A 230,686-nucleotide genomic window follows, 5' to 3' on the forward strand; every position below is an offset into this window, starting at 1 on the left:
GCAAGTTGTTGCTGGGCCAGGGCGTGAGCAAAAAGGCCCTGGAAAACGCCATCAACAACCTGCGTGGCGGCGAAGCGGTGAACGACCCCAACCACGAGGAGTCGCGCCAGGCCCTGGACAAATACACCGTCGACCTGACCAAGCGTGCCGAAGAAGGCAAGCTGGACCCGGTGATTGGCCGTGACGACGAAATCCGTCGCACCATTCAGGTATTGCAACGTCGCACCAAGAACAACCCGGTGTTGATCGGTGAACCTGGCGTGGGTAAAACCGCGATTGCCGAGGGCCTGGCTCAGCGCATCATTAATGGTGAAGTGCCGGACGGCCTCAAAGGCAAGCGCCTGCTGTCTCTGGATATGGGCTCGCTGATTGCCGGAGCCAAGTTCCGGGGTGAGTTCGAAGAGCGCTTGAAATCCTTGCTTAACGAATTGTCGAAGCAGGAAGGGCAGATCATTCTGTTTATCGACGAATTGCACACCATGGTCGGCGCCGGTAAAGGCGAAGGCTCCATGGACGCCGGCAATATGCTCAAGCCCGCCTTGGCGCGGGGTGAGTTGCACTGCGTCGGTGCAACTACGCTTAACGAATACCGTCAGTACATCGAAAAGGACGCAGCCCTTGAGCGTCGCTTCCAGAAAGTTCTGGTGGAAGAACCCAGCGAAGAAGACACCATCGCGATCCTGCGGGGCCTGAAAGAGCGCTATGAGGTCCACCATAAGGTGGCTATTACCGACGGTGCGATCATCGCGGCGGCCAAGTTGAGCCACCGCTATATCACTGATCGTCAGTTGCCGGACAAGGCTATCGACCTGATCGACGAAGCGGCCAGCCGCATCCGTATGGAGATCGATTCCAAGCCGGAAGTGCTTGATCGCCTGGATCGGCGCCTGATTCAACTGAAAGTCGAATCCCAGGCGCTGAAGAAAGAAGAAGACGAAGCGGCCAAGAAGCGTCTGGAAAAACTCCAGGAAGAAATTGTTCGCCTGGAACGCGAGTATTCGGACCTCGAAGAAATCTGGACCTCGGAAAAAGCCGAAGTACAGGGTTCGGCGCAGATCCAGCAAAAGATCGAGCAGTCCCGTCAGGAACTCGAAGCGGCGCGCCGTAAAGGCGACCTGAACCGCATGGCCGAGTTGCAGTACGGGGTGATCCCGGACCTGGAGCGCAGCCTGCAGATGGTTGACCAGCACGGCAAGCCTGAGAACCAGTTGCTGCGCAGCAAGGTGACCGAGGAAGAAATTGCCGAAGTGGTCTCCAAGTGGACCGGTATTCCCGTGTCGAAGATGCTCGAAGGCGAGCGCGACAAGTTGCTGAAGATGGAAAGCCTGTTGCATCAGCGCGTCATCGGCCAGGAAGAGGCAGTGGTGGCGGTGTCCAACGCGGTACGGCGTTCCCGGGCAGGTTTGTCCGACCCGAACCGTCCAAGCGGCTCGTTCATGTTCCTCGGCCCAACCGGTGTGGGTAAGACCGAGTTGTGCAAGGCCCTGGCCGAGTTCCTCTTTGATACTGAAGAGGCCATGGTGCGGATCGATATGTCCGAATTCATGGAGAAACACTCGGTGGCTCGTCTGATCGGTGCGCCACCAGGCTATGTGGGTTACGAAGAGGGCGGTTATCTGACCGAAGCCGTACGGCGCAAGCCTTACTCGGTGATCCTGCTGGATGAGGTCGAGAAGGCGCACCCGGATGTGTTCAACATCTTGCTGCAGGTGTTGGAAGATGGTCGCTTGACGGACAGCCACGGGCGCACGGTGGACTTCCGCAATACGGTGATCGTGATGACCTCCAACCTGGGCTCGGCTCAGATCCAGGAATTGGTGGGTGATCGTGAAGCCCAGCGTGCGGCGGTGATGGATGCGTTGACCACGCACTTCCGTCCGGAATTCATCAACCGGGTCGACGAAGTGGTGATCTTCGAGCCTCTGGCGCGGGATCAGATCGCGGGCATTACCGAAATTCAGTTGGGCCGCCTGCGTAGCCGTCTGGCTGAGCGCGAGTTGGACCTGGAGTTGAGCAGCGAAGCGTTGGACAAGCTGATCGCGGTCGGTTACGACCCAGTGTATGGCGCACGGCCACTCAAACGTGCGATCCAGCGCTGGATCGAGAACCCACTGGCGCAGCTGATCCTGTCGGGCAGCTTTATGCCTGGCACCCGCGTCACGGCGACGGTGAAAGACGACGAAATCGTCTTCCATTAAGGCCTGCGCTTGGCGCAACCAGAGAAGGCCCCGCATTGCGGGGCCTTTTTTTTCGATAGGGCGTTGAACTGTAAGGCAAAGGCTTGTAAAGTGCGCCCCGCAGCAACGTCAGCCCACGGGTTTCTTCTCCCCAAGAAGAAATCAGAAAGAAGCGCAAATCATTGTCTTAAAAGCAATTTAAAGGGTTGACAGGGGTTTTTAAGATTGTAGAATAGCGCGCCTCAGAGACGCTAACGTAGCGATACGGACAGGGTCGAAGAGGAAGCAACACAGCAGTAACTTTGAAATATGTAGTTCCGTGATAGCTCAGTCGGTAGAGCAAATGACTGTTAATCATTGGGTCCCAGGTTCGAGTCCTGGTCACGGAGCCAATTTCAAACCGGGGTATAGCGCAGTCCGGTAGCGCGCCTGCTTTGGGAGCAGGATGTCGGGAGTTCGAATCCCCCTACCCCGACCATATTTGGGTCGTTAGCTCAGTTGGTAGAGCAGTTGGCTTTTAACCAATTGGTCGTAGGTTCGAATCCCACACGACCCACCATTTTTGAGACCAGTTAACGCTGGAATCGAATCTTAAGATCAGAGGCCAAAAGCGCTGATCGGAGAAGGCGACTGAAAGGTCGCCTTTTTATTACCGGGGTATAGCGCAGTCCGGTAGCGCGCCTGCTTTGGGAGCAGGATGTCGGGAGTTCGAATCCCCCTACCCCGACCATATTAAAAATCCTCGTATCGAAAGATACGGGGATTTTTTTTGTGCTCGCAAATTCTGAATTCACCGCAAAATAAAGTGGGAGCGGGCTTGCTCGCGAATGCGGTGGTTCAGTCAAAAATGTACTGACTGACACAGCGCATTCGCGAGCAAGCCCGCACATTTGCCAGGCCTCCTTCGAGACCAGGTTGTTAGTGCAATTTAAGGCGTGGCTCGGTGCCGCGGCCGATCTTGCTGCCCAGCATCAGCATCGCCGTGCGGAAGAACCCATATAGCGCCATCTGGTGCATGCGGTACAGCGACACGTAGAACATCCGCGCCAGCCAGCCTTCCAGCATCACACTGCCCGTCAGATTGCCCATCAGGTTACCCACCGCGGAAAAGCGCGACAGCGAGATCAGCGAGCCGTAGTCGGTGTACTTGTAGGTCGGCAGCTCCTTGCCTTCGATTCGTAGCTTCAGCGACTTGGCGAGCAATGAGGCCTGTTGGTGAGCCGCTTGGGCCCGTGGCGGTACATTGCGGTCGGTGCCCGGCTGCGGGCAGGCGGCGCAATCACCAAAGGCGAAGATATTTTCGTCGCGGGTTGTTTGCAGGGTTTGCAGGACTTGCAGCTGGTTGATGCGGTTGGTTTCCAGGCCGTCGATGTCCTTGAGGAAACCGGGGGCGCGGATACCGGCCGCCCAGACCTTGAGGCTGGCCGGAATCACCTGGCCGCTGCTGGTGATCAAGGCGTCGGCAGTTACTTCACTGACCGCCGAGTTGGTCAGTACCGTCACCCCTAGTTTCTCCAGGGTCTTGTGCACTGGCCCACCGATCCGCTCCGGCAGTGCAGGCAATACCCGCGGGCCGGCTTCGATCAGGGTGATATGCATGTTTTCCGGCTTGATACGGTCCAGGCCATAGGCAGCCAGCTCATGGGCAGCGTTATGCAGCTCGGCGGCCAGCTCGACCCCGGTGGCACCGGCGCCCACGATGGCGACGCTGATCTGTTCAACGGCGTCGGTCTGCCCGGCATGGGCGCGCAGGTAGTGGTTGAGCAGTTGCTGATGGAAGCGCTCGGCCTGCTTGCGGGTATCGAGGAACAGGCAATGTTGCGCTGCGCCCTCAGTGCCGAAGTCGTTGGTAGTGCTGCCTACCGCAATCACCAGGCTGTCATAGCCCAGCACGCGGGCAGGCACCAGTTCGCGGCCTTCTTCGTCGAGGGTTGCGGCCAGCTGGATTTTTTTCTGCTCACGGTCAAGCCCGCTCATGCGCCCTAGCTGGAACTCGAAGTGGTTCCATTTCGCCTGGGCAACATAGTTGAGTTCGTCTTCAGAGGAGTTCAGTGAGCCGGCCGCCACTTCGTGCAGTAACGGCTTCCAGATGTGGGTCAGGTTGGTGTCGACCAGCGTGATGCTGGCCTTGCCACGCTTGCCCAGAGTCTTACCCAGGCGGGTAGCCAACTCCAGGCCGCCGGCACCGCCGCCGACGATAATAATACGATGGGTCATGGGGATATCTCGCAAGGCTAAAAGAAATCGGAGCAGTTACCTTCGCGAGCGCCAGGCGGCTCATAGCGTCAGGTAACTCAATAGGCGGCTCAGCGCACCGAGCCCGATTACCACGACCAGCACCACGCAGAGGAGCAGCCACGGCCGGAAAGGCTTGCGCTCGACTCTGTGCTGGGTAAGTCGCAGGTACTCTTCGACACGCTCTTGGTCATCGGGTTTCAGGCGGCTGGTCATAAAGGCCTCGTCAGGTAGACGTTGCAAAGGGGCGCCACGTTACAGCCAGGGGCATCAAAGGCTGATGCCGACATCAAACACTATGCTGCGGCCCAGGTTGTTGCGCAAGAAGTCCGGCGCGTCGGGATGTGCAAACAGCACCCTGGCAAAGGTTGGCCCCACCAGTGACAGCGAGCGCCAGCCTTGGCGCAGGTATTCGGTCGGCGGCGGAAAATGGCTGTTGAGGTCCAGCACTTCGCGTTTGAGGCTGGTAAACGCAATGAGGTCCAACTCCCCCAGGTCCATGCCGCGTTCTTTGTAGTTGTGGGCTTTTTTACGCAGTGTGGGGGCCAGGCGCAGCAGGAATTCATGGGCCGGAATGCGCCGTGGCTTGGCTTCGCGCCGTACCAGTTGGCTCAAGGAGAAAGCACTGCGCCTGCGCAGCAACTCATCGCGCCACTCGTCGTTCAGGCGACGGCCCTCGTCCAGCACAAAAAAGACCTCGAAGCTGGCGTCGCGAAACAACACGTCGGGCGGCTCCTGGCCCGCAGCGTGAAACTCTTCGACGCGGTAGGGCACGTTCAAGCCTTGCAGCAGGCGCTGGCAGACCCAACGCTCACGCTCCCACTTGCGGGCATTGGACAGAAACGCATTGGCTTGTTCGGCTGCTACGGTGAGCAGGCGCAAATAATCTGAGTCATCCATAGTCGCAGCTTAGCGTTCAAATGATGACCACAGGAAGTCTTGCCTTAAAAACGCGGGTGTAGAATGCTGATGTGGAGCAGGCCCAGGGACGAGGTGTGTGATGAGGTTTTTGGTAAAGGCAGAGCATCCGTGATCAGTGCAGCGGTTCTGGCACCCCAGACGCTCGGCCTCGGCTGGCTGGTGTATGCGCCCGTGTTGATGTGGGCGATGCTGCGCTCGCCATGGGTGGAGTTGTTTGCCGACCGTCGGCGCCAGCACTTGCTGTTCGGCACGGTGTTCGCGCTGTTCATGCTGTGGCTGGTGCGACGGGATTTCGATACCGGCGTGTCCTACCACTTTATCGGCATGACCGCCGTGACCTTGCTGCTGGATTGGCCGCTGGCAATCGTCGGTGGCTTTGCCGCCCAGCTTGGCTTGATGCTGTTGGGGCGCCAGGATCTGGCCGCGCTTGGCGTCAATGGCCTGCTGCTGATCGTGCTGCCGGTGCTGGTTACCGAAGGGTGCGCGCTGTTTGTAGAGCGGGCGCAGCCGCGAAACCCCTTTGTGTATATCTTCTGTTCGGGCTTTTTTGCTGCCGCCCTCTCGGCATTGCTATGCCTGTTGGCCGGCTTGGGCTTGTTGTGGTTCGACGGTCTTTTTGCGATGCCTGAGTGGTTGGAAGATTTTGTCGGTTACCTGTGGCTGATCATCTTTCCCGAAGCCTTTATCAACGGCATGGTCATCAGCGCGCTGGTGGTGTTTTGCCCGGAATGGCTGGAGACGTTCAACCGCACTCGCTACCTCTCGGCGCCGTGGAAGGACGACGATTCGCGGCGTTGATCCAGGTCAAATGCCAGGCCGCGGCGCGGGTCCATGCTCTGCAAAATTTTCAGGAGCACGGACAATGAGTGTGTACGAGTGGGCACGGCAGGAGTTGCGCAGAAGCCAGGATGCAGCGCAGGAAATCGGTTTTGACCCCGGCTTGACCTTGCGGGCCATGCTCAGTGCGGTCGTGCAGCAAAGCAAGGGTGTACGCAGTTTTGAAGACCTGGCCGACGAGTTGCAATACCTTGCAGAGAACCTCGACGACCAGCAGGAATATGCCTTTATGCGCCCTTAGTGGCGTGGCGGCAGGTCTTCGGAAAACAGTTCATCTTCGGCGTCAAGGGCCACGGGAATCTTGTGTTCTTCAGCGGCCCAGGCGCCCAGGTCTATAAGCTTGCAACGGTCCGAGCAGAACGGTCGGTTGAGGTTGGTCGCTTTCCATTCCACGGGTGCACCGCAGGTTGGGCAGTCGACGGTCAGGGGTTGGCTCATGATCGGCCTCCACGCAAAGTAAGGTAAAAGTGGTGCAGTCGCTCGACCTCGCCGTGCAGCCAGGCGAGGTCCTTATCGTTGACCAGCACGTCATCGGCATGGTTCAGGCGGTCTTCGCGGCTGGACTGGGCCTTGAGAATCGCCTGCACCTGTTGTTCGCTGATGCCGTCGCGCTGCAGGGTACGCTGAATCTGCAGTGATTGCGGCACGTCGATCACCAGGATGCGCTGGGTCATGCTGTACTGCCCGGACTCGATCAGCAGCGGCGACACCAGGATCGCGTAGGGCGATTGGGCGCGTGCCAGGTGGCTGCGAATTTCCTCGGCGATCAGCGGGTGCAGCAAGGCTTCCAGCCACAGGCGCTCTTGCGGGACCTCAAAGATCAGTTTGCGCAGCGCGGCACGGTCCAGTTGGCCGTCGGCTTGCAGCACGTCGCTGCCGAAGTGTTCGGCGATGCGTGCCAGGGCCGGGCGGCCAGGCTCGACCACCCAGCGCGCGGCGTGATCGGCATCCACCAGGTCGATGCCCAGCTTGATAAAGTGCTCGGCCGCAGCACTTTTGCCGCTGCCAATGCCGCCCGTGAGCCCAAGAATCCAGGGTGTTGCAACAGAAGTGGTCATCTGAAACCGACAGACTGCAAATAGAAGTCGGTTATTTGACCACCCCAGAGCAATGCAATCCAGCCGGCAATTGCCAGGCAGGGGCCAAACGGCATCGGCGCTGACACCTGGGCCTTACGCAAACGCAGCAGGATCAGCCCGGCAAGCACGCCCAGCAGCGAGGCCATCAGCAGGGTCATCGGCAGAATCTGCCAGCCGCCCCAGGCTCCCAGCAAGGCCAATAACTTGAAGTCGCCATGGCCCATGCCGTCTCTGCCGGTGGCCAGCTTGAACAGCCAGAACAGGCACCACAAGCTCATGTAGCCGATAACCGCGCCCCACACTGCATCGGGCAGTGGCGTCAACAGGTCAGCACTGTTGAGGATCAGCCCCAGCCATAGCAGCGGCAGCACCAGCACATCCGGCAGCAGTTGGTGGTCCAGATCAATCAGGCTCATGCCCAGCAAGCCCCAACTCAACAGCATCACCGCGCCGGCTTGCCAGCCGAAGCCGAAGTGCCAGGCGACAGCGGTTGAGATCAGCGCGCACGCGAGTTCGGTGAGGGGGTAACGCAGGCCGATGGGCTCACGGCAGTGGGCACAATGCCCCCGGAGCAACAGGTAGCTGAGCACCGGGATATTTTCCCAAGGCCGAATCGGTTGATTGCAGCGCGGGCAGCAGGAGTTCGGACGCATCAGGTTATAGGCCGGCCCACCGGGCTCGGCTGGCAAGTCGAGAATCTCATGGGCCTGGGCACGCCATTCCCGCTCGAGCATTTTGGGCAGGCGCCACGCCAGCACATTGAGGAAGCTACCGACGATCAGGCCCAACACCAGCGCCAGGCCAACAAACGCCCAGGGATGTTCGCTCAGCAGCAGGCTCAAAATGCCGTCCCCAATTGGAACACCGGCAGGTACATGGCCACTACCAGCGCGCCGACAATCCCTCCCAATACGACCATGATCAGCGGCTCCATCAGGCTGGTGAGGTTGTCGACCAAGGTATCCACGTCTGACTCGTAGTGGTTCGCGACTTTTTCCAGCATGCGGTCCAGGGTGCCGGACTCTTCCCCGATTGCGGTCATCTGGATCGCCATGCCTGGGAACAGGCCGCTGTTATGCATCGATTGATTCAACTGCATGCCTGTGGATACATCGTGGCGCATACGTTCGATTGCCTGTTTGAAGGGGCCATTGCCGACGGCGCCGGCCACCGAACCCAATGCCTGTACCAGAGGGACGCCCGCCGCAAAGGTGGTGGAAAGTGTACGAGCGTAGCGGGCGACCGCAGATTTGTGCAGCAGTTTGCCTGCCATGGGCACTTTCAACAAACCTGCTGCCCACCAATGGCGAAACCCCGGGTAAGTACGGTAGGCGTGGCGCCCCGCAACCAGCGCCGCGCCCACACCCAGCCCCAGCATCCACCACGCCTGTTGCAGCAGTTCCGACAGCGCGATGACCCCCAGGGTAAACCCCGGCAATTGGCCGTTGACCCCGGCGAACAAGTTCTGGAATTGCGGCACCACATGGATCAACAGCACTGTGCTCACCCCTGTGGCAATTACCAGTACCGCGAAAGGGTAGGTCATGGCTTTCTTGATCCTGGTTTTGAGCCGTTGGCTTTTTTCCAAATGAATCGCCACGCGCTCCAGCAGGGTTTCCAGGGCGCCGGCCATTTCGCCAGCCGCCACCAGATTGCAGTACAGCTCATCGAAGTGGCGGGGATATTGACGCAGGGCAGCGGCCAACGGGTGGCCGCTGGCAATATGCTGTTTCAACGCCTTGACCAGTTCGCGCAGCTGTGGGTTTTCGACGCCTTCGCTGATGATGTCGAAGGCGTGCAGCAGCGGGATGCCGGCTTTGAGCAAGGTGGCCAACTGGCGAGTGAACAAGGCGATATCTGCAGGCGTTATTCGCGTCTTGAAGATGTGTAAACCATAAGATTTCTTGCGCACACGCTCAGGGCAGATCCCTTGCTGGCGCAGTTGCAGCTTGATCAGCGCAAGGTTATGGCCGGCGATTTGCCCGGACACCCGGCGCCCTTTGCGGTTGATGCCTTCCCAGGCATAAATTGTCGACGTGTCGTTCATGTGAGGTTGACGCACCCAGGTCGTGAAGAATTTATAGCTTAGTCAGGCGGCGGATTCGGACAGGCTGGCGCTAGGCGATAAAATGTCAGATTGTGCGTCTCGCAGGCGATGGACTGCGTGGGGATGAGTACACTGGCGCCGTTGCACACTACGGGGCGCAGGACGTGCCTTGTCATGGTTCTATTCTGGAGAGTGAAAGAGATGCGTCAAAAAGGTTTTACCTTGATCGAGTTATTGATCGTCGTGGCAATCATCGGCATTTTGGCCACCATTGGCCTGCCCATGTACACCAAGCACCAGGCCAAGGCCAAGTTCACCGCGGGGTTGGCTGAAATCAGCGCGTTAAAGGCCGGCTATGAGGACGTCATCAACCAGGGCACCACGCCGACCCTTTCCCTCATCGGGGGCACCAGCCCTACCGCCAACTGCGCGATCGAGGTGACAGGCGATGTGGCCTCGGGCGCAGGCACCCTGCGTTGTGAAATCCTCGATGCACCCGCGCCCGTGCTCGGCAAGACCATCACCTTGACCCGCAGCGCCACCACCGGCTGGAGCTGTGCCACCACGGTAGAGCCGCAGTACGCTGCCAAGGGCTGCGGCGCCAACGGCGCGTGACAGTCGCCGGGCGGTGAGCGAGCAAGTTGCTGCATGCCCAATGCAGTGCTAGCTTTAGCCCACCGCCCGTGTAGCTCAGCCGGTAGAGCAGCGCACTCGTAACGCGAAGGTCGCAGGTTCGATTCCTGTCTCGGGCACCACAGGCACCACTGTTTCAACGGCAATGTTTTCAGATGATCCCAGAATGGTTCTGAAGGCCAGGTGAGCCGGGCATTTGCGCCCGCTCTTTTGTAACTGCGCAACCTTGAAGACCCAGATGCATTCCCATTCCTCGATCTAAGAGAACAATATGACCACGACCGAAATGACCCAGGCCGCTCGGCACGAACAAGCACTCAAGCACTACCTTGAGGACACGCCGCAGCTTAAAGAAGAGATCAAGGACCTGAGTGCCGACGATCAGCGCGACCAGATTCAGTGGGCATTCGAAGATGAGGCCGAGAGTCAGGGCTACCAGCCTTGGGAGCTGACCCTCAAGTACACCTCGACACCACAAGAGTTCGAAGCTGCGCGGTTGGCCTTGCACAAAGAGGCGGCCGAGGTGCTGGGTGTCGATTGGGAAGAGTACTGCGAGATGAATAATCTTGTAGTTTAAAAGCAGCCTGTAGGAGCGAGCTTGCTCGCTCCTACAGTTACGGCATCTTTCAGATACTGAGGCGCATCGACAGGTCCACCGCCTTCACATCCTTGGTCATCGCACCGATGGAGATGTAGTCCACGCCGGTTTCAGCGATAGGCAGCAAGGTGGTTTCATTGATCCCGCCGCTGGCTTCCAGTTTGGCCTTGCCGGCGTTCAGGCGCACGGCTTCGCGCATGTCGTCCAGGCTCAGTTCATCCAGCATGATGATGTCGGCACCCGCCGACAGGGCTTCACGCAACTCCTCCAGGTTTTCCACTTCGATTTCCACGGGCTTGCCCGGCGCGATCTTGTGGGCGGCGGTGATTGCTTGGGCAATACCACCGCAGGCGGCGATATGGTTTTCCTTGATCAGGAACGCGTCATACAGCCCGATGCGGTGGTTGTGGCAACCGCCGCAGGTCACCGCATACTTCTGCGCCAAACGCAGGCCGGGCAATGTCTTGCGGGTGTCCAGCAGCTTGACCTGGGTGCTGGCGACAAAGTCCGCCAAAAATTGCGCACGGGTGGCAACCCCTGACAGCAATTGCAGAAAATTCAACGAGCAACGTTCACCACTGAGCAGCGAGCGGGCAGGGCCCTCAAGGTGGAACAACGCCTGGTTGGGGCTCACCCGTTCACCGTCAGCCACCTGCCAGTGCACGGCAACCCGAGGGTCCAGTTGACGAAACACTGCGTCCACCCACGCCGTGCCGGCGATAACAGCCGCCTCACGGGTAATGATCGTGGCCTTGGCCAGCCGTTCGGCCGGGATCAACTGCGCGGTGATGTCACCACTGCCGATGTCTTCCAGCAGTGCGCGGCGCACGTTGGCTTCGATTTCGGCGGTGAGGTCGGCAAGACGGAGGTTCGGCATAACAGGCTCCACAAACAAAGTGCCTCGATTATAGGGCCAGCGTGCGTTCTAACCCAGGCTCGCCACTCATTTACCGCACAAAGTCAGAGTGTGCTGGCGCAACTGCCCTCGTTTGCAAGATAATCTCGCGCCTTGCAATTGGCGTCATAGCTTTGACGTCTTGGTGGTGATCGGGTATTTGCAGTGCCTGCCGGGCCTGCGCTCCGTCTCTCCACCTCTCAAAACCGCCGTTTCAGGAGGCCAGGATGCACAATGACGGGAAGGTGGTGCCTATCAACAGGGCGCAGGCCACGCCATCGCCGCTCGCGCGCCTGCCGGTGGTGTTGCTGCAGGTGCGTGACAAGGCTGCGCAACAGCTGCAGCAAGGCTTGCAGGAACTGTTCGATAACGCCGACGACACCCTGTTCGAAATGGCCGAAAAGGCCCGTAGCACCGTCGACCATCATATTTTTTTCGAGGCCATGCGCGACCTGCGCCTCAAGCGCAAGAACTTCGAGCGCGTGTTCATGGAGCAGCTGTTCGTGGCGTTCGCCAACCTTGGCCAGGCCCGGTGCAGCGGGGCACACCTGGTGCCGGTGGTGTCTTATGAGGAGGTCCCCGGCACTGGCGCCGATGACGTGGAAAAAGCCGTGGCCCTGGAGGCGATGCTCGGTCGTGTGCATCACCGTGATGGTTTGGCGCTGGGGCAGTTGAACGCGCGCGTAAGTGCATTGCTCGGCAGGCGCCTGGACGATCCTGAAAACCCATTGGGCCCGGCGCGGTTGTGCGAGTTTTTCCTGCAAGCAGGGCGCAGCCTGGGGGTGGAAATCCGCGTCAAGCTGGTCATGCTCAAGCTATTTGAGAAATACGTGCTCAGTGACGCAGACTTGTTGTATGGCGAGGCCAACCAATTACTGATCGCCACTGGCGTATTGCCGGAACTCAAGGCGCTCCCATCCCGTCGAGCCGGCGGACGTGCGGCCCGGGAGCACCAGCATTGCACCGGCCAGGCGATGGCCGACCCGCCGCTGGATAAAAGCGGCCAGCAAGCGTTCAGTGCCTTGCAGAAGTTGCTGGTAGCCGTGCGTGGCAGCGTGGCCCCGACCCTTGAAGCCAGCGCCGAACCGCAACCTGTTGTCAGCCGCGATCTGCTGCGTCTGCTGTCGCATCTGCAGCAATATGTACCGGAGCCGGAGTGCGAGGACGATTTCGACCTGCGCAACCAGCTGGAACAGCTGCTCACCCGGGTCAGTGTCAAAAGTGGCAAGTCGCGGGTGTTAGAAGAAGCAGACGAAGATGTGATCAATCTGGTCGCCATGCTGTTCGAGTTCATGCTCGATGACAGCAGTGTGCCGGACGCTTTCAAGGCGCTGATCGCTCGCTTGCAGATCCCGCTGCTGAAAGTGGCGGTGCTGGACAAAAGTCTGTTCAGTTGCGCGGAGCATCCCGCGCGGCGCTTGCTCAATGATATCGCGAGCGCCGTCATCGGCTGGAGTTCGCCCCATGACCACACACGGGACAACCTCTACCTGTGTATCGAGCAACTCGTACAGCGCTTGCTGAATGAGTTCGTCGAAGACCCGACGATTTTCTCCCAGTTACTCACCACCTTCAGCGAATTCATAGCCCAAGAGCGCAAGCGCAGCGAACGCCTTGAGCGATATACCCGTGACGTCGAGCAAGAGCATCTGCATATCAAGGTGGCGCGCCAGCGTGTGGCGCACGTGCTCAATCGACGGCTCGTGGGCGAAACCTTGCCGCAATCGGTGCTGCAATTTGTACAGCAGGCCTGGAGCCAGGTGCTGTTAGTGGCCGTTCTCAAGCACGGTGAACACTCGCTGCAGTGGCAGACGGCGCTGCGCACCCTGGATGAATTGGTCTGGAGCGTCGGCCTGCGTGAAGACACCGAAGCGGGCCGGCGTTTGCTCGAGCAATTACCCGGGCTGCTCAAGGCATTGCGTAGTGGGTTGGCCGATGCGGCGTTCGATCCTTTCAGTACCCGCGAGTTCTTCCTGCGGTTGCAGGCCATGCATGTTGAGCCGCTCGACAGTGAGGCGCTGGTTGAAGTCCGTGAGCCTTTTGCCCTGTGGGCTGGCCCGCCGGCTGCCGACGAACCACTGCCCCCTGATGACCCCGACCTGCTCAAGGCCCAGCAGTTGCGCGTCGGTGACTGGGTAGCGTTGCTGCAAAATGAAGCCGGTAACCTGCGCTGCAAGTTGACCGCAATCATGCCGCCCGCCGATACCTATATTTTTGTCAGCCAAGCGGGTCTTAAGGTGCTGGAGAAAAGCGCGGGCCAGTTAGCCTTGGCGTTCAAGCAGGGCGCCCTGCATACCTTGAATGATGGCCCGCTGTTCGAACGTGCACTGGCCGCCGTGGTGGGCGACCTGCGGCAACTCAATCGCGGCAAGTGATCGCAACCGCAGGGTGGAACGCGGCATACTGGTCACACCTCGTCTCACTCAAGGAGCCTGTATGCAGTTGGACCCCGCCAGCGGTTGGTGCCAGGGCATTCGTCATTGCCCTTCGCCCAACTTCAACGAGCGCCCTGAAGGCGAAATCTCGCTGTTGGTGGTGCATAACATCAGTTTGCCTCCGGCGCAGTTCAACACCGGTAAGGTGCAGGAGTTTTTCCAGAACCGCCTGGATATCTCAGAACATCCCTACTTTGAAGGGATTGCCAGCCTACGGGTGTCTGCGCATTTTCTGATTGAACGTGACGGCACTGTGACGCAATTTGTTTCGTGCCGTGACCGGGCCTGGCATGCCGGTATTTCCGTCTTTGAGGGGCGCGAGATCTGCAACGATTTTTCTCTGGGAATCGAGCTGGAAGGTACGGATGACCTACCGTTCACCGATGCCCAGTATGCGGCGTTGATCGACTTGGCACGCCAACTGTTGGCCGCTTACCCCGCGATCACCCATCAACGTATTTGTGGTCACAGCGACATCGCTCCGGGTCGCAAGACCGACCCGGGCCCCGCTTTTGATTGGATGCGCTTTCGCAGCGCCCTGCAGGATGGAGGACACGAACGATGAGTTTCCTGGTGTTGGTGCTGGCGGTATGGATCGAGAAGTTCTCGGCCTTGCGCCTGCGGTTGCAGCGCGACGGTGGATGGCTGCGTGAGCTGGCCAAGCTGGAATCGAGCCCGCGCATGGGCAAGCGGCCCTGGTTGATCCTGCTGGTATTGGTGCTGCTGCCGGTGGCGTTGCTGGCGTTGTTGTTGCTGGTCCTGGAGCCAGTGGCCTATGGCCTGTTGGCATTGCCGGTGCACTTGCTGGTGGTGATCTACAGCCTGGGCCGTGGCGATCTATTGGCCGGGCTGGGGCCGTTTCGCGATGCCTGGCGGCGCGGTGACCTGCAAGCGGCCGAGCATGTGGCCGAACGCGACCTCAAGCTTGGTGCCGACAGTGGCGAGCAACTGCTGGAGCGTGTTCAGGGCTACCTGCTGTGGCAGGCGTATCAAAGCTTTTTCGCGGTGATTTTCTGGTATTTCCTGCTGGGCCCGGTGGCCGCCCTGGCGTACCGCCTGTTGGCGCTGGCCAGCGAAAACAGCCAGAACCCCTTGGTGGCCGAGCGCGCCACGCAATTGCGCCACGCGTTTGACTGGTTGCCGGTACGCCTGCTGGCGGCCAGCTTTGCCTTGGTGGGCAATTTCGTCGGGGTCAGCCGGGTGATGCTCCACGAACTGCTGAGCTGGGACATCAGCGCTGCCCAACTGATGGAAAAAGTCGGCCTGGCCGCCGCGGAAATTCCTCCCCCCGTGGTGGGGGCCGATGGCATCAACAGCCTGGATCGCCTGTGGGAGCTGCTGCTACGTGCGGCAGTGCTGTGGTATGCCGGGTTTGCCATCTGGACGGTGTTGCCCTGAGTAATAGCGGCGGGGTGCATCCATCACTCCCGCCGTTAACCTTACGTTACAAAACTCCCTTTCGAATTGAGCTATACAGATAGAGCGCCAAATAGTGGCTATCTGCCGTCGCCCTGCGCCTCAATAAAAATAAAAGAAGGGGAGGTCACCTGTGAAGAGCTTGCTTTATCCCGCCGTCGCGCTGATGAACCGCCTGAGCTTCGGCATGAAGTTCAGCCTGATCAGCGTGCTGTTCCTGCTGCCGATGCTGGCGACCAACTATTACCTGGTGCGCGACTCGTGGCGCGAATACCAGGGCACCCGCGTCGAACTGCAAAGCCTTGACCTGCTCGGCAGCAGCCTGGCGTTGCGTCGGGAGTTGGAAACCCTCAACAACCAGGTACAGATCAACGCCACCCTCGGCCAGTCAGGCAAAGCGGCAGACCTGGAGGCCAGGATCAGCGCCTTGGAAGCCAGTGTAGTGGAGCGCTTGCAGGGCTTGCACGCGATCGCGACCCAGCCCGAGCACGTTGCCGTCTTCGACAGTAAGCGCGATGAGTTGATCGCTGCGTTCAAGGCTCAGCAACAGGAAACCTCGTTGCTCAACAAAGCAGCGTTGATCGGCAAGTTACTCAACCAGGCCCAGATGTTCAGCCAGATTATTGCCAGCCAGGCCGGCTTGAACCGTGATCCGCAAAGTGATCTGCGCCAGCTCAGCGACCTGGTCACCACCGTCACCCCTCAGGTCACCCAGGCCTTGGGTGAAGGCCGTGCGATGGGCGCGTACTCCCTGGGGCAGGGCTTTATCAATTCGTCCTCCAGTACCCGTTTTGACGAACTGCTGCAGCAGTTGGAAAAACTCCATGGTGAATATGGCCTGAAGCTGCAGGACGCGCTGGGCGCCAGCAAGGCCGCGCACGCCGCCCTCGAGGTGTCGGCGCAAGCCAGCCAGGCGAGCCTCAAGCAAGGCAGTGAGTTTTTCGAAGAGCAGGTGGTGATGGCCGAAACCCTCGACGCGCCTTGGCAGGGGTTTTATGACGGCGTCAGCCAACTAATGGCCAAGACCTATCAATTGGATGACGCCACCCTGGCGTTCCTCGGGCAGCAGTTGCAGCAGCGCCTGGCGCAGAACCGTCTGCACATGGTGTTGCTGGTCACGGCCCTGGCGACGGTGTTTGCGCTGATTTTCTATCTCTATGCCGGTTTCTTTGTTTCCACTCGCACCACCTTGCGCCGCCTGGGGGCGATGATGGACAAAGTGGCGGCGGGCGATATGACCGTCACTTTCGTTGCGCAAAGCCGTGACGAATTGGGCGACCTGGGCCAGGTGTTCAATGGCACCGTGGCCAAGATTCATGACCTGATCGAGCGCGTTGGGCATACGGTCAGCCAGGTGGAGTTGCAGGCCGGCCAGGTGCAGGCGGTGTCGGCACAGAGTAACCAGGCGGTGTCCGGCCAGCGCAGCCAGATCGAACAAGTAGCGACGGCGATGAACCAGATGTCCGCCACCGCCCAAGAGGTGGCGCGCAGCGCGGCGGCGGCGGTCAGCAGTGCCCAGAGCGTCAATGATGAAACGGTCAGCGGGCGTGCGCTGGTGCAATCCCAGCAAGGCGGCATCGCACGCCTGGCGGCGGAGATCGACGATTCGGTGCGGGTGATCAACCAGCTGGCAGCCGACAGCCAGTCCATCAGCAGCGTTTTGGAAGTGATCAAGAGCATTGCCGAGCAGACCAACCTGCTGGCGCTCAACGCGGCCATCGAAGCCGCGCGCGCCGGTGACCAAGGGCGCGGGTTTGCGGTGGTGGCCGACGAGGTGCGCACTCTGGCTCGGCGCACCCAGCACTCTACCGAGGAAATCGAGCAGATGATCAGCCGCTTGCACAGCGGCGTCGGCGCGGCGGTGAAGGCTATGGGCAGCAGCCATGAGATGGCCAATGGCACGGTGGGGCAGTCGGAAAAAGTCCAGCAAGCCCTGGAAAATATCCTGGGAGCGGTAGGGATGATCGTCGACCAGAACCAGCAGATCGCCGCCGCCGTGGAACAGCAAACGGCGGTCGCCCACGACATCGACCAGAACATTGTCGAAATCAACCGTGCTGGCGAGCATGCAGCGCAAGGCGCCCAGCACACGGAAGCGGCCAGTCGGCAGTTGGCAATCCAGGTGGTTGAGTTGAAGCAATTGATTGGTGCGTTTCGGGTGTAGGGAGGTTCTGAAGGATGTAGCTACCGACCCTGTGGCCGATGTCTTGATTTGCCTGGGCGTGTTTTATCGCGGCGTGAATAGGTGAAAATTTATTTCATCCGTCACGGTCACGAGGAGACACGACGATGGCCGCTGCAATCGGTATCAAAGGGCATTGCGCCCAGTGCGACATGACGTTTGAACTCAAGCCTTGGCAACTGAATGCCATTGCCATTGATGTGCCTTTTGACTGTACGTATTGCCACTCGGGGTTGCAGTTGGGGTGCGCCAAGCAGTTGCGGCAGTTCAGGGCCCTGGACCAATGGGCGCTGGTGCGGCCGAGCATGATCATGCTGACATGCGCGACCTTGCTGGTGGCCTTGTTCGCTGAATGGTTGGGGCTGCTCAGTGTGATCGGGCAACTGAACGTTTCGCTGGTCGCCGTGCTGATCCATTTGCTGGTGGTGCGCTATGCCCGGCATCGACAGACAATGATCTTGAAGTTGCAGGTGATCAGTCCGCTACCAGTTGAACAGCTCGCACGCATTGCGTGTGCTCGTCTCAGCGAGCGATAGAGGGCTGATACCCATGCGCTCGGCCAGGGCCGTGCAGATATCTGGCAGATGCTGCGGGCTATTGCGCTGGTTGGGGTACATGGCCGGAGCCATATCCGGCGCATCGGTTTCCAGCACCACGGCGTCGAGTGGCAACTGCGCCAGTACCCGGTGCATGCGCAGCGCCTGGGGCCAGGTGGCAGCGCCACCCAGGCCCAGTTTGAACCCCAGCTTGATGTACTCGCGCGCCTCTTCAGCGCTGCCAGCGAACGCGTGGATGATGCCGCCTCTGGGCACGCGGATGCGCTTGAGGGTGGCAATCACGGCGGCGTGGCTGCGGCGAACGTGGAGCAAGGCCGGCAGTTGGAAATCCACCGCGAGTTTCAGTTGGGCTTCAAATAACTGTTGCTGGCGCTGGTGGTCCAACTGTTCGAGAAAGTAATCCAGGCCAATTTCGCCCACGGCGCACAGTTGCCGGTGGCCATGCAGGCGCGTCAACCAGTCGCCCAGCTCCAGCAGGTCGGCGGGGCGATGCTCATCGAGATACACCGGGTGCAAGCCGAAGGCGGCGAACAAGCCTTCGTCCTGTTGCACCAAGTCCCACAGCCGCTGCCAATTTTTCTGGTACACCCCCAGCACCACCAGGCGCCGCACGCCGAGTTCACGGCTGTGGGCAAGGATGTGCGAGCGATCCTGGTCGAAGTCCTCGAAGTCCAGGTGCGTGTGGGTGTCGATCAGCTCCACGCTCAGGCCTCGTGGATACGCTGCTTGAAGGTCCGGCCAATCGCATGCACGCCGGGTTGGTACTGTTCTTCTTCAATGGCGGCCAGGGCCAGGCGCAGGGCGGTCTCGGCAATCAATTGATGTTGCTGGGCCATGGCGTTGACCGGCAGCGGGAGGAAATCCAGCAACTGGGTATCGCCGAAGGTGCCCAGGCGCAGGGGACGTGACTTGAGGGGGAAGTCATGCAGCGCATCAAACACGCCTTGCAGCAGTACGTAGGAGGTGGTTACCAGCGCGTCCGGCAAATGGCCCAGGCGTTGCAGCAGTTGCTCCATCAGCTCTCGGCCGCAGTCACGACTGAAGGCTTCGCCCTGTTCGATAATCTCTTCGCCCGTAAAGCCTTGCAGCGCATCACGGAAACCGGCGGTACGTGCCTGGCTGATGCTCAGCTCGGGCCGCGCGCCAATCAGTGCGATCTGCTTGGGCAACGGTTGCAGCAGGCTGCTGGTGAGTTGCCTGCAGGCCTGGTGGTCGTCGCTGACCACGGAGCAGAACTGGTTCGGCTCCATCTCCCGGTCGATGGCAATCACCGGCAGCCCCTTGGCCTGCAGCTCGCGATAGCTGTCATCGCTGGCTGGCAGGCAACTGGCGACGAACAACGCATCGCAACGCCGCGCCCGGAACAGTTGCAGCAGTTGGCGTTCGCTGTCCGCTTCATCATCGGAGCTGGCGATCAGCAACTGATAGCCCCGCGCCCGTGCCCCTTGTTCCAGCAGTTTGGCGATGCGTGCGTAGCTGGGGTTTTCCAGGTCTGGCAGGATGAACCCCAAGGTTCGCGTATGCCGACTGCGCAGCCCGGCGGCTTGAGGGTTGGGGGTAAAGCCATGGGCTTGGACCACGGCACGCACACGCTCAACGGTTGCGTTGCTGATGCGCTGCTGTTCGGCCTTGCCGTTGATGACATAGCTGGCGGTGGTAACGGACACACCGGCCAGACGTGCGATATCACTGAGTTTCAAACCGGGATTTCCTTGTTTTTTGGCGCTCGCCCCGACATTTTGTCCAATCGTAACCGATTCCAGCATTCGACCAATGTCCCACAGCAAGCGCCGAGTGGCCCTTCAAGCTTGCGCAATTAACGCGTAATCTGCCATAAATTCTAGATTAAACGTTTCAGCAAGCGTATTTTTACGATGTTCGCCACTGAGTGACCACTGCCAATTGACCGCTCAGTCAGTTAATTTCGAACTTATTTACCTACAACAATACCTAGTGCGCCCGTCGCACTAACTAGGAGAACGGCATGCTTGAGCTCACTGTAGAGCAGATATCCATGGGCCAGGTGGCTGTGGATAAATCTGCTGCCTTGCACCTGCTCGCTGACAAACTGGTGGCCGATGGCCTGGTTGCCGAAGGTTATCTCAGTGGCCTGCAAGCCCGTGAAGCCCAAGGCTCGACCTTTCTCGGCCAAGGCATCGCTATACCCCACGGCACGCCAGAAACCCGCGACCAGGTGTTTTCCACTGGTGTGCGCCTGCTGCAGTTCCCCGAAGGGGTGGACTGGGGCGATGGCCAGATCGTTTACCTGGCGATTGGCATCGCGGCTAAATCCGATGAACACCTGCGCCTGTTGCAACTGCTCACCCGTGCCCTCGGCGAAACCGACCTGGGCCAGGCGTTGCGCCGTGCCGGCAGCGCCGAAGCGCTGTTGAAACTGTTGCAAGGCGCGCCCCAGGAACTGGCGTTGGATGCGCAGATGATCAGCCTGGGCGTGTCGGCCGATGATTTTGAAGAGTTGGTGTGGCGCGGTGCGCGCCTGCTGCGCCAGGCCGACTGCGTGAGCAATGGCTTTGCAGCTGTATTGCAGCAGGTCGACGCGCTGCCCCTGGGCGATGGCCTGTGGTGGTTGCACAGCGAGCAGACGGTCAAGCGTCCGGGCCTGGCCTTTGTGACGCCGGACAAACCCATGCGTTACCTCGGCCAGCCCCTGCACGGCCTGTTCTGCCTGGCGAGCCTCGGTGAAGCGCACCAGACCCTGCTTGAACGCCTGTGTGCCTTGCTCATTGAAGGGCGCGGCCAGGAGTTGGGGCGCGCCACCAGCAGCCGCGCGGTGCTGGAAGTGCTGGGCGGTGAACTGCCGCCGGACTGGCCCAGCGCCCGTATTACCCTGGCCAACGCCCACGGCCTGCACGCGCGCCCGGCCAAGATCCTGGCGCAATTGGCGAAAAGTTTTGATGGCGATATCCGCGTGCGCATCGTCGATGGCGCGGTGGGCGCCGTGTCGGTCAAAAGCCTGAGCAAGTTGCTCAGCCTCGGCGCACGTCGTGGTCAGGTGCTGGAGTTCGTGGCCGAGCCGACGGTGGCCGGCGATGCACTGCCCGCCCTCTTGGCCGCCGTGCAAGAGGGCCTTGGCGAAGAGGTCGAGCCCTTGCCCACCGTGAGCGCACAGCCCGCACAGGTCGATATCGAACCGGTGCTCAGCGCGCCACTGAGCGGTAGCCAACTCCAGGCCATTGCCGCCGCACCGGGTATCGCCATCGGCCCGGCCCATATCCAGGTGCCGCAGGTGTTCGATTACCCGTTGCGCGGTGAGTCCGCCGCCGCCGAACGCCAGCGTCTGCACACGGCCTTGAGCGAGGTGCGCACGGATATCCAGGGCTTGATCGAGCGTAGCCAGGCCAAGGCCATCCGCGAGATTTTCATCACGCACCAGGAAATGCTCGACGACCCGGAACTCACCGACGAAGTCGACACCCGCCTCAAGCAAGGCGAAAGCGCCGAAGCCGCCTGGATGAGCGTGATCGAAGCCGCCGCCAAACAGCAGGAAGCCTTGCAGGATGCCTTGCTGGCCGAGCGTGCTGCCGACTTGCGCGACATCGGCCGCCGCGTGCTGGCCCAGTTGTGCGGCGTCCAAAGCGTGCAGGAACCGAGCGAGCCCTACATCCTGGTGATGGAAGAAGTCGGCCCTTCGGACGTGGCGCGCCTGGACCCGGCCCGCGTTGCCGGCATTCTCACCGCCCGGGGCGGCGCCACCGCTCACAGCGCCATTGTCGCCCGCGCCCTGGGCATTCCGGCCTTGGTCGGCGCTGGCGCTGCGGTGTTACTGCTCAACGCGGGCACGCCGCTGTTGCTCGATGGCCAGCGCGGCCGCCTGCATGTGGACCCCGACGCCGCCACCCTGCAACGGGCCACCGTGGAGCGCGACAGCCGCGAGCAGCGCTTGCAAGCCGCTTCGGCCCAACGCCATGAACCGGCGCTGACCCGCGACGGACACGCCGTGGAAGTGTTCGCCAACATTGGCGAAAGCGCCGGGGTGGCCAGTGCCGTGGAGCAGGGCGCCGAAGGCATTGGCCTGCTGCGCACCGAACTGATTTTCATGGCCCACCCCCAGGCGCCGGACGAGGCCACCCAGGAGGCCGAATACCGTCGCGTACTCGACGGCCTCAATGGTCGCCCGTTGGTGGTGCGCACCCTGGATGTGGGCGGCGACAAGCCTTTGCCCTATTGGCCGATCGCCGCAGAGGAAAACCCCTTCCTGGGTGTGCGCGGTATTCGCCTGACGTTGCAACGCCCGCAGATCATGGAAGCGCAACTGCGGGCGCTGCTGCGTGCTGCGGATAACCGCCCGCTGCGCATCATGTTCCCCATGGTCGGCAGCGTGGATGAGTGGCGCGCCGCCCGGGACATGACCGAGCGCCTGCGCCTGGAGATCCCGGTGGCGGACCTGCAACTGGGGATCATGATCGAAGTGCCCTCAGCCGCGTTGCTGGCGCCGGTCCTCGCCAAGGAAGTCGACTTCTTCAGCGTCGGTACCAACGACCTGACCCAGTACACCCTGGCCATCGACCGCGGCCACCCGACCCTGTCGGCCCAGGCCGATGGCTTGCATCCGGCAGTCCTGCAACTGATCGACATCACCGTGCGCGCCGCCCATGCCCACGGCAAATGGGTAGGCGTGTGCGGCGAGTTGGCGGCGGACCCGCTGGCGGTGCCGGTGCTGGTCGGCCTGGGCGTGGATGAGTTGAGCGTGTCGGCCCGCAGCATTCCTGAAGTGAAGGCGCGGGTGCGTGAATTCAGTCTGAGCGAGGCCCAGGGCCTGGCGCAACAAGCACTGGCGGTGGGTTCGCCCGCCGAAGTGCGTGCCCTAGTGGAGGCCGTGTAGATGGCAAATATTCTGACCCTGACGCTGAACCCGGCGTTGGACCTCACGGTACGTCTGGCGCACCTGCAACCCGGTGAGGTCAATCGCAGTGAAGCGATGCTCACCCACGCGGCCGGCAAAGGCGTGAATGTGGCGCAAGTGCTGGCGGACCTGGGCCATTACGTCAGCGTGGGCGGGTTCCTCGGCAGTGCCAACCCCCAGGCTTTCAATGCGCTGATCAAGCGTCGTGGGTTTGGCGATGCCTTCATCCGGGTTCCCGGCGAAACCCGGAGCAATATCAAGATTGCCGAACAGGATGGGCGTGTCACCGACATCAATGCACCGGGGCCGCTGGTGACTGAAGAGGCGCTAAAAGCGCTGCTCAAGATGGTCGCGATCATTGGCCCGGAGTTCGATGCGGTCGTGGTGGCCGGTAGCTTGCCGCGCGGCGTCAGCCCGCAGTGGTTTAAAGGTTTGCTGGAGGCGTTGAAAGACCTCGGGTTGAAAGTCGCCCTGGACACCAGCGGCGAAGCGCTGCGCCTGGGGTTGGAGGTTGGCCCGTGGCTGGTCAAACCCAATACCGAAGAGTTGGCCGAGGCCTTGGGTAACGCCACCGATGCCATCAGCCGCCTGCATCAGCAAGGCGTCGAACATGTGGTGGTCTCCGACGGGGCCGCAGGTGTGACCTGGTACCGCCCGGGTGCGGCGCTGCATGCCACGCCGCCCAAGGTGGCAGTGGCCAGTACCGTGGGTGCCGGCGACTCGCTGCTGGCCGGGATGCTCCACGGTTTGCTCAGTGGCGACACGCCGGAGCACACCCTGCGCCGGGCCACGGCGATTGCCGCGATGGCGGTGACACAGATCGGTTTTGGCATCAGCGATGACGCCCAGTTGGCGCATCTCGAAAGCGGCGTCGAAGTACGCACGCTGACAGAACAATAAGAGGGTTTGTGATGAAGTTAGCCATTGTTACCGCCTGCCCGAACGGCATGGTCACCAGTGTGCTGTGCGCCCGCTTGTTGGACGCCGCCGCCCAGCGCATGGGCTTGCACACCAGTGTTGAAGTCGTCGATGTGCAGCGTCCGGAGCGCCAGTTGTCCCAGGCGACGATTGATGATGCCGAGTGGGTGCTGCTGGTCAGCAGTACCCCGGTGGATATGCAGCGGTTTGTCGGCAAGCGTGTGTTCCAGAGCACGCCGGCCCAGGCGTTGGCGGATGTCGAAGGCGTACTGCGCCGGGGCGCCGAAGAAGCCCAGGTGTATGTCGCCGACGCCGCCCCGGTGGCGGCCAAGGCTGCGCCGCGTATCGTCGCGATTACCGCGTGCCCCACCGGTGTGGCCCACACGTTCATGGCCGCCGAAGCCTTGCAGCAGACTGCTCAGCGCCTGGGTTATGACCTGCAGGTCGAGACCCAGGGCTCGGTGGGCGCTCGCACGCCGTTAAGCCCGCAAGCGATTGCCGATGCCGATGTGGTGTTGCTCGCGGCGGATATCGAAGTGGCCACCGAGCGTTTCGCCGGCAAGAAGATTTACCGCTGTGGCACCGGCATTGCCCTCAAGCAATCCGAAGCCATCCTCAACAAAGCCCTGGCCGAAGGCGCGGTGGAAAGCGCGGCCGGCGGTGCACCGGCCAAGGCGGAGAAAACCGGCGTCTACAAACACCTGCTCACCGGCGTGTCGTATATGTTGCCGATGGTGGTGGCGGGGGGCTTGCTGATCGCCTTGTCGTTTGTCTTCGGCATCCATGCTTTCGAGCAGCCCGGCACCTTGGCGGCGGCGCTCAAATCCGTGGGTGACCAGGCGTTCCTGTTGATGGTGCCGCTGCTGGCGGGCTACATCGCCTACTCGATTGCCGACCGTCCTGGCCTTGCGCCCGGCATGATCGGCGGGCTGCTGGCGGGGACGCTGGGGGCTGGGTTTATCGGCGGCATCCTGGCCGGTTTCGTCGCCGGATATTGCGTCAAGCTGATCAGCCGCACGGTGCAACTGCCTCAGAGCCTGGAAGCGCTCAAGCCGATCCTGATCATCCCGTTATTGGCGAGCCTGTTTACCGGCTTGGTGATGATCTACCTGGTGGGCCCACCGGTCGCCCGCTTGCTCACGGGCCTGACGGATTTCCTCAGCACCATGGGCACCACCAACGCGGTGCTGCTGGGCATTCTGCTCGGCGGCATGATGTGTGTGGATTTGGGCGGGCCGATCAACAAGGCGGCGTATGCGTTTTCGGTTGGCCTGCTGGCCGCGTCGAGCGGCGCGCCGATGGCCGCGACCATGGCCGCCGGCATGGTGCCGCCGATTGGCATGGGCATCGCCACGTTGCTGGCCCGGCGCAAGTTCGCCCAGACCGAGCGCGAGGCCGGCAAGGCGGCGATGATCCTGGGGCTGTGCTTTATCTCTGAAGGCGCGATTCCCTTCGCCGCCAAAGACCCGCTGCGCGTCATTCCGGCCAGCATCGCCGGTGGCGCGTTGACCGGTGCGCTGTCGATGTACTTCGGCTGCAAACTTGCCGCGCCCCATGGCGGGTTGTTTGTGCTGGTGATTCCGAATGCGATGAACCATGCGTTGTTGTACTTGTTGGCGATTGTGGCGGGCAGTGTGTTGACCGGTTTGGTGTATGCCGTGCTCAAGCGACCGGAAGCGGCTGAACTGGCCGTGACTGCCTGACACTGGCAGAAAATGTGGGAGCTGGCTTGCCTGCGATAGCCTCGACGGGGTTTGCCTGATACACCGAGGTGTTTGCATCGCAGGCAAGCCAGCTCCCACAGGTGAACTCGACCGTTCTGCTAATCGGTGTCACATCCGCTTCATCCCATCATGCTTTAGTGGCCCTTTTGATACTCAAGAGGGCACCTGCATGAGCCACTTCGATCTCGGTCGCCGCCGTGTGATGCAAGCCGTGGGCGCTGGCCTGTTGTTGCCGGGCCTGGCGCCGGCGGTGATCGCTTCGGTGAAGGACCGACCCCAACTCACTGACGGCGTGCAATCGGGCGACCTGCAGGGCGATCGCGCAATGATCTGGAGCCGCAGTGACCGCCCGGCGAAGATGGTGGTGGAGTGGGATACCCGCAGCGTGTTCAGCAACCCGCGCCGATTCGTCTCGCCCCTGGCCGACAGCCGCACCGACTTTACCGCCCGTGTCGAGCTCACCGGGCTGCCGGTCGACCAGGCGATTTTCTACCGCGTGCATTTCGAAGACGCCCAGACCGGCATTGCCAGTGAACCCTGGTTCGGCCACTTGCGTAGCGTGCCGCAACAGCGGCGTGACATCCGTTTTGTGTGGAGCGGCGACACTGTCGGCCAAGGCTTCGGCATCAACCCCGACATCGGTGGCATGCGCATCTATGAAGCCATGCGCCTGCGCCTGCCGGACTTTTTTATCCACAGCGGCGACACCATCTATGCCGACGGCCCGGTCCCCGCGCAGCTCACCACTGAAGGCGGGCGCATCTGGCGCAACATTACCACTGAAGCCAAAAGCAAAGTCGCGGAAACCCTCGATGAATATCGCGGTAATTACCGCTACAACCTGCTGGATGAAAACGTGCGCCGCTTCAATGCCGAGGTACCGCAGATCTGGCAGTGGGACGATCACGAGGTGATCAACAACTGGTCATCGAGCAAGCAGTTGGATGAGCGTTACCAGACCCGCGACATCAATACCTTGGTGGGCCGTGCCCGCCAGGCCTGGCTGGAATATTCACCCATGCGCCGACAGAGCGCCGACGGTGGCGGGCGCATTTATCGCAAGCTCAGTTATGGGCCGCTGCTGGATGTGTTTGTGTTGGATATGCGCAGCTATCGTGGGCCGAATGATGACAACCTGGGCGCGGAAAAGCCCTTCCTCGGGCGGGAACAGTTGGACTGGCTCAAACGCGGGCTCAAGGCCTCGCAAGCGCAGTGGAAGGTGGTCGCCGCCGACATGCCCATCGGTCTGGGCGTGCCCGACGGTGAAGTCAGCCCCGGCGTGGCGCGTTGGGAAGCGATCGCCAATGGCGACCCTGGCCCGGCGCAAGGGCGTGAGCTGGAGATCGCCGAACTGCTGGGGTTCCTGCATGAGCATAAGGTGCGCAACCACGTGTGGCTGACGGCCGATGTGCATTACTGTGCAGCGCATCACTATCACCCTGACCGTGCGACGTTCCAGGATTTCGAGCCGTTCTGGGAGTTTGTGGCAGGGCCGTTGAATGCTGGGAGTTTCGGGCCCAACCCACTGGATAAAACCTTTGGCCCGCACGTGGTGTTCCAGAAGGCGCCACCGGCGCAGAATACCTCGCCGTTTGCGGGCTTTCAGTTTTTTGGTGAAGTGCAGATAGATGGGCAGACGGCGGAGTTGACGGTGATGCTACGGGACTTGGACGGGGTTTCCGTGTTCGAGCAAAAACTGCAACCGGCCTGATCGTTCCCACGCTCTGCGTGGGAACGCATCCTGTGACGCTCCGCGTCACGCCGTCAAGAGCGGACGCGGAGCGTCCAGGGGCGGCATTCCCACGCGGAGCGTGGGAACGATCAAATATCAATAAACATCCCTGCGATAGCGACCCTGTTCGATCAGGCGCTCCAGCGCCTCATTGCCCAAGATGTCTTTCAGTGCCTGATCCACCCCCGTCGCCATCCCCTGCAAGCTGCCACACACATAAATCGCCGCGCCATCCGCCAGCCATTTGCGCAGCACATCCGCTGACTCGCGCAGGCGATCCTGTACGTAGACCTTCTCCTCTTGATCACGGGAAAATGCCAGGTCCAGCAGGGCCAGGTCTCCACTGGCGAGCCAGCCTTGCAGTTCGTCCTGGCACAGGTAGTCGTGGGCGATATTGCGCTCGCCGAACAGCAGCCAGTTTCGCTGCTGGCCGTCGGCAATGCGTGCTTTGAGCAAGCTGCGCAGGCCCGCAAGCCCGGTGCCGTTGCCCAGCAGAATCAGTGGCACAGGCGCGTCGGGCAAATGGAAGCCGCTGTTGCGCCGCAGGCGCAGGCTGATGGCCGAGCCGAGGGCGGCGTGTTCAGTCAGCCAGCCGGAGCCAAGCCCCAGGCTGCCGTCGGGGTGGCGTTCCTGGCGCACGATCAACTCCAGCACGCCGTCGCTGGCAATCGAGGCGATGGAGTATTCGCGCATGCCCAGTGGGACCAGCGCGTCCACCAACGCCTGGGCGTGCAGGCCGACCAGGTGCGTGCGGTTGTCCGGCAGTTGGCGCGTGGCCAGGGCCTGATCAAGGGTGTGGGCCACGCCGTCGATCGCCACACCGTCGCTGCCGACCAAGCCCAGGCCGGCCAGGAAGTGTTCGATGGCCCAGGGGCAATTGCGCGGCAGGACTTCCACCAGGTCGCCGGCCAGCCAGCTGTGTGCAGACGTGGATGTGAGGCCCAGCAGGTAGACGGGCGAGCCGACACTGTCGGGGTTGAGCAGGGTGCGTTGGCTCAGGGTCCAGTTTTCGTACTGGGCCGTCGGCCAGGCCGCTGCCGGCGCATGCCCGGTGAGCTGGCCCAGTTGCTGTTGCCAGGTGTGCAGGGCCACTGCGTCGCCGCTGTCGACTTCCACCGGGGCAAACAGCGGGGTACCGCCCTGGTTGGTCAGCCAGAAATGCAGGCGCCGGGCAAAGCCGCAAAAATGTTCGTACTGCCGGTCACCCAGGGCCAGCACCGAGTAGTTCAAGCCTGTGAGGGGCAGCGAATGGCCGAGCACGCTGCGCTCGAAACCTCGGGCGCTGTCGGGGGCTTCGCCGTCGCCAAAGGTACTGACCACAAACAGCGCGTTCTGTGATTGGCTGAGGTCGTCGCGGCTGACACTGCCCAGGGGCTGCACCTTCACCGCCAGGCCCGCAGCCTGCAGTTGCCCGGCCGTTTGCCAGGCCAGTTGTTCGGCAAAGCCGCTCTGGCTGGCGAAGCCGATCAGCCAGGCCGGGGCATTGCTGTGGTTATCTGTCAAACCTTTGCGGGCATCGCGGACCTGGCGCTTTTTGCGGCGTCGGTCGAGGTACAGCAGCCAGCCCGTGATGAAAAACAGCGGCATAAGCAGTGAGCTGACGGTGAGGACGATGCGCCCGACCAGGCCGAAATAGCTGCCGGTGTGCAGCGCATACACACTGGTCAGCAACTGCGCCTTGAGGCTTTTGCTGGCGTAGCGCTCGTGGGATTTGACCTCGCCGGTGGCCGGGTCCAGGTTGATCTGGTTCAGCGCACGGTCATGGGGCGATGAAGTGAGCAGGTAATACACGGTGGCCGGTTGCCCGGCGACCGCGGGCATCCGAATGTTGTAGGCGCTCAAGTCGGGGCCGGCGTTGCTGTAGATGCTGCTCCAGATTGCGTCATAGTTGGCCACCGGAGCCGGGCCTGCGGGAGCCGGGCCGCGCTTACGCATGCGCTCGTTCTGCGGCGCGTCGGACAGCAGTTTGGTCACGCCACGGTTGTACCAGTCGTAGGACCAATACAGCCCGGTCAGCGCCGCCAAAAGATAAAACAGCAGGCACCAGGTGCCGAATACCGAGTGCAGGTCCCAATTGAAGCTGCGGCCCTTTTTGCGCCAGTCCAGGGTCAGCCAGACGCGCCAGCTTTTCACCTGGCGCGGCCAGCGCAGGTACAGGCCGGAGAGGCAGAAAAACAGCAGGATCAGAGTGCAGGCGCCGGTGATATTGCGCCCGGTATCGCCGATGGCGAGGAAGCGGTGCAATTGCAGGATAAAACCGAACAGGTCCTGGCCGACCGCGTCGCCCATGTAGTCGCCGGTGTACGGGTCAAAGTAGCGCATCTGGCCACGGCGCTCGCCCGGTGGCGGGGTGAAGGACACACGGCCGGCGTTGCCGCTGTCGCTTTCCACCCACAACATCGCCACGCTCTTGCCTTCGGTGGCCTCCAGCTTGCGCACCAGTTCGGCAGGCGGCAGCACACCGGCTTCGCGTTTCTGTACGCTCAAAACCGTGGGGTTGAGGGCCCGCAGGATTTCATCCTGGAACGAGTACGCAGCCCCGGTGATCCCCATCAAGGCCAGCACCAGCCCGGCAGTGATGCCGAAGAACCAGTGCAACTGGAACAGGGTTTTCTTCAACACGTCGGGCCGCCTCGCTTATCTGGATATCGATGTCACGGCGCGCATTATGCCGTGGGTTATCGAGAAAAATTCTGTTTTACACACAAAAGCCCCACGCATCCGATGCGTGGGGCCTTGGGTCGAGCATTGACTGCGTTTAGAAGTGGAAGCTGGTAGTCAACAGAGCGGTACGACCGGCCGCCTGGTTGGCGAAGTGCGCCGAGTAGGCCTTATCGTAATACGTCTTGTCGGTGAGGTTTTGTACGTTCAATTGCAAGTCGACGTTTTTGGTCAGCTTGTAGCTGGCCATGGCGTCGTAGCGGGTGTAGGACGGCACGTACACGGTGTTGCCTGCATCGCCGTAAACCTCATCGACGTAGAACGCGCCGCCGCCGACGGTCAGCTTGGGGGTGATGTCGTAGGTGGTCCACAGGCTGAAGGAGTTCTTCGGCGTGTTGGGCATCTGGTTGCCTTTGTTGGAACCGGCACTCACCACGTTTTGACGGTTGCCGATTCTGCCAGGATCTACCAGCTCGCTTTTCAGATAGCTGTAACCAGCGAACACTTGCCATTGATCAGTGATTTTTCCGCTGGCAGACAGCTCCAAGCCATCGACTCGGGATTCACCGCCGTTTTCGAAGGTGTTGGAACTCACCAGAATTCGTGTGTTTTTCTTCTCAGTGCGGAACACGGCAGCAGTTAGGGACAAGCGATCATGAAACAGATCCCACTTAGTGCCGAGTTCGTAGTTGACTGTTTCTTCGGGTTCCAGGTCGCTGGTGTTAATGCCGGTGACGAAACCATTGGGTTCCTGACCTTCACCTACTAAGCCGCCAACTGGCGAAGCTGAGGTAGCGTAGGAGGTATAGATGCTGCCGTTTTCCGTGGGTTTCCACACAAGCCCGGCCTGCCAGTTGAAAAATTGGCTGTCGTCCTTGAGCTTGGTACGTCCTGTAGCGGCATTGGTATTGGCTTGAGTGTCGAAAGTGTCGTAGCGCAGGCCGACATTGAGCAGCCATTTAGGATCAAGTTCGATGGTGTCGAATACATAGGCAGCGCGACTGGTGGCTTTGGTGTTGGTGCCGTTGTAGTTGCGCGCAACGTTGCCGTTCCAGGCATCATCCGGATTCGGGTTGCCGAGAGACGTACAATTGCCGCCGCTGCTGCCGACTACGCTAGGCGTGCAGCCATTGGGTATTGGGTTACTGTTTGGAGTGACCGTGTAGCCACTTACGCGGGTTTCTTCGCCCGTGAACTCCAAACCAGTGGAGTAGGAATGCTTCATCCCCGCCAATTGGAAATTACCAAACAGATCGGTCTGGTTAGTGGTCGTCGTAGTGGTGGACACGCGACTGTTAGCCCGACGCCACACGGTGCCGAACTGGTTGACGTTGTGCTGGCTGTCATCAGGCTGCGTCAATACGTAATCCTGGCCGGTGCTGCCATGACGCAGGGTGTTTTTCAGCGTCATGTTGTCGTTCAGGTCGTGCTCGATGGAGACCGTGCTGATGTCGGCGCGTGTTTTGCGGAAGTCGCGGCTTTTTAAGCCGTAAAAGTTGCTGCTATCGCCGCCATCGGTAGGTTTGTCATGAACGTGCACGGCATTCTTGGCTGTGCTGCCATAGCCATACGGAATCCCCGAATCCGGCAGGTCGTCACTTTCCATGTGGTAATAGCTGAGGTTGACGCGGGTCGGCGTGCCCAGGCCAAACGTCAGCGACGGTGCCACGCCCCAACGGTCGTAGTTCACCGCGTCGCGGCCAGCCACGTTTTGTTCATGGCTCATCAGGTTCAGGCGGAATGCCGCGCTGTCGTCCAGGAACTGGCGGTTCACGTCGAGCACGTAGCGGCGGGTCTGGTCGGAGCCATAGGTAAAGCCGCCGTTGGTGAAGTCCCGCGCTTGTGGGGTCTTGCTCACCAGGTTGAGGCTGCCACCGGCCGAGCCACGGCCGCCGAACGAAGAGTTCGGGCCTTTGCTGACTTCGATGGACTCGATGTCGAAGATCTCGCGGCTCTGGCCGCCGGTATCGCGTACGCCATCGAGGTAGGTATCGCCCTGGGCATCAAAACCACGGATGAACGGACGGTCGCCCTGAGGGTTGCCACCTTCACCGGCACCGAAGGTGATACCCGGTACGGTGCGCAAGGCGTCCTGCAACGAGGTGGCGGCGGTGTCCTTGAGGACTTGTTGCGGCACCACAGTGACCGAACGCGGCGTGTCCACCAGCGGCGCGGTGTACTTCTGCGACGAGGCTTTTTCCACCTGGTAGGAGGTGTTGTCCTGCTCCTGGCCGGTGATGTTGGTGGCGCCGAGGGAGATAGGGTTGCGCTCGCCTTTTGGCTCGGTATTTTCAGCCGCCTGCGCCAGGTGGGCGGCGGAGCCGGCACTCAGGGCAACGCCAATGGCGGAGGCCAGCATGCGTGGTGAACTGGCCGGTATTTTTAGAATAGTGCGCGACATGACGTGTCCCTTCCCCAAGGTTGTGAGGCCGCGGAATATAGGGCCAACAAGACTTTGTATCAATTGCGAGATATTGCTATTCGCATCGAATTTACATTCTTTACACTTTTTTGTTACGGATTTTGCGCTCTCGTTCGTCCCCGTGTTTTACAGGGAGGATAAGAATCAATACCATTGGCGCCTCTCTGATCGCAGGTATTGCCTCATGTTGCTGCACATTCCCGGCCTGTTCTCTCGCGAGGAGGTGCTGCGCATTCGCCAAGCCCTGGAAGAGACCGAATGGGCTGACGGCAAAATCACCGCCGGGCACCAGTCGGCCAAGGCCAAGCACAACCTGCAATTACCCGAAGGCCACCCCCTGGCCAAGGAAATCGGCGCGGCGATGCTGGAACGGTTGTGGAGCAACCCGCTGTTCATGTCGGCCGCGCTGCCGCATAAAGTCTTCCCGCCACTGCTCAACTGCTACACCGCTGGCGGCAGTTTCGACTTTCATATCGACAACGCGGTGCGCCAACCCAAAGGCAGCCATGAGCGCGTGCGCACCGACCTTTCGTCCACGTTGTTCTTCAGCGATCCCGACGACTACGACGGTGGGGAACTGGAGATCCAGGACACGTTCGGCCTGCAGCGGGTCAAGCTACCCGCCGGCGACATGGTGCTGTACCCCGGCTCCAGCCTGCACAAAGTCAACGCGGTGACCCGTGGCGCGCGTTATGCCTCGTTCTTCTGGACCCAAAGCCTGGTGCGCGAAGACAGCCAGCGCACCTTGCTGTTTGAAATGGACGGCGCGATCCAGCAACTGACCCGCGACGTGCCCGACCACCCTGCGCTGATCCAGCTCACCGGCACCTACCACAACCTGTTGCGCCGCTGGGTCGAGGTCTGAGCATGGGCTTTTTATTGCGCCGCGAAGAAGTGCTCAATGTCGAACAATTGCAGAGCATGCTCGATGACTCCCCGGTGCGCGCCGCTCAGGCCATTCTGATCGCGGCCAAGGCAGGCGTGGTCGATGCCCAGGCCCTGCTCGGGCAAATTCTGCTGGAAGGGCGCGGCATCGCACGCGATGAAGCATTGGCGCTGCGCTGGTTCCAGATTGCCGCGCAGGGCGGGCACCTGATGGCGCGCAATATGATCGGGCGTTGCCGCGAGCATGGCTGGGGCTGCGCTGTCGATGAAGCCGCCGCAGCACGGGAATATCGTCTGGCGGCACACGCCGGGTTGGATTGGGGGCAATACAACTACGCCAACCTCTTGGCTACCGGCCGTGGCGTTGTTGAAGACCAGGCGCAAGCACTGGCGCTGTATCGCCAGGCTGCCGAACAGGGCCATGCCAAGTCGATGAACCTGCTCGGGCGTTACCTGGAAGACGGGCAGCATTGCCCCAAGGATGTTGAGGCGGCCGTTGAGTGGTACCGCCGCTCAGCCGAGGCAGGTGATTTTCGTGGGCAGTTTAGCCATGCGGCGGTGCTGGCAGACAGCGGCCAGGTCGACGCGGCGCTGGAGTGGTTGCACAAGGCGCTGGCAGGCGGGAATCTCAAGTTTCTGCAAACGGCACACAAGGCGCTGGCACGGGCGGATGACCCGCGAATTCGCGCCATGGCCGAGTTGTACCAGCAACGAGCTACGAGCTGATCGTTCCCACGCTCCGCGTGGGAATGCCGCCCTGGACGCTCCGCGTCCGCACTTGAGCGCGTAACGCAGAGCGTCACAGGAGGCGTTCCCACGCAGAGCGTGGGAACGATCGGGGGGGGGGGTTAAACGTAGAAGGATTTCAGCGGCGGGAACCCATTGAACTCCACCGCGCTGTAGCTGGTGGTGTAGGCACCGGTCGACAACCAGTACAGACGATCACCAATGGCCAGGTTCAACGGCAGGCCGTACTTGTAGTTTTCGTACATGATATCGGCGCTGTCGCAGGTCGGGCCGGCGATGACCACTTCTTCCATCTCGCCTTTCTTCTCGGTCCAGATCGGGAACTTGATGGCTTCGTCCATGGTTTCGATCAGGCCGGAGAACTTGCCCACATCCGTGTACACCCAGCGCTCCACGGCGGTACGGGACTTGCGCGCCACCAGCACCACTTCGCTGACCAGGATGCCGGCGTTGGCGATCAGCGAACGGCCAGGCTCCAGGATGATTTCCGGCAGGTCGTCACCGAAGTCTTCTTTAAGGAAACGGATGATTTCTTCGGCGTAGGTTTCCAGGCTGTTGGTGCGGGTGATGTAGTTGGCCGGGAAGCCGCCGCCCATGTTGATCAGCTTCAGGTGGATGCCGTCTTCTTCTTTGAGGCGTTCGAAGATCACCTTGACCTTGGCGATGGCTGCGTCCCACACGCTGATGTCGCGCTGTTGCGAGCCGACGTGGAACGAGATGCCGTAAGGCACCAGGCCCAGGTCGCGGGCGAGGATCAGCAGGTCCATGGCCATGTCGGTCTGGCAGCCGAATTTACGCGACAACGGCCAGTCAGCAGTGGTCGAGCCTTCGGTGAGGATACGCACATACACTTTCGAACCCGGCGCGGCCTTGGCGATGTTGCGAAGGTCGGCTTCGGAGTCGGTGGAGAACAGACGCACGCCCTTCTCATAGAAGTAGCGGATGTCCTTGGATTTCTTGATGGTGTTGCCGTAGCTGATACGGTCGGCGCTGACGCCGCGGTCCATGACCTTGTCCAGCTCATAGATCGAGGCGATGTCGAAGCTCGAACCCTTGTCTTTCAACAGGTCGATGATCTCAACGGCCGGGTTGGCCTTGACGGCGTAATACACCTTGGCGAATTCGAAACCGGCGCGCAGGTCGTCGTAGGCCTGGCTGATCATCGCGGTGTCGATCACCACGAACGGGGTTTCTTGCTTGTCGGCGAACGCCTTCATTTTGTCAAAAGTGGCGCGCGCGAAATAATCTTCGACGTTGATCGACATGCTGGGAACTCCTAAGGGCAAACTAATTTGATCAATGGGTGCAAATGAACGTCCTCCGTATCCCCACTTTGGTTCGCCTACTTCCCAAGGCATGTCGCCGAAAGCAAAAAGGCCATGGGGTAAGCTGCCCTTGGCCTTGCTGTCTCGTCGTCAGTACTTGAGCCGGATGGATCGTTTCCAGCATGGACGTTCGGCGCGAACTTTAGGGCTTGGCGGGCGTGGGATCAACTAAAAATGTCGCGTTTTTGCACGCGTTCGTCGCGCGGCCGCGTGCAGCTACTTATGTAACCGACCGGTGTGACGGATTGATGTTCCCCGGATGGGGCCAATCAGATGGATTTGCGGTGTATTCATCGCAGGCAAGCCAGCTCCCACATTTGAACTGCATTCTTATGCTGGAATGCATTCCCCTGTGGGAGCTGGCTTGCCTGCGATAGCGATCTATCAAGCCAAAGCAGTTTCGGCAGGCGAGACAATGCTGGTCTTGCCGCCACGGGATTTACCGGAACTCAGGTACTCGGCAATCGACTCCTGGGTCACTTCACCCAAGAACACGCGCTCGGCATCCATCACCGGCAACCACGAACGGTTGAACTCGTACATGCGCGACAGCAGGATGCGTAAATGCTCGTCGTACGCCGCCGTGGCATTGAACTCGCGCAGGTACTGGCCGCAGGTGCCGGCCTGGCGGTGCAGGTCGCGACGGCGTACGTAGCCCAGCGCCTTGTTCTCCGAACAGGTGACCACCACATAGCGGCGGTCGTGCTCGTCCATCAATTCCAGCGCATCGGCCACGGGTGTTTCCGGGCTCACCGACGGGGCGTTGTCCGCCGCGTCTTCGGCTTTTACCAGCAGCAGGCGCTTGAGGGTGCTGTCCTGGCCCACGAAATTGCTGACGAACTCGTCGGCCGGGTGCGCCAGCAGCGTGTCCGGGTGGTCGATCTGCAGCAGCTTGCCGGCGCGGAAGATGGCGATCTTGTCACCCAGCTTGATGGCTTCGTCGATGTCATGGCTGACCATGATCACGGTCTTGTTCAGCGCGCGCTGCATCTCGAAGAATTCGTTCTGGATCATCTCGCGGTTGATCGGGTCGACCGCGCCGAACGGCTCGTCCATCAGCAGCAGCGGCGCATCCGCCGCCAGGGCGCGGATCACTCCGATGCGCTGTTGCTGCCCACCCGACAATTCACGCGGGTAGCGATGCAGGTACTGCTTGGGCTCCAGCTTGATCATGCTCATCAATTCGCGGGCGCGGTCGTGGCATTTTTGCTTGTCCCAGCCGAGCAGCTTGGGCACCACCACGATGTTCTCTTCGATGGTCATGTTGGGGAACAGGCCGATCTGCTGGATCACGTAGCCGATGTTGCGACGCAGGGTCACCTCGTCGAGGTCGGTGGTGTCTTCGCCGTTGATCAGGATCTTGCCCGAGGAGGGCTTGATCAGGCGGTTGATCATCTTCAGCGTGGTGCTCTTGCCGCAGCCCGAGGGCCCCAGGAATACGCAAATTTCGCCTTCGTTGACGGTCAGGCTTACATCGTTGACGGCGGTGACGGTCTTGCCGTTGCTTTGAAAAGTCTTGGACAGGTTTTGAAGTTCGATCATTTGAGCAATCCTTTTGGAGTCAGCGAGCGTTGCAGCCATTGCAGAAGCAGGTCGGCGAAGATGGCCAGGAGACTGACCAGCACGGCGCCGACGATCAGCATCGACATGTCGCTGCGGCTGATGGAAGCCAGAATAAGTACACCCAGGCCACCGGCACCGATGGTGGCGGCGATGGTCATCACACCGATATTCATCACCACGGCGGTGCGCACGCCAGCGAGAATCACTGGCACCGCAATCGGCAGTTCGACCATGCGCAGGCGCTGGCCGAAGGTCATGCCAATGCCGCGTGCGGCTTCGCGAATGCCTGGCTCAACGCCGGTGAGGGCCAGGTAGGTGTTACGCATGATTGGCAGCAGGGAGTAAAGGAACACGGCGGTGATCGCCGGCATTGGCCCCAGGCCCTGGCCGAACTTGGAGTAGAACGGCAGCAGCAGGCCGAACAGTGCGATGGATGGCACGGTCAGCAACACTGTGGCGCTGGCTTGCAACGGGCCGGCCAGGGTCGGGAAGCGCGTCATCAGAATGCCCAGGGGCACGCCGATAAAGATCGCGAGGATCACGGCGATGCCGACTAGGGTGATGTGCTGCCAGGTCAGGTGCAGGACCTGGGCCCAATCAAGATGGGAAAAGGCGTTCAAAAATTCCATGTCTTCTCCTTTTTAGTTGATTGGATGTTGGCGCAGGAAATCGGCGGCAACGGCGGACGGGCTTTCATGGTCGACGTCGACCCGTGCATTGAGCTGACGCATGGTTTCATCGTCGAACAGGTTGGCCAAAGGCTTGAGTTCGGCGGCCAGTTGCGGGTGTTTGTCGAGGTATTCCTGGCGGATCACCGGGGCTGCGGTGTAATCCGGGAAGTAGTGCTTGTCGTCTTCGAGCAGCTTCAACTTAAAGGCGTTGAGGCGCCCGTCGGTTGTGTAGACCAGTCCGGCAAACACCTGGCCATTACGCAGGGCGGTGTAGACCAGGCCCGCGTCCATTTGCCGGGTGTTCTCGCGTGTCAGGTTCATGTCGTACAGCTTGACCATGCCGGCCAGGCCATCGGAGCGGTTGGCGAACTCGGTATCCAGGGCGACCAGACGGTGCTCTTTGGTGTTCTCGGCCATGGCGTTGGTGAGGTCGCTGATGCTGTTGATCTCGGGATGTTCCTGGGCGACCTTCTCCGGCAGCGCCAGCGCATAGGTGTTGCTAAAGCGCGACGGCGATAGCCAGACCAGGCCTTTTTTCCCATCGAGTTCTTTGACCCGAGCGTAGGACTGTTCGCTGTCGAGTTTCTCGTCGATATGGTTGTAGGCCACCAGCGACACGCCGGTGTATTCCCATATCAGGTCCAGTTGCCCGCTTTCCTGGGCACTGCGCGCCAGGTTGCTGCCCAGGCCGCCGGTCACGCGGGCGTCGTAGCCCTTGGTGCGCAGGTATTGGGAAGTGATTTCGGCGAGCAGGGTCTGCTCGGTGAACACCCGGGCGCCGATGCGGATCACGGGTTTTTCGGCGGCTTGCGCAATACCTGCAAGCAGCAGGACGCAGCCTAATATCAAGCTCAGTTTTTTCATGTGAATTCCTTTACCGGGCTTAAGACGGGCGTAACCCGCGTTCCAGCCAGAGGCGGCTGGCCATGGTCACCAGGCCATCAAGCAGCAATGCCAGCAGCGCGGTGCAGGCGGCGCCGAGCAACAGTTGCGGCTGGTTGTTCAGGGCGATGCCAGGGAAAATCAGGCTGCCCAGGCTGTTGGCGCCAATCAGGAACGCCAGCGGTGCGGTACCGACGTTGATCGCCAGGGCCACGCGCACACCGCCGATGATGATCGGCACGGCGTTGGGCAGCTCCACGCGAAACAGCACCTGGCGCGGGGTCATGCCGATGCCGGTGGCGGCTTCCTTGAGGGAGCCCTGAACGTTTTTCAGGCCTTCGTAGGTGTTACGCACGATGGGCAGGAGCGAGGCGAGGAACAGCGCGAAGATGGCCGGGCCGCTGCCGATGCCGAGGACGCCGAGGGCGATGGCCAGTACGGCCAGGGGAGGGACGGTGTTGCCGATGTTGAAGATCTGCATGAAACGTTCTGCGCGCCCGACCATGTTGGGTCGGCTGAGCAGGATACCGGCGGGGATGCCCACAATCAGGGCCGCCAGCATGGAGACTAAAACCAGAATCAGATGAGCTTGCAGGTAAAACAACAAATCGTCGCGGTACAGTTCGATCGTGTTGATGCCGATCCAGTGGACCAGCAGGGCCAGGAGAGCGACGACAACCACTGCTCCTATCAGCCCTTTGCCATAGCGAATAGCCACAGGCGGACTCCTTTTTTTCTTTTGTCGGCGAACACATTTCCGAGCGGCAATGCCATTCCTGGCTGCCTCTGATGAGTTCGCGAAAAGCAGCTCGCCGATACTGGCAATGCAGTATGCGATCGAGCCATAAGCGCAGCCTCGTCAGGCTAACTTGCTGATTTTTCAGCCCCTGTTCCGAGTGCGGTAGCAGGGGAGTGGACGTCTCGACCTTTTAAAAGGTTCCACACTTGGGCGCATTTAGCCACCCCCAATGGGCTCAACGGTGGTCCGTACCCTCGCGTTTGCGCTATACTCGCCGCCCTTTTTTGACTCACCTGCCAGGCGATTTCCCATGACCCACCAGGCCGCCGAAGTCGCGAAACGCCGCACTTTCGCCATTATTTCCCACCCCGATGCCGGTAAGACCACCATCACCGAAAAGCTGTTGCTGATGGGCAGGGCGATCGCGGTGGCCGGCACGGTGAAATCGCGCAAATCCGACCGCCATGCCACCTCCGACTGGATGGAAATGGAAAAACAACGGGGTATTTCCATTACCACGTCGGTCATGCAGTTCCCGTATCGCGAGCACATGATCAACCTGCTCGACACCCCGGGGCACGAAGACTTCTCCGAAGATACCTACCGCACCCTCACCGCGGTGGACTCGGCGCTGATGGTCCTCGACGGCGGTAAAGGCGTCGAACCGCGTACCATCGCGTTGATGGACGTGTGCCGTCTGCGTGACACGCCGATTGTCAGTTTCATCAACAAACTCGACCGCGATATCCGCGACCCCATCGAGTTGCTGGATGAAATCGAAGCCGTCTTGAAGATCAAAGCCGCGCCGATCACCTGGCCGATTGGTTGCTACCGCGACTTCAAGGGCGTGTACCACCTGGCCGACGACTACATCATTGTCTACACCGCCGGCCACGGCCATGAACGCACCGAAACCAAGATCATCGAGAAGCTCGACTCCGACGAAGCCCGTGCCCACCTGGGCGACGAGTACGATCGTTTCGTCGACCAGCTGGAACTGGTGCAGGGCGCCTGCCATGAGTTCAACCAGCAGGAATTCCTCGACGGCCAACTGACGCCGGTGTTCTTCGGTACCGCGCTGGGCAACTTCGGTGTCGACCACGTGCTCGACGCCGTCGTGGACTGGGCGCCAAAACCCCTGGCCCGCGTTGCCAACGAGCGCACCGTGGAACCGGTGGAAGAGAAATTCACCGGCTTCGTGTTCAAGATCCAGGCGAACATGGACCCGAAACACCGCGACCGTATCGCCTTTATGCGCATCTGCTCCGGCAAGTACGAAAAAGGCATGAAGATGCGCCACGTGCGCACCGGCAAGGACGTACGCATCGGCGACGCCCTGACGTTCTTCTCCTCCGAGCGTGAACAGCTGGAAGAGGCGTTTGCCGGCGACATCATCGGCCTGCACAACCACGGCACCATCCAGATCGGCGACACCTTTACCGAAGGCGAAGCCCTGGGCTTCACCGGCATTCCGCATTTCGCCCCGGAACTGTTCCGCCGCGTGCGCCTGCGTGACCCGCTCAAGTCCAAGCAACTGCGCCAAGGCTTGCAGCAATTGGCCGAAGAGGGCGCCACCCAGGTGTTCTTCCCCGAGCGCAGCAACGACATCATCCTCGGCGCGGTGGGTGTGCTGCAGTTCGACGTGGTCGCCAGCCGCTTGAAAGAGGAATACAAGGTGGAGTGCTCCTACGAGCCGATCACCGTGTATTCGGCGCGCTGGATTGATTGCAGCGATAAGAAGAAGTTGGAAGAGTTCTCCAACAAGGCCGTGGAAAACCTGGCAATCGACGGCGGTGGTCACCTGACCTACCTGGCGCCGACCCGCGTCAACCTGGCGCTGATGGAAGAGCGTTGGCCGGATGTGAAATTCCGCGCGACCCGCGAACACCACTAAGGTTTGAGCGGTAGAGAGAAGGGCGAAGCTGTGATGGCTTCGCCCTTTTTTATGGTTGCCCGAAGGCTAAGTGTGGGAGCGGGCTTGCTCGCGAAGGCGGTGGATCAGCCGACGCATCTGTTGAATGACGCCCCGCATTCGCGAGCAAGCCCGCTCCCACAGTTAATCTCGATTTAACCAGAAATTGGCGCAAACCCTTGATCAGAACTAGTTTCAAAGACTGGCGATGGTAATGGGTCTGTCGCGTGGGCTATACCTACTGACTGGACGGAATCGATCATGAGTATTTTTCAACGAATAGTGCTGTTGATGAAAGTGCTGGTGCTGTTGTCGTTGGGGATGTCGACGGCCTGGGCGCATAACCCGGTGCCGAGCGCAGCGGTGGTGACCAGTGGTCAGGCATCGCACTTGCAGTTGGCCAAGTCCGAAGCCGAACCAGGCGATCAGGGCCAGGGCGGCAGCGAGGGTGATGATGACTCTACTACCGACGAGCCCGACAGCGACGACGCAGACGCAGACGAAGGCGATAGCCAAACGTAGGCTCGCTAGAAAGAAAGCGCCTCCCGCCAGTCTATAGCTGGTGGGAGGCGCTTTTCAGACCTCAAACAATGCCTTAGAACGATGTAGTCACCGACGCGAAGTAAGCGCGGCCCGGTTCATTGTAGGTCTGGGCACCGGCGTCGTCGGCGTTACCTTTGCGAGACAGGCGCTTGTCCAGGAGGTTGTTGATGCCCACGCGTACGCTCAGGTTTTTGCTGAATTCGTAGCCGCTGCTCAGGCCCATCAACCCGTACGGGTCGACGTCCTGCTGGGCGCTGCGCTCGTAACTGCTGGCGCTGCGTGAGTTGAGCGTCGGTGCTTCTTGTTTGCCGTAATAGGTGCCGCTGACCTGGAAAGACAGCTTGTCAGTGGCTTGCCAGTCCAGCGTGGTGTTGACGGTGTACTTGGGGATGATGCTCAACGGCTCGCCGGTGTCCTTGTCCTTGGAGTCGATCATGTAGGTCAGGTTGGTATTCAAGTTCAAGTCATCGCGCAGGCTGATGAACAGGTTGCCTTCAACGCCCTGCACCAAGGCGGGCCCGCTGTTTTCCCACTCCAGCACGCGGCGACCGTTGCCCAGGCGGAAGGCCGCCTCGTTACTGGCGTTGATCTTGTTCTTGTAGTCATTACGGAAGTACGTCGCACTGGTACGCCAGGTGCCCTTGTCGAAAGCCAGGCCGATTTCCTTGTTGACGCTGATTTCCGGCTTCAGGTCGCGATTACCCACCAGGTAGCAACCGCCCATGTTGGCTTCGCTGGCGTTGCAGCCATTGCCACGGCTGTACAGCAAATAGTTCGGGTTGGACTGGTACAGGTTGGGTGTTTTATAGGCGCGGGCGATGCCACCCTTGATGCTCAATTCATCGGTCAACTGGTGCGAGGCGTTGAAGCTGGGGCTCCAGTTGCCGCCGTATTCCTCATGGTCGTCGAAGCGCAAGCCAGGCGTGATGACAGTCTTGCTGCCTAGCTCGATGTTGTCCTCGGCAAACAAGGCGTAGCTCGAGGCGGTGGTCTTGGTGCTGTTGCGGCTCACGCCCGGGATGGCGGGGACGCCGCCGGTGCCTGGGTCATAGCTTTGCGGGCGCAACGAGCCTGGGTCGTTCATCGACTCGTAGAGGTACTCGCTGCCCAGGGTCAGCACCTGTTCGGCACCGACGCTCAGGGGCAGGTTGACCTCGGCGGTGGCCCGAGTGTTGCGCAAGCGCGACTCGAAACGGCCTGCGCTGGCAGACGGCGCACCCTCGCCAGAACCGGCCAGGCCTTCATTGAGGCGTTCGTTGCGGGTCAGGTCGTGGGTTAGCGAAGCCAGGGTCGAGCCCCAGTCGAACTCGCCGCGGTGCGTGGCAGAAAAGCTGCTGCGCTGAATCACACTGGTTTCCTTGCCCACCAAGCTTTCCACGAATGCGCCACCGCCGTTGAGCATGGTATCACCGGCGAAAATATTGCCCTGGCGGCTGTAGCTGGCTTCCAGGTCGAGGGTTTGCTCGGGGGTGAACTGCCAGCTCAGCAAGCCGTTCACGTCTTTATTGCGCACGCCCTCGCGGCCGGCCACCAGCGAGTCTGGGGTCGCCTGTGCTGCGCGGTTGATGTCGGCGTCATCGGCGTCGGTCTTGTTCAGGCCGCCATAGACGCGGAACGCCAGTGTGTCGGTCAACGGGCCGCTGAGGTTGAAGTTGGTGCGTTTGCTCGCGCCTTCGGCATCGTTTTCGGGGAAGGCGGTGTAGGCGGTCAGCGAGCCGTGCAGTTGGTCGGTGGGGCGTTTGGTGATGATGTTGATGACACCGCCCATGGCACCGGAGCCATAACGGGCGGCGGCCGGGCCGCGCAGGATTTCAATGCGTTCGACTTCTTCGGCCGGCACCCAATTGGTTTCGCCACGGGTATCGCGGTCGCCGCTCCAGCCATAACGCACGGCGTTTCGGGAGGTGGACGGCTTGCCATCGATCAGGATCAGGGTGTTTTCCGGGCCCATGCCGCGCAGGTCGATTTGGCGGTTGTTGCCACGGCTGCCGCTGGAACTGTTGCCGGTCAGGTTCACGCCCGGCTCGCGGCGGATGATCTCCGACAGGTCGTTGGTGGGCGGGCGTTTCTTGATGTCTTCGGCGGTGATGATCGACACACCGGGCGCCTGCTTGAGTTCTTCGGCAGCGGTGCCCAATACACGCGTTTCGCCCAGCACCAGGGCTTGGGGCGTGCCATCCACAGGCAGGTCTGTCGCTTGGATCGGCACTTTATCGCGCTCTTTTTCCACACTCTGCGCCAGCAGCGCGGGGGACGAAAGGGTAGCGATAAACGCCAGCGAGAGATGGCTGAGCCTGAATTGAGACGACATGTCCACAAAGTCCTTTAGGAGGGGCGATTGAACGAGAGGCGTCTGAATTTTTGTCGTGCATCCAGCGCTCTCCGTGCGCCGTAATGGTATTGATTCTCAAACAGAAGTAAATTGCATTTACAATCTATACACTTTTCGAAACGCTCTGGCTCAATGTTTTCAGGGCTTTTGGCATGGGTTCAAACGGTATGTTTTTTGTTACAACCGCGCAAAAAAAAGCCCCTCCAGCCAGACTGATGCGCAATCTGGCGGGAAGGGCGATGGAACTCGATATCACGCATTACCCCTGTGGGAGCGGGCTTGCTCGCGAAGACGGTGTGTCAGCAACCCATCTGTAGCTGAACCCACGCATTCGCGAGCAAGCCCGCTCCCACAGAGGGAAACAATGTTGCTTCAGGCCACGAATTGCTCCGCGTAGTGACAAGCCACCTGCCGGTTATCCAACGGCCGCAACAGCGGCTCCTCACTGCTGCAGCGCTCGGTCGCATACGGGCAGCGCTTGTGGAACGCGCAACCCGGCGGCGGGTTCAGTGGGTTGGGCAGTTCGCCGACGATCTTGATCTTTGGCTTGCTCGGGTCCGGGTGAATGGTCGGCGTGGCCGACAGCAGCGCCTGGGTGTAAGGGTGCAGCGGGCGTGCGTAGATGTCTTCCTTGGGGCCCACCTCAACCGGGCGGCCGAGGTACATCACCATCACATCGTCAGCTACGTGCTGTACCACCGCCAGGTTGTGGGAAATGAACACGTAGGCGGTGTTGAATTCCTGCTGCAAATCCATGAACAGGTTAAGCACCTGTGCCTGGATCGACACGTCCAGCGCCGAGGTCGGTTCGTCCGCCACCAGCACCTTGGGTTGCAGCATCATTGCCCGAGCCAGGGCGATACGCTGGCGCTGACCACCGGAGAACATGTGCGGGTAGCGCTGATAATGCTCAGGGCGCAGGCCCACTTGCTTCATCATCGCCTGCACTTTTTCGCGGCGCTCGGCAGCGGACAGATGGGTGTTGATCAGCAGCGGTTCGGCCAGTTGATCACCGACTTTCTGGCGTGGGTTCAACGAGGCATAGGGGCTCTGGAACACCATCTGCACGTCTTTGCGCAATTGCTTGCGCTGAGCCTTGTTGGCGCCGGCCACTTCTTGCCCGGCGATTTTCAACGAGCCCGACGAGGGCTCTTCAATCAGCGTCAGGGCGCGGGCCAGGGTGGATTTGCCACAGCCCGACTCGCCTACCACGGCGAGGGTCTTGCCGGCTTCCAGCTCAAAAGACACACCATTAAGAGCACGCACGGTGGCGTGGCCTTTGAAGAGGCCACGGGACACTTCGTAGTGACGGGTGAGGTCGCGGGCGGTAAGTACGACGGCCATTACGCCACCTCCTGGTTCAACGGGTAGAAGCAGCGGGCAAGGCTGTTGCTTTTCGGATCGAGGCCCGGCCGCTGGGCGCGGCAGGAGTCCTGCACATACGGGCAGCGCGGCGACAGCAGGCAACCCTGCGGACGGTCATAGCGGCCCGGCACGATGCCCGGCAGCGTGGCCAGGCGCGTGGCACCCAGGCTGTGCTCGGGAATCGCCTTGAGCAACGCTTCGCTGTACGGGTGTGCCGGAATGTCGAACAACTGCGGCACCTGGCCGACTTCCACGGCCTGGCCGGCGTACATTACGCACACGCGCTGGGCAGTCTCAGCCACTACCGCGAGGTCGTGAGTGATCAGCACCAGGCCCATGTTCTGCTCTTTTTGCAGGGCCAGCAGCAATTCCATGATCTGCGCCTGGATGGTCACGTCCAGCGCAGTGGTCGGTTCATCGGCGATCAGCAGTTTGGGCTCGCCGGCAATGGCCATGGCGATTGCCACGCGCTGGCTCATACCGCCGGACAGTTGATGCGGGTAAGCGTCCATACGGCTGGCGGCGCCCGGGATCTCGACTTTTTCCAACAGCTCAATGGCGCGTTTGCGTGCTTGTTTGCCGGACATTTTCAAATGCAGGCGCAGCACTTCTTCGATCTGGAAACCCACGGTGTAGCTGGGGTTCAACGCGGTCATCGGGTCCTGGAACACCATCGCCAGGTCTTTGCCGACGATCTGACGGCGCTGGCGGTTGCTCAGCTTGAGCATGTCCTTGCCGTCGAAGTTCAGGGCATCGGCGGTGACGATGCCGGGATGTTCGATCAGGCCCATCAGCGCCATCATGGTCACGGATTTACCCGAGCCCGACTCGCCAACGATTGCCAGGACTTCGCCCTTGTCGACGGAAATGTCGAGGCCATCGACCACCGGCACGGCGGTCTTGTCGCCGAAGCGCACGTTGAGATTCTTGATTTCTAACAGTGACATGGGAATCTCCTCAGGCGGCGTTCTTGAGTTTCGGGTCCAGCGCATCGCGCAGGCCGTCACCCATCAAGTTGATTGCCAGCACGCTGAGCAAAATGGTCAAGCCAGGCAGGCTCACCACCCACCAGGCGCGTTCGATGTAGTCGCGGGCCGAAGCCAGCATGGTGCCCCACTCAGGGGTTGGCGGTTGTACGCCAAGGCCGAGGAAGCCCAGGGCCGCGGCATCGAGAATCGCCGAGGAAAAGCTCAAGGTCGCTTGTACGATCAGCGGCGCCATGCAGTTAGGCAGCACGGTGATGAACATCAGGCGTGGCAGGCCGGCGCCGGCGAGGCGGGCGGCAGTCACGTAGTCGCGGTTCAGTTCGCCCATCACGGCGGCGCGGGTCAGGCGCACATAGGATGGCAACGACACGATGGCGATGGCGATCACGGTGTTGATCAGGCCAGGGCCGAGGATGGCCACAATCGCCACGGCCAGCAGCAGCGATGGCAGGGCCAGCATGATGTCCATCAAGCGCATGATGGTCGGGCCGAGCAAGCGCGGGAAGAACCCAGCGAACAGGCCCAGCAGGATGCCCGGGATCAGCGACATCACCACCGACGATAAACCGATCAGCAACGACAGGCGCGAGCCCTGGATCAGGCGCGAGAGCAAGTCACGGCCCAGTTCGTCGGTGCCCAGCAGGAACTGCATCTGCCCGCCTTCCAGCCAGGCCGGTGGCGTGAGCAGGAAGTCTCGGTATTGCTCGCTGGGGTTATGCGGCGCAACCCACGGGGCGAAGATCGCGCAGAACACGATCAGCAACATGAACAGCAGGCCGGCAACCGCGCCTTTGTTCTTGGAGAAGGCTTGCCAGAATTCTTTGTACGGGGACGGGTACAGCAGGCTCTGATCGACTGCTGACACTTGAGTAGGTGTGGTCATGGTCATGATCTCAGCGCTGGTGACGGATGCGTGGGTTGGCGAAGCCGTAGAGGATATCCACCACGAAGTTCACCAGGATCACCAGGCAGGCGATCAGCAGAATGCCGTTTTGCACCACCGGGTAGTCCCGCGCGCCAATGGCTTCGATCAGCCATTTGCCGATGCCGGGCCACGAGAAGATGGTTTCGGTCAGTACCGCACCGGCCAGCAGCGTGCCGACTTGCAGGCCGACCACAGTGAGCACCGGGATCAGCGCGTTACGCAGGCCGTGCACGAACACCACGCGCGCCGGCGACAGGCCCTTGGCCTTGGCGGTACGGATGTAGTCCTCACGCAGCACTTCGAGCATCGACGAACGGGTCATGCGCGCGATCACCGCCAGCGGGATGGTGCCGAGCACGATGGCTGGCAGGATCAGGTGGTGCAACGCATCCCAGAACGCGTCCGGCTCGTCGGCCAGCAGGGTGTCGATCAGCATGAAGCCGGTGCGTGGCTCGATGTCGTAGAGCAGGTCGATACGCCCGGACACCGGGGTCCAGCCCAGGCTCACCGAGAAGAACATGATCAGGATCAGGCCCCACCAGAAGATCGGCATCGAATATCCCGCCAGGGAGATGCCCATCACCCCGTGGTCGAACAGGGATCCTCGTTTGAGTGCCGCGATCACCCCGGCCAACAGGCCCAGAATACCGGCGAACAACAGCGCGGCCATGGACAGTTCCAGGGTCGCGGGGAAGAGGGCGGTGAACTCGGTCCACACGCTGGTGCGAGTGCGCAACGATTCGCCAAGGTCGCCCTGCGCGAGCTTGCCGACGTAATCCAGGTATTGCGCATACAGCGGCTTGTTAAGGCCAAGGCGCTCCATTGCCTGGGCGTGCATTTCGGGGTCAACCCGTCGCTCGCCCATCATGACTTCTACGGGGTCGCCTGGAATCATGCGAATCAACGCAAAGGTCAGCAACGTGATGCCGAAGAACGTGGGGATCAATAACCCCAGTCGGCGGGCAATAAAACTAAACATCTTGGTGTGTACCTCAATCAGCCGGTTAGGCAGGTCCGGCACCGTCAGTGTCGACGGTGCCGAGCGTTTTTCTTATTTACTTCACCTGGGTGGTGGCGAAGTTATTGGTAGTCAGAGGGCTTTGGGTATAACCCTCGACGTTCTTGCGCATGGCGGTAAACATTTTCGGGTAGGCCATGGGGATCCACGGTTGGTCCTTCTCGAAAACGGCCAAAGCTTGTTCATAGAGTGCAGCGCGTTCGGCGGGTTCAGCGTCGGCGCGGGCCTTGTCGATCAAGTCTTGAAACTCTTTGTTACACCAGCGGGCGTAGTTTTCGCCGTTTTTCGCTGCGTCGCAACTCAGGTTAGGGGTGAGGAAGTTATCCGGGTCGCCGTTATCCCCGGCCCAGCCTGCAGAAACCATGTCGTGTTCTCCGGCTTTAGCGCGCTTGAGCATTTCGCCCCACTCCATGACCTTGATATTGACCTTCAGGCCAATCTGGGCCAGATCCGCCTGCATGCGCTGGGCGCCGAGCATCGGGTTGGGGTTGGTTGGGCCGCCGCCGTTACGGGTGAACAGTGTGAACTCGGTACCTTCCGGCACGCCGGCTTCCTTGAGCAGGGCGCGCGCCTTGTCCAGGTCGCGAACTGGGTTTTTCAGCTTGTCACTGAAGCCCAGCAGGGTCGGCGGGTACGGCCCGGTGGCATCGACGGCGTTGCCTTTGCCGTACAGCGATTCGTTGTAGCCCTTTTTATCGAAGGCAATATTGATCGCGTGACGTACCCGCGCATCGCTCATGTATTTGTGGGTGGTATTCATGGCGGTGTAGCTGGTGGTCATCGCCGCTAGTTCCGCCACTTTCAGGTTGGGATCAGCCTTGGCGCTGGGTACATCATCGGGCTTGGGATACAGCGCGATCTGGCATTCGTTGGCCTTGAGCTTTTGCAGGCGCACATTGCTATCGGTGGTGATTGCCAGAATAAGCGGGTCGGCCGGCGGCTTGCCACGGAAGTACTCCGGGTTGGCCTTGAAACGCACCTGGGCATCTTTTGCGTAGCGGTTGAAGATGAACGGCCCGGTGCCGATGGGCTTGGCGTTCAGGTCATCGGTCTTGCCGGACTTGAGCAACTGGTCGGCATATTCGGCGGAGTGAATCGAGGAAAACGCCATGGCCAGGTCGGCCAGGAACGGGGCTTCAGGACGGGTCAGGGTAAACACGACGGTGTGATCGTCGGTTTTCTCTACGCTCTTGAGCAGTTCTTTAAAGCCCATGCTTTCGAAGTACGGATAGCCCACGTTGGACTTTTTATGCCAAGGGTGATTCGGGTCCAGCTGGCGCTGGAAGCTCCAAAGCACATCATCGGCATTCAGGTTGCGCGTGGGTTTGAAATAGTCGGTGGTGTGGAACTTGATGTCGTCACGCAGGTGGAAGGTGTAGGTCAGGCCATCGGCGCTGATTTCCGGCAGGTCTTTGGCCAGGGCAGGCACCACTTCTGTGGTGCCGGGCTTGAAGTCCACCAGGCGGTTGAACATGGTTTCAGCGGCGGCGTCAGCGGTCACGGCAGTGGTGTACAGGACCGGGTCGAAACCTTCCGGGCTGGCTTCGGTGCAGACCACCAGCGGTTTGGCCGAAACGCCGATCGCCACGCTCAACAGCGCAGCGGCCATGGCGGCTTGTAGTGGGAGCATTTTCATTCAGAGCCCTCTGCAATCGATGGAACCAGAAAAGCGTAGGCGGCAAGCTCGTCCTGAGCTCGCCGCCTGCCTGGCACTAATTAAAGGATGTTGAACGGGATGGTGGTAACCAGACGGAACTCTTTGATGCTGCCGTCGGACTGGAACTCGCTGCCACGGTGCTCAACATAGGTTGCGCGCACGGTGGTGGCTTTGAGCGGGCCGCTCTGCAGCGCGTAAGAGGCGCCTACACCGTATTCCTGGTGCTTCTCGCCGTCCTGGGACTGGATGCCGTCATAGGCAAACTTGGCCCGGCCATTGTTGCCGGTGTAGTGGGTGCCGTCGATGCCCCAGCCGCGTGCCGAGTAGGCGTTGAACTTAAGGCCAGGTACGCCGTATTCAGCCATGTTGATGGCATAGGCGATCTGGAAGGATTTCTCGTTCGGGCCGTTGAAGTCAGACGTCAGGGAGTTGGCCAGGTAGATACCGTTGGTTTCGTGCAGGTAGTCGAAGTACTCGTTACCGTTCACTTGCTGGTAGCCAAAGGTCAGGCTGTGTGCCTGGTGAGTCAGGCCCAGGGAGAGGGAGAAGGTATCGTTGTCGATTTCCCCCATCTCTTTTTTGCCTTCATCGACAGTCTTGTAGTAGTTGAAGCCGGTGGTCAGGCCCAACTGCTGCGCGTCGCCCAGCTCGTGGGTGGCGCCGAAGTAGTACTGGTTCCAGAAGTCCTTCACGTTAGCGGCGAAGAAGCTGGTCTTCAGGCTTTTCAGCGGCTGGTAGTTCACACCCAGGGTCGACACTTTGTCGGTTTCTGCGCCATTGCCGTATTCGGTACGGAATTTCGACAGGCTCTGCTCGCTACGTGGGGAAACGCGGTCGAACACGCCGCCCTGGAACGACAGGTTGCTGAACTCTTCGCTGTTGAAGCTCACGCCCTGGAAGCTCGAAGGCAGAGCACGGTTGCCGATGGTGTCGACGATGCCGCTGCTGAAGTTCTGGCGACCGGCGGTCAGTGTGGTGTTGGACACACGGAATTGCACGTTGGCCAGGCCCAGTTTGCTCCACTGGTCTACGGCATCACCGTTGGAGTCGGCCAGGGTACGGTTGGAGCCGCCTTTGATATCACGCTTGCTGCGGTCCAGTACCAGGGCGTTGTACACCGCCACTTCAGTCTTGACCCCAACGGTGCCCTGGGTGAAACCCGAGCTGGCGTTGAGGATGGTGCCTTGCACCCAGTTGGTACGGTTGCGATCGGTCAGGGTCTGGCCGTGTTTCTGGTACGAGAAGGTGCCCCCGCGGTATTTGCTTTCATGGGAGTACCAGTTACGCGTGGTGCCGCCCAGGCTGAAATCTTCGATAAAGCCTTTGGCCTCGCTTTGGGCGCTGGTGCCGGCCAGGGTGGTAGGAACGAAGTCCTGGCTTTGCGTTTCAGCGTAGGCGGTGGCCGTGATGCTGCTGATGGCCAAGGCCAGAAGCGCTTTGCTGCTCAGTTTCATGGGTGAAGCTCCTTTGGTTCTCTTTTTTAATGCCGGTCTTTTTGGGTGATCCGGCTATTGGGTGTGGAACTTGTTCAAGCTATTGCAAACGTTTGGCGTAGGAAAATTCCCAACAAAAGCCTGCACGTTTGCCGGGGAGCTGATTTCGCTCCCCGCCATCCGGTTATTTTCTTATGGGTTGATGCTGACGCCCGAGAACACGTTGCGGCCGAAGGGGCTTACCTTGAAGCCTTCGACTTTGGCGCTTAACGGCTGGTTGACCGTCGAGTGGGCGATGGGCGTGATCGGCACCTGCTGCTTGAGCAGTTGCTGCGCCTGTTTGTACAGAACAGTCCTTTGTTCACGGTCGGTCACGACCTTGGCTTGCTTGATCAGCTTGTCGTACGCCGGGTCGCACCACATGGAGTAGTTGTTCCCGCCGATGGCGTCGCAGCTGTAGAGGGTGCCGAGCCAGTTGTCCGGGTCACCGTTGTCGCCGGTCCAGCCGATCAGGCTGACATCGTGCTCACCGTTCTTGGTGCGTTTGATGTACTCGCCCCATTCATAGCTGACGATCTTGACCTTAAGGCCGATCTTGGCCCAGTCGTTCTGCAGCATTTCCGCCATCAGCTTGGCGTTGGGGTTGTACGGGCGTTGCACCGGCATGGCCCACAGGGTGATCTCGGTGCCTTCCTTGACGCCAGCGGCCTTGAGCAACTGCTTGGCTTTTTCCGGGTCGTAGGCGGCGTCCTTGATGCTGTCGTCGTAGGACCACTGCGTGGGTGGCATGGCGTTGACCGCCAGTTGCCCGGCGCCCTGGTACACAGCATTGAGGATGCTCTGCTTGTTCACCGCCATGTCCAGCGCCTGGCGTACTTCCAACTGATCGAACGGCTTGTGGCGCACGTTGTAGGAGATATAGCCCAGGTTGAAGCCCGGTTTGGTCAGCAGTTGCAGGTTCGGGTCGGTCTTGAGGGCTTCGACGTCGGCGGGGCGTGGATGCAGGGTCACCTGGCATTCGCCGGCCTTGAGCTTCTGCACGCGCACCGAGGCGTCGGTGTTGATGGCGAAGATCAGTTGGTCCAGCTTGACGCGGCTCGGGTCCCAGTACTGTTTGTTGCCCACGTAGCGGATCTGCGAGTCTTTCTGGTAACGCTGGAACACGAAGGGGCCAGTGCCGATCGGCTTCTGGTTGATGTCGCTGGGCCGGCCTTGCGTGAGCAACTGCTCGGCGTATTCCGCCGAAAGGATCGCGGCAAAGCTCATGGCGATGTTCTGCACGAAGGCTGCGTCGACCGTGTTCAGCGTCATCACTACGGTGTAGGGGCCGGTTTTCTCGACCTTGGCGATGTTCTTGTTCAGGCTCATCCCGTTGAAGTACGGAAACTCGGTGGGGTAGGCCTTACGGAACGGGTGCTCGGGGTCAAGCATGCGGTTGAAGGTGAACAGCACGTCGTCGGCGTTGAAGTCTCGCGTCGGCTTGAATTCCTTGTTGCTGTGGAACTTCACCCCTTCACGCAGGTGGAAGGTGTAGGTCAGGCCATCAGGGGAAATATCCCACTTGGTTGCCAGCCCAGGGACGACGTCGGTCGCGCCTTTTTCGAACTCCACCAAACGGTTATACAAAGGCTCCGCCGCATCGTTGTCGGTAGCGGTGGTGTATTGCGCAGTGTCAAACCCTGCCGGGCTGCCTTCGGAGCAGAACACCAGGCTCTTTTTCTCGGCGGCTTGGCCCATGGTGGCCATGGCCAGCAGGCTGGTGGCAAACAGAGCGGATACAACGGTGGTATGGCGCATGACGATCCCGGTCCTTGTTTGTAGTTATCAACAGCGAGCCTACCTGCTGGCGTGCAGCCAGGCAGACCTCACTGATCCCACACACAGCAAGTGCCCTTCCCAGAGTGATGCCTCTGCTGTCCTACGACCTTATGGGGCGTTGACCTTGCAGTAAATGCGTCAATTCTGACTGACCTTGTAGGCAACGGAGGCAAGGGTCGCAGTTCATTGCTGTAAGACGGCAACGCTTGCAAACGTAGTCTGTTTCCTAAGGTCCAGGCGGATGGAATAACGGCGACGTTATGAAACGTCGCCGTTATTGGTCCTTACTTGCCGCTGACGCTAACGCCGTAGAAGGAATTCAAGCCAAACGGGCTGATCTTGAAGTCCTGCACGGTATTACGCATGGGTTGATACACCGTCGAGTGCGCGATAGGTGTGTAAGGCAATTCGCGTTTAAGCAGCTGTTGCGCCTGTTTGTACAGTTCGGTGCGCTTGGCGACATCCGTGGTCGATTTGGCCTGGCTGATCAGGTCGTCATACTGTTTATTAACGAACTTGGAGAAGTTGTTACCGTTCAACGCCGGGGACGAAAACAGGGTGCCCAGCCAGTTGTCAGGGTCACCATTGTCACCGCTCCAGCCGATGATCATCGCCTGGTTCTCGCCACCTTTGGAACGCTTGATGTACTCGCCCCACTCGTAGCTGACGATGTTGACCTTCAGGCCGATCTGTTTCCAGTCGCTCTGCAGCATCTCGGCCATCAGCTTGGCGTTCGGGTTGTACGGACGCTGAACCGGCATGGCCCAAAGAGTGATCTCGGTGCCTTCCTTGATGCCAGCCTCCTTGAGCAGTTCCTTGGCTTTGGCAGGGTCGTACTTGGCGTCCTTGATCGTAGTGTCGTACGACCATTGGGTGGGTGGCATGGCATTGACGGCCAATTGCCCAGCGCCCTGGTACACGGAGTCGATGATCTGCTGCTTGTTCACCGACATGTCCAAAGCCTGGCGAACCCGCAGGTCAGCCAGCGGGTTTGGCGTCGTCTGGCCCTTGAGCACAGGCATCACGTTGTAGGCGATGTAGCCCAGGTTGAAGCCGGCCTGGTGCGGCATCTTCATGTCCTTGTCCGCTTCCAGCGGCTTGATATCGGCCGGGCGAGGATAGGCTGTGATCTGGCACTCGTTCTTTTTCAGTTTCTGGATGCGTACTGAAGGGTCCGTGGAGATTGCGAAGATCAGGTTATCGATCTTGACGTCTTCAGGCTTCCAGTATTCCTTGTTGCCGGTGAAGCGAATGTTGGAGTCTTTCTGGTAGCTCTTGAACACGAACGGGCCAGTGCCGATCGGCTTCTGGTTGATGTCGGCGGCCTTGCCTTCCTTCAACAGTTGGGCGGCATATTCGGCCGACTGGATCGATGCAAAGCTCATCGCGAGGTTCTGGATAAACGCCGCGTCCACGGTGCCAAGGGTGAACTTGACGGTGTGGTCATCGACTTTCTCGATGTTCTTGATGTTCTTGTCCATCTCCATGTCCGAGAAGTACGGGAACTCGGTAGGGTAGGCCTTACGGAACGGATCGTCTTTATTGATCATTCGGTTGAAGGTGAACAGTACGTCGTCAGCCGAAAATTCACGAGTAGGCTTGAAGTACGGGGTGGTATGGAACTTGACGCCTTCGCGAAGGTGGAAGGTGTACGTCAGGCCATCCGGGGAAACGTCCCAGCTGGTGGCCAGGCCAGGAACGACGGCGGTGCCGCCACGTTCGAACTGGCTCAGGCGGTTGAACATGGTTTCGGCCGAGGCATCGAAGTCTGTTCCGGTGGTGTACTGGCCTGGGTCGAAACCGGCCGGGCTCCCTTCGGAGCAGAACACCAGGTTAGTTGCCGCAAGGGCTACGGGGGCTGCGGCCATAAGGCCAGCGCTCACTAATAACGGAAGGACTGCGTGTTTAAGCATGTTGGCCTCATGATTTGTTGTCATTTTTGGTGGTGAGGGCGACCTCGTGAGTCGGCCTGCGGATACTTATGCAGGCGCCATACCCAATGCAAGATGCAGAGCGGTTGCAAAGGGAAAACTGTGGTACGAACGTACAGGAATGTCGCAATTATGAAAGTTTCGACACAAAAGTGCTTATTTGGAGGGTTTTTTCGGTGCAAATGGCGCACCAAAAATGCCCATCCGAGGCGTCTAGCGCACTCGGTTGGGGCATTGATGTTACTTATCTAGACCCACGCCGTAGAAGGGCGTCAGTCCAAACGGACTGATCTTGAAATCCTGTACTTGCTTGCGCATAGGCTGGAAAACCGTCGAGTTTGCAATGGGCGTTATAGGTACTTGTTCCTTAAGGATTTTCTGGGCCTGTTGATACCACTTGATGCGCTGCTCGCGGTCGCTGCTGACCTTGGCTTGTTGCACCAACTTGTCGTAGGCCGGGTTACACCATTTGGCATAGTTGCTGCCCTTGACCGCGGCACAACTGTAGAGCACGCCTAGCCAGTTATCGGGGTCGCCGTTGTCGCCGGTCCAGCCATAAATCATTGCATCGTGCTCGCCGTTTTTGGCGCGCTTGATGTACTCGCCCCACTCATAGCTGACGATGTTGGCCTTGATACCGACCTTGGCCCAATCCTGTTGAATCATCTGCGCGGACATCCGTGCATTAGGATTCGAGGCGCGTTGTACGGTCATCGCCCACAGGTTAATGGTGGTACCTGGTGCAACCCCTGCTTCTTTTAGTAGCAACCGGGCCTTGGTCGGGTCGTAGGGCGCATCGTGTATCGTGGGGTCATAAGACCACTGCGCGGGAGGCAGTGCGTTCTGCGCCAATTGTCCGGCGCCCTGGTAAACGGCCTTGATGATGGCGGGCTTGTCGATGGCCATGTCCAGGGCCTGACGAACCTTGAGTTGATCCAGCGGCGGGTGAGTCACGTTATAGGCCAGGAAGCCCAGGTTGAAGCCTGCTTGTTGCAATACGCGCAGGTTGGGGTCTTGCTTCATCATTTCGATATCGGCAGGGCGCGGGTAACCGCTGACCTGGCATTCGCCTGCCTTGAGTTTCTGCAGGCGCGCGGCGGCGTCCGGGGTGATGGCGAATATCAGGTTGTCGAGCTTCACATCCTCGGGTTTCCAATACTGTTTATTGGCCACATAACGGATCTGCGAGTCCTTCTGATAACGCTTGAACACAAACGGCCCGGTACCGACCGGTTGCTGGTTGATCTGCTCGGCCTTGCCTTGTTTCAACAACTGGGCGGCGTATTCGGCCGATTGAACAGAGGCAAAGCTCATGGCCAGGTTTTGCACGAACGAAGCATCGACAGTGTTCAAGTTGAACCGCACAGTGTGCTCGTCGAGATTTTCGACGCTTTTGATCGTGGTGTTCAAACCCATGTCGGTGAAGTAGGGCGATTCGGACGGGTAGGCCTTGCGAAACGGGCTGTCGGCATCGAGCAAGCGATTGAAGGTGAACAGCACGTCATCGGCGTTGAAATTGCGGGTCGGGGTGAAGACGTCGGTGGTATGGAACTTGACGCCTTCACGCAGGTGAAAGGTGTAGGTCAGGCCATCCTTGGAAACATCCCAACTGGTGGCCAGGCCAGGTTCGACTTCGGTACCGCCGCGCTTGAACTGGGTCAGGCGGTTGAACACGGTTTCGGCGGACGCATCGAAATCGGTGCCGCTGGTGTACTGGCTGGGGTCGAAGCCGGCGGGGCTGGCTTCGGAGCAGTAGACCAGGGTGGTGGCGGCTTGGGTCATTGGCATCAAAGCCAAGAGGCCGGTGGCGAGAAGGAGCTGTTTGAAGACGATTCTGTCCATGGTGTCCCTTGAAGTTGCGGGCAAAAAACTGTCTGTACGAAAACGGAGGTAACTGAGGTTACCTCCGTTGAGGTTTGCCAGATAGCCGTTGATGCTCGCTTAAGCGCGAAGCTCATTTTCTTCAGGGAGTGGCATAACCATAAGGCTTGCTCGGGCAGGAGCCGATTGGTCGATCTTGAATGGCTCACTTACATCGTTGGTAGCGAGTATTTTGAAGCGTTTGGTCAGTGTCACCTCGATACCGGGGACCGGGTCGATACCCCGTTCTGTATCCTGTATATGACCAATGCCGATTGCGTTGACTTCAGTCACCTCGCTCGTCGGGTCGTAGACGATGGTATAAGAGGTATTGTCTACTTTTAGTCTGAAACCTTCTTTGAGCTCCGTGTCCTCGAGTGACATAAATCCCGCCGAAACGTCGGCCATCGCCCCCTGGTGAGCGACCTCGGAAATGCGCGCCCTGAGATCTGGGTCGGGGATCAGCGTTTCGAACTGAGTGATTCTTGCCCTGCGTATATCCTCAGTAGTGGCCCCGCCTTGATTCAACTCCGCCGTTTGCGGTGCACCGCCTGTTTTTACTTCCACACGGTATGTACTGCGATTGGTGTCTTTGACGAACTGGTCTGAGTATTCACTTGTGCCGTAATCTGCCGGGCCTGCTCTTTCTGTTTCGCTAACAGCAAAGTTATTGTCGGGAACTTCCCAGGAAACCTCCAACTTTGTCTTGTCGATACCTTTGCTATTAACGTTTCGAATGGAAAAGTCGAAGTTCTGGCGTCCACTATTTTTTAACAGCTCATCGAATCGCTCTGCCCCGGGTAATTTCTCGCCTTCGAGACCAACGAAGTTGTCCGAAATCTTAGGCGAGATTTTCATCTCTGTACTGGGGGGAGGGGGGGAAACTGCGAGGTTCCACGGCCATTTTATCCCGCCATCACCCGGTGCTCGGGCCCACTCTCCATTACGCCCGGGTGTGATGACCATCAGCCCCGCGCCGTTATCGGGGTTGATGACTTTGGCAAATGCATCGCCGGTCCGGTAACGCCCCGATATCTCAAATACCTTGCTCGTCCCTGTTTCATCGGTAAGGCGTACGAATTGGCGGAACGCCCCGGTGTCGTCAGTCATTCGATAAACCCCCAGTGCATCTCGGGTGGCATTTTTTATCAATGCCTCACCCTCAGGGACCGCATATTTGGCCAGCGGGATGAGTGACCGGGAGTCAGGCAGGGGCTGTGGAGCAGGTTTGACAGCGCTCGTTCCCCTGGACGGTCCCGGTTGTGGTTCCGCGACTTCATTGGCGGGGGTTGGGGTAATCGGTTCACCCAGTGGTAATTCTTTTTCGGGAGGCAATGCAAAAGGGTCTTCGGGGACTGAGCTGGCTCCGACCGAGAAGAGTGTGTTCAGTAAGCCATCGAACGCCTTGGAGGCACCCTCGTCACGCTCTTGCACTGTGTCGCCAGACGAGGTTTTTTCTGCGCCCAGCGCCAATTCGGTCAATCCTGTCACGACGGCTACCGCGGCCACGGGTGCGGCAATCGGCGCAAGTTTGGCCAATAAGCCAGCCGCCACGGTAATGTCGTTGAGCCAGGTGTCTCGAGTCTCTTCGCTGTTTGACTTGATGACCACGTCAGCATCGCTTTTCATGCGCTCCTGGGTGGTGGTCGCCAGGGTAGTAAATAAGTCGCCGGTAATTTTCGAGTGGCTTGCATCGATTGCCGGTCCCTTCAGTTCGCCGCTGGCCATTTTCTTCAGGTGTGTATCCAAGCCATCTTTCGTTTCGCCTACGTGGGTGAACCACAGGAGGGGCATAAGTACTTTCGCCGCTCTGGCGGCAAAACCGGCGGTTTGGTCCTGGCGATAAATCATCGGGAAGTGACTCGCCAAGGCCTCACTTTTTTTCGGATCTTTTGCCTGATCAATCAGCCATTGTTCCAGCTTTTGCGCAGAGTCGAACCTGAGAAACGCCGGCTCGGCGCCTGGGATGTAAAGCACTTGCCGGCCACCGTCGCCCGCGCTGAATCGCACAATGTCGCTGGAGGTAAAACCGTGGATGCTCAAGGCATTCGCCTGTACAGGGGCTTTTATCGGTGTTTTGGCTTTGAGTTGGTCGACGCTGATCGGTGCATTTTCATCCAGGGGCAGGTCGGGTACTGCTGCCATCACCATCTTGTAGTCGTCACGAGTGAATTGGTGTTCGGGTGCTTGCAGCGCACGTTCAACTGCAGGCCATGCTTGAGCTGTCTTGAATTGTTTGCGGGCCTGGAAGGTGAACTCGCCTTTGATCGCCGTCTGGTAGCTATCGGAATGAGAGTTCCAGAAGTTGTCGATCTTCTGGGTCATTTGGCTCTGGAAGTCAGTCTTCCAGCTTTCATGCATCACTTGCGACGGTTTGAGGTCGATCTGGTTGTGCTTGCCGTAGCCGCCTTTTTCGCTTTGCCCAGCAGGTTGGGTATACAGCCCCGCTTCCAGGTCCAGGTTGCCGGGCACCCAATCGTGCTCGGAGAAGTTTTTCAGCAGGGCGTCGGGCAGGCGCAGCGAAGACCAGGGCTCTTGGAATGTGTGTTCCCAGCCGGTCGCCGTGTCTGCACTTTCGCCACCTTTGAAACGGTTCAGGTACACGGTGTCGGAGTCGATAGGTTTGCCCGTGAGTTTGAGCAGCAGGTCATCCGCCCACTTTTTGGCCTCTGCCCGCGTATTGGGCAGGTTGTTGGCGACGTCAACCGCCAAACGCTTGTAAGCCAACGCCTGTGGTGCGGTGCTGTAGTAATTGGCGGCATTGTGTGTTTGCACTTGCAGCGCTTGTGAAGAGCGGCTGCTGGCAGGGCGCAGGCGGTCATTGGCGGGGATAGGGTCGAAGCTGTCTTTATGTTCCAGATACCTTATTTGTGTTCGAGCCTGGGACAGCGTTTGGGGAAGGGACACGCCTTCAAAGTTGGCCACCACTTTTGCACTGACCTGTATGGAGTCCTTACCCAGCCTCACACGCAAATCACCGTTATTGCCAGGGGCGATAACTTTTGCGGTCTCCAGCAAGGGGCCTGAAATTTGTCCCCAGCCTGATGTATCCGAGAGATGGAAGGTTTTCGTTTTGCCCTCGATCTCGGCGGACAAGGTACCTGTAGACGGGTTGATTGAAAGCAAGGTGTCCGGGGCGAAGTGTTGTTCGCGCAGCCAGCCCTGTACCACGGCGTTTTCCACATGCATGCGATACAGCCCGAGCCATTGGCCCAGAGTGCTTTGGGGCGGCACGGTTATCAGCCCGGCATTGCCGTGCAACACCTTGCGTTGTACGGCCTCGAGGTAGGCCTTGAGCAGTGCTGTTTCATCGGGTTGGACAGCCTTTGGCGTGGGCGGTGACGATGCCGGTGTCGCCTGAGCTTGAGTGTTGGATGTCGCAGTAGCGACGGCGAGGGGCAGCGATAACGAGGGTGTTGGATCGAGTGATAGGGACATGAATTCGGCTCTCATTGTATGAATAAATGCCAGCACAGCCCTCCCTGGTAGCTATGGCAGTAATGAGTCGTGAAAACCGGACACTTGATTCCTACGAGATGTGCTGCCGTATATGACGGCGCGCGTGCGCGCAAAAAAAGCGCAATCCCGTGGGGCTGCGCCTTTGTTCTGTCTAAAAAGTTACTGTAAAACTTCGATCACACCATCGGCACTCATGCTGACCTGGCTGGTACCTGCTTCCACTTCCGGCGTCGGTGCTGAATCGGCCATCGCGGCTTTCATCATCATGCCGCCATTGCGGGCGTAGGGCATCGGGTAGCCATTGGTGTTGAAGTTCAGGTTGACGATCTTGTAGCCCTTGCCACCGAGTGCATCGGTCGCCAATTGTGCGCGCGCCTTGAATGCAGCCACGGCGTCTTTGAGCAGCGCATCTTCGCTGGCCTTGCGCGTGGCATCGGCGATGGCGAAGTCCATGCTGTCCATTTTCAACGTGTTCAACAGCTCGCCGGTGAGCTTGGACAGCGCCGGGAAGTCCGCGCTTTCCAGGCGCAGCTCGGCGCGTTCACGCCAGCCGGTGATCTTCTGGTTCTTGCTGTCGTAGATCGGGTAGCTGTTGCGGCTGCCCTGGCGCAAGGTCACGCCTTTGACTTCGCGCGCCTGGCCCAGGGCCTGGTTCAGGGTGGTGGTGATTTCGGCCGCGAGCTTGGCCGGGTCGGCGTTTTGCGATTCGGTGTAAAGGGTGACGATCATCTTGTCGCGGGCCACTTCCTGGCTGGCTTCGGCGCGCAGGGAGATCTGGTTGTAATGCAATGCATCGGCGGCCATGGCCGGCAGGCTGGCCAGGGCGCTGGCGCTGAGGGTAATGATGGCTGCACTGCGAATGAAACGAGACATGGAAGCTCCTTGAGATAGTCGTGCTCGGTATGACTGTAGACGTTGGCACTGGGTTCTTCGGGTTTACACATTACCTACAAGTTATGCCGGCGCCGACGAACGGTCATTTACCCGGCCTGCGTCAAAGAGCCACACACGCCGTGCCAGCAGGTCTGCTTCGTTTATACTCGTGCCGATCCGCCTGCAGCGCTCAACGGGAGAGCTCATGCTCGCCGCCGTAAAACTGACTTCCGCCACTCGCCAGAACCTTTGGCGCCTGACGTTCATTCGCACCCTGGTATTGGCCGCACAGGCTGGTTCCGTCGGGCTTGCCTATTGGTTCGACCTGCTGCCGCTGCCCTGGCTGCAACTGGCCGTGACCCTGGGTTTTTCCACCGTATTGTGTGTGTTCACCGCCATTCGATTGCGTACCACTTGGCCGGTGACCGAGTTGGAATATGCTCTGCAACTGGCCTGTGACCTGTTTATCCACAGCGTGTTGCTGTACTTCTCCGGTGGGTCCACCAACCCCTTCGTCTCCTACTACCTGGTGCCTTTGACCATCGCTGCCGTCACCCTGCCGTGGCGCTATTCGGTGGTGCTGTCGGGGATTGCGCTGACGCTGTACACCCTGCTGTTGGCGCAGTTCTACCCCTTGCAGACGTTCCCCATCGCCCGGGAAAACCTGCAGATCTACGGAATGTGGTTGAGCTTCGCCCTGTCTGCGGCAGTCATCACCTTCTTTGCCGCGCGCATGGCCGAAGAACTGCGCCGCCAGGAAGAACTGCGCGCCATTCGCCGTGAAGAAGGCCTGCGTGACCAGCAGTTGCTGGCTGTCGCCACCCAGGCCGCAGGCGCTGCCCATGAGTTGGGCACGCCGCTGGCGACCATGAGCGTGCTGCTCAAGGAAATGACCCAGGACCATCACGACCCGGCCCTGCAGGACGATTTGAGCGTGCTGCAGGAACAGGTCAAGCAGTGCAAGCTGACGTTGCAGCAACTGGTGCGCGCCGCTGAAGCCAATCGCCGTCTGGCGGTCGAAATGCAGGACGTCACCCAGTGGCTCGATGAGGCGCTCAACCGCTGGCACCTGATGCGTCCCGAAGCCAGTTACCGTTTCAACCTGCTGGGCCAAGGCAGCGTGCCGCGCATGGCGCCACCGCCGGACCTGACCCAGGCGCTGCTCAACTTGCTGAACAATGCAGCCGACGCTTGCCCTGAAGGCCTCGGCGTGCAGTTGGACTGGGACGCGGAAAACGTCACCATCAGCATTCGTGACCACGGCGCGGGCGTGCCGTTGGCCATTGCCGAGCAGATCGGCAAACCCTTCTTTACCACCAAGGGCAAAGGCTTCGGCCTGGGCCTGTTTTTGAGCAAGGCCAGCGTGACCCGCGCGGGCGGCTCAGTGAAGCTCTATAGTCATGAGGAAGGTGGCACGCTCACCGAGCTGCGCCTGCCCCGTGTCGCACGAGGAGATATCGATGAGTGACGAGATCCAAGTCGAAGGCGAAGAACTGCCGCACCTGTTGCTGGTAGATGACGACGCGACCTTTACCCGCGTGATGGCGCGCGCCATGAGCCGGCGCGGTTTTCGCGTCAGCACTGCAGGCTCTGCCGAAGAGGGCCTGACCATCGCCCAGGCCGACCTGCCGGACTACGCCGCCCTCGACCTGAAAATGGACGGCGACTCGGGCCTGGTACTGCTGCCCAAGCTGCTGGAACTCGACCCGGAAATGCGCGTGGTGATCCTCACCGGTTACTCCAGCATCGCCACCGCCGTCGAGGCGATCAAGCGCGGCGCTTGCAATTACCTGTGCAAACCCGCGGATGCGGACGACGTGCTGGCCGCCTTGCTGTCCGAGCATGCCGACCTCGACACCCTGGTGCCGGAAAACCCGATGTCGGTGGACCGCCTGCAGTGGGAACACATCCAGCGCGTGCTGACCGAGCACGAAGGCAATATCTCCGCCACCGCGCGCGCTTTGGGCATGCATCGGCGTACCTTGCAGCGCAAGTTGCAGAAGCGCCCGGTACGACGCTGAACGGCGACTGAACAACCCGCTTCAGGCTGCACGGACGCACGAACCGATCACCTATGATCGGTTCAAACGCCTGTCACTTTTTCCTACCGAGCCTGAACGATGAATCAGAACGCTGAATACCGCGCGGTCAACGATGCGGTGCGTGGGCAATTCTTCCGCCGAACCTGGGCGATGATCACACCCTATTGGCGCAGTGAAGAGAAGGGCAGGGCCTGGCTGCTGCTGGCCGCAGTGATTGGCCTGTCGCTGTTCAGCGTGGCGATCTCCGTGTGGATCAACCACTGGTACAAAGACTTCTACAACGCCCTGGAGAAGAAGGACAACGCGGCCTTCTGGCAGTTGATCGGCTATTTCGGCGGGATCGCGGCGGTGGCGATACTCGGCGCGGTATACCGCCTTTACCTGACCCAGATGCTGACGATCCGCTGGCGCGCCTGGCTCACCGAAAAACACTTCAGCCGTTGGCTGGCCCACAAGAATTACTACCAGCTGGAGCAGGGCGGCTACACCGATAACCCGGACCAGCGGATTTCCGAAGACCTCAACAACTTCACGTCCGGTACCTTGAGCCTGGGCCTTGGGTTGCTGCGTAACGTGGTCAGCCTGGTGTCATTCTCGATCATCCTGTGGGGTGTCTCGGGCAGCATCGAAGTGTTCGGCATCACCATTCCCGGCTACATGTTCTGGTGTGCGTTGCTGTACGCCGCCGTGGGCAGTTGGCTGACGCACCTGATCGGCCGGCGCTTGATTGGCCTGAGCAACCAGCAACAACGCTTTGAAGCGGACCTGCGTTTTTCCATGGTGCGGGTGCGTGAGAATGCCGAAAGTATCGCCCTGTACAACGGCGAGCCGAATGAAAGGCAGCGCCTGAGCACCCGCTTCGGCAAAGTCTGGCAGAACTTCTGGGACATCATGAAAGTGTCCAAGCGCCTGACCTTTTTCACCGCCGGCTACAGCCAGATCGCAATCATCTTCCCCTTTATCGTCGCCGCGCCGCGCTATTTCACCGGCAAGATCGAGCTGGGCGAGCTGATGCAAATCAACTCGGCGTTCGGCAACGTGCAAGAGAACTTCAGCTGGTTTATCAATGCCTATTCGGAGCTGGCGACCTGGCGCGCCACCAGTGACCGTCTGCTGAGTTTCCAGCAGGCCATGAGTGACAACGAGCAACGCACGCCGGCGATCGACGTGCGCCCTGAAGGCGAGCGCCTGGTGATCAAGGACCTGGGCATGGACCTGGCCGACGGCCGTCACCTGCTCACCGATGCCGACATGACCGTGGAGCCTGGCGAGCGCGTCATGCTCAGCGGGCGTTCCGGCAGCGGCAAGAGCACTTTGCTGCGGGCGATGGGGCATCTGTGGCCCGCCGGTCATGGCAGCATTCGCTTACCGGCGACGCGCTATCTGTTCCTGCCACAGAAGCCTTACTTGCCGATTGGTACGCTCAAGGCCGTGTTGAGTTATCCACAGGACGACAGCGTCTATCCGGCAGAACGTTATGCACAGGTCCTGGAGACTTGCCGCCTGCCGCACCTGGTCAATCGCCTGGATGAAGCCAACCACTGGCAACGCATGCTCTCGCCGGGTGAGCAACAGCGCCTGGCCTTTGCCCGTGCGCTGTTGTTTGCACCGCGATGGCTGTACATGGATGAGGCAACCTCGGCCATGGATGAAGAAGACGAAGCAACCTTGTACCAGGCGTTGATCGATCAGTTGCCGGGGTTGAGCATCGTCAGCGTCGGCCACCGCAGCAGCCTAAAGCGTTTCCATGGGCGGCATGTGCGCATCGACGGTGGGCGGTTGCAGGAACAACAACCGACCTGAACGCGTGCGCGCTCGATGTGGGAGCCGGGCTTGCCCGCGATGGCGGAGTGTCTGAGGCAGGTGTGTCAACGGGCACGCCGCTATCGCAGGCAATCCAGCTCCCACAGGAGGCGGTGTTGTCTGATAATTCAGGCACCTAATAAAAAGCCCGGCTGATCATCGATCAGCCGGGCTTTTTTATTGCCCGAAGATGACTTACTTCTTCAAGCCGTAATGCTCATCCAACATGCCTGGAGCGTTCGGCGTCTTTGGCGCGTAGTCCCGTGGTGGCTCCTGGTTTTCCCGAGGCGGGGTCAGGCGTTCCCGTGGGGTTTGCGGTGCATCGGAATGCAGCGCGGCCAGCAGGCGCTGGCGGGTGATGTCGTCGAGGGCCAGGCGGTTAGCGCCATCGGCGAGGTGATCCTGTACTTCCTGGTAGCTCTGGGTGAGCTTCTTGACCAGGGTCGCGGTGCTGTTGAAGTGGGTAACAACCTCGTTCTGATAACTGTCAAAACGTTCCTGAATGTCATCCAGCTGACGCTGCGTGCGGTTAGGCGCGGCATTCGGCAGCAGGCGGGCAACCAGGAAACCAATGGCGACACCGGCAACCAGGGCAAGAGTCGGCAACAACCAAACTAAGAGCGAGTGTTCCACGAGTCCTTCCTCTATAAACGGCTTTGCTTTACGTTAACGGCTCAAACCTGCGCTGTATACCGCGATTAAGCTCGCAATGATGCCATGCACAGACTTTTAGCTAGACGAGTCGACCCCTTGAGAGGTCACGGAGTTCATCCTTGCTCATGCGTGAAACCCCCGTTTTGATCGATGGCCCGGTGGGCCAATTGGAAGCCCTGTACCTGGATCACCCCGAACCACGTGGCCTGGCGCTGGTTTGCCACCCTAACCCGGTGCAGGGTGGCACCATGCTCAATAAAGTCGTCTCGACCCTGCAACGCACTGCCCGCGATGCGGGTTTGATTACTTTGCGTTTCAATTACCGTGGTGTGGGTGCCAGTGCCGGTACTCACGATATGGCCACCGGTGAGGTCGACGATGCTGAAGCGGCCGCCACCTGGCTGCGTGAAAAGCACCCGGACCTGCCGATCACCTTGCTCGGTTTTTCCTTCGGCGGTTACGTGGCTGCCAGTCTCGGCGGGCGTTTGGAGGCCAAGGGCGAAAAGCTCGCGCACCTGTTCATGGTGGCTGCGGCGGTGATGCGCCTGGGCGAGTCGGACGTGCTGCCCCAAGGCTGCCCATTGACCCTGATCCAGCCGGAAAGCGACGAAGTGGTCGACCCGCAAGTGGTCTACGCCTGGTCCGCCGCCCTGAAACGCCCCCATGAGCTGCTGAAAGTGGCAGAATGCGGACACTTTTTTCATGGCAAGCTGACCGATCTCAAGGATCTGGTGCTGCCACGCCTTTCGAATTGATGACAAGCGATCACCCATGACGACCCGTACCCGTATCCTCACCGGCATCACCACCACCGGCACGCCGCACCTGGGCAACTACGCCGGTGCGATTCGCCCGGCGATCCTCGCCAGCGAAGACGCGAATGCCGATTCCTTCTACTTCCTGGCCGACTACCACGCCCTGATCAAATGCGATGACCCGCAGCGCATCCAGCGCTCGCGTATGGAAATCGCCGCGACCTGGCTGGCCGGTGGCCTGGATGTGAACCGGGTGACCTTCTACCGCCAGTCGGACATCCCGGAAATTCCCGAGCTGACCTGGCTGCTGACCTGCGTTGCCGCCAAGGGCCTGCTCAACCGCGCCCATGCCTACAAGGCCTCGGTGGACAAGAACGTGGAGAACGGCGAAGACCCGGATGCGGGCATCAGCATGGGCCTGTACAGCTACCCGGTGCTGATGGCCGCGGACATCCTGATGTTCAACGCGCACAAGGTGCCGGTGGGCCGCGATCAGATCCAGCACGTGGAAATGGCCCGCGACATCGGCCAGCGTTTCAACCACCTGTTCGGCAACGGTAAAGAATTCTTCACCATGCCCGAGGCGCTGATCGAAGAAAGCGTGGCCACCTTGCCGGGCCTGGATGGCCGCAAGATGTCCAAGAGCTACGACAACACCATCCCGTTGTTCACCAGCGCCAAGGACATGAAGGACGCGATCTCGCGGATCGTCACCGACTCCCGCGCGCCAGGCGAACCCAAGGATCCGGACAATTCGCACCTGTTCACCCTTTACCAGGCGTTCGCGACCAAGGCCCAGGAAGCCGAATTCCGTGGTCAGTTGCTAGAAGGCCTGGGCTGGGGCGAGGCAAAGAACCGTCTGTTCCAACTGCTCGACGGCCAGCTCGGCGAAGCGCGCGAGCGTTACCACCAACTGATGTCGCGCCCATCGGACATGGAAGACCTGCTGCAGGTCGGCGCGAAAAAAGCCCGTGCCGTGGCGGCACCGTTCCTGGCCGAGCTGCGTGAAGCGGTGGGCCTGCGTTCGTTCGTCAACCAGGCGGCGGCGCCGGTCGCCACCAAGAAAAAAGCAGCGAAGGCTGCGCGGTTTGTGAGCTTCCGTGAAACTGACGGCAGCTTCCGCTTCCGCCTGCTGGCCGCTGATGGCGAGCAACTGCTGCTGTCGCGCAACTTTGCCGATGGCAAAGCAGCCGGCGCGGTGACCAAGCAACTGCAAAGTGGTGATGCGCTGGACGTACGCGCCGAGGCCCTGGGCTTCAGCGTATGGCTGGACGGCGCCGCAGTCGCTGACAGTGCCGAGTATGCCGATCAAGCATCGCGTGACGCGGCCATCGAAGCCTTGCGCGTTGCGTTGACCCCAATCGAGGATTAACCCGACCAAGGGTTGATTGCCATTATCCAGGGCCGTCGTTACAGTGTCGGCCCGTTTTTGTTGCCTTGCTAACGAAATTATGACGCCCCTAGAACGATATCAAGCTGATCTGAAACGCCCCGAGTTCTTCCACGACGCGGCCCAGGAAAATGCCGTGCGTCATTTGCAGCGCCTGTACGAGGACCTCGTGGCCGCGTCGCAAAGCAAGCCAGGGATGTTCAGCAAGCTGTTTGGCAAGAAAGACCACACGCCGGTCAAGGGCCTGTATTTCTGGGGCGGCGTGGGTCGGGGCAAGACTTACCTGGTAGACACCTTCTTTGAAGCGCTGCCGTTCAAGGAAAAAGTGCGTACGCACTTCCACCGCTTCATGAAGCGCGTGCACGAAGAGATGAAGACCCTGCCGGGCGAGAAAAACCCGCTGACCATCATCGCCAAGCGTTTCGCCCAAGAGGCCCGGGTGATCTGCTTCGATGAATTCTTCGTCTCCGACATCACCGACGCCATGATCCTTGGCACCCTGATGGAAGAACTGTTCAAGAACGGTGTGACCTTGGTGGCCACGTCGAACATCGTGCCCGATGGCCTGTACAAGGACGGCCTGCAACGTGCACGCTTCCTGCCGGCCATTGCGCTGATCAAGCAGAACACCGATATCGTCAACGTCGACAGCGGCGTCGACTACCGCTTGCGTCATCTGGAGCAAGCCGAGCTGTTCCACTTCCCGCTCAACGAAGCGGCGCACGAAAGCCTGAAGAAAAGCTTCCGTGCGCTGACGCCGGAATGCACGCAAGCGGTGGGAAACGACAAGCTGATGATCGAGAACCGCGAAATCATCGCGCTGCGCACCTGCGATGACGTGGCCTGGTTCGAGTTCCGCCAACTGTGCGATGGGCCACGCAGCCAGAACGATTACATCGAGCTGGGCAAGATCTTTCACGCCGTGATCTTGAGTGGTGTGGAACAGATGGGCGTGACCACCGACGATATCGCCCGACGGTTCATCAACATGGTCGATGAGTTCTACGACCGTAACGTCAAGCTGATCATCTCGGCGGAAGTCGAACTCAAGGATCTCTATACCGGTGGTCGCTTGAACTTCGAATTCCAGCGCACCTTGAGTCGCCTGCTGGAAATGCAGTCCCACGAGTTCCTGTCGCGCGGCCACAAGCCTTAAGCAATCTCCAGCTCAATGGAGAGCTAATGTGGGAGCCGGGCTTGCCCGCGATGGGGGTGTATCAGCCAACTATAGGCTGGCTGATACACCGTCATCGCAGGCAAGCCAGCTCCCACAATGGTTTGTGTTGGTCTGAGCTCAGGCGGCTTGCTGGAATTGCTGCCTGTACTGGTTCGGCGACAACTCCGTGTGCTGCCTGAACAACCGCGCAAAGAAACTCGCATCGTCGTAACCCACCTCGTAGCTGATGGTCTTGATGCTCTTGCGGCTGCCCGAGAGCAAGCCCTTGGCCGTTTCGATGCGTAGGCGCTGCAGGTAATGCAGCGGCTTGTCACCGGTGGCGGTCTGGAATCGGCGCATGAAGTTGCGGATGCTCATGCCGTGTTCCCGGGCGACGTCTTCAAAGCGGAATTTGTCGGCAAAGTGCTCTTCAAGCCAATGCTGGATCTGCAGGATGATCACGTCCTGATGCAGCTTCTGCCCGCCAAACCCGATCCGCCCCGGTGAATAGTTGCGCTGCACTTCATAGAGAATGTCGCGGGCCACCGCCTGGGCGATGTTGGCGCCGCAGAAGCGTTCGATCAGGTAGATATAAAGGTCGCAGGCCGACGTGGTGCCGCCGGCGCAATACAGGTTATCGGCATCCGTGAGGTGCTTGTCCTGGTTGAGCTGCACCTTGGGGAAGCGCTCTGTGAAGGCATTGAAGAAGCGCCAGTAGGTGGTCGCCTCCTTGCCATCGAGCAGCCCGGCTTCGGCCAGCCAGAACACCCCGGTGGCCTCGCCGCAGAGAACGGCGCCGCGGGCGTGCTGGTCGCGCAGCCACGGCAGCACCTGCGGGTAGCGGGAGCACAGGGCATCGAAGTCGTCCCAGAAGGCCGGCAGCACAATGATGTCGGCGTCTTCGAGGCCGCCGTCCACTGGCATGATCACATCGCTGAAGCTGCGCACGGACTGGCCGTCGGGGCTGACCAGACGCGTTTCGAACCCTGGGGTCAGGCCCAGCCCTTGCTGTTTGCCATGGCGCAGGCTGGCGAGATGGAAGAAATCCTTGGCTTGCATGAGGGTTGAAGCGAATACCCGATCAATGGCCAAAATGCTGACGCGCCGCAACGGCGTGGAGATTTGGTTAGACATAATTTCATTTATTCTTATAGGGGAAAGTGGTCACCAGACGGCTGGATCGTCTTATTTTTTGTCGCATGTGTCCAGTGTCCCGTGACGCCTTCGGGGCATAGGCTCTGTGGGCTCGTCCTTGTCCGACAATCCACGCAGGTGACCCATGATCCCCAGAACCTTGTTCAGCTCGGAGCACGAACTCTTCCGTGAGAGCGTACGCACTTTCCTCGAAAAGCATGCCGTGCCCTTCCATGGGCAATGGGAAAAGCAGGGCTATATCGACCGTAACTTGTGGAACCAGGCGGGGGAGGCGGGCATGTTGTGTTCCCACCTGCCAGAGGAGTATGGCGGGCTGGGCGCGGACTTTCTCTATAGCGCGGTGGTGATCGAAGAAGTCAGCCGCCTGGGTTTGACCGGCATCGGTTTTTCCCTGCATTCGGATATCGTCGCGCCCTACATCCTGCATTACGGCAGTGAAGCGCTGAAGCACAAGTACCTGCCCCAGTTGATCTCCGGAGAGAGGGTCACAGCCATTGCCATGACCGAGCCGGGCGCCGGTTCCGACCTGCAAGGGGTCAAGACCAGCGCAGTGCTGGACGGTGACGAGTATGTGATCAACGGCTCCAAGACCTTTATCACCAACGGTTACCTGGCCGATCTGGTGATTGTCGTCGCCAAGACCGACCCCAAGGCTGGCGCCAAGGGTACCAGTCTGTTCCTGGTGGAAGCCGACACGCCGGGCTTCGACAAAGGTAAGCGCCTGGAGAAAGTTGGCATGAAGGCCCAGGACACCTCGGAGCTGTTCTTCCAGGATGTGCGCGTGCCCAAGGAAAATCTGCTGGGCCAGGCGGGCATGGGCTTTGCCTACCTGATGCAAGAGTTGCCGCAAGAACGCCTGACCGTGGCGATTGGCGCGCTGTCCTCAGCCGAAGCGGCGTTGCAGTGGACCCTGGACTACACCCGTGAGCGCAAGGCGTTCGGCAAGGCGATCGCCGACTTCCAGAACACCCGGTTCAAGCTGGCGGAGATGGCCACCGAGATTCAGATTGGCCGTGTGTTTGTCGACCAGTGCATGGCCTTGCATCTGGAAGGCAAGCTGGACGTGCCCACGGCGGCGATGGCCAAGTACTGGGCCACCGACCTGCAGTGCAAGGTGCTCGATGAGTGCGTGCAGTTGCATGGCGGCTACGGCTTCATGTGGGAATACCCGATTGCCCGGGCCTGGGCGGATGCGCGGGTGCAGCGAATTTATGCGGGGACCAATGAGATCATGAAGGAGATCATTGCGCGGGCACTTTGATTGTTAGGTGCTCTTGATTGATCGTTCCCACGCTCCGCGTGGGAACGCCTCATGTGACGCTCCGCGTCACGACTCTGAAAGCGGACGCAGAGCGTCCAAGGCGGCATTCCCACGCAGAGCGTGGGAACGATCAGTGCGGATCAATCAAGGTGCTGGGTTTGGATGATCCTTCTGAATCGCCTCAATCCCTTCCAACACTTCTTTCGATAATTTCATGTCGGCACTGGCGATGTTGCTGTCCAGTTGTTCCAGCGATGTGGCCCCAATAATATTGCTGGTCACAAACGGTTGCTGCGTCACAAACGCCAGCGCCATCTGCGCCGGGTCCAGGCCATGTTCCCGCGCAAGAGCCACATACCGGCTGCACGCCGCTTCCGATTGCGGGTTGAAGTAGCGGCTGAAGCGGCTGTACTCGGTCAGGCGCGCCTTGGCCGGGCGAGCGCCATTTTCGTACTTGCCACTGAGCATGCCGAACGCCAAAGGCGAATAGGCCAGCAAGCCGCACTGCTCACGAATGGCAACCTCCGCCAGGCCCACTTCAAAGCTGCGGTTAAGCAGGTTGTAGGGGTTCTGGATTGACACTGCACGTGGCCAGCCGCGGGCTTCGGCCAGGGCGAGGAACTTCATGGTGCCCCACGGCGTTTCGTTGGACAGGCCAATGTGGCGGATCTTGCCGGCCTTCACCTGTTCATCCAGGGCTTCGAGCGTTTCCTCCAGTGGCGTGAGGTCGTCTTCGTCCTTGTGCTTGTAGCTCAACTGGCCGAAGAAGTTGGTGCTGCGCTCCGGCCAATGCAGTTGGTAGAGGTCGATCCAGTCGGTCTGCAGGCGCTTGAGGCTGGCGTCCAGGGCTGCGGCGATGTGCTTGCGGTTGTGGCGCAGGTGGCCATCGCGGATGTAGTCGATGGTGTTGCCGGGGCCGGCGATCTTGCTGGCGAGAATCCAGTCGGCGCGGTCGCCACGGCTTTTGAAGTAGTTGCCGATGTAGCGCTCGGTGGTGGCGTAGGTGTCGGCCTTGGGCGGCACCGGGTACATTTCTGCGGTGTCGAGGAAGTTGATCCCCGCGGCCTTGGCCCGTTCGATCTGCGCGAAGGCCTCTGCCTCGCTGTTCTGCTCGCCCCAGGTCATGGTGCCCAACGCGATCGCGCTGACATTCAGATCGGTGCGGCCCAGCTGTCGGTAATCCATCGGGTACTCCTTCGGGGGAAAACAATCATAAAAGCAGGTTGAATTTTTTTTCGCAATCTGCATAATTGCCCACCTCTTTCTGCAGTGGAAGTGATGCGCCGCCTGCCGAAGAATCTTGCCGTTGAACGGACGCGCCGACCCGAGCCCCCGATAGCGTCTGTATCCGGCTGCCTTTGACCTTGTCAAAGTACGCACTATTCAGTAAGATCCGCCGTCTAAATTTACAGGCGGCCCCTGAGGCTATTAAAGAATGACAACTTTTACTGCAAAACCGGAAACAGTTCAGCGCGACTGGTTTGTCGTCGACGCCGCTGGTCAGACCCTGGGTCGTCTGGCCACTGAAGTCGCCAGCCGTCTGCGTGGCAAGCACAAGCCTGAATACACCCCGCACGTTGATACCGGCGACTACATCGTCATCATCAACGCTGAGCAGGTTCGTGTAACCGGCAACAAAGCAAGCGACAAAATGTACTACCGTCACTCCGGTTTCCCAGGCGGTATCAAGTCTTCCAACTTCGAAGGCCTGATTGCCAAGAAGCCTGAAGCCCCGATCGAAATCGCGGTCAAAGGCATGCTGCCTAAGGGCCCACTGGGTCGCGATATGTTTCGCAAGCTGAAAGTCTATGCGGGCGCTGTACACCCTCATGCTGCTCAGCAGCCCCAAGAACTGAAGTTTTAACGGAATAGTTCATTATGTCGGCGACTCAAAATTACGGCACTGGCCGTCGCAAAACCGCAACCGCACGCGTTTTCCTGCGTCCGGGCACTGGTAACATCTCGATCAACAACCGCTCCCTGGACAACTTCTTCGGTCGCGAAACTGCCCGCATGGTAGTTCGTCAGCCGCTGGAATTGACCGAGACCGTTGAAAAGTTCGACATCTACGTCACCGTTATCGGTGGCGGTGTAAGTGGTCAAGCTGGCGCAATCCGCCACGGTATCACTCGCGCTCTGATGCAGTACGACGAAACCCTGCGTGGCGCTCTGCGCAAAGCTGGCTTCGTGACTCGCGATGCTCGTGAAGTTGAACGTAAGAAAGTCGGTCTGCGTAAAGCGCGTAAGCGTCCGCAGTACTCGAAGCGTTAATTCGCTTTACGTTCCACAAAAACGCCCAGCCTCCTCACGGAGCTGGGCGTTTTTTATTGCCTGTGATTTATGCACATTTTTCGCCGTGACAACTTGCCACATCCGTAGACCCCCTATACTACAAGGCCTGGAGACGGAGCCCCGGGCAATTCCCTTGTCATACGTGGGGCTTTTCATTACCATCCGTCAAAATTTTTATAAGTAAAGATTCAACACTTAGTAGACGCCTGATTTAACAGGCCAAAAAGCTGATGGGAGAGGACTGAATGAGCAATGACGGCGTGAATGCAGGCCGGCGTCGCTTCTTGGTAGCAGCCACATCCGTGGTGGGTGCTGCAGGAGCGGTGGGGGCTGCGGTCCCGTTCGTGGGGTCATGGTTTCCCAGTGCCAAGGCGAAAGCCGCAGGTGCACCGGTGAAGGTGAATGTCAGCAAGATCGAGCCAGGCCAGCAGATGATTGCTGAGTGGCGCGGCCAGCCGGTTTTCATTGTTCGTCGTACCGAGGAAATCCTGGGGAATCTGAAGAAGATCGAAGGCCAGCTGTCTGACCCGACATCCGAAAAGTCCGACCAGCCCGCCTACGCCAAGAACGAAGCACGTTCGATCAAGCCAGAGATTCTGCTGCTGGTTGGTCTTTGTACCCATCTGGGTTGCTCACCTACCTTCCGCCCGGAAGTGGCGCCTGTCGACTTGGGTAAAGACTGGGTCGGCGGTTATTTCTGCCCGTGCCACGGTTCCCACTATGACCTCGCCGGCCGCGTCTACAAATCCCAGCCCGCGCCCCTGAACCTGCCGGTTCCTCCTCACAATTACGAATCTGACGACATCATTGTCATTGGCCTCGACAAGGAGAACGCGTGATGAGCAAGTTCATGGATTGGGTGGATGCGCGCTTCCCCGCCACTAAAATGTGGGAAGACCATCTCAGCAAATATTACGCGCCGAAAAACTTCAACTTCTTCTACTTCTTCGGCTCCCTGGCGCTGTTGGTGCTGGTCAACCAGATCGTCACTGGCGTGTGGTTGACGATGAGCTACACGCCGTCGGCGGAAGAGGCGTTTGCCTCTGTCGAATACATCATGCGTGATGTCGAGTACGGCTCGATCCTGCGCCTGTTGCACTCCACCGGTGCGTCGGCGTTCTTTATCGTCGTCTACCTGCACATGTTCCGCGGCCTGCTCTACGGCTCGTACCAGAAGCCTCGTGAGCTGGTGTGGGTCTTCGGCATGTTGATCTATCTGGCACTGATGGCCGAAGCCTTTATGGGCTACCTGCTACCTTGGGGCCAGATGTCGTACTGGGGCGCCCAGGTGATCATCTCGCTGTTCGGCGCAATCCCGGTGATCGGCAACGACCTGACCCAGTGGATTCGTGGTGACTACCTGATCTCCGGCATCACCTTGAACCGCTTCTTCGCCTTGCACGTGGTGGCCTTGCCGATCGTGATCCTGGGCCTGGTGGTCTTGCATATCCTGGCGCTGCACGAAGTGGGTTCCAACAACCCGGATGGCGTGGACATCAAGAAGCACAAGGACGAGAACGGCATCCCGCTGGATGGCATTCCGTTCCACCCGTACTACACCGTGAAAGACATTGTCGGCGTGGTCGTGTTCCTGTTTGTGTTCTGCTCGATCGTGTTCTTTTTCCCGGAGATGGGTGGTTATTTCCTGGAGAAGCCTAACTTCGAACAGGCCAACGCCTTCAAGACACCTGAGCACATTGCCCCGGTCTGGTACTTCACGCCGTTCTACGCGATCTTGCGCGCGATCCCCGACAAACTCATGGGCGTGATCGCCATGGGCGCGGCCATCGCGGTGCTGTTCGTGCTGCCGTGGCTCGATCGTAGCCCGGTCAAGTCAATGCGCTACAAAGGCTGGCTGAGCAAGATCTGGCTGTGGGTGTTCTGCATTTCGTTCGTGATCCTGGGTGTGTTGGGTGTATTGGCGCCCACCCCTGAGCGGACGTTGCTGTCGCAGGTTTGCACCTTCCTGTACTTCGCCTACTTCATTCTGATGCCGTTCTATACCCGGCTCGAGAAGACCAAACCGGTTCCGGAAAGGGTGACTGGCTGATGAAAAAATTACTCGTTGCATTCGTGCTTGCGGCACTGCCGCTACTGTCCTTCGCTGCCGAACATGGTGCGCAGCTGGAAAAAGTCGATATCGATGTGTCTGACAAAGCCGCCATGCAGGATGGGCTGCGTACATTCACCAACTACTGCATGGGTTGCCACAGCGCCAAGTTCCAACGGTACGAGCGCGTTGCCGATGACCTGGGCATTCCCCATGAAGTAATGCTCAGCCACGCGGTGTTCACAGGCGCCAAGATCGGCGACCACATGAACATCGGCATGCAACCGGCCGACGCCAAGACCTGGTTCGGCGCCGCACCGCCCGACCTTACCCTGGTGGCCCGTGTACGCGGTACCGACTGGCTCTACGGTTACCTCAAGTCCTTCTACGAAGACCCTGCACGCCCCTATGGCGTGAACAACAAAGTCTTCCCGAACGTCGGCATGCCGAACGTTCTGGTCGGCCTGCAGGGGCGCCAAGTGGTAGGATGCAAGCAGGTTCAGGTCGTTGAAGACGGCAAGAAGCAATATGATCCGTTGACCGGCACGCCGCTGACCCATGAAGCGTGCGATCAACTGACCATCGTGCCCAAGACCGGTACGCTGAACGAAGAGCAGTTCGACGAGAAGGTCAAGAACCTGGTGACCTTCCTGGCCTACTCGGCCAACCCGGTCAAACTGCAGCATCAGCGCATCGGTACCTACGTCTTGCTGTACCTGGCTTTCTTCTTCGTATTCGCTTATTTGCTCAAGCGTGAATACTGGAAGGATGTGCATTGATCCAACCGTAAGCAATTGCTGTTAATCTTGCGCGCCCAGCGGCATCTCTGAACACGTAGCGCCGGTTTGAACCGGTCGTTACAGGGATGCTTTCTGGGCGCGCTCGTTTTTGAGCTTTCGATAATTTCAACAAGCGAGGAGGACCGCCATGGGCGTGACCAACCGGTTGGCCTGTTACTCCGACCCCGCCGACCACTATTCCCACCGAGTACGCATCGTGCTCGCAGAGAAGGGTGTCAGCGCCGAGATCATCAGTGTGGAGGCGGGCCGTCAGCCGCCGAAGCTGATCGAAGTGAACCCTTACGGCAGCTTGCCCACCCTGGTCGATCGTGACCTGGCGTTGTGGGAGTCGACCGTGGTGATGGAATACTTGGATGAGCGTTACCCTCATCCGCCTTTGCTGCCGGTGTACCCGGTGGCGCGTGCCAACAGCCGCCTGCTGATCCATCGGATCCAGCGTGACTGGTGCGGGTTGGTGGATGTGATCCTGGATTCGCGTTCCAAAGAAGCCGCTCGGGTGCAGGCGCGCAAGGAATTGCGCGAGAGCCTCACCGGCGTTTCGCCGTTGTTCGCCGATAAACCTTTTTTCCTCAGTGAGGAACAAAGCTTGGTGGATTGCTGCCTATTACCCATACTCTGGCGCTTGCCGATTCTGGGCATTGAACTGCCACGGCCGGCCAAGCCGTTGCTTGATTACATGGAGCGCCAGTTTGCGCGTGAGGCTTTCCAGGCGAGTCTGTCTGGCGCCGAACGCGATATGCGCTAAGGCTTAAGGAGCCGTTGATGAACTCCAGTCGACCTTACCTGGTCCGCGCGCTCTATGAGTGGATTGTGGACAACGATTGCACCCCGCACATGCTGGTCAATTCCGAATTTCCTGCGGTTCAGGTACCCCAGGGTTTTGCCAGTGACGGGCAAATTGTGCTGAACGTATCGCCCAGTGCCGTGCGCCACCTGCACATGGACAACGAAGCGGTGAGCTTCGAAGGGCGTTTCGGTGGTGTGCCCCATACGCTGTTCGTGCCCATCGGTGCCATCCTCGGGATCTACGCCCGGGAAAATGGCCAGGGCATGGTGTTCGATCTGGAGTCGCCTTTAGAGGATGACGAAACGATCGAAGGCGAAGACGGTGATGATGTACCGCCACCGGATACCGAGCCGCCGCGCCCTAGCGGTCGGCCAAGCTTGAAAGTGGTGAAGTAGGCGGATTTCGCTTACAGATCCATCTGAAAAATGCCCCGACGTCGGTCGGGGCATTTTTTTTGCGTGAAGGATATGGATGAAAGTCGCGCCAGAACGGTGATCGTACAACCACCATGGGCTATGATGCGGTCTTTAGTTCGTCGAGAAAGATGGTTCATCATGGAAAACGCCAGCGCCGCCCCACGTCTTCCCCGCAAGCGCCGCAGCCTTGCCCAGGAATTGGTCACGGTGTTGTCCGAGCAGATCCGCGATGGCCAGCTCAAACGCGGCGACAAGCTGCCCACCGAGTCGGCGATCATGGACGCCCACGGCGTCAGTCGGACGGTGGTGCGTGAAGCCATCTCGCGCCTGCAGGCGGCGGGGCAGGTCGAGACTCGCCATGGTATCGGCACCTTCGTGCTGGACACGCCAAGCCCCAGCGGTTTTCGCATAGACCCGGCCACGGTGGTGACCTTGCGTGATGTGCTGGCGATTCTGGAGTTGCGTATCAGCCTGGAAGTGGAGTCTGCGGGCCTCGCGGCGCTGCGTCGCAGCGATGAGCAACTGGCGGCCATGCGTGCGGCCCTCGATGCCTTGAATGAAAGTGCGGCCCACGCCGGCGATGCGGTGGCGTCGGACTTTGCCTTCCACCTGGAAATTGCGCTGTCTACCGGCAACCGCTACTTCACCGACATCATGACCCACCTGGGCACCAGCATCATTCCGCGTACCCGCCTGAATTCGGCGCGCCTGGCCCATGATGACCAACAGCACTACATGAGCCGCTTGAGCCGCGAACACGAAGAGATCTACGAGGCGATTGCCCGCCAGGATTCGGATGCGGCACGGGCGGCGATGCGCTTGCATTTGACCAACAGTCGCGAGCGACTGCGCCATGCCCATGAAGAGGCAGAGGCGCAGCGGGGCTGATCGTTCCCACGCTCTGCGTGGTAACGCTTCTATGGACGCTCCGCGTCCCGATGCGCGTGAATTTCTCAAGCGCTCGCAGGGTGACGCGGAGCGTCATAGGCTGTATTCCCACGCAGAGCGTGGGAACGATCATGCCAGCCGTTAGTTGGCGGGTTGGTTTGGCTTGTAGTCCTTAAGCAATAAGTACGTACTCCATCCCCACCAATCATTGGTCCAGTGCTTGTCGTTCAAATCGTTGACGTCCTTGCGCCGCAGCACCTTGTCCCCCTCTATCTTGAACAGCGGCGAGAAGTTATTCGCCGGGTTCTGCGCGGCGTTCAGGTCGGGCACATACAGCGGTGCCTTGAACTCAGCCGGGGAGGGCGCGATGCCGCTGATGAAGGTTTCGAAGATTTCATCTGCCGAGGCCTGTACCGCCCGTTTGACCTGCACGCGATTGTCGGCGTCAATGCTGTCGAAGTAGCGCTTGTCGCCGTAGGCATGCCACTGAGCGCCCATGGCATTGCGCACCTTGAGCCCGAATTTACTGTCTTCATCGTGCATGAAGCGGCTGATCAGCGAGCCGAGTTCTCCTGGCGTCACCACTGCCGCCAGTTGTTTGCGCGGTACCCGCAGGTGGCCGGCGGAAAACAGATCGGTCAAAAAGTGATCGGCAAAGCTGTTCATGGCGTAAGCCAATTCCAGGGCCTGGTCGGTGCCGGTCTGATGGGCCACCACTGCCTGTTGCAGTGCTGCCGTATGGCCGGCCATGTAGGCCGACAAGGCCCACTCACCGAAGTGGTCGGCGTTGTCCGCTGCCAGTTTCAAGTAGCGGCCCAGTGGCACGAGGGCCGAAACAGCGCTGCCGCCGCCGGTGATGCGGTTCCACTCCTCGGACAACGTATCACCCAGGGCGTCGTAGGCTTCGTGCGGCTGTTTGCCGTCCTTGATCGCCTGGTTGACGGCGTTGATCTCCTTTTGCATCACCGCCAGGATCTTCTGCGCTTCTTCCCGTGAAGCGGGCAACACGGCAAGAGAATTGAAGGCCGCGGTAAAGCGTTGCACGCGCTCGGACGGCGAGTTGCCATCGCTGATCGGTTGGCCGGGGATGCCATAGAAGTCGCCGCCCAGGGCGATTACTTGACCATAGGTCAGCGCGAGCCCGTTGGGCAGGTGCAGTTCGACTTGGCGCGCAGGGATGGCCGGGGCGTCCTTGTTGAAGCGAAGCAGGGTGTCATCGCCGATGGCGGTGTGTTCACCGCCTTCGAAACGCAGGGTAGGCGGGTTTTTTTCGGGTGCTGCGAGTTCAAGACCTGACATGTTAGCTCCTTGCTATGTCGTAGGAATCTTCCGTGATAACTGTATGCATATACAGTTATATGGATCATAGGTGAGAAATTTCCTACGTCAAGAGCCGCGTCTTAAGCCTTCGCAGGAGTACGCCGGATGAATTGCAGTTGACGAATTTATTTATAGTTGTACGATGACGTACGACATCATCAAAACCAACAACAACCTTTCGTTAGAAAGTCTTCGCCCAGGGTGTTCGAATAATGAATCCACAAGAACTGAAGTCCATCCTCTCCCACGGTCTGCTGTCTTTCCCGGTGACCGATTTCAACGCCCAGGGTGATTTCCACCAGGCGGGTTACATCAAGCGCCTGGAATGGCTGGCCCCTTATGGCGCCAGCGCCTTGTTCGCCGCAGGCGGCACAGGTGAGTTTTTCTCCCTGGCGGCCAGCGAATATTCCCAGGTGGTGAAAACCGCCGTGGATACCTGCGCGTCCAGCGTGCCGATCCTGGCCGGTGTGGGCGGTGCTACCCGCCAAGCCATCGAGTACGCCCAAGAGGCCGAACGCCTCGGCGCCAAAGGGTTGCTGCTGCTGCCGCACTACCTCACCGAAGCCAGCCAGGACGGGGTTGCCGCCCACGTTGAAGCGGTGTGCAAGTCGGTCAAGATCGGCGTGGTGGTGTACAACCGCAATGTCTGCCGCCTGACCGCACCGCTGTTGGAGCGCCTGGCCGAGCGCTGCCCGAACCTGATCGGCTACAAGGATGGCCTGGGCGATATCGAATTGATGGTGTCGATCCGCCGTCGCCTGGGCGACCGTTTCAGCTACCTCGGTGGCTTGCCGACCGCAGAGGTTTACGCCGCAGCCTACAAGGCCCTGGGCGTGCCGGTGTACTCCTCGGCGGTGTTCAACTTCATCCCCAAGACGGCGATGGATTTCTATCACGCCATTGCCCGCGAAGATCACGCCACCGTCGGCAAGATCATCGACGATTTCTTCCTGCCGTACCTGGATATCCGTAATCGCAAGGCCGGTTACGCGGTGAGCATCGTCAAGGCCGGTGCGAAAATCGTCGGTTATGACGCCGGCCCCGTGCGCACGCCACTGACCGACCTGCTGCCGGAAGAGTACGAAGCCCTCGCCGCGCTGATCGACAAGCAAGGCGCGCAATAAATTATCCACAAGGCCGCTGAGCAATCAGCGGCCTTTTGCGTCAGGAGAAGATTCGTGTCCCAAGCAAAGCGTTTTGAGAACTACATCAATGGTGAATGGGTAACCGGCGCCGACTACTGCACCAACATCAACCCCTCGGATGTGTCCGACGCCATTGGCGAATATGCCAAAGCCGACGTGGCCCAAGTCAACGCGGCCATCGACGCTGCCCGCGCCGCGTTCCCGGCGTGGTCCACCTCCGGTATCCAGGCGCGTCACGATGCGCTGGATAAAGTCGGCAGCGAGATTCTCGCCCGTCGTGAAGAACTCGGCACCCTGCTGGCCCGGGAAGAGGGCAAGACCCTCCCCGAAGCCATTGGTGAAGTGACCCGCGCCGGCAATATTTTCAAATTCTTCGCCGGTGAGTGCCTGCGCCTGTCGGGCGATTACGTGCCTTCGGTGCGCCCGGGCGTCAACGTTGAAGTGACCCGCGAAGCCCTCGGTGTGGTGGGCCTGATCACCCCGTGGAATTTCCCGATCGCCATCCCCGCGTGGAAAATCGCTCCGGCCCTGGCCTACGGCAACTGCGTGGTGATCAAGCCTGCCGAACTGGTGCCGGGCTGTGCCTGGGCCTTGGCCGAAATCATCTCCCGCGCCGGCTTCCCTGCCGGTGTGTTCAACCTGGTGATGGGCAGTGGCCGTGTGGTCGGCGACGTGCTGGTCAACAGCCCGAAAGTCGATGGCATCAGTTTCACCGGGTCTGTGGGTGTTGGGCGTCAGATCGCCGTCAGCTGTGTATCGCGCCAGGCCAAGGTGCAGTTGGAAATGGGTGGCAAGAACCCGCAAATCATTCTCGACGATGCCGACCTCAAGCAGGCTGTCGAGCTGTCGGTACAGAGTGCGTTCTACTCCACCGGCCAGCGTTGCACCGCGTCGAGCCGCTTGATTGTCACCGCGGGGATCCACGACCAGTTTGTCGCCGCCATGGCCGAGCGCATGAAGTCGATCAAGGTCGGCCACGCTTTGCATAGTGGTACCGACATTGGCCCGGTGGTGTCCCAGGCCCAGTTGGATCAGGACATGAAATACATCGACATCGGCCAGAGCGAAGGCGCCCGGCTGGTGAGCGGTGGCGGCCTGGTCACCTGCGACACCGAAGGCTATTACCTGGCGCCCACACTGTTTGCCGACAGTGAAGCGGTGATGCGCATCAGCCGTGAAGAGATCTTCGGCCCGGTGGCCAACGTGGTGCGCGTGGCGGACTACGAGGCGGCGCTGGCCATGGCCAATGACACCGAGTTCGGCTTGTCGGCCGGCATCGCCACCACCTCGCTCAAATATGCCAACCACTTCAAGCGCCACTCCCAGGCTGGGATGGTGATGGTCAACCTGCCGACGGCGGGGGTGGACTACCACGTTCCATTTGGTGGCCGTAAGGGCTCCTCCTATGGTTCGCGTGAGCAGGGTCGCTATGCGCAAGAGTTCTACACCGTGGTGAAAACCAGCTACATCGGTTCGTAACACGCAGCACCCCGTGGCACCGGCTCCAGGTGGGAGCTGGCTTGCCTGCGATAGCCTCACCTCGGTCTCGCTGACACACCGAGGTGCCTGCATCGCGGGCAAGCCCGGCTCCCACATAGTGCGGTTTCCAGGGCAAAAAAAATGATTACCCGCAAAAAAAATAATTAGTGGGAGTACTTCTACATGCAAGCGACCAAGCCGACCCATGTCCGCTATTTGATCCTGCTCATGCTGTTCCTGGTGACCACGATCAACTACGCCGACCGGGCCACCATCGCTATCGCCGGCTCCAGCCTGCAAAAAGACCTCGGCATCGACGCGGTCACCCTCGGTTATATCTTCTCTGCATTCGGTTGGGCCTACGTGGCCGGGCAAATTCCCGGTGGCTGGCTGCTCGACCGTTTCGGCTCGAAAAAAGTCTATGCCCTGAGCATCTTCACCTGGTCGCTGTTCACCGTGCTGCAAGGCTATGTCGGTGAGTTTGGCGTCTCCACTGCGGTGGTCGCGCTGTTCATGCTGCGCTTTATGGTGGGCTTGGCCGAGGCGCCGTCGTTTCCGGGAAATGCCCGTATTGTTGCGGCGTGGTTTCCTACGGCGGAACGCGGCACTGCGTCGGCGATCTTCAACTCGGCCCAGTATTTCGCCACGGTGTTGTTCGCGCCGTTGATGGGCTGGATCGTCTATCGCTTTGGCTGGCAGCACGTGTTTATCGTGATGGGCGTGATCGGCATTGTTTTCTCGCTGATCTGGCTGAAAGTTATCCACAGCCCGCGCCAGCATCCGATGATCAACGAGGCCGAGTTCAATCACATCGCCGCCAATGGCGCGATGGTCGATATGGATCAGGACAAGGGCAAGGGTAAGAAAACCGACGGGCCGAAGTGGGATTACATCCGCCAGCTCCTGACCAACCGCATGATGCTCGGCGTCTACCTGGGCCAGTACTGCATCAACGGCATCACCTACTTCTTCCTGACCTGGTTTCCGGTGTACCTGGTGCAGGAGCGTGGCATGACCATCCTCAAGGCCGGATTCATTGCCTCGTTACCGGCGATCTGCGGCTTTATCGGCGGGGTGCTCGGCGGGGTGATTTCCGACTACCTGCTGCGCAAAGGCCATTCGCTGACCTTCGCACGCAAGGCGCCGATCATCGGTGGCCTGCTGATTTCCAGCAGCATCGTGGCGTGCAATTACGTGGACATCGAATGGATGGTGGTGGGCTTCATGGCCTTGGCCTTCTTCGGCAAAGGCGTTGGCGCATTGGGTTGGGCAGTGGTGTCCGACACTTCGCCGAAACAAATCGCCGGCCTCAGTGGCGGCTTGTTCAACACCTTCGGTAACCTGGCGTCGATCACCACGCCGATTGTGATTGGCTACATCATCAGCACCACCGGCTCGTTCAAATGGGCCCTGGTGTTCGTCGGCGCCAACGCGCTGGTGGCGGTGTTCAGTTACCTGGTGATTGTCGGCCCGATCAAGCGCGTGGTGCTCAAGGAGCCGCCTACCCAGGGCCCTGAGTTGACCAACCTTTCTCAAGCGCATTCCTGAGGTTCGTGTGATGCAGTTGATTGAACATGCCGACTCGCCGCGCTCGATCCGTTTGCACGAGCGCGACAATGTGGTGATCGTGGTGAACGATCAAGGGGTACCCGCCGGTACCGAGTTTCCCGACGGCCTGGTCACCGTGGATTTCATCCCGCAGAGCCACAAGGTGACGCTGGAAGACATCCCCGAGGGCGGCCAGATTATTCGCTACGGCCAGACCATCGGTTATGCCCTGGCGCCGATTCCTCGCGGCAGTTGGGTGCAGGAGGACCAGTTGCGCATGCCCACCGCACCGCCGCTGGACAGCTTGCCGCTGTCCACCGAGGTGCCTGAAACCCAGGCTCCCCTGGAGGGGTTTACCTTCGAGGGCTATCGCAATGCGGACGGCACCGTGGGCACGCGCAATATCCTCGGCATTACCACCACCGTGCAATGCGTTACCGGCGTGCTGGACCATGCGGTCAAGCGCATCAAGGACGAGTTGCTGTCCCAGTACCCGCATGTCGATGATGTGGTGGCGCTGACCCACAGCTACGGCTGCGGCGTGGCGATTACGGCGACGGATGCCTATATCCCCATCCGCACCGTGCGCAACCTGGCGCGCAACCCCAACCTGGGCGGCGAGGCCTTGGTGATCAGCCTGGGCTGCGAAAAGCTTCAGGCAGGGCAGGTGATGCACGATAACGACAGCTCCGTGGACCTCAGCGAGCCATGGCTGTATCGCTTGCAGGATTCCAGCCACGGCTTTACTGAAATGATCGAGCAGATCATGGCCCTGGCCGACGTGCGCTTGAAGAAACTCGACCAGCGTCGCCGCGAAACCGTGCCGGCCTCCGAGTTGATCCTGGGCATGCAGTGCGGCGGCAGCGATGCGTTTTCCGGCATCACCGCCAACCCGGCGCTGGGGTATGCCTCGGATCTGTTACTGCGTGCCGGCGCGACGGTGATGTTTTCCGAAGTGACTGAAGTGCGCGATGCGATTTACCTGCTGACCTCACGCGCGAAGAACCCGGACGTTGCCCGCGAGCTGGTCCGGGAAATGGACTGGTATGACCGTTACCTGGCCAAGGGCGAAGCAGACCGCAGCGCCAATACCACGCCGGGTAACAAGAAGGGCGGGCTGTCGAATATTGTCGAGAAGTCGTTGGGCTCCATCGTCAAATCCGGCAGCAGTGCCATCAACGGCGTGCTTGGCCCTGGCGAGCGCTTCAAGGAAAAGGGCCTGATCTTTTGCGCCACACCGGCCAGTGATTTTGTCTGCGGCACCTTGCAACTGGCGGCGGGGATGAACCTGCACGTGTTCACCACCGGGCGCGGCACGCCGTACGGGCTGGCGATGGCGCCGGTGGTGAAGGTCTCCACCCGCACCGAACTGGCCCAGCGTTGGCCGGACCTGATCGATATCGACGCCGGGCGCATTGCCACGGGGCGGGCGAGTATCGAGGAGTTGGGCTGGGAGCTGTTCCACTTCTATCTGGATGTGGCCAGCGGCAAGAAGCAGACCTGGGCAGAGCGGCATAAGCTGCATAACGACATCACGCTGTTCAACCCGGCGCCGATTACCTGAGACCGTGTCGCTGCCTTCGCGAGCAAGCCCGCTCCCACTTTTGACCGAGTTCTACCTTTGGAATGCGACTAAATGTGGGAGCGGGCTTGCTCGCGAAAGCGCCCTACCAGACGCCACAGGCTCTATGGCTTATCATTAGCCAACTAACGACGCCCACCAAGGTTCTCTCCGGCATGCTGGCAATCTTCCTCACCACCCTCACCATCACCGCGCCGGTGTTTGCCATGCTGTTCCTGGGCGTGTTTCTAAAGCGCATCAACTGGATCAATGACAACTTTATCCACACCGCATCGTCCCTGGTGTTCAACGTCGCCATGCCGGCGCTGCTGTTCCTTGGCATTCTGCATGCCGACCTGCACTCGGCGCTCAAGCCTGGGTTGCTGATCTACTTTTGCGTCGCCACCCTGGTGAGCTTTGCCATGGCCTGGGGCTGGGCAATCTTTCGTTGCAAGCGCGAAGACCGAGGCATCTACGCCCAAGGCGCGTTTCGTGGCAATAACGGGGTCATCGGCCTGGCACTGGCGGCCAGTATGTACGGCGACTACGGTATATCGCTGGGCGCGATCCTCGCCGCGCTGGTGATCCTCTTTTACAACACGCTGTCGACCATTGTGCTGGCGGTCTATAGCCCAGTGATCAAGTCCGACCCGTGGAGCATCTTCAAAAGTGTATTGGCCAACCCGCTGATTATCAGCGTGATCGTCGCCACGCCGTTCGCGTACTTCCAGATCGGCGTGCCCGGCTGGCTTGAGAAATCCTTGCAGTACCTGTCCGATACCACGTTGCCGCTGGCGTTGATTTGCATCGGTGGCACCTTGTCCATGGCCGCGCTACGCAAGAGCGGCAACATGGCATTGAGCGCGAGCCTGATGAAGATGATCTGGCTACCAGTGATCGCCACGTTGGGCGCTTGGTTGCTGGGGTTCCGGGGGCCGGAGTTGGGGATTCTGTTTCTGTATTTCGGCGCGCCCACGGCCGCCGCGAGCTTTGTAATGGCCAGGGCGGCGGAGGGTAATCATGAGTTGGCGGCCGCGATTATCGTGATCACCACGTTGATGGCGGCGGTGACCACGAATATCGGGATTTTTGTGTTGCAGGCGGGTGGTTGGATCTGAAATAGGCGGGCAGCTTGAGGCCCCATCGCAGCGATGCGGCGACCCGACAAGCCAGCTCCCACATGTGGATGTGTGAATACTCTCAAGTGTGGGAGCTGGCTTGCCTGCGATAACTATCTGGCAGTCACTGCTGATCGGCCTGATACGCCTCAATCACTTCCTGCGCCGCCCGAAACGCATCAATCGCCGCCGGCACCCCGGCATACACCGCGCAATGCAGCAGCGCTTCGCGGATCTCCTCCACCGTACAGCCATTATTCAGTGCACCGCGCACATGGCCCTTGAGTTCCTGCGGGCACTTGAGGGCGGTGAGGGCGGCGAGGGTGATCAGGCTGCGGGTCTTGAGCGGCAAACCCTCGCGGTTCCAGACGCTGCCCCACGCGTGCTCGTTGACGAAGTCCTGCAGCGGCTGGGTGAACGCCGTGGCATTGCCCAGGGCGCGGTCGACGAACGCATCGCCCATGACCTGGCGACGTACTTCAACCCCGGGTTTTTTCTGATCGGTCATTGCGATTCCCTCTTGTGTTGGCGGTGCCAGGCGCGCAGTGAGGTGAACAACAGCAAAACCACTAACGCTGGCAGGACGTAATACAGCATCAATTGTTCAAGCTTGTTGGCCAGCGGCATGCCCGTGGTGAAGGCCATGACATGCAGCCCGTACGCCAGGTACAGCCCCAGCAGCACCAGCCCTTCGATACGTGTTACCCGATAGCCGGTATAGAACACCGGCAGGCACAGGATGATGGCGCCGAGCATCACCGGTAAATCGAAGTCCAGGGCGTTGGGTGATACCGAAAGCGGTGTCGGCGCCACCAGTGCGGTAAAACCCAGCACGCCGAGCAGGTTGAACAGGTTGCTGCCGATCACGTTGCCTACGGCAATCTCCCGTTCGCCACGCAACGCGGCGATCAGCGACGTGGCAAGGCACGGCAGCGAGGTGCCGACGCCGATCAACGTGAGGCCGATGACGCGCTCCGACAATCCGAGATCGCCCGCCACCTCCACCGCTGCGCCGAGCAACAAATGCCCGGCCAGCACCAGCACCAGCAAACCGCCGAGCATCAGCAGCACACTGCTCAGCCATGGCGCCTTCGCCACGGTGTCCAGAGTGCGCGGGCGGCGGGAATGACGCGTCTGGTAATGCAATACGCCAAGGTAGGCCACCAGCGCCACCAGCAGCACGGCGCCATCGAAGGGCGTCAGCATTTCGTTAGCCGCCAGGATAAATACCAGCAGGCCGGCGACGATCATCACCGGGATATCCACGCGCACCAGCTGCCGCGAGACCCGCAGCGGAATGATCAGTGCGGACAAACCCAGGGTCACAAGGATATTGAAGATGCTGCTGCCGATGACGCTGCCTACGGCAATGTCCGTGTTGCCAGCCAGCGTGGCCTGAAGACTGACGGTCATCTGTGGCGCACTGCTGCCGAAGGCGACGATGCTCAAGCCGATGATCAGTGGCCGCACCTTGAGGCTCGCCGCCAGGCGTACCGCGGCGCGTACCAGGATTTCAGCGCCGATGATCAGCAAGATCAGGCCGCCCACCAGTTCGAGCAGGCTCCAGGGTGAGAGGGCGTTCAATCCGAAAATGCTCAAGGCTGCCTCGATCAGTTGTTCAGGGCTTGCACGCGTACCCGTGCGGTACCGCTGCGCAGCATGCGCAACTGCTCGGCAGCCTTGCGTGAAAGGTCGATCAGGCGCCCACGGGTATGCGGGCCGCGATCAGTGATACGCACCACGACAGAACGGTTGTTGTCGAGGTTGGTCACCTTGACCTGGGTGCCGAAGGGCAGGCGCCGATGGGCGGCGGTCAAGGCGTTCTGGTTGAAAGGTTCACCGCTGGCGGTTTTCTTGCCATGGTGCTTGGCGCCGTAATAAGACGCGGTGCCGGTTTCGTCGTAGCCGTTGGGGTCGATGAGGCCGCTGGCGCAACCGGCCAGCAGGGAGGACAGGGCCAGGAGGCCGAGTAGACGCTTCATTTCAGATATGCCCCGGTAACAAATGTGGGAGCGGGCTTGCTCGCGAATGCGGTAGAACATTCAACATATATGTTGGCTGTCAGTCCGCTTTCGCGAGCAAGCCCGCTCCCACAGGAGTTAGAGCCAGAATTTGGACTCTGCTCCAACCATTTCACTGCAATCAGCCTTCGAGCTTGCTTTTGAGCAGTTCGTTCACCTGTTGCGGGTTGGCTTTGCCCTTGGAGGCTTTCATCGCCTGGCCGACAAAGAAGCCGAACATCTTGCCGCGCTTGGCTTCGTCTGCCGCACGGTATTGCTCGACCTGCTCGGCATTGGCCGCGAGCATTTCATCGAGTACGGCCGAGATGGCGCCGCTGTCGGTGACTTGCTTGAGGCCACGCTTCTCGATGATCTCGTCGGCATTGCCTTCACCGGCGGCCATCGCTTCGAACACGGTCTTGGCAATTTTGCCGGAGATGGTGTTGTCCTTGATGCGCAGCAGCATGCCACCCAGTTGTTCGGCGGTGACCGGCGCTTCGTCGATTTCCAGGCCCTGTTTGTTCAACAGGCTGCCCAGCTCGACCATCACCCAGTTGGCCGCCAGCTTGGCGTCGCCGGCAATGCTCACTACTTTTTCGAAGTAGTTGGCTTGTTCACGGCTGGAGGCCAGGACGCTGGCATCGTAGACCGACAGGCCGAACTGCTCCTGGAAGCGCTCGCGTTTTTGCTGCGGCAGTTCCGGCAGGGTGGCGCGGATGTCATTGAGGAAGGAATCCTCCAGCACCACCGGCAACAGGTCCGGGTCGGGGAAGTAACGGTAGTCGTTGGCTTCCTCTTTGCTGCGCATGGCGCGGGTTTCGTCTTTGTTCGGATCGTACAGGCGCGTTTGCTGGATCACCTTGCCGCCGTCTTCGATCAGCTCGATCTGGCGACGTACTTCGCTGTTGATCGCCTTCTCGATGAAGCGGAACGAGTTGACGTTCTTGATCTCGCAGCGGGTGCCGAACTCGACCTGGCCCTTTGGGCGGATCGACACGTTGCAGTCGCAACGCAGCGAGCCTTCGGCCATGTTGCCGTCGCAGATGCCCAGGTAGCGCACCAGCGCGTGGATGGTCTTGACGTAGGCCACGGCTTCCTTGGCGCTGCGCATGTCCGGCTCGGACACGATCTCCAGCAGCGGCGTGCCAGCACGGTTCAGGTCGATACCGGTAGCGCCCGGGAATTCTTCGTGCAGGCTTTTGCCGGCGTCTTCTTCCAGGTGCGCACGGGTGACGCCGACGCGCTTGATGGTGCCGTCTTCCAGGGGAATGTCCAGGTGGCCCTTGCCGACAATCGGCAGTTCCATCTGGCTGATCTGGTAGCCCTTGGGCAGGTCCGGGTAGAAGTAGTTCTTGCGCGCAAACACGTTGTGCTGGCCGATCTCGGCGTCAATCGCCAAGCCGAACATCACGGCCATGCGCACCGCTTCCTGGTTCAGCACCGGCAGCACGCCGGGCATGCCCAGGTCGACCAGGCTGGCCTGGGTATTGGGTTCGGAGCCGAACGTGGTGGCGCTACCGGAGAAAATCTTCGATTGGGTGGCGAGCTGGGTATGAATCTCCAGCCCGATCACAACTTCCCATTGCATAGTGTTCTCCTCAGAAGCCGGTAGGGGTGCGGGTGTGCCAGTCGGTATTCAACTGGTACTGGTGCGCCACATTGAGCAGGCGGCCTTCCTGGAAATACGGGGCGAGCAATTGCACGCCCACCGGCAGGCCATCGACGAAACCTGCGGGCATGGACAAGCCCGGCAAGCCCGCGAGGTTGGCGGTGATGGTGTAGAGGTCTTCCAGGTACTCGGCGATCGGGTCGCCGGTCTTGGCGCCGATCTTCCACGCCAGGTTTGGCGCGGTCGGGCCGAGGATCACATCGACTTCTTCAAAGGCGGCCATGAAGTCGTTCTTGATCAGGCGACGGATTTTTTGCGCCTTGAGGTAGTACGCGTCGTAGTAGCCGGCGGACAGGGCATAAGCACCGACCATGATCCGGCGCTGCACTTCACTGCCGAAGCCTTCGCCGCGGGAGCGTTTGTACAGGTCGGTGAGGTCTTTCGGGTTCTCGCAGCGATAGCCGAAGCGCACGCCGTCGAAACGCGACAGGTTGGAAGAGGCCTCTGCTGGCGCGATCACGTAGTAGGCGGGAATCGCGTGCTGGTTGTTCGGCAGGCTGATTTCCTTGATCACGGCGCCAAGCTTTTCGAGCTCTTTGATGCTGTTTTGCACCAGTTCGGCGATACGCGGGTCGAGGCCAGCGCTGAAGTATTCCTTCGGCACGCCGATGCGCAGGCCCTTGATCGAGGTGTTCAGGCTGGCGCTGTAGTCCGGCACTGGCTCGTCGATGCTGGTGGAGTCCTGTTTATCGAAGCCTGCCATGCCTTGTAACAATATTGCGCAGTCTTCAGCCGTGCGTGCCAGAGGGCCGCCCTGATCGAGACTTGAGGCGTAGGCGATCATGCCCCAGCGGGAAACGCGACCATAGGTCGGCTTCAGGCCGGTGAGGTTGGTGAAGGCGGCTGGCTGGCGGATCGAACCGCCGGTATCGGTGGCGGTAGCGGCCGGCAGGAAGCGCGCGGCCACGGCCGCCGCCGAACCACCGGACGAACCACCCGGGACGTGTTCCAGGTTCCACGGGTTTTTCACCGCGCCGTAGTAGCTGGACTCGTTGGCCGAACCCATGGCGAATTCGTCCATGTTGGTCTTGCCAAGGGTCACGGCGCCGGCGGCGGCCAGCTTGGCGACCACAGTGGCGTCGTAGGGCGCCTTGAAGTTGTCGAGCATCTTCGAGCCGCAGCTGGTGCGAATGCCCTGGGTGCAGAACAGGTCCTTGTGGGCGATCGGTGCGCCGAGCAGCGCACCATTCTCACCGTTGGCGCGACGGGCGTCGGCGGCCTTGGCCTGGCTCAGGGCCAGCTCCTCGGTGAGGCTGATGAAGCTGTTGACCTTCGGATCGAGCGCGGCGATACGCGCCAGCAAGGTCTGGGTCAGCTCTTCGGAAGAAAACGATTTGTCGGCGAGACCGCGGGCGATCTCGGCCAGAGTCATGTGATGCATGAAAGGCTCTTTCCCTTTAGTCGATGACTTTCGGAACCAGGTACAGGCCGTTTTCGACCGCTGGCGCGATGGACTGGTAGGCCTCGCGATTATTGCGTTCGGTCACGACGTCTGCGCGCAGGCGCTGGCTGGCTTCCAGTGGGTGAGCCAGGGGCTCGATGCCGTCGGTATTCACGGCCTGCATTTGGTCGACCAGCCCGAGAATGCTGTTCAGGGCTGCGGTGGTCTGTGGAAGATCGGCATCATTAAGGCCAAGCGAGGCCAAATGTGCGATTTTTTCCACGTCGGAGCGTTCAAGCGCCATGGGATTCTCCAGTGGAAAACAGAACGGAGGGCGTCCGTGTGTTAGATTGTCGGAACACTACCGCATTTCTACGGTCATAAGGCCGCGATTGTGGGGGTTGGTGCACAGAAAGTCGGCCAATTTAGCACATTGGCGCCTTGCCCAAAATCCCTGTCGTTGTTAGAGTTTGCCGCACTTTTTTACCCACGCGTTGCCTAGGGTCCTTTCCCCATGTTCAAGAAACTGCGTGGCATGTTTTCCAGCGATCTCTCCATTGACCTGGGCACTGCCAACACCCTTATTTACGTGCGCGAGCGCGGAATCGTTCTGAATGAGCCATCGGTTGTGGCCATTCGGACCCATGGTAATCAGAAAAGTGTCGTTGCCGTTGGCACCGAGGCCAAGCGCATGCTCGGCCGTACACCAGGCAATATTGCTGCCATTCGTCCGATGAAGGATGGCGTGATCGCCGATTTCAGCGTCTGCGAAAAGATGCTGCAGTACTTCATCAACAAAGTTCACGAAAACAGTTTTCTGCAGCCCAGCCCTCGCGTGCTGATCTGCGTTCCGTGCAAGTCCACCCAGGTGGAGCGTCGCGCCATCCGTGAATCGGCCCTTGGCGCCGGTGCCCGTGAAGTATTCCTGATCGAAGAGCCGATGGCGGCTGCGATCGGTGCCGGCCTGCCGGTGGAAGAAGCGCGCGGTTCGATGGTGGTGGATATCGGTGGTGGTACTACCGAAATCGCCCTGATTTCCCTGAACGGTGTGGTGTATGCCGAATCCGTGCGCGTGGGCGGCGACCGCTTCGACGAAGCGATCATCACTTATGTGCGTCGTAACTACGGCAGCCTGATCGGCGAATCCACCGCCGAGCGCATCAAGCAGGAAATCGGCACCGCTTACCCAGGCGGCGAAGTGCGCGAAGTCGATGTGCGCGGTCGCAACCTGGCCGAAGGCGTTCCACGTGCCTTCACCCTGAACTCCAATGAAGTGCTGGAGGCTCTGCAAGAGTCCCTGGCCACCATCGTTCAGGCTGTGAAAAGTGCCCTGGAGCAATCGCCGCCGGAGCTGGCTTCCGATATCGCCGAGCGTGGCCTGGTACTGACCGGTGGTGGCGCCTTGTTGCGCGACCTCGACAAGTTGCTGGCCCAGGAAACCGGCCTGCCGGTGATCGTCGCCGAAGACCCGTTGACCTGCGTTGCCCGTGGCGGTGGTCGTGCGCTGGAAATGATGGATAAACACACCATGGACCTGCTCTCCAGCGAATAAGATTGCCTGGATGGTTCATGCTTCGTCGGCAGGCAGCACTTTGCAGTGCTGCCTGTTGGCGTTTATCTTCTTCAATCTGCATCCAGGCCGGTTTGATGCCGTATGAATAAAGAGAACATTTGCCTGGGAGGAGCGGCTTATTAAACCGCTTTTCGCCAAAGGCCCCTCATTGGGTGTGCGCTTATTGGTGCTGACCGTGCTTTCGGTCGCGCTGATGGTGGTCGATGCCCGCTTTGCACTGCTCAAGCCGGTGCGCAGCCAGATGTCGCTGGTGTTGATGCAGACCTACTGGATCACCGACCTGCCGCAACGTCTCTTCCAGGGCGTGTCCAGCCAATTTGGCAGCCGCACCGAACTGGTCGCCGAGAACGAAAAACTCAAGACTGAAAACCTGCTGTTGCAGGGGCGCATGCAAAAGCTGGCGGCCCTCACCGAGCAGAACGTTCGGCTGCGCGAGTTGCTCAATTCTTCCGCACTGGTCAACGAAAAGGTCGAAGTGGCCGAACTGATCGGTATGGACCCCAACCCCTTTACCCACCGCATCATCATCAACAAGGGTGAGCGCGACGGTGTGGTGCTTGGTCAGCCGGTGCTCGACGCCCGTGGCCTGATGGGCCAGGTGGTGGAGTTGATGCCCTACACCTCGCGGGTGCTGTTGCTGACGGACACTACCCATAGCATTCCGGTACAGGTCAACCGTAACGGTTTGCGCGCGATTGCCAGCGGCACCGGTAACCCGGAACGCCTGGAACTGCGCCATGTGGCCGACACCGCTGACATCAAGGAGGGCGACCTGTTGGTCAGCTCTGGCCTGGGCCAGCGCTTCCCGGCGGGTTATCCGGTGGCGACGGTCAAAGAGGTGATCCACGATTCCGGCCAGCCGTTCGCTATCGTTCGGGCGGTACCGACTGCCGCGCTGAACCGCAGCCGTTACCTGCTGCTGGTGTTCAGCGACAACCGCACCCCGGAAGAGCGCGCTAACGACGCTGCCCAGGCCCAGGAAGCGGAGGACCAGCAGAATGGCACCGCGCCTATCGTGCCGGCCACGGTGCCAAAACCTGCTTTTGTTGGTCCGCCTGCACCCGCGCCAGCCACGTCACCTGCACCGGCAGCACCTGTGACAACGCCGGCCAAACCTGCCGCGCATAACGCGCGCCCGGCTAAACCGACCGCCGCTCCGGCCACCACACCGCAGAGGGGGGACTAATGGCGGGTACTCATTCACGCAATGGCTGGATCGTCTGGCTGACCTTCGCCATCGGCTTGCTGCTCAGCGTTTCGCCGCTGCCGCAGTTCATGGAAATCCTGCGCCCGCTCTGGCTGGCCTTGTTGCTGGCGTTCTGGTCGTTGAACCTGCCGCACAAGGTGGGCATGGTCACGGCCATGTGCCTGGGGTTGGCCGAAGATGTGCTGTATGGCACCTTGCTGGGCCAGAACGCGTTGATCCTGACACTGATTACCTTCCTGGTGCTGTCGTTGCAACAGCGCCTGCGCATGTTCCCGATGTGGCAGCAGTGCCTGGTGATCCTGGTGATCTTCGGCCTGGCGCAGTTGGTGCAACTGTGGCTGAGCGCCTTGACCGGCAACCGTCAGCCTACGCTCGCGTTGGTCTTGCCGGCGCTGGTCAGTGCATTGTTGTGGCCCTGGATCAGTTTTGGCCTGCGCGGGCTGCGTCGGCGCTATAAAATCAATTGAATGGTTGCGAGGCTCTGCCTGGTTATCGAACTCAACAGGGAGAGGCTGCAATGAATTCGCTTTACCTGGCCTCGGGCTCCCCGCGGCGACGTGAGCTGTTGACCCAGATCGGTGTGCCCTTCACCGTGGTCAGCGCCGCTATTGATGAAACCCCTCTTGCCAACGAGCCTGCCGTTGCCTATGTCGAGCGCCTTGCGCGCGGCAAGGCGACGGCGGGTTTTATTGCGCTTGGCCATACCTTGGGCGCCTGTGTATTGGGGGCCGATACGGCGGTGATCGTGGATGGCCAGATCCTGGGCAAGCCCGTTGACCAGGCCGATGCGCTGGCGATGCTGATGGCACTTTCCGGTCGAGAACATGAAGTGCTCACCGCCATTGCCCTGACTGACGGCCAGCGTTGCGAAACCCGATGTGTAAGCAGTCGTGTACGTTTTCGCGAGGTTTCTGATCAGGAGGCTACCGCCTACTGGCACAGTGGTGAACCGCAGGACAAGGCCGGCGGCTATGCTATCCAGGGGTTGGGTTCGGTGTTCGTTGCCGGGCTCAATGGCAGTTATTCCGCGGTGGTGGGCCTGCCTGTGTGCGAAACCGCGCAACTCCTGGCGCAATTCGGCATACCCTGTTGGCAAAACCTTACCGTGTGCTGAACGCCGTATTCCAGCGCCAAGCCTTAAGCGACCGGTCACTATTGTGAAAACGCCTGAACGAGACCCAGCCATGAGTGAAGAGATTCTGATCAATATCACGCCGATGGAATCGCGCGTGGCGGTGGTAGAGAACGGTGTTCTGCAAGAAGTGCATGTCGAACGCACCCAAAAGCGCGGGATCGTCGGCAATATCTACAAAGGCAAGGTGGTGCGTGTATTGCCGGGCATGCAGGCGGCCTTCGTCGACATCGGCCTGGACCGTGCAGCGTTTATCCATGCCTCGGAAATTTCCCTGCGCGAGGGCCCTGCGGTGGAAAGCATCAGCGCTCTGGTGCACGAGGGCCAGAGCCTGGTGGTGCAAGTCACCAAGGACCCTATCGGTTCCAAGGGAGCCCGCTTGACCACCCAGTTGTCGATTCCCTCGCGATACCTGGTGTACATGCCGCGCACTGCCCATGTGGGCATTTCCCTGAAGATCGAAGATGAAGCCGAGCGCGAGCGCCTGAAGAAGGTGGTCAGCGACTGCGTCGCCGCCGAGGGCATCAAGGAAGCGGGCGGGTTTATCCTGCGCACCGCCGCAGAAGGCGCTGGCGCTGACGAGATCCTCATGGATATTCGCTACCTGCGGCGCCTGTGGGATCAGATCGACGCGCAGATCAAGACCATCGGCGCGCCCAGCGTCATCTATGAAGACCTTGGCCTGGCGCTGCGCACGCTGCGCGACCTGGTCAGCCCGAAGATCGAGAAAATTCGCATCGACTCGCGGGAAACCTTCCAGCGCACCACGCAATTTGTCGCTGAGTTGATGCCAGAAATCGCCGATCGCCTGGAACACTACCCCGGCGAGCGGCCGATATTCGACCTGTATGGCGTCGAAGACGAAATCCAGAAAGCCCTGGAACGCAAGGTGCCACTCAAGTCCGGCGGCTACCTGGTGGTAGACCCGGCAGAAGCCATGACCACCATCGACGTCAATACCGGCGCATTCGTGGGCCATCGCAACCTTGAAGAGACCATCTTCAAGACCAATCTCGAGGCGGCTACCGCTATTGCCCGCCAACTGCGCCTGCGCAACCTGGGCGGCATCATCATCATCGACTTCATCGACATGGAAGATGAAGAGCACCAGCGCCAGGTGCTGCGTACGCTTGAGAAGCAACTGGAGCGCGATCACGCCAAGACCAACATCATCGGCATCACCGAGTTGGGCCTGGTGCAGATGACTCGCAAGCGCACGCGTGAAAGCCTGGAACAGGTCCTGTGCGAGCCGTGCAGCAGTTGCCAAGGGCGCGGCAAACTGAAGACCCCGGAAACGGTTTGCTACGAGATTTTCCGCGAGATCCTGCGGGAGGCACGCGCCTATCAGGCCGAAGGTTATAGAGTACTTGCCAATCAGAAAGTGGTGGATCGCCTGCTGGACGAAGAGTCCGGTAACGTCGCCGAACTGGAAAGTTTTATCGGTCGCACGATTCGCTTCCAGGTCGAAACCATGTATTCCCAGGAACAATACGACGTGGTGTTGCTCTGATCCCCAACTGTGCACTTTCTTCGAGACCGGCAGACCTTGATCTGCCGTCCGCTAACTGTTTTTTGAGGGTCGCCTGACATGGAGCGTCTGATACGCTTTTTTGCCGCTTTGACCCGTTGGGGCCTGGGCCTGTGTGCGTTGTCGCTGGTATTGGCGGCGGTGTATGTGAGCCTGGGGCGCGAACTCACCCCGCTGGTGGCTGAATACCGCGCCGAAGTCGAGGCCAAGGCCCAGGCTGCGCTGGATACGCCGCTGCATATCGGTAGTCTTGAAGGCCGTTGGAGCGGGTTTGCCCCGGTATTGCTGGCCCACGACGTCATGGTCGGCGAGGGCAGCAGTGCCTTGCGCCTGGACCAGGTGGAAGTGGTGCCGGATATGTGGGCCAGCCTGATGGCCCGCGAAGTGCGTATCGCCCATCTGCAAGTCAGTGGCTTGCAACTGAGTGTCAAGGAGAACCAGGACGGCCGCTGGACCCTGCAAGGCTTGCCGGTGCAGGACGACCAGCCGTTGGACCCGCAACAACTGCTGACGCGCATGCAAATGGTCAAGCGCGTGTCGGTGCTGGACAGCCAGGTGACCCTGCAACCCTTCGACCAGGCACCAGTGACCGTGACCTATGTGGGCCTGAGCCTGCATACCGGCATGAGCCAGCAGCGTCTGGATGCTCGCCTGACATTGCCCGATGGCCAACCGTTGGCGGTCAGCCTGCGCAGCCGCATTCGCGCCAGTCAGTGGAAAGACGCTGAGGTCGATGCCTACCTGAGCCTGCCGCAAAGCGACTGGGCCAAGTGGATTCCCGCCAGGCTGACCCAGCAATGGAAGCTGACGCAATTGAAGGCCGGCGGTGAGTTTTGGCTCAGTTGGGCCAAAGGCACGGTGCAAAGCGCGGCGGTACGCCTCAATTCGCCCCAAGTGAAGGGCAGCTACGCCGACCGTAAGCCGGTGCACCTTGAAAACCTGGCCCTGACCGCCTACCTGCAACGCAGTGACACTGGCCTCAAGGTGCTGTTTGATTCCCTGGCGATGAACATTGGCGAAACCCGCTGGGAATCGCGCCTGCAATTGCAGCAAAACCTGGCGACCGACAAAGAACAGGAGGTGTGGAAATTGCAGGCCGACCGTCTCGACCTGGCCCCCATTACCCCGCTGCTCAACGCCTTGGCGCCGCTGCCGGACGGTTTCGCCAAGGCCGTCGAACACCTCAAAGCCACTGGCCTGTTACGCAATGTGCTGGTGGACTTCCGACCGCAAGACACCACCGACCGAAAACTCAGTTTTGCCGCCAACCTGGAACGTGTCGGCTTCGATGCCTACTTTGGCGCGCCAGCCGCACGCAATGTGTCCGGCAGCATCAGTGGCGACCTGGGCCAGGGCGAGTTGCGCATGGACAGCAAGGACTTTTCCTTGCATCTGTATCCGATCTTCGCCAAGCCGTGGCAGTACATCCAGGCCAATGCACGCCTGACCTGGAAGCTGGACAAGCAAGGCTTCACCCTGATCGCCCCATATATCAAGGTACTGGGCGAGGAAGGCAAGGTGGCGGCGGACTTCCTGATTCGCCTGCATTTCGACCACAGCCAGGAAGACTACATGGACCTGCGGGTCGGCATGGTCGATGGCGATGGCCGTTTCACCCCCAAGTACCTGCCCGCCGTGTTGAGCCCGGCGCTGGATGAGTGGTTGCGCACGGCGATCCTCAAGGGCGCGGTGGACGAAGGCTTCTTCCAGTACCAGGGTTCGCTCAGCCACAATGCACTGCCCGCGTCGCGCAATATCAGCCTGTTCTTCAAGGTGCATGATGCCGAACTCGCCTTCCAGCCGGGCTGGCCGCACGTGAACAAGGTCAATGGCGAAGTGTTTGTCGAGGAGAGCGGCGTACGCATTCTGGCGAGCAAGGGCCAATTGCTCGACACCCAGGTCAAGGATGTCTACGTCAATATCCCCCACGCCCCAGCGGGCGGGGACAGTCATCTGCTGCTCACGGGCGGGTTCTCCGGCGGTTTGGGCGACGGCCTGAAGATCCTTCAAGAAGCGCCGATTGGCACGGCGTCTACGTTCGCTGGCTGGAAAGGCGAGGGCGACCTGCAAGGTAGCCTGGACCTGGACGTACCGCTGGCCAAAGGCACTGAGCCCAAGATCGTGGTGGACTTCAAGACCGACAAAGCGCGCCTGCAATTGGCGGAACCGCCGCTGGACCTGACCCAGCTCAAGGGTGATTTTCGCTTCGACAGCGCCAAGGGCCTGAGCGGGCAGAAGATCTCGGCCCAGGCGTTCGACCGCCCCATCACGGCGCAGATCTTTGCCGAAGGCAAACCGGGTAATATCAGCACGCGGGTGACTGCCAATGGCCAGGTCACCGTCAAGCGCCTTACGGACTGGTTGAAAATCAGCCAGCCGTTGCCGGTCTCCGGCGATATTCCGTACCAGTTGCAAGTGATCCTCGACGGCGCGGACAGCCAATTGATGGTCAACTCCAACCTCAAGGGTGTCGCGGTGGACCTGCCGGCACCGTTCGGCATGCCGGCCAGCCAAGGACGTGACAGCACCTTCCGCATGACTTTGCAGGGCGCTGAACGCCGTTACTGGTTTGATTACGGCGAGCTGGCTAACTTCACCTTTGCTGCGCCGCCGGACAAGTTCAATGATGGCCGTGGCGAACTGTTCCTCGGCGACGGTGATGCCGTGCTGCCCGGTGCCAAGGGCCTGCGCATTCGTGGCGTGCTGTCGGAACTGGATATCGATCCCTGGAAGAAACTTGTGGATCGCTACGCGGGCAATGATCCAGGTGGCAATGCCAAGCAACTGCTCAGCGGTGCGGACTTCAAAGTGGGCAAGCTGACCGGGTTTGGTACCCAGTTTGACCAGGTCAGCTTGCAGCTCGATCGCAAACCAGCGGCCTGGGGCCTGCAACTCGATAGCCAGCAAGCCAAGGGCGCGGTGAACCTGCCGGACGCCAAAGGCGCGCCGATTGCGGTCAACCTCAAGTATGTGAAATTGCCTGCGCCAGACCCGACCGCGCAGGCGGACGAAAACGCGCCGGACCCGCTGGCCGATATCGACCCCAAGAGCATTCCGGCACTGGATATTGCCGTCGACCAGCTGTTCCAGGGCTCGGACCTGATCGGAGCCTGGTCGCTGAGAATCCGCCCGACCGCCAAGGGCCTGGCCTTCAATAACCTCGACCTTGGCCTCAAGGGCATGCTGCTCAAGGGCGCTGGGGGTTGGGAAGGTGCGCCAGGCGCCAGCAGCAGTTGGTACAAGGGCCGCCTCGATGGGCGCAACATTGCCGACGTGCTCAAGGGCTGGGGTTTTGCGCCTACGGTGACCAGCGAAGACTTTCATCTGGACGTGGATGGCCGCTGGCCGGGGTCGCCGGCCTGGGTCGGGCCCAAGCGGTTTTCCGGCAGCCTGGATGCCGCGTTCCGTAAAGGTCAGTTCGTCGAAGTGGAGGGCGGGGCCCAGGCATTGCGAGTGTTTGGCCTGCTTAACTTCAACTCCATTGGCCGGCGTTTGCGTTTGGACTTTTCCGACTTGTTCGGCAAGGGCTTGAGCTACGACAGGGTCAAGGGCTTGTTGGCCGCCAGTAATGGCGTGTTCGTGACCCGCGAGCCCATCACCATGACCGGGCCTTCCACCAATCTGGAGCTTAACGGCACCCTGGATCTGGTTGCCGATCGCGTCGACGCCAAATTGCTGGTCACCTTGCCTGTGACCAACAACCTGCCGATTGCGGCGCTGATTGTCGGTGCGCCGGCCATTGGTGGTGCGCTGTTTTTGATCGACAAGCTGATCGGTGACCGGGTTTCGCGCTTCGCCAGTGTGCAATACAAGGTGCAAGGCCCCTGGAAGGATCCAAAAATCACCTTCGACAAGCCATTTGAAAAGCCAAACTGAGAGCCTGTGGAGTAGCATGGCCCCATGCCCTGTATGGAGTGTCGGCCCATGTCCTTTGCGGTAATTCAAATGGTCAGCCAGAGTGACGTGCTGGCCAACCTCGCCCAGGCGCGTCGCCTGCTGGAGCAGGCGGCGGCCGATGGCGCGAAACTCGCGGTGCTGCCAGAGAATTTCGCCGCCATGGGGCGCCGCGATGTGGCCGACATTGGCCGCGCCGAGGCGTTGGGGCAAGGCCCTGTGCTGCCCTGGTTGAAACAGGCCGCCCGCGACCTCACCTTATGGATAGTGGCCGGCACCTTGCCGCTGCCACCCAAGGACCAGCCCCACGCCAAACCCAATGCTTGCTCGCTGCTGATCAACGATCAGGGTGAAATCGTCGCTCGCTACGACAAACTCCACCTGTTTGATGTGGACGTAGCGGATGCTCGCGGTCGTTATCGCGAATCTGACGACTATGCTTTCGGTAACCAGGTGGTGGTGGCGGATACGCCGGTGGGCCGTGTGGGGTTAACGGTGTGCTACGACCTGCGGTTCCCCGAGCTGTACAGCGAGTTACGTGCGGCGGGGGCTGAACTGATTACCGCGCCCTCGGCCTTCACGGCAGTGACCGGGGCTGCGCATTGGGATGTGCTGATTCGCGCACGTGCCATCGAAACCCAGTGCTACCTGCTGGCAGCTGCCCAGGGCGGTGTGCACCCAGGCCCACGGGAAACCTTTGGCCACGCGGCGATTGTCGACCCTTGGGGCCGAGTGCTGGCGCAACAGGATCAAGGCGAGGCGGTGTTACTGGCCGAACGCGATAGCAGTGAACAGGCGTCGATACGGGCGCGCATGCCGGTGGCCAATCACCGGCGCTTTTTCTCGCAGGGCGCGCGGCGGCCTGCTTCAGAACGATGAATTTAAGGCCAAACCTATGAGCGAGTTGTTGTCCTCAGTCAGTGATCACCTCCTGGCACCCGGTGGCGTGACCATCGAAAGCCTGCAAACCGTGCTCGGCGATCTGGCCGGGCCGGGTATCGATGCGGCTGACCTGTATTTCCAGGGGCAGATTTCCGAGTCCTGGGCGCTGGAAGATGGGATCGTCAAGGAAGGCAGTTTCAACCTTGACCAGGGCGTAGGCGTTCGCGCGCAATCGGGTGAGAAAACCGGCTTTGCCTACAGCAATGCGATCACCCTGGAGGCCCTAGGCCTGGCGGCGCGTGCCGCCCGTTCGATTTCCCGTGCCGGGCAGAATGGCACGGTGCAGGCGTTCAGTACCCAGGACGTGGCGCAGTTGTATGCGCCGGATAACCCCTTGGAAGTGATCAGCCGTGCGGAAAAGGTCGAGCTGCTCAAGCGAATCGACGCAGCCACCCGCGCCTTGGACCCGCGTATCCAGCAAGTGACCGTGAGCATGGCGGGCGTGTGGGAGCGCATCCTCGTGGCGTCCACAGACGGTGGGCTGGCGGCGGATGTACGGCCGCTGGTGCGTTTCAATGTGAGTGTGATCGTCGAACAGAACGGGCGCCGCGAGCGCGGTGGGCATGGCGGCGGCGGGCGCACCGACTACCGTTATTTCCTCGCTGACGACCGTGCCATGGGCTATGCCCGTGAGGCGCTGCGCCAGGCATTGGTCAACCTGGAAGCGATTCCGGCACCCGCCGGCACCTTGCCGGTGGTGCTGGGCTCGGGTTGGTCTGGCGTGTTGCTCCACGAAGCCGTGGGCCATGGCCTGGAAGGCGATTTCAACCGCAAGGGCAGTTCCGCCTACAGTGGGCGCATGGGCGAAATGGTTGCGTCCAAGCTGTGCACCATTGTCGATGACGGCACCCTGGCCGGCCGCCGTGGTTCGCTGAGTGTCGATGACGAAGGCACGCCGACCGAATGCACCACCCTGATCGAAAACGGCGTGCTCAAGGGCTACATGCAAGACAAGCTCAACGCGCGCCTGATGGGCGTGGCGCGCACCGGTAATGGTCGTCGTGAATCCTATGCGCATCTACCAATGCCGCGCATGACCAACACCTACATGCTCGGTGGCCAAAGCGATCCGGCAGAAATCATTGCCTCGGTAAAACGCGGTATCTACTGCGCCAACCTCGGCGGCGGCCAGGTGGACATCACCAGCGGCAAGTTCGTGTTCTCCACCAGCGAGGCGTACCTGATCGAAGACGGCAAGATTACCGCGCCGGTCAAAGGGGCGACGCTGATTGGTAACGGCCCGGAAGCCATGAGCAAGGTGTCGATGGTCGGTAACGACCTGTCGCTGGACAGCGGGGTGGGCACGTGCGGCAAGGATGGGCAGTCGGTGCCGGTAGGTGTCGGCCAGCCAACCTTGAAAATCGATGCGATCACCGTGGGTGGTACGGGATCGTAGGAACGCAAGCTTCGGGTGGCGAAGACCGCCACCCGGGGAAGAGGATCAGCGCAGGCCGCGTTGAGTCTCGTCCAGCTCACGGATGTATTTGAAGATTTTACGGCTGGTGGCCGGCGCCTTGTTATGCGCCAGCTCGTGCTGGGCCTGACGGATCAGGGAGCGCAATTGCTGGCGGTCCGCGTCCGGGTAGTCCAGTACGAATTTCTCCAGCACCGCGTCATCGCCCGAGATCAGGCGGTCACGCCAACGTTCCAGGTTGTGGAAGCGTTCGTTGTACTGGCGAGTGGAGGCATCGGTTTGATCGAGCAAAGTCAGAATGGCGTCAATGTCTTGGTCGCGCATCAGTTTGCCGATAAACGAGATGTGCCGTTTACGCGCGATATTCGCGGTGTGCTTGGGCGCATCCGCCAGGGCCCGACGCATTTCGTCGGTCAGTGGCAGTTTGGCGACCAAATCCTTTTTGAGCGTTGTAAGGCGCTCGCCAAGGTCAACCAGAGCATGCAGCTCACGTTTGACCTGGGTTTTGCTTTTCTCCCCATCGAGGGAGTCGTCGTAAGAATCAACCATGGTGGCAGTCCGCAAAGAAACGCCGCCATGATAACCAGTCGGGGGCCGCTTGTCCGGCCCGGTCGCTCGATGGCCATTACCGAAAGCAGAATTTGAGTGGAGAAAACCATGAGTGCAGCCCAAAGCGTCGGTCCACAAGCGTTACCGGCACTGCAGGAACAAGTCGAGCAGATCCTTGCCGAGGCCAAGCGCCAGGGGGCCAGCGCCTGTGAAGTGGCGGTGTCGCTGGAGCAAGGGTTGTCGACTTCGGTGCGCCAGCGGGAAGTGGAAACGGTTGAATTCAATCGCGACCAAGGGTTTGGCATTACCTTGTATGCGGGCCAGCGAAAAGGCTCGGCCAGCACTTCCGCCAGTGGCCCTGAGGCGATTCGCGAGACCGTCGCCGCAGCGCTGGCGATTGCCAAGCACACCTCCGAGGATGAAAGCTCGGGCCTGGCCGACAAGGCGTTGATGGCCAAGGATGTGCAGGATTTTGACCTGTTCCACGCCTGGGATATCACGCCTGAGCAAGCCATCGAGCTGGCGCTGACCTGCGAAGCGGCAGCCTTCGATGCCGATGCCCGCATCAAGAATGCGGACGGCACCACCTTGAGCACCCATCAGGGCTGCCGCGTCTACGGCAACAGCCATGGCTTTATCGGTGGCTATGCGTCCACGCGTCACAGCCTCAGTTGCGTGATGATCGCCGAAGCCAACGGGCAGATGCAGCGTGATTACTGGTATGACGTAAACCGCCAAGGCGATTTACTGGCAGACCCTGCAAGCATTGGCCTGCGTGCGGCGCAACGGGCTGCGAGCCGCCTGGGCGCGCGCCCGGTGCCGACCTGCGAAGTGCCTGTGCTGTTTTCCGCAGAGCTGGCCGGTGGTTTATTCGGCAGCTTTCTCGGCGCGATTTCCGGTGGCAACCTGTATCGCAAGTCTTCGTTCCTGGAAGGCGCCATCGGCCAGAAGCTGTTCCCTGAGTGGCTGACCATCGACGAGCGCCCGCATCTGATGCGCGCGATGGGCAGTTCGTCGTTCGACGGCGATGGCCTGGCGACTTATGCCAAGCCGTTTGTCGAGCAAGGTGAGCTGGTGTCCTATGTGCTGGGCACTTATGCCGGTCGCAAGCTGGGCCTGCCAAGCACCGCTAACGCAGGCGGCGTGCATAACCTGTTCGTGACGCACGGTGATGAAGACCAGGCGGCGTTGTTGCGGCGGATGGGGCGTGGGTTGCTGGTGACTGAATTGATGGGCCATGGCCTGAACATGGTCACCGGTGACTACTCGCGTGGTGCGGCGGGCTTCTGGGTGGAGAATGGCGAGATTCAGTTCGCCGTCCAGGAAGTGACCATCGCGGGCAATATGCGCGATATGTTCAAGCAGATCGTTGCCGTGGGTAACGACCTGGAACTGCGCAGCAATATCCGCACGGGTTCGGTGCTTATTGAACGCATGACGGTCGCTGGCAGCTAATCCCTCCCGCACGTTCTGAAAGGCGCGCCATCGCAAAGATGGCGCGCCTTTTTTATTGCGCCTCTTTTGACAGGATTAATGGGTCACTCTTGTTTTGATTCTCAATATCATTTAATAATAAATATCATTACCGAATGAGTGTGTCTCATGAGTTCTGTCTTGCATGAGGATCCCTATCTGGAAAGCTGGCGTTGGATGAGCCGCCAGATTCGCTGTGGCCTGGATCCCAATGAACCCCGCCTGATTGAGCATTACCTGAACGAAGGTCGGTACCTGGCGTGTTGCACCGCAACCCATCCGTGGACCATCGCTGAAACCTCATTTCGTTTGTTGATCGACACCGCCGCTGATGTCGCCTTGCCCTGGCATTGGCGCTCCCTGTGTCTGGACCAGGCCTGGCGACCACTGCGCGACCTGGAAAAACTCTCCCACTGTGCCTGCCGCCTCAAGCGCTGGCAGACCTTTGCCTGGCAATTGGCGAGCTGCGAATTACTGCCTTCGATTTCCGTTTCTGACTTGGTGCAAGGATCTAATGATGAGTAACACCCGTATCGAACGCGACAGCATGGGCGAACTGCATGTGCCGCAAGAAGCTTTGTATGGCGCACAAACACAGCGTGCGGTGAACAACTTTCCGATCAGTCATCAACCCATGCCGGCGCAATTCATCCGCGCGCTGATCCTGGCCAAGACAGCCGCGGCCAAGGTCAACGTCGACCTCAAGCAAATCAGCGAAGGGCAGGGCAAGGCTATTGTCGATGCTGCCCAAGGATTGCTGGAAGGCGACTACATGCAGCACTTCCCGGTGGATATCTTCCAGACCGGCTCCGGCACCAGCTCCAACATGAACGCCAATGAAGTGATCGCGACCCTTGCCAGCCGTTTGCTGGGCGAGGCGGTCAACCCCAACGATCATGTGAATTGCGGCCAGAGCAGCAACGACATCATCCCCACCACCATCCACGTCAGTGCCGCGTTGGTGCTGCACGAGCAAACGTTGCCGGCCCTGCTGCATCTGGTGCAAGTCATCGAGCAAAAAGCCGAGGCGGTTCACCCGTTCATCAAGACCGGCCGCACGCATTTGATGGACGCCATGCCGGTGCGCATGAGTCAGGTGCTGAACGGCTGGGCGCAGCAGCTCAAGGCCAATATCGGCCACTTGCAGGACCTGCTTCCGGCGCTGCAAGCATTGGCTCAGGGCGGCACGGCGGTCGGTACCGGGATCAATGCGCACCCCGAGTTTGCCGGGCGTTTCAGCCAGCAACTGAGCCTGTTGACCGGAGTGAAGTTCACACCCGGCAAGAACCTGTTTGCGCTGATTGGCTCCCAGGACACCGCCGTTGCGGTCTCTGGTCAGTTGAAAGCCACGGCGGTGTCGCTGATGAAGATCGCCAATGACCTGCGCTGGATGAACTCCGGGCCATTGGCCGGCCTGGGTGAAATCGAACTGGAGGCGCTGCAGCCGGGCTCGTCGATCATGCCGGGCAAGGTCAACCCGGTCATCCCGGAAGCGACCGCCATGGTGGCCGCCCAGGTCATCGGCAATGACACAGTGATCACGGTGGCCGGCCAGTCGGGCAATTTCGAGCTGAATGTGATGCTGCCGATCATTGCCCAAAACCTGCTCAGCAGCCTGGAGTTGCTGGCCAATGCCAGCCGGTTGCTGGCGGACAAGGCCATTGCCAGCTTCAAGGTCAACGAACCCAAGCTCAAGGAAGCGCTGTCACGCAATCCGATCCTGGTCACCGCACTTAACCCGATCATCGGCTACCAGAAAGCCGCTGAAATCGCCAAGAAGGCGTATCAGCAAGGCCGCCCGGTGATCGATGTCGCCCTCGAACACACCGACCTGCCGCGCAGCCAACTGGAAGTCCTGCTGGACCCGGAAAAGCTCACCGCTGGCGGCGTGTAATCAACGACCCTGCTCTGGAGGCTCACCATGGAGCACTGGAAACGCACGATCGAACGGGCCAATCGCTGCTTTATGGCAGGCGAGTTGGTTGACGCTCGCGAGGCCTATCTGCAAGCCCTGGCCCTGGCCCAAGTGTTGTTCGAACGCTGGGCGGATGCTGACGAAGCAGTGGCGGCTTGCGTCATTTCCCATCACAACCTGGCGGACCTGCACTTGCGCCTGAACCAGCCTGAGGAAAGCGCGGAATACCTCTGCGCTATCCATCAGCGCCTCTTACAGACCATGCAGAACCCGCGACTCAGCCCGTCACTGCGCGAGGCCGCGCTGCGCCAAAGCAGCAAGACCTACGTCGAGCTGCTGAATTTCATCAGCGATCACGGCGAATACCCACGCACTCATCGGCTGCTGGGCAGTGCTGCGACGCCAACGTCCACGTCCCACTATGGAGCACATTGATATGACCTATACCTTGCCGGCCTTGCCTTACGCCTACGACGCCCTCGAGCCGCATATCGACGCGCAAACCATGGAAATTCACTACACCAAGCACCACCAGACCTACATCAATAACCTCAATGCTGCGGTCGAGGGGACTGAGTTCGCCGGCTGGCCGGTGGAGAAGCTGGTGTCCAGCGTCCAAACATTGCCGGAGAAATTACGCGCTGCTGTGGTCAACCAAGGAGGCGGGCATGCGAACCACTCGTTGTTCTGGGCAGTCATGTCACCGACAGGGGGCGGCAAACCCGAGGGCGCGCTGGGCAAGGCTATCGACGAGCAATTGGGTGGTTTCGACAGCTTCAAGGAGGCGTTCACCAAGGCGGCCTTGACGCGATTCGGCAGCGGTTGGGCCTGGCTGAGCGTTACGCCACAAAAAACGCTGGTGGTGGAAAGCAGCGGCAACCAGGACAGCCCGCTGATGAGCGGCAATACGCCGGTGCTGGGCCTGGACGTCTGGGAGCACGCTTACTACCTGCAATATCAAAACCGACGACCGGAGTACATCAATGCATTCTATAGCGTCATCAACTGGCCGGAGGTTGCCGCGCGCTATCAGGCCGCTTTGGCCTGACATTCACTACATAACAAGATCTAAGGCCGACTATGGGCACTCAAACACTGGCGATCGGTAGCGTGCGAATGTTTCGTTATGCGTTTGGCACGCTGCTGCTATTGGCAGGTACTGCGTTATTGGTGGCCCATGGGCTGGCCTGGTTGAACCTGGAACCGCGCATACTGCGTGCTTTGCAGGGTGGGGCGATCTGCGCGCTTGGCACGGCGCTGGGCGCGGTGCCGGTGTTGGTGATTCGGCGCATGCCGATGGCGCTTAGCGACACCCTGCTGGGCTTTGGTGCCGGTGTGATGCTGGCGGCGACTGCGTTTTCTCTGGTGGTACCGGGCATCGCCGCCGCCGAAAGCCTGGGACTGTCACCTTGGGGCGCCAGTGGCTTGATCAGCTTCGGCATCATGCTCGGGGCGTTCGGCCTGTACCTCGTAGACCGCAAGGTTTCTGGCGCCAGCCCGGAAATGCTGGTGGGTACACCGGATAAACCGGTTATCCCGCCGCGTATTTGGTTGTTCGTGTTTGCCATCATTGCGCACAACATTCCGGAAGGCATGGCTGTGGGGGTTTCTGCGGGCGGAGGCATGGCGGATGCCGACAGCCTCGCCATGGGCATTGCCCTGCAGGATGTGCCTGAAGGGCTGGTGATTGCGCTGGTATTGGCTGGGGCGGGAATGTCGCGGATCAAAGCCTTTTTGATTGGCGCTGCATCAGGCTTGGTTGAGCCGGTATTTGCGGTGCTCTGTGCATGGCTGGTGAGCCTTGCCGAAGTGTTGTTGCCGCTGGGTTTGGCGTTGGCCGCCGGGGCAATGTTGCTGGTCGTGACTCATGAAGTCATCCCCGAGTCGCGCCGCAATGGCCATGAAAATCTCGCCAGCCTTGGGCTGTGCCTCGGGTTTTGCCTGATGATGGTGATGGATACGGCGTTAGGCTGAGGGTGGTTCCCTGTAGGAGGGAGCCTGCTCGCAAAAAAAACTGAGAGCACTGCGTTAACCAGGATGCCCGCGTTATCGTTGACGTTTTTCGCGAGCAAGCTCCTACAGTAGGGTTATTCGCCTTCGTCGAAGTAGTTGTTGATCAACGCGACCAGTGCGGCCATTGCTTCGTCTTCTTGCTCGCCTTCGGTGCGCAGATGGATTTTGGTGCCTTTGCCGGCCGCCAACATCATCATCGCCATGATGCTTTTGCCATCGACCATGGACTCTGGCGTACGCCCAGCACGGATCTGGCAGGGGAACTGCCCGGCCACGCCGACGAATTTAGCCGACGCCCGGGCGTGCAAGCCCAGCTTGTTGATGATTTCAATTTCCAGAGCAGGCATCGCGCAGGTGTTCCTTTCAACTCAGGTCGCGGTGGCGAACCTGGACGTTCTTGAGGGTTTGTTGCAGCACCTGGCCCAGCCGTTCAGTCAAATAGACCGAGCGGTGGTGGCCGCCGGTGCAGCCAATGGCAATGGTGACATAGGCTCGATTGCTGGCGGCAAAGCGCGGCAACCATTTGAGCAGGTAGCTGGAGATGTCCTGGAACATCTCTTCCACATCCGGTTGTGCGGCCAGGTAGTCGATCACAGGCTGATCCAGCCCGGACTGATCGCGCAACTCCGGCTTCCAGTAAGGGTTGGGCAGGCAGCGCACATCGAACACTAGGTCGGCATCTACCGGCATGCCGCGCTTGAAGCCAAATGACTCGACCAGAAACGCCGTCCCCGGCTCAGGCTGGTTCAGCAGGCGCAGCTTGATCGCGTCGCGCAACTGATACAGGTTCAGATTGGTGGTGTTGATCTTCAGGTCGGCCAGGTCAATGATCGGCCCGAGCAGCTTGGTCTCGTCCTCGATGGCTTCGGCCAGGGAGCGGTTGGCGCTGCTGAGGGGGTGGCGTCGACGGGTTTCGGAGAACCGCTTGAGCAAGGTCTCTTCGTCGGCATCCAGGTACAGCACATCGCAATGAATGTGCTTGGCACGCACTTCTTCCAACAGTTCCGGGAACCGCGAGAGGTGGCTAGGCAGGTTGCGCGCATCAATCGAGACCGCCACCAGCGGCTGCGCCAATTCGGTATGGATCAGTGCGCGTTCCGCCAACTCTGGCAGCAGGCCGGCGGGCAGGTTGTCGATGCAATAGAAGCCGTTGTCCTCAAGCACATTGAGGGCGGTGCTCTTACCCGAGCCGGAGCGACCGCTGACGATGATCAAACGCATGATTACTGCCCGTTTTGTTCATCCAGGACAACTTGGTACAACGCTTCATTGCTGGAGGCGCTGCGCAGTTTGTCGCGTACATCCTTGCGGTCCAGCATGCTGGCGATCTGCCGGAGCAGTTCCAGGTGCGCATCGGTGGCGGCTTCCGGGACCAGCAGCACGAAGAGCAGGTCGACCGGGGCGCCGTCGATGGCGTCGAAATCAATGGGGTGATCCAAGTGCAGCAAGGCGCTCACAGGTGTTTCACAGCCTTTGAGGCGGCAGTGCGGAATGGCGATGCCGTTGCCAAAACCGGTGGAACCGAGTTTTTCACGGGCAATCAACGCTTCGAAGACATCTTGCATCTCCAGATCCGGCACTTCGCGTGCGATCAGGTTGGCAATTTGTTCGAGGGCTTTTTTCTTGCTGCCGCCCGGCACGTTCACGAGGGAACGGCCGGGGGTCAGGATGGTTTCAAGTCGGATCATGGGGGGAGAGTTAACGACCTGTACCTTGCATCAGGTGCAGATTCTTTTCCTTATGCTTTATGAGTTGGCGGTCGAGCTTGTCGTAGAGGGAGTCAATGGCCGCGTACATATCTTCATGTTCCGCATTGGCGACGAGCTTGGCATTCGGTACGTGCAGGGTGGCCTCGATTTTCTGCTTGAGCTTATCGACCTCCATGATGACCTGCACGTTGGTGATCTTGTCAAAATGCCCCGCAAGCTTGTTCAGTTTGCTCTCGGTGTATTCACGCAGGGGCTTGGTGACTTCCAGCTGGTGTCCACTGATGTTGACTTGCATACAGCTTCTCCTTCGTTGCCAGTGCATAAAGCGGTGGGCAGGAATACCCACCACTGGAACGCTGTGGCCCGCCCGTCACATCAAACGCTTACGCTCGCTGGAAGGCGCGATCCCTAGGGACTCGCGGTACTTGGCGACGGTTCGACGGGCGACCTGAATGCCTTGTGCCTCCAGTAAACCAGCGATCTTGCTGTCACTCAACGGCTTTTTCTGATTTTCAGCGGCAACCAGTTTTTTGATGATCGCGCGGATCGCCGTGGACGAGCATTCACCGCCTTCAGAGGTGCTGACGTGGCTGGAGAAAAAGTATTTCAACTCATAAATACCCCGTGGGGTATGCATGAATTTCTGCGTGGTAACCCGGGAAATCGTCGATTCATGCATGCCGACGGCTTCGGCGATGTCGTGCAGCACGAGAGGCTTCATGGCCTCGTCGCCGTACTCCAGGAAACCGCGCTGGTGTTCGACGATCTGGGTTGCGACTTTCATCAGGGTTTCGTTGCGGCTTTGCAGGCTCTTGATGAACCACCGCGCTTCCTGCAACTGGTTGCGCATGAAGGTGTTATCGGCGCTGGTATCAGCGCGGCGCACAAAACCTGCGTATTGCGGGTTGACCCGCAGGCGCGGTACCGACTCCTGGTTCAGCTCCACCAGCCAACGTTCGTTGTCCTTGCGCACGATGACGTCGGGCACTACGTATTCGGCTTCGCTGGATTCGATCTGCGAGCCTGGGCGCGGGTTGAGGCTTTGCACCAGCTCGATGACCTGGCGCAAGTCATCTTCCTTGAGCTTCATACGGCGCATCAGTTGGCTGTAGTCGCGACTGCCCAGCAGGTCGATGTAGTCACTGACCAGGCGTTGCGCTTCGGTGAGCCATGGGGTCTTGGCCGGCAATTGGCGCAGTTGCAGCAACAGGCACTCGCTGAGTGTGCGGGCACCAATGCCGGCGGGCTCGAATTGCTGGATGCGGTGCAGGACGGCTTCGATTTCGTCCAGTTCGATATCCAGTTCCGGGTCGAAGGCCTCAAGGATCTCCTCGAGGGTTTCGTCCAGGTAGCCCTGGTTGTTGATGCAGTCGATCAGGGTGACCGCGATCAGGCGATCGGTATCGGACATCGGCGCCAGGTTCAGTTGCCACAACAGGTGGCTCTGCAGGCTCTCGCCCACCGACGTACGGGTGGTGAAGTCCCACTCGTCATCATCGTTGCTCGGCAGGCTGCTGGCGCTGGTCTGGTAGACGTCTTCCCACGCGGTATCCACGGGAAGCTCGTTGGGAATGCGTTCGTTCCAGTCGCCTTCCTCCAGGTTGTCCACCGTCGGGGCGGTTTCCTGATAGGAGGGTTCCTGCACGTCGGGATTGGGTTTTTGCTCGATGTTGTCGGCCAGCGGGTCTGCATTATCGAAGTCGTCGCCTTCTTCCTGGCGTTCGAGCATCGGATTGGACTCCAGGGCCTCCTGGATTTCCTGTTGCAGGTCCAGGGTCGACAATTGGAGCAGGCGGATGGCCTGTTGCAGCTGCGGTGTCATCGTCAGCTGCTGGCCCATTCTCAGGACTAGCGATGGTTTCATGGCAGGGGCTTAACACCTTATTCGCCGGCGCAATGCGCCATCCACGACAGGGCGCGTGAGCGCCAAACATAAGCAAATTATATGCCTGATCTCGGGGCCTTTGCCTAGAGCGCGGTAACAATAAAAAAACCGAGGTTTCCATTGACTCCCGCGCGCTCCAGGGAAAAGCGCGATACCCCTGTGTTTACAGGCGGAACTCGTGACCCAGGTACACTTCCTTCACCAGCTCGTTAGCCAGGATAGTCTCGGCATCGCCTTCGGCAATCAGCTGACCATCGTTGACGATATACGCTGTTTCGCAGATATCGAGGGTTTCGCGCACGTTGTGGTCGGTGATCAGCACGCCAATGCCCTTGGCCTTGAGGTGATGGATGATCTGCTTGATGTCACCCACCGAAATCGGGTCGACACCGGCAAAGGGTTCATCCAGCAGGATGAATTTCGGCGCGGTCGCCAGGGCGCGGGCGATTTCCACGCGGCGGCGCTCACCACCGGACAGGCTCATGCCGAGGTTGTCGCGAATATGGTTGATGTGGAATTCCTGCAGCAGGCTTTCCAGCTCCTGGCGGCGGCCATCGCGATCGAGTTCCTTGCGGGTCTCGAGAATCGCCATGATGTTATCGGCTACCGACAGTTTGCGGAAGATCGACGCTTCCTGAGGAAGATAGCCGATACCTGCCCGTGCACGACCGTGCATGGGTTGATGGCTGACATCCAGGTCGTCGATCAATACACGACCCTGGTCTGCCTGGACCAGCCCGACGATCATATAGAAGCAAGTGGTTTTGCCGGCACCGTTGGGGCCGAGCAAACCGACGATCTGGCCGCTGTCGATCGACAGGCTGACGTCGCGTACCACCTGGCGGCTTTTATAGGCCTTGGCCAGATGCTGGGCTTTCAGGGTTGCCATTACTCGGCCTTCTTCTTCGGCTGGATAACCATGTCGATGCGCGGGCGCGGTGCAGTGACCTTGGAGCCGTTGGCGCGACCGGCGTTGGCGATCTGCTTGACGGTGTCATAGGTGATCTTTTCACCTTCGGTCGAGTTGCCGTCTGGGCTCAGTACCTTGGCCTGGTCGATCAACACGATACGATTCTGCTGGGCGTGATACTGGATAGTCTTGCCGTAGCCTTTCATCGGGCCGGTGTCGGTAGCGGACTGCTTCTGCTCGAAATAAGCCAGGTTGCCCACCGACGTCACCACGTCAATGTCGCCTGTCTGGGTGCGCGTCAGAGTCACCGTGTTGCCGGTGATCTTCATCGAGCCCTGGGTGATGATCACGCCGCCTGTATAGGTGGCAACACCTTTCTTGTCATCGAGCTGTGCATCGTCAGCCGAAATATGGATCGGTTGCTGGCTATCGTTCGGCAGAGCCCAGGCGCTCACGCTTCCCAGTGCTGCGCCCAGACCGAGCAAAATAGGGAGGGTTTTAACGAGCCTCATACTGTCCTCTTACGTTCGATAGCAGGTGTATCCTGCTTTCTTTCAAATACGCTTTCATTCCCTTGCCAGTCGATACACCGCCAGCGCCGTCGATTCTAACGTCTTGCTCGGTCTGCGCATATTGCTTCTGTGGGAATACGGTCATGCGACTGCTGGTAATGATGGTGTCGCGGTTCTGCGCGTCTGTACGTGCGACGCGAACCGAGTCGATCAGTTCAACTTCGGTGCCATCCGGGTTGACCTCGCCACGCTTGCTGGTGACGTGCCAGGGAAATTCGGTGCCGCGATACAGGTTCAGGTCCGGATTGGTCAGCAGGCTGACTTCGGAAGCCTTCAAGTGCTCGACCTTGTCCGATGTCATCTCATACTGCACCTTGCCGTCAGGCAGGTACTGAATGCTGTAGGCATTGGTGGCGTAATAGTCGATAAGACCTTCGTCAACCTGCGCAACAGGCTTGTCGAGGAAGCGCTCCGGGCTGATATTCCAGTAGCCCACCGCCAGGAGCAGCGCGGCGATGACCCCGAATAACAGGAAGTTGCGAATCTTTTTGCTCAGCATATAACGCTCTATAGGTAGGCGGCGTGGGCCGCTTCAAGGCTGCCCTGGGCACGCAGGATCAACTCGCAGAACTCGCGGGCGGCACCTTCGCCGCCACGGGCGGTGGTGATGCCATGGGCGTGTTCGCGGACAAACGCCGCGGCATTCGCGACGGCCATGCCCAGGCCCACCCGGCGAATCACCGGCAGGTCTGGCAGGTCGTCGCCCAGATAGGCGACCTGTTCATAGCTTAGGTTGAGTTGGCCAAGAAGCTCGTCCAGCACCACCAGTTTATCCTCGCGGCCCTGATACAGGTGAGGAATACCAAGGTTTTGTGCGCGGCGTTCCACAACCGGTGTTTTTCGACCGCTGATAATTGCGGTTTGCACGCCCGCTGCCATCAGCATTTTGATGCCTTGGCCATCGAGGGTGTTGAAGGTCTTGAATTCGCTGCCGTCTTCGAGGAAGTACAGGCGGCCATCCGTCAGCACGCCGTCAACGTCGAAAATCGCCAGTTTGATGTTTTTACCGCGTTGCATCAGGTCGCTGGTCATTTACATCACTCCTGCGCGCAGCAAGTCGCCTAGGTTTAGGGCCCCGATCGGCCGATCATCGTGGTCGACCACGATCAGTGCGCCTATCCGGTGGTCTTCCATGATTTTCAACGCTTCAGCCGCGAGCATTTCGGCGCGGGCGGTCTTGCCGTGAGGGGTCATCACGGCGTCGATGGTCGCGGTATGGATATCAATGGTGCGGTCAAGGGTACGACGCAGGTCGCCGTCGGTGAATATCCCGGCCAGCCGGCCATCGGTTTCGACGATGGCGGTCATGCCCAAGCCCTTGCGCGTCATTTCCATCAGCGCATCCCGAAGCAGAGTGCCGCGTGGAACGCTCGGCAGCTCGGCGCCGCGATGCATGACATTTTCCACTTTCAGCAGCAGGCGACGGCCCAGTGCGCCACCCGGATGTGAAAATGCGAAGTCCTCGGCCGTAAACCCGCGGGCCTCCAGCAATGCCACCGCCAGGGCATCGCCCATTACCAGCGCGGCGGTGGTGGAGGAGGTGGGCGCCAGATTCAGTGGGCAGGCTTCGTGGGTCACGTGCACGTTCAGGTTGACGTCGGCAGCCTTGGCCAACGTTGACTCAGGGTTACCTGTGAGGCTGATCATCTGGATGCCCAGGCGCTTGATCAGCGGCAACAGGGTCACGATTTCGTTGGTGGTGCCGGAGTTGGATAGCGCCAAAATCACGTCATCCTTGGTGATCATGCCCATGTCGCCGTGGCTGGCTTCGGCCGGGTGCACGAAAAACGCAGTGGTCCCCGTGCTTGCCAAGGTCGCCGCGATCTTGTTGCCAATGTGGCCGGACTTGCCCATGCCGACCACCACAACGCGGCCCTTGCTCGCCAGAATCATCTCGCAGGCGCGCACGAAATCCGCGTCGATATGGGCCAGCAAGCCTTCTACGGCTTCAAGCTCAAGGCGTATGGTGCGTTGTGCGGATTGAATAAGGTCGCTGGATTGGCTCATGTCTGAAATCGTATAGCCTGACGAAAAGTCGGCGATTATAGCGGTAATGATCGATTCCCTCACGCAAGTTCGTCAGGCTTTGTGCGCGGGATAACTGAAAAGCACCGTGGGCAACATAGCAAGCAACGTTTTTTCCCTGTCTCAAATCTGAACCAGCGCTGTTCCGGCCTTGGGCGCTCTGTACCAGCAGTGATATAGTTCGCCGCCAGTTCGGTCCGCCCAACCCATGTGCTCAACTATTGCGCATCTGTTGAAAACCAAAGTCGCACACATGGTGTCTGAGTGAAAGGCTGCATCCCAAGGAGATTAGATGAGTGCCGATAACGCCTACGCGGTCGAGCTGAAGGGTCTTACCTTCAAGCGCGGGACGCGCAGCATCTTCAATAACGTCGATATTCGCATTCCTCGCGGCAAGGTCACGGGCATCATGGGGCCTTCCGGTTGCGGCAAGACCACCCTGTTGCGCCTGATGGGCATGCAGTTGCGCCCCAGTGCCGGGGAAGTGTGGGTCAACGGCCAGAACCTGCCGACGCTGTCGCGCAGCGATCTGTTCGATGCGCGCAAGCATATGGGCGTGCTATTCCAGAGCGGCGCGCTGTTTACCGACCTCGATGTGTTCGAAAACGTGGCCTTCCCGCTGCGGGTGCACACCCAGCTGTCCGATGAAATGATTCGTGACATCGTGTTGCTGAAACTGCAGGCCGTAGGCCTTCGCGGCGCCATCGACCTGATGCCGGACGAGTTGTCCGGTGGCATGAAGCGCCGTGTCGCCCTGGCGCGGGCCATTGCCCTCGACCCACAGATCCTCATGTATGACGAGCCATTCGTGGGGCAGGACCCGATCGCCATGGGCGTGTTGGTGCGCCTGATCCGCCTGCTCAACGATGCACTGGGAATCACCAGTATCGTGGTATCCCACGACCTGGCCGAAACCGCGAGCATTGCCGACTATCTGTATGTAGTCGGTGATGGCCAGGTGCTGGGGCAGGGTACGCCTGAAGAGTTGATGAACGCCGATAACCCGCGCATTCGCCAATTCATGACCGGCAACCCCGATGGCCCGGTGCCTTTTCACTTTCCGGCGGCGGACTACCGCTCAGATCTTCTGGGGAAGCGCTGATGCGCAAGACATCTCTTATCGAGAAGGTTCGCCTTTTCGGTCGTTCGGGCATCGACATCGTCGAAGTGCTGGGGCGTTCGACCATTTTCCTGTTTCACGCCTTGCTGGGGCGCGGCGGCATCGGCGGCGGCTTTGGCCTGCTGGTCAAGCAACTGCACTCGGTGGGGGTGATGTCCCTGGTGATCATCGTGGTCTCCGGCGTGTTCATCGGCATGGTGCTGGCCCTGCAGGGTTTCAATATCCTGTCCAGCTACGGCTCGGAGCAGGCGGTAGGGCAGATGGTGGCCCTGACCCTGTTGCGTGAGCTTGGCCCGGTGGTCACCGCCTTGTTGTTCGCTGGGCGTGCGGGCTCGGCGTTGACCGCTGAAATCGGCAATATGAAGTCCACCGAGCAGCTGTCCAGCCTGGAAATGATCGGCGTGGACCCGCTCAAGTACATCGTTGCCCCGCGCCTGTGGGCCGGCTTCATTTCCCTGCCACTGCTGGCAATGATCTTCAGCGTGGTGGGTATCTGGGGTGGTTCGTGGGTGGCGGTTGACTGGCTGGGGGTCTACGACGGCTCCTACTGGGCCAACATGCAAAACAGCGTGACCTTCACCGGTGACGTGCTCAACGGCATCATAAAGAGCATCGTCTTTGCCTTTGTGGTGACCTGGATTGCCGTATTCCAAGGCTATGACTGTGAGCCCACTTCAGAGGGGATCAGCCGTGCCACTACCAAGACCGTTGTATACGCCTCGCTGGCGGTACTGGGCCTTGACTTCATTTTGACCGCCTTGATGTTTGGAGATTTCTGATGCAAAACCGCACTGTAGAAATCGGTGTCGGCCTTTTCTTGCTGGCTGGCATCCTGGCTTTACTGTTGCTGGCCCTGCGAGTCAGCGGCCTTTCGGCCAGCCCTACCGCCGATACCTATAAACTTTACGCGTACTTCGACAATATCGCCGGTTTGACGGTCAGATCCAAAGTGACCATGGCCGGTGTCACCATCGGCAAGGTCACGGCAATCGATCTGGATCGCGACAGCTTTACCGGTCGGGTAACGATGCAACTGGACAAGAAGGTAGATAATCTGCCAACTGACTCCACGGCATCTATCCTCACTGCGGGTTTGCTGGGCGAGAAGTACATCGGGGTCAGCGTGGGTGGGGAAACAGCCCTGCTCAAGGATGGTTCGACCATCCACGACACACAGTCGTCGCTGGTGCTTGAAGACCTGATCGGGAAATTTTTGCTCAATACGGTCAATAAAGACGCTAAATGAGGAATCTGTTCATGATCTCTACCTTGCGACGTGGCCTGCTGGTACTGCTTGCAGCATTGCCGATGATGGCCAACGCGGCAGGTTCTGCCCACGATTTGGTGCAGGATACCACCAGCAAAATGCTGGCTGACCTCAAGGCTAATAAAGAACAGTACAAGCAAGACCCTTCCAAGTTCTACAACGCGCTCAACACGATCGTTGGCCCTGTGGTCGATGCTGAAGGCATCTCCAAAAGCATCATGACGGTCAAGTATTCGCGCAAGGCTACGCCTGCACAGATGCAGACGTTCCAGGAAAACTTCAAGAAGGGTCTGTTCCAGTTCTACGGCAACGCTCTGTTGGAATACAACAACCAGGGCATTATCGTTGATGCGCCCAAGGACGAGTCGGGCGACCGTGCTGAAGTCGGGATGAAAGTCTCCGGCAGCAATGGCGCCGTGTACCCTGTGTCCTACACCCTGACGAAGATCAACGGTGAGTGGAAACTGCGTAACGTGATCATCAACGGTATCAACATCGGCAAGCTGTTCCGTGATCAGTTCGCCGACGCGATGCAGCGCAATGGCAACGATCTGGACAAGACCATCAACGGTTGGGCCGGTGAAGTGGCCAAGGCCAAGGAAGAAACCGATAAAGCTGCCGGGAAGCCTGCGCAATGACCGAGTCGGCTGTTCGTATCGGCGACGCCGGCGAGCTGTTCCTCAGCGGCGTGCTGGATTACCGCACCGGGCCTGACCTGCGCAAGCAGGGCCAGGCGCTGATCAAGGCCAGCAAGGCGCCAGAGCTGGTGCTTGATTGCTCGGCGGTGACCAAGTCCAGCAGCGTCGGCCTGTCGTTGTTGCTGTGCTTCATGCGTGATGCCGAGGCGGCGAAAAAACCGGTCAGTATCCGTGCGTTGCCGGAAGACATGCGCGAAATTGCCGAAGTTTCCGGTTTGACCGAGCTACTGGCGCATCCTTAATACACATTGTTAAAGAAGCCCCCCGTCAGAGTCCTGCTATGCGGGGTTCGCAGGCGCGGGGCTTTTTTGTATGATGTGCGACCCGTGCGCACTGGGCGCCGATAGAGGTTGAGCATGCAGGCCCTAGAAGTTAAGAGCTTCCTTGAAGGAAAGCTGCCTGAAACGACTGTAGAAGTCGAAGGCGAAGGCTGCAATTTCCAGCTGAACGTGATTAGCGATGAACTGGCGGCATTGAGCCCGGTCAAGCGTCAGCAGCAGATCTATGCCCATTTGAACCCATGGATCACCGATGGCAGCATCCATGCGGTCACTATGAAATTTTTCAGCCGCGCGGCCTGGGCCGAGCGCACCTGAGCCCCCAAGGCGTCGAGATTCTTATGGATAAATTGATTATTACCGGCGGTGCCCGCCTTGATGGCGAGATTCGCATTTCCGGTGCGAAAAACTCCGCCTTGCCGATCCTGGCAGCGACCCTGCTGTGCGATGGCCCGGTGACTGTGGCCAACCTGCCGCACCTGCACGACATCACCACCATGATCGAGCTGTTCGGTCGCATGGGCATTGAGCCGGTGATCGACGAGAAGCTGGCCGTCGAAATTGACCCACGTACCATCAAGACCCTGATTGCCCCGTACGAACTGGTGAAAACCATGCGTGCGTCGATCCTGGTGCTGGGCCCGATGGTTGCCCGTTTCGGCGAAGCCGAAGTAGCCTTGCCTGGCGGTTGCGCCATTGGTTCGCGTCCGGTCGACCTGCACATCCGTGGCCTTGAGGCCATGGGCGCAGTCATCGACGTCGAAGGCGGCTACATCAAGGCCAAGGCGCCGGAAGGCGGCCTGCGCGGCGCGAACTTCTTCTTTGATACCGTCAGCGTCACCGGTACCGAGAACATCATGATGGCCGCTGCCCTGGCCAACGGTCGCAGCGTGTTGCAGAACGCCGCACGCGAGCCGGAAGTGGTCGACCTGGCCAACTTCCTCAACGCCATGGGCGCCAAAGTTTCCGGCGCTGGCACTGACACCATCACTATTGATGGTGTAGAGCGTCTGCACACCGCCACCTACAAAGTCATGCCTGACCGCATCGAGACCGGTACCTACCTGGTTGCCGCTGCCGTGACCGGTGGCCGTGTGAAGGTCAAGGACACCGATCCGACCATCCTGGAAGCCGTCCTGGAAAAACTCAAGGAAGCCGGCGCAGAGATCACCACCGGCGAAGACTGGATCGAGCTGAACATGCACGGCAAGCGGCCAAAAGCCGTCAACGTGCGTACCGCTCCGTACCCGGCGTTCCCGACCGACATGCAAGCGCAGTTCATCTCCTTGAACGCGATTGCCGAAGGCACCGGTGCTGTGATCGAGACCATCTTCGAAAACCGCTTCATGCACGTGTATGAACTGCACCGCATGGGCGCCAAGATCCAGGTCGAAGGCAACACCGCCATCGTCACCGGGATCGACAAGCTCAAGGGCGCGCCAGTAATGGCAACCGACCTGCGTGCCTCGGCCAGCCTGGTAATCTCGGCACTGTGCGCCGAAGGTGACACCCTGATCGACCGCATCTACCACATAGACCGTGGTTACGAGTGCATCGAAGAGAAACTGCAGATGCTCGGCGCGAAGATTCGCCGCGTACCGGGCTAGTCCCCGCTGCCCTGTAGGAGCGAGCTTGCTCGCGAAGGCCTCATGTGCACCGCGTTGACTCTGAATAAACGCGTTATCGTTGACGTTCTTCGCGAGCAAGCTCGCTCCTACAAACACTGGTTTGTTTCAAATCGAGGCTGTCATGGCCTCGATCTGTGTCTGGCGCCGTTTGCGACCGGACAGCAATAGCCTGATGAAGGACTGACATTTCCCATGTTGACCATCGCACTGTCCAAGGGCCGCATCCTTGACGACACGTTGCCGCTTCTGGCTGAAGCGGGCATCGTGCCGACCGAGAATCCGGACAAGAGCCGCAAGCTGATCATCCCCACGACCCAGGACGACGTGCGCCTGCTGATCGTGCGGGCTACCGACGTGCCGACCTACGTTGAACATGGCGCCGCCGACCTGGGTGTTGCCGGCAAGGACGTGCTGATGGAATACGGTGGCCAGGGCCTGTACGAGCCTCTGGACCTGCGCATCGCCCTGTGCAAGCTGATGACCGCTGGCCGCGTGGGTGATGTCGAGCCCAAGGGCCGCCTGCGGGTCGCCACCAAGTTCGTCAACGTTGCCAAGCGCTATTACGCCGAACAAGGCCGTCAGGTCGATATCATCAAGCTCTACGGCTCCATGGAGCTGGCACCGCTGATCGGGCTGGCCGACAAGATCATCGACGTGGTCGACACCGGCAACACCCTGCGCGCCAACGGTTTGGAGCCCCAGGATTTTATCGCTGACATCAGCTCCCGCCTGATCGTCAATAAAGCATCGATGAAGATGCAGCACGCCCGTATTCAGGCGTTGATCGACACCCTGCGCAAGGCAGTGGAGTCTCGACACCGCGGTTGACTCACCCGCGTAGCTGAAGAGCTGCGCCCGTCTATCCGCCTCATAGCCAGAATTCTCAGGTGCCCAAGCGGAAACGACTGCTAGTTTAGGGCGCCTGAGTTTTTGCCAATTCTATTGAGGCCCTCGCTATGACCACGTCCACTGCAATTGCCCGACTCAACGCTGCCGACCCGGATTTCGCCCATCATCTGGATCATCTGCTGAGCTGGGAAAGCGTGTCTGACGACTCGGTCAACCAGCGGGTGCTCGACATCATCAAGGCCGTGCGTGAGCGCGGTGATGCTGCGCTGGTGGATTTCACCCGCCAGTTCGACGGCCTGGACGTGCAGTCCATGGCTGACCTGATCCTGCCGCGTGAACGCCTGGAGCTGGCGCTGACGCGCATCACCGCACCGCAGCGCGAAGCCCTCGAAGTCGCTGCGGCGCGGGTACGCAGCTATCACGAAAAGCAGAAGCAGGACTCCTGGAGCTACACCGAGGCCGACGGCACTGTGCTGGGCCAGAAGGTCACGCCACTGGACCGCGCCGGTCTGTACGTGCCGGGCGGTAAGGCGTCGTATCCATCCTCGGTGTTGATGAATGCGATCCCGGCCAAAGTCGCAGGTGTGACCGAAGTGGTCATGGTGGTGCCGACCCCGCGAGGCGAAATCAACGAGTTGGTGCTGGCTGCCGCCTGCATCGCCGGTGTGGACCGTGTGTTCACCATCGGTGGCGCCCAAGCCGTTGCAGCGCTGGCCTATGGCACCGAAAGCGTGCCGAAGGTCGACAAAGTGGTCGGCCCCGGCAATATCTACGTCGCCACCGCCAAACGCCATGTGTTTGGCCAGGTCGGTATCGACATGATCGCCGGTCCTTCGGAAATCCTCGTGGTGTGTGACGGCCAGACCGACCCGGACTGGATCGCCATGGACCTGTTCTCCCAGGCGGAGCACGATGAAGACGCCCAGGCGATCCTGGTCAGCCCCGATGCCGAGTTCCTCGACAAGGTCGCCGCCAGCATCAATAAGCTGCTGCCGACCATGGAGCGTGCCGAGATTATCGAGAAGTCGATCAACGGCCGTGGTGCGCTGATTCTGGTGAGTGACATGGAGCAGGCCATTGAAGTGGCCAATCGCATCGCACCGGAGCACCTTGAGCTGTCCGTAGCGGACCCACAGGCCTGGTTGCCATCGATCCGTCACGCTGGGGCGATCTTCATGGGCCGTCACACCAGCGAAGCCCTGGGCGACTATTGCGCCGGCCCCAATCACGTGTTGCCAACCTCCGGCACTGCGCGTTTCTCGTCGCCGCTGGGGGTGTACGACTTCCAGAAGCGCTCGTCGATTATCTTCTGCTCGCCACAAGGCGCTTCCGAGCTGGGCAAGACCGCCTCGGTGCTGGCCCGTGGTGAATCCCTCAGCGCGCACGCACGCAGCGCTGAATACCGCATCGTCAAGGGAGCGTAAGGCATGAGCAAATTCTGGAGCCCTTTCGTCAAGGACCTGGTGCCTTACGTACCCGGTGAGCAACCGAAGCTGACCAAACTGGTCAAGCTCAACACCAACGAAAACCCCTACGGCCCATCCCCCAAGGCGCTGGCGGCAATGCAGGCCGAGTTGAACGACAACTTGCGCCTGTACCCGGACCCCAACAGCGACCTGCTCAAGCAGGCCGTGGCCAGGTATTACGGGATCGATGCCGGCAAGGTGTTCCTCGGCAACGGTTCTGACGAAGTCCTGGCGCACATCTTCCATGGCCTGTTCCAGCACGATCTGCCGCTGCTGTTCCCGGATATCAGCTACAGCTTCTACCCGGTGTACTGCGGCCTGTACGGCATTACGTTCGACGCGGTGTCACTGGACGAACAGTTCCAGATTCGGGCCGCTGACTATGCCAGGCCCAACGGCGGGATCATCTTCCCCAACCCTAACGCGCCCACCGGCTGCGTACTGGCGCTGGACGCGGTGGAGCAGATCCTCAAGGCCAGCCCGGACTCGGTGGTGGTGGTCGATGAAGCCTATATCGACTTCGGCGGCGAAACTGCCATCAGCCTGGTCGACCGTTACCCGAACCTGCTGGTGACCCAGACCCTGTCCAAATCGCGCTCACTGGCCGGTTTGCGTGTGGGCCTGGCTGTGGGCCACCCAGACCTGATCGAGGCGCTGGAGCGGGTCAAGAACAGCTTCAACTCCTACCCGTTGGATCGGTTGGCGATTGTTGGCGCGGCGGCCGCGTTTGACGACCGTGAATACTTTGAGAAAACCTGCCAGTGGGTGATCGACAGCCGCAACCAGGTCGTCGCGCAATTGGAAGCGAAGGGATTCGAGGTATTGCCATCGGCAGCGAACTTCATCTTCGCCCGTCACCCGCGGCATGACGCTGCAGGGCTGGCCGCCAAGTTGCGTGAGCAAGGGGTGATCGTGCGGCACTTCAAGCAGGAGCGGATTGCCCAGTTCCTGCGGATCAGCATCGGGACGCCGGAGCAGAACCAGGCGCTGATCGACGGGCTCGGTGAGCTCTAACAGACGCTGAAAATCAAATGTGGGAGCTGGCTTGCCTGCGATGACGGTGTAACAGTCGACCTATCTGTCGTTTGATACACCGCTATCGCAGGCAAGCCAGCTCCCACACTGATTTGCGTTTAGTCAGTTACAGCAGCGGCTCATCCGGCTTCTTGTTCTTCCAGCCATCATTGCCCGGTAGCAGCAAGTTCAAACCAATTGCCACCACCGCACACAGGGCGATGCCCTTGAGGCCGAAATCATCCGGGCCGGTGCCGGTACCCACCAGCACACCGCCAATCCCGAACACCAACGTTACCGACACAATCACCAGGTTGCGCGCCTCGCCCAGGTCGATCTTGTGGCGAATCAGCGTGTTCATCCCCACCGCGGCAATCGAGCCGAACAGCAGGCACAGAATCCCGCCCATCACCGGCACCGGGATGCTCTGCAGCAGCGCGCCGAACTTGCCGATGAACGCCAGGCTGATGGCAAACACTGCCGCCCAGGTCATGATTTTCGGGTTGTAGTTCTTGGTTAGCATCACGGCGCCGGTCACTTCGGCGTAGGTGGTGTTCGGCGGGCCGCCAAACATGCCGGCAGCCGTGGTGGCGATACCGTCACCCAGCAGCGTGCGATGCAGGCCAGGCTTTTTCAGGTAATCGCGGCCGGTCACGCTGCCTACCGCAATCACACCCCCGATATGCTCGATCGCCGGGGCCAGTGCTACCGGGACGATAAACAGGATCGCCTGCCAGTTGAACTCCGGCGCCGTGAAGTGGGGCAGGGCGAACCAGGGGGCGGCGGCGATTTTCGCCGTGTCGACCACACCAAAGTAGAACGACATGGCAAAACCCACCAGCACGCCGGAAATGATCGGCACCAGGCGGAAAATGCCCTTGCCGAACACCGCCACGATCAAAGTGGTAAGCAGCGCTGGCATCGAGATCAGCATCGCCGTCTGATAGTGGATCAGCTCTGCACCGTCGCCAGACTTGCCCATGGCCATGTTGGCGGCAATCGGCGCCATGGCCAGGCCGATCGAGATAATCACTGGGCCAATCACCACGGGCGGCAGCAGCCGGTCGATAAAACCGGTGCCCTTGACCTTCACGGCCAGTCCCAGGAACGTATAGACGAAACCCGCCGCCATCACGCCGCCCATGGTCGCCGCCAGGCCGAACTGGCCCTTGGCGAGAATGATCGGGGTGATGAACGCGAAGCTCGATGCCAAAAATACCGGCACCTGCCGCCCTGTCACCACCTGGAACAACAACGTGCCCAGGCCTGCGGTAAACAGCGCGACGTTTGGATCAAGACCTGTGATCAGCGGCATCAACACCAACGCGCCAAATGCTACGAAGAGCATTTGTGCGCCAGACAGGATCTGGCGCCAAAGCGGGTCGTTGAATTCATCCTGCATGCTCACGCGTCCTTCTGCTTGGTGCCGAAGATCTTGTCACCGGCATCGCCCAGGCCCGGGATAATGTAGCCGTGTTCATTCAGGCGCTCATCGATGGATGCGGTGTAGATCTGTACATCCGGATGGGCCTTCTCGACGGCGGCGATGCCTTCTGGCGCGGCCACCAGCACCATGGCGCGGATGTCCCGGCAACCGGCTTTTTTCAGCAAGTCGATGGTGGCGACCATGGAACTGCCGGTGGCGAGCATCGGGTCGATGATCATGGCCAGGCGTTCGTTGATTTCCGGGACGAGTTTCTCCAGGTAGGTGTGGGCCTGCAGTGTTTCTTCATTGCGGGCTACGCCCACGGCGCTGACCTTGGCGCCCGGGATCAGGCTGAGTACACCTTCGAGCATACCGATACCGGCACGCAGGATAGGGACGACGGTAATTTTCTTACCGGCGATTTTCTCCACTTGTACGGGACCAGCCCAACCGGGGATCTCGTAGGTTTCCAGGGGCAAATCCTTGGTGGCTTCGTAAGTGAGCAACGCTCCGACTTCCTGAGCAAGCTCACGGAAGTTCTTCGTGCTAATGTCGGCACGGCGCATAAGGCCGAGTTTGTGTCGGATCAGCGGGTGGCGGATCTCGCGAGTGGGCATAGGAAAGGCTCCGGCGGCGGGCAAAAAAACCGGCCTAGATTAATCTATCCGAGGGTGTTGTCCTATAGACATCAAGTACGTTAGTCCATAAAGGCTTGATTGGAGCGCACGAGAAGCGTACCTTCGCCCGCTTTTCTTGCCACAGCACCCCCTTGGAGAGCGCCATGTCTGCTGATCTCGAGCATATCCGTCAAATCATGCACGAGGCTGACTGCCTGTACACCGAAGCGCAAGTCGAAGCAGCGATCGCCAAGGTTGGCGCGCACATCACCCGCGAAATGGCCGACACCAACCCGGTGGTCTTCTGCGTGATGAACGGTGGCCTGATCTTCGCCGGTAAATTGCTGACTCACCTGCAGTTCCCGCTGGAAGCCTCTTACCTGCACGCCACCCGCTATCGCAATGAGACCAGCGGCGGCGACTTGTTCTGGAAGGCCAAGCCGGAAGTGTCGTTCATCGACCGCGATGTGTTGATCATCGATGACATTCTCGATGAAGGTCACACCCTGGGCGCTATCATCGATTTCTGCAAACATGCCGGCGCACGCAAAGTGCACACCGCCGTGCTGATCGACAAAGACCACGACCGCAAGGCGCGCCCAGAGCTGAAAGCCGACTTTGTCGGGTTGCCGTGCGTCGACCGTTATATCTTCGGGTATGGCATGGACTACAAGGGCTACTGGCGTAATGCCAATGGCATCTACGCCGTTAAAGGAATGTAATCGATGGCCCGCTTTCTTGATCAGACGCTGTTTGCCGAGTTGGCCGAGAAAGCGGCCGCCAATCCCCGTGGTCGTCAAAACGTTAACTTCCATGAGATGCAAGAGCCTTGTCATCGCATGGCCGTCGGTTTGCAGCCCAGCACCTATGTACAGCCTCACCGTCACCTGAGTGCCGATAAGGCGGAGACGTTGCTGGTGCTCAAAGGGCGTCTGGGAATCCTGATTTTCAGCGAGACGGGGGAAGTGTTGAGCAAGCGTGTGTTGGAAGCGGGCGGGGAATGCCAGGGCGTCGACCTGTCGCCCGGCGTGTTCCATGGCCTGGTAGTGCTTGAGCCGGACAGCGTGATGTTTGAGTGCAAGGCTGGCCCTTACCGCGCTGTGGGTGAGGGTGAGCTGGCCGACTGGGCTCCCCGTGAAGGCGAGGCAGGTATGGCTGAATATCATCGCTGGATGCTTGCCCAGTTCGACTGAGCAAGCCCCGTCCCACATTGCTTTCTCACCGCTTTCGAAGCCGGCGTCGCGCAGGTAGACTTCAAGCCCCGTGTAAATGTCTGCAGGCTGGAGTCGGTAATGCGTAAAGATAAGAAACAGGTGATTGGCGACGAAATCGGTGACGACCAGATCAAGTTGTTCCTGGACTTCGAGCCGGTTGATGCGACGTCGCCGTCCCTGCACAAACTGATCAAGGCCTATCGCGGCCTGCGTATCGACGACTTCGAGCGTTTCCTGGGCTTTTTCAAAGAAGCAGGCCTGGACCTGGACGGCAAGGACGAGCATGGCCAGACCTTCGTCGACCTGATCAAAGACCAGCGCAACGCCGCCGAATACATCGAGCTGATCGACAACGCCCGCGGCTGATTATCCGAGCCACAAAAAAACGCCCCGGCCTCATGAGAGGCCGGGGCGTTTCGCGCTCGTTCCCACGCTCTGCGTGGGAATGCATTCTGTGACGCTCTGCGTCACGACCTCACGCGTAGCTTTCAGCCTCGTTGCTTTGCTCCACCAGCTCCAGGCTGATGTTGTTCTGCGTGTTGAGCTTGCGATACAGCTCGGCGTCCGTCTCCAGCACTTTCTCGCGTGCCGGGAAGATCTCATGCAGCTTGGTAGCCCACTCACCGGCGGCTTTCTCCGGGAAGCAGCGCTCGATCAGCTCCAGCATGATCGAGACCGTGACCGAAGCACCAGGAGACGCGCCCAGCAGTGCCGCAAGCGAACCGTCCTTGGCCGCGACCAGTTCGGTGCCGAACTGCAGCACGCCGCCTTTCTTCGGGTCTTTCTTGATGATCTGCACGCGCTGGCCGGCCACTTCCAGGCGCCAGTCTTCGGCTTTCGCCTCGGGGTAGAAGCGACGCAGGGATTCCAGGCGCTGTTCCATGGACTGGCGCACTTCGCTGACCAGGTACTTGGTCAGGTCCATGTTGTCGCGGGCCACGGCCAGCATTGGGCCGATGTTGCCGGCGCGAATCGACATCGGCAGGTCAAGGAACGAGCCGTGCTTGAGGAACTTGGTGGTGAAACCGGCGTATGGCCCGAACAGCAGGGATTTCTTGCCATCCACCACGCGGGTGTCCAGGTGCGGCACGGACATCGGCGGCGAGCCCACGGCAGCCTGGCTGTAGACCTTGGCCTGGTGCTGCTTGACCACTTCCGGGTTGTCGCAACGCAGCCACTGGCCGCTCACCGGGAAGCCGCCGAAGCCTTTGCTCTCTTCGATGCCCGAAGCCTGCAGTAACGGCAGCGCCGCACCGCCAGCGCCGAGGAACACGAACTTGGCATCGACGTCGCGGCTGTTACCGCTGTTGACGTCCTTGATGCTCACGGTCCAGCCTGCGCCGTTGCGCTTGAGGCCGGTTACGCGCTTGCAGTACTTGACCTGGGCGTCTGGCGAACTGGTCAGGTGGCTGAGCAGCTGATTGGTCAGGGCGCCAAAGTTGACGTCGGTGCCGTTCATCACGCGGGTGGCGGCGATTTTTTCGTCGAGCGGGCGGCCCGGCATCATCAACGGCATCCACTCGGCCATTTCGCTGCGGTCTTCGGTGTAGTGCATGTCCGAAAACGCGTGGTGCTGGCTGAGGGTCTCAAAGCGCTTCTTGAGGAAGGACACGCCTTTGTCGCCCTGCACGAAGCTCAGGTGCGGCACTGGGCTGATGAACGACTTGGACGAGCCAAAGGTGCCTTTCTTGGTCAGGTAAGCCCAGAACTGCTTCGACACCTCGAACTGGGTGTTGATGTGCACGGCTTTCTTGATGTCGATGGAACCATCGGCGGCCTGTGGCGTGTAGTTCAGCTCACACAGCCCGGCATGGCCGGTGCCGGCGTTGTTCCACGGGTTGGAACTCTCCGCGGCACCCGAGTCCATCAGCTCAACGACTTCCAGCGTGAGGCTGGGGTCGAGCTCTTTGAGCAGTACGGCCAGGGTGGCACTCATGATGCCGGCCCCTACCAGTACTACGTCGACTGCTTCGTTATGCGCCATTTAACGCGTCTCCAAAATCTGCAGCACCAAATTGACGGCATGGCTGCCAGGAGTGACGGGGCGATTCACGTGTTGCCCCAGGTTACCCATGGCCAGGATCGCCATGTCCGTTTCGCAATTCTTTGCAACTTCAGCACACGCTTCCTGCCGGGCTAATCTGCCTATGAACGCATTCATGGGCGCCTGTGGCAATTCGACTTATGGTCAAAGCGTGCGATTCGTGCAACCAATCCGTAGCGGACAGGCTCAAGCTCCGGTTTTTGAGGCGTGCTCGATCCTGTGTAATTGGGCTGACCCAGACGCTGATGGTGCTTGTACAAACGCCAAACTATTCATTTGCTCGCCACACTCTTGTGAAGTTGTGAAAACCCGTTTTTTCACGCTCTTTTGAAGACGTGAACCTCAAAAAAGGGCTGCCCCAGCCTGGCACCTGGCCCGTAAACCTCTGCCGACACGCGGCAAAACGGGCAAACAACTCAAGTGGCCGAGCGCAATGGCAGCTCTGGCAGATTCGATAAAAGACGGGGTGGTTTGCAAAGGAAACAGCAAGCACGCCAGCTTCACTCGATCTGTGTGGGCGGCTCTCTGTGGGCGATTTTGGGGGCTAATGCCTGGGCATTAACGATGCTGCGGGGCCCGATCAGGAGACGTCCTTATAATCGGGGGGAGATTGTAGCGAAGAACGCCAAGGAAATGGGCGTGTTTTATGACTTTTATTCGGGTCCCGGTCAGGAGGCCAACGCTTGCCGATGTTGTGCGCGAAAAACCTGCGGGCTGACCCGGGCGCTGGCCGGCAGTGGGCGGTGCATCCAGCCCAGGTGAGTCTCGGTCACTTCCACCCAGCCTTCACCGACGGGCGGCAGGCTGCACTGCTTGAATGCCTGGCAATGGCCTTTGGCATCGAGCAAGGCAAAGTGACGATGGCGGGTGTGTGACATGAACAGGGTCTTGAGAAGGCGCATGGCTGTGTACCTGGTGTGTTACATGCTTGAAGGTTGCCAGTGTGGCATGACACTGGGGTGACGAATTTATGCGAATTTGTAATTTGCACCGGGGCTTCAGTCGTCGTTCAGGATCGCTGGTGAGTGGCGCGCGTGCACCGTTATACTGGCGACCTGTCTGCACCTAGTCCTGGAGAAATGCGATGTTGCAACGCCTGTTGTTCGGTTTGATCACTGTGACCAGTTTGACCCTTGTCGGCTGCGCCAACAGCCCGCAACAACTCAGCCCGCAACCTAAAGTCACTGCGCCGTTGGCTGCGGTAGGCCATGGCCAGCCGGTGTCGGTGCGCGTGGTCGACGGTCGTCCGTCGCCGACCCTGGGCTCGCGTGGCGGCCTGTACCCTGAGACCGCACTGATTTCGGTGACCGGCCAGGATGTGCTGCCCAAGTTGCAGGCCCAGGCTGAAGCTGCTGTGCGTTTGTTGGGCTTTACGCCGACCAACTCGCCAGGCGTACCACAACTGACCGTGACCCTGGCCGAGCTTAAATACCAGTCGCCCAAAGACGGCCTGTATGTGACCGAGGCTTCCATCGGCGCCACCTTCAAGTCTGACGTCAATGCCGGCACCCGCCGTTACAGTGGCCGCTACGCCGCCTCGCTCAACCAGCGTTTCGGCATGTCGCCCAACCAGGAAACCAACACCAAGCTGGTCAGCGACGTGCTCAGCGATGCCCTGACCCGCCTGTTCAAAGACCCAAGCATCGGTCAACTGCTCAGCGCGCAGTAAGCCGCTCACAAAAAACCGGGCTCATCGCTGTGCCCGGTTTTTTTATGCCTGTGGTTTTGTCATGCCGCCGTATCGACATAAAAATCCAGCATGCTCACGCCGGTGAGCACATCCAGCTCCGGCAGATCGGCATGCTGGTGCCCGCCGAGGGCGCAATACACCAGCCAATGGCGGTCCTGAACGTTGAACGCGAGGCTGCCGATCAGCGCCTCCTGTTCATCGCTCTGGGCGATCAGATACAGCCGATCCTGGTTTTGCGCATGCAACATGACAAGCTCCTCAAGCGTCGAAGGGCAACAGAGTGGCTTGTTAAGGTGACGTTCAGGTGACGGCGTAAATTACTGGATACATTAGCCGTCCATGGGGAAGGAGCATTTAAGGCGCAGGAGGCGACTGTCGTTCAGGTGTGTACCTGGACTGATACCCGAACACTGGTTCACCGAGGTTTGCGATGGCGCTGCCCGCACTGCTCATTAATATTGTTGCCCTGTTGGTTGCCTGCTCGGGCGCCTGGGTGCTGTTCATCACCCGCCTGCATGCACAGCGTGCGATGGCCGACCTGGCCCTGCGCAGCGAAGAGCGCGCTATCGACCAGCCGATGCTGTTTCTGGATACACGCACCGAACGGGCGCATCGCCTGGCGTACCGCGTCGGTTTTGCTTGCCTTGGCCTGGCCCTGGCCATCTCCTGGCTCAGCACCCACTTCTAATTCCACTGCAAAACCAAATGTGGGAGCGGGCTTGCCCGCGAAGGCGGTGTATCAGCCGCTGAATCTTTAACTGACCCACCGCTATCGCAGGCAAGCCAGCTCCCACACTGGCCATGTACTGCCCACAGAATCAGCGCCTGCCCCATATCCCCTGTGGGCTCACATATTTGGGTTGGGTGTTTATAGAGGGATCCCAGCCTTGACTCGGTATTGGTTGCGTACCGGCGTCGCATACTGCACCACCAGATAAGGCCGGTGCTCCGCCGGGCACTCGTTCAAGCGCCGCTCCCATTCCGCCTTGGCCTTGGCCAGCTCATCGGCCGGGAATACGTCCGCCGCCTTGGGCACCTGCAATTGCGGGTCGGCGTCACTCCACTGCGCATATGCCAGGTAGTGCACCGGGAACAACCGATAGCCGCCCAGGATCTGCCGGTCCATTTCCACGGCCAGCAGCTTGGTGTCTTCGAAACGCTCGGTGATCGGCGGCGCAAAGTTCACGTGCACCCGGCCTTTATAGCCGGTAATGCCCAGGGCAATGCTCACATCATCCTCGCCCGGTGCCTTGCTGTAGGTACCGGTGGTGGCGCGGATATACAACTCGCGGGCTTTGGCGGCATCGCAAGGGTCGTACTCGTAGCTGATGGACACCGGCGTCAGGTTCAACGACTGGATGACCTCGGCAAATGGCTCGTCCTTGCGGCTGACGTGGAACATCTTGAGGATCGCCGATTCGGTACGGTCATCGCCATCCTTGGCCCGGCCTTCAGCCTGGGCAATCCAGATCGACTGGCAGTCGTTGCGGATCGAATGGTTGATGTAGGCCGACAGCAAGTTGTAAGCCGCCATCTTCTCCTTTCGCCCGGTGATCGAACGGTGCACGATGAAGCTCTTGTTCAAGCGCATCAGGTCGCTGACAAACGGCTTTTGCAGCAGGTTGTCGCCGATGGCGATGCGCGGCGTCGGCAGGCCGGCGTGGTACACGGCGTAGTTGACGAAGGCCGGATCCATCACGATGTCGCGGTGGTTGGCCAGGAACAGGTAGGCGGTGCCGGATTTCAGTTGCTCGACGCCGGTATAGGTCACGCCGTCGGTCGCCCGGTCAATGGTGTGGTCAACGTAGTACTCGACCTTGTCCTGCAGCGTGGCCACGGTGGTGACGCCAGCGAACTCACGGCGCAGTTTGCGCGCGATCATTGGCTTGAGCAGCCAGCCCAGGGCGCCTGCAAAGCGCGGGAAGCGGAAGTGGGTCAGGATGTCCAGAAAGGCCTTGTCACTGAACAGGCGCGCCAGCACTGCCGGGACTTCGCTGTCGTTGTAAGGTCGGATGGTATCGAATTCGCCCATCATGCTCTCTTGTTAGAAACGGCTAGGGTAAGTAAAAGGAAATGTCAGGGTGCGGTCCGAATAAGGGGCCGGCCAAGAATAGCCCTGTAAATAGACCGGCGATTATACGCACAAGTCACCTGGGAGACTGCGATGCTCGAAACTGCGCTGTACGATTGTCCTTATTGTGGCGAAGAGGTCGAGACAACGGTGGATTTGTCCGGTGGTGACCAGACCTATATAGAAGACTGCCAAGTGTGTTGCCGGCCGATCACATTCGACCTGCAAGTTCATGGTGAAGAGTGGATGCTTGAAACTCGCAGCGAAAATGAATAATGCGCAGCGGGAACGAATAAAAAGGTACGCCCATGCAGCGAGTCTACGAACCGGAAAACCTGATGGAGGGCGAGTTGCTGCAGCAGATGCTTGCCAGTGAAGGCATCGAGGCGCATCTGGTGGGGCGCCACCTGCTCGGCGGCACGGGCGAGTTGCCGATCTTCGGCTTGCTGGGGCTGGAGGTCGATAACGATCAGGCGGCTGTTGCCCGCGAGCTGATCACTGCCTATATCGGCGCGCAACCGTTGCCCGGCGACGAACCCGACAGCTTCCCCGACGTATTGGTCTGTTAGGCTGTCGGTCGGTTTACCCCAAGAGTCGTGTTGCCCCATGTGTGGACGTTATGCCCTGTTTCGCTGGAACCCTGCCTTTGCTGCCTTGCCCGGCTTCCCCGCGGATCAGCAGGCCCAGTGGAACATTTCCCCCAATGATTCGGTACTGATCCAGCGCCTGAGCGAAGGCCAGCTCACCCTGGCGCGTGCCCGTTGGGGCCTTACGCCGCCTTGGCTGACAGACCTGTCGCGTACCCCAGCCCATGCCCGCGCCGAAACCCTGGCCGAACAACCGATGTTCCGTGAAGCGTTCCGCCAGCGCCGCTGCCTGCTGCCGGCCAACGGTTTCTACGAATGGCGCGGCACCCAGCGCAAGCGCCCGTATTGGCTCACGCCGGGGGAGGGCTCCACGTTGTTCTTTGCCGCAGTGTGGGAAGCGTATCCGGTGCAGGAGCAGGTATGGCTGAGTACGGCGGTGGTTACCCAAGCGGCGCAAAGTCAGCGCCGGCCATTGATCCTGGACGCGGCAGCGCAGGCCGCCTGGCTCGACCCCGAGACACCGCTGCATGTATTGCAGAGCCTGCTGGCGGCTGAGCCTGCCGTGCTGCGCGAGCGGGTGCTGGCCAATATGGTCAACGATCCGAAGCTCAATGGGCCCGAGTGCCTGACCCCGGCGTGAGCTTTGCCAGTCCGGTCGCGTTCGGATGTATCTGAAATTCAGCGGTTAAACGTCTGGTGTATCTGGCGCAGATACCAATGACCGCCTACGATACGCGCCATGTTTTCAGGGAGCGTGTTCATGAAGAAGTCATTGGTGGTAAGCGGTTTGGTTGCAGCGATGCTGCTGGCGGGTTGTCAGTCGGTCAATACCACCAGCGGCGGCGCCGTTGGGGTGGAGCGCAAGCAGTACATGTTCAGCATGCTGTCGAGCCAGGAAGTCGACCAGATGTATGCCCAGTCTTATCAGCAGACCCTGGGTGAAGCCAGCAGCAAAGGGGTGTTGGACAAGACCAGCGCCAACGCCAAGCGCGTGCAGGCCATTGCCAAGCGCCTGATCGCCCAGGCTCCGACTTTCCGCGCGGATGCGGCCCAGTGGAACTGGGATGTGAACCTGATCAAAAGCGATGAGATGAACGCCAACTGCGGGCCTGGCGGCAAGATCCTGGTGTACAGCGGCTTGATCGACAACCTCAAGCTCACCGATGACGAACTGGCCGCCGTGATGGGCCATGAAATCGCCCACGCCTTGCGTGAGCACGGCCGAGAAGCCATGTCCAAGGCTTACGGTATCCAGATGGCCAAGCAGGGCGCCGGGGCAATATTCGGTCTCGGCCAGGACAGCCTGGCACTGGCCGATACCGTGGCCAACTACGGCATGACCTTGCCCAACAGCCGCAGCAATGAAAACGAAGCCGACCTGATCGGCCTGGAACTGGCCGCCCGCGCTGGTTACAACCCGAACGCGGCCATCACCTTGTGGAACAAGATGGCCAAGGCTTCGGAAGGCGCACCGCCGGAATTCATGAGCACGCACCCGGCTTCCGACAGCCGCATCGCGTCCTTGCAGGCGGCGATTCCGAAGGTAATGCCGCTCTACCAGCAGGCCAAGAAGTCCTGATCGGCGCCCTGTGGCAGCGAGTTCGCTCGCGAATGCGGTGTTGCAGTGACTCATTCAGTGACTGATACCTCGCCTTCGCGGGCAAGCCCGCTCCCACAGGGTCCTATGCCAGGTGCTGATTCTGGACCACTGTGGGAGCTGGCTTGCCTGCGATAACGCCCGTTCAGCAACAGATTCAGTGACTGATACGCCGCTATCGCGGGCAAGCCCGCTCCTCCCGCCCTGATCGGTTTACAGCCAGCCGCTGCTCTGCATGGCCTTGTACACCGCAATAATCGCCAGCACGAAGAACGCCGTAGCCGCCAAGCGACGAATCAAGGTCAGCGGCAGTTTCTCCGCGGCAAAATTCCCCGCCAGCACCACCGGTACGTTGGCAATCAGCATGCCCAGGGTGGTACCGATAATCACCAGCCACAATTCCGGGTATTGCGCCGCCAGCATCACCGTGGCGATCTGGGTCTTGTCACCGATTTCGGCGAGGAAGAACGCAATCAAGGTGGTCAGGAAGGGCCCGAACTTACGGGTGGTACTGGCTTCGTCATCATCGAGTTTGTCCGGCACCAGGGTCCACAGCGCCGTGGCGCAGAAGCTCGCGGCGAGGATCCAGTGCAGCACCGCATCCGAGAAGAAACTCCCGAACCAGGCGCCCACGGCACCGGCCGCCGCATGGTTGGCCAGGGTCGCGGCGACGATACCGGCGATGATCGGCCAGGGCTTGCGAAAGCGCGCAGCAAGGATGAGTGCGAGCAGTTGCGTCTTGTCGCCGATTTCGGCCAAGGCAACGATTGCGGTAGGAACGAGTAGTGAATCCAGCATCAGGTAGTTTCCAGGGGCGGGTCGACACGGCTATGACACGTACAGCCTTCCCGCCCCGGGTAAGGTGTGCGTGTCATAGGTCTTGTCAAACCCCGGTCCGTCTGTGCGGACTCCTGGGTCGCATACGCCATGGTCTGCTGACCAAGTATGTTGACGTATGCCGGACGAGCATGGCGCTCGTGGGAGACTACTCCCCTAGGACGCTGCGGATTCTGCCTAGGCAAAACCCATTCGGCAAGCGTTCTTTTTCAAACCTCCGTCAGGGACGCTTGGCGCGGTAAATGCGAAAACCATTGCCTTCGGCCTTGATTGCGCAGATGCCCAAATGCTCTTCGATCAGTGGCTGGTACTTCAGGAAACTATTGGCGACCAGGCGAAGTTCGCCACCTTTTGCCAGGTGTTTCGCCGCTTTTCGCAGCAGGTTCTCCGTGGCGAAATAATCGGTGTGCACGCCGACATGGAACGGCGGATTGCTCAAAATCGCGTTCAAACCCATGGGCGCGGCGTCGATGCCGTCACCGGTCAACACATCAGCTTCCAGGCCGTTCGCTGCCAGCGTCAGGCGACTGCTGGCGGCGGCGAAGGCATCCACATCCAGCATCGTCACGGTGTTATGCGGGTAGCGGCGTTTGACCGCAGCCCCCAACACCCCGGCGCCGCAACCGAAATCGAGCAGGTTGCCGCTGGGCAGCTTGTCCAAGTGCTCCAGCAACAACTCGGTGCCGCGGTCCAGGCGACCATGGCTGAACACCCCTGGCAAGCTCACCACCTTCAGCGGGCCTTCGGCCAGCGGTACGTCGAAGACCTGTGCCAGGCTCTCAAGCTCCACGGCGTGCGGCGCGTTGGCGACGGTGACCTGCCACAGCTGGCAATGCCGTGCACTATCGAGCTTGCGCGGTTTGCCGAACGGAACCATCTGTTTGGCGGCGCTTTCGATACCCCCCTTTTTCTCGCCCACCAGAAACAGCTCAGCGCCAGGCAGGCGCGCGGCCACGGCGTTGAGCAGGTAGTCGGTGAGGTCTTTGGACTTGGGCAGGAAAATCACCGCCGCATCAAAGGCGCGCTCGGGCACCGTCACGCCAAACTGGCTGCGCTCTGCGAAGCGCGCATCGAGCGCCGCTTGGTCACCGGCATGCCAGCACCAGCCGTGGGCATTGGGCAGGCGCCCAAGCAAATCGTCGGCAGGCAAACCTACGAGCAGCAGGTTGCCTTGAAAAAATTCGGCCTGGCGAAGCAGTACTTCACTGCGCGGATCCATAGTCTGCTCCTTGAAAAGGGGCGCAGTTTATCAACTGACGACGCGCAGCGGGGCGCCGTTGAAAAAGCCCTGGGCGTTTTCCGTGAGCTGGCCGACGATGCGCTGCCGCGCTTCGCGACTGCCCCAGGCGTTGTGGGGCGTGACGATCAAGCGTGGAATGTTTCCCGCCAGCAGCGGATTACCAGTGACTGGCGGCTCGACACTCAACACGTCAGTCGCGGCGCCGCCAAGATGACCACTGCGCAGCGCGTCGGCCAGGGCCTGTTCATTGATCAAGCCACCGCGTGCGGTGTTGACGATAAACGCGCCGGGCTTGAGCTGCGCCAGTTCACGGGCGCCGATAAAGTCGCGGGTGTGTTCATTGAGTGGGCAATGCAGGGTCAGCGCATCGACCTGGGTCAGCAATTCGTCCAGCGGCACACGGTCGGCGCGGGCAGGGCGCCCAGGTATCGCGCCGAGCACCACGCGCATGCCGAACGCTTCAGCCAGGCGTGCCACGGCACTGCCCAATTCACCGTGGCCGAGCAGGCCGAGGGTTTTGCCTTCCAGTTCGACGATCGGATGGTCCAGCAGGCAAAACTGTTTGGCCTGCTGCCATTTGCCAGCGGCCACATCCTGTTGATAGTCCTTCAAGCGCGTGGCGAGGTTGAGCAGCAGCATGATCGTATGTTGTGCCACCGACGGCGTGCCATAGCCCTGGCAGTTGCTCACGGTGATGCCGTGGGCGCGGGCCGCTTCAAGGTCGATATTGTTGGTGCCAGTGGCCGATACCAGGATCAGTTTGAGCTCGGGGCAGGCGGCCAGGGTTTGCGCCGTGAGCGGGATTTTATTGCTGATGGCGACTTGGGCGCCCTGCAAGCGCTCCAGCACATTTTCTTGCGTGGTCTGTTCAAACAACTGAAGCTGGCTGAAGCAGTCATGCAAACCGCTGAGGTCGAGGTCGCCCAAGTCCAGGGAAGGGTGGTCGAGGAAGACGGCGCGGCGATTGTTCATGATCAACTGTACCTTTTGCGACGAGGTTCGAAGGCGTAATCTGCCGAGCCTATCAGATGAAATAATCAGTTACTTAATGGAGTGAGCATGTACGTCGCCGAGTTTTTGACCGTAGCCTTGATTCACTTGTTGGCAGTGGCGAGCCCCGGCCCGGATTTCGCCGTGGTGGTGCGTGAAAGCGTGACCCACGGCCGCCGTGCCGGAACCTGGACGGCCTTGGGCGTCGGTTCGGCGATTTTCCTGCATGTGGGTTACTCGTTGCTGGGTATCGGCTTGATCGTGTCCCAGTCTATTGTGCTGTTCAATGCGTTGAAGTGGGCCGCAGCCGCGTACCTGCTGTACATCGGCTTCAAGGCCCTGCGCGCTCAGCCGGCCAAGCCTGCGGCCGAGGGCGAGCTGCACCGTGAAGCGGGCGAGCGCACTCCACGCGGCGCGTTTACCGCAGGCTTTGTGACCAATGGCTTGAACCCCAAGGCCACGCTGTTCTTCCTGTCGCTGTTCACCGTGGTGATCAACCCCCACACACCGCTGGCGGTACAGGCTGGTTACGGTGTGTACTTGGCGGTGGCCACGGCCCTGTGGTTTTGCCTGGTGGCCATGTTGTTCAGCCAGCAGCGCGTGCGCGCCGGGTTTGCAAAGATGGGTCATTGGTTTGATCGGACCATGGGCGCGGTGTTGATTGCCATCGGGGTGAAGCTGGCCTTTACCAGCATGAAATAATCACTTTTCTCAAGTGAGCACAATCCAGATGTGGGAGCGGGCTTGCTCGCGAATGCGGTGCTTCAGTCAAAGATATACCGGCTGACACTCCGCATTCGCGAGCAAGCCCGCTCCCACATTGGGTCTCATTAGGTCCTCGGTAATGGCGTAACGCTAGCATTTACTGGCCCCTGCAAATCATTCCTTTGGCTGATTTGGCTGAAACATAAGCGCTCTACAGTGCAGGTCTTCAAGCCAAGACCGTGCAGTCATTAAAGGGATTCTTATGTTGCAGACCCGTGTTATCCCGCCCGCCGAAGGTGCGTACCAGTACCCGCTGTTGATCAAGCGCCTGTTGATGTCCGGGACTCGCTACGAGAAGACCCGGGAAATTATCTACCGCGACAAGCTGCGCTACAGCTACCCGACGCTGATCGAGCGCGTTGCGCGCCTGGCCAATGTGCTGACCGAAGCCGGGGTCAAGGCTGGTGATACTGTGGCGGTGATGGACTGGGACAGCCACCGTTACCTGGAGTGCATGTTCGCCATCCCGATGATCGGCGCGGTGATTCACACCATCAACGTGCGCCTGTCGCCAGAACAGATTCTGTACACCATGAACCACGCCGAAGACCGCTTTGTGCTGGTCAACAGTGAGTTCGTGGGGCTCTACCAGGCCATTGCCGGGCAGCTCACCACCGTCGACAAGACCTTGTTGATTACCGATGGTGACACCCTCACCGCCGAGCTACCCAACCTGGTGGGTGAGTATGAAACCCTGCTGGCCGCGGCCAGCCCCATCTATGACTTCGAGGATTTCGACGAAAACTCGGTCGCCACCACCTTCTACACCACCGGCACCACCGGTAACCCCAAGGGCGTGTACTTCACCCACCGGCAACTGGTGCTGCACACCATTGGCGTGGCGACCATCATGGGCAGCGTCGACAGTGTGCGCCTGCTGGGCACCAACGATGTGTATATGCCGATCACGCCGATGTTCCACGTACACGCCTGGGGCTTGCCGTATGTGGCGACCATGCTCGGGCTCAAACAGGTGTACCCCGGCCGCTACGACCCCGAATACCTGGTGGAACTGTGGCGCAAGGAGAAGGTGACGTTCTCCCACTGTGTGCCGACCATTCTGCAAATGGTGCTCAACGCCAAGGCTGCGCAGAACGTGGATTTCGGCGGCTGGAAAATCGTCATCGGCGGCAGCGCCCTCAACCGTTCGCTGTATGAAGCTGCCAAGGCTCGTGGCATTCAGCTGACCGCTGCGTATGGCATGTCCGAGACCGGGCCGCTGGTGTCCTGCGCTCACCTCAATGATGAGCTGATGGCCGGCAGCGAAGATGAGCGCACCACCTACCGCATCAAGGCCGGTGTGCCGGGCCCGTTGGTCGAGGCGGCAATCATGGACACCGACGGTCGTTTCCTACCCGCCGATGGCGAAACCCAGGGCGAACTGGTGCTGCGCGCGCCGTGGCTGACCGAGGGTTACTACAACGAGCCGCACAAGGGCGCCGAGCTATGGGCCGGTGGCTGGCTGCACACCGGTGATGTGGCCACGCTGGATGCCTTCGGTGTGATTGATATCCGCGACCGCATCAAGGATGTGATCAAGACCGGCGGCGAATGGATCTCTTCCCTGGCACTCGAAGATCTGGTCAGCCGCCACCCGGCGGTACGGGAAGTGGCGGTGGTGGGCATTGCCGATCCGCAATGGGGCGAGCGGCCCTTCGCCTTGTTGGTGGTGCGTGAAGGGCATGTGATCGATGCGCGAGAGCTCAAGGAACACCTCAAGCCTTTTGTCGAGCTGGGCCATTTGAGCAAGTGGGCGATCCCGAGCCAGATCGCCGTTGTTACTGAAATTCCCAAGACCAGTGTCGGCAAACTCGACAAGAAACGTATACGTGTCGACATCATCGAATGGCAGGCCAACAACAGCACGTTCCTGTCCACGCTCTAAACCCTCTCGCCGCGCCCGTTCGGGCGCGGCAATGCTCTATATCAAGCCTTTACTTGTGATTTGCCGAATTTCAGCCATCCTTCCCGCGTCGACCTTCGTCGGCGTGGCGAGAGGGTTGTGGCAGACAGGTTGGTGATGCAAATCACACTTTAGAGGGATCAAGCACTACCCCCCTCTGGCTATAGTCCCTTTCAGAGTTTTTCGCGGATGTTGCGCTTCGAGCCATGGAGGCTCGGTGGCGATGCGGCATTGGAATCGTTGTATCCCGGCCGTTACATCTGAAGAAAGGGCTCACTGCCATAACAATAAAATATGCACATGGAGTAGCGTCGATGACCTCAGTAAACCAGTTCTGGCGCCGGGCAAGACTGCCCCTGGCCGTCAGCCTCGCTTCTACGCTCGCCGGGCCGGCATTCGGCGTCAGTTTCAACATTGGTGAAATCGAAGGGAGCTTTGACTCGTCGCTTTCCGTGGGGGCGAGCTGGTCCACGGCCAAACCCAATCGTGACCTGATCGGTGCCAACAACGGCGGCAAGGGCCTGTCCCAGACCTCCGATGACGGCCACTTGAACTTCAAGCGCGGCGAGACGTTCTCGAAGATCTTCAAGGGCATCCACGACCTGGAACTGAAGTACGGCGACACCGGTGTGTTTGTGCGGGGCAAGTACTGGTACGACTTTGAACTCAAGGACGAAAGCCGTCCGTTCAAGGACATCAGCGACAACAACCGCAAGGAAGGCGCCAAGTCTTCGGGCGGGCAGATTCTCGACGCATTCGTCTACCACAACTACTCGATTGCCGATGCGCCGGGTTCCGTGCGTTTTGGTAAGCAGGTGGTGAGCTGGGGCGAAAGTACCTTCATCGGCGGCGGCATCAACTCCATTAACCCGATCGACGTGTCGGCGTTTCGCCGTCCGGGGGCCGAGATCAAGGAAGGCTTGATCCCGGTGAACATGTTCTACGTGTCCCAGTCGCTCACCGACAATCTGTCGGCCGAGGCGTTTTACCAGCTGGAGTGGGACCAGACCGTGACCGATAACTGCGGCACGTTCTTCTCGCAGCCGGACGTGATCTCCGATGGTTGCAGCAATAACCTGCGGGTACTGAACAAGCGTTCGACCATTCCTGCCGCCGCCCTGCCGACCCTGGGTGCCCTGGGGGTGGACGTGAACAGCGAAGGCGTGCTGGTGCGCCGTGGGCCGGACCGTGATGCCCGCGACAGCGGCCAGTTTGGCGTGGCCATGCGCTACAACTTCGAACCGCTGGATACCGAATTCGGCGCCTACTTCATGAACTACCACAGCCGTGCGCCGATCTTCAGCGCGCAGGGCGCGCCATCGGCGGCCTACACGCGTCCGCTGGGGCCACTGGGGGCCTTGCGACCGTTGATCGTGGCGGGTAGCTCGAACTACTTCGTCGAGTACCCGGAAGATATTCGCCTCTACGGCCTGAGTTTCTCCACCACCTTGCCTACCGGCACCGCCTGGAGCGGTGAGTTGAGCTACCGTCCGAATGCGCCGGTGCAGTTGAGCACCACTGACATTCTGTTCGCCGGTGTCACGCCGATCCCCGGCTTTGGCAATGCGTCCGTGCTCAAGGGCACGCCGGGCCAGGACCTGCACGGCTACAACCGCAAGGAGGTCACCCAGTTCCAGACCACCTTCACGCACTTCTTCGATCAGGTGATGGGCGCCAGCCGCCTCACCACCGTCGGTGAAATCGGCGTGACCCACGTGGGTGGCCTGGAAAGCAAATCCCAGGCTCGTTACGGCCGCGACCCGGTGTTCGGCCCAGGCACGCTGCCAGGTGGGTTCTGCAACGCCCTCAACAACTCCACCGCCAACGGCGCCGGCTTGCCCAACGCTGCTGGCCTGAACACCAACTGCAACAACGACGGCTACACCACCGCAACGTCCTGGGGCTACCGCGCCCGTGCCATCTGGGAATACCCGGACGTGTTCGCGGGCGTGAACCTCAAACCCAACGTGGCCTGGTCCCATGACGTCAAAGGTTACTCGCCAGGCCCTGGCGGCAACTTTGAAGAAGGTCGCAAGGCGGTCAGCCTGGGCCTGGATGCCGAATACCAGAACACCTATACCGCGAGCCTGGCGTACACCAACTTCTTTGGTGGCAAGTTCAGCACTGTGGATGACCGCGACTTTGTCGCCTTGAGCTTCGGCGCCAACTTCTAAGCACACTCTTTTCAAGTGGCATGTATTCAGGAAGACCAGAGCATGAAAATAACAAAAAGTCTGTTGCACGTGGGTGTGCTTGGGCTGTCGATCCTGGCGAGTAACGTCATGGCGGCAGTCTCGGCAGATGAAGCCGCCAAGCTCGGCACGACCCTGACCCCGATGGGCGCCGAGATGGCCGGTAACGCGGCCGGCACCATTCCAAAATGGTCGCCATTGCCGACCAATGCCGGTGCGGTCGACGCCCGTGGTTTCCTCGCCAACCCGTATGCCAGCGAGCAACCGCAGTTCACCATCACCGCGCAGAACGTCGAGCAGTACAAAGACAAGCTGGCCCCCGGGCAATACGCGATGTTCAAGCGTTACCCGGACAGCTTCAAGATGCCGGTGTACCCGACCCATCGCGGCGCCACCGTGCCGGCCGAGGTGTTTGCCTCGATCAAGAAAAACGCCACCACCACCAACCTGGTGTCCGGCGGCAACGGTCTGGAAAACTTTGAAACCGCCGTCCCGTTCCCGATTCCCAAGAGCGGCGTTGAAGTGATCTGGAACCACATCACCCGTTACCGCGGCGGCAGCGTGACCCGCCTGGTTACCCAGGCCACCCCGCAAACCAACGGTTCCTACAGCCTGGTGTACTTCCGCGACCAGTTCGTGTTCCGCGACAAGATGAAGGACTTCGATCCGAAAAACCCAGGCAACGTGCTGTTCTACTTCAAGCAGCAAGTGACTGCGCCAGCGCGCCTGGCCGGTGGTGTGCTGCTGGTGCACGAAACCCTGGACCAGGTCAAAGAACCGCGTTCGGCCTGGGTCTACAACGCCGGGCAGCGCCGTGTGCGTCGGGCGCCGCAAGTGTCCTATGACGGGCCGGGTACTGCCGCCGATGGCCTGCGCACCTCCGACAACCTCGACATGTACAACGGTGCGCCGGACCGCTACGACTGGAAGCTGGAAGGCAAGAAAGAAATCTACATTGCCTCCAACAGCTACAAGATCGACGATCCCAAGCTCAAGTACGCCGATATCATCAAGGCTGGCCACATCAACCAGGACCTGGCTCGCTACGAGCTGCGCCGTGTCTGGCACGTGGTCGCCACCTTGAAGGAAGGCCAGCGCCACATCTACGCCAAGCGTGACTTCTACATCGACGAAGACACCTGGCAGGCAGCGGTGATCGACCACTACGACGGTCGTGGCCAACTGTGGCGCGTCGCCGAGGCCCATGGTGAGAACTACTACGACAAGCAAGTGCCGTGGTACGCCCTGGAAACCCTCTACGACCTGCAGTCCGGCCGCTACCTGGCCCTGGGCATGAAGAACGAAGAGAAGCAGGCCTATGACTTCGGCTTCACCGCCAGCACCAGCGACTTCACCCCAGCGGCCCTGCGCCAGGACGGTGTTCGCTAACCTCTGCTGATGCGCCCTGTGGGAGGGGGCTTGCTCCCGATAGCGGTCTGACAGTCGCTGAATGCGTGACTGATCCGCCGCTATCGGGAGCAAGCCCCCTCCCACTTTTGTTTGTGGGGCCCGCAGGGATATTTCTTGTCGCAGTTCTTTTTCAGCCATTTGTTGCAAAGATCTACAATCCCGCCGCTTTTACCGCTAGTCTGCGGACATCTGCAATGCCGACAACAGCCTTCTACAAGAGCCCGGCGATGACTGATCTGTCCCGAACCCATGGGCCTGCCAGTGTGGTGATGCCGCCGCTGGAAGGCCGCTTTTACCGGCCCCCGCTGCCTGACGGCTACGTGCTGCGCCCGCGCCTGTGCGAACGGCTGAATGCGGGCCTTGATGGGCGACTGTTGCTGGTCAGCGCGCCCGCGGGGTTCGGCAAGAGTTCGTTGGCGGTGGAGTTCTGCCAGGGCTTGCCAGCCCAGTGGCAAAGCCTGTGGTTGGGCCTGAGCCCTCGTGACAGCGACCCCGGCCGTTTCCTGGAGCGGCTGCTCGACGGCTTGCAACAGTATTTTCCGCAACTCGGCGCCCAATCCCTGGGGTTGCTGAAAATGCGCCAGCGTCACCAACCCTTTGCCTTCGAAGAATGGCTCGATGGCCTGCTCGACGAACTGGCCGTGCACCTGTCTGCACGTTCGCCGTTATTGCTGGTGCTGGATGACTATCACCTGGCCCAGGGCCCGGTGCTGGATCGCTGCCTGCAGTTTTTTCTCAATCATTTGCCTGATGGCCTGGTGGTGCTGGTCACCAGCCGGCAGCGTCCGGACTGGCACCTGGCACGCCTGCGTCTGTCGCGACACCTGTTGGAACTGCATGAGCAAGACCTGCGCCTGACCCATGACGAATCCCTGGCGGTGCTGGATGGACACGGCAATGCATTGCGCGGTGAGGCGTTGGAAAACCTGATCCGTCGTAGCGAGGGCTGGGTCGCCGGCCTGCGCTTCTGGTTGTTGGCGGCCTCCGAAGCCGGCAGTGAGGGCGCCTTGCCGCAAAGCCTGCACGGTGGCGAAGGGCTGATTCGCGATTACCTGCTCGAAGAAGTCATCGACTGCCTGCCCGCAGAAGTGCAAGCGTTCCTGTATGACACCGCACCTCAGGAGCGTTTTTGCAGCGAATTATGCGACGCCGTCCGCGAGGCCCATGACAGCGCAGAAATCCTGCGCTATTTGCAGGCTCATCAAGTGTTCCTGGTGCCGTTGGATGAGCAAGGGCACTGGTACCGTTATCACCATTTGTTCTCCGACCTGCTGCGTACCCGCCGCGAGAAAAGCGCCACCTTGCCGCCGGCCAGCCTGCACTTGCGCGCCTGTCGCTGGTTTAACACCCAGGGCTTGATCGACGAGGCGGTGGAGCAGGCGCTGCGGGCCGGGCATCTGGATGTGGCGGCGAATCTGGTGCAGAACCTGTCCGAAGAGCAACTGCTGGCAGAGCAGAACATCGGCATGCTGCTGCGCTGGAAGATGGACTTGCCCGACAGCCTGCTGATCAGCACGCCGCGTTTGATCGTGCTGTACAGCTGGGCGCTGGGGCTCGCATGCCAATTGGATGCAGCGCAGGAGCTGTCCAGCTACCTCAGCCGCTTCCTGCCGGCGCCATCGGCCACCGCGCAAAAATCCATGTTGGCCCAATGGTTGGCGCTGAGCGGGATTATTGCCCGTGGGCGCGGAGACCGTGAGCTGACCCAGCGCTATTGCAACGAAGCGTTGGAAAGCTTGCCGCCAAAGCGTTACGGCCAGCGCCTGATGTGCCTCTCGACCCTGTCCAACCTGGCGATCGTCGATGCCGACCTGTGGCGCGCTCGTGGCCTGAACCGCGAATCGTTGGAGCTGGCGCAGCGCGTCGGTAACCCCTTGTTTGAAGCCTTGGCCCATTACGACCGGGCGCGGGTGCTGCAGGCGCGGGGGGAGATCCTGCGTTCCCTGGATGAAGCCCGCCAGGGCCTTGAGCGCCTGCATGGGCTGGCGCCCCAGCGCCTGTATGCCGTGCGCGCACGGCTGTCGCTGTACGAGGGGTACCTGCTGCTGGTGCGTTACCAGCCCGAAGCCGGCCTGGCGCGTTTGCGCGCCGGCCTGGCCGAGGCCCGTGCCTGCCGCGATATCAGCGTGCTGATCGGGCACTGCGTCATCGCCAGCTTCGAAGGGCGGCGTGGGGAGTTTGCCCATGCTTTTGCCGAACTGGCCGAGGCCGAACGCTTGATGCACATCTGGGATGTGCCGCCGATCTATTACCTGGCGATGATCACCCTGATCAAATGCGAGTTGTGGCTGGCCCAGGGGCGCACTGACCTGGCCGACGCCTGGCTGGCCCGCCTGGGGCAGACCTACAACGGCGAGCACGCCGCGGCCGCCCCCGAGTTTCATCCGCACCTGCCGCAACATATCGAGCTGCAACAAGCCGCGCTCGATGCCACGCGCCATCAGCCCGACAGTGCGCTGCAACGCCTGGAAGCGTTGGCCCAACAGGCCCATGACAGTGGGCGCCAGATGATTGCCCTGATGGCGCTGGTCCAGCAGGTGCAGTTACTTCTGGATAATGGCCAGGAAGCCAAGGCCAGGCCGGTGTTCGCCCGTGCCCTGGAAGCCGGTTCGGGTGGTGCGTTGCAGCCGTTTCAACGGTTGTTGGAGGGTTACCCGCAGTGGATGCGCGAGCAGTTGGGCAAGGATTCCCATGGGCTGCTCAATCAGAGCTTGCTGGCGTTGCTGCCCCAAGTCAGCGCAGTTGAAGCCGCACCTCAACAGGAAACCCTCAGCACCCGAGAGCTGGCGGTGCTGCAACTGATTGCCCAAGGCTGTTCAAACCAGGAAATCAGCAACCAGTTGTTCATCTCTCTGCACACGGTGAAGACCCACGCCAGCCACATCAACAGCAAGCTCGGCGTGGAGCGTCGTACCCAGGCAGTAGCGCGGGCCAAGGCCATGGGCTTGTTGGCCTGAGCCCTGGGTTTATGGCGTGGTCGGGCAGCCTTTGAGTGAGGTGTCGACGGTCTGATTGATCAGCGCCGCGAAACGCTTGAGGTTGTTCTGATGCGCCACCACCAACTCGTCGATGCTCGGCCCGGCAGGTGATTGCAAGGTGGTGCGGCAGGTCAAGGCCGGGCGATCGCCATTGACTTGCCTCAGGCGCCAGCGCACATCGAGCAATGCGTACTGCCCCGGTACCGAGTCAAACCGCTGCACGTCTACGCGCAAAGCCACGGCTTGCCGGGCATTGCTGTTGGCCAATTGATCGACCAAGGCGCTCCTCAGTTCATCGGCGAGGGTGGCGGCCCACCACTGGGTTTCAAGAATCGCCAGGCCGCTGTCGCCCTGGCGGATCACTATCTGCGCGCGGTCGACCTGAGGCGGCACGCTGATGCTCTCAATGCGCACACCGCCGGCCTCTGCTCGCGTACTCGGGCTCAAGTGCGCCGGGGTCAGGGTATGAAAAGCGATGGGTTCACTGCGACAGGCACCGAGCAGCAGCAGGGCGCTCAGTAACGTGATCTTCAACGGCAATGTCATGGCGGCTCCAATGGTCATTTGCGGGGTGGCCCTTGCAGGTCCGTCGGTGCGGCGTTATCGGGGCGGCCGCGAATCAGCGACTCCGGATGCCGGCCCAGATAATCCGAAAGCTCGCGCAGGGAACGCGACATGCGCCCCAACTCGTCGAGGGTCTGGGTCAGTTGTTCACGCTGCGGCGAGTCTTCGGCCAGGGTTGAACTGGCCGATTGCAGGGTCTTGCTCACGTCGGCCAAGGTCGTTTGCACACCCGGCAGCGTCTTGGCGTTGAATTGCGCCAGGCCCTTGCGCAGTTCGACCAGGCTGGCGTCGAGGTTGCCGGCAATACGCTCGACAGGCAGTTGGCTGATCTTGTTGACGATGCCTTCGAACTTCTCTTGCAGCTGTTCCAGGTTGCCCGGGATGGTGGGGATGCCCACGGGGCGCTGGTTCGGGTCGAACGCGACTTTTTCCGCCTTGGGGTAGAAGTCCAGGGCGATGTAGAGCTGGCCGGTCAGCAAGTTACCGCTGCGAGCCTGGGCGCGCAGGCCGTTTTCGATGAAGGTCCCGATCAGGCGTACGCCGGCTGCCTCATCGTCAGGGTTATTGTTCATGGCCTTGAGCAGCTTGGTGTGGGCCTCGCCGAGCAGTTGCGGGTAGATCACGATGCCGACATTGACCGGGAAGGTGCGTTTCTTCGCATCGAAATCCAGGTTGATCGATACAACCCTGCCGAACTCGACGCCGAGGAACTCCACCGGTGCGTCGACTTTCAGCCCGCGCAGGGCCTGATCGAAGCGCAGGACCATGTATTGCCCCTTGCCGTTGGGCGGGGCGAGGGCGCTTTGCTGGTCTTCGAACAATTCAAAGCTGCGACTTTCTTCGGCCGGTTTGTCATTGGGGTTGTAGGGCGGCGCCTGGAAGGCAATCCCCCCCATCAACATGGACGACAAGGATTCGGTTTTCAGCGCAAAGCCATTGGCACCGACGCTCAAGTCGACGCCGCTGGCATTCCAGAACCGCGTGTTCTCGGTGATGTACACATCATTGGGCGCATGCACGAAGATTTCGACATTCACGCCCTTGCCCTCGTTGTCCAGCTCATAGGCCACCACCTGGCCCACCGGGATCTTGCGGTAATAGACGGGGGAGCCGATGTCCAGGGAACCCAGGGCCTGGGTGTGCAGGGTGAAGCGCTTGCCCGGCTCGCCGTAGGTGATGGGCGGCGGGTTTTCCAAGCCGGTGAAGTGCTTGGCGCGGGTCTCGGATTGACCGATGTCCGCGCCGATATAGTCGCCGGACAACAACGTGTCGATGCCCGACACGCCGCCTGCGCCAATGCGCGGGCGCACCACCCAGAATTTCGAATCTTCGCGGGTGAAGCTTTCGGCCTGTTTGACCAGCTCGACGGTGGCATTGACGCTTTTCTGGTCATCACTCAGAGCTACGGCGGTTACTTGGCCGATCACCACGTTGCGGTATTTGACCTCGGTTTTGTTGGCAACCAGCCCGCTGCCGGTCTTGAAGTTGAGGACGATGGTCGGCCCTTGTTGCATGACGCTGTGAATCACCAGCGAGATCCCCACCAGTACGGCGACAATCGGCACGATCCAGACCAGCGAGACACTGAAACGACGCGTCTTGATCACGGGTTGCCCCGCAGGGGTGTCAGCCTTGGATGAGCTCATCCGAGGTCTCCTCGTTATGTGGGTTTTCCCAGATTAGCCGGGGATCAAAGCTCATGGCCGCGAGCATCGTAAACACGACCACCAGGCCAAAAAACAGAATGCCCAGGCGCGGTTCTATCGTGCCCAGGGCTTGAAACTTCACCAGTGCGGCCACCAGGGCGACCACGATGACATCGAGCATCGACCAATAGCCGATCAGTTCGATAAACCGAAACAGCTTCGAACGCTCCTTGCGCGCCCACTGGCTATTGCGCTGCACAGTGACCAGCAGCAGCCCCAGCGACAGGAACTTGATGCCCGGCACGGCAATGCTGGCGATGAAAATGATCAGCGCAATGTCCCAGGCGCCATGTTGCCAGAACTCCAGCACGCCGCTCATGATGGTGCTGTCTGCGCCCGAGCCGAGCATGGTGGTGTTCATCACTGGCAATAAATTGGCCGGGACATAAAAGGCGAGGGCGGTGAGCATGTAGGCCCAGGTTCGGGTCAGGGACTGCACCTTGCGCCGATGCAGCGCGGCGCCACAGCGGTCGCACTCGGTGGGCTCAAGGCGCATGTCGCAGGGCTGGCCGCAGGTGTGGCACAGGCACAGGTTCAGCTCGCGGGCGGTGGGCGGTGAATTCATACGGTGTCCCACAGGTCGCGCACATCGCGCCCGGCAATGCGGATCAGCAACAGGCTCAGGGCGGCCAAGGCGAACAGGCCGGTGCCTGGGATCACATCCAGCATGCCGGCCAGCTTGAACACCGCGACCATCGCGCCCAATAGGCACACCTCCAGCATGCTCCAGGGCCGGAGTGCTTCGAGCCAGCGCATGCACAGCTTGAACGCCGGCGAGCGCCTGCCGGCCAAGGCGAAACTCAGCACCCAGATCAGCAATAGCAGCTGAAACACCGGCGCGATAATGATGGAAATCGCCGCTACCAAGGCAATGAACGTGATCGGCCCCAGGCTCAGTGCAACCACTGAGTCCCAGAGGGTGGCGCTGTTTTTCAAGCCCTGCAGGCTGATGCTCATCACCGGATAAAAGTTGGCGAAGGTCCACAGCACTGCGGCAGTCACCGTCAGGGCGAGGCGTTGCTGCACCGACAAGCCGTTATAGCGCTGCAGTACGCCCGAGCAACGTACGCATAGGGCTTTTTGATGTTTGGCGAGCGTGACTTTCTCGTACACGCAGTCGCAGTGCTCGCAGATGATCTGTTGATTCGCCATGGGTGTTGCTCCAAATGCGACTGACTGCAGCGGGGGATTTCAATGGCGCGTGTTTAGCTTAGCAGCGGATAGACCGCGCAATCGACTCCTTCCAGAGCAGGGGCAAGCTACACCATACTGCACTTGGAACGCGCCAGAGAGCTTGCAGGACACCCATGACTATTGAAAAACAACCGTTGATTCGCGAAACCTTTCCCGTCGGCCCGTTGCAGTGCAACTGCACCATCATTGGTGACCCGGTCACAAAAAAAGCCATCGTCGTCGACCCCGGCGGCAATCACGAGTTGATTCTGGCGCGCCTTGATGCGCTGGGCCTGAAGGTGGTGAGCATTATCCACACCCATGCTCACCTTGATCATTTCCTGGCTTCCGGCCAATTGAAGGAAAAGACCGGTGCTACGTTGCACCTGCATAAGGATGATCAATTTCTGTGGGACAACCTGGAAATGCAATGCCAGATGTTTCGCGTGCCCTACATCCCGGTGCCGTCTCCGGATCGCTGGCTGGAGCATGACGAAGAACTGGCCTGCGGCTGCGGCGTGGCCTTGCACACCCCAGGGCATACACCGGGCTCGATGAGTTTCTGGTTTGCCGATGCCAAGCTGTTGATCGCCGGCGATACCTTGTTTCGTCGCGGGGTAGGGCGTACGGATTTATGGGGCGGCGACCAGGCGACGATTGTGCGGTCGATCAAGCAGCGCCTGTATACGCTGGACGAAGGCGCGACGGTGGTCACTGGGCATGGGCCGGATACGGTGCTGGGCGATGAGATGCGGGAGAATCCTTTCGTGCGTGCGTGATGGGTTGTCGGCTCTGATACAAGCCGGTACAGACACACAGGCACAGGCCCGAGCCAAAGACAGCTATGCTTTACGCACCCCTGCACGGAATTTTTGCCGTTTGTCGCGTTCCAAACTCGGCACAGGTCCATTGCCAATGTCCTCTGCATCACAGAATGCAAAAGTAGGAGCTTCCTTCATGTTCACTCCGCGTCGTCTGCTTGTTGTCGCTACCGCCGTAGCCCTGTTGTCTGGCTGCGCTTCACCTAACCCTTATGACGGCAGCCAGGGACAGGCCAGCAGTGGTTCCGAAAGCGGCATGAGCAAAACCGCCAAGTACGGCGGCCTCGGTGCGCTGGCTGGCGCATTGGCCGGTGCAGCCATCGACCATAACAACCGTGGCAAGGGCGCGCTGATTGGCGCAGTCGTTGCGGGTGCCGGTGCGGCGGGCTACGGCTACTACGCCGACCAGCAGGAGAAAAAACTGCGCGAAAGCATGGCCAATACCGGGGTTGAGGTGCAGCGCCAGGGCGACCAGATCAAGCTGATCATGCCGGGTAACATTACCTTCGCCACCAACTCGGACGCGATCTCCAGCAGCTTCTATCAGCCGCTGAACAACCTGGCCAACTCCCTCAAGCAGTTCAACCAGAACACCATCCAGATCGTTGGCTACACCGACAGCACCGGTAGCCGTCAACTGAACATGGACCTGTCCCAGCGCCGTGCGCAGAGCGTGGCCAACTACCTGACCTCCCAAGGTGTCAACGGTGCCAACCTGAGCGCACGCGGGGCCGGCCCGGATAACCCGATTGCCAGCAACGCCGACGTGAATGGCCGTGCCCAGAACCGTCGTGTCGAGGTCAACCTCGGCCCGATCCCTGGCCAGCAATACGGCCAGCCTGGCCAGCAGCAGGCGCCACAGCAGAACAACCAGTTCCAGGGCAACCCGTACCAGCAATACCAGTAAACCCCTGGGCACTAAAAAGGGCGCCGTGCAGTCAATGCACGGCGCCCTTTTTTGATCGTTCCCACGCTCTGCGTGGGAATGCCCGCTCCTTCGGACGCTCCGCGTCCTACTCTTGGCGCAAAAGCTGAAGCGTGTGCGGTGACGCGGAGCGTCACGGGATGCGTTCCCACGCAGAGCGTGGGAACGATCAGGCACCTTCGATCTACATCAGTCGATGTATTCGAACACCTTCACGATCTTCTGTACGCCCGACACGCCCTGTACCAGGTTGGCGGCGCGGGTGGCTTCTGCCTGGGTCAGCAGGCCCATCATGTAGACGATGCCGTTATCGGTGACGATCTTGATCCGCGAGCCTGGCACTGCACTGTCGGTCAGCATCTGGGCCTTGATTTTGGTGGTCAGCAGCGCATCATTGCTGATGGCCAGCAGAGTGATCGGGTCCATGACCTGCAGTTCGTTGTGGACCTTCTTGACGCGTTGCACGCCGGCGGCGGCTTGCTCGGCCTGGGCCTTGAGGTCGGCGCGCGGGGTTTGGCCTGCCAGCAGGACCACACCGTTGAAGCTGGTCACCACGATGCGCGAGGCACCGTTGCCCAGGTCGGTAGCCGCCTTGGCGACGTTGACCTTGACCTTGGTTTCGATCAGCGAATCATCGATGGTGCTGCCGAAGGTACGTGTGCCACGGTCGTCCTGGATAGGGGTGTCCCGTGTAGCGGTGATAGCCGAGCTGCAGCCGCTGATGGCGACGCACAGCGTGATGGCCAAAAGACTGAGGCGATTAACGGTCATTCTTCACTCCCGAACAGTTGGCTGTCGATCAGATCGCACAGGCAGTGGATCGCCAGCAGATGAACTTCTTGGATGCGTGCAGTGACATTGGCCGGGACGCGAATCTCCACGTCCTCCGGCAGCAGCAGCGAAGCCATGCCGCCGCCGTCGCGACCGGTCAAGGCTACGACAATCATTTCGCGATCATGTGCGGCCTGGATCGCTTGAATAATATTGGCCGAGTTGCCGCTGGTGGAAATCGCCAGCAATACATCGCCCGGCTGGCCGAGGGCGCGGATCTGCTTGGAGAAGATTTCGTTGTAGCTGTAGTCGTTGGCAATCGAAGTGATCGTCGACGAGTCGGTGGTCAAGGCAATAGCCGGCAGGCTCGGGCGCTCACGTTCGAAACGGTTGAGCAGCTCGGAGGAAAAATGCTGGGCATCGCCAGCCGAACCGCCATTGCCGCACGAAAGCATTTTGCCTTCGTTGAGCAAGGCGTTGACCATCACCTGGCTGGCTTGCTCGATGTGCGGTGCAAGTACGTCCATCGCCTGTTGCTTGGTGTCGATGCTGGCCTGGAAAAGCTGGCGAATTCGGGATTGCATGTCCATCTGTGTGACCTTAAGTAGCGCGGCTGTTTGGCACAGGTAATGTGCAGCCCGCAAAGCAAAGAGCAAAAATGAGTGGTGAAGGTGCCCGGCGAATCAGCTGTCAAAGGCATTTTTGAGCCAGGTCAGATCAGCTGTGCCTGACGGGGTGCTTTCCATGGCAACCACATCGAAACGGCAGGGGCAGTCAGCCCAGCGATGCTCTTTTTGCAGAAAAAACTGCGCAGCGAGTATCAGCTTTTGACGCTTGCGCCCGTCGATACTGGCGAGCGCGCCACCCCATTGTGCGTGTTTTCTGTAGCGGACTTCGACGAATACTACTGTATCGCCGTCAAGCATGACCAGATCAAGCTCGCCGCGTTTACATAACCAGTTCTGCGCCAGAAGGCGCAGACCCTGTTGTTGCAGGTAGTTGAGTGCATGCAGTTCGGCATCCTTGCCGCTGTGTGCGCTGGACCGCTCGGGCATCAGCGTGGGGTATCGGGCAGGCGCTGAATGTCGCCGCCGACGAACTTCGCCCACGGCATCTGGCGATCAACGCGCTGGTTGGCGCTGATACCCAGGTTGCCCGAGAGGCCGTCGACACGGGTGTCCGGCAGTGCCTTGAGCTGGCCCAGGCGTGGCGCCAGGCGGTAGGCATCGACGCCCATCGCGTAGAGGCGGCCCAGGCTGCCATTGGCTTGCGGCCATTGCGCGGCGACCTGGTTGCGCAGTGGGTCGGTGGTATTAAGCAGCCAAGGGGTTTCGCAGAACATCACGTTGGTCATGTCCAGGTACTGGTTACGATCACCGCTGGCGCTGTACACGTGGGAGGTTGCGTATACCGGCACATCCCCGGCGTACTGGAAGTTCAGGGTCGGCTTGATCTGCTGGGCCAGTTGCGGCGTGACGGCCAGGAAGATGAACTCGATGTCCTGGCGACGCGAAGGCTGGGCGGCGACGTCGGTACCGACTGTGCTTTGCAGGCTCTTGGCGCGGCCTTCGCTCTTGCGCAGTTGGAACAGATCGGCGATCTGCTGGGCCAGGGCCACAGGTTGGTCGACATATTCAACGCCCATGACGGTGCCGCCATTGGCTTCCCAATCCTGGCGGAACGCCTTGTAGACACGCTCACCCCATTCGCCACGGGGCACCATGGCGGCGGCGCGATGCAGGCCATCGGCACGGGCACGGCGCGACACTTCGCGGGCTTCGTCTTCAGCGGCCAGGCCGAATTGGAACAACTGCGCCGGGCCCTGATCGGTCTCGCTGTAGTTCAGGGCCAGGGTGGTGATCGGTAACTGCGGGCGCGCGCTGAGTTGCTTGACCAGCGGTTTTTCCAGCGGGCCGACCACCAGTTGCACACCGGCGGCCTGGGCCTTGGCATAGAACTCGTCGAGGGAGGCCAGGCGCGAGCTGTCATAGAACTCAATGACCGGCGGCTTCTGCCCGGCTTGCTCAGCCTGGTAGTGCGCCGCCATGAAGCCTTCGCGCAGCGCTTTGCCTACAGCAGCCAGCGGACCTTCCTGCGGCAGCAGCAGGGCAATCTTGTTCAGGGGCTGGCTGGCCAGTTCCTTGAGCTTGGTCAGCGGTGCTGGCAGTTGCACTGCCGCCGGGTGCCCTGGGTTCTGAGCGCGCCAGGTGTCGATGGCGGCTTGTTGTTGCTCCAGCGTACCGGCGCCCTTGACCGCCTGGGCCAGAGTGATCCAGCCATCGAGGGTCGGGTTGCCGGTAGCTTGCAGCTGTTCGGCTGGCAGCGCGGCAATCAATACCCAGATAGCCTCGTGGTTGCTGCTGGCAGCTTCAGCCGTCAGCAGGGGCGCCATGGCCACCCGCTCGCGAGCGGCGGCGAGGGTCTGGCCGTCGGCTTCATAGGCGCGTGCATGTACGGTACCGGTGCGGATCTGCTGGTCGGTCGGCAGTTCCTTCAGGTTTTGCAGGCTAGGGTGGTTCAGCGCTGCCAAGGCCGCCTTGGGCTGGTTGCGCCCCATGGCCAGTTCTGCCGCCAGGGTGCTGGCAAATACTTGCGCGGCTGGCTTCAGGGCATCCAGGGGCACTTGCGCAAGGATCTGCGAGGAGCGGCCGGGATTGTTCTGCTGGTAGGCCAGGTCCGCCGCGCTCAGGCGCAGCAACGCGGCTTTTTCTGGCGTCTTGGCGTTCGTCGCCTGTTCGAGCAGTTGCTCGATACTGGCATCGGGCGTGCGTGGCAGTTCGCCAAGACTGGAGGAGGGCGAACTGGCGCAAGCGGCCAGCAAGGCAGCGAGGCAGAGGGCGGAGAGCAGCCGCAGGCAAGCGATCATGTAAGTGTTCCTGATACCGATCAAATTAGCGTGGAAGTGTACCCAAGCACTGGCCCAGGCGCGATGTTCATGGCGTTAAACCGTGGATTTAGGTCGTGCAAATGTTGCCAATAGCTGACGGTGGCTGAAACGGCATCGGCCGTGATGGCATATTTTCAAGGCGTCTACGCGCTACAATGTGGCTTTTGCCAACCATCGAGGTGTGCGCTTTGACTGCTCCAGGTCCTTTGAATTCCACTGCTGGCTCGCTTTTTGTGGTGGCGACGCCCATTGGCAACCTGGACGACATCAGTGCCCGGGCGCTGAAGGTGTTGCGCGAGGTGAAATTGATCGCGGCAGAAGACACGCGGCACTCCCAACGGTTGATGCAGCATTTTGGTATCAGCACGCCATTAGCGGCCTGCCACGAACACAACGAACGTGAAGAGGGTAGCCGCTTTATCACGCGTCTATTGGCGGGTGATGACGTGGCGCTGATTTCCGACGCGGGCACGCCCCTGATTTCCGATCCTGGTTACCATCTGGTCCGCCAGGCGCGCGCCGCTGGTATCAATGTAGTGCCTGTTCCAGGAGCCTGCGCGCTGATTGCTGCATTATCGGCCGCCGGGTTGCCCTCGGACCGCTTTATCTTCGAAGGCTTCCTGCCCGCCAAGGCCGTAGGGCGTCGGGCGCGTCTGCAGGCACTTAAAGAAGAGCCGCGCACCTTAATCTTTTATGAGGCCCCGCATCGCATTCTTGAATGCCTGCAAGACATGGAGCTGGTGTTCGGCGGCGAGCGCCTGGCCTTGTTGGCCCGGGAGTTGACCAAGACCTTCGAAACCCTCAAGGGGTTGCCGCTGGAGGAACTGCGAGCGTTTGTCGAGGGCGACAGCAATCAGCAGCGCGGCGAATGCGTGGTGCTGGTAGCAGGCTGGACCGCGCCGGAGAATGAAGACGCGGTGGGCAGCGAGGCCATGCGCGTCCTCGATTTGCTGCTCAAGGAAATGCCGCTCAAGCGCGCCGCCGCTCTGGCCGCGGAAATTACTGGCGTTCGCAAGAATGTGTTGTATCAGGTCGCGCTGGATAAACAGAAGGCCGAATAGTTCCGGGACCAAATCTGTATTTCGTCTGAACGTGATGGCAATGCTGCACTTTTAATACTTGTCCTCAAGCCGCCGTGCCGTTAACCTTCGCGGCGGAGAGTCGATTGGACAGTCGCTGCCCTCTATGAAAATTAGGGGGGGGAGGAAAGTCCGGGCTCCATAGGGCGAAGTGCCAGGTAATGCCTGGGAGGCGTGAGCCTACGGAAAGTGCCACAGAAAATAACCGCCTAAGCACTTCGGTGCCGGTAAGGGTGAAAAGGTGCGGTAAGAGCGCACCGCACGACTGGCAACAGTTCGTGGCTAGGTAAACCCCACTTGGAGCAAGACCAAATAGGGTCCCAAGGCGTGGCCCGCGCTGGGACCGGGTAGGTTGCTAAAGATGTCCAGTGATGGCCATCGTAGACGAATGACTGTTCAAGACAGAACCCGGCTTACAGATCGACTCTCCACCTTTTTTCCTTGCGTTCGAATCTCGTGCGCAAACCCGGTAGTAACGCAAGACTCCCTCCCTGCCAAATCATTGGCAGATGCATCTTCGTAATACCAAAAAAATCTTACTCTTAATAAATTACTTTAACTTTGCGCTCTAGCTCTTTGAGCTATTTGCTGTTGTTGAGTCAAAAACATCGCAAAACTCTCGTTTCTCCTCCTTTTACCCTCCTAAATCTCCGTTCTGTAAGGCTTTTCCTTGAATACGCGCCTTGACGGTGTGGTAGGCGCATTCCTATAGTGTGCGCAAGTGGCGGAAAGTGGCACAAAGTGGGTTTTTTGAACGTAAAACGCTAAAATTTGGAGAAACGCATCTGTGTTTCGCGGAGCTAACGCTATCAGTCTCGATGCAAAAGGCCGTCTCGCTATGCCGAGCCGGTATCGTGACGAGCTCATTTCGCGAAGTTCAGGGCAATTAATCATCACGATTGACGCCGTTGATCCTTGTTTATGTGTTTACCCCCTCGATGAGTGGGAGTTGATTGAAACCAAGCTGCGCGCGCTGCCTTCATTGCGTGAAGAAAACCGCCGACTCCAGCGTTTGCTGATCGGTAATGCCGTCGACCTTGAACTCGATGGCAGTGGTCGTTTCCTGGTGCCGCCGCGACTGCGCGAGTACGCCAAGCTCGACAAGCGCGCAATGCTGGTAGGCCAACTGAACAAGTTCCAATTGTGGGACGAAGATGCCTGGGATGCTGTGTCTGCAGCGGACCTGGCTGCTATTCAACAACCGGGCGCCATGCCTGATGAACTGCGTGATTTGATCCTGTGACTATTGATAGCGGCTTTAACCACATCACCGTACTGCTTGACGAAGCCGTCGAGGCTCTCGCCGTACGCGCGGATGGCTGCTATGTCGATGGCACATTCGGCAGGGGCGGGCATAGCCGGTTGATACTCAGCCAGCTCGGGTCCGACGGCAAACTCCTTGGGTTCGATAAAGACCCTCAAGCGATTGCCACCGGGCAAGCGCTAGCGGCCGAAGACGGCCGCTTTGTCGTTGTGCAGCGCAGCTTTGCCGAGCTGGGGGCCGAAGTTGCCGAACGCGGCATGGCGGGCAAGGTGGCCGGGGTTCTGCTCGACCTGGGCGTGTCTTCGCCACAGCTCGATGACCCGGAGCGCGGCTTCAGCTTCATGAACGACGGCCCCCTCGACATGCGCATGGACCCTACCCGTGGGGTCAGTGCCGCACAATTCATCGCCACCGCGCCGGTGGAAGAAATCGCCCGTGTGTTCAAGGAATACGGTGAGGAGCGCTTCGCCGGTCGAATGGCGCGTGCCGTGGTCGAGCGCCGCGAAATCCAGCCGTTCGAACGCACCGCTGACCTGGCCGAAGTGCTGAAAGTGGCCAACCCTGCCTGGGAAAAGGGCAAGAACCCGGCTACCCGCGCGTTCCAGGGCCTGCGTATCCACGTCAACAACGAATTGGGCGATCTGGAGGCCGGCCTCGAAGCCGCTCTGGATGCTTTGGAAGTGGGCGGTCGCCTGGTGGTGATCAGCTTCCACTCCCTGGAAGACCGCATCGTCAAATTGTTCATGCGTCGCCTGGTCAAGGGCGAGTCCGATAACCTGCCGCGCAACCTGCCGGTGCGTTTCGAAGCCTTTGTGCCGAAAATCAAAATCCATGGCAAAGCGCAGTTCGCTTCCGAAGCCGAACTCAAGGCCAACCCACGTTCCCGTAGCGCCGTCATGCGTGTTGCGGAGAAATTGCGGTGAGCAAGCTTTTCGCCAAGCCCCTCCCGGGCGGCAGCTTCTTTATGTTGCTGCTGTTTGTCGGCGTGCTGGTATCCGCGATTGCGGTGTCCTACAGCGCCCACTGGAATCGCCAGTTGCTCAATACCCTGTACGGGGAATTGAGCGTGCGTGACAAAGCCCAGGCAGAGTGGGGCCGGCTGATCCTTGAGCAAAGCACCTGGACGGCTCACAGCCGTATCGAAGTGCTGGCCACTGAACAATTGAAGATGCACATCCCTGGCGCGGCTGAAGTTCGCATGGTGGCGCCATGATGAAACTCGAAGGGGCACTCTACCCGTGGCGCTTCCGCCTGATGCTCGGCTTGCTGGCATTGATGGTGGGGGCGATTGTCTGGCGCATCTTCGACCTGCAGGTCGTCGACCGCGACTTCCTGATCGGCCAGGGTGACGCCCGCAGCCTGCGGCATATTCCGATTCCTGCGCACCGTGGCCTGATTACCGACCGTAACGGCGAGCCTCTGGCCGTCAGTACCCCGGTGACCACCCTGTGGGCCAACGCCAAGGAACTGCAAGTTGCCAAGGACAAGTGGCCTGAACTGGCCGCTGCCCTGGGGCAAGACCGCAAGGCCCTGACTGAGCGCCTGGAAGCCCAGGCCAACAAAGAATTCATCTACCTGGTGCGCGGGCTTACCCCTGAGCAAGGCCAGCAAGTGCTCGACCTTAAAATCCCCGGTGTCTACGGCATCGAGGAGTTTCGTCGTTTCTACCCGGCCGGTGAAACCACCGCGCATATGGTCGGCTTTACCGATATCGATGACCATGGTCGCGAAGGTGTCGAACTGGCCTACGACGAATGGCTGGCCGGCGTTCCCGGCAAGCGGCAGGTCATCAAGGATCGGCGCGGCAGACTGATCAAGGATGTCCAGGTCACCAAAAACGCCAAGGCCGGCAAGCCTCTGGCGTTGTCGATCGATTTGCGCCTGCAATACCTGGCCAACCGCGAACTGCGTAACGCGATCATCGAGAACGGCGCCAAGGCCGGCAGCCTGGTGATCATGGATGTGAAGACTGGCGAGATCCTCGCCATGGTCAACCAGCCGACCTACAACCCGAACAACCGTCGCAACCTGCAGCCGGCGATGATGCGTAACCGCGCGATGATCGACGTGTTCGAGCCGGGCTCGACCATGAAAGCGATCTCCATGAGCGCTGCCCTGGAAACCGGCCGCTGGAAACCCAGCGACAAGGTCGAGGTTTACCCAGGCACCTTGCAGTTGGGCAAGTACACCATTCGTGACGTGTCCCGCACCGAGGGGCCAGTGCTGGACCTGACCGGCATCCTGATCAACTCCAGTAACGTCGGCATGAGTAAGGTGGCCTTCGATATCGGCGGCGAGACTATTTATCACTTGGCGCAAAAGATCGGCCTGGGCCAACCCACCGGCCTCGACTTCCCGGGCGAGCGGGTCGGTAACCTGCCGAACTACCGCGAGTGGAGAAAAGCCGAGACTGCCACGCTGTCCTACGGCTACGGCCTGTCGGTGACCGCCATCCAGTTGGCCCACGCGTTCTCTGTATTGGCCAATAACGGCCGTATGGTTCCGCTGAGCCTGATCCACGTCGACGAAGCGCCAAAAGCCACCCAAGTGATCCCGGAAAACGTCGCCAAGACCATGCAAGGCATGCTGCAACAAGTGATCGAGGCACCGCGCGGCGTATTCCGCGCCCAGGTGCCGGCGTACCACGTTGCTGGCAAGTCCGGTACGGCGCGTAAGACCTCGGTGGGCACCAAGGGCTATGCCGAAAACTCCTACCGTTCGCTGTTCGCCGGCTTCGGCCCGATGAGCGACCCGCGCTACGCCATCGTCGTGGTCATCGACGAGCCTAGTAAAGCCGGTTACTTCGGTGGCCTGGTTTCGGCGCCGGTGTTCAGCAAAGTGATGTCCGGCACCCTGCGCTTGATGAATATCACGCCGGACAACCTGCCGCCGACGCAACAAGCCAACGCTGGTCCACCGGCTGCCGCTGTCAAAGCCAATGGAGGGCGCGGCTGATGTCTCTTAGCCTGAACAAGATTTTTGCCCATGCCGGCCACGATCTGCTGATTCGTGAGCTGACCCTGGACAGTCGTAATGTACGCGCCGGCGACCTGTTCCTGGCGGTACCTGGCGGCAAGCTCGATGGCCGTGCGCATATCGCCGATGCCCTGCAACGCGGTGCGGCTGCCGTCGCCTATGAAGTGGAAGGCGCCACCGTGCTGCCGATCACCGATGTGCCGTTGATTCCGGTCAGGGGCCTGGCTGCGCAGCTTTCTGACATCGCCGGGCGTTTCTATGGTGACCCGAGCCGCCAGCTCAACCTGGTGGGCGTGACGGGCACCAACGGTAAGACCAGCGTGACCCAATTGGTTGCCCAGGCTTTGGACCTGCTGGGTCAGCACTGCGGCATCGTCGGCACCCTGGGCACCGGCTTCTATGGCGCGCTGCAAAGCGGCCTGCACACCACGCCAAACCCGATTGCCGTGCAAGCGACCCTGGCCGACCTGAAAAAGGCCGGCGCCAAGGCGGTTGCCATGGAAGTGTCTTCCCATGGCCTGGACCAAGGGCGTGTCACTGCTCTGGCCTTTGACGTGGCGGTGATGACCAACCTGTCCCGCGATCACCTCGACTACCACGGCACTATGGAGGCGTATGCTGCCGCCAAGGCCAAGCTGTTTGCCTGGAATGACCTGAAGTGCCGGGTGGTCAACCTCGACGACGCGTTTGGCCGCCAACTGGCGGGCGAAGACAGCGACGCGCGCCTGATCAGCTATAGCCTGCAAGATGCCAGTGCCTACCTGTATTGCCGCGAAGCCCAATTCAATGATGAAGGCGTGCGAGCCACATTGGTGACGCCGCAGGGCGAGCACCACTTGCGCAGCACCTTGCTCGGGCGGTTCAACCTGAGCAACGTGCTCGCCGCTATCGGTGCACTGCTGGGCCTGGACTACGCCCTGGATGAAATCCTGCGGGTACTGCCGAAGCTGGAAGGCCCGGCCGGTCGCATGCAGCGCCTGGGTGGCGGCACGCAACCGCTGGTGGTGGTCGATTACGCCCACACACCGGATGCCCTGGAAAAAGTCCTCGAAGCCCTGCGCCCACATGCCAAAGGCAAACTGCTGTGCCTGTTCGGTTGCGGCGGTGATCGCGATCGCGGCAAGCGCCCATTGATGGCCGAGATCGTCGAGCGTTTGGCCGACGGCGTACTTGTCACCGACGACAACCCGCGCAGCGAAGACCCGAGCCAGATTTTCGACGACATCCGTGTCGGTTTCAAAGACGCCTCCAAGGTCACGTTTGTGGCTGGACGCGGCGCCGCCATTGCCCAGCTGATCGCCAGTGCCGGCGCGGACGACGTCGTGGTGCTCGCGGGTAAAGGCCACGAGGACTATCAGGAAATTAACGGTGAGCGCCATGCCTTCTCCGATCTGGTCGAGGCGGATCACGCCTTGACCGCCTGGGAGGTCGCCCATGCTTAAAGCGATGACGTTCAGCGAACTGGCCCAGGCCCTGTCGGCCCGTGTGCTGTCGAGCGACTGCACATTCACCGGCGTCAGTATCGACAGTCGTAACATCCAGCCGGGGCAGCTGTTTGTCGCCCTGGCCGGCCCGCGTTTCGATGGTCACGACTACCTCAACGACGTTGCCGCCAAAGGTGCCGTCGGTGCCTTGGTGCAGCGTGAAGTGGCCGATTCTGCCTTGCCGCAATTGCTGGTAGCCGACACCCGCCTGGCCCTGGGCCAACTGGGTGCGCTTAACCGTGCTGCTTTTGATAAGCCGGTGGCGGCCATTACCGGTTCCAGCGGCAAGACCACGGTCAAGGAACTGCTTGCTGGCGTCTTGCGTACGCGCGGGCCGGTACTCGCGACCCGTGGCAACCTGAACAATGATTTCGGCGCACCGCTGACCCTGCTCGAACTGGCCCCGGAACACACGGCGGCAGTGATTGAACTGGGGGCTTCGCGCATCGGCGAAATCGCCTATACCGTGGCGCTGACCCAGCCTCACGTGGCGATCATCAACAACGCCGGTACCGCCCATGTCGGTGAGTTCGGCGGCCCGGAAAAAATCGTCGAAGCCAAGGGCGAAATCCTTGAGGGCCTCGACGCCTCGGGCACTGCGGTACTGAACCTGGATGACAAGGCGTTCGAGACCTGGCGTGTACGCGCTGCCGGTCGCAAGGTCCTGACGTTTGCAGTGCTGAATGCCGCAGCCGATTTTCACGCCTCCAACATCAATGTCGATGCCCGTGGCTGCCCGTCCTTCACCTTGCACACTCCGCAAGGTGATGAGCACGTACAGTTGAACCTGCTGGGCAACCATAACGTCGCCAACGCCTTGGCCGCCGCCGCTGCCGCCCATGCCCTGGGTGTGTCGCTGTTCGGTATTGCCACGGGCCTGGGCGCGGTGCAGCCGGTCAAGGGCCGCACTGTGGCGCAACTGGCTGGCAACGGCATGCGCGTGATTGATGACACTTACAACGCCAACCCGTCCTCCATCAATGCCGCTGTGGACCTGCTCACAGGCTTTGATGGGCGCAAGGTGCTGGTGCTGGGCGATATCGGCGAACTGGGCGATTGGGCTGAACAAGGCCACCGTGAAGTCGGCGCCTATGCCGCCGGCAAAGTGGACGCGCTCTACGCCGTTGGCACGAACATGGCTCATGCGGTCAACGCTTTCGGCCCCGGCGCGCGGCATTTCGCCAGCCAGGCCGAGCTGATCCAGGCGTTGACGGCGGCTGAACATGACAAACACACAACCATTTTGATCAAGGGATCGCGCAGCGCGGTGATGGAAAACGTCGTCGCAGCCTTGTGTGGCTCAAGTACGGAGAAACATTAATGCTGCTGCTGCTGGCTGAGTATCTGCAACAGTTCCACAAAGGCTTCGCGGTCTTCCAGTACCTGACCCTGCGCGGGATTCTGGGTGTGCTGACCGCGCTGTCTTTGTCGCTGTTTTTAGGGCCGTGGATGATCCGCACCCTGCAGAACCTGCAAATTGGTCAATCGGTTCGTAACGACGGCCCGCAGTCGCACCTGTCCAAGTCTGGCACTCCGACCATGGGCGGCGCGCTGATCCTGTCGTCCATTGGCGTCAGCACCTTGCTGTGGGCCGACCTGCATAACCGCTACGTGTGGGTGGTGCTGCTGGTGACCCTGCTGTTCGGCGCCATCGGCTGGGTGGATGACTACCGCAAAGTGATCGAGAAAAACTCCAAGGGGCTGCCAAGCCGCTGGAAGTATTTCTGGCAGTCGGTGTTCGGCCTGGCCGCCGCGATCTTCCTGTACACCACCGCGCCAAGTGCCGTTGAAACCACCTTGATCATCCCGATGCTCAAGGATGTGAGTATCCCACTGGGTGTCGGTTTTGTGGTGCTGACCTACTTCGTGATCGTCGGCTCCAGCAACGCGGTGAACCTGACCGATGGCCTCGACGGCCTGGCGATCATGCCGACGGTGATGGTGGGCGGCGCGCTCGGCATCTTCTGCTACCTCTCCGGTAACGTGAAATTCGCTGAATACCTGCTGATCCCTTATGTACCGGGCGCCGGTGAGCTGATCGTGTTCTGCGGTGCGCTGATCGGTGCCGGCCTGGGGTTCCTGTGGTTCAACACCTACCCAGCACAAGTCTTCATGGGCGACGTCGGCGCACTGGCGCTGGGCGCGGCCTTGGGCACCATCGCGGTGATCGTTCGCCAGGAAATCGTGCTGTTCATCATGGGCGGCGTGTTCGTGATGGAAACCCTGTCGGTGGTCATCCAGGTGGCGTCCTTCAAGTTGACCGGGCGCCGCGTGTTTCGCATGGCGCCGATTCACCACCACTTTGAACTCAAGGGCTGGCCTGAGCCACGCGTGATTGTCCGCTTCTGGATCATCACCGTGATTCTGGTACTGGTCGGCCTTGCCACCCTGAAACTGAGGTAGAAACGAGTGTCCCTGATCGCTTCAGACCACTTCCGCATCGTTGTCGGCCTCGGCAAGAGCGGCATGTCCCTGGTTCGCTTCCTGGCGAACCGGGGCACGTCGTTTGCCGTGGCCGATACGCGGGAAAATCCACCGGAGCTGGTCACGCTGCGCCGTGACTACCCGCACGTGGAAGTGCGCTGTGGCGAGCTGGATGTCGAGTTTCTGTGCCGTGCCGACGAGCTCTACGTGAGCCCGGGCCTGGCCCTGGCGACACCGGCCCTGCAAGCGGCTGCGGCCCGTGGTGTGAAGCTGTCTGGCGATATCGACCTGTTCGCACGCAACGCGAAGGCGCCGATCGTGGCCATCAGCGGTTCCAACGCCAAAAGCACCGTCACCACTCTGGTCGGCGAGATGGCGGCTGCGGCGGGCAAGCGTGTGGCCGTCGGCGGCAATCTTGGCGTGCCGGCACTGGATTTGCTCAGCGACGACGTCGAGTTGTACGTGATGGAGTTGTCGAGCTTCCAGCTGGAAACCACCCACGACCTGGGCGCTGAAGTGGCGACAGTATTGAACGTCAGCGAAGACCATATGGACCGCTACAGCGGCCTGCCGGCTTATCACTTGGCCAAGCACCGGATCTTCCGTGGCGCCAAGCAATTTGTCGTCAACCGTCAGGATGCCCTGAGCCGTCCGCTGATAGGCGAGGGCATGCCCTGCTGGACCTTCGGCCTGGGCAAACCGGACTTCAAAGGCTTCGGCATTCGTGAAGAGAGCGGCGAGAAGTACCTGGCGTTCGAATTCCAGAACCTGATGCCGGTACGCGAACTGAAAATCCGTGGCGCACACAACCAGTCCAATGCCCTGGCGGCCTTGGCGCTCGGTCACGCGGTTGGCCTGCCGTTCGACGCCATGCTCGCGAGCCTGCGCACCTTTGCCGGGCTTGAGCATCGCTGCCAATGGGTGCGCGACCTCAATGACGTCAGCTATTACAACGACTCCAAAGCCACCAATGTCGGTGCAGCCCTGGCGGCCATCGAAGGCCTGGGGGCCGATATCGACGGCAAGCTGGTGCTGATCGCCGGTGGTGATGGCAAGGGTGCCGACTTCACGGACCTCAAAGCTCCAGTGGCCGCCCATTGCCGCGCCGTGGTGCTGATGGGCCGCGATTCGGACCTGATCGCCGCCGCCCTCGGTGACGCTGTACCGCAAGTACGCGCAGCTTCCCTGGACGACGCCATTGCCCAGTGCAAAGCCCTGGCCCAGCCTGGCGATGCGGTGTTGCTGTCGCCCGCGTGCGCCAGCTTCGACATGTTCAAGAACTATGAAGAGCGCGGCCAACTGTTCGCCCGCGCCGTGGAGGCTTTGGCATGAGCCTCAACCTGAGAAACATCATCAAGCCATACCCGTCGCCGATCATTACCGGGCGCGGCATCGACCTCGATTTCCCGATGCTCGCCGGTTGCCTGGCGCTGCTCGGCCTGGGCCTGGTGATGATCACTTCGGCGTCCTCCGAAGTGGCCGCCGTGCAGTCGGGCAACACGCTGTACATGATGATCCGCCACCTGGTGTACCTGGTGATCGGCCTGGGCGCCTGCATCGTCACCATGATGATTCCGATTGCTACCTGGCAGCGTCTGGGTTGGCTGATGCTGATCGGTGCGTTCGGCTTGCTGGTCATGGTGATCGTGCCCGGCATCGGCCGCGAGGTGAACGGTTCGATGCGCTGGATCGGCTTCGGCGCGTTCAACGTGCAGCCGTCGGAAATTGCCAAAGTGTTCGTGGTGATCTACCTCGCCGGTTACCTGGTGCGCCGTCAGAAAGAAGTACGCGAAAGCTGGATGGGCTTCTTCAAGCCGTTCATCGTGCTGCTGCCCATGGCTGGCCTGCTGCTGATGGAGCCCGACTTCGGGGCCACGGTGGTGATGATGGGCGCCGCCGCCGCGATGCTGTTCCTGGGTGGTGTCGGGCTGTTCCGCTTCACCTTGATGGTGGTGCTGGCCGTCGCGGCGGTGACCATCCTGGTGCAGGCGCAACCCTACCGGATGGCGCGTTTGATCACCTTTACCGACCCCTGGTCCGACCAGTTCGGCTCCGGCTACCAGTTGACCCAGGCGCTGATCGCCTTCGGTCGCGGCGAGTGGCTGGGTGTGGGCCTGGGCAACAGTGTGCAGAAGCAGTTCTACCTGCCGGAAGCCCACACCGACTTCGTGTTCTCGGTATTGGCCGAAGAGTTGGGTGTGGTGGGTTCGCTGTGCACCGTGGCATTGTTTGTATTCGTCTGCGTGCGCGCCATGTACATCGGCTTGTGGGCCGAGAAGGCCAAGCAGTTCTTCGCCGCCTACGTTGCCTATGGATTGGCCTTCCTGTGGATCGGCCAGTTCCTGATCAACATCGGCGTGAACGTTGGCCTGCTGCCGACCAAGGGCCTGACCTTGCCGTTCCTCAGTTACGGCGGCAGCTCGTTGGTGATTTGCTGCGCCTGTCTCGGGTTGTTGCTGCGTATCGAGTGGGAGAGTCGCACCCACCTGGGCAGCGAAGAGATGGAGTTCAGCGAAAGCGACTTCGCCGAGGAGCCGACCCATGGGCGCTAACGTGCTGATCATGGCGGGCGGCACCGGGGGCCATGTGTTCCCGGCCCTGGCTTGCGCCCGTGAATTCCAGAACCGTGGCTACACCGTGCACTGGCTGGGTACGCCCCGTGGCATTGAAAACGAATTGGTGCCCAATGCCGGCTTGCCGCTGCATTTGATCAACGTCACCGGCCTGCGTGGCAAGAGCAAGTTGTCATTGCTCAAGGCACCGTTCGTGTTGCTCAAGGCGGTCATGCAGGCGCGCAGGATCATTCGCGAGTTGAAGCCGGTGTGTGTACTCGGCTTTGGCGGTTATGTGACCGGCCCTGGTGGTGTTGCGGCGAAACTCGCGGGTGTGCCGGTGATCGTTCACGAACAGAACGCCGTCGCCGGTACTGCCAACCGTCTGCTAGTGCCGTTGGCTGCGCGGGTGTGTGAAGCCTTCCCGAAAACCTTCGCCGCCTCCGACAAGCTTCGCACCACCGGTAACCCGGTGCGTACCGAACTGTTCATGGCCATTGCGCGTGACGCGCTGGCGGGGCGCAAGGCTCACCTGCTGATCCTGGGCGGAAGCCTGGGCGCCGAGCCGCTGAATAAATTGCTGCCTGAAGCCGTTGCGCAACTTCCTGAGGATGTGCGCCCGGAGATCTTCCACCAGGCCGGCAAGAACCACGATGAGGTCACCGCCGCGCGTTATCGCAAGGCCGGTGTAGAGGCCAATGTACAGCCCTTCATCAAAGACATGGCCCAAGCCTATGGCTGGGCCGACCTGGTGGTCTGCCGCGCTGGTGCGCTGACCGTCAGTGAACTGGCGGCCGCCGGTCTGCCGTCCTTGCTGGTGCCTTTGCCCCACGCCATCGACGATCACCAGACCCGCAACGCCGAATATTTGGCCGGGGAGGGCGCTGCCTTCCTGCTGCCGCAAAGAACGACTGGCGCCGCCGATTTGGCCGCACGCCTGACCGAGGTTTTGATGCAACCGGAACGACTCAACAGCATGGCGAGCACCGCAAGCCGCCTGGCCAAACCTGACGCAACCCGCACCGTGGTCGATATCTGCCTGGAGGTGGCCCATGGTTGAGAATCAGAAAGCCATGCCGCAACCCGAGATGCGCCGCATCCGTCGTATTCACTTCGTCGGTATCGGTGGCGTGGGCATGTGCGGGATTGCCGAAGTGTTGCTGAACCTGGGCTACCAGGTGTCCGGCTCGGACTTGAAAGAGTCGCCGGTCACCGAGCGCCTGAAGTCCTTTGGCGCACAGATCTTCATCGGCCACCGTGCCGAGAACGCCGCCGAGGCTGACGTGCTGGTGGTGTCCAGCGCCGTGAACACGTCCAACCCGGAAGTGGCCACCGCCCTTGAGCGCCGTATCCCTGTGGTACCGCGTGCCGAGATGCTCGCCGAGCTGATGCGCTATCGCCACGGCATCGCCGTCGCCGGTACCCATGGCAAGACCACCACCACCAGCCTGATCGCCTCGGTGTTCGCCGCCGGTGGCCTGGACCCGACCTTCGTCATCGGTGGCCGCCTGAATGCAGCTGGCACTAATGCCCAACTGGGTACCAGCCGCTACCTGATCGCCGAAGCCGATGAAAGTGACGCGAGCTTCCTGCACCTGCAACCGCTGGTTGCCGTCGTCACCAACATCGACGAAGACCACATGGCGACCTACGATGGCGACTTCAACAAGTTGAAGAAAACCTTCGTCGACTTCCTGCACAACCTGCCGTTCTACGGGTTGGCGGTGGTGTGCCTGGACGACCCGGTGGTGCGTGAAATCCTGCCCCAGGTCAAACGCCCTACCGTGACCTACGGCTTCAGCGAAGACGCCGACGTGCGCGCAATCAATGTGCGCCAGGAAGGCATGCAAACCTTCTTCACCGTGCTGCGCCCCGATCGCGAGCCGCTGGACGTGTCGGTGAACATGCCGGGCAACCACAACGTGCTGAACTCTTTGGCGACCATCTGCATTGCCACCGATGAAGGCGTCAGCGATGAAGCCATCGTCGAGGGCCTGTCGCGCTTTGCCGGTGTGGGCCGTCGCTTCCAGGTCTACGGCCAACTGCCGGTTGAAGGTGGTGACGTGATGCTGGTGGACGACTACGGCCACCACCCGACCGAAGTTGCGGCCGTTATCAAGGCCGTGCGCGGCGGCTGGCCGGAGCGCCGGCTGGTGATGGTGTACCAGCCGCACCGCTACAGCCGCACCCGCGACCTGTACGACGATTTCGTCAATGTACTGGCCGATGCCAACGTGCTGCTGCTGATGGAAGTCTACCCGGCCGGTGAAGAACCGATCCCGGGCGCTGACAGCCGCAAGCTGTGCAACAGCATCCGCCAGCGCGGCCAGTTGGACCCGATCTACATCGAGCGTGGCGTGGACCTGGCGCCTATCGTCAAGCCGCTGCTGCGTGCCGGCGACATCCTGCTGTGCCAGGGCGCCGGTGATATCGGTGGCCTTGCGCCCAAATTGCTGGCGAGCCCGCTGTTTGCAGCCGCCAAGGGGAAGTCGAAATGACCACTGATTACGGCTCCCTGTTTTCCACCCTTGCGCCTGCCGACTTCGGTCGCGTGGCCGTGTTGTTCGGCGGCAAGAGCGCCGAGCGCGAAGTGTCGCTCAAGTCCGGCAATGCGGTGCTTGAGGCGCTGCAAAGTGCTGGCGTGAATGCCTTCGGTATCGATGTGGGCGATGACTTCCTTGCCCGCCTGCAGGCTGAAAAAATCGACCGCGCCTTTCTCATTCTTCACGGCCGCGGCGGTGAGGACGGCAGCATGCAGGGCCTGCTCGAATGCGCCGGCATCCCTTACACCGGCAGCGGCATCCTCGCATCGGCCTTGGCGATGGACAAGTTGCGCACCAAGCAGGTGTGGCACAGCCTGGGCATTCCGACCCCACGTCACGCCGTACTGTGCAGTGAAGACGATTGTATTTCTGCGGCCAAGGAACTGGGCCTGCCTTTGATCGTCAAACCAGCCCATGAAGGCTCCAGTATCGGCATGGCCAAAGTGAACTCGGCCGCCGAATTGATCGACGCATGGAAAGCGGCAAGTACCTACGATTCGCAAGTGTTGGTGGAACAGTGGATTTCCGGTCCCGAGTACACCATCGCCACCCTGCGTGGCCAGGTATTGCCGCCCATCGCTTTGGGCACGCCCCACACCTTTTATGACTACGACGCCAAGTACCTGGCTTCCGATACTCAGTACCGGATCCCATGCGGCCTCGAAGCAACCAAGGAACAAGAATTGATGGACCTCACGGCGAAAGCCTGTGAGGCGCTGGGTATCGCCGGTTGGGCGCGGGCAGACGTGATGCAGGATGACCAAGGGAATTTCTGGTTCCTTGAAGTCAACACCGCACCGGGCATGACCGATCACAGCCTGGTTCCCATGGCTGCCCGTGCCGCCGGTCTGGATTTCCAGCAGTTAGTGCTGGCGATCCTGGCCGACAGCATTGAGCCAAGAGGCTAAACACATGAACGGCGCATCGCTTCGTCATCAGCCCCCACAAGCACCGAGCCGCAAGCCGGTGCCACGGGGTGCAAGCCGAATGGTGGCTAAAGAGCCGATGTCGGCGCGCCTGCCAAAAGCCAACTTTGGTTTTATCAAGGCGCTGTTCTGGCCGGTGCTGCTGGTGGTGCTGGGCTTTGGCACGTACGAAGGCGCGCAGCGTCTGTTGCCGTATGCCGACCGGCCGATCACCAAGATCAGCGTGCAGGGCGACTTGAGCTACATCAGCCAGCAAGCGGTACAGCAGCGCATCGGCCCATACCTGGCGGCGAGCTTCTTTACCATCGACCTGGCTGGCATGCGCTCGGAGCTGGAACAGATGCCGTGGATCGCCCACGCCGAAGTTCGCCGTGTATGGCCGGACCAGGTCACGATCCGCCTGGAAGAACAACTGCCCGTGGCCCGTTGGGGCGATGAAGCGCTGTTGAACAACCAGGGCCAGGCGTTCACCCCGCGTGAGCTGGCCAACTATGAACACCTGCCGCAGCTGTTCGGGCCGCAGCGGGCGCAGCAGCAAGTGATGCAGCAGTACCAGGCCTTGAGCCAGATGCTGCGGCCACTGGGCTTCTCCATTGCACGCCTGGAATTGCGTGAGCGGGGCAGCTGGTTTTTGACGACCGGGGCAGGCAGTTCCGGCCCGGGCATCGAGTTGTTGCTGGGACGCGACCGCTTGGTGGAAAAGATGCGCCGCTTTATTGCCATCTATGAAAAAACCTTGAAAGAACAGATTACGAACATTGCGAGCGTCGACCTGCGTTACGCCAACGGCCTGGCCGTCGGCTGGCGTACACCGGCTGCGCCCACGGCAGCACAACCCGCTGTCGCGAAGAATTAAGAAGAGGCAGGACCCATGGCAAACGTGCAAAGCGGCAAAATGATCGTCGGTCTCGATATCGGCACCTCCAAGGTGGTGGCGCTGGTGGGCGAGGTCGGGGAAGACGGCGCGATCGAAATCGTCGGTATTGGCACGCATCCGTCCCGGGGCCTGAAGAAGGGCGTGGTGGTGAACATCGAGTCCACCGTGCAGTCGATCCAGCGCGCTATCGAAGAAGCGCAGCTGATGGCCGGTTGCCGGATTCACTCGGCGTTCGTCGGCGTGGCAGGCAACCACATCCGTAGCCTGAACTCCCACGGCATCGTGGCGATCCGCGACCGTGAAGTCAGCTCGGCCGACCTTGAGCGCGTCCTCGACGCCGCCCAGGCCGTGGCGATCCCGGCGGACCAGCGCGTGCTGCACACCCTGCCGCAGGACTACGTGATCGACAACCAGGAAGGCGTGCGCGAGCCCCTGGGCATGTCGGGCGTTCGCCTGGAGGCCAAGGTCCACGTGGTGACCTGCGCCGTCAACGCCGCACAGAACATTGAAAAATGCGTGCGCCGCTGCGGCCTGGAAATCGACGACATCATTCTCGAGCAGTTGGCCTCGGCCTACTCGGTACTGACCGACGACGAAAAAGAGCTGGGCGTGTGCCTGGTGGACATCGGCGGCGGCACCACCGACATCGCGATCTTCACCGAGGGTGCGATTCGTCACACCGCCGTGATCCCGATTGCCGGCGACCAGGTCACCAACGACATCGCCATGGCGTTGCGCACACCGACCCAGTACGCCGAAGAAATCAAGATCCGCTACGCCTGCGCCCTGGCCAAGCTGGCCGGTGCCGGTGAGACCATCAAGGTGCCAAGCGTGGGTGATCGTCCACCCCGCGAGCTGTCGCGCCAGGCCCTGGCCGAAGTGGTCGAGCCACGCTACGACGAGCTGTTCACCCTGATTCAGGCTGAACTGCGCCGCAGCGGCTACGAAGATTTGATCCCGGCCGGCATCGTGCTGACCGGTGGTACCTCGAAGATGGAAGGCGCGGTCGAGTTGGCCGAAGAGATCTTCCACATGCCGGTGCGCCTGGGCGTGCCCCATGGCGTGAAGGGCCTGGGCGACGTGGTGCGCAACCCGATTTATTCCACCGGTGTGGGCTTGCTGTTGTACGGGCTGCAAAAGCAGACCGACGGCATTTCCCTGTCGGGCCCGAGCATCCGTGACAGCTACCGCAGCGATGACGATGAGAAAGCGCCGCTGCTGGACCGGATCAAAAGCTGGGTACAAGGCAATTTCTAAAGATTTACCGCGACACCGCAACACCCGCAGCAAGCAGTAGGCGAAAAAACTAGAGAAAATGAAAGGAGAGGGAACATGTTCGAACTCGTAGACAACATCCCCGCTAGCCCGGTTATCAAAGTAATCGGTGTCGGCGGTGGCGGCGGCAACGCTGTCAACCACATGGTCAAGAGCAACATTGAAGGCGTTGAGTTCATCTGCGCCAACACTGATGCCCAGGCGCTCAAAAGCATCGGCGCGCGGACCATCCTGCAATTGGGCACCGCGGTGACCAAAGGCCTCGGCGCTGGCGCCAATCCGGAAGTCGGCCGTCAAGCCGCCCTGGAAGACCGCGAGCGTATTGCCGAAGTGCTGCAAGGCACCAACATGGTGTTCATCACCACCGGCATGGGCGGCGGTACCGGTACCGGTGCTGCACCGATCATTGCCGAAGTGGCCAAGGAAATGGGGATTCTGACCGTTGCTGTCGTGACGCGTCCGTTCCCGTTCGAAGGCCGCAAGCGCATGCAGATCGCCGACGAAGGTATCCGTCTGCTGTCTGAAAGCGTCGACTCGTTGATCACCATCCCCAACGAGAAACTGCTGACCATCCTGGGCAAGGACGCAAGCCTGCTGTCTGCGTTCGCCAAGGCTGACGATGTACTGGCCGGTGCCGTTCGCGGTATCTCCGACATCATCAAGCGTCCGGGCATGATCAACGTCGACTTTGCCGACGTTCGTACGGTCATGAGCGAAATGGGCATGGCGATGATGGGCACTGGCTGCGCCAGCGGTCCGAACCGTGCACGCGAGGCCACCGAAGCGGCCATCCGCAACCCGTTGCTCGAAGACGTGAACCTGCAAGGCGCACGCGGCATCCTGGTGAACATCACCGCCGGTCCCGACCTGTCCCTGGGTGAGTACTCCGACGTGGGTAGCATCATCGAAGCCTTCGCGTCCGAGCACGCCATGGTCAAGGTGGGTACCGTTATCGATCCGGACATGCGCGACGAACTGCATGTAACCGTGGTTGCGACCGGCCTGGGTGCGAAAATCGAGAAGCCTGTAAAGGTCATCGACAACACCCTGCACACTAGCCAGGCCAGCCAGGCAACTGCTGTCCCAGCCCCTGCTCGCCAGGAACTGCCGTCGGTGAACTACCGTGATCTGGACCGTCCGACCGTGATGCGCAACCAGGCTCAGGCCGGTGCTGCGGCGTCCCGTAGCCCGAATCCGCAAGATGACCTGGACTACCTGGACATCCCGGCATTCCTGCGTCGTCAGGCCGATTAATGGAATGTATCAGGGCTATGAAGGTGATTGGTGTTCAGCAAAGGTCTGGTCTGTTATTATCGCCAGCCTTTGTTGATACCAGTTCGCAATTTGCGCTGAAGCGGTCCAAGCCATGATTAAACAACGCACCCTGAAGAATATTATCCGTGCCACAGGTGTAGGTCTGCACTCCGGGGAGAAGGTATACCTGACCCTCAAGCCCGCACCTGTCGACACCGGCATCGTGTTTGTTCGTGCCGACCTGGACCCTGTGGTGCAGATTCCTGCTCGCGCGGAAAACGTTGGCGAAACCACGATGTCGACCACTCTGGTCAACGGTGACGTCAAAGTGGACACGGTGGAGCACTTGCTCTCGGCCATGGCTGGCCTGGGCATCGATAACGCCTACGTCGAGCTCTCCGCGTCCGAAGTCCCGATCATGGATGGCAGCGCTGGACCCTTCGTATTCTTGATTCAATCTGCCGGCCTGGAAGAACAGGACGCAGCCAAGAAGTTCATTCGCATTCTGCGGGAAGTGACAGTAGAAGACGGCGACAAGCGCGCCACCTTCGTCCCGTTCGAAGGCTTTAAAGTGAGCTTTGAGATCGATTTCGATCACCCGGTATTCCGTGACCGCACCCAAAGTGCAAGCGTGGATTTTTCCAGCACTTCGTTTGTAAAAGAAGTCAGCCGCGCCCGTACCTTTGGTTTCATGAGTGACATCGAGTACCTGCGCAAGCACAACCTCGCACTCGGCGGCAGCGTGGAAAACGCCATTGTGGTCGACGCGGATGGTGTACTGAACGAAGACGGCCTTCGCTACGAAGACGAATTCGTGAAGCACAAGATCCTCGATGCAATCGGTGACCTCTACCTGCTGGGCAATAGCCTGATAGGCGAGTTCAAAGGCTTCAAGTCGGGCCACGCCCTTAACAACCAGCTGCTGCGCAAGTTGATTGAGCAGACAGACGCTTGGGAAGTCGTGACCTTCGAAGATGCCAGCACCGCACCGATCTCTTACATGCGTCCCGTTGCGGCGGTGTAAGTAACAACTCTCTTTCTTTAGTTTTGAAAGGCTGCCTTCGGGTGGCCTTTTTTTATGTCCGACGTTTGCCCCCTGTAGGAGCGAGCTTGCTCGCGAAAAACCTGAGAGCACCCTGCGCATTCAGGAATCCCTCGTTATCGTTGACGTTCTTCGCGAGCAAGCTCGCTCCTACAGGGGGTGGGTTGTGGCATCCATTGTCCGGTTACGGCCGCTGTGCTTGGCCTGGTACAACGCCTGGTCAGCCTTGAGCAGCAGGTCTTCAAGGGAAATGCGGCTGTGCTTCTGCCAGGTACTCAGGCCGATGCTCACCGTGATCGGTTGTTCATCCCCGGCCATTCGCGGCAAATGCTGGACCCCCTCGCGGATATGCTCGGCGATCACCCAAGCTCCCCTGGCGTTGGTGTTGGGCAACACCAACGCAAATTCCTCACCGCCATAACGCGCCGCCAGGTCGGCAGGGCGGCGGATATGGCTGGCGATCACCTGCGCGACTGCGCGCAACGCCTCATCGCCGCCCTGGTGGCCGTGGCGGTCGTTGAAGGCCTTGAAGTGGTCCACATCGATCATCAGCACACTCAACGACTCGATGGAGCGTTGTGCCCGATCCCATTCCAGCCGCAAGCGTTCGTCCAGCGTGCGGCGGTTGGCCAGGCCGGTAAGGGCGTCGGTGGCTGCCAGTTCTGACAGCACCTGTTCGGCGCGATGGCGACGGCGCAGCTCCATGCACAGTGCCCAGGTCAGCCACAACAGGCCCACGCACAACACTCCGGTCGCGATGCTGACCAGCCACGCCGCACGTCGCCAGGGGGCGAACATTTCATTGCTGGACAAGGCCACTGCCACGATCAGCGGCAAGTTGCCCACATTCGAAAAACTGTAGAGCCGTGCCTGGCGATCGACACTGGAGATACTTTGGAAGCTGCCGTCCCGTTCGCGCAGCATGCGCGCCACATTCGGGCGCTGGCTCAGGTCCTTGTCGACGATATCTGCTTCCAGCAGAGGCTCTTGCGCCAGCAGGATGCCTTGGTGGTTGAGCAGGTTGATGGTGCTGTTGCTGCCGATGTTCAAGCTGCTGAATAACTGATGAAAGTACGACAGGCGCATGGACGCGACCGCCACTCCCAGGAAGCGCCCATCCGGTGACGAAACGCGACGGCTGAACGCGATGCGCCAGGGGTCGGCACACTGGCAGCGCGCCATGAACGGACGGCTGATATACAGGCCCAGGTCGGGGTTGGTGCGGTGCGCCCGAAAGTAGTCCCGGTCGGCAAAGTTACCCAGTTTGGGCGTGAGCAGGGAGGAATCGGCAATCACCTCGCCAGCCGGGCCCAATAGCAGGATATCGCCCTTGTAGGGCGCCGCTGCGGAACGATCGAACAGCACCAAATGACGGATGCTCTCTGAAACGTCTTGCAGGTCGGTGCGCTCGGTGGCGCTGATCAAGCCTTTGAGGGCCATGTCGTAAAGTTCGACATTGCGCAGCACGTCAGCGTCGATCAATTGAGTGATGGTGTTGGCGGTGCGCTTGGCCGTCTGCAGGGTGTTGGCATGTTCACGAATCAGCAGCGCAGTGACGACCCCCACGATCAGCAACACCGTGAGCGTGCTGCCCAGGATCAGCAGGCGCTCCGGGCGGCGGTTGGGGCGGGTAGGGCTTGAACTCATCGGGCACACTTCTGCATTGAGAATGCCCTTAGCGTAGTAGCAACTCTTAAATATGGCTGTAGGAGCGAGCTTGCTCGCGAAAAACTCACAGACGCCGCGTTTATTCAGGAAGCACGCGTTATCGTTAACGTTTTTCGCGAGCAAGCTCGCTCCTACCTGTACTCAGAACACGTTGATCGGGTAGTCCACGATCACGCGGTATTCATCCACATCCCGGTCCACCGCCGAGTAGCCATTGCTGCCGCGATTGGTCGCCCATTGCAGGCGCACGGCCAAGTCCTTGGCCTTGCCGCCCTGCACCACATATTTCAGGTCGATATCGCGCTCCCAGTGCTTGGCATCCTTGCCATCGGCGCTGTACCAGTTGCTGTAGCCGCGACTGTTGGGGTCGACCTTGGTCAGGTCGGTCTTGCCGCTGATGTAGGACACGGCGGACGTCAGGCCGGGCACGCCGAGGCCGGCAAAGTCGTAGGCGTACTTGAGCTTCCAGGAGCGCTCATTGGGCCCGTTGAAATCCGAGTACTGCTGGGAGTTGTCCAGGTACACGCTGTCGCCCTGGGTGATGTAATCGAACGGCGTGTTGCCATTGACCCGCTGATAAGTCGCTGTGACGCTGTGGTTACCCACGCCCACGGTGAAATGCAGGCTGTAGGTGTTGTTGTCGATATCCCCCAGCAGCGATTGACCGGTGTCCTGGGTATGGTAGTAGTGCAGGCCGGGCGTCAGGCTGACCAGGTCGTTCAGGGCGTAGGTGTATTCCAGGTCGTAGTAATACTGGTGCCAGACGTCCTTGAGCTCGGACGCGTACAGGTTGCTGGTCAGCCCCTCGATCCCGCTGAACGACACGCCAGCCCAGTCCAGGTGCTGGCTGTCGGTGTTGGCGGGCAGCGTGCCGTAGCTGGTACCAATACGCCGATGGCCGCTCTGGTTATAGAGCTTGGTGAAACTGGCCTGGCCACCTTCGAACATCCAGCCGTCAAAGCTGTGGTTGGTCAGGCTCACGCCACGGAAAGTCTGCGGCAACATGCGTGTCATGCCGCCGGCGATCACCGGGTTGTTGAGGAACAGGTCGCCGGCTTTCAGTTCGGTGTCGAAGGCGCGCAGCTTCAAGGTGCCGCCAGCCGTCGAGAACGAACCCGGCGCTTTGCCGTTGCCGCTGCCATACGGAAGGATGCTGGAACCATCCGTACCGCCACCGCCGTCGAGCTTGAGGCCGAACATGGCATTGACGTCCAGGCCGAAACCGACGGTGCCCTGGGTGTAGCCGGATTCGAAGGTGCCGATAAAACCCTGACCCCACTCTTTGCTGTCATCGGTATGAATATCGCGCCGGTCGCGGTTCATGTAGTAGTTGCGGGTGTTGATCGTGAGGTGTGAACCCTCGACGAAGCCTTCGACGGGCGGGGCGTCTGCCGCGTGGGCAAGGGGGATGATCGTTGCTGCGATTGCGAGGAATAACGGGGTGAACGTCAGCGAGTTCTTCACCGGTGGAGCTCCTTTGGTCAATCATGAACGGCCAGTGTCGTGGGGTGTGCCCGGCCTTTTTTCACGGCAAAAAAAAGCCGCTGAAGTCAGCGGCTTTAAGACAGATTCCCAGTGTAGAGCCCTGGAAATAAGTCGAGGGAAATTCGGGTGAGTGGTCAGCTGTCTTTGCCGTCGCGCTCATCGATGCGTCAAAGTAACGCAGGGGAGCGGTGCGATACAGAGTGTAACAAGATAATAACTATTGCCCAAATCGCAACAGTTCGGATGTACGTCGATCTAAATGTGGGAGCGGGCTTGCTCGCGAATTCAGTGTGTCAGTTACAGATATATTGACTGACACACCGAATTCGCGAGCAAGCCCGCTCCCACATGTGACTCAAGCGTTCTTACGATTTAGACCGGAAGGGTGATACCAAACGTATTGCCACCGCCTTCGCTGCGCACAAACACATCCCCGCCATGCATCAACGCAATCGCCTTGACGATCGCCAGCCCCAACCCGTGATTGGCCCCGCTGTTGCTGCGCGAGGCATCCACCCGATAGAAGCGTTCGAACAGGCGTGGCAAGTGTTCGCTGGCAATCGCGTCGCCGGGGTTGGTCACGCCGATTGCCACCTGCTTCTCCTGCACCTGGATATGCACGTCGATAATCTGTCCGGGTGCGGTGTGTTGCACGGCATTGCTCAGCAGGTTGATCAGCGCACGCCGCAGGTGGGCTTTTTCGATCTGCACCAGGGCATCGCCGTCCACGCGCACCTGAACCTGGGCGTCTTCGAGGATAAAATCCAGATAGTCGAGGGTGGTGGCCACTTCATCGGCCAGGGAGCATTCGATCAGCTTGGTGGCTTTGCTGCCCTGATCGGCGCTGGCAAGGAACAGCATGTCGTTGATGATCGAGCGCAGCCGTTCCAGCTCCTCCAGGTTCGATTGCAGCACCTCAAAATAGTGTTCGGCCGAACGCCCGCGTGTCAGCGCGACTTGGGTCTGGCCGATCAGGTTGGTGAGCGGCGAGCGCAGTTCATGGGCAACGTCGGCGTTGAACGATTCCAAGCGCGAATACGCCTGTTCAACCCGGTCGAGGGTGGCGTTGAATGAATTGACGAATTGGCTCAGCTCGGGCGGTAAGGGTGACAATTGCAGGCGCCCGGAGAGTTTCGGCGGCGCAAGCTTTTGCGCTTCATCCGAGAGTTTGCCCAAGGGCTTGAGGCCGATACGCGCGACCCAGAACCCCAGCAGTGCCGCCAGTATTACACCCACCAGCGCGAGGCTGATCAACGCCACCAGCAAGTGATGCTGGGTGGCGCGGAAGTTCTCCGTGTCGATGGCAATCATAAAGCGCAACGCCGGGCGCTGGTCCTTGGCTGCAAATTGGCTGACCAGCACCTTGAAGGGATAATCGTGACCCGGCAGGCGCAGGTCGCGCTTACCTGTGGCGCCTTCGGCAAAGGCGCGAATCTGCGCGTCCGGCTCACCGTATTCGTAGCTCGGGTCGCTGCTGACCACCCAGAAACGGATGCGCTTGTCTTCTTCCCCTAACAGCTTGAGCTTGGACCTGATCTTGGCCCAATGTTCCGGCGTGCCGAAGCGATTGATCGACGATTCCAGCACGCTGTAGCGCGCATCCAACTCGGCACCTGGCAACAGCCCCAGGCCACGGTCGACCTGCTGGTACAGCGCGCCGCCGATCAACAGAAAGATCAGCAGCGCCACCAGGGTGAACATGCCACTCAGGCGCAGGGCGATGGAATTAGCGACCACTGTGGTTTTCCTGTATGCGGTTCTCCAGCACATAGCCCATGCCGCGAATGGTGTGCAGCAGCTTGTGTTCGAACGGCCCGTCGAGCTTGGCGCGCAGACGCTTGATCGCCACTTCCACCACGTTGGCATCGCTGTCGAAATTGATGTCCCAGACCATCTCGGCAATCGCGGTCTTGGACAGGATCTCGCCCTGGCGTCGCGCCAATACGCTGAGCAGCGAGAACTCCTTGGCGGTCAGGTCCAGGCGTACACCGTTGCGGCTGGCCTTGCGGCTGATCAGGTCGATCCACAGGTCGGCAACGGTGACCTGCACCGGTTCATGGCCGCCGCTGCGGCGGGTCAGGGCTTGCAGGCGGGCCACCAGTTCCAGGAACGAAAACGGCTTGCCCAGGTAATCGTCGGCGCCTTCGCGCAGGCCGCGGATGCGGTCTTCAACGCGCTCGCGAGCGGTGAGCATGATCACCGGCGTCTGCTTGCGGGCGCGTAAGGCGCGCAGTACACCGAAGCCATCCAGCCCGGGCAGCATCACGTCGAGCACGATCACTGCGTAATCGTTTTCCAGCGCCAGGTGCAGGCCCTCGATGCCTTCACGGGCGACATCGACGGTGTAGCCTTGCTCGGTCAGGCCGCGGTGCAGGTAGTCCGCGGTTTTTTCTTCATCTTCAATAATCAGGACGCGCATGACCGCCTCAGTGTGTGGTCGCCAGCGTCAGCGCTGGTTTGGGCCTGTGGAAAAAACGTTCAAGGTACAAGTATATGACCGGCGTGGTGAACAGCGTCAGCGCCTGGCTCACCAGCAAGCCACCGACCACCGCGATGCCCAGCGGCTGGCGCAGTTCCGCCCCGGGGCCTGCGCCGAGCATCAACGGCACGGCGCCGAGCAACGCGGCAAGGGTGGTCATGATGATCGGCCGGAACCGCGTGACGCAGGCTTCATAAATCGCATCTTCGGGCGGCAGCCCGCGTACCCGCTGCGCCTCCAGGGCGAAGTCGATCATCAAGATACCGTTTTTCTTCACGATGCCGATCAGCAGCACCAGGCCGATCAAGGCCATGATCGAAAAGTCCTGGCCCAGCAGCCACAGCATGACCAGCGCACCGAGGCCCGCCGAGGGCAGGGTGGAAATGATCGTCAGCGGGTGCACAAAACTCTCGTACAGCACACCCAGAATAATGTAGACCGCCACCAGCGCCGCGAGGATCAGCCAGGGTTGGCTGGCCAGCGAGCTCTGGAACGCCTGGGCCGCACCCTGGAAGTTGCCGATGATTGTGCTCGGCATCCCGATTTCGTTTTTGGCCTGGTCGAGCATGATCACTGCATCGCCCAGGGCTACGCCGGGCGCCAGGTTGAACGACAGGTTGGCAGCAGGGAACATGCCGTCATGGCTGATGGACAACGGCCCGACCGTGGGCGGGTCGACTTTGGCCAAGGCCGACAACGGCACCATCTCGTTGGTCAATGGCGAGCGCAGGTAAAAATAGTCGAGGCTTTCGGCCTTGCCGCGCTGTTGGCTGTCCAGTTCAAGTATCACTTGGTACTGGTTGATCTCGGTCTGGAACTCGTTGATCTGGCGCTGGCCGAAGGCGTCGTACAACGCCTGGTCGACATCGGTGGCGGTCAGCCCGAAACGTGAGGCGGCCTGGCGGTCGATGCTGATATGGGTGATGCTGCCGCCCAGTTGCAGGTCGTTGGACAGGTCGCGAAACGCCGGGTTGGCGCGCAGTTTTTCGGTGAGACGCTGGGTCCAGGTGTTCAGCGTCGGGCCGTCGTTGCTCTTGAGCACGTATTGGTACTGGGCGCGGCTGGGGCCGGAGCTCAAGTTGATGTCCTGGCCGGCGCGCAGGTACAGCACGATGCCAGGCACCTTCGCCAGTTGTGGGCGGATGCGGTCGATAAACTGGCTGGCGGACACATCGCGCTCACTGCGGTCTTTCAAGGCGATCCAGAAGCGGCCGTTGGCGATGGTCTGGTTGCTGCCGGTAACGCCCACCGAATGGGAAAACGCCTGCACCGCCGGGTCGGCCTTGACGATCTCGGCCAGGGCCTTGTGCTTGGCGACCATGTCCTTGTACGACACATCGGCCGCCGCTTCGCTGGTGCCGAGCACGAAACCGGTGTCCTGCACCGGGAAGAATCCCTTGGGAATGAACACATAGCCGACCACCGCCAGGGCCAGGGTTACCACGAAGATCGCGGCCATGCTGCGTTGGTGCGCCAAGGCCCGGCGCAGGTTGCGCGCATAGCCGGCCAGCAGGCGTTCGCTGAAGCTGGGTTTGGCGTGGGCAGGGTGGGTAGGGGCACGCATGAACAAGGCGGCCAGCGTCGGGGCCAATGTCAGCGAAACCACCACTGAAATCAGAATGGTCGCGGTGGCCGTCAACGCAAACTCCTTGAACAACCGCCCGACCACGCCGCCCATGAACAGCAGCGGAATAAACGCCGCCACCAGCGAGAAGCTGATGGACACTACGGTAAAGCCAATTTCGCCGGAGCCCTTGATCGCCGCTTCACGTTTGCCCAAGCCGGCTTCCAAGTGCCGATGAATGTTCTCCACCACCACAATCGCATCGTCCACCACAAAGCCCACGGCGATCACGATGGCCACCAGGGTCAGGTTGTTCAGGCTGAACCCCATCACATACATCAGGGCGAAACTGGCTACCAGCGACACACCCAATACCGCAGACACAATCAGCGTCGCCGACAGTTGACGCAGGAACAATGCCATCACCGCCACCACCAGCAGGATGGCGATCAGCAGGGTCATTTCCACTTCATGCAGTGAGGCGCGGATAGTCTTGGTGCGATCGGTCAACACGCTGACCTGCACCGAGGCTGGCAACATGCCTTGCAGGCGCGGCAACTCGGCCTGGATGCGGTCGACGGTGTCGACGATGTTGGCGCCAGGCTGGCGTGAAATCACCAGGTTCACCCCTGGCGTATCGCCGGACCAGGCTTGCACGTAGGCGTTTTCCGAGCCGTTGATGACCTTGGCGATATCGCGCAGTTGAACCGGCGCACCGTTCTTGTAGGAAACGATCAGTTGGCCGTATTCCTCCGGGTGAAACAGCTGGTCATTGGTCGACAGGGTGGACACGCTGTTTTCGCCATAGATCGCGCCCTTGGCCAGGTTCAGGCTCGACTGCTGGATGGCCAGGCGTATGTCGGCGAGCGTCAGGCCGATGGCCGCGAGCTTGTCGGGTGCCGCTTGCACGCGAATCGCCGGGCGTTGCTGGCCGGTGATGTTGATCTGGCCGACGCCGTCGATCTGGCTGATCTGGCGCGCCAGCAGGGTTTCCACGTAGTCGCTCAGCTCGGTGCTGGGCATGCTGCTGGAACTGACACTGAGGATCAACACCGGGCTGTCCGCCGGGTTGACCTTCCTCCAGGTGGGCAAGCTCGGCATGTCGCTGGGCAACTTGCCGGACGCGGTGTTGATCGCGGCCTGGACTTCCTGGGCGGCGGTGTCGATGCTTTTTTCCAGGGTGAACTGCAGGGTCAAGAGGCTGGAGCCCAAGGCGCTGCTGGAGGTCATCTGGGTCATGCCGGGGATGGCACTGAACTGCACCTCAAGAGGCGTGGCCACCGATGAGGCCATGGTGTCCGGGCTGGCGCCGGGCAGTTGCGCTGTGACCTGGATGGTCGGGAATTCCGCTTCCGGCAGTGGCGCGACGGCCAGGTTCGGGAAGGCAATAATCCCCAGCAACACCAGGGCGAAGGTCAGCAACAGGCTGGCGACCGGATGGTCAACGCACCAGGCCGAGGGCGACCGGCTTGCACTCATGGTTGCACCTGGGCGTTGGCGGTGTGGATCACTTGCGGCGGCTCCTTGAGCACCTCCACCTGCGCACCGGCCTTGAGCCGCGATTGCCCATCGCTGACCAGCACATCGCCGGCCTGCACGCCTTTGATGATATTGATGTCGCTGTTCTGGTAAGCGACTTGCACCGGCACCACCTCGACTTTGTCAGCGCTTACGCGGTACACGAAATGTGAGTCCAGCCCGCGCAGCACCACGGTCGGCGGTACCACCAGGGCGTTCTTGTCGAGGGCCGTCTGGACCTTGATGGTCACCAGTTGCCCCGGCCATAGCTTATGCGCCGGGTTGCTGAACTCGGCCTTGGCCCGCAGGGTGCCGGTGGTGGAACTGATCTGGTTGTCGATCAGGCTCAGGTGGCCTTCGCCGAGCAGGTCGCCGGTCTGGTTGTCGGTGTCGGCGCCCAGGTAGGCGTCGACGGTGGCCCGGGTGGGGGCGGCAATCAGGCCCTGCAAGGTCGGCAGCATCTGTTGTGGCAGGGAGAACTCAACGGCAATCGGATCGAGCTGCGTGACGGTAAACAGCCCCTGGGTGTCGCTCATGCGCAGGAAGTTGCCTTCGTCCACGTTACGGATGCCCACGCGGCCGCTGACCGGGGAGCGAATCTGGGTATAGGAAAGTTGTACTTGAGCCGCATCAATGGCCGCCTGGTTGCCCTGCGCGGTGGCCTTGAGCTGGTTGACCAGCGCCTGTTGCTGGTCATAGGTCTGTTTGGACACGCCGTCGTCGATGCTCAGCGCTTTGTAGCGCTTGAGATTGACCAACGCCACTTGCAACTGCGCCTGGCTTTCGCCCAATTGCGCCCTGGCCTGGTCGAGGCTGGCGCGGATCGAACGGTCATCGATGGTCGCCAGCAAGTCGCCGGCCTTCACCGATTGGCCCTCCTTGACCAGCAACTGGGTGAGGATGCCGTCGATCTGCGGGCGAATCACCACACTGTGCAACGACAGCACTGAGCCGATGCCGCTGATGAACCTGGGAACGTCCTGTTGCGCGACGCTCACCACCCGTACCGGGATCGCTGTGGGCGCAGCCAGCCGGGGCTTGGCAGGCCGTGTTACGGCCCAGGCGGCCACCGCTAGTATCAAGAGGACGCCCACCATCAGGGCCGTGTTTCGTTTTATCTGCATGGGAGGCGCCGGGACGCAGTTGCACGCTTTAAGCCGCAAGCTGCCAGTTGAAGGTTGGGTAGCTGCTTTATAGCCCGGTAATACGGTCAGCACGGTGACGCGAAACTGACAGCCGCGACAGCTAGCGCGTTTTACTTGTGGCTTGAAGCTTACCGCTTGCCGCTTTGCCCCCGTATACTCGCGCTTTTACACCTATAGCTGCGCCGGAGCCCCTATGACTTCCCCAACCCAACCCCCTGTCGACGCGGCTGACCTCGTCGATTCGGCCACCGCCGACGGCGTTGAAAAAACCGAGATCCCGGCGTTTAAGTTCCCCTTCAAACCGGGCGAGCTAGCTGGCGCCAAGAATGCCAGCCAGCCCTGGTACAAAGGCGGCGCCAAGAACGGCCATACCAAGACGCCGGGCATGGCGCCTCCGGGCACTCGCCGGTCCATGGGTAAACGCTGAGATTAAAACCGTAGGTGCGTTATAGGCTGTTACCTACATTGCCCGTAGAAATTTCTGCTTGTAGGTCCGCGACCGATTCTTGAAAGCTTGCACAGCGTTTGCTTCGTCCCGATGACGCTCATCGGGGCGTGGTGAGTCAGCTTTCCGGAAAAGGACATTCCCGTGGCCCTGATACACCTCTGTGCGGTGCTCGCCCTCTTGCTCTCGACAAGTGTCGTTGCCGCCGACGTGCAACCGCGGCGTGAAATCCGTTTCGCCGTTGCCGCGCATTTCCCGCCTTTTCAAAGCCGCAATTCCCAAGGGCAATTGGTGGGGCTGAATATCGAACTGGGCAATGCCCTCTGCGAGCAGCTCAACGTGCGCTGTACCTGGGTTGACCAGGTCGTGATGGAAAACTTCCCGGCCCTTGAAGCCAGGCAGTTCGACGCGATCATGGGCATGGCGCCCACCTGTCGTCGGCGCAAACGGGTGAGTTTCACCGATGACCTCTACCCGATCACCACGCGGCTGGTGGCGCGTAAAACCTCAGGCCTGCGCCCTGATCGGCGCTTGCTCAAGGGCAAGCGGGTCGGGGTGTTGGTGCGCAGTAATCGTGAAGCCTACGCCCTGTCGCAGTGGGCGCCGGCGGGAGTGATCATCAGGAGTTTTTGGCTGAACGACCAACTGGTGCAGAGCCTGGTTTCGGGCGATATCGATGCGACCCTGCAAGGCGTCGTGGAGATCCGTGAAGCCCTGCTCGACACGGCCGATGGCCTGGACTTCGACTTCATGGGCCCGCCTGTGTCGTCTGGCCTGCTGGGTAATAGCGTGGCGATCGCGGTGCGAAAAACCGATACCGCGTTGCGTAATGAGCTTAATCATGCGCTTGAGCAACTGATGCAGAATGGCGAATACCAACGCATCCTCCAGCCCTATCGCCTCGGTGTATTGCCCGCCCGTCCATGAGCGCTAATGGGTGTGCAGCTTTGCACCCGAAGTTGAATTAGATACCCATACCGTCATGAGGCCGCAGCGGCTTAAGCCGCCCTCAACGAGATAAACGCATAATTGGCTGGCACCTCAGTGGCAATTTGCGCTCCGGCATCCAGCACCTGTTCGGCGACGTCCATCCCGGATACATGAAACACCCATTCATTGGTCACCGCCGGCTGTTCAACCGCCTGTTCAATAGCCTGGGCAAACGCCTGCATATCCGGCAAGTACGCGGTAAACCCGTCGCCCTTGAGCGCGGTCGTGCGGATGCCGAGCAACGCGCACACCGCTTCTTTGGTCTGCACGTCATCACGGTCGGCCTGGCGTGAGCGGCGAATCAGTTCGGCCAGTTGTGCGTCCATCAACTCGCCACCGACGATCAGCGCGGGGCCTTGCTCCCAGGATTCGGGCGGGCAGTCCTTGGCGCTCGGGTTCAGCGGGATATGCGGGTTGATCTCCATCGGGTAGATGCGGCACACCAGCGGGCGCCGTTCGTAGATGCGGCAGCGGTTGTCTTCGTCAAGATTCCGGCAGCGTCCGGCGTTGTAGGCGGCAAAGGTAATTGCCACAAACGCCTCGGTACTGCCGCTGGGCACGACCACTGAGCGGCGCTCAGCGTGTTCCCGTTGTTGCAGGGGCAGGCCCAGGCCATTGCCGAGAAAGCCCTCGACCAGAACGATGACGTTGCCGCCGTCCGCCGCCCAGCTGCGGGCTTCTTCGAGGGTCAGGGGCACGTGATGGTCGCTGCAGCATTTACCGCAACCGACGCAGGAAAAGTGTGTGTTCATGGCGGATCTGTCACCAGGCAAGGTCAGAGGGCACGCTTGAGGGGTGACGGGTTTTTACCTTTATCTACCGCTCAGGGGCTCTGGAAGCAAGTTATGCGCCAGTGAGGATCAGCCCTTGGATACGATGTCGCGCAGCACAAACCGCATGCCCGCACTTTCGTACAGTTGCCGGGCGCGCAGGTTGCTCTCCAGCACCTTGAGGTCCACATAGGGTTCGCTGCGCTGCTTGAACACCTGGAAGCTGTGCAGCAGCAAGGCGCGGCCCAGCCCTTGGCCTTGGGCACAGGGGTGTACGGCCAGGTTCTTGATAAAGGCGCTGGTCCAGCATTGTGCCACTGCGAGAATACCGTCGCGGTTACTCGCCACCAGACACAGCGTCGGGTCGTAGTCGGCATCGGTGACGAACTGCTGGCGCCACTCCTCCAGGTGGCCGACACGGCCGCCGCCTTGGTCCTGGGTCATGCGCAGCACGGCATGGATCGCCGGAGCTAGCTCATCGCGATAATGATCCAGCCGGGTATTCGCTGGCCACTGCGGGGCGGGCAGGCTGCCGGTGAGGTCGCGACGCAGCAACTGGTAATACTCGGCCAAGGCTTACAGCCCCTTTTGCGCCACGGTTTGCGCGGCGACCACCAGGCATTTGGTCAGCTCTGGGGATGAGAACTTGGTGAGCACCGAGTCGGCGCCGGCCAGGCGCGCTTTTTCGCTGTTCATCGCACTGTCCAGGGAGGTGTGCAACAGCACATAGAGGTCCTTGAAATCCGGGGTTTCGCGCAGGGTGCGGGTGAGGGCGTAGCCGTCCATTTCAGACATTTCGATGTCCGACACCACCACGTTGATCTGTTCAACCGTGCCTTGCAGCTCCAGCAGCACGTCGATGGCTTCCTTGGCGCTGCGGGCGGTGTGGCAGGTCAGGCCGAGGTTGCGCAGGGTGTGTACCGATTGCTGCAAAGCCACCTGGCTGTCGTCCACCACCAGGATGCGGGCGTTGCCCAGCACTTCGGCTTCTTCCATGGTCAGGTCGGTCGGCGCCGCTTCAATCGGTGCCGGGGCGATGCCGTGGATGACTTTCTCGATATCCAGCACCTGCACCAGGCCACCTTCCACCTGGGTCACCCCGGTTATAAACGCCCGATTGCCGCCGGAGCCGTAGGGCGGCGGGCGGATATCGGTGGTCAGGCAATGCACGATCTTGCTCACCGCCTGCACATGCAGGCCCTGCTTGGAACGGCTGACATCGGTGACGATCAGGCAGCCGCCGTCCGGGTCTTGCAAGGGCATTTCACCCAGGGCGCGGCTCAGGTCGATCACCGACAGTGAAGCCCCGCGCAAGGTGGCGATGCCTTTGACGTGCGGGTGGGACTCCGGCAGCTTGGTCAACGGCGGGCAGGGGATGATCTCACTGACTTTCAACAGGTTGATGGCCATCAGCTTGCCGCTGCGCAAGGTAAAGAGCAGAAGCGAGAGTGAGTCTGCGCGGGCTTTGGTGGTGGACATAAAAACCTTCTGTGGATCAGGGATGACGATCTATAGAGAGTTATCGACTTGGCTGGCCTGGGCTTTAACCGGATTTTTGTGTCGGGCACTGTTTATGTGGGAGCTGGCAAGCCAGCTCCCACATTAAGTCCAGTATCAGCCCTTCCAGGCCTGTGGGTTCACCAGATCCTGCGGGCGTTGGCCCAGCAGGGCGCTGCGCAGGTTGTCCACGGCGCGGTTGGCCATGGCTTCGCGGGTTTCACCGGTGGCCGAACCAATATGCGGCAGGGTCACCGCATTGCTCAGCTGGAACAACGGCGATTCAGCCAGCGGTTCCTTTTCATACACATCCAGCCCGGCGCCACGAATGCGTTGGGTTTGCAGGGCTTCGACCAGCGCTGGCTCATCCACCACCGGCCCACGGGAAATATTGATCAGAATCGCGCTGGGCTTCATCAACCCCAGCTCCCGAGTGCTGATCAGGTGATGGGTCTTGTCGCTCAACGGCACCACCAGGCAGACGAAATCCGCCTCGGCCAGCAACTGCTCCAGGCTGCGAAACTGCGCGCCCAGTTCCTGCTCCAGCGCGGTCTTGCGGCTATTGCCGCTGTAAATGATCGGCATGTTGAAGCCCAGGCGCCCACGCCGGGCCACGGCCGCGCCGATATTGCCCATGCCGACAATGCCCAGGGTCTTGCCGTGCACATCGCAACCAAACAAAGGCGCGCCCACGCTGGCTTTCCATTGGCCGGCCTTGGTCCAGGCGTCCAATTCGGCCACGCGGCGGGCGCTGCTCATCAGCAACGCAAAGGCCAGGTCGGCAGTGCTCTCGGTGAGCACATCGGGGGTGTTGGTGAGCAGGATCCCGCGCTCGGTGAGGTACGGCACGTCGTAGTTGTCGTAGCCCACCGACACGCTGGACACCACCTCCAGCTTGCTTGCGCTTTCAAGCTGCTCGCGGCCCAGCTTGCGGCCCACGCCGATCAAGCCATGGGCATGGGGCAGGGCTTCGTTGAACTGTGCGTTGATGTCACCCAGCTTGGGGTTGGGCACGATCACCTCGAAATCCTGTTGCAGGCGTTCGATCATGGGCGGGGTGATACGGCTGAAGGCCAGGACAGTCTTTTTCATTGCAGAACTCCACTCAACATGTGGGAGCTGGCTTGCCTGCTCCCACAATGAATTTATAGGGGGCGGGGAAGCAGCATGCCAAAATCAGTTCGCCATCCGCACGCTACCCACACCACCGCTCAACTCATACGCCACCAACTCCGCCTGGTGCGCCGCCAGAATTTCCGGCAACGAACCGCGCAGGTATTCCACCCAGGTTTTGATCTTTGCATCCAGGTATTGGCGCGAGGGGTAGATGGCGTACAGGTTCAGCTCCTGGGAACGGTAGGTCGGCATCACCCGCACCAGCGTGCCGTTGCGCAGCCCTTCGATGGCGGCGTACACCGGCAGCAGGCCGACGCCCATGCCGCTGGTGATCGCGGTTTTCATTGCGTCGGCCGAGTTCACCAGGAACGGCGAGCTGTTGATCGCCACGCTTTCCTGGCCTTCAGGGCCGTTGAAAGTCCATTTGTCCAGCTGGACCACCGGGCTGACCAGGCGCAGGCACGCGTGGTTGAGCAAGTCCTGGGGGCGTTGCGCGCAGCCCTTGGCCTTGACGTAGTCCGGCGAGGCGCAGGCGATGCTGTAGGTGATGCCCAGGCGCTGGGACACGAAACCTGAATCCGGCAGTTCGCTGGCCAGCACGATGGACACGTCGTAGCCCTCATCGAGCAAATCCGGCACGCGGTTGGCCAGGGTCAGATCGAAGGTCACATCGGGATGGGTGCGGCGGTAGCGGGCAATGGCGTCAATGACGAAATGCTGGCCGATGCCGGTCATGGTGTGCACTTTCAACTGCCCGGCCGGGCGCGCGTGAGCGTCGCTGGCCTCGGCCTCGGCCTCTTCGACGTAGGCGAGGATCTGCTCGCAGCGCAGCAAATAGCGTTTGCCGGCTTCGGTCAGCGCGATGCGTCGGGTGGTGCGGTTGAGCAAGCGGGTTTGCAGGTGGGCCTCAAGGTTGGAGACCGCGCGCGAGACGTTGGCCGTGGTGGTGTCCAGTTGCACGGCGGCGGCGGTGAAGCTGCCGGCTTCGGCCACACAACTGAAGGCGCGCATGTTTTGCAAAGTGTCCATGGAGTGTTCTCAAGGGAGATAGCAAATTGTGACAGAAAGTTACGCTTTCAGTGATCCCTACCAACGGATTATCGCCTGAACGGTAACAAAGATTCACAGGAATGCCAGCTTATCGTCCTCCCTGGCGCCGCCTAGAATTGCGCCACCTCTCCCGCAACACCCTCTCAGGAATTCGCTTGCCGTGCCGCGTCGCATCAGCAGAGAGCTGAAGACTCTCAGTGTTTGGGCTTTAACGTCAGTCATCAGCGGTTGCATCGGAACCGGAGGAATCGCCCCGCAAGGCCAGGCGATCAACGCCAATACCCTGGCCACCGACGCCGCGATCCAGAGCGCCGACCGCGACGCCCACTGGCCCACCGCCCAATGGTGGCAGGCCTACGGCGACCCGCAGCTCGACCGTTGGGTCGAACTCGCCACCCGCAACAGCCCCAGCCTGGCCGTGGCCGCCGCCCGCGTACGCCAAGCCCGGGCGCTGGCCGGCGTGGCCGAGTCGGCCGAGTCGCTGCAGGTCAACAGCGACACCACCCTCAAGCGCCACAACTGGCCGAAGGATCAGTTCTACGGCCCCGGCCAATTGAGCGGCGCCAACACCTGGGACAACAATTCGTCCCTGGGCCTGAGCTACGCCCTCGACCTCTGGGGCCGGGAAAGCAACACGACCGAACGCGCCGTCGACCTGGCGCACATGAGCGCCGCCGAAGCGCGCCTGGCCCAGCTCGAACTGCAAAACAACGTGGTGCGCGCCTATATCCAGCTGTCGTTGCAGTACGCCAACCGTGACATCGCGGCCGCCACCCTGGCCCAGCAACAGCAGATCCTGGACCTGGCCAACAAACGCCTGGCCGCCGGGATCGGTACTCACTTTGACGTCAGCCAAGCCGAAACCCCGCTGCCGGAAACCCATCGCCAACTGGATGCCCTCGACGAGGAAATCGCCCTGAGCCGTAACCAACTGGCGGCGTTGGCCGGCAAAGGCCCGGGGGAGGGCGCGCAGTTGCAGCGCCCGACCCTGGCCCTCGCCGCGCCGTTGAAATTGCCCTCCAGCCTGCCGGCGCAATTGCTCGGCCAACGCCCGGACGTGGTCGCCAGTCGCTGGCAGGTAGCGGCCCAGGCACGGGGTATCGATGTGGCTCATGCAGGCTTCTACCCCAACGTCGACCTGGTCGGCAGCCTCGGCTACATGGCCACCGGCGGCGGTATGCTGGAGTTTCTGGCCGGCAAGAAATTCAACTACAACGTCGGCCCGGCGATCACCTTGCCGATCTTCGACGGCGGCCGTCTACGTGCGCAATTGGGTGAAGCCAGTGCCGGCTACGACATCGCGGTGGCCCAGTACAACCAGACCCTGGTCAATGCGCTCAAGGGCATCAGCGACCAGTTGATCCGCCGCGAATCCATGGACAAGCAATCGGTTTTTGCCGCGCAGTCGGTGGCCTCGGCGCAGAAAACCTACGACATCGCCATGATCGCCTATCAGCGTGGCCTCACTGATTACCTCAACGTGCTCAACGCCCAAACCTTGTTGTTTCGCCAGCAGCAGATCGCACAACAGGTGCAGGCGGCACGCCTCAGCGCCCATGCCGAGCTGGTGACCGCCTTGGGCGGCGGCCTCGGTGCTGGCGACGATGTGGCCACGGCTGCCAAGACACTCCCAAGCAAGACTCCGGCGGCGCTCGCCGTCTTTGATCACTGAGTAGGCCTTGATGACTCCCTTGCCTGCACCGCTGCGCTGGCTGCATTCCCTTGAGTGGCGCCGTGGTTTTTTCGACTGGGCACGCAGTGATGGCGTGACCTGGGTGTATATCTTCAAAGTGCTGGTCGCTGCGTTCCTGACGCTGTGGCTGGCGATGCGCCTGGAACTGCCGCAACCGCGCACGGCGATGATCACCGTATTTATCGTGATGCAGCCCCAGAGCGGCCAGGTGTTCGCCAAGAGTTTCTATCGCTTCCTCGGGACCTTGGCAGGCTCGGCGGTGATGGTGCTGTTGATCGCTTTGTTTGCGCAGAACACCGAACTGTTCCTCGGTGCGCTGGCGATCTGGGTGGGCATTTGCACCGCTGGCGCCACGCGCAACCGCAACTTTCGCGCCTATGGGTTCGTGCTCGCCGGCTACACCGCGGCGATGGTCGGCCTGCCGGCCCTGGCCCATCCGGACGGCGCCTTCATGGCGGCGGTGTGGCGGGTGCTGGAAATCTCCCTGGGGATACTGTGCTCGACACTGGTCAGCGCCGCCATCCTGCCGCAGACCTCCAGCGCCGCCATGCGCAACGCGCTGTACCAGCGCTTCGGTGTGTTCGCGCTGTTTGTGACCGATGGCCTGCGCGGGCGCAGCCAACGCGAAGGTTTCGAGGCCAGCAACGTGCGCTTTATTGCCGAAGCCGTGGGGCTGGAAGGCCTGCGCAGCGTCACCGTGTTCGAAGACCCGCACATGCGTCGGCGTAACGGGCGGCTCAGTCGCCTTAACAGCGAATTCATGAGCATCACCACGCGCTTCAACGCCTTGCACCAATTGCTTGAACGCTTGCGCGCCGATGAGGCCGACCATGTAGTGGCAGCGATCAAGCCCGGCCTGCAAGACCTGGCCGAAGTGCTCGACGGCTTCTCTGGCCGCGCCCTCACCAGCTTGGATGCCGCGCGCCTGGTCAACCAACTGAGCGCCTACAAGGACGGCCTGCCCGCCAAGGTGCGCAGCCTGCGGGCGAGCTTCCAGGAAGACAACCCGACGGACGCCGAGCAGTTGGATTTCCACACTGCCTACGAGCTGCTGTACCGCTTCGTCGACGACCTGCACAACTACGCGCAAACCCACGCGTCCCTGGCCGAGCATCGCCATGCGCGGGAGGATTGGCACGAAGCCTACACGCCAAAGACCAACTGGCTGGCCTGTGCCGCTGCCGGTGTGCGCGCCTCGTTTATCTTGGTTGTGCTGGGCAGTTACTGGGTGGCCACGGCCTGGCCCAGCGGCGCCACCATGACCCTGATCGCGGCGGCCACGGTGGGCCTGTCTGCTGCCACGCCCAACCCCAAGCGCATGGCGTTCCAGATGGCCTGCGGCACCTTGATCGGCGCCTTGGTCGGCTTTGTCGAAATGTTCTTCGTGTTTCCCTGGATCGACGGTTTCCCGCTGCTGTGCGTGATGCTGGCGCCGGTGATCATCTTCGGTGCCTTCCTCTCCTCCCGCCCGCAATACGCCGGTGTGGGTGTGGGCCTGTTGATCTTCTTCAGCACCGGCTCGGTGCCCGACAACCTCACGGTCTATAACCCCTACACCTTTATCAACGACTACATCGCCATGGTCATCGGCATGCTGGTATGCGCGGCGGCGGGGGCGATCATTTTGCCGCCCAACAGCCGCTGGTTGTGGCGCCGCCTGGAGCAAGACCTGCGTGAGCAGGTGGTGTATGCCATCAGCGGCAAGCTCAAGGGCCTGGCGTCGAGCTTTGAAAGCCGCACCCGCGACCTGCTGCACCAAGCGTATGGCCTCGCGGCCGGCCAGCCGCAGGTGCAACGCGATTTGCTGCGCTGGATGTTCGTGGTGCTGGAGGTCGGCCACGCGATCATCGAACTGCGCAAGGAGCAGGCGATTTTGCCGGTGCACCCGGCGTATGCCGAGTCGCAGCCATGGCGCCAGGCGATCCGCGTGATGGGACGCTCGCTGGTGCGGCTGTTCCTGCAACCCAGCGCCAGCAACCTGGAGCGCGGGTTGATTGCCGTCGACCATGCGATCAGCCGCGTGCAGGCCACCGACGAACCCTTCGCCCCGCACTTCGACACCTCGGCCCTGCGCCGGGTGAAGAGCTACCTGCACTTTATTCGCACCTCGTTGCTCGACCCGCAATCGCCTCTGGCCGCCCTCAAAGGAGCCCCGAATGCCTCGTGAAATTGCATTCCACGGCATCTATATGCCGACCATGACCCTGATGTTCTTGATCGCAGCGGGGCTGGCCTGGGCGGTTGACCGCTTCCTGGCCGGGTTCGACCTGTACCGTTTCTTCTGGCACCCGGCGCTGCTGCGCCTGAGCCTGTTCGCTTGCCTGTTCGGCGCCCTGGCGCTGAGCGTCTACCGTTGAGAATGCCCCGATGAAAAAGTTTTTCAGCCTGCTCGCCACCTTGCTGGTGCTGGCGTTGGCGATCTGGATTGGCCGCACGTTGTGGGTGCACTATATGCAAACGCCGTGGACCCGCGATGGTCGCGTGCGCGCCGACATTATCAATGTGGCGGCTGACGTTACCGGCGAAGTGGTGGACGTGCCGGTACGCGATAACCAGTTGGTGAAAAAAGGCGACCTGCTGATGCAGATCGACCCCGAGCACTACCGCATTGCCGTCAAGCAAGCGCAATCGCTGGTGGCCTCCCGCAAGGCCACTTGGGAAATGCGCAAGGTCAACGCGCACCGCCGCGCCGACCTGGACGCGCTAGTGATCTCCAGGGAAAACCGCGACGACGCCAGCAACATCGCCGACTCGGCCCTGGCCGATTACCAGCACGCCCTGGCGCAACTGGAGGCCGCCGAACTCAACTTGAAACGCACGCGAGTGCTGGCGGCGGTGGACGGTTATGTCACCAACCTCAACGTGCACCGTGGCGACTATGCGCGTATCGGCGAAGCGAAGATGGCTGTGGTGGATATGAACTCGTTCTGGGTCTATGGCTTCTTCGAAGAAACCAAACTGCCCCACGTGAGGGTGGGTGACAAAGCCGATATGCAGCTGATGAGCGGCGAGACCTTGAAGGGCCATGTGGAAAGCATCTCCCGTGGCATCTACGACCGCGACAACCCCGAGAGCCGTGAACTGATCGCCGATGTGAACCCGACCTTCAACTGGGTGCGCCTGGCTCAGCGCGTGCCGGTGCGGATTCACATTGATGAAGTGCCGGAAGGCGTGTTGTTGGCGGCAGGGATTACCTGCACCGTGATCGTCAACCCAACACAAAACTAAACTGTGGGGGGGCTTACCTGCTCCCACAGTTGACCGTGTCAGGCTTTGATAAAGGTTTCATGTAAGTGTCGCCACAGCAGCGCGCCACTGGCCTGTTTCTCGAACACCACCGTGGCGCGGCGGTCGGTCTGAGTGCCGCTGTCGTCAATCTGATGCTCGCGATACGTCACCGTGGCGCCGCGCGCATGGCGGTCGATGCCGGTCATTTCACTCAAGGTGATTTTCAACCCCGGACGCATCCCGCCCAGGCGCGTAAACAACGCATTGACCCCGGCCCTGTTGACCCGCGTACCGGTGGCGGGGGCGATCAAGCTGAACTCCGGTGAGAAGCGCGCGAGCAGATTTTCCAGCGTGCCCTGAGGCGCAACCCCGGCAAACCATTGCTCGATCTCGACGTGGGTCTGGATCACTTCTTCAAAAAAATCGCTGTAGTCAATCATGCTTGGGCTCGCTGTAAGGGTGAAGCAGCGTGCGTACTCTGGAAGCATCCAGGCGCAACACTGCGAAAAGCGGCAACAGGGTCAGAGCTGCCGCCATCGTGAAGGTTATGGCGAAGGAATCCAAGGCCGACAGTATTGCACTGAGCACGGCGGCGCCGACGCAGAAGCTTACTTGACGGTTCATGTTCCACAACGCACTGGCGTGGCCCATGCGCTCGGCGGGAATATCCAGAAAGGCCAGAGTTTGCGCAGTGCTGCTGCACAGGCTGCCGCCCAGGCCCATCAAGACGTAGGCCGCAATAATCAGCGCGGGCTCGTTGAGCAACAGGATGCCAGCGCATTGCAGCGCTATGCCCGCCAGCAACAAGGGTTTGGGGCCGCAGCGATTGAAGAGTTTTTTGCTCAGGTAGATTGCCACTGCCGAGGCCAGCGCCCAGGGCAACATCAGCGCGCCGGTTTGGGTGGCGTCATAGCCCAAGCTGCGCACATAAAGGATGGCGATCAGACTGGTGCCGATAAACACCCCGGGTATGCACAGGTAGACGAGCATCGCCACGCGCAGCATCGGACTGGCAACCTGTTTGAAAATGCTGCTCAGGTCCAGAGGTGGGCGCACGCGGGTGGGCGCGTCGGGTTTTATCCACAACAAGGCCAGCAGCAGGGTCACCAAGGCCAGTGGCAAGTTGGCGTAGAAAATCCAGCGCCATGACACAGTGTCGACAATCACCCCACCCAATGCTGGCGATAGTGCCGGCACCAGCAACGCCACAGACATCACCCGCGCCGTCAGCTGGCTGCGCTCGGCGGCGGGGAAGTGCCGGTAAGCCATGGCCTGGCCCACGGGAATCAGCAAACCGCCACCGAGCCCTTGCACTGCGCGCCAGCCTATCAACGCCTCAATGGAGCCGGCCTGGCCCACCATCACCGAGGCGCCGGCGAACAGCAGCAGGCTGGAAGCGATCAGGGTGCGCTCGCCCATGAGCGCCGCCAACCACACACTCAAGGGGATGATCACTGTCAGCCCGAGCATGTAGGCATTACTGATCCACGCCAACTGTGTGACCGAGGCGTGCAGCTCGCGGGCGATATCCGGGTAGGCGACGGTGGCAACAAACATGTTCACCAGGTCCAGGGCAAAACCCAATAAAAAGATCCAGGCGACTTTCGAGCGGTAGGTCATGAACGCGTTCCTGCAAGTGAAGCCGGCAGGGTAGGCTGCAAGCAGGGTTTGGGATACGTCGGTTTGCCTGCTAGTTTGTCAAAAATATTTTGACAAAGGAGGGCGTCCATCATGGTCAGCCTGGACCGTTTTGACACTTTCAAGGCTGTGGTCGAGGCCGGCTCGCTCACTGCTGCCGCGGACCTGCTGGGCCAGACTCGCGCCGTGGTCAGCTTCAACCTCAAGCGCCTGGAGGCGGAACTCGGCGTCACCCTGCTGACCCGCAACACCCGCCAACTGGCGCTCACCGATGCCGGCGAACGCTTTTACCTGCGCTGCACGCGCATGCTTGAAGAGGCCCGCCTGGCGGTAGAAGAAGCCCGCAGTGAGCATGCTCAGCTCAAGGGCACGCTGCGCATCACCACCACTGTCGAATATGCCCTGGCCGTCGTTGCCCCGGCGGTAGAAGCCTTTCGCCGCCTGCACCCGGACCTGAATATCCACTTATCCACATCCTCCACCCATGCCGACCTGATCTCCGAGCGTTTTGACGTGGCGATTCGCCTGGGGCGCCTGCTGGACTCCAATCATCGAGCGGTGCAGTTGTCGACGTTCGATGTGTTTGCTGTTGCGGCACCGCAGTTTGCCGGGCTTCAGACCCTGGAAGAGCTGGAGCAGATCCCCCGGTTGGGCCATGGCCGCTTGACCGAACTGAGCGTCACCGACCCGGCGGGCATTCAACATCAATACCGTGCCGGGCCTGCTGCGTTGGTGGCTGATAGTGCGGCAGTGCTCCAGGCATTTGCTGTGCGCGGCCACGGTGTGGCGATTCTGCCGCAATGGCTGGTGCAGGAAGACTTGGAGGCCGGACGGCTGGTGCGTGTGCTGGCGGATCATCGCTTCGCCCCCCAAGGGGTCTACGCGATGTACCCGGATACCCGGCACCTGCCGCTGAAGGTGCGGGCGTTTATTGATTTTATGAAGGGCTAGAGGCTGCCACTCAAACCAAAGCGCTTCTTCAACACCATCTCCAACAACCCCTTGGGCAATAGCGTCGCCATCAACGGCAACGCGCGGCTGCCGTTGCCCGAACGCAACAGGCGCGGCGGTTGCGCTTGCTGCACCGCCTTGAGCACCTCTGCAGCAAACTCACTGGCTGGGGTTGGCTTGTCCTGGGACGCTTGGCTACGTGCCCGAATGCCCTCGCGCAATGGCCACCATGGCGACTGTTCGTGGATCAGCAATTCGGCTTGGGCGCCGGCATTCTTTGCAAAGCTTGTATTGATCGCACCAGGCTGCACTTCCATCACCTGCACGCCAAACGGTGCCAGCTCCATGCGCAGGGCGTCGCTTAACGCATGCACAGCGGCTTTGGACGCGCAGTAGGCGCCGGCAAACGGCGTCACCAATACGCCGGAAACGCTGCCGATATTCACCACCAGGCCCTTGTTGCGGCGCAGGGCGGGAAACAAGGCCTGGGTCACGCCGACGATGGAAAACACATTGGTTTCGAATTGGCGTTGCATCGCCTCGGTACCGCCGTCGAGCAATGGGCCCATGGCGCCGTAGCCAGCGTTGTTGATCAGCACATCCAACTCGCCCCACTGCTCGGACAAGCGTTGCAGGGCGGCGCTGTCGTTGACGTCCAGTTGTAGGGCATTAAAGCCTGCGGCAGTAAGCGCGGCGACGTCATCGGATTTACGGGCGCTGGCCCATACTTCGAAACCTGCGGCTTTGAATGCGTCGGCGAGGGCACGGCCGATGCCACTGGAACAACCGGTGATCAGTACATTGGGCATGGGTCCATCCTTTGTCAGTCCGAGAAACTGCCTTGCAGGTGCTCGGCGCGAAATTCCAGGGTTTGTGGGCGATAGCCGGGACGCAGCGGCGGGGTGGGCAGGCAGTCATCCCAGGTGGCGCCCGCCTGCAACTCGCCGGGGCCGCGATAGCGTGGGGCGGCGTAGACATTGTCGGCCAGGTTGACCGTATCGCCCGGTGCATAGGCGGCGACGCGCCAGCGCAGTTCGGTCAGTGGCACGTCGTTGCCGTTGTTCAGGGTCAGTTTTAAAGGACGGTCGGCCGGGCATTCCTGTGGGGCGTAGGTGATGCGCAGTTCAAGGCGCGCCAGTTGCGACGCTTCGCGGTTGTCCAGCCATACCACCCACACTGCGACAAACCCCAGGCCGACGGCCGCGGCCAACGATACCGGCAGCGCCTTGGCTGGGTAGCGCAGCAGCAGGATCAGCCAGGTGATGATCAGGAGAACGCCGAAGAACATGGAGACCACCTCGAATAGGGAACCAGCATCCTAACTTAAGCGTAGGTGGGATTGCTTAGCTTGAGCATTGTGTTGGCCGCACGGACGCCATCGCAGGCAAGCCAGCTCGATCGTTCCCACGCTCTGCGTGGGAATGCATCCCGTGACGCGTCACCCATGCACCGGATGTGAATCGGAACGCGGAGCGTCCCAGGCGGCGTTCCCACGCGGAGCGTGGGAACGAGCAGTAAAAAGCCCCCACCCAACCCACTGCGGATAGGGGACGCAATGGGCTGGGCGAGGGCTTCTTGTACGACTGTTTTACTGCGCGATAGTTTTCACCGACACGCCACGTTCAACCGGTGTCGAGCGCCCGTAGATATCTTCGAAGCGCTCGATATCGTCTTCACCCAGATAGCTGCCCGATTGCACTTCGATGATCTCCAACGGGATCTTGCCCGGGTTGCGCAGGCGGTGCACCGAGGCGATCGGGATGTAGGTGGACTGGTTTTCGCAGAGCAGGAACACGTTGTCGTCACAGGTGACTTCGGCGGTGCCGCTGACCACGATCCAGTGTTCGGCGCGGTGGTGGTGCATCTGCAGCGACAGGCACGCGCCCGGCTTGACCGAGATGTGCTTGACCTGGAAACGCCCGCCCATGTCCACCGAGTCGTAGGAACCCCACGGACGATAGACTTCGCAGTGGTTCTGGGTCTCGCTGCGGCCTTGCTCGTTGAGGGTGTTGACCATCTGCTTGACGCCCTGGACCTTGTCCTTGTGGGCAATCATCATCGCGTCTTTGGTTTCCACCACCACGATGTTGTCCAGGCCGATTACCGACACGAGTTTGCCGTTTCCATGCACCATGCAGTTGCGGCTGTCCTGGATCACCACGTCGCCTTTGCTCACGTTGCCGTTGGCGTCTTTATCGTTGACCGCCCACAGCGAGGCCCAGCAACCCACATCGCTCCAGCCAGCGGCCAAGGGCACGACGCAGGCGCGTTGGGCTTTTTCCATCACGGCGTAGTCGATGGAATTGTCCGGGCAGCAGGCGAAGGTGGCGTCGTCGAAGGTCACGGTATCGGCGGTCTGCTCGCTGCGCTCCAGGGTCAGCACGCAGGTGTCGTAGATGTCCGGGTCATGCTTTTTCAGCTCTTCGAGGAAGCGGCTGGCACGGAACAGGAACATGCCGCTGTTCCAGAAGTAGCCACCGCTTTTGACGAACTCGACCGCACGTTTTTCATCGGGTTTTTCCACGAACTGTTGCACGCGGCTCACGCCTTCAGGCAGCAGCGAATCGTTGGTGGACTTGATGTAGCCGTAGCCGGTCTCCGGGCGGGTGGCCGGCACGCCGAACAATACCATCTCGCCCCGCTCGGCGGCCACGGTGGCCAGGGCCAGTGCGCGTTGCAGGGCTTTCTGGTCGTCGATCACGTGGTCGGCGGGCAGTACCAGCATCAAATCGTCACGGCCTTCGTTGACCAGCATCATCGCGGTCAGGGCCACGGCCGGCGCAGTGTTGCGGCCGAAGGGTTCCATCAGGATGCGCTGGCAGTCGAGCTTGCGTGCGCTCAGTTGCTCGTTGACGATGAAACGGTGATCTTTGTTGCAGACCACGATGGGGGCGTCCATGCCTTCGAATACCAGGCGCTCCAGGGTTTGCTGAAACAAGGTGTGCTCGCCTGTGAGGGCCAGGAATTGCTTGGGGAACTGTTTGCGCGAAAGCGGCCAAAGACGTGAGCCGCTACCACCGGAAAGGATTACTGGGATCATGGTGTTTCTCCTTGAATCGATATGGGTCAGAGCTACGAAGGTTTGTCGTTTCACTCTTGTTTTTGTCTCGGTCCTGAGTTGAACCCCGGTCAGTGTGGGAGCTAGCTTGCCTGCGATGGCGCCTACAAGACCGCCATCGCAGGCAAGCCAGCTCCCACAAGGGGGCGTGTCAACTCAGGGAAATAATCAGCGGGTCGACACTGGGCGTTTCACCCACACTGGCGACAGGCTCGAACCAGAACCGGTGACATACAGCACCGCCGCTTCACCGCGTTCCAACGCAACCGGCTTCACATCACCGACTTTCTTGTCACCGTCATACAGCGCCAGGCTCACTTTCACCGGGTTGATCTCACGCTCGCCACGGCCCTTGGCGGCCACCGACTTGACCACATCGGTCTTGCCGTCGGCGGTCTTCAAGGTCAGGGCCTTGTCGCTGAGGTTCTGTACGCGCACCAGGGATTTCTGCTTGTTCTTGAACGGTGGCTCTTCGATCAACTGCGGCTGGCCGCTGCCGCTGTTGACCAGGGTGTAGTAGTGGTCGGCGGCCAGCTTGACCGGCAGGGTCTGGCTGCCGACCTTGGCGCTGTAGTCACCGCCCGGCATGAAGCTGAAGTCGCTGCTGGCCAGTGGCGCAACGTCGCTGAGGTTGGTGCTGCCGACGGTGGCGCTGACTTCCTGGTTGCTGGCGTTGTAGATACGCACAAAGCTGGAGCCTTTTGGTGCAGTCGGGCCGTATAGGGCGGCGTCACCGGCAGCGAAGGCCGACAGGGATACGACGCTCAGGCCTGCTGCGATAGCCAGGGTTTTAGCGAGACGACGAGGAGTAGTAGTGAAAGTCATGTGAGTTACCTCTCTTTCAGTTTTGCGCCCGGTCGGGCGTCTCGGATTTAGGTGTGTTGATTGCCATGTTCTGTTGGCGCGAACCGGCTTGTTTAAGCTGCGCAACCCAGGCTGGGTCGGCATCACCGATTTCGTTGTTGATAGGCAGATAACGTTCAGGAAACTCCCAGATCAGCACCTGAGGCGGGCTGTTCTTGAAGTCGTCACTTTTGAGGTAGCTGAGCATCGGCAGGATCGGGCCGTGGCCATCTTCGGCGTAGCTGACCACGTCGCTGTGCAAGGCTTGTTTGAGCGCACCCACGAAGTTCCAGTTGGGGTTGGCGCTGTAGCTGGTGCCCACCAGGGCCACCGGGGTTTCGCTGTCGCTGAACAGCGCGTCATCACCTTTCTCTTCGGCCAGGTGGGTGACGCGTTTTTCCAGCGGCTCTTTAGGTGGCATCAGGTTTTCGAACAGCGGGTCCAGGGGCAGGAACAAACGCAAGTCACCTTTATGTGGCTCGGTTTTCTCAGCCTCGGTGACAAAACGCTGCGGCTCGCCGCTCAGTGGGGTTTTGTCGGCAATCGCCTTGGCCAATTGCTTGGCGGCGACTTCGGCACCGTCCGGTGTCCAGTGAGTATCGGTGCGCAGGAACACTTGCTTGCCGGCGAGCTTGGCCTGTTGCAGCGGGCCGAGCAGATCTGGAGCTGGAATGTTGTCCGCCGCCACTCGGGCATGGAAGTCCTGGTACAGGTTGGCGTGCACGCTGGCCGGTTTGACTTCACCCAAATGCTCCGGATACAGGCGTACCTTGGCCGGCACGATCGCCATCACCAGTTGGATACCCTGGGCCTTGAGCTTCTGGCGCACGCCTTCGACCAGCGCGTAGTTGCCTTGCAGGTTCTGGTCTTCGTTGACGGCGGGGTTGAATTCCTCGTCGCTGTACAACCAGTGATCACGGCCCAGCACCACGCCAGGGCGGCCTTCATTGAACAGCTTGTAGTCCAGCGCCGCCCACAGGTTGGTGCCCAGGCGCTTGATCGGGAACTCGTCGTCGTAGTGGGTCTCGACGGCTTTGGTCCAGCGACCGTTGAGCACGGTGGCATCGGCGTTGGTGCTGAAGCCAAAGAAGCTGCGCAGCGACCAGGCGCCGAGTGCCAGCAACAGCACCAGGAACAGGCTTATGTAGAGGACGCGTAATGAACGGGTCATGGTCGGCTCCCTCAGAATTGGAAGTAAAGGAACGGCGAGAAACTCTGCGCCGACAGTTTCAGGATCGACGCCACGAACAGCAGCAGCACCGCCGCGCGCATGGCGTAGCGTGGCCAGTCAGCGGTCCAGTAGGCCGGTTGCACGGCAGCGTCACGGCCCACGCTGAAACCGGGCTCGTGGATGCTGCCAGGGTTGTCGCCCGGTACGGCCTTGATCAGGCTCGGGTCGGCTGGCTTGGCCTTGTCGGCAGGGCGGTTGGTGTAGAAGTCGCGCAGACCGAAAAACGCCAGGGTTGCGTAGGCCACCACCAGGGTTGCCACTTGCAGGCCGGTAAGGTTGGCGCGGTTGAGTTCCGACAGTGACCACTCGCCAAAGCTGAACATCGCACCGTACATACGCCCGGCAACGTGCAGGTTTTCGGCGCGGAAAATCACCCAGCCCATTACCACCAGCAGGAAGGTAAAGGCCCAGCGCAGCACATTGAAACTGCGCGGTGCGGTGTTCAGCCCGATGGCTTTTTCAATCGCCAGCCACATGCCGTGCCAGGCGCCCCACACGATGTAGGTGATGTTCGCGCCGTGCCACAGACCACCGAGCAGCATGGTCAGGAACAGGTTGCGGTAAGTAGTCAGGGTGCCTTTGCGGTTGCCGCCCAGGGTGATGTACAGGTAGTCACGCAGCCAGGTGGACAGGCTGATGTGCCAGCGCCGCCAGAACTCGGTGATCGACTGGCTGATGTAGGGCTGCTTGAAGTTTTCCATGAAGCGAAAACCCATCATCAAGCCCAAGCCAATGGCCATGTCGCTGTAGCCGGAGAAGTCGAAGTACAGCTGCGCGGTATAGGCCAGCGCGCCGAGCCAGGCATCGCCTGTAGTGGGGTTTTGCAGGGCGAAGCAATGGTCGGCCACCACCGCCAGGGTGTCAGCAATAAAGACCTTCTTGATGAAACCCTGCATGAACCGCGTGCAGCCCTCGGAGAATTTATCCAGGGTGTGGGTGCGGTTGTTGAACTGGTCGGCCAGGTCGCGAAAGCGCAGCACGGGACCGGCGATCAGGTGCGGGAAAATCGCCACGAACGCCGCAAAGTCGATGAGGTTGCGGGTCGCCGGGGTGTCGCCACGGTACACGTCGATGATGTAGCTGATGGACTCGAAGATGTAGAACGAGATCCCGATCGGCAACAGCACGTGAGTGAGGATGAACGGCTCCAGGCCTGCCGACTTCATCATTACATTGATGCTGTCGACGCCGAAGTTGGCGTACTTGAAGTAGCCGAGGATGCACAGGTCGACCGCCACCCCGAGCAACAGCCAGCGCTGCGCCGGCTTGGTGCGTACACCGGCGGCACCGACCTTGAGGCCGATCCAGTAATTCCACAGGGTCACTGCGGCGAACAGCGCCAGGAAGTCCACTCGCCACCAGGCGTAGAACACGTAGCTGGCAATCAGCAGCAGCAGATTGCGATAGCGTTGCCCGCTCAAATAGTACAAGCCGAGGAAGATCGGCAAGAACAGAAACAGGAACACATTGGACGAGAAAACCATCCCGATCTCTCCATGTTTAACCAACAGTCAAGGGCCAGAGCCCCCCCAAACCCCCCACGATGTCGGGGGAGGTTGTGATCGTTCCCACGCTCTGCGTGGGAATGCCTCTTGTGGCGCTCTGCGCCACGCTTTGGGACGCACAGCGTCCCGTGCTGCATTCCCACGCAGAGCGTGGGAACGATCAGCGACTAGCTGCCTTTGTTGCCTTTTTCATGCGCCGGGTCGTAGACCTTGGTCAGGTCACCGCCCAGGCGGAAGGTCTTGAACGGTTGCATGCCATGCTTGCGTTCGATCACATCCGGTGCGCAGGTGTAGAGGGTGCAGAAGGGCTCAAGCCAGGCAAATTTCATGTCTTCCTTGAGGTCCTTCATGTCCTGCTCTTTGCCGTTCTTCTGCTCGAAGATGTCCGGGTCTTTCACCCCGGCCAGCACCTTGTCGCCCAGGCGCTTGAGCGCGCTGTTGTTTTCCTGGCGCAGGTCCACGCCGTTGACCAGCGCAAAACTGGCGATCATCGACAGCGGCGGCAGCGCGTAGTTGTGGTACGACAGGGCGCGTTGCTGGCGCTTCAATTCGTTCGGCAGGAAACCCTGGTCATCGACCTGGTTCACGCCGACCTTGTATTCCTTCACCGCCCAGTCAAACAGGTCGCGGCGGTTGGTAGCGATGGACGTTGCCATCACCGACCAGGCGGCCCAGTACGAGTGGTTGTTAGTTTTTTCCAGGGGCAGGTTGTCCCAGTCGCTCACCACCTGGTCGGCCAGCTTGTTGAACCAGGCTTCGATCTGCTGGGCTTCCTGCGGGTGCTTGGCCAGTGGCTGCGACTCGGAGAACTTCAGGCGCACATAGGCCGAGGCCATGCTGCCCAGCGCCCATTTGCGCATGGACTTGCCGGTGTGATTGAAGTCCTTGGACATCAACGCATCGGCCTTGGCCCATGACACCAGCCAGTTCAGGGTGCATTCGAGCTGCTGTGGACGGCCGTCGCGCATGAACTGCATCACCCGTTTGCTGGTGTCTTTTTCCAGCTTGGTGATGTCGGCGGTGCTGTCGCGAAAGGCTTTTTCCGACTGCACATTCAGGGTCGAACGGGCCTTGTCGGAACCTTCGTACTTGCTGCGAAACTGCAACGGCCCGGTGTAGGGCGTTGGCATGCTGTCGCAATCATTCTTGAAGTCGCCGGTCTTGAACGCTTCGATCGGTGCGAAATAGCCCTGGGGTGGACGCAGTGGCGCCGCTGCATTGACGGAACCTGCGAACATGGCCAGGCCCAGCAGGCCAGGGAGCAATAACTTTTGCATAAGTAACCTCACTTCCCGAGTTGGGCGGTCTGCTGACCACCGCTTGGGAATACGTTGCGTGTGCAAATTTTCGCTTCAACCTTCTGCGCCGCAGCGCCCGCTTCGGGGCCCTGCACTTCCACGGCCAGCAAGTTCTGCGAGGCCCAGTCTTCATCGGTGCGCAGTTCAAAGGCGAAACGCCCGTCTGTATCGGATGTTTCGGGTTTCTCGATCTTGATGTCCTCGTGGCGCCCGTTCATGTACCAGAGGGTGGCTTGCAAGGTTTTCACCGACGGATCGGCGAAGCGGATATCGACCTGATGGTTGGCGTTGCGCAGGTCTTTGTTCGCGCTGTTGACCATCAGTTCGTTTTTGCCCGGTTTGAGCGTGGTGCTGGCCGACATCTGCGCGGTCTTGCCTTCGCAACCGTTGTCCAGCAGCGCCATCATCTGGCGGTAGATGGTTTCCTGGTCGAGACGGTACAGCGGCGAGAATTCCCAGATCAGGATCTTCGGCGGGGTCTTCTGGAATTCGTCGCTGCCCAGGTACTGCAGCATCGAACCTTCCAGGCCACCGCCGGGGAAGGCGACGTTGAGGATGTCGGCCCCGATTTCCTCTTCCAGGAAACCGGCGAAGTTGTAGTTCTTGCCGCTGTGGCTGGTGCCCACCAGCGTGATCTGCGGGTTGCCCGAATCGCCGAACAGGTCGCCGTCGCCGGCTTCGCCCTTGGGCTCGGTGGTGAACTGGTCCATGTACTGGATCGCATAGCTGGTGCCACACAGTTGCCCGGCCATGTTGTGCAGGGTGCCGGTCTTGCCCATGCGGCCCGAGCGCTTGGTCTCGAACTCACGCTTGGGAATCTCGGCATATTCCGGCATCTGCTTGACCTTGGCCGCGACGATTTTCGCGGTGCGCTGGGCGCCGTACGGAGTCCAATGCTGGTCGCCACGGAAGTAGAAATCGTGGGCTGGCAATTCATCCGGCAGTTGTTCGTTGGTCAGCGGCGACAGGTCTGGTACCACGTAGCCCATCTTGGCGAAGCGGCCGAGCATGGTTTTGTAGTTGGTCAGGGCCTTGTCGAAATCGTACTTGGCCTTTTCCTCAGGGTTGAGCTTGTTGCGGTTCACCAGGCCACGGGTCGGCTGGTAGACCACCACCAGTTCCACGCCCTTGCTCTTGAACGCATCGTGCAGCTGCTGCATGCGCTTGTAGCCGGCCGGGGTGGTGTCGAACTCGGTGCGCAGGTCTTCCTGGGTACGGAACAGCCAGTCGCCCTGGGCTTGCACCAGGGTGGTGAAGTTCTGCTGGTAGCGCGTGGTGTAGTTCTTCGCGTCATGGGCGGCGGGGCACAGGCTGCAGCAGGGTTCAGCGGTGAAGGTAGGAGCTTTGACTTCATCGGCGCGTACGCCCTGGCTGGCCGCGAGCAGGCCGAGGGTCAGACCCGAGAGGCTCAGCAGTTTGATCATGTGTGGGTGCATAAGGGTCATCCTCAGTCCTGCAATTCGGTCTGGCGTTCGACGGGGTCGATCAGCACGGCTTTCTGCTGGCGAACCAGCAGGTCGAGAATTTCTTCCTGGCGGTCGCCCAGGATGCCGGAGAAGCTGATGCCGCTGGATTTGGTCGGCGCCAGCATCGACACGCGATACAGCTCGATACTCAACGGCGAGTCGATGGACAGCGGCCCGCTGCCGTTACCCGCCAGTTCACCGCCGACCACGATCAGCGAGACCTTGGCGTCGAACGGGTCGAGGGCGATGTCGCGGTCGGTGTCGGTCAAGTCTTTGATGTGGCCGTACACGCCGGTCAGCCCGTTGGCCATCGAGGTGTTTTCGTAGAGCTTGATGTTCACGCTGTTACGCACGCGGATCCCGTGGCGACGGTTGCTGATCACCTTGTTGCCCCACAGCAGGTTGTCGCCGCTCTCATAGAGGGTGATGCCGTCGGTGTGGTTGCGGTAGATCTCGTTGTCGGCGATCAGGTTGTTCACGCTGTTACGGTCGATCACCAGGCCCGAAAGCTTGTTGTCATAGCTGCGGTTGTTGAAGATGAAGCTGTCGTTCACTTCCCGGGAAATGATGATGCCGTGCTTCTTCTTGGTGCCGTACACGGTGTTGTCCGCGATGATCAGGCCGTGAGAACGGTCATGGGGGTCAATGCCGTAGACGATGTTGTCTTTGTAGGTATTGCCCTTGATCACAAAGCCTGTGGTCTCGTAGCAGTAGAAGCCGTACCACATGTCCGAGAACTCGGAGTCGATGATCCAACCGGTCGGCTCGGGGCGCTTGAGCACCTTGGCCATGTTCGGCGTGTACTGGGAAATACTCACCCCGTAGGACTTACTGTTGGCGTAGCCGAAGCTGGCCATCTTGGTCTTGGAGATATAGGTCTCGGTGCCGCCCCAGGCCAGCAGGAACGGGCGGAACTCCTTGGCCGACTTGAACAGCGCCGGGCCGTTGGCTTTTTCATCCCAACCGGTGACCTTGGTGTCACGCACGAACAGCTGGCCGTCGTTGATCAAAAACGAACCGGCTTGTTGGGACAGGCGCAGTTCCTGGGTATTTTTGTCGATATCGAGGATGCCTTTACGGCCCACCACGATCGGCAACTTGGCCAGGAACACACCCGGCGACGTTTCGCTGAAGTACTGCTTGGGCACTTTGCCCAGCAGGTCCTTGAGGTTCATGTAGCCGTCGTCGACGAAGATCGCCTGGGGAATGCCATGCTGGCGCACCACCCATTCGGCCATCTTGTTATCGCCGCCGATAAAGTCCTTGAGCGCGTCTTCTTGCATCATGCGGCGGATGCTGATTTTGCCCGCCTTGGTCTTGACGATTTTCTTTTCCATCGCCTGCGCGGTGTAGCCCGACAGGTCGGGCAGCGCCGGCTTGGCCATTTCCAGCGGCGCGGTGGGCGGGCTGGAGATGGTGTAAGTTTTGGCCTGTTGCAGTTCCTTGGCGATGATCGGCGCCTTGGCCGCCGTATCGGCAAACGCTGTGGCGCTGGCCATCAGCATTGCCGCGACGAGTAGGCTTTGAGCATTCATGGCGCAGGCTCCCATCAGAATTTCCAGACCACGTCGACAAACGCGCGGTGCATGTAGGAGTCGACCTGGCTGCCATAGGCATCGCCGGGCTTGAACACGCCGGCACGCAAACGCACCAGGGCTGAAGGCTCGTCGATCGACTGGCTCAGCGCCGCTGGCAGCAAGCCTTTCTTGAAGTACTTGGTGACCACCAGGTCCATTTCTTGGCCGAGGTCTTTCTTGCCGTCTTCCAACGGCAGGGAGGTGCTGGAGAGGATCGCGCCGGTGACGTCATCGGTGTTGTTCTGCACCGCGTCGATGCCGTTGCTGCCCACCGGCTTGTTGCCGTCCACGCGCCAGAACTTGTGGTACACCAGGCTGGCGTCATAGTCCTCGCGCAGCTGCCAGGAACCGAACAGGCTCATGGACTGCATGTTGTTCATTTCGCCGCGAAACGCTTCACCGAAGCGATGCACGCGGGACTGGGTGCCGGTCCAATTCGAACGGTTGCTTTGCAGGCCGTTCTGTTCGTACTCGGCACTGGCGCGCGAGTACGCGGCACCCACTTGCCACTGCGGATCCAGGCGCAGGCGCACGCCGATATCGGTGGCCCAGCCGCTGACGTCATCGCTGCGTTTGGCGGAGGTGGGGCGGCTGCCGTCGGCGTTCAAGGCGTTGACCTTGTCGCGGTCGCCTTTCATGCCGGTGATGCTCGCCCAGTAGTTGACGGTGTTGGTGTTGCGCCAGTTGTAGGCGTCGCTGTTGGCTTCGATGCCCAGCCAGGTCAGGTCGCCGTTTTCGCGCTTGTCCAACGGGTCGCTGGCGACACCCGGTTCGGCGTAGTCGAGCTTGCCGTCGTCGTGGGTGTGGTGGCCGCGCAGGCCGATCCACTGGCCCGGTGTCCACTGGTAGGCGGCGTCGGCGTAGAAGTGCTGGCGGTCCTTGTCGACCGGCGACAATTCCTTGAGGTCGGTGCGGTATTCGCTGAAGCGTTCGGCGGCGCCGACATTGGCCTTGAGCAAGGTGGTGTCGAAGGTCCAGTTCAACGCTTCGATGTTGGTGTCGCGCCACTGGCCGTCGTCATTGCGCAGGCGCTGGCGGCCGAACTTGAGGATCTCGCCGGGGTAGGGCGTGAAGCCGCTGTAGCCGACCCAGAACTCACGCAGGGCCAGGTAGTTTTTCTTGGCCTTGCGGTCGTCGTTGCTCGACTGCTGCTCGGTGGTGTCATCGGCCGACTGTTGCAGGGTGTCGGTCTCGATGATGTCGCTGGACACCACTGCCTGGCCCATGGCGTAGGCGCTCCACGCGCCGCTTTCGCCGTAGATCCAGGGGCGCAGGTCGAGGCCGATGCCGTTGACGTCGCCGCCTTTCTGGGTGCCCAGGTCGCGGTCATCTTCAGACTGCGCGGTGGCTTTGACTTCCAGGCCGAAGTTCTTCGCTTCGGTGAGCGCGGCCAGGGTCGGGCACGACCACAGCAGGGCGAAGGACAGGCCGATACCGGCCTTGACGAATGGGTTGAGCTTCATAGGGATTCCTCGCCGTCTTCTTCTTGCAGGGCGTGCAGTTGCAGCGTGCTTTGGGCCAGGGTGCCGCGGGCGGCCAGTTCCTGTTGCACCAGGCGTTGGCCTTCGGCGCGTTGCGCAGGCGTCAGCGGCGCTTCGAGCTGGGTGGCCAGGTCATTGGCTTCTGGCGTGTCCTGGGCCTTGGCCAACTGGCTGAAGACATAGGCGTTCAATGGGTCGGGCTTGGTGCCCTTGCCTTGGGAAAACAGTTGGGCAATGGCGAAGTCGGCGCTGTTCTGGCCGTTGCGCGCTGCGGTCAGCAGGTGGTCCAGGGCTTTTTGCGGGTAAACCTTGCCCAGGTAGCCACGGCGGTAGATCTGGCCGAGGTAGTAATCGGCGGCCACTTCACGGCCCACGGCTTTTTCGAAATGCGCCTCGGCGGCCTTGGCATCGGCGGGCACCCACTTACCTTCGTAGTAGAGCTTGCCCAGCAGCAATTCGGCGCGTGGCTGGTCGGCGGCGCGGCCGTTGTCCAAGTACTTCATCATCTGCTCGACATCGCCCAGTTCGGGGAAGTCGTAGAGCAGTTGCGCCAGGCTGACCCAGGACGCCGGGTAGCCGGGGGCGATTTTTTCCAGCAACGCCTGGGCGGTTTTCTCGTCCGGGGTACCGAGGGTGGCATCGCCGAGTACGCGGGCGACGCTGTCGACGCGCTGGGCGGTGACGGTGCCACGGCTTACGCCTGCTTCCATTTGCTTGAGCAGTTCGGCCTGTTGTTCCGGCTGCTGTTTTTTCTGATAGACCGTGGCCAGTTCGACGTAGCAGATATCGGTGGTGTTCAGCGCGGCTTTGCAGATGCGCTCCACATCATCCAGATGCTGGTCGTAGGTACCCTGGGTGCGATACAGCAGCACCTGGGCCAGGCCGGCCTCCGGGTAACCCGCCGCCTGCCATTGGCTGATCTGCTGTTGGGCATTCACATTGGGGAAGCTGTGGGGGTATTGCAGGTACAGCATCGCCAGCGGGATCAAGGTGTTGCCTTCGCCATTGGCAAAGGCTTTTTTCAGTAGGCTTTCGGCTTCATGGTGCTCGGCCTCAGTGGCGCCCGGCTTGGCCGCCAACAGGCGACCCAGGCGTGCCTGGGCGCGGGGCGAGGTGTCTGCGGCCGCACGGTAGGTGGCTTCGGCCTGCTTGATTTGCGCTGGGTCGCGGGTGCCGACCTGGATATCGGCCAGGCCCACCTGGGCCTCGCTGTAGCCCAGTTCCGCCAGTTGCTGGTAATTCTGCTGGGCGGTGACGGTGTCGCCGCGTTTCAGCGCTTCATTGGCCAGGCGTTGGTCGGGCAGGCCGGCGCAACCGGCCAGGCTTACGGCCAGTGCCAGCGCGCAGTACGCAGAGGCCAGGTGAAATCTGCTCTGTGTGGGAGCTGGCTTGCCTGCGATGGCATCGCTGCGGTGCCACTGATGCACCGAGTCGCCTGCATCGCGGGCAAGCCCGGCTCCCACAGAGGTCAGCGGTGTTGTTGGAATAGAGTTCACAGGCATGTCCTCGCTTACAGACCGTGAGCCATGGCTTTGTCGATCAGCCAGTTCAGCGATGGGCCACGGTCACTGGTGACTTCCACCGGGCGGCCGGCGTAGGTGCTGTCCAGCGGTGCGTCGGGCTTGATCTGCACACGGATGTCAGAGGACAGGTCGGCGCTGTTCAGGCTGGTGCTGCTGACGATGGTGCCGGTGCGAACCTGTTCTTCGTCGGCGACCTGGAAGCTCACCGGGGTACCTGGGCGCACATCACCGAACTGGCGATAGCTGAAGCGCGCTTCCACATTGGCCTGGCTGCCGCGTGGCACCAGTTGGAAGATCACATCGCCCTTGCTGGCGTACTGGCCGTCGGCGACCAGTTGCTGGGCGACCACGCAGTCGCACGGCGAAGTCAGGGTGCCGGTCATTTGCTTGCCGAACAGCTCTTCAACCTTGGCCGGTTGCAGTTGGTCTTCGTCCAGGTGGCCCTTGAGTACGTCGAGCATACTGGTGCTGAACGTCGCCAGTGGCGCGCCCTTGGCCGCAACCGAATCACCTTTGAGCAGGCTCTGCACGGTGCCGTCACGGGGCATGGTCACGTTCATGCCCGGTACGCTGACGAGGCCGGCCTGGGCGTGGCTGACGAAGTACATGCCGTAGAGCGACTTGACCACAAAGCCGAAGGCCGCCAGGCCGACCAAAAAGATCGCCAGGCTGAATGTCACGGCGCGCAGGCGACCGAACGCAGTCATGCCGCTGCCGCCGTCCTTGACCTTGCGTGCCTTGGTGAAGTTGTCGCGTTGCAGGGTCGCGAGTACGTCGCCCATGGTCACGATGTCGCCGGACAGGTGCGAAGTGATCAGGTGACGCAGGGTAGAAATATCCTGGGCATCGAGGTTCTGGAACTGGCAGCCGGTGCGGCCGGTCTGGCGGTCGTAGGAGCGGATCTGCAGCTCCACGTCCATGGCCAGGCCGAGGTTGTCGATCACGAACTGCAGGCGGCCCTTGTGCACTTGGCCGATGGTGAGCGGCTGGGTGGCGGTGAAGGCCAGGCCGCCGGCGGACAGGTCGATAACCTTTGCTTCGGTCGGCGTGCGGTCACTGTTGAAGAAGCGCAGCTTGGCCGGGATTTTCACCCGGGCGTGTTGGCGCTGGGCTTCGGATTCGTGGACAACGTTGGCGTTTACTTGGCTGTTCATAGTATTCGATTTCCTAGTTAATTCAGGCTTGGCAGGGTCAGACCATCATCAGCAACACGGCAACGAAGATGCTGCCGGCGGAGAAGGTCATGGTCCGAGACGACCAGGTGTTGAACCAACGTTGAAAGCTGGCCAAATCGCGGGTCAGTTTGGTGTCCTGGCGGGTCCAGGACTGTTGATCAAGGCGGAAGAACACGTAGATCTTCACCAACGCGCCCATGATCTGGTTGTAATAGAGAATCAGCGGGTAGGCCGGGCCGATCTTGTGGCCGGAGCACGACAGCAGCAGGGTGAGGATCAGGCGGGTGATGCCGATCCACAGCAGGTAGGCGAGGATGAAGGCGCCGCCGTACTTGAAAGTGGCAATCATCGCTACGGTCAGGCCGAGCAGGGAGGTCCACATCGACACGCGCTGGTCGAACAGCACCACGCTGGTGAACAGGCCCAGGCGACGCACGCCCAGGCCGAGGGCACGGGAGTTCTGGCGCAAGTTGTTGCCGTACCAGCGGAACATCAGTTTGCGGCTGGCCTTGATAAAGCTCTTTTCCGGCGGGTGTTCCACGGTGTTGATGGCGGCGTCCGGCACGTAGAAGGTGTCGTAGCCCAGGCGCATCAGGCTGAACCAGCTGGACTTGTCATCGCCGGTGAGGAACTTGAAGCGGCCCAGGCGCCAGTGTTGCAGCGAGTCGCTTTCCACGTCGGCGATAAAGCCCGGGTCAGTCACTACGCTGGCGCGGAATACCGACATGCGCCCGGTCATGGTCAGCACGCGCTTGGACAGGGCCATGGAGCACATGTTGATGTGGCGTTGGGCAAAGCGCAGCTTGTGCCACTCGCTCATGATGTAGCCGCCGCGCACTTCGCAGAATTCGTTGGTGGTCAGGCCACCGACATTGCCGAACAGCTGGAACCACGGCACGGTCTTGCGCACTACGCCTTCGGCGAGCACGGTGTCGCCATCGATCACGGCCACCACGGCGCGATCGTCCGGCAGGTGGCGGGAGATGGCGCGGAAACCAAACGCCAGGCCGTCGCGTTTGCCGGTACCGGCGATGCGCACGAAGTCGAGCTTGACGTGAGCCGGCGGGTTGAGCTTTTCCCAGAGGCTCTTGACCAGCAGCTCATCGGACATTTCCACCAGCGAGCACACCACGGTGGTGGGAAAGCCGCAGTCGATGGCTTCACGAATCACCGAGCTGTAGACCTGGGCGGTGGTCAGCGCGTCGATACGGAAACTGGTGACCATCAGGAACACATGGGACGGGTCGGCGGCCTTGCCCAGCTTGCGCACTTTGCGGCGCAGGTGCGGGTACACCACGTACAGGAACAGCATGCCGCGAAAGAAATGCGTCGCACCCATCGAGTAGCGCCAGATACCCACAGCGCCAATCAGGAAAATAAAATTCTTCGATTGCGAATCGAAGGTACTCGCCGGCAACAGCAGGGCGAGCCCCATCAGCAGGCTGAGAAAGAACAGCCAGCCGGCCGATTGCAGAAATACATGTTTTAACTTGGACATAAGCGTCATCCGCAAGGTGAGGAGGCTTCAGGCTGCAAGCGCTGGGGATAAAGCCACTGGCAGCCTGAAACTTGCCGTTGCTGTTACCAGCAAATACCTTCGGTACGGCCGCTCACGCTGGTGGCCTTGGACATGAAGCCCACCAGGTCGACCACTTGCTTGCCTTCCGGAGCGTTATGCGCCAGGGCACGGAACTTCTCGTCACGGTTACCGAGGATGATCACGTCGGAGTTGTTGATCACATCATCGAAATCCGAGTTGAGCAGGGACGACACGTGCGGGATCTTGCCTTCGATGTAGTCCTTGTTCGCGCCGTGCACGCGGGCGTATTCGACGTTGCTGTCGTAGATGCTCAGGTCGTAGCCCTTGCCGATCAGCATTTCCGCCAGTTCTACCAATGGGCTTTCACGCAGGTCATCGGTGCCGGCCTTGAAGCTCAGACCCAGCAGCGCAACTTTGCGTTTGTCGTGGCTGGAGACGATGTCGAAGGCGTTCTGTACCTGGGACTCGTTGCTGCGCATCAGCGAGTTGAGCAGCGGTGCTTCCACGTCCAGGGAGCCGGCGCGGTAGGTGAGGGCACGCACGTCTTTGGGCAGGCACGAACCGCCGAAAGCGAAACCTGGGCGCATGTAGTACTGGGACAGGTTGAGGGTCTTGTCCTGGCAGACCACTTCCATCACTTCACGACCGTCAACGCCGACGGCCTTGGCGATGTTGCCGATCTCGTTGGCGAAGGTGACTTTGGTGGCGTGCCATACGTTGCAGGTGTACTTGATCATTTCGGCAACGGCGATGTCCTTGCGGATGATCGGCGCGTCGAGTTCTTCGTACAGCGATTGCAGCACATCGCCGGAGGCTTTATCAAACTCGCCGATAACGGTCATCGGTGGCAGGTCGTAGTCGGCGATGGCAGTGGATTCACGCAGGAATTCGGGGTTGACCGCAACGCCGAAGTCGACGCCGGCTTTCTTACCGGAGCAATCTTCCAGGATCGGGATTACCACGTTGGCGACAGTGCCCGGCAGTACGGTGCTGCGCACCACGATGGTGTGGCGGGTGGTCTTGTCACGCAGCACAAAACCGATCTCGCGGCATACCGACTCGATGTAGTTCAGTTCCAGGTCACCGTTCTTCTTGCTTGGCGTGCCGACGCAAATCATCGACAGGTCGGTATCGCGAATCGCCTCGGCGAAGTTGGTAGTGCCACGCAGTCGGCCCGTCTGGATACCCTGGCTCAACAGCTCGCCCAGACCCGGTTCAACAATCGGCGACTTACCGGCATTGATCAGGTCGATCTTTTCCTTGGAAATGTCTACGCCGACCACTTCGTGGCCACGGGCAGACAGGCAACCGGCACACACTGCGCCAACGTAACCCAAACCAAATATGCTGATGCGCATCGCAATTACCTCTTTGTTTAATTCATGCCATTAAATGGCCGGAGTTCATGTTTGCAAGCGTCACTGATGCCGCGAAAGTTAGGCGAATAGACGCCGACTTACCGCGTGCAGGCATGTTGAATAACGAGTGACTAACTATTGCACTCAAGTTGTGCGCAACGAGGCCTTATTATTGGGGCTTGCCCTGAAATGCAGCCGTGCTTCCTTGGAGGAAGGCTCCGGCGCCGGTGCGGCAAGGTTTTGATGCAGGCAAAATGCCTTTTTTATCAATGCCTTGTGTGTTTGCACGGGCTCATTTAGGTCAGCGCTGCCTTGGCCTGCAGGGGATAGCAATGCGTACTTATCGCCACCCTTAACTCGATCAGTTGATGTTATGACCATAGAACCAAAGTGCTTTATGACAACTTGGCTACTTCCGTTGGTCGCTATGTAAGTCATCTCTTACGTAAGCAGAGAATTTCGTTACCGGTGGTATGAGCGGTGCTTCAGGACGAAGTTCCGGGCCACTCATCCCCTTTCCCGAAATTTTTTGAAATATTAGAAAAGATGGCACTGGTACTATATTGATAGCACTTGCTATTTAGGCCAGTAGTTATGGGGAGTTGGTGCGAGGGGATAGTTTTGTGCCACTACCGTTTAAAAAAAGTGGTGCCACTACGAAAAAAACCGACGGGTGTCGAGTGAAGAAATCGTTAGGGTTGTGTCTGGATGTTTTTCTGGCGCCAAATAAATGACGATTGATGGGGTGGAATGCAGGCAAAAAATGTGGGAGCTGGCTTGCCTGCGATAGCGGTGTATCAGCGACATGTGAGTCGGCTGACCCTCCGCTATCGCAGGCAAGCCAGCTCCCACAGTTGATGTTGGTGGCTGTACAGGCCTTATTCCGGTGCGTGATCGCGCAAAAACACCAGGTTATCCGGCTTGGATTGCTCCGCATTGAAGCGATAACCCTGCACATCGAACTGCTTGAGCTTGGCCGGGTCGTTGATGCGTTCTTCAATCACAAAACGGCTCATCATGCCCCGGGCCTTCTTCGCGTAGAAGCTGATGATCTTGTACTGGCCGTTCTTCAGGTCCTTGAACTCGGTGTTGATGATCCGCGCGTTCAGGGCTGTGCGCTTGACCGCCGAGAAGTACTCATTGGAGGCCAGGTTAAGCAGCACATCGTCGCCTTGTTCGGCCAGGGCCTCATTCAACCATTCGCTGATGCGTTTGCCCCAGAACGCGTAAAGGTCCTTGCCGCGGGCGTTGGCCAGCTTGGTGCCCATCTCCAGGCGATACGGCATCATCAGGTCCAGCGGACGCAGCAGGCCGTACAGGCCCGAGAGCATACGCAGATGGTCCTGGGCATAGCTGAAATCGGCCTCGCTGAAAGTCTCGGCATTCAGGCCGGTATACACATCGCCCTTGAACGCCAGCAGCGCCTGCTTGGCGTTGGCCGGAGTGAAGGCCGGCGTCCAGCTGCCGAAGCGCGCGGCGTTGAGGCCACCGATCTTGTCGGAGACGTGCATCAACTCACTGATTTGCGCCGGGCTCAGTTCGCGCAGTTGCTCGATCAGTTCCTGGGAGTGGTCCAGGTACTGCGGCTGGGTGAAGCGCGCAGTGACCGGCTTGGACTCGAAGTCGAGGGTTTTGGCGGGGGAAATCACCATCAGCATGAAGTTGGCTCCTGGAATTGTGGGCGAGATTCTAGGGGTTGGGGCGTTTTGACTCCACCTATGATGGCGATAGATGCGATCCGCTATGATGGGCGGTAACTCTGTAGAGGGAGACCCCGTGTGCGATTAGCGCTTTTATTGTCCGCTTGCCTGCTGTGCCTGAATGCCCAGGCCGCGCCGGTGGATGTCGCCAGCCTGGACCGTGGTACCTGGCCGGAAAAACTCGCCAGCCCGGCGCTGTTCGATGTGGCTTCGCGGGCGGAGATCCTGATGTTCGCCCATGGCCTGCTCGCCAGCGAAGCCCTGGACGACGCGGCGCTCAAGCAACGGCTGGGGCTGAAGATCATCAACCTGGCCGCCATCGATGACCTGCGTCGCCAGCTCTGGCAACGGCTGTTGGAGAACTACACATTCGCCCAGCAGAGCTGCGAAGCAGATGCCTCGTTCTGCTACCTGGTGGAAAACATGGACGATCTGCGCGAGCAGGCCGGCAAGTTCGAGGTCAGTGACAACTCTTTCTATATAGGCTGGGCTGCCCCCAGTCGGCACTTTCATGAGCGCTATCTGGATGAGCTGCTGCGCAAGGCTGCGCTGTTTCCGCAGATCAGCAGTGAAGTGGCGCGCTTTGGCGATCATGAGCGCAATGGCGACGAGCTCAACGATCGCATGTTCCTGCTGACCTTCGACGGTGGCCCGGCGTTGATGGGCGGTAATACCGATTGGCTGACCGACTACCTGCGCAAGCAAAAGATGAACGCCGCGTTCTTCGCCCTTGGCAGCAGTTTGCAAAGCCGTGTGGAGCGCAGTTCTGTCTCGGATGTGCAGGCGCTGTATCAGGGGCAGTGCGTGGGTATCCAGGGGTGGCAATACCGTTCCCATAGCCATTGGGTTGACTGGCAAAGCTCCATCACCCGCAGCGCAGCGCTGGTGCAGAATCTGCTGCCGGAAAACTATGTGCCGCTGTTCCGTCCGCCCTATGGGCAGCGCCGTGCGGACAGCCAGGGCTTCTTCCAGCAACAGGGTTTGCAGGTGGCGTTATGGGACATCGATTCCCAGGACGAGCCGGGCAAGCTCAAGGCCGATGAGTCGGCGCAACGGGTGCTGACGTTGATGCTGCTATGGCGCAAAGGCGTGATCGTGTTTCATGACACCCAGGACAAGGCGCGGGTGGCATTGCCGATGGTATTGCAGGCAACGACGCAGAGTGGCTTGGGTTGGCAGGAGTGTCGCGAGGCATTTCGATGAAGTGCCCGGCTTTGCTGGTGATGGGGTCTTTTCGGGGTGATTTGCTACGACATTTCGATGCAGGCGGACTTCCGACTTTAACGGGGTACATGGCACTCGGCTAGTGCTATTCGTCATCCTGAAAAATAAACTTCAAAAAAGCGTCAAAGTACTTTTTCCTGTCATGGGTTTTGCGGTATTACGAAGTCAGACCGCCGAAACCTGCAGCACAGGTGGCGTCTTCCAAGACTCCTCCTGTGGGCACTGCACTTGACCTTGTTCAAGGTGCAATCGGTGGTCGAATCGAGGCGCAGCACCGCCCAGGTATTGCGTCGAATGGCTCCCACAAAGGTGACCGAGTATGGATGATCATGGACGTAACCCTTCTTCCGACCAGCCAATCCTTTATGTGCTTGATACCAACGTATTGATCCACGATCCAAACGCACTGCTGAACTTCGAAGAACACCACGTCGCCATCCCGATGATCGTGCTTGAGGAGCTCGACAAACTCAAAAGCGGCCACCACAGCGTTGCCGCCGAATGCCGCCAGGCCATCCGCCTGATCGACAAGACCCTCGGTGAAGCCTCGCCCGAGGACGTTGAAGTCGGCGTACCGATCCAGCGTGGCAAGGGCGGCCCGAAGGGCTTGCTGTCGATCCTGATGAGCAAGCGCAGCGAGCCCAACAGCCTGCTGCCGGAAAACCTGAACGACAACAAAATCATCAACCAATTGATCGACCTGCACGCCCGCGACAAGGACCTGCGCGTGGTGCTGGTGACCAAAGACATCAATATGCGCCTCAAGGCACGAGCGTGTGGGATCGCTGCCGAGGACTACAGTACCGACCAACTGGTCGACGATGTGTCGATGCTCTCGCGTGGTTATCACATGATGACCGGTTCGTTCTGGGACCGTGTGAGCAAGGTCGAAACCCGTCAGGACCACGGCCGCACCTGGCATCAGGTACAGCTGATCGACAACCTGCCGGCCGTGCATATCAATGAGTTTATCGTCGATGAACAGGGCTTCGTGGGCTGGATCAAAGAGATCCAGGTCGACAAGTTGCTGATCCTCGACCTGCATCAGGAACCCCTGTTGCACCAGGAAGCCTGGGGCCTGAAACCGCGTGATATCTACCAGAGCCTGGCGCTGTATGCGCTGCTCGATCCGGACATTCACCTGGTCAACCTGACCGGCGCCGCAGGTTCGGGCAAAACCATCCTGGCCCTGGCCGCCGCCATCGAACAGACCATGGTCACCAAACGCTATCGCCGCATCATCGCCACCCGCAGCGTGCAGGGCCTGGACCAGGAAATCGGCTTTCTGCCCGGTACCGAGGCGGAAAAAATGGAGCCGTGGCTGGGGGCGATTACCGACAACCTCGAAGCCTTGCACATGGATGACGAAAACACCCATGGCAGCGTCGACTACATCCTCAGCAAAGTGCCGTTGCAGTTCAAATCCCTCAACTACATCCGAGGTCGCAGCTTCCAGCAGAGCCTGATTCTGATCGATGAATGCCAGAACCTCACACCGCACCAGATGAAAACCATCATCACCCGTGCCGGCGCCGGTTCCAAAGTGGTGTGCCTGGGCAACCTGGCGCAGATCGACACCCCTTACCTGTCCGCGACCAGCTCCGGGCTGACTTACCTGACGGAACGCTTCAAGGACTTCCCGAACGGCGTGCACATTGCGCTGCAAGGGGTACCGCGTTCGATCCTGGCTGAATACGCCGAGTCCCATCTGTAACTACGCTGAACCCGCTGCGAAAAGCCCTGGATTTTTCACGAAATCCGGGGTTTTTGTTATGTGCGACATTTGCCTGCGTTAACGCGTCCTGGGTGCTTGTGGTTTCTGTAATTATTTTGTTACATTTTTTCTGCGGTAAAAACAATAAGAAGACTGCTTGACCCCGTCGGAACGCCACCTCCTTGATTCGACGAACGCTTGGAAAACCTGTCCAGGGTTTTCACCGTGACCCTGCCTATTACAAAAGCCCGAAACACCGCTCATTGATGACGCACATATCCAAAGGGAAAGGAAAATGGACGTAGCAGGTAATGGCTTCACTGTGTCGCAACGCAATCGTACCCCCCGTTTCAAGACCATCCCCCTCACACCCATAGCACTCGGCCTGGCGTTATGGCTGGGCCACGGTTCCATGGCCAGGGCAGACGATAACCCTTACACCCCGCAGGTATTGGAGTCGGCGTTCAGGACAGCCGTCGCCTCATTCGGCCCTGAGACTGCCGTGTACAAAAACCTCAGGTTTGCCTACGCCGATATCGTCGATCTCGCGGCCAAGGATTTCGCCGCCCAGTCCGGCAAGTTCGATTCGGCCCTCAAGCAAAACTACGAGCTACAACCCGAAAACCTGACCATCGGCGCCATGCTCGGCGACACCCGGCGGCCACTGGACTATGCCTCGCGCCTGGACTACTACCGCAGCCGGCTGTTCAGCAACAGCGGCCGTTACACCACCAATATCCTCGACTTCTCCAAAGCCATTATCGCCAACCTGCCGGCCGCCAAGCCTTACACTTACGTCGAGCCGGGCGTTAGCAGCAACCTCAGCGGGCAGTTGAACGCAGGCCAGTCCTGGGCTGGGGCAACCCGTGACTGGAGCGCCAACGCGCAAACCTGGAAGACCCCGGAAGCCCAGGTCAACTCCGGCCTGGACCGCACCAACGCGTATTACGCCTATGCCCTGGGCATCACTGGCAAGGGGGTCAATGTTGGCGTGCTGGACTCGGGCATCCTCACCGAACACTCCGAGTTCCAGGGCAAGAACGCTCAGGGCCAGGACCGGGTGCAGGCGGTGACCTCCACGGGCGAGTACTACGCCACCCACCCGCGCTACCGCCTTGAAGTGCCCAGCGGCGAGTTCAAGCAGGGCGAACATTTCAGCATCCCAGGGGAATACGACCCCGCGTTCAACGACGGGCATGGCACAGAAATGTCCGGGGTGCTGGCCGCCAACCGCGACGGCACCGGTATGCACGGCATTGCCTTCGACGCCAATCTGTTTGTCGCCAACACCGGCGGCAGCGACAACGACCGCTACCAAGGCTCCAACGACCTCGACTACAACGCATTCATGGCCAGCTACAACGCCCTGGCGGCGAAGAACGTGGCGATCGTCAACCAGAGCTGGGGGCAGAGCTCGCGTAATGACGTGGAGAACCACTTCGGCAACGTCGGCGACAGCGCCGCGCAGAACCTGCGCGACATGACCGCCGCCTATCGCCCGTTCTGGGACAAAGCCCACGCCGGGCAGAAAACCTGGATGGACGCCATGGCCGATGCGGCCCGGCAAAACACGTTCATCCAGATCATCTCTGCGGGCAACGACAGCCACGGTGCCAACCCGGACACCAATGCGAACCTGCCGTTTTTCAAGCCGGATATCGAAGCTAAGTTCCTCTCCATCACCGGCTACGACGAGACCAGCGCCCAGGTCTACAACCGTTGCGGTACCTCCAAGTGGTGGTGCGTGATGGGCGTGTCGGGCATCCCGTCCGCCGGCCCCGAGGGCGAAATTATCCCGAATGCCAACGGCACCTCGGCCGCCGCGCCGAGCGTCTCCGGAGCCCTGGCGTTGGTGATGCAGCGCTTCCCCTATATGACGCCCAGCCAGGCGCGGGACGTGTTGCTGACCACCTCCAGCCTGCAGGCGCCGGATGGCCCGGACACGCCGGTTGGCGAGCTGACCGGAGGCCGCACCTATGACAACCTGCAACCGGTGCATGATGCCGCGCCGGGTGTCCCACAAGTACCAGGTGTGGTCAGTGGCTGGGGCTTGCCCAACCTGCAAAAAGCTATGCAAGGGCCGGGGCAGTTCCTCGGTGCGGTAGCAGTGGCGTTGCCCAGCGGTACCCGCGATATCTGGGCCAACCCGATTTCCGATGAGGCCATTCGCGCCCGTCGCGTAGAAGACGCTGCCGAACAGGCGACCTGGGCCGCCACCAAGCAGCAAAAAGGCTGGCTCGATGGCCTGCCCGCCAATGCCTCGGCCGACGATCAGTTTGAATACGACATTGGTCATGCCCGGGAGCAGGCAACACTCACCCGCGGCCAGGACGTGCTCACCGGCAGCACCTACGTCGGTAGCCTGGTCAAGTCCGGGGATGGCGAGTTGGTGCTGGAAGGCCAGAACAGCTATTCGGGCAGTACTTGGGTGCGCGGAGGCAAATTGTCGGTGGACGGCGCATTGACCTCTGCCGTGACGGTAGATAGCAGCGCCGTAGGCACGCGCAATGCCGATAACGGCGTGATGACCACACTGGGCGGCACCCTGGCCGGCAACGGCACGGTGGGCGCCTTGACCGTCAACAACGGTGGGCGAGTGGCCCCGGGGCATTCGATTGGCACACTGCGCACCGGCGATGTCACGTTCAACCCGGGTTCGGTGTATGCCGTCGAAGTCGGGGCCGATGGCCGCAGCGACCAGTTGCAGAGCAGCGGGGTGGCGACCCTCAATGGCGGTGTGGTGAACGTGTCCCTGGAGAACAGCCCCAACCTGTTGACCGCCACCGAGGCGCGCAGCTTGCTGGGCCAGCAGTTCAATATCCTCAGTGCCAGCCAAGGTATCCAGGGGCAGTTTGCAGCGTTTGCCCCCAACTACCTGTTCATTGGCACTGCGCTCAACTATCAACCGAACCAATTGACCCTGGCGATAGCCCGCAACCAGACCACCTTCGCCAGTGTCGCGCAAACCCGCAATGAGAGAGCGGTGGCGACGGTGGCCGAGACATTGGGCGCTGGCAGCCCGGTCTACGAAAGCCTGTTGGCGTCGGATTCCGCCGCCCAGGCGCGGCAGGGCTTCAAGCAACTTTCAGGGCAATTGCATTCGGACGTGGCCGCAGCGCAAATGGCTGACAGCCGCTACCTGCGTGAAGCGGTCAACGCTCGCCTGCAACAGGCGCAGGCACTGGACTCCAGCGCGCAGATCGACAGCCGTGACAACGGCGGCTGGGTACAGCTACTTGGTGGGCGCAACAACGTCAGTGGTGATAACAACGCCAGCGGCTACTCCTCGTCCACCAGCGGCGTACTGCTGGGCCTGGACACCGAGGTGAACGACGGCTGGCGTCTGGGGGCGGCGACCGGTTACACCCAAAGCCACCTTAACGGCCAGTCGGCGTCGGCGGACAGCGACAACTATCACCTGTCGGTCTATGGCGGCAAACGCTTCGAGGCGATTGCCCTGCGCCTGGGCGGTGCCAGCACCTGGCACCGTCTGGACACTTCGCGACGGGTGGCCTATGCCAATCAGTCGGACCATGCCAAGGCCGACTACAACGCGCGTACCGACCAAGTGTTTGCCGAGATCGGTTACACCCAGTGGACCGTGTTTGAACCCTTCGCCAACCTCACGTACCTGAACTATCAAAGCGACTCGTTCAAGGAAAAAGGCGGTGCCGCAGCCTTGCATGCCAGCCAGCAAAGCCAGGACGCGACACTCTCCACCCTGGGCGTGCGTGGCCATACCCAGCTGCCGCTCACGTCCACCTCGGCGGTGACCCTGCGCGGTGAGCTGGGTTGGGAGCACCAGTTTGGTGATACCGATCGTGAAGCTTCTCTGAAGTTTTCCGGCAGTGACACGGCCTTCGCCGTCAACAGCGTGCCTGTGGCCAGGGATGGCGCGGTGATCAAGGCCAGTGCACAAATGGCGCTGACCAAGGACACCCTGGTGTCATTGAACTACAGTGGCTTGCTGTCCAACCGCGGTAACAACAACGGGATCAATGCCGGGTTTACCTTCCTGTTCTAACCTTGAATGTAGGAGCGAGCTTGCTCGCGAAAAACGCCAACGATAACGCGTGCACCTTGGGTAAACGCGGCGCCTGAGAGTTTTTCGCGAGCAAGCTCGCTCCTACAGGGGGGGATAAACAGCCCTGCGCAAATTTTGACCCACAGGTTTACAATCCCTGCTCCTGATCAGGAGTATCCCTGTGCTGACTCATCTCGATTCCCAAGGTCGCGCCCACATGGTCGACGTCACCGACAAAGCCGTGACGTTCCGTGAGGCCGTGGCGCAAGCGCGGGTGCGCATGCTGCCCGCCACCCTGCAAATGATTGTCGACGGCGCCCACCCCAAAGGCGACGTGTTTGCCGTGGCCCGCATTGCCGGGATCCAGGCAGCGAAAAAAACCAGTGACTTGATCCCTCTGTGCCACCCGTTGATGCTCACCGGCGTCAAGGTGGAGCTGAGTGCCGACGGCACAGACGCGGTTCGTATCGTGGCGCGCTGCAAACTCTCCGGGCAGACCGGCGTTGAGATGGAAGCCCTGACCGCCGCCAGCGTCGCCGCACTGACGATTTACGACATGTGCAAGGCGGTGGATCGCGGCATGACCATTGAGAGTATTCGCCTGCTGGAAAAGCTGGGCGGTAAGAGCGGGCATTTCAAGGCGGATGAGCAATGAGTATCAACGTACTGTTTTTTGCGCGCTACGCCGAAGCGGTGGGCTTCGATTCGCTGGAGATGGAAGGTGAGTTTGCCACTGTTGACGCCGTGCGCCTCGCGCTGGCTGCTGATCCGGAATTCGCCGTGCTCAACGAAGCGAGCCTGATGTGTGCGCGCAACGAGGAGTTGTGCAGCCTGGACGAGCCGGTGCAAGCCGGCGATGAAGTCGCCTTCTTCCCACCCGTGACCGGAGGCTGATCATGGCCATTCGTGTGCAGGTCGAAGCCTTTGATCCAGGTGCCGAAGTCAACGCCATGCACGCGGCCAACGTGGGCGTGGGCGCGGTGGTGAGCTTTGTCGGCTATGTACGCGACTTCAATGACGGGCGCGAGGTGTCGGGGATGTTTCTTGAACACTACCCCGGCATGACCGAAAAAGCCCTGGCCAAGATCGCCGTGGAAGCCGAACAGCGCTGGCCGTTGCTCAAGCTGGAGGTGCTGCACCGTATCGGCACGCTGGAACCGGGCGAGCCGATTGTGTTTGTCGGCGCGGCCAGTGCGCACCGGCAGGCGGCGTTTGATGCCTGTGCCTTTGTAATGGACTACTTGAAGACGCGGGCGCCGTTCTGGAAGAAGGAAAACACCAGCGAGGGGCCGCGTTGGGTAGAAGGGCGCAGCAGTGACCACGCCGCAGCGGATCGCTGGAAGTAGCCAGCCAGACGCAGAAACCGATGTGGGAGCTGGCTTGCCTGCGATAGCATCACCTCGGCGTGACTGAAAAACCGAGGTGTCTGCATCGCAGGCAAGCCAGCTCCCACATCTTTTTATCGCATTCCGGTATCAGGGGCGTTTGCGTTCTACAGCCCGCAGCAAGTGCGTCGGCGGCGTCTCACAGCTGATCTTGCGCCCCAGCAACGCCTCGATGGACGGCAGCTGGTACGAGTCATCTTCCCCTGCAAAGCTGATCGACACACCCGCTGCCCCGGCACGTCCGGTACGGCCAATGCGGTGCACATAGTCGTCCGGCACTTCCGGCAGGGTGAAGTTGATCACGTGGCTGATGCCGTCGATATGAATACCGCGACCGGCTACATCGGTAGCCACCAGCACGCGGATCTTGCCTTCACGGAAGCCTTCCAGGGTCTTGATGCGCTTGTGCTGCGGCACATCACCCGACAGTTGCGCAGCGTTGACGCCGTCGCGCACCAGGCGCTCTTCAATGCGGCGCACTTCGTCCTTGCGGTTGGCGAAGACCATCACGCGTTCCCAACCGTTGTCGTTGACCAGGTTGTAGAGCAGCTTGTACTTGTCGGCACCGGCGACGGCGTAGATATGCTGCTCGACGTTTTCGCTGGCAACGTTGAGTGCTTCGATCTCGACGATGGATGGGTCGGTGGTCCACTGCTTGGCGAGGTTCATCACGTCTTCGGTGAAAGTCGCGGAGAACAGCAAAGTCTGACGCTCGGCTTTCGGCGGCGTCTGACGAATGATCTGGCGTACTTGCGGGATAAAGCCCATGTCGAGCATGCGGTCGGCTTCGTCCAGCACCATCACTTCGACCATGTCCAGGTGTACGTCGCCACGCTGGTTGAAGTCGAGCAGGCGGCCCGGGGTGGCGACGAGGATGTCGCAATGACGGGCCTCAAGGTGCTTGAGCTGCTTGTCGAAGTCCATGCCGCCCACGAACGTCATGACGTTGAGGCCGGTGTACTTGGTCAGGTCGGCGGCGTCCTTGGCGATCTGCACCACCAGCTCCCGGGTCGGGGCGATGATCAGCGCACGCGGTTCACCCATGTAGCGCTCTTTGGGCGGCGGCGTTTGCAGCAGTTGGGTGATGATCGAGATCAGGAACGCGGCGGTCTTGCCGGTGCCGGTCTGGGCGCGGCCGATGGCGTCTTTGCCCGCGAGGGTGAAGCCCAGCACTTGCGCCTGGATGGGCGTGCAGTACGGGAAACCCAGGTCCTGGATGGCGTGCATCAGTTCCGGGGCCAGTTTGAAATCGTGGAAGCGGGTCTTGCCTTCCTGGGGTTCGACGACGAAGTCTTCGAGTTTCCAGGGGGTCACGGGCGGCTTGGGCGCACGTTCGCGACGGGGCTTGGCCACAGGCGTCGGGGCGGGCTCGGCAGGCTTTACCTGTTCAGGCGGCGTCACCGTGGTTTTGCTCGGTGAGGCGGCGGGTGCGTTCCGGCCGGGCTGTTGACCGTCATTGCGGTTGCCGGGCTTGGGGGCAGGAGCACTGGGAACAGGCGCGAGCGGCTCAGCCTCGCTTTTGCCGAACATCTTCTTGAGTGCTTTGAGCACGGTCATCTCATTAATTGATTAAGGAATGTACGCCGGCCAGTGTAATGCAAGAATCGGGCGCGGCGTAGTGCGTCTGTCATACGGCTACATAAACACGGGATTCAGCGCAGGCGTTCAGTCAGCCAGGTGCCTATATCGTGTATCTCTTGGGGTAACACTTCGTGGCCCATTGGGTATTCCTGCCATGTCACGGTGACACCACGGCCCTTTAAATGCTCGTAGGCACTGCGGCCCATGGCGTTCTGCACCACTTCGTCGTACTGGCCGTGCAGGCACAGCGTGGGGATGCGTTGCTGGCTGGCGGATAATTCCAGCTCATTATCGAAGGTGGGCGCATAGGTGGAGAGGGCGATCACACCGCCCAAGGGGCCCTCCCATTTCTTAAACGCGGTGTGGAAGACCACCGCGCCACCTTGAGAAAAACCGGCGAGGAAAATTCGCGAGGTGTCTATTCCGGTTCTCTGTTGCGCCTCGATCAGGTCGGTGACCATTTTTGCCGACGCTTCCAGTTCTTCCAGGCTGATCGAACGGGCGGGGCTCATGGCCTTGATGTCGTACCAGCTCGGCATCTCGTAGCCACCATTAATGGTCACCGGACGCGTGGGCGCCTGGGGCAAAACGAAGCGGGTGCTCAGCAAGGTTTCCTGCAGGGCTTCGGCCACCGGCAGGAAGTCGTAGCGATCGGCGCCCAGGCCATGCAACCA

At 60.5% G+C, this 230,686-nt stretch carries 205 protein-coding genes, 5 tRNA genes, 1 other RNA gene and 1 riboswitch (2 of these 212 only partly in view); of the genes, 114 read left to right on the top strand and 97 right to left on the bottom strand.

Annotated features, from left to right (window positions below):
* From clpB to BT199_RS06260, 5 genes are all read left to right on the top strand, one after another.
* On the top strand, positions 1-2,198 hold the 3' portion of the coding sequence (gene clpB, locus BT199_RS06240; RefSeq protein ID WP_014716867.1) for an ATP-dependent chaperone ClpB. Its footprint begins 367 nt before the window's first position; 2,198 of the gene's 2,565 nt are visible here — the last part of the coding sequence; its start codon lies beyond the left edge, outside the window; its stop codon occupies positions 2,196-2,198.
* 295 nt (positions 2,199-2,493) lie between these two features.
* Positions 2,494-2,569 (top strand) — tRNA-Asn (locus BT199_RS06245).
* Positions 2,570-2,578: 9 nt separating this feature from the next.
* Positions 2,579-2,655 (top strand) — tRNA-Pro (locus BT199_RS06250).
* A 5-nt stretch (positions 2,656-2,660) separates the two neighbouring features.
* A tRNA-Lys gene (locus BT199_RS06255) sits at positions 2,661-2,736 on the top strand.
* A 94-nt stretch (positions 2,737-2,830) separates the two neighbouring features.
* A tRNA-Pro gene (locus tag BT199_RS06260) sits at positions 2,831-2,907 on the top strand.
* A gap of 188 nt (positions 2,908-3,095) precedes the next feature.
* Here BT199_RS06260 and BT199_RS06265 read toward each other — a convergent pair.
* Genes BT199_RS06265 through BT199_RS06275 form a run of 3 tightly spaced genes read right to left on the bottom strand, consistent with a single transcriptional unit; the run spans position 3,096 to position 5,312 of the window.
* Complete coding sequence (locus BT199_RS06265; protein WP_014716868.1) at positions 3,096-4,394, bottom strand: NAD(P)/FAD-dependent oxidoreductase; 1,299 nt, start codon at positions 4,392-4,394, stop codon at positions 3,096-3,098.
* 60 nt (positions 4,395-4,454) lie between these two features.
* Entirely contained in the window at positions 4,455-4,628 is a 174-nt protein-coding gene (locus BT199_RS06270) for a DUF3094 family protein (protein ID WP_014716869.1), read from the bottom strand.
* A 54-nt stretch (positions 4,629-4,682) separates the two neighbouring features.
* Entirely contained in the window at positions 4,683-5,312 is a 630-nt protein-coding gene (locus tag BT199_RS06275; RefSeq protein WP_003188431.1) for a DUF1780 domain-containing protein, read from the bottom strand.
* Between the two features lie 129 nt (positions 5,313-5,441).
* On the opposite strand from BT199_RS06275, the gene BT199_RS06280 reads away from it, so the two are divergent.
* Both BT199_RS06280 and BT199_RS06285 read left to right on the top strand, forming a co-directional pair.
* Positions 5,442-6,131, top strand: a complete 690-nt coding sequence (locus tag BT199_RS06280) for an energy-coupling factor ABC transporter permease (protein ID WP_038448869.1) — start codon at positions 5,442-5,444, stop codon at positions 6,129-6,131.
* Positions 6,132-6,195: 64 nt separating this feature from the next.
* The gene (locus BT199_RS06285; RefSeq protein WP_003171680.1) at positions 6,196-6,411 is read left to right on the top strand and encodes a hypothetical protein; all 216 of its coding nucleotides are present in this window, start codon (positions 6,196-6,198) and stop codon (positions 6,409-6,411) included.
* Here BT199_RS06285 and yacG read toward each other — a convergent pair.
* From yacG to BT199_RS06305, 4 genes are read right to left on the bottom strand one after another with little or no spacing between them, the layout of a single operon-like run.
* Positions 6,408-6,608, bottom strand: coding sequence for a DNA gyrase inhibitor YacG (yacG, locus tag BT199_RS06290; RefSeq protein WP_072434163.1), 201 nt, complete (start codon positions 6,606-6,608; stop codon positions 6,408-6,410). The two genes, BT199_RS06285 and yacG, sit on opposite strands and share 4 nt — an antisense overlap.
* On the bottom strand, positions 6,605-7,228 hold the full coding sequence (coaE, locus tag BT199_RS06295) for a dephospho-CoA kinase (protein ID WP_032903992.1): 624 nt from the start codon (positions 7,226-7,228) through the stop codon (positions 6,605-6,607). The genes yacG and coaE overlap by 4 nt, the downstream gene beginning before the upstream one ends.
* On the bottom strand, positions 7,225-8,091 hold the full coding sequence (locus tag BT199_RS06300) for a prepilin peptidase (RefSeq protein WP_020301293.1): 867 nt from the start codon (positions 8,089-8,091) through the stop codon (positions 7,225-7,227). Before BT199_RS06300 ends, coaE begins: the two co-directional genes overlap by 4 nt.
* Complete coding sequence (locus BT199_RS06305) at positions 8,088-9,296, bottom strand: type II secretion system F family protein (RefSeq protein ID WP_020301292.1); 1,209 nt, start codon at positions 9,294-9,296, stop codon at positions 8,088-8,090. The genes BT199_RS06300 and BT199_RS06305 overlap by 4 nt, the downstream gene beginning before the upstream one ends.
* A 201-nt stretch (positions 9,297-9,497) precedes the next feature.
* Here BT199_RS06305 and BT199_RS06310 point away from each other — a divergent pair, with 201 nt between their 5' ends.
* The 3 genes from BT199_RS06310 to BT199_RS06320 all read left to right on the top strand — a co-directional run bounded on the left by BT199_RS06310 (position 9,498) and on the right by BT199_RS06320 (position 10,506).
* A complete protein-coding gene (locus BT199_RS06310; protein WP_014716874.1) occupies positions 9,498-9,911 on the top strand; it encodes a pilin in 414 nt (137 codons plus the stop codon).
* A 64-nt stretch (positions 9,912-9,975) separates the two neighbouring features.
* Positions 9,976-10,051: transfer RNA gene (locus BT199_RS06315), tRNA-Thr, on the top strand.
* 149 nt (positions 10,052-10,200) lie between these two features.
* Positions 10,201-10,506, top strand: a complete 306-nt coding sequence (locus BT199_RS06320) for a DUF6388 family protein (protein ID WP_014716875.1) — start codon at positions 10,201-10,203, stop codon at positions 10,504-10,506.
* Positions 10,507-10,555: 49 nt separating this feature from the next.
* Here the strand turns inward: BT199_RS06320 and nadC are convergent, their stop codons facing one another.
* The gene (nadC, locus tag BT199_RS06325) at positions 10,556-11,404 is read right to left on the bottom strand and encodes a carboxylating nicotinate-nucleotide diphosphorylase (RefSeq protein ID WP_072434164.1); all 849 of its coding nucleotides are present in this window, start codon (positions 11,402-11,404) and stop codon (positions 10,556-10,558) included.
* A 245-nt stretch (positions 11,405-11,649) separates the two neighbouring features.
* Between nadC and BT199_RS06330 the strand changes: the two genes are divergently transcribed.
* The 5 genes from BT199_RS06330 to BT199_RS06350 all read left to right on the top strand — a co-directional run bounded on the left by BT199_RS06330 (position 11,650) and on the right by BT199_RS06350 (position 17,991).
* Positions 11,650-13,797, top strand: coding sequence for a DUF1631 domain-containing protein (locus BT199_RS06330; protein ID WP_072434165.1), 2,148 nt, complete (start codon positions 11,650-11,652; stop codon positions 13,795-13,797).
* Positions 13,798-13,858: 61 nt separating this feature from the next.
* Complete coding sequence (gene ampD, locus BT199_RS06335) at positions 13,859-14,422, top strand: 1,6-anhydro-N-acetylmuramyl-L-alanine amidase AmpD (protein WP_014716878.1); 564 nt, start codon at positions 13,859-13,861, stop codon at positions 14,420-14,422.
* Positions 14,419-15,255 (top strand): regulatory signaling modulator protein AmpE, encoded by an 837-nt coding sequence (ampE, locus tag BT199_RS06340; RefSeq protein WP_014716879.1) that lies wholly within the window; start codon positions 14,419-14,421, stop codon positions 15,253-15,255. Before ampD ends, ampE begins: the two co-directional genes overlap by 4 nt.
* 1,477 nt (positions 15,256-16,732) lie before the next feature.
* The gene (locus BT199_RS27650) at positions 16,733-17,437 is read left to right on the top strand and encodes a methyl-accepting chemotaxis protein (RefSeq protein WP_370694795.1); all 705 of its coding nucleotides are present in this window, start codon (positions 16,733-16,735) and stop codon (positions 17,435-17,437) included.
* A gap of 125 nt (positions 17,438-17,562) precedes the next feature.
* Complete coding sequence (locus BT199_RS06350) at positions 17,563-17,991, top strand: hypothetical protein (protein ID WP_019816973.1); 429 nt, start codon at positions 17,563-17,565, stop codon at positions 17,989-17,991.
* Here the strand turns inward: BT199_RS06350 and BT199_RS06355 are convergent.
* Positions 17,938-18,714: a TatD family hydrolase gene (locus tag BT199_RS06355; protein WP_072434166.1), complete on the bottom strand. Its 777-nt coding sequence runs from the start codon at positions 18,712-18,714 to the stop codon at positions 17,938-17,940. The genes BT199_RS06350 and BT199_RS06355 overlap by 54 nt on opposite strands.
* Before the next feature lie 2 nt (positions 18,715-18,716).
* Positions 18,717-19,712, bottom strand: coding sequence for a catabolite repressor/activator (gene cra, locus BT199_RS06360; RefSeq protein WP_072434167.1), 996 nt, complete (start codon positions 19,710-19,712; stop codon positions 18,717-18,719).
* A 284-nt stretch (positions 19,713-19,996) separates the two neighbouring features.
* On the opposite strand from cra, the gene ptsP reads away from it, so the two are divergent.
* The 4 genes from ptsP (at position 19,997) to BT199_RS06380 (ending at position 27,229) form a co-directional block, all read left to right on the top strand.
* Positions 19,997-22,855, top strand: coding sequence for a phosphoenolpyruvate--protein phosphotransferase (gene ptsP, locus BT199_RS06365; protein WP_072434168.1), 2,859 nt, complete (start codon positions 19,997-19,999; stop codon positions 22,853-22,855).
* Positions 22,856-23,776: a 1-phosphofructokinase gene (gene pfkB / locus BT199_RS06370; RefSeq protein ID WP_072434169.1), complete on the top strand. Its 921-nt coding sequence runs from the start codon at positions 22,856-22,858 to the stop codon at positions 23,774-23,776.
* 11 nt (positions 23,777-23,787) lie between these two features.
* Positions 23,788-25,497, top strand: coding sequence for a PTS fructose-like transporter subunit IIB (locus tag BT199_RS06375; protein WP_014716885.1), 1,710 nt, complete (start codon positions 23,788-23,790; stop codon positions 25,495-25,497).
* Between the two features lie 190 nt (positions 25,498-25,687).
* Positions 25,688-27,229: an alkaline phosphatase D family protein gene (locus BT199_RS06380; RefSeq protein ID WP_014716886.1), complete on the top strand. Its 1,542-nt coding sequence runs from the start codon at positions 25,688-25,690 to the stop codon at positions 27,227-27,229.
* 117 nt (positions 27,230-27,346) lie between these two features.
* Here the strand turns inward: BT199_RS06380 and BT199_RS06385 are convergent, their stop codons facing one another.
* Together BT199_RS06385 and BT199_RS06390 are read right to left on the bottom strand one after the other, a co-directional pair.
* Entirely contained in the window at positions 27,347-29,872 is a 2,526-nt protein-coding gene (locus BT199_RS06385) for a PepSY domain-containing protein (RefSeq protein WP_072434170.1), read from the bottom strand.
* A gap of 136 nt (positions 29,873-30,008) precedes the next feature.
* On the bottom strand, positions 30,009-32,312 hold the full coding sequence (locus tag BT199_RS06390) for a TonB-dependent receptor (RefSeq protein ID WP_038448891.1): 2,304 nt from the start codon (positions 32,310-32,312) through the stop codon (positions 30,009-30,011).
* A 205-nt stretch (positions 32,313-32,517) separates the two neighbouring features.
* Here BT199_RS06390 and BT199_RS06395 point away from each other — a divergent pair, with 205 nt between their 5' ends.
* Complete coding sequence (locus BT199_RS06395; protein WP_003188464.1) at positions 32,518-33,198, top strand: Fe2+-dependent dioxygenase; 681 nt, start codon at positions 32,518-32,520, stop codon at positions 33,196-33,198.
* 2 nt (positions 33,199-33,200) lie between these two features.
* Positions 33,201-33,944: a tetratricopeptide repeat protein gene (locus BT199_RS06400; protein WP_032904005.1), complete on the top strand. Its 744-nt coding sequence runs from the start codon at positions 33,201-33,203 to the stop codon at positions 33,942-33,944.
* Positions 33,945-34,066: 122 nt separating this feature from the next.
* Here BT199_RS06400 and BT199_RS06405 read toward each other — a convergent pair whose 3' ends face one another.
* The 5 genes from BT199_RS06405 to BT199_RS06425 form a co-directional block, all read right to left on the bottom strand.
* Complete coding sequence (locus tag BT199_RS06405; RefSeq protein ID WP_014716890.1) at positions 34,067-35,230, bottom strand: type III PLP-dependent enzyme; 1,164 nt, start codon at positions 35,228-35,230, stop codon at positions 34,067-34,069.
* A gap of 444 nt (positions 35,231-35,674) precedes the next feature.
* Positions 35,675-36,832 (bottom strand): osmoprotectant ABC transporter ATP-binding protein OsmV, encoded by a 1,158-nt coding sequence (locus tag BT199_RS06410; protein WP_014716891.1) that lies wholly within the window; start codon positions 36,830-36,832, stop codon positions 35,675-35,677.
* A complete protein-coding gene (locus BT199_RS06415; protein ID WP_003188473.1) occupies positions 36,829-37,482 on the bottom strand; it encodes an ABC transporter permease in 654 nt (217 codons plus the stop codon). Before BT199_RS06415 ends, BT199_RS06410 begins: the two co-directional genes overlap by 4 nt.
* Positions 37,483-37,494: 12 nt before the next feature.
* Positions 37,495-38,388 carry a glycine betaine ABC transporter substrate-binding protein gene (locus tag BT199_RS06420; RefSeq protein ID WP_072434171.1) on the bottom strand — a complete coding sequence of 298 codons (894 nt, stop codon included), beginning with the start codon at positions 38,386-38,388 and terminating at the stop codon, positions 37,495-37,497.
* Between the two features lie 19 nt (positions 38,389-38,407).
* Positions 38,408-39,124: an ABC transporter permease gene (locus tag BT199_RS06425; protein ID WP_003188475.1), complete on the bottom strand. Its 717-nt coding sequence runs from the start codon at positions 39,122-39,124 to the stop codon at positions 38,408-38,410.
* Positions 39,125-39,455: 331 nt separating this feature from the next.
* Here BT199_RS06425 and BT199_RS06430 point away from each other — a divergent pair, with 331 nt between their 5' ends.
* Entirely contained in the window at positions 39,456-41,039 is a 1,584-nt protein-coding gene (locus BT199_RS06430; protein ID WP_072434172.1) for a peptide chain release factor 3, read from the top strand.
* Positions 41,040-41,318: 279 nt separating this feature from the next.
* Positions 41,319-41,579 carry a hypothetical protein gene (locus BT199_RS06435; protein WP_032904007.1) on the top strand — a complete coding sequence of 87 codons (261 nt, stop codon included), beginning with the start codon at positions 41,319-41,321 and terminating at the stop codon, positions 41,577-41,579.
* Positions 41,580-41,652: 73 nt separating this feature from the next.
* Here BT199_RS06435 and BT199_RS06440 read toward each other — a convergent pair whose 3' ends face one another.
* From BT199_RS06440 to BT199_RS06495, 12 genes are all read right to left on the bottom strand, one after another.
* Complete coding sequence (locus BT199_RS06440) at positions 41,653-43,911, bottom strand: TonB-dependent siderophore receptor (RefSeq protein ID WP_072434173.1); 2,259 nt, start codon at positions 43,909-43,911, stop codon at positions 41,653-41,655.
* A gap of 393 nt (positions 43,912-44,304) precedes the next feature.
* Positions 44,305-45,276 (bottom strand): peptide ABC transporter ATP-binding protein, encoded by a 972-nt coding sequence (locus BT199_RS06445; protein WP_014716895.1) that lies wholly within the window; start codon positions 45,274-45,276, stop codon positions 44,305-44,307.
* Complete coding sequence (locus BT199_RS06450) at positions 45,276-46,244, bottom strand: ABC transporter ATP-binding protein (RefSeq protein WP_014716896.1); 969 nt, start codon at positions 46,242-46,244, stop codon at positions 45,276-45,278. The genes BT199_RS06445 and BT199_RS06450 overlap by 1 nt, the downstream gene beginning before the upstream one ends.
* Before the next feature lie 10 nt (positions 46,245-46,254).
* Positions 46,255-47,166: an ABC transporter permease subunit gene (locus BT199_RS06455; protein ID WP_003188486.1), complete on the bottom strand. Its 912-nt coding sequence runs from the start codon at positions 47,164-47,166 to the stop codon at positions 46,255-46,257.
* A gap of 10 nt (positions 47,167-47,176) precedes the next feature.
* On the bottom strand, positions 47,177-48,187 hold the full coding sequence (locus tag BT199_RS06460; RefSeq protein WP_003171721.1) for an ABC transporter permease subunit: 1,011 nt from the start codon (positions 48,185-48,187) through the stop codon (positions 47,177-47,179).
* Positions 48,188-48,263: 76 nt separating this feature from the next.
* The gene (locus BT199_RS06465) at positions 48,264-49,862 is read right to left on the bottom strand and encodes an ABC transporter substrate-binding protein (protein WP_014716897.1); all 1,599 of its coding nucleotides are present in this window, start codon (positions 49,860-49,862) and stop codon (positions 48,264-48,266) included.
* A gap of 80 nt (positions 49,863-49,942) precedes the next feature.
* A complete protein-coding gene (locus tag BT199_RS06470; RefSeq protein WP_014716898.1) occupies positions 49,943-51,337 on the bottom strand; it encodes an OprD family outer membrane porin in 1,395 nt (464 codons plus the stop codon).
* 171 nt (positions 51,338-51,508) lie between these two features.
* Positions 51,509-53,113: an ABC transporter substrate-binding protein gene (locus BT199_RS06475; RefSeq protein ID WP_032904009.1), complete on the bottom strand. Its 1,605-nt coding sequence runs from the start codon at positions 53,111-53,113 to the stop codon at positions 51,509-51,511.
* A gap of 305 nt (positions 53,114-53,418) precedes the next feature.
* Positions 53,419-55,047, bottom strand: a complete 1,629-nt coding sequence (locus BT199_RS06480; RefSeq protein WP_014716900.1) for an ABC transporter substrate-binding protein — start codon at positions 55,045-55,047, stop codon at positions 53,419-53,421.
* Positions 55,048-55,305: 258 nt separating this feature from the next.
* Positions 55,306-56,907 carry an ABC transporter substrate-binding protein gene (locus BT199_RS06485; RefSeq protein ID WP_072434174.1) on the bottom strand — a complete coding sequence of 534 codons (1,602 nt, stop codon included), beginning with the start codon at positions 56,905-56,907 and terminating at the stop codon, positions 55,306-55,308.
* A 99-nt stretch (positions 56,908-57,006) separates the two neighbouring features.
* Positions 57,007-60,399: a dermonecrotic toxin domain-containing protein gene (locus BT199_RS06490; RefSeq protein ID WP_256575724.1), complete on the bottom strand. Its 3,393-nt coding sequence runs from the start codon at positions 60,397-60,399 to the stop codon at positions 57,007-57,009.
* A 144-nt stretch (positions 60,400-60,543) separates the two neighbouring features.
* The gene (locus tag BT199_RS06495; RefSeq protein ID WP_014716903.1) at positions 60,544-61,257 is read right to left on the bottom strand and encodes an SIMPL domain-containing protein; all 714 of its coding nucleotides are present in this window, start codon (positions 61,255-61,257) and stop codon (positions 60,544-60,546) included.
* Positions 61,258-61,462: 205 nt separating this feature from the next.
* Between BT199_RS06495 and BT199_RS06500 the strand changes: the two genes are divergently transcribed.
* The 3 genes from BT199_RS06500 to BT199_RS06510 all read left to right on the top strand — a co-directional run bounded on the left by BT199_RS06500 (position 61,463) and on the right by BT199_RS06510 (position 65,102).
* Positions 61,463-62,725: an ATP-binding protein gene (locus tag BT199_RS06500; RefSeq protein ID WP_003188495.1), complete on the top strand. Its 1,263-nt coding sequence runs from the start codon at positions 61,463-61,465 to the stop codon at positions 62,723-62,725.
* On the top strand, positions 62,718-63,278 hold the full coding sequence (locus tag BT199_RS06505) for a response regulator transcription factor (protein ID WP_003171731.1): 561 nt from the start codon (positions 62,718-62,720) through the stop codon (positions 63,276-63,278). Before BT199_RS06500 ends, BT199_RS06505 begins: the two co-directional genes overlap by 8 nt.
* Before the next feature lie 99 nt (positions 63,279-63,377).
* Positions 63,378-65,102 (top strand): ABC transporter ATP-binding protein/permease, encoded by a 1,725-nt coding sequence (locus BT199_RS06510; protein ID WP_072434176.1) that lies wholly within the window; start codon positions 63,378-63,380, stop codon positions 65,100-65,102.
* A 195-nt stretch (positions 65,103-65,297) separates the two neighbouring features.
* On the opposite strand, the gene BT199_RS06515 is transcribed toward BT199_RS06510, so the two are convergent.
* Positions 65,298-65,735 carry a Z-ring associated ZapG family protein gene (locus BT199_RS06515; protein ID WP_003171734.1) on the bottom strand — a complete coding sequence of 146 codons (438 nt, stop codon included), beginning with the start codon at positions 65,733-65,735 and terminating at the stop codon, positions 65,298-65,300.
* 146 nt (positions 65,736-65,881) lie between these two features.
* Here BT199_RS06515 and BT199_RS06520 point away from each other — a divergent pair, with 146 nt between their 5' ends.
* From BT199_RS06520 to zapE, 3 genes are all read left to right on the top strand, one after another.
* Positions 65,882-66,511, top strand: a complete 630-nt coding sequence (locus tag BT199_RS06520) for an alpha/beta hydrolase (RefSeq protein ID WP_014716905.1) — start codon at positions 65,882-65,884, stop codon at positions 66,509-66,511.
* 16 nt (positions 66,512-66,527) lie between these two features.
* Positions 66,528-67,883, top strand: a complete 1,356-nt coding sequence (locus tag BT199_RS06525; RefSeq protein ID WP_014716906.1) for a tryptophan--tRNA ligase — start codon at positions 66,528-66,530, stop codon at positions 67,881-67,883.
* Positions 67,884-67,962: 79 nt separating this feature from the next.
* The gene (zapE, locus tag BT199_RS06530) at positions 67,963-69,057 is read left to right on the top strand and encodes a cell division protein ZapE (RefSeq protein ID WP_072434177.1); all 1,095 of its coding nucleotides are present in this window, start codon (positions 67,963-67,965) and stop codon (positions 69,055-69,057) included.
* Positions 69,058-69,195: 138 nt separating this feature from the next.
* Here the strand turns inward: zapE and BT199_RS06535 are convergent, their stop codons facing one another.
* Positions 69,196-70,116 carry a GlxA family transcriptional regulator gene (locus BT199_RS06535; protein ID WP_172832691.1) on the bottom strand — a complete coding sequence of 307 codons (921 nt, stop codon included), beginning with the start codon at positions 70,114-70,116 and terminating at the stop codon, positions 69,196-69,198.
* A 220-nt stretch (positions 70,117-70,336) separates the two neighbouring features.
* Here BT199_RS06535 and BT199_RS06540 point away from each other — a divergent pair, with 220 nt between their 5' ends.
* Complete coding sequence (locus BT199_RS06540) at positions 70,337-71,473, top strand: acyl-CoA dehydrogenase family protein (protein ID WP_019816964.1); 1,137 nt, start codon at positions 70,337-70,339, stop codon at positions 71,471-71,473.
* Positions 71,474-71,617: 144 nt separating this feature from the next.
* On the opposite strand, the gene BT199_RS06545 is transcribed toward BT199_RS06540, so the two are convergent.
* Entirely contained in the window at positions 71,618-72,658 is a 1,041-nt protein-coding gene (locus BT199_RS06545) for an NADP(H)-dependent aldo-keto reductase (protein WP_072434178.1), read from the bottom strand.
* A 250-nt stretch (positions 72,659-72,908) separates the two neighbouring features.
* Here BT199_RS06545 and rplM point away from each other — a divergent pair, with 250 nt between their 5' ends.
* The 8 genes from rplM to BT199_RS06585 all read left to right on the top strand — a co-directional run bounded on the left by rplM (position 72,909) and on the right by BT199_RS06585 (position 78,706).
* Positions 72,909-73,337 carry a 50S ribosomal protein L13 gene (gene rplM, locus BT199_RS06550; RefSeq protein ID WP_003188508.1) on the top strand — a complete coding sequence of 143 codons (429 nt, stop codon included), beginning with the start codon at positions 72,909-72,911 and terminating at the stop codon, positions 73,335-73,337.
* Between the two features lie 14 nt (positions 73,338-73,351).
* Positions 73,352-73,744, top strand: a complete 393-nt coding sequence (gene rpsI, locus BT199_RS06555) for a 30S ribosomal protein S9 (protein ID WP_002555064.1) — start codon at positions 73,352-73,354, stop codon at positions 73,742-73,744.
* A 266-nt stretch (positions 73,745-74,010) separates the two neighbouring features.
* Positions 74,011-74,604, top strand: a complete 594-nt coding sequence (petA, locus tag BT199_RS06560) for a ubiquinol-cytochrome c reductase iron-sulfur subunit (RefSeq protein WP_003188524.1) — start codon at positions 74,011-74,013, stop codon at positions 74,602-74,604.
* On the top strand, positions 74,604-75,815 hold the full coding sequence (locus BT199_RS06565; protein WP_003188526.1) for a cytochrome b: 1,212 nt from the start codon (positions 74,604-74,606) through the stop codon (positions 75,813-75,815). Before petA ends, BT199_RS06565 begins: the two co-directional genes overlap by 1 nt.
* Positions 75,815-76,594: a cytochrome c1 gene (locus tag BT199_RS06570; protein WP_014716911.1), complete on the top strand. Its 780-nt coding sequence runs from the start codon at positions 75,815-75,817 to the stop codon at positions 76,592-76,594. Before BT199_RS06565 ends, BT199_RS06570 begins: the two co-directional genes overlap by 1 nt.
* A gap of 148 nt (positions 76,595-76,742) precedes the next feature.
* A complete protein-coding gene (locus BT199_RS06575; RefSeq protein WP_003188529.1) occupies positions 76,743-77,360 on the top strand; it encodes a glutathione S-transferase N-terminal domain-containing protein in 618 nt (205 codons plus the stop codon).
* Between the two features lie 17 nt (positions 77,361-77,377).
* Positions 77,378-77,797, top strand: a complete 420-nt coding sequence (locus BT199_RS06580) for a ClpXP protease specificity-enhancing factor (RefSeq protein WP_014716912.1) — start codon at positions 77,378-77,380, stop codon at positions 77,795-77,797.
* A gap of 159 nt (positions 77,798-77,956) precedes the next feature.
* Entirely contained in the window at positions 77,957-78,706 is a 750-nt protein-coding gene (locus BT199_RS06585) for a FadR/GntR family transcriptional regulator (protein ID WP_003188534.1), read from the top strand.
* A 141-nt stretch (positions 78,707-78,847) separates the two neighbouring features.
* Here BT199_RS06585 and BT199_RS06590 read toward each other — a convergent pair whose 3' ends face one another.
* Positions 78,848-80,005: a phospholipase gene (locus tag BT199_RS06590; protein WP_072434179.1), complete on the bottom strand. Its 1,158-nt coding sequence runs from the start codon at positions 80,003-80,005 to the stop codon at positions 78,848-78,850.
* 233 nt (positions 80,006-80,238) lie between these two features.
* Here BT199_RS06590 and kdgD point away from each other — a divergent pair, with 233 nt between their 5' ends.
* The 5 genes from kdgD to BT199_RS06615 all read left to right on the top strand — a co-directional run bounded on the left by kdgD (position 80,239) and on the right by BT199_RS06615 (position 86,877).
* A complete protein-coding gene (gene kdgD, locus BT199_RS06595) occupies positions 80,239-81,150 on the top strand; it encodes a 5-dehydro-4-deoxyglucarate dehydratase (RefSeq protein WP_003188537.1) in 912 nt (303 codons plus the stop codon).
* Between the two features lie 54 nt (positions 81,151-81,204).
* Positions 81,205-82,650, top strand: a complete 1,446-nt coding sequence (locus tag BT199_RS06600; RefSeq protein WP_072434180.1) for an aldehyde dehydrogenase family protein — start codon at positions 81,205-81,207, stop codon at positions 82,648-82,650.
* Between the two features lie 183 nt (positions 82,651-82,833).
* Entirely contained in the window at positions 82,834-84,198 is a 1,365-nt protein-coding gene (locus BT199_RS06605; RefSeq protein ID WP_003188541.1) for an MFS transporter, read from the top strand.
* A 10-nt stretch (positions 84,199-84,208) separates the two neighbouring features.
* Positions 84,209-85,762 carry a galactarate dehydratase gene (gene garD / locus BT199_RS06610; RefSeq protein ID WP_072434181.1) on the top strand — a complete coding sequence of 518 codons (1,554 nt, stop codon included), beginning with the start codon at positions 84,209-84,211 and terminating at the stop codon, positions 85,760-85,762.
* A 173-nt stretch (positions 85,763-85,935) separates the two neighbouring features.
* Positions 85,936-86,877, top strand: a complete 942-nt coding sequence (locus BT199_RS06615) for an AEC family transporter (protein WP_003188544.1) — start codon at positions 85,936-85,938, stop codon at positions 86,875-86,877.
* 124 nt (positions 86,878-87,001) lie between these two features.
* Here BT199_RS06615 and BT199_RS06620 read toward each other — a convergent pair whose 3' ends face one another.
* The 6 genes from BT199_RS06620 to gatC form a co-directional block, all read right to left on the bottom strand.
* Positions 87,002-87,385, bottom strand: a complete 384-nt coding sequence (locus BT199_RS06620) for a carboxymuconolactone decarboxylase family protein (protein ID WP_014716917.1) — start codon at positions 87,383-87,385, stop codon at positions 87,002-87,004.
* Positions 87,382-88,461, bottom strand: a complete 1,080-nt coding sequence (locus tag BT199_RS06625) for a calcium/sodium antiporter (protein ID WP_014716918.1) — start codon at positions 88,459-88,461, stop codon at positions 87,382-87,384. Before BT199_RS06625 ends, BT199_RS06620 begins: the two co-directional genes overlap by 4 nt.
* Positions 88,462-88,487: 26 nt before the next feature.
* Complete coding sequence (locus BT199_RS06630; protein WP_014716919.1) at positions 88,488-88,859, bottom strand: septal ring lytic transglycosylase RlpA family protein; 372 nt, start codon at positions 88,857-88,859, stop codon at positions 88,488-88,490.
* 160 nt (positions 88,860-89,019) lie between these two features.
* Positions 89,020-90,465 carry an Asp-tRNA(Asn)/Glu-tRNA(Gln) amidotransferase subunit GatB gene (gatB, locus tag BT199_RS06635; protein ID WP_005784800.1) on the bottom strand — a complete coding sequence of 482 codons (1,446 nt, stop codon included), beginning with the start codon at positions 90,463-90,465 and terminating at the stop codon, positions 89,020-89,022.
* Between the two features lie 10 nt (positions 90,466-90,475).
* Entirely contained in the window at positions 90,476-91,927 is a 1,452-nt protein-coding gene (gatA, locus tag BT199_RS06640) for an Asp-tRNA(Asn)/Glu-tRNA(Gln) amidotransferase subunit GatA (protein WP_014716920.1), read from the bottom strand.
* A 16-nt stretch (positions 91,928-91,943) separates the two neighbouring features.
* Complete coding sequence (gene gatC / locus BT199_RS06645) at positions 91,944-92,231, bottom strand: Asp-tRNA(Asn)/Glu-tRNA(Gln) amidotransferase subunit GatC (RefSeq protein ID WP_003188556.1); 288 nt, start codon at positions 92,229-92,231, stop codon at positions 91,944-91,946.
* A gap of 210 nt (positions 92,232-92,441) precedes the next feature.
* Between gatC and mreB the strand changes: the two genes are divergently transcribed.
* The 8 genes from mreB (at position 92,442) to tldD (ending at position 103,599) form a co-directional block, all read left to right on the top strand.
* Positions 92,442-93,479: a rod shape-determining protein MreB gene (gene mreB, locus BT199_RS06650; RefSeq protein WP_002555108.1), complete on the top strand. Its 1,038-nt coding sequence runs from the start codon at positions 92,442-92,444 to the stop codon at positions 93,477-93,479.
* Positions 93,480-93,618: 139 nt separating this feature from the next.
* Complete coding sequence (gene mreC, locus BT199_RS06655) at positions 93,619-94,686, top strand: rod shape-determining protein MreC (protein ID WP_072434182.1); 1,068 nt, start codon at positions 93,619-93,621, stop codon at positions 94,684-94,686.
* Positions 94,686-95,174: a rod shape-determining protein MreD gene (mreD, locus tag BT199_RS06660; RefSeq protein ID WP_003188558.1), complete on the top strand. Its 489-nt coding sequence runs from the start codon at positions 94,686-94,688 to the stop codon at positions 95,172-95,174. Before mreC ends, mreD begins: the two co-directional genes overlap by 1 nt.
* Positions 95,175-95,224: 50 nt before the next feature.
* Complete coding sequence (locus BT199_RS06665) at positions 95,225-95,821, top strand: Maf family protein (protein ID WP_038448932.1); 597 nt, start codon at positions 95,225-95,227, stop codon at positions 95,819-95,821.
* Positions 95,822-95,891: 70 nt separating this feature from the next.
* Positions 95,892-97,349, top strand: coding sequence for a ribonuclease G (rng, locus tag BT199_RS06670; RefSeq protein ID WP_003188562.1), 1,458 nt, complete (start codon positions 95,892-95,894; stop codon positions 97,347-97,349).
* Positions 97,350-97,427: 78 nt separating this feature from the next.
* Positions 97,428-101,243 carry a YhdP family protein gene (locus tag BT199_RS06675; protein ID WP_020301267.1) on the top strand — a complete coding sequence of 1,272 codons (3,816 nt, stop codon included), beginning with the start codon at positions 97,428-97,430 and terminating at the stop codon, positions 101,241-101,243.
* A gap of 48 nt (positions 101,244-101,291) precedes the next feature.
* A complete protein-coding gene (locus tag BT199_RS06680) occupies positions 101,292-102,140 on the top strand; it encodes a carbon-nitrogen hydrolase family protein (protein ID WP_072434183.1) in 849 nt (282 codons plus the stop codon).
* 16 nt (positions 102,141-102,156) lie between these two features.
* The gene (tldD, locus tag BT199_RS06685; protein WP_003188566.1) at positions 102,157-103,599 is read left to right on the top strand and encodes a metalloprotease TldD; all 1,443 of its coding nucleotides are present in this window, start codon (positions 102,157-102,159) and stop codon (positions 103,597-103,599) included.
* A gap of 45 nt (positions 103,600-103,644) precedes the next feature.
* Here tldD and yjgA read toward each other — a convergent pair whose 3' ends face one another.
* Positions 103,645-104,166 carry a ribosome biogenesis factor YjgA gene (gene yjgA / locus BT199_RS06690; protein WP_003188568.1) on the bottom strand — a complete coding sequence of 174 codons (522 nt, stop codon included), beginning with the start codon at positions 104,164-104,166 and terminating at the stop codon, positions 103,645-103,647.
* Positions 104,167-104,274: 108 nt separating this feature from the next.
* Between yjgA and pmbA the strand changes: the two genes are divergently transcribed.
* From pmbA to BT199_RS06720, 6 genes are all read left to right on the top strand, one after another.
* Positions 104,275-105,621 carry a metalloprotease PmbA gene (gene pmbA / locus BT199_RS06695; RefSeq protein WP_014716925.1) on the top strand — a complete coding sequence of 449 codons (1,347 nt, stop codon included), beginning with the start codon at positions 104,275-104,277 and terminating at the stop codon, positions 105,619-105,621.
* A 147-nt stretch (positions 105,622-105,768) separates the two neighbouring features.
* The gene (locus tag BT199_RS06700) at positions 105,769-106,164 is read left to right on the top strand and encodes a hypothetical protein (protein ID WP_003188570.1); all 396 of its coding nucleotides are present in this window, start codon (positions 105,769-105,771) and stop codon (positions 106,162-106,164) included.
* Complete coding sequence (locus BT199_RS06705) at positions 106,157-107,533, top strand: class II fumarate hydratase (RefSeq protein ID WP_020301266.1); 1,377 nt, start codon at positions 106,157-106,159, stop codon at positions 107,531-107,533. Before BT199_RS06700 ends, BT199_RS06705 begins: the two co-directional genes overlap by 8 nt.
* Positions 107,534-107,560: 27 nt before the next feature.
* A complete protein-coding gene (locus tag BT199_RS06710; RefSeq protein ID WP_014716928.1) occupies positions 107,561-107,989 on the top strand; it encodes a hypothetical protein in 429 nt (142 codons plus the stop codon).
* 1 nt (position 107,990) lies between these two features.
* Entirely contained in the window at positions 107,991-108,602 is a 612-nt protein-coding gene (locus tag BT199_RS06715; RefSeq protein ID WP_014716929.1) for a superoxide dismutase, read from the top strand.
* Positions 108,603-108,634: 32 nt separating this feature from the next.
* Positions 108,635-109,528, top strand: a complete 894-nt coding sequence (locus tag BT199_RS06720) for a ZIP family metal transporter (protein ID WP_014716930.1) — start codon at positions 108,635-108,637, stop codon at positions 109,526-109,528.
* 113 nt (positions 109,529-109,641) lie between these two features.
* Here the strand turns inward: BT199_RS06720 and BT199_RS06725 are convergent, their stop codons facing one another.
* The 10 genes from BT199_RS06725 to BT199_RS06770 all read right to left on the bottom strand — a co-directional run bounded on the left by BT199_RS06725 (position 109,642) and on the right by BT199_RS06770 (position 116,650).
* On the bottom strand, positions 109,642-109,914 hold the full coding sequence (locus BT199_RS06725; RefSeq protein ID WP_014716931.1) for an HPr family phosphocarrier protein: 273 nt from the start codon (positions 109,912-109,914) through the stop codon (positions 109,642-109,644).
* Between the two features lie 16 nt (positions 109,915-109,930).
* Entirely contained in the window at positions 109,931-110,788 is an 858-nt protein-coding gene (gene rapZ, locus BT199_RS06730; protein WP_019816957.1) for an RNase adapter RapZ, read from the bottom strand.
* Between the two features lie 2 nt (positions 110,789-110,790).
* Positions 110,791-111,255 carry a PTS IIA-like nitrogen regulatory protein PtsN gene (gene ptsN / locus BT199_RS06735; protein ID WP_014716933.1) on the bottom strand — a complete coding sequence of 155 codons (465 nt, stop codon included), beginning with the start codon at positions 111,253-111,255 and terminating at the stop codon, positions 110,791-110,793.
* 10 nt (positions 111,256-111,265) lie between these two features.
* Complete coding sequence (hpf, locus tag BT199_RS06740) at positions 111,266-111,571, bottom strand: ribosome hibernation-promoting factor, HPF/YfiA family (protein ID WP_003171804.1); 306 nt, start codon at positions 111,569-111,571, stop codon at positions 111,266-111,268.
* 75 nt (positions 111,572-111,646) lie between these two features.
* On the bottom strand, positions 111,647-113,140 hold the full coding sequence (locus BT199_RS06745) for an RNA polymerase factor sigma-54 (RefSeq protein ID WP_014716935.1): 1,494 nt from the start codon (positions 113,138-113,140) through the stop codon (positions 111,647-111,649).
* Between the two features lie 184 nt (positions 113,141-113,324).
* A complete protein-coding gene (gene lptB, locus BT199_RS06750) occupies positions 113,325-114,050 on the bottom strand; it encodes an LPS export ABC transporter ATP-binding protein (RefSeq protein WP_003188582.1) in 726 nt (241 codons plus the stop codon).
* Positions 114,050-114,583 carry a lipopolysaccharide transport periplasmic protein LptA gene (lptA, locus tag BT199_RS06755; RefSeq protein WP_020301264.1) on the bottom strand — a complete coding sequence of 178 codons (534 nt, stop codon included), beginning with the start codon at positions 114,581-114,583 and terminating at the stop codon, positions 114,050-114,052. Before lptA ends, lptB begins: the two co-directional genes overlap by 1 nt.
* The gene (lptC, locus tag BT199_RS06760; protein ID WP_014716937.1) at positions 114,570-115,142 is read right to left on the bottom strand and encodes an LPS export ABC transporter periplasmic protein LptC; all 573 of its coding nucleotides are present in this window, start codon (positions 115,140-115,142) and stop codon (positions 114,570-114,572) included. Before lptC ends, lptA begins: the two co-directional genes overlap by 14 nt.
* Before the next feature lie 8 nt (positions 115,143-115,150).
* On the bottom strand, positions 115,151-115,675 hold the full coding sequence (locus BT199_RS06765; RefSeq protein ID WP_003188588.1) for a KdsC family phosphatase: 525 nt from the start codon (positions 115,673-115,675) through the stop codon (positions 115,151-115,153).
* Positions 115,676-116,650 (bottom strand): KpsF/GutQ family sugar-phosphate isomerase, encoded by a 975-nt coding sequence (locus BT199_RS06770; protein WP_014716939.1) that lies wholly within the window; start codon positions 116,648-116,650, stop codon positions 115,676-115,678.
* A 310-nt stretch (positions 116,651-116,960) separates the two neighbouring features.
* Here BT199_RS06770 and BT199_RS06775 point away from each other — a divergent pair, with 310 nt between their 5' ends.
* From BT199_RS06775 to hisC, 10 genes are all read left to right on the top strand, one after another.
* Positions 116,961-117,770 (top strand): ATP-binding cassette domain-containing protein, encoded by an 810-nt coding sequence (locus BT199_RS06775; protein WP_003188590.1) that lies wholly within the window; start codon positions 116,961-116,963, stop codon positions 117,768-117,770.
* Complete coding sequence (gene mlaE / locus BT199_RS06780; RefSeq protein ID WP_003188592.1) at positions 117,770-118,567, top strand: lipid asymmetry maintenance ABC transporter permease subunit MlaE; 798 nt, start codon at positions 117,770-117,772, stop codon at positions 118,565-118,567. The genes BT199_RS06775 and mlaE overlap by 1 nt, the downstream gene beginning before the upstream one ends.
* The gene (mlaD, locus tag BT199_RS06785) at positions 118,567-119,034 is read left to right on the top strand and encodes an outer membrane lipid asymmetry maintenance protein MlaD (RefSeq protein WP_003188593.1); all 468 of its coding nucleotides are present in this window, start codon (positions 118,567-118,569) and stop codon (positions 119,032-119,034) included. Before mlaE ends, mlaD begins: the two co-directional genes overlap by 1 nt.
* An 11-nt stretch (positions 119,035-119,045) precedes the next feature.
* The gene (locus tag BT199_RS06790) at positions 119,046-119,693 is read left to right on the top strand and encodes an MlaC/ttg2D family ABC transporter substrate-binding protein (RefSeq protein ID WP_014716940.1); all 648 of its coding nucleotides are present in this window, start codon (positions 119,046-119,048) and stop codon (positions 119,691-119,693) included.
* Entirely contained in the window at positions 119,690-119,995 is a 306-nt protein-coding gene (locus BT199_RS06795; protein WP_003188596.1) for an STAS domain-containing protein, read from the top strand. The genes BT199_RS06790 and BT199_RS06795 overlap by 4 nt, the downstream gene beginning before the upstream one ends.
* Positions 119,996-120,109: 114 nt before the next feature.
* Positions 120,110-120,349 carry a BolA family protein gene (locus BT199_RS06800; protein ID WP_003188597.1) on the top strand — a complete coding sequence of 80 codons (240 nt, stop codon included), beginning with the start codon at positions 120,110-120,112 and terminating at the stop codon, positions 120,347-120,349.
* A 23-nt stretch (positions 120,350-120,372) separates the two neighbouring features.
* Entirely contained in the window at positions 120,373-121,638 is a 1,266-nt protein-coding gene (gene murA, locus BT199_RS06805) for a UDP-N-acetylglucosamine 1-carboxyvinyltransferase (protein ID WP_003188598.1), read from the top strand.
* 213 nt (positions 121,639-121,851) lie between these two features.
* Positions 121,852-122,487, top strand: a complete 636-nt coding sequence (gene hisG / locus BT199_RS06810; protein WP_003188599.1) for an ATP phosphoribosyltransferase — start codon at positions 121,852-121,854, stop codon at positions 122,485-122,487.
* 128 nt (positions 122,488-122,615) lie between these two features.
* Positions 122,616-123,932 carry a histidinol dehydrogenase gene (gene hisD, locus BT199_RS06815; protein WP_072434184.1) on the top strand — a complete coding sequence of 439 codons (1,317 nt, stop codon included), beginning with the start codon at positions 122,616-122,618 and terminating at the stop codon, positions 123,930-123,932.
* Positions 123,933-123,935: 3 nt separating this feature from the next.
* The gene (hisC, locus tag BT199_RS06820) at positions 123,936-124,988 is read left to right on the top strand and encodes a histidinol-phosphate transaminase (RefSeq protein WP_014716942.1); all 1,053 of its coding nucleotides are present in this window, start codon (positions 123,936-123,938) and stop codon (positions 124,986-124,988) included.
* A gap of 127 nt (positions 124,989-125,115) precedes the next feature.
* Here hisC and BT199_RS06825 read toward each other — a convergent pair whose 3' ends face one another.
* Positions 125,116-126,390, bottom strand: a complete 1,275-nt coding sequence (locus BT199_RS06825; RefSeq protein WP_003188606.1) for a uracil-xanthine permease family protein — start codon at positions 126,388-126,390, stop codon at positions 125,116-125,118.
* A gap of 2 nt (positions 126,391-126,392) precedes the next feature.
* A complete protein-coding gene (gene upp / locus BT199_RS06830; RefSeq protein ID WP_003188608.1) occupies positions 126,393-127,031 on the bottom strand; it encodes a uracil phosphoribosyltransferase in 639 nt (212 codons plus the stop codon).
* A 164-nt stretch (positions 127,032-127,195) separates the two neighbouring features.
* Between upp and BT199_RS06835 the strand changes: the two genes are divergently transcribed.
* The 3 genes from BT199_RS06835 to BT199_RS06845 all read left to right on the top strand — a co-directional run bounded on the left by BT199_RS06835 (position 127,196) and on the right by BT199_RS06845 (position 128,611).
* A complete protein-coding gene (locus BT199_RS06835; protein WP_003188610.1) occupies positions 127,196-127,753 on the top strand; it encodes a hypoxanthine-guanine phosphoribosyltransferase in 558 nt (185 codons plus the stop codon).
* Between the two features lie 3 nt (positions 127,754-127,756).
* The gene (locus BT199_RS06840) at positions 127,757-128,224 is read left to right on the top strand and encodes a WbuC family cupin fold metalloprotein (protein ID WP_014716943.1); all 468 of its coding nucleotides are present in this window, start codon (positions 127,757-127,759) and stop codon (positions 128,222-128,224) included.
* A 99-nt stretch (positions 128,225-128,323) separates the two neighbouring features.
* Entirely contained in the window at positions 128,324-128,611 is a 288-nt protein-coding gene (locus BT199_RS06845; RefSeq protein WP_003188614.1) for a PA4642 family protein, read from the top strand.
* A gap of 109 nt (positions 128,612-128,720) precedes the next feature.
* Here BT199_RS06845 and mqo read toward each other — a convergent pair whose 3' ends face one another.
* Both mqo and BT199_RS06855 read right to left on the bottom strand, forming a co-directional pair.
* A complete protein-coding gene (mqo, locus tag BT199_RS06850) occupies positions 128,721-130,229 on the bottom strand; it encodes a malate dehydrogenase (quinone) (protein ID WP_014716944.1) in 1,509 nt (502 codons plus the stop codon).
* Positions 130,230-130,957: 728 nt separating this feature from the next.
* The gene (locus BT199_RS06855) at positions 130,958-131,191 is read right to left on the bottom strand and encodes a hypothetical protein (protein ID WP_014716945.1); all 234 of its coding nucleotides are present in this window, start codon (positions 131,189-131,191) and stop codon (positions 130,958-130,960) included.
* A 182-nt stretch (positions 131,192-131,373) separates the two neighbouring features.
* Between BT199_RS06855 and BT199_RS06860 the strand changes: the two genes are divergently transcribed.
* Positions 131,374-131,958, top strand: a complete 585-nt coding sequence (locus BT199_RS06860; protein ID WP_072434185.1) for a YajG family lipoprotein — start codon at positions 131,374-131,376, stop codon at positions 131,956-131,958.
* A gap of 59 nt (positions 131,959-132,017) precedes the next feature.
* Here the strand turns inward: BT199_RS06860 and BT199_RS06865 are convergent, their stop codons facing one another.
* Positions 132,018-132,227 (bottom strand): hypothetical protein, encoded by a 210-nt coding sequence (locus tag BT199_RS06865; RefSeq protein ID WP_014716947.1) that lies wholly within the window; start codon positions 132,225-132,227, stop codon positions 132,018-132,020.
* A 182-nt stretch (positions 132,228-132,409) separates the two neighbouring features.
* Between BT199_RS06865 and BT199_RS06870 the strand changes: the two genes are divergently transcribed.
* Positions 132,410-132,667 carry a GNAT family N-acetyltransferase gene (locus BT199_RS06870; protein WP_014716948.1) on the top strand — a complete coding sequence of 86 codons (258 nt, stop codon included), beginning with the start codon at positions 132,410-132,412 and terminating at the stop codon, positions 132,665-132,667.
* A 180-nt stretch (positions 132,668-132,847) separates the two neighbouring features.
* On the opposite strand, the gene BT199_RS06875 is transcribed toward BT199_RS06870, so the two are convergent.
* The gene (locus tag BT199_RS06875) at positions 132,848-134,011 is read right to left on the bottom strand and encodes a 1-acyl-sn-glycerol-3-phosphate acyltransferase (protein ID WP_014716949.1); all 1,164 of its coding nucleotides are present in this window, start codon (positions 134,009-134,011) and stop codon (positions 132,848-132,850) included.
* A gap of 132 nt (positions 134,012-134,143) precedes the next feature.
* On the opposite strand from BT199_RS06875, the gene BT199_RS06880 reads away from it, so the two are divergent.
* The 4 genes from BT199_RS06880 (at position 134,144) to BT199_RS06895 (ending at position 136,216) form a co-directional block, all read left to right on the top strand.
* Complete coding sequence (locus BT199_RS06880; protein WP_014716950.1) at positions 134,144-134,326, top strand: CPXCG motif-containing cysteine-rich protein; 183 nt, start codon at positions 134,144-134,146, stop codon at positions 134,324-134,326.
* Between the two features lie 32 nt (positions 134,327-134,358).
* A complete protein-coding gene (locus BT199_RS06885; protein ID WP_014716951.1) occupies positions 134,359-134,619 on the top strand; it encodes a putative signal transducing protein in 261 nt (86 codons plus the stop codon).
* A gap of 37 nt (positions 134,620-134,656) precedes the next feature.
* A complete protein-coding gene (locus BT199_RS06890) occupies positions 134,657-135,277 on the top strand; it encodes an SOS response-associated peptidase (protein ID WP_014716952.1) in 621 nt (206 codons plus the stop codon).
* Between the two features lie 120 nt (positions 135,278-135,397).
* Positions 135,398-136,216, top strand: coding sequence for a M48 family metallopeptidase (locus BT199_RS06895; RefSeq protein ID WP_014716953.1), 819 nt, complete (start codon positions 135,398-135,400; stop codon positions 136,214-136,216).
* Between the two features lie 231 nt (positions 136,217-136,447).
* Here BT199_RS06895 and BT199_RS06900 read toward each other — a convergent pair whose 3' ends face one another.
* The 3 genes from BT199_RS06900 to BT199_RS06910 all read right to left on the bottom strand — a co-directional run bounded on the left by BT199_RS06900 (position 136,448) and on the right by BT199_RS06910 (position 139,286).
* Positions 136,448-137,032, bottom strand: coding sequence for a TMEM165/GDT1 family protein (locus BT199_RS06900; RefSeq protein ID WP_014716954.1), 585 nt, complete (start codon positions 137,030-137,032; stop codon positions 136,448-136,450).
* A gap of 88 nt (positions 137,033-137,120) precedes the next feature.
* Positions 137,121-137,240: riboswitch (yybP-ykoY riboswitch) on the bottom strand.
* Positions 137,241-137,291: 51 nt separating this feature from the next.
* Entirely contained in the window at positions 137,292-138,290 is a 999-nt protein-coding gene (locus BT199_RS06905) for a class I SAM-dependent methyltransferase (protein ID WP_072434186.1), read from the bottom strand.
* Positions 138,291-138,320: 30 nt separating this feature from the next.
* Positions 138,321-139,286 (bottom strand): 2-hydroxyacid dehydrogenase, encoded by a 966-nt coding sequence (locus BT199_RS06910; protein WP_072434428.1) that lies wholly within the window; start codon positions 139,284-139,286, stop codon positions 138,321-138,323.
* Between the two features lie 84 nt (positions 139,287-139,370).
* On the opposite strand from BT199_RS06910, the gene BT199_RS06915 reads away from it, so the two are divergent.
* From BT199_RS06915 to BT199_RS06935, 5 genes are all read left to right on the top strand, one after another.
* Positions 139,371-140,003, top strand: coding sequence for a LysE family translocator (locus tag BT199_RS06915; RefSeq protein WP_014716957.1), 633 nt, complete (start codon positions 139,371-139,373; stop codon positions 140,001-140,003).
* A 265-nt stretch (positions 140,004-140,268) separates the two neighbouring features.
* The gene (locus tag BT199_RS06920; protein WP_014716958.1) at positions 140,269-141,951 is read left to right on the top strand and encodes a fatty acid--CoA ligase; all 1,683 of its coding nucleotides are present in this window, start codon (positions 140,269-140,271) and stop codon (positions 141,949-141,951) included.
* Between the two features lie 332 nt (positions 141,952-142,283).
* Positions 142,284-144,143 (top strand): DUF1302 domain-containing protein, encoded by a 1,860-nt coding sequence (locus tag BT199_RS06925; RefSeq protein WP_003188640.1) that lies wholly within the window; start codon positions 142,284-142,286, stop codon positions 144,141-144,143.
* 42 nt (positions 144,144-144,185) lie between these two features.
* Positions 144,186-145,550 carry a DUF1329 domain-containing protein gene (locus BT199_RS06930; RefSeq protein WP_014716959.1) on the top strand — a complete coding sequence of 455 codons (1,365 nt, stop codon included), beginning with the start codon at positions 144,186-144,188 and terminating at the stop codon, positions 145,548-145,550.
* Positions 145,551-145,798: 248 nt separating this feature from the next.
* A complete protein-coding gene (locus BT199_RS06935) occupies positions 145,799-148,528 on the top strand; it encodes a winged helix-turn-helix domain-containing protein (RefSeq protein ID WP_014716960.1) in 2,730 nt (909 codons plus the stop codon).
* Between the two features lie 9 nt (positions 148,529-148,537).
* Here the strand turns inward: BT199_RS06935 and BT199_RS06940 are convergent, their stop codons facing one another.
* Genes BT199_RS06940 through BT199_RS06955 form a run of 4 tightly spaced genes read right to left on the bottom strand, consistent with a single transcriptional unit; the run spans position 148,538 to position 151,971 of the window.
* Positions 148,538-149,095 carry a PqiC family protein gene (locus BT199_RS06940; protein ID WP_019816952.1) on the bottom strand — a complete coding sequence of 186 codons (558 nt, stop codon included), beginning with the start codon at positions 149,093-149,095 and terminating at the stop codon, positions 148,538-148,540.
* Positions 149,096-149,109: 14 nt separating this feature from the next.
* Positions 149,110-150,759, bottom strand: coding sequence for a PqiB family protein (locus BT199_RS06945; RefSeq protein WP_014716962.1), 1,650 nt, complete (start codon positions 150,757-150,759; stop codon positions 149,110-149,112).
* Positions 150,740-151,384, bottom strand: coding sequence for a paraquat-inducible protein A (locus BT199_RS06950; RefSeq protein ID WP_014716963.1), 645 nt, complete (start codon positions 151,382-151,384; stop codon positions 150,740-150,742). Before BT199_RS06950 ends, BT199_RS06945 begins: the two co-directional genes overlap by 20 nt.
* Positions 151,381-151,971, bottom strand: a complete 591-nt coding sequence (locus BT199_RS06955) for a paraquat-inducible protein A (RefSeq protein ID WP_014716964.1) — start codon at positions 151,969-151,971, stop codon at positions 151,381-151,383. The genes BT199_RS06950 and BT199_RS06955 overlap by 4 nt, the downstream gene beginning before the upstream one ends.
* A gap of 155 nt (positions 151,972-152,126) precedes the next feature.
* Here BT199_RS06955 and BT199_RS06960 point away from each other — a divergent pair, with 155 nt between their 5' ends.
* Together BT199_RS06960 and BT199_RS06965 are read left to right on the top strand one after the other, a co-directional pair.
* A complete protein-coding gene (locus BT199_RS06960) occupies positions 152,127-152,771 on the top strand; it encodes an MBL fold metallo-hydrolase (RefSeq protein ID WP_072434187.1) in 645 nt (214 codons plus the stop codon).
* 178 nt (positions 152,772-152,949) lie between these two features.
* Complete coding sequence (locus BT199_RS06965) at positions 152,950-153,720, top strand: YiaD family glycine zipper/OmpA-like lipoprotein (protein ID WP_072434188.1); 771 nt, start codon at positions 152,950-152,952, stop codon at positions 153,718-153,720.
* 207 nt (positions 153,721-153,927) lie between these two features.
* On the opposite strand, the gene BT199_RS06970 is transcribed toward BT199_RS06965, so the two are convergent.
* The 4 genes from BT199_RS06970 to BT199_RS06985 all read right to left on the bottom strand — a co-directional run bounded on the left by BT199_RS06970 (position 153,928) and on the right by BT199_RS06985 (position 157,375).
* Positions 153,928-154,509 (bottom strand): BON domain-containing protein, encoded by a 582-nt coding sequence (locus BT199_RS06970; protein ID WP_003188655.1) that lies wholly within the window; start codon positions 154,507-154,509, stop codon positions 153,928-153,930.
* The gene (locus tag BT199_RS06975; protein WP_007904374.1) at positions 154,506-155,099 is read right to left on the bottom strand and encodes a phosphoheptose isomerase; all 594 of its coding nucleotides are present in this window, start codon (positions 155,097-155,099) and stop codon (positions 154,506-154,508) included. The genes BT199_RS06970 and BT199_RS06975 overlap by 4 nt, the downstream gene beginning before the upstream one ends.
* A gap of 93 nt (positions 155,100-155,192) precedes the next feature.
* On the bottom strand, positions 155,193-155,564 hold the full coding sequence (locus tag BT199_RS06980; RefSeq protein ID WP_014716967.1) for a YraN family protein: 372 nt from the start codon (positions 155,562-155,564) through the stop codon (positions 155,193-155,195).
* Complete coding sequence (locus BT199_RS06985) at positions 155,564-157,375, bottom strand: penicillin-binding protein activator (RefSeq protein WP_014716968.1); 1,812 nt, start codon at positions 157,373-157,375, stop codon at positions 155,564-155,566. The genes BT199_RS06980 and BT199_RS06985 overlap by 1 nt, the downstream gene beginning before the upstream one ends.
* Positions 157,376-157,551: 176 nt before the next feature.
* Here BT199_RS06985 and rsmI point away from each other — a divergent pair, with 176 nt between their 5' ends.
* The 18 genes from rsmI to lpxC all read left to right on the top strand — a co-directional run bounded on the left by rsmI (position 157,552) and on the right by lpxC (position 177,074).
* Positions 157,552-158,457, top strand: coding sequence for a 16S rRNA (cytidine(1402)-2'-O)-methyltransferase (gene rsmI, locus BT199_RS06990; protein ID WP_020301255.1), 906 nt, complete (start codon positions 157,552-157,554; stop codon positions 158,455-158,457).
* A gap of 96 nt (positions 158,458-158,553) precedes the next feature.
* Positions 158,554-158,907: RNase P RNA component class A (rnpB, locus tag BT199_RS06995), an RNA gene on the top strand.
* Positions 158,908-159,262: 355 nt separating this feature from the next.
* On the top strand, positions 159,263-159,718 hold the full coding sequence (gene mraZ / locus BT199_RS07000; RefSeq protein ID WP_003171868.1) for a division/cell wall cluster transcriptional repressor MraZ: 456 nt from the start codon (positions 159,263-159,265) through the stop codon (positions 159,716-159,718).
* On the top strand, positions 159,715-160,662 hold the full coding sequence (gene rsmH / locus BT199_RS07005) for a 16S rRNA (cytosine(1402)-N(4))-methyltransferase RsmH (protein ID WP_003188661.1): 948 nt from the start codon (positions 159,715-159,717) through the stop codon (positions 160,660-160,662). Before mraZ ends, rsmH begins: the two co-directional genes overlap by 4 nt.
* Positions 160,659-160,952, top strand: a complete 294-nt coding sequence (gene ftsL / locus BT199_RS07010; protein WP_003188663.1) for a cell division protein FtsL — start codon at positions 160,659-160,661, stop codon at positions 160,950-160,952. The genes rsmH and ftsL overlap by 4 nt, the downstream gene beginning before the upstream one ends.
* Positions 160,952-162,694, top strand: coding sequence for a peptidoglycan D,D-transpeptidase FtsI family protein (locus BT199_RS07015; RefSeq protein WP_019816949.1), 1,743 nt, complete (start codon positions 160,952-160,954; stop codon positions 162,692-162,694). The genes ftsL and BT199_RS07015 overlap by 1 nt, the downstream gene beginning before the upstream one ends.
* A complete protein-coding gene (locus BT199_RS07020) occupies positions 162,694-164,157 on the top strand; it encodes a UDP-N-acetylmuramoyl-L-alanyl-D-glutamate--2,6-diaminopimelate ligase (RefSeq protein WP_019816948.1) in 1,464 nt (487 codons plus the stop codon). The genes BT199_RS07015 and BT199_RS07020 overlap by 1 nt, the downstream gene beginning before the upstream one ends.
* Positions 164,150-165,520: a UDP-N-acetylmuramoyl-tripeptide--D-alanyl-D-alanine ligase gene (gene murF / locus BT199_RS07025; protein WP_014716971.1), complete on the top strand. Its 1,371-nt coding sequence runs from the start codon at positions 164,150-164,152 to the stop codon at positions 165,518-165,520. The genes BT199_RS07020 and murF overlap by 8 nt, the downstream gene beginning before the upstream one ends.
* On the top strand, positions 165,520-166,602 hold the full coding sequence (mraY, locus tag BT199_RS07030) for a phospho-N-acetylmuramoyl-pentapeptide-transferase (protein ID WP_003188670.1): 1,083 nt from the start codon (positions 165,520-165,522) through the stop codon (positions 166,600-166,602). The genes murF and mraY overlap by 1 nt, the downstream gene beginning before the upstream one ends.
* A gap of 6 nt (positions 166,603-166,608) precedes the next feature.
* On the top strand, positions 166,609-167,955 hold the full coding sequence (gene murD, locus BT199_RS07035) for a UDP-N-acetylmuramoyl-L-alanine--D-glutamate ligase (RefSeq protein WP_072434189.1): 1,347 nt from the start codon (positions 166,609-166,611) through the stop codon (positions 167,953-167,955).
* Positions 167,952-169,175: a putative lipid II flippase FtsW gene (ftsW, locus tag BT199_RS07040; RefSeq protein WP_003188673.1), complete on the top strand. Its 1,224-nt coding sequence runs from the start codon at positions 167,952-167,954 to the stop codon at positions 169,173-169,175. Before murD ends, ftsW begins: the two co-directional genes overlap by 4 nt.
* Positions 169,165-170,235, top strand: coding sequence for an undecaprenyldiphospho-muramoylpentapeptide beta-N-acetylglucosaminyltransferase (gene murG / locus BT199_RS07045; RefSeq protein ID WP_072434190.1), 1,071 nt, complete (start codon positions 169,165-169,167; stop codon positions 170,233-170,235). Before ftsW ends, murG begins: the two co-directional genes overlap by 11 nt.
* Positions 170,228-171,673: a UDP-N-acetylmuramate--L-alanine ligase gene (murC, locus tag BT199_RS07050; protein WP_020301253.1), complete on the top strand. Its 1,446-nt coding sequence runs from the start codon at positions 170,228-170,230 to the stop codon at positions 171,671-171,673. Before murG ends, murC begins: the two co-directional genes overlap by 8 nt.
* On the top strand, positions 171,670-172,626 hold the full coding sequence (locus BT199_RS07055; protein ID WP_014716974.1) for a D-alanine--D-alanine ligase: 957 nt from the start codon (positions 171,670-171,672) through the stop codon (positions 172,624-172,626). The genes murC and BT199_RS07055 overlap by 4 nt, the downstream gene beginning before the upstream one ends.
* A 4-nt stretch (positions 172,627-172,630) precedes the next feature.
* The gene (locus BT199_RS07060) at positions 172,631-173,500 is read left to right on the top strand and encodes a cell division protein FtsQ/DivIB (RefSeq protein ID WP_019816943.1); all 870 of its coding nucleotides are present in this window, start codon (positions 172,631-172,633) and stop codon (positions 173,498-173,500) included.
* Between the two features lie 15 nt (positions 173,501-173,515).
* Positions 173,516-174,778, top strand: a complete 1,263-nt coding sequence (gene ftsA / locus BT199_RS07065; protein ID WP_014716976.1) for a cell division protein FtsA — start codon at positions 173,516-173,518, stop codon at positions 174,776-174,778.
* Between the two features lie 75 nt (positions 174,779-174,853).
* Positions 174,854-176,050 (top strand): cell division protein FtsZ, encoded by a 1,197-nt coding sequence (gene ftsZ, locus BT199_RS07070; protein ID WP_060766552.1) that lies wholly within the window; start codon positions 174,854-174,856, stop codon positions 176,048-176,050.
* 112 nt (positions 176,051-176,162) lie between these two features.
* The gene (lpxC, locus tag BT199_RS07075) at positions 176,163-177,074 is read left to right on the top strand and encodes a UDP-3-O-acyl-N-acetylglucosamine deacetylase (RefSeq protein ID WP_003171886.1); all 912 of its coding nucleotides are present in this window, start codon (positions 176,163-176,165) and stop codon (positions 177,072-177,074) included.
* Between the two features lie 168 nt (positions 177,075-177,242).
* Here lpxC and BT199_RS07080 read toward each other — a convergent pair whose 3' ends face one another.
* The 6 genes from BT199_RS07080 to BT199_RS07105 all read right to left on the bottom strand — a co-directional run bounded on the left by BT199_RS07080 (position 177,243) and on the right by BT199_RS07105 (position 186,930).
* Positions 177,243-178,739 (bottom strand): GGDEF domain-containing protein, encoded by a 1,497-nt coding sequence (locus BT199_RS07080; RefSeq protein ID WP_072434191.1) that lies wholly within the window; start codon positions 178,737-178,739, stop codon positions 177,243-177,245.
* Between the two features lie 162 nt (positions 178,740-178,901).
* Entirely contained in the window at positions 178,902-180,224 is a 1,323-nt protein-coding gene (locus BT199_RS07085) for an OprD family porin (protein WP_019816942.1), read from the bottom strand.
* Positions 180,225-180,617: 393 nt separating this feature from the next.
* Positions 180,618-181,982 carry a heavy metal sensor histidine kinase gene (locus tag BT199_RS07090; RefSeq protein ID WP_072434192.1) on the bottom strand — a complete coding sequence of 455 codons (1,365 nt, stop codon included), beginning with the start codon at positions 181,980-181,982 and terminating at the stop codon, positions 180,618-180,620.
* Positions 181,972-182,664 carry a heavy metal response regulator transcription factor gene (locus BT199_RS07095; RefSeq protein WP_019816940.1) on the bottom strand — a complete coding sequence of 231 codons (693 nt, stop codon included), beginning with the start codon at positions 182,662-182,664 and terminating at the stop codon, positions 181,972-181,974. The genes BT199_RS07090 and BT199_RS07095 overlap by 11 nt, the downstream gene beginning before the upstream one ends.
* A 7-nt stretch (positions 182,665-182,671) precedes the next feature.
* A complete protein-coding gene (locus BT199_RS07100) occupies positions 182,672-185,767 on the bottom strand; it encodes a multidrug efflux RND transporter permease subunit (protein WP_072434193.1) in 3,096 nt (1,031 codons plus the stop codon).
* On the bottom strand, positions 185,764-186,930 hold the full coding sequence (locus tag BT199_RS07105; protein ID WP_072434194.1) for an efflux RND transporter periplasmic adaptor subunit: 1,167 nt from the start codon (positions 186,928-186,930) through the stop codon (positions 185,764-185,766). The genes BT199_RS07100 and BT199_RS07105 overlap by 4 nt, the downstream gene beginning before the upstream one ends.
* A 214-nt stretch (positions 186,931-187,144) precedes the next feature.
* Here BT199_RS07105 and BT199_RS07110 point away from each other — a divergent pair, with 214 nt between their 5' ends.
* Positions 187,145-187,378 carry a hypothetical protein gene (locus BT199_RS07110; protein WP_014716984.1) on the top strand — a complete coding sequence of 78 codons (234 nt, stop codon included), beginning with the start codon at positions 187,145-187,147 and terminating at the stop codon, positions 187,376-187,378.
* 162 nt (positions 187,379-187,540) lie between these two features.
* A complete protein-coding gene (locus BT199_RS07115) occupies positions 187,541-188,323 on the top strand; it encodes a transporter substrate-binding domain-containing protein (RefSeq protein ID WP_072434195.1) in 783 nt (260 codons plus the stop codon).
* A 71-nt stretch (positions 188,324-188,394) separates the two neighbouring features.
* On the opposite strand, the gene BT199_RS07120 is transcribed toward BT199_RS07115, so the two are convergent.
* The 5 genes from BT199_RS07120 to BT199_RS07140 form a co-directional block, all read right to left on the bottom strand.
* Entirely contained in the window at positions 188,395-189,138 is a 744-nt protein-coding gene (locus BT199_RS07120; RefSeq protein WP_072434196.1) for a YkgJ family cysteine cluster protein, read from the bottom strand.
* Between the two features lie 108 nt (positions 189,139-189,246).
* Positions 189,247-189,729 carry a GNAT family N-acetyltransferase gene (locus BT199_RS07125; protein ID WP_072434197.1) on the bottom strand — a complete coding sequence of 161 codons (483 nt, stop codon included), beginning with the start codon at positions 189,727-189,729 and terminating at the stop codon, positions 189,247-189,249.
* Positions 189,730-189,732: 3 nt separating this feature from the next.
* A complete protein-coding gene (locus BT199_RS07130; protein WP_014716988.1) occupies positions 189,733-190,635 on the bottom strand; it encodes a chemotaxis protein CheV in 903 nt (300 codons plus the stop codon).
* A gap of 135 nt (positions 190,636-190,770) precedes the next feature.
* Positions 190,771-191,745, bottom strand: a complete 975-nt coding sequence (locus BT199_RS07135; RefSeq protein ID WP_014716989.1) for a 2-hydroxyacid dehydrogenase — start codon at positions 191,743-191,745, stop codon at positions 190,771-190,773.
* A gap of 84 nt (positions 191,746-191,829) precedes the next feature.
* Positions 191,830-192,798, bottom strand: coding sequence for a LysR family transcriptional regulator (locus BT199_RS07140; protein ID WP_014716990.1), 969 nt, complete (start codon positions 192,796-192,798; stop codon positions 191,830-191,832).
* Between the two features lie 181 nt (positions 192,799-192,979).
* Between BT199_RS07140 and BT199_RS07145 the strand changes: the two genes are divergently transcribed.
* From BT199_RS07145 to BT199_RS07160, 4 genes are read left to right on the top strand one after another with little or no spacing between them, the layout of a single operon-like run.
* Complete coding sequence (locus BT199_RS07145) at positions 192,980-194,491, top strand: efflux transporter outer membrane subunit (RefSeq protein ID WP_072434198.1); 1,512 nt, start codon at positions 192,980-192,982, stop codon at positions 194,489-194,491.
* Positions 194,492-194,501: 10 nt separating this feature from the next.
* The gene (locus BT199_RS07150; protein WP_014716992.1) at positions 194,502-196,679 is read left to right on the top strand and encodes an FUSC family protein; all 2,178 of its coding nucleotides are present in this window, start codon (positions 194,502-194,504) and stop codon (positions 196,677-196,679) included.
* A complete protein-coding gene (locus tag BT199_RS07155; protein ID WP_003188711.1) occupies positions 196,669-196,869 on the top strand; it encodes a DUF1656 domain-containing protein in 201 nt (66 codons plus the stop codon). Before BT199_RS07150 ends, BT199_RS07155 begins: the two co-directional genes overlap by 11 nt.
* 10 nt (positions 196,870-196,879) lie before the next feature.
* Positions 196,880-197,740 carry an efflux RND transporter periplasmic adaptor subunit gene (locus tag BT199_RS07160; protein ID WP_014716993.1) on the top strand — a complete coding sequence of 287 codons (861 nt, stop codon included), beginning with the start codon at positions 196,880-196,882 and terminating at the stop codon, positions 197,738-197,740.
* A gap of 38 nt (positions 197,741-197,778) precedes the next feature.
* On the opposite strand, the gene BT199_RS07165 is transcribed toward BT199_RS07160, so the two are convergent.
* Entirely contained in the window at positions 197,779-198,180 is a 402-nt protein-coding gene (locus BT199_RS07165; protein WP_072434199.1) for a nuclear transport factor 2 family protein, read from the bottom strand.
* Positions 198,173-199,360 (bottom strand): MFS transporter, encoded by a 1,188-nt coding sequence (locus BT199_RS07170; RefSeq protein ID WP_072434200.1) that lies wholly within the window; start codon positions 199,358-199,360, stop codon positions 198,173-198,175. The genes BT199_RS07165 and BT199_RS07170 overlap by 8 nt, the downstream gene beginning before the upstream one ends.
* 111 nt (positions 199,361-199,471) lie before the next feature.
* On the opposite strand from BT199_RS07170, the gene BT199_RS07175 reads away from it, so the two are divergent.
* Positions 199,472-200,329 (top strand): LysR family transcriptional regulator, encoded by an 858-nt coding sequence (locus tag BT199_RS07175; protein ID WP_014716996.1) that lies wholly within the window; start codon positions 199,472-199,474, stop codon positions 200,327-200,329.
* Here the strand turns inward: BT199_RS07175 and BT199_RS07180 are convergent.
* The 15 genes from BT199_RS07180 to yaaA form a co-directional block, all read right to left on the bottom strand.
* Positions 200,326-201,138 carry an SDR family oxidoreductase gene (locus BT199_RS07180; protein ID WP_072434201.1) on the bottom strand — a complete coding sequence of 271 codons (813 nt, stop codon included), beginning with the start codon at positions 201,136-201,138 and terminating at the stop codon, positions 200,326-200,328. The genes BT199_RS07175 and BT199_RS07180 overlap by 4 nt on opposite strands.
* A gap of 14 nt (positions 201,139-201,152) precedes the next feature.
* Positions 201,153-201,617, bottom strand: a complete 465-nt coding sequence (locus BT199_RS07185) for a multidrug transporter (protein ID WP_072434202.1) — start codon at positions 201,615-201,617, stop codon at positions 201,153-201,155.
* A gap of 300 nt (positions 201,618-201,917) precedes the next feature.
* Positions 201,918-203,369 (bottom strand): mannose-1-phosphate guanylyltransferase/mannose-6-phosphate isomerase, encoded by a 1,452-nt coding sequence (locus tag BT199_RS07190; protein WP_072434203.1) that lies wholly within the window; start codon positions 203,367-203,369, stop codon positions 201,918-201,920.
* Positions 203,370-203,555: 186 nt separating this feature from the next.
* The gene (locus BT199_RS07195) at positions 203,556-204,212 is read right to left on the bottom strand and encodes an alginate O-acetyltransferase AlgF (protein WP_014717000.1); all 657 of its coding nucleotides are present in this window, start codon (positions 204,210-204,212) and stop codon (positions 203,556-203,558) included.
* Positions 204,213-204,228: 16 nt separating this feature from the next.
* On the bottom strand, positions 204,229-205,401 hold the full coding sequence (locus tag BT199_RS07200) for an alginate O-acetyltransferase (RefSeq protein ID WP_014717001.1): 1,173 nt from the start codon (positions 205,399-205,401) through the stop codon (positions 204,229-204,231).
* 11 nt (positions 205,402-205,412) lie between these two features.
* Positions 205,413-206,945, bottom strand: a complete 1,533-nt coding sequence (locus tag BT199_RS07205) for an MBOAT family O-acyltransferase (protein WP_014717002.1) — start codon at positions 206,943-206,945, stop codon at positions 205,413-205,415.
* A 188-nt stretch (positions 206,946-207,133) separates the two neighbouring features.
* Positions 207,134-208,243: a mannuronate-specific alginate lyase gene (locus tag BT199_RS07210; RefSeq protein ID WP_014717003.1), complete on the bottom strand. Its 1,110-nt coding sequence runs from the start codon at positions 208,241-208,243 to the stop codon at positions 207,134-207,136.
* A gap of 8 nt (positions 208,244-208,251) precedes the next feature.
* Positions 208,252-209,700, bottom strand: coding sequence for an alginate O-acetyltransferase (locus tag BT199_RS07215; protein WP_060763580.1), 1,449 nt, complete (start codon positions 209,698-209,700; stop codon positions 208,252-208,254).
* Between the two features lie 11 nt (positions 209,701-209,711).
* Positions 209,712-211,280, bottom strand: coding sequence for a mannuronan 5-epimerase AlgG (gene algG, locus BT199_RS07220; RefSeq protein WP_072434204.1), 1,569 nt, complete (start codon positions 211,278-211,280; stop codon positions 209,712-209,714).
* On the bottom strand, positions 211,280-212,770 hold the full coding sequence (locus BT199_RS07225; RefSeq protein WP_014717006.1) for an alginate export family protein: 1,491 nt from the start codon (positions 212,768-212,770) through the stop codon (positions 211,280-211,282). Before BT199_RS07225 ends, algG begins: the two co-directional genes overlap by 1 nt.
* Positions 212,767-214,188: an alginate biosynthesis TPR repeat lipoprotein AlgK gene (algK, locus tag BT199_RS07230; protein ID WP_050585619.1), complete on the bottom strand. Its 1,422-nt coding sequence runs from the start codon at positions 214,186-214,188 to the stop codon at positions 212,767-212,769. Before algK ends, BT199_RS07225 begins: the two co-directional genes overlap by 4 nt.
* 110 nt (positions 214,189-214,298) lie before the next feature.
* Positions 214,299-215,465, bottom strand: a complete 1,167-nt coding sequence (locus BT199_RS07235; RefSeq protein WP_014717008.1) for an alginate biosynthesis protein Alg44 — start codon at positions 215,463-215,465, stop codon at positions 214,299-214,301.
* Between the two features lie 37 nt (positions 215,466-215,502).
* Positions 215,503-216,984: a mannuronan synthase gene (gene alg8 / locus BT199_RS07245; protein WP_003188740.1), complete on the bottom strand. Its 1,482-nt coding sequence runs from the start codon at positions 216,982-216,984 to the stop codon at positions 215,503-215,505.
* An 83-nt stretch (positions 216,985-217,067) separates the two neighbouring features.
* The gene (locus tag BT199_RS07250) at positions 217,068-218,384 is read right to left on the bottom strand and encodes a nucleotide sugar dehydrogenase (protein ID WP_014717010.1); all 1,317 of its coding nucleotides are present in this window, start codon (positions 218,382-218,384) and stop codon (positions 217,068-217,070) included.
* Positions 218,385-219,262: 878 nt separating this feature from the next.
* Positions 219,263-220,042 (bottom strand): peroxide stress protein YaaA, encoded by a 780-nt coding sequence (yaaA, locus tag BT199_RS07255; RefSeq protein WP_072434205.1) that lies wholly within the window; start codon positions 220,040-220,042, stop codon positions 219,263-219,265.
* Between the two features lie 120 nt (positions 220,043-220,162).
* Between yaaA and BT199_RS07260 the strand changes: the two genes are divergently transcribed.
* The 6 genes from BT199_RS07260 to moaE all read left to right on the top strand — a co-directional run bounded on the left by BT199_RS07260 (position 220,163) and on the right by moaE (position 228,392).
* Positions 220,163-221,287 (top strand): polysaccharide deacetylase family protein, encoded by a 1,125-nt coding sequence (locus BT199_RS07260; RefSeq protein WP_014717012.1) that lies wholly within the window; start codon positions 220,163-220,165, stop codon positions 221,285-221,287.
* Positions 221,288-221,627: 340 nt separating this feature from the next.
* The gene (locus BT199_RS07265) at positions 221,628-223,022 is read left to right on the top strand and encodes a PhoH family protein (protein WP_003188745.1); all 1,395 of its coding nucleotides are present in this window, start codon (positions 221,628-221,630) and stop codon (positions 223,020-223,022) included.
* Between the two features lie 295 nt (positions 223,023-223,317).
* Positions 223,318-227,046 (top strand): autotransporter domain-containing protein, encoded by a 3,729-nt coding sequence (locus tag BT199_RS07270; protein WP_072434206.1) that lies wholly within the window; start codon positions 223,318-223,320, stop codon positions 227,044-227,046.
* A 181-nt stretch (positions 227,047-227,227) separates the two neighbouring features.
* Positions 227,228-227,701 (top strand): cyclic pyranopterin monophosphate synthase MoaC, encoded by a 474-nt coding sequence (gene moaC / locus BT199_RS07275; protein ID WP_014717015.1) that lies wholly within the window; start codon positions 227,228-227,230, stop codon positions 227,699-227,701.
* Positions 227,698-227,940, top strand: coding sequence for a molybdopterin converting factor subunit 1 (gene moaD, locus BT199_RS07280; protein WP_014717016.1), 243 nt, complete (start codon positions 227,698-227,700; stop codon positions 227,938-227,940). Before moaC ends, moaD begins: the two co-directional genes overlap by 4 nt.
* Before the next feature lie 2 nt (positions 227,941-227,942).
* Positions 227,943-228,392, top strand: a complete 450-nt coding sequence (gene moaE / locus BT199_RS07285; protein ID WP_014717017.1) for a molybdopterin synthase catalytic subunit MoaE — start codon at positions 227,943-227,945, stop codon at positions 228,390-228,392.
* A gap of 129 nt (positions 228,393-228,521) precedes the next feature.
* On the opposite strand, the gene rhlB is transcribed toward moaE, so the two are convergent.
* The gene (gene rhlB / locus BT199_RS07290; protein ID WP_014717018.1) at positions 228,522-229,988 is read right to left on the bottom strand and encodes an ATP-dependent RNA helicase RhlB; all 1,467 of its coding nucleotides are present in this window, start codon (positions 229,986-229,988) and stop codon (positions 228,522-228,524) included.
* A 95-nt stretch (positions 229,989-230,083) separates the two neighbouring features.
* A protein-coding gene (locus BT199_RS07295; protein WP_072434207.1) for an alpha/beta hydrolase crosses the window boundary here: on the bottom strand, positions 230,084-230,686 show its 3' portion. It continues 54 nt past the right edge of the window; 603 of the gene's 657 nt are visible here — the last part of the coding sequence; its start codon lies off the right edge, out of view; it ends in the stop codon at positions 230,084-230,086.

It is taken from the genome of Pseudomonas sp. NFR02, from assembly GCF_900119375.1.
Lineage (GTDB): Bacteria > Pseudomonadota > Gammaproteobacteria > Pseudomonadales > Pseudomonadaceae > Aquipseudomonas > Aquipseudomonas paracarnis.

Bases quoted from the DNA above. Each gene is read 5' to 3' on its own strand.
- BT199_RS06265 (WP_014716868.1), bottom strand. From the start codon at position 4,394: ATGACCCATCGTATTATTATCGTCGGCGGCGGTGCCGGCGGCCTGGAG.
- BT199_RS06270 (WP_014716869.1), bottom strand. From the start codon at position 4,628: ATGACCAGCCGCCTGAAACCCGATGACCAAGAGCGTGTCGAAGAGTAC.
- BT199_RS06275 (WP_003188431.1), bottom strand. From the start codon at position 5,312: ATGGATGACTCAGATTATTTGCGCCTGCTCACCGTAGCAGCCGAACAA.
- BT199_RS06285 (WP_003171680.1), top strand. From the start codon at position 6,196: ATGAGTGTGTACGAGTGGGCACGGCAGGAGTTGCGCAGAAGCCAGGAT.
- yacG (WP_072434163.1), bottom strand. From the start codon at position 6,608: ATGAGCCAACCCCTGACCGTCGACTGCCCAACCTGCGGTGCACCCGTG.
- coaE (WP_032903992.1), bottom strand. From the start codon at position 7,228: ATGACCACTTCTGTTGCAACACCCTGGATTCTTGGGCTCACGGGCGGC.
- BT199_RS06305 (WP_020301292.1), bottom strand. From the start codon at position 9,296: ATGAACGACACGTCGACAATTTATGCCTGGGAAGGCATCAACCGCAAA.
- BT199_RS06310 (WP_014716874.1), top strand. From the start codon at position 9,498: ATGCGTCAAAAAGGTTTTACCTTGATCGAGTTATTGATCGTCGTGGCA.
- BT199_RS06320 (WP_014716875.1), top strand. From the start codon at position 10,201: ATGACCACGACCGAAATGACCCAGGCCGCTCGGCACGAACAAGCACTC.
- nadC (WP_072434164.1), bottom strand. From the start codon at position 11,404: ATGCCGAACCTCCGTCTTGCCGACCTCACCGCCGAAATCGAAGCCAAC.
- BT199_RS06330 (WP_072434165.1), top strand. From the start codon at position 11,650: ATGCACAATGACGGGAAGGTGGTGCCTATCAACAGGGCGCAGGCCACG.
- ampD (WP_014716878.1), top strand. From the start codon at position 13,859: ATGCAGTTGGACCCCGCCAGCGGTTGGTGCCAGGGCATTCGTCATTGC.
- ampE (WP_014716879.1), top strand. From the start codon at position 14,419: ATGAGTTTCCTGGTGTTGGTGCTGGCGGTATGGATCGAGAAGTTCTCG.
- BT199_RS27650 (WP_370694795.1), top strand. From the start codon at position 16,733: ATGTCCGCCACCGCCCAAGAGGTGGCGCGCAGCGCGGCGGCGGCGGTC.
- BT199_RS06350 (WP_019816973.1), top strand. From the start codon at position 17,563: ATGGCCGCTGCAATCGGTATCAAAGGGCATTGCGCCCAGTGCGACATG.
- ptsP (WP_072434168.1), top strand. From the start codon at position 19,997: ATGCTTGAGCTCACTGTAGAGCAGATATCCATGGGCCAGGTGGCTGTG.
- pfkB (WP_072434169.1), top strand. From the start codon at position 22,856: ATGGCAAATATTCTGACCCTGACGCTGAACCCGGCGTTGGACCTCACG.
- BT199_RS06375 (WP_014716885.1), top strand. From the start codon at position 23,788: ATGAAGTTAGCCATTGTTACCGCCTGCCCGAACGGCATGGTCACCAGT.
- BT199_RS06380 (WP_014716886.1), top strand. From the start codon at position 25,688: ATGAGCCACTTCGATCTCGGTCGCCGCCGTGTGATGCAAGCCGTGGGC.
- BT199_RS06390 (WP_038448891.1), bottom strand. From the start codon at position 32,312: ATGTCGCGCACTATTCTAAAAATACCGGCCAGTTCACCACGCATGCTG.
- BT199_RS06395 (WP_003188464.1), top strand. From the start codon at position 32,518: ATGTTGCTGCACATTCCCGGCCTGTTCTCTCGCGAGGAGGTGCTGCGC.
- BT199_RS06400 (WP_032904005.1), top strand. From the start codon at position 33,201: ATGGGCTTTTTATTGCGCCGCGAAGAAGTGCTCAATGTCGAACAATTG.
- BT199_RS06405 (WP_014716890.1), bottom strand. From the start codon at position 35,230: ATGTCGATCAACGTCGAAGATTATTTCGCGCGCGCCACTTTTGACAAA.
- BT199_RS06410 (WP_014716891.1), bottom strand. From the start codon at position 36,832: ATGATCGAACTTCAAAACCTGTCCAAGACTTTTCAAAGCAACGGCAAG.
- BT199_RS06415 (WP_003188473.1), bottom strand. From the start codon at position 37,482: ATGGAATTTTTGAACGCCTTTTCCCATCTTGATTGGGCCCAGGTCCTG.
- BT199_RS06420 (WP_072434171.1), bottom strand. From the start codon at position 38,388: ATGAAAAAACTGAGCTTGATATTAGGCTGCGTCCTGCTGCTTGCAGGT.
- BT199_RS06430 (WP_072434172.1), top strand. From the start codon at position 39,456: ATGACCCACCAGGCCGCCGAAGTCGCGAAACGCCGCACTTTCGCCATT.
- BT199_RS06435 (WP_032904007.1), top strand. From the start codon at position 41,319: ATGAGTATTTTTCAACGAATAGTGCTGTTGATGAAAGTGCTGGTGCTG.
- BT199_RS06440 (WP_072434173.1), bottom strand. From the start codon at position 43,911: ATGTCGTCTCAATTCAGGCTCAGCCATCTCTCGCTGGCGTTTATCGCT.
- BT199_RS06445 (WP_014716895.1), bottom strand. From the start codon at position 45,276: ATGGCCGTCGTACTTACCGCCCGCGACCTCACCCGTCACTACGAAGTG.
- BT199_RS06450 (WP_014716896.1), bottom strand. From the start codon at position 46,244: ATGTCACTGTTAGAAATCAAGAATCTCAACGTGCGCTTCGGCGACAAG.
- BT199_RS06455 (WP_003188486.1), bottom strand. From the start codon at position 47,166: ATGACCACACCTACTCAAGTGTCAGCAGTCGATCAGAGCCTGCTGTAC.
- BT199_RS06460 (WP_003171721.1), bottom strand. From the start codon at position 48,187: ATGTTTAGTTTTATTGCCCGCCGACTGGGGTTATTGATCCCCACGTTC.
- BT199_RS06465 (WP_014716897.1), bottom strand. From the start codon at position 49,862: ATGAAAATGCTCCCACTACAAGCCGCCATGGCCGCTGCGCTGTTGAGC.
- BT199_RS06470 (WP_014716898.1), bottom strand. From the start codon at position 51,337: ATGAAACTGAGCAGCAAAGCGCTTCTGGCCTTGGCCATCAGCAGCATC.
- BT199_RS06475 (WP_032904009.1), bottom strand. From the start codon at position 53,113: ATGCGCCATACCACCGTTGTATCCGCTCTGTTTGCCACCAGCCTGCTG.
- BT199_RS06480 (WP_014716900.1), bottom strand. From the start codon at position 55,047: ATGCTTAAACACGCAGTCCTTCCGTTATTAGTGAGCGCTGGCCTTATG.
- BT199_RS06485 (WP_072434174.1), bottom strand. From the start codon at position 56,907: ATGGACAGAATCGTCTTCAAACAGCTCCTTCTCGCCACCGGCCTCTTG.
- BT199_RS06495 (WP_014716903.1), bottom strand. From the start codon at position 61,257: ATGTCTCGTTTCATTCGCAGTGCAGCCATCATTACCCTCAGCGCCAGC.
- BT199_RS06500 (WP_003188495.1), top strand. From the start codon at position 61,463: ATGCTCGCCGCCGTAAAACTGACTTCCGCCACTCGCCAGAACCTTTGG.
- BT199_RS06505 (WP_003171731.1), top strand. From the start codon at position 62,718: ATGAGTGACGAGATCCAAGTCGAAGGCGAAGAACTGCCGCACCTGTTG.
- BT199_RS06510 (WP_072434176.1), top strand. From the start codon at position 63,378: ATGAATCAGAACGCTGAATACCGCGCGGTCAACGATGCGGTGCGTGGG.
- BT199_RS06520 (WP_014716905.1), top strand. From the start codon at position 65,882: ATGCGTGAAACCCCCGTTTTGATCGATGGCCCGGTGGGCCAATTGGAA.
- BT199_RS06525 (WP_014716906.1), top strand. From the start codon at position 66,528: ATGACGACCCGTACCCGTATCCTCACCGGCATCACCACCACCGGCACG.
- zapE (WP_072434177.1), top strand. From the start codon at position 67,963: ATGACGCCCCTAGAACGATATCAAGCTGATCTGAAACGCCCCGAGTTC.
- BT199_RS06535 (WP_172832691.1), bottom strand. From the start codon at position 70,116: ATGCAAGCCAAGGATTTCTTCCATCTCGCCAGCCTGCGCCATGGCAAA.
- BT199_RS06540 (WP_019816964.1), top strand. From the start codon at position 70,337: ATGATCCCCAGAACCTTGTTCAGCTCGGAGCACGAACTCTTCCGTGAG.
- BT199_RS06545 (WP_072434178.1), bottom strand. From the start codon at position 72,658: ATGGATTACCGACAGCTGGGCCGCACCGATCTGAATGTCAGCGCGATC.
- rplM (WP_003188508.1), top strand. From the start codon at position 72,909: ATGACAACTTTTACTGCAAAACCGGAAACAGTTCAGCGCGACTGGTTT.
- rpsI (WP_002555064.1), top strand. From the start codon at position 73,352: ATGTCGGCGACTCAAAATTACGGCACTGGCCGTCGCAAAACCGCAACC.
- petA (WP_003188524.1), top strand. From the start codon at position 74,011: ATGAGCAATGACGGCGTGAATGCAGGCCGGCGTCGCTTCTTGGTAGCA.
- BT199_RS06565 (WP_003188526.1), top strand. From the start codon at position 74,604: ATGAGCAAGTTCATGGATTGGGTGGATGCGCGCTTCCCCGCCACTAAA.
- BT199_RS06570 (WP_014716911.1), top strand. From the start codon at position 75,815: ATGAAAAAATTACTCGTTGCATTCGTGCTTGCGGCACTGCCGCTACTG.
- BT199_RS06575 (WP_003188529.1), top strand. From the start codon at position 76,743: ATGGGCGTGACCAACCGGTTGGCCTGTTACTCCGACCCCGCCGACCAC.
- BT199_RS06580 (WP_014716912.1), top strand. From the start codon at position 77,378: ATGAACTCCAGTCGACCTTACCTGGTCCGCGCGCTCTATGAGTGGATT.
- BT199_RS06585 (WP_003188534.1), top strand. From the start codon at position 77,957: ATGGAAAACGCCAGCGCCGCCCCACGTCTTCCCCGCAAGCGCCGCAGC.
- BT199_RS06590 (WP_072434179.1), bottom strand. From the start codon at position 80,005: ATGTCAGGTCTTGAACTCGCAGCACCCGAAAAAAACCCGCCTACCCTG.
- kdgD (WP_003188537.1), top strand. From the start codon at position 80,239: ATGAATCCACAAGAACTGAAGTCCATCCTCTCCCACGGTCTGCTGTCT.
- BT199_RS06605 (WP_003188541.1), top strand. From the start codon at position 82,834: ATGCAAGCGACCAAGCCGACCCATGTCCGCTATTTGATCCTGCTCATG.
- garD (WP_072434181.1), top strand. From the start codon at position 84,209: ATGCAGTTGATTGAACATGCCGACTCGCCGCGCTCGATCCGTTTGCAC.
- BT199_RS06615 (WP_003188544.1), top strand. From the start codon at position 85,936: ATGCTGGCAATCTTCCTCACCACCCTCACCATCACCGCGCCGGTGTTT.
- BT199_RS06620 (WP_014716917.1), bottom strand. From the start codon at position 87,385: ATGACCGATCAGAAAAAACCCGGGGTTGAAGTACGTCGCCAGGTCATG.
- BT199_RS06630 (WP_014716919.1), bottom strand. From the start codon at position 88,859: ATGAAGCGTCTACTCGGCCTCCTGGCCCTGTCCTCCCTGCTGGCCGGT.
- gatB (WP_005784800.1), bottom strand. From the start codon at position 90,465: ATGCAATGGGAAGTTGTGATCGGGCTGGAGATTCATACCCAGCTCGCC.
- gatA (WP_014716920.1), bottom strand. From the start codon at position 91,927: ATGCATCACATGACTCTGGCCGAGATCGCCCGCGGTCTCGCCGACAAA.
- gatC (WP_003188556.1), bottom strand. From the start codon at position 92,231: ATGGCGCTTGAACGCTCCGACGTGGAAAAAATCGCACATTTGGCCTCG.
- mreB (WP_002555108.1), top strand. From the start codon at position 92,442: ATGTTCAAGAAACTGCGTGGCATGTTTTCCAGCGATCTCTCCATTGAC.
- mreD (WP_003188558.1), top strand. From the start codon at position 94,686: ATGGCGGGTACTCATTCACGCAATGGCTGGATCGTCTGGCTGACCTTC.
- BT199_RS06665 (WP_038448932.1), top strand. From the start codon at position 95,225: ATGAATTCGCTTTACCTGGCCTCGGGCTCCCCGCGGCGACGTGAGCTG.
- rng (WP_003188562.1), top strand. From the start codon at position 95,892: ATGAGTGAAGAGATTCTGATCAATATCACGCCGATGGAATCGCGCGTG.
- BT199_RS06675 (WP_020301267.1), top strand. From the start codon at position 97,428: ATGGAGCGTCTGATACGCTTTTTTGCCGCTTTGACCCGTTGGGGCCTG.
- BT199_RS06680 (WP_072434183.1), top strand. From the start codon at position 101,292: ATGTCCTTTGCGGTAATTCAAATGGTCAGCCAGAGTGACGTGCTGGCC.
- tldD (WP_003188566.1), top strand. From the start codon at position 102,157: ATGAGCGAGTTGTTGTCCTCAGTCAGTGATCACCTCCTGGCACCCGGT.
- yjgA (WP_003188568.1), bottom strand. From the start codon at position 104,166: ATGGTTGATTCTTACGACGACTCCCTCGATGGGGAGAAAAGCAAAACC.
- pmbA (WP_014716925.1), top strand. From the start codon at position 104,275: ATGAGTGCAGCCCAAAGCGTCGGTCCACAAGCGTTACCGGCACTGCAG.
- BT199_RS06700 (WP_003188570.1), top strand. From the start codon at position 105,769: ATGAGTTCTGTCTTGCATGAGGATCCCTATCTGGAAAGCTGGCGTTGG.
- BT199_RS06705 (WP_020301266.1), top strand. From the start codon at position 106,157: ATGAGTAACACCCGTATCGAACGCGACAGCATGGGCGAACTGCATGTG.
- BT199_RS06710 (WP_014716928.1), top strand. From the start codon at position 107,561: ATGGAGCACTGGAAACGCACGATCGAACGGGCCAATCGCTGCTTTATG.
- BT199_RS06715 (WP_014716929.1), top strand. From the start codon at position 107,991: ATGACCTATACCTTGCCGGCCTTGCCTTACGCCTACGACGCCCTCGAG.
- BT199_RS06720 (WP_014716930.1), top strand. From the start codon at position 108,635: ATGGGCACTCAAACACTGGCGATCGGTAGCGTGCGAATGTTTCGTTAT.
- BT199_RS06725 (WP_014716931.1), bottom strand. From the start codon at position 109,914: ATGCCTGCTCTGGAAATTGAAATCATCAACAAGCTGGGCTTGCACGCC.
- rapZ (WP_019816957.1), bottom strand. From the start codon at position 110,788: ATGCGTTTGATCATCGTCAGCGGTCGCTCCGGCTCGGGTAAGAGCACC.
- ptsN (WP_014716933.1), bottom strand. From the start codon at position 111,255: ATGATCCGACTTGAAACCATCCTGACCCCCGGCCGTTCCCTCGTGAAC.
- hpf (WP_003171804.1), bottom strand. From the start codon at position 111,571: ATGCAAGTCAACATCAGTGGACACCAGCTGGAAGTCACCAAGCCCCTG.
- BT199_RS06745 (WP_014716935.1), bottom strand. From the start codon at position 113,140: ATGAAACCATCGCTAGTCCTGAGAATGGGCCAGCAGCTGACGATGACA.
- lptB (WP_003188582.1), bottom strand. From the start codon at position 114,050: ATGGCAACCCTGAAAGCCCAGCATCTGGCCAAGGCCTATAAAAGCCGC.
- lptA (WP_020301264.1), bottom strand. From the start codon at position 114,583: ATGAGGCTCGTTAAAACCCTCCCTATTTTGCTCGGTCTGGGCGCAGCA.
- lptC (WP_014716937.1), bottom strand. From the start codon at position 115,142: ATGCTGAGCAAAAAGATTCGCAACTTCCTGTTATTCGGGGTCATCGCC.
- BT199_RS06765 (WP_003188588.1), bottom strand. From the start codon at position 115,675: ATGACCAGCGACCTGATGCAACGCGGTAAAAACATCAAACTGGCGATT.
- BT199_RS06770 (WP_014716939.1), bottom strand. From the start codon at position 116,650: ATGAGCCAATCCAGCGACCTTATTCAATCCGCACAACGCACCATACGC.
- BT199_RS06775 (WP_003188590.1), top strand. From the start codon at position 116,961: ATGAGTGCCGATAACGCCTACGCGGTCGAGCTGAAGGGTCTTACCTTC.
- mlaE (WP_003188592.1), top strand. From the start codon at position 117,770: ATGCGCAAGACATCTCTTATCGAGAAGGTTCGCCTTTTCGGTCGTTCG.
- mlaD (WP_003188593.1), top strand. From the start codon at position 118,567: ATGCAAAACCGCACTGTAGAAATCGGTGTCGGCCTTTTCTTGCTGGCT.
- BT199_RS06790 (WP_014716940.1), top strand. From the start codon at position 119,046: ATGATCTCTACCTTGCGACGTGGCCTGCTGGTACTGCTTGCAGCATTG.
- BT199_RS06795 (WP_003188596.1), top strand. From the start codon at position 119,690: ATGACCGAGTCGGCTGTTCGTATCGGCGACGCCGGCGAGCTGTTCCTC.
- BT199_RS06800 (WP_003188597.1), top strand. From the start codon at position 120,110: ATGCAGGCCCTAGAAGTTAAGAGCTTCCTTGAAGGAAAGCTGCCTGAA.
- murA (WP_003188598.1), top strand. From the start codon at position 120,373: ATGGATAAATTGATTATTACCGGCGGTGCCCGCCTTGATGGCGAGATT.
- hisG (WP_003188599.1), top strand. From the start codon at position 121,852: ATGTTGACCATCGCACTGTCCAAGGGCCGCATCCTTGACGACACGTTG.
- hisD (WP_072434184.1), top strand. From the start codon at position 122,616: ATGACCACGTCCACTGCAATTGCCCGACTCAACGCTGCCGACCCGGAT.
- hisC (WP_014716942.1), top strand. From the start codon at position 123,936: ATGAGCAAATTCTGGAGCCCTTTCGTCAAGGACCTGGTGCCTTACGTA.
- BT199_RS06825 (WP_003188606.1), bottom strand. From the start codon at position 126,390: ATGCAGGATGAATTCAACGACCCGCTTTGGCGCCAGATCCTGTCTGGC.
- upp (WP_003188608.1), bottom strand. From the start codon at position 127,031: ATGCCCACTCGCGAGATCCGCCACCCGCTGATCCGACACAAACTCGGC.
- BT199_RS06835 (WP_003188610.1), top strand. From the start codon at position 127,196: ATGTCTGCTGATCTCGAGCATATCCGTCAAATCATGCACGAGGCTGAC.
- BT199_RS06840 (WP_014716943.1), top strand. From the start codon at position 127,757: ATGGCCCGCTTTCTTGATCAGACGCTGTTTGCCGAGTTGGCCGAGAAA.
- BT199_RS06845 (WP_003188614.1), top strand. From the start codon at position 128,324: ATGCGTAAAGATAAGAAACAGGTGATTGGCGACGAAATCGGTGACGAC.
- mqo (WP_014716944.1), bottom strand. From the start codon at position 130,229: ATGGCGCATAACGAAGCAGTCGACGTAGTACTGGTAGGGGCCGGCATC.
- BT199_RS06855 (WP_014716945.1), bottom strand. From the start codon at position 131,191: ATGCGCCTTCTCAAGACCCTGTTCATGTCACACACCCGCCATCGTCAC.
- BT199_RS06860 (WP_072434185.1), top strand. From the start codon at position 131,374: ATGTTGCAACGCCTGTTGTTCGGTTTGATCACTGTGACCAGTTTGACC.
- BT199_RS06865 (WP_014716947.1), bottom strand. From the start codon at position 132,227: ATGTTGCATGCGCAAAACCAGGATCGGCTGTATCTGATCGCCCAGAGC.
- BT199_RS06870 (WP_014716948.1), top strand. From the start codon at position 132,410: ATGGCGCTGCCCGCACTGCTCATTAATATTGTTGCCCTGTTGGTTGCC.
- BT199_RS06875 (WP_014716949.1), bottom strand. From the start codon at position 134,011: ATGGGCGAATTCGATACCATCCGACCTTACAACGACAGCGAAGTCCCG.
- BT199_RS06880 (WP_014716950.1), top strand. From the start codon at position 134,144: ATGCTCGAAACTGCGCTGTACGATTGTCCTTATTGTGGCGAAGAGGTC.
- BT199_RS06885 (WP_014716951.1), top strand. From the start codon at position 134,359: ATGCAGCGAGTCTACGAACCGGAAAACCTGATGGAGGGCGAGTTGCTG.
- BT199_RS06890 (WP_014716952.1), top strand. From the start codon at position 134,657: ATGTGTGGACGTTATGCCCTGTTTCGCTGGAACCCTGCCTTTGCTGCC.
- BT199_RS06895 (WP_014716953.1), top strand. From the start codon at position 135,398: ATGAAGAAGTCATTGGTGGTAAGCGGTTTGGTTGCAGCGATGCTGCTG.
- BT199_RS06900 (WP_014716954.1), bottom strand. From the start codon at position 137,032: ATGCTGGATTCACTACTCGTTCCTACCGCAATCGTTGCCTTGGCCGAA.
- BT199_RS06905 (WP_072434186.1), bottom strand. From the start codon at position 138,290: ATGGATCCGCGCAGTGAAGTACTGCTTCGCCAGGCCGAATTTTTTCAA.
- BT199_RS06915 (WP_014716957.1), top strand. From the start codon at position 139,371: ATGTACGTCGCCGAGTTTTTGACCGTAGCCTTGATTCACTTGTTGGCA.
- BT199_RS06920 (WP_014716958.1), top strand. From the start codon at position 140,269: ATGTTGCAGACCCGTGTTATCCCGCCCGCCGAAGGTGCGTACCAGTAC.
- BT199_RS06925 (WP_003188640.1), top strand. From the start codon at position 142,284: ATGACCTCAGTAAACCAGTTCTGGCGCCGGGCAAGACTGCCCCTGGCC.
- BT199_RS06930 (WP_014716959.1), top strand. From the start codon at position 144,186: ATGAAAATAACAAAAAGTCTGTTGCACGTGGGTGTGCTTGGGCTGTCG.
- BT199_RS06935 (WP_014716960.1), top strand. From the start codon at position 145,799: ATGACTGATCTGTCCCGAACCCATGGGCCTGCCAGTGTGGTGATGCCG.
- BT199_RS06940 (WP_019816952.1), bottom strand. From the start codon at position 149,095: ATGACATTGCCGTTGAAGATCACGTTACTGAGCGCCCTGCTGCTGCTC.
- BT199_RS06945 (WP_014716962.1), bottom strand. From the start codon at position 150,759: ATGAGCTCATCCAAGGCTGACACCCCTGCGGGGCAACCCGTGATCAAG.
- BT199_RS06950 (WP_014716963.1), bottom strand. From the start codon at position 151,384: ATGAATTCACCGCCCACCGCCCGCGAGCTGAACCTGTGCCTGTGCCAC.
- BT199_RS06955 (WP_014716964.1), bottom strand. From the start codon at position 151,971: ATGGCGAATCAACAGATCATCTGCGAGCACTGCGACTGCGTGTACGAG.
- BT199_RS06960 (WP_072434187.1), top strand. From the start codon at position 152,127: ATGACTATTGAAAAACAACCGTTGATTCGCGAAACCTTTCCCGTCGGC.
- BT199_RS06965 (WP_072434188.1), top strand. From the start codon at position 152,950: ATGTTCACTCCGCGTCGTCTGCTTGTTGTCGCTACCGCCGTAGCCCTG.
- BT199_RS06970 (WP_003188655.1), bottom strand. From the start codon at position 154,509: ATGACCGTTAATCGCCTCAGTCTTTTGGCCATCACGCTGTGCGTCGCC.
- BT199_RS06975 (WP_007904374.1), bottom strand. From the start codon at position 155,099: ATGGACATGCAATCCCGAATTCGCCAGCTTTTCCAGGCCAGCATCGAC.
- BT199_RS06980 (WP_014716967.1), bottom strand. From the start codon at position 155,564: ATGCCCGAGCGGTCCAGCGCACACAGCGGCAAGGATGCCGAACTGCAT.
- BT199_RS06985 (WP_014716968.1), bottom strand. From the start codon at position 157,375: ATGATCGCTTGCCTGCGGCTGCTCTCCGCCCTCTGCCTCGCTGCCTTG.
- rsmI (WP_020301255.1), top strand. From the start codon at position 157,552: ATGTGGCTTTTGCCAACCATCGAGGTGTGCGCTTTGACTGCTCCAGGT.
- BT199_RS07015 (WP_019816949.1), top strand. From the start codon at position 160,952: ATGAAACTCGAAGGGGCACTCTACCCGTGGCGCTTCCGCCTGATGCTC.
- BT199_RS07020 (WP_019816948.1), top strand. From the start codon at position 162,694: ATGTCTCTTAGCCTGAACAAGATTTTTGCCCATGCCGGCCACGATCTG.
- murF (WP_014716971.1), top strand. From the start codon at position 164,150: ATGCTTAAAGCGATGACGTTCAGCGAACTGGCCCAGGCCCTGTCGGCC.
- mraY (WP_003188670.1), top strand. From the start codon at position 165,520: ATGCTGCTGCTGCTGGCTGAGTATCTGCAACAGTTCCACAAAGGCTTC.
- ftsW (WP_003188673.1), top strand. From the start codon at position 167,952: ATGAGCCTCAACCTGAGAAACATCATCAAGCCATACCCGTCGCCGATC.
- murG (WP_072434190.1), top strand. From the start codon at position 169,165: ATGGGCGCTAACGTGCTGATCATGGCGGGCGGCACCGGGGGCCATGTG.
- murC (WP_020301253.1), top strand. From the start codon at position 170,228: ATGGTTGAGAATCAGAAAGCCATGCCGCAACCCGAGATGCGCCGCATC.
- BT199_RS07055 (WP_014716974.1), top strand. From the start codon at position 171,670: ATGACCACTGATTACGGCTCCCTGTTTTCCACCCTTGCGCCTGCCGAC.
- BT199_RS07060 (WP_019816943.1), top strand. From the start codon at position 172,631: ATGAACGGCGCATCGCTTCGTCATCAGCCCCCACAAGCACCGAGCCGC.
- ftsA (WP_014716976.1), top strand. From the start codon at position 173,516: ATGGCAAACGTGCAAAGCGGCAAAATGATCGTCGGTCTCGATATCGGC.
- ftsZ (WP_060766552.1), top strand. From the start codon at position 174,854: ATGTTCGAACTCGTAGACAACATCCCCGCTAGCCCGGTTATCAAAGTA.
- lpxC (WP_003171886.1), top strand. From the start codon at position 176,163: ATGATTAAACAACGCACCCTGAAGAATATTATCCGTGCCACAGGTGTA.
- BT199_RS07080 (WP_072434191.1), bottom strand. From the start codon at position 178,739: ATGAGTTCAAGCCCTACCCGCCCCAACCGCCGCCCGGAGCGCCTGCTG.
- BT199_RS07095 (WP_019816940.1), bottom strand. From the start codon at position 182,664: ATGCGCGTCCTGATTATTGAAGATGAAGAAAAAACCGCGGACTACCTG.
- BT199_RS07100 (WP_072434193.1), bottom strand. From the start codon at position 185,767: ATGAGTGCAAGCCGGTCGCCCTCGGCCTGGTGCGTTGACCATCCGGTC.
- BT199_RS07105 (WP_072434194.1), bottom strand. From the start codon at position 186,930: ATGCAGATAAAACGAAACACGGCCCTGATGGTGGGCGTCCTCTTGATA.
- BT199_RS07110 (WP_014716984.1), top strand. From the start codon at position 187,145: ATGACTTCCCCAACCCAACCCCCTGTCGACGCGGCTGACCTCGTCGAT.
- BT199_RS07120 (WP_072434196.1), bottom strand. From the start codon at position 189,138: ATGAACACACACTTTTCCTGCGTCGGTTGCGGTAAATGCTGCAGCGAC.
- BT199_RS07130 (WP_014716988.1), bottom strand. From the start codon at position 190,635: ATGTCCACCACCAAAGCCCGCGCAGACTCACTCTCGCTTCTGCTCTTT.
- BT199_RS07135 (WP_014716989.1), bottom strand. From the start codon at position 191,745: ATGAAAAAGACTGTCCTGGCCTTCAGCCGTATCACCCCGCCCATGATC.
- BT199_RS07140 (WP_014716990.1), bottom strand. From the start codon at position 192,798: ATGGACACTTTGCAAAACATGCGCGCCTTCAGTTGTGTGGCCGAAGCC.
- BT199_RS07150 (WP_014716992.1), top strand. From the start codon at position 194,502: ATGACTCCCTTGCCTGCACCGCTGCGCTGGCTGCATTCCCTTGAGTGG.
- BT199_RS07155 (WP_003188711.1), top strand. From the start codon at position 196,669: ATGCCTCGTGAAATTGCATTCCACGGCATCTATATGCCGACCATGACC.
- BT199_RS07160 (WP_014716993.1), top strand. From the start codon at position 196,880: ATGAAAAAGTTTTTCAGCCTGCTCGCCACCTTGCTGGTGCTGGCGTTG.
- BT199_RS07165 (WP_072434199.1), bottom strand. From the start codon at position 198,180: ATGATTGACTACAGCGATTTTTTTGAAGAAGTGATCCAGACCCACGTC.
- BT199_RS07170 (WP_072434200.1), bottom strand. From the start codon at position 199,360: ATGACCTACCGCTCGAAAGTCGCCTGGATCTTTTTATTGGGTTTTGCC.
- BT199_RS07175 (WP_014716996.1), top strand. From the start codon at position 199,472: ATGGTCAGCCTGGACCGTTTTGACACTTTCAAGGCTGTGGTCGAGGCC.
- BT199_RS07180 (WP_072434201.1), bottom strand. From the start codon at position 201,138: ATGCCCAATGTACTGATCACCGGTTGTTCCAGTGGCATCGGCCGTGCC.
- BT199_RS07185 (WP_072434202.1), bottom strand. From the start codon at position 201,617: ATGTTCTTCGGCGTTCTCCTGATCATCACCTGGCTGATCCTGCTGCTG.
- BT199_RS07190 (WP_072434203.1), bottom strand. From the start codon at position 203,369: ATGATCCCAGTAATCCTTTCCGGTGGTAGCGGCTCACGTCTTTGGCCG.
- BT199_RS07195 (WP_014717000.1), bottom strand. From the start codon at position 204,212: ATGACTTTCACTACTACTCCTCGTCGTCTCGCTAAAACCCTGGCTATC.
- BT199_RS07200 (WP_014717001.1), bottom strand. From the start codon at position 205,401: ATGACCCGTTCATTACGCGTCCTCTACATAAGCCTGTTCCTGGTGCTG.
- BT199_RS07205 (WP_014717002.1), bottom strand. From the start codon at position 206,945: ATGGTTTTCTCGTCCAATGTGTTCCTGTTTCTGTTCTTGCCGATCTTC.
- BT199_RS07210 (WP_014717003.1), bottom strand. From the start codon at position 208,243: ATGCAAAAGTTATTGCTCCCTGGCCTGCTGGGCCTGGCCATGTTCGCA.
- BT199_RS07215 (WP_060763580.1), bottom strand. From the start codon at position 209,700: ATGCACCCACACATGATCAAACTGCTGAGCCTCTCGGGTCTGACCCTC.
- algG (WP_072434204.1), bottom strand. From the start codon at position 211,280: ATGGGAGCCTGCGCCATGAATGCTCAAAGCCTACTCGTCGCGGCAATG.
- BT199_RS07225 (WP_014717006.1), bottom strand. From the start codon at position 212,770: ATGAAGCTCAACCCATTCGTCAAGGCCGGTATCGGCCTGTCCTTCGCC.
- BT199_RS07235 (WP_014717008.1), bottom strand. From the start codon at position 215,465: ATGAACAGCCAAGTAAACGCCAACGTTGTCCACGAATCCGAAGCCCAG.
- alg8 (WP_003188740.1), bottom strand. From the start codon at position 216,984: ATGTCCAAGTTAAAACATGTATTTCTGCAATCGGCCGGCTGGCTGTTC.
- BT199_RS07250 (WP_014717010.1), bottom strand. From the start codon at position 218,384: ATGCGCATCAGCATATTTGGTTTGGGTTACGTTGGCGCAGTGTGTGCC.
- yaaA (WP_072434205.1), bottom strand. From the start codon at position 220,042: ATGCTGATGGTGATTTCCCCCGCCAAAACCCTCGACTTCGAGTCCAAG.
- BT199_RS07265 (WP_003188745.1), top strand. From the start codon at position 221,628: ATGGATGATCATGGACGTAACCCTTCTTCCGACCAGCCAATCCTTTAT.
- BT199_RS07270 (WP_072434206.1), top strand. From the start codon at position 223,318: ATGGACGTAGCAGGTAATGGCTTCACTGTGTCGCAACGCAATCGTACC.
- moaD (WP_014717016.1), top strand. From the start codon at position 227,698: ATGAGTATCAACGTACTGTTTTTTGCGCGCTACGCCGAAGCGGTGGGC.
- moaE (WP_014717017.1), top strand. From the start codon at position 227,943: ATGGCCATTCGTGTGCAGGTCGAAGCCTTTGATCCAGGTGCCGAAGTC.
- rhlB (WP_014717018.1), bottom strand. From the start codon at position 229,988: ATGACCGTGCTCAAAGCACTCAAGAAGATGTTCGGCAAAAGCGAGGCT.